Annotated in this window: 202 protein-coding genes (2 of these 202 running past the window's edge); 101 read left to right on the top strand and 101 right to left on the bottom strand. The window is 72.9% G+C overall.

Annotation, left to right across the window (positions count from 1 at the left end):
* Window positions 1–40, top strand: the 3' portion of a protein-coding gene (locus ABIH81_RS24810; protein ID WP_349877289.1) for a diiron oxygenase. 863 nt of this gene lie to the left of the window's left edge; 40 of the gene's 903 nt are visible here — the last part of the coding sequence; the start codon falls outside the window, past its left edge; the stop codon is at window positions 38–40.
* 44 nt (window positions 41–84) lie between these two features.
* On the opposite strand, the gene ABIH81_RS24805 is transcribed toward ABIH81_RS24810, so the two are convergent.
* The 5 genes from ABIH81_RS24805 to ABIH81_RS24785 form a co-directional block, all read right to left on the bottom strand.
* Complete coding sequence (locus tag ABIH81_RS24805) at window positions 85–1536, bottom strand: cellulase family glycosylhydrolase (protein WP_349877288.1); 1452 nt, start codon at window positions 1534–1536, stop codon at window positions 85–87.
* Between the two features lie 139 nt (window positions 1537–1675).
* Complete coding sequence (locus ABIH81_RS24800) at window positions 1676–1960, bottom strand: BON domain-containing protein (protein ID WP_349881190.1); 285 nt, start codon at window positions 1958–1960, stop codon at window positions 1676–1678.
* Window positions 1960–2526, bottom strand: coding sequence for an STAS domain-containing protein (locus ABIH81_RS24795; RefSeq protein ID WP_349877287.1), 567 nt, complete (start codon window positions 2524–2526; stop codon window positions 1960–1962). Before ABIH81_RS24795 ends, ABIH81_RS24800 begins: the two co-directional genes overlap by 1 nt.
* Window positions 2523–2837 carry a hypothetical protein gene (locus ABIH81_RS24790; RefSeq protein WP_349877286.1) on the bottom strand — a complete coding sequence of 105 codons (315 nt, stop codon included), beginning with the start codon at window positions 2835–2837 and terminating at the stop codon, window positions 2523–2525. Before ABIH81_RS24790 ends, ABIH81_RS24795 begins: the two co-directional genes overlap by 4 nt.
* 9 nt (window positions 2838–2846) lie before the next feature.
* A complete protein-coding gene (locus ABIH81_RS24785; RefSeq protein WP_349877285.1) occupies window positions 2847–3212 on the bottom strand; it encodes an STAS domain-containing protein in 366 nt (121 codons plus the stop codon).
* Window positions 3213–3361: 149 nt separating this feature from the next.
* Between ABIH81_RS24785 and ABIH81_RS24780 the strand changes: the two genes are divergently transcribed.
* From ABIH81_RS24780 to ABIH81_RS24765, 4 genes are all read left to right on the top strand, one after another.
* Window positions 3362–4036 (top strand): response regulator transcription factor, encoded by a 675-nt coding sequence (locus ABIH81_RS24780; RefSeq protein ID WP_349877284.1) that lies wholly within the window; start codon window positions 3362–3364, stop codon window positions 4034–4036.
* Entirely contained in the window at window positions 4033–5382 is a 1350-nt protein-coding gene (locus tag ABIH81_RS24775; RefSeq protein WP_349877283.1) for a HAMP domain-containing sensor histidine kinase, read from the top strand. The genes ABIH81_RS24780 and ABIH81_RS24775 overlap by 4 nt, the downstream gene beginning before the upstream one ends.
* Window positions 5379–5942, top strand: coding sequence for a GerMN domain-containing protein (locus tag ABIH81_RS24770; protein ID WP_349877282.1), 564 nt, complete (start codon window positions 5379–5381; stop codon window positions 5940–5942). The genes ABIH81_RS24775 and ABIH81_RS24770 overlap by 4 nt, the downstream gene beginning before the upstream one ends.
* Before the next feature lie 141 nt (window positions 5943–6083).
* Window positions 6084–6893: a SigB/SigF/SigG family RNA polymerase sigma factor gene (locus ABIH81_RS24765; protein WP_349877281.1), complete on the top strand. Its 810-nt coding sequence runs from the start codon at window positions 6084–6086 to the stop codon at window positions 6891–6893.
* A 50-nt stretch (window positions 6894–6943) separates the two neighbouring features.
* On the opposite strand, the gene ABIH81_RS24760 is transcribed toward ABIH81_RS24765, so the two are convergent.
* Window positions 6944–8944: a glycosyl hydrolase family 28-related protein gene (locus ABIH81_RS24760; RefSeq protein WP_349877280.1), complete on the bottom strand. Its 2001-nt coding sequence runs from the start codon at window positions 8942–8944 to the stop codon at window positions 6944–6946.
* Window positions 8945–9143: 199 nt separating this feature from the next.
* On the opposite strand from ABIH81_RS24760, the gene ABIH81_RS24755 reads away from it, so the two are divergent.
* The 12 genes from ABIH81_RS24755 (at window position 9144) to ABIH81_RS24700 (ending at window position 29752) form a co-directional block, all read left to right on the top strand.
* Window positions 9144–10145: a LacI family DNA-binding transcriptional regulator gene (locus tag ABIH81_RS24755; protein WP_013286147.1), complete on the top strand. Its 1002-nt coding sequence runs from the start codon at window positions 9144–9146 to the stop codon at window positions 10143–10145.
* Between the two features lie 306 nt (window positions 10146–10451).
* On the top strand, window positions 10452–11828 hold the full coding sequence (locus tag ABIH81_RS24750) for an extracellular solute-binding protein (RefSeq protein ID WP_349877279.1): 1377 nt from the start codon (window positions 10452–10454) through the stop codon (window positions 11826–11828).
* Window positions 11829–11888: 60 nt separating this feature from the next.
* Entirely contained in the window at window positions 11889–12848 is a 960-nt protein-coding gene (locus ABIH81_RS24745) for a sugar ABC transporter permease (protein ID WP_349877278.1), read from the top strand.
* A 3-nt stretch (window positions 12849–12851) separates the two neighbouring features.
* Complete coding sequence (locus tag ABIH81_RS24740) at window positions 12852–13739, top strand: carbohydrate ABC transporter permease (RefSeq protein WP_349877277.1); 888 nt, start codon at window positions 12852–12854, stop codon at window positions 13737–13739.
* An 87-nt stretch (window positions 13740–13826) separates the two neighbouring features.
* Window positions 13827–15452, top strand: a complete 1626-nt coding sequence (locus tag ABIH81_RS24735) for a glycoside hydrolase family 13 protein (RefSeq protein ID WP_349877276.1) — start codon at window positions 13827–13829, stop codon at window positions 15450–15452.
* A gap of 115 nt (window positions 15453–15567) precedes the next feature.
* Window positions 15568–18441, top strand: a complete 2874-nt coding sequence (locus tag ABIH81_RS24730) for a discoidin domain-containing protein (RefSeq protein ID WP_349877275.1) — start codon at window positions 15568–15570, stop codon at window positions 18439–18441.
* 100 nt (window positions 18442–18541) lie between these two features.
* Complete coding sequence (locus ABIH81_RS24725) at window positions 18542–22828, top strand: discoidin domain-containing protein (protein WP_349877274.1); 4287 nt, start codon at window positions 18542–18544, stop codon at window positions 22826–22828.
* A 478-nt stretch (window positions 22829–23306) separates the two neighbouring features.
* Entirely contained in the window at window positions 23307–25919 is a 2613-nt protein-coding gene (lanKC, locus tag ABIH81_RS24720) for a class III lanthionine synthetase LanKC (protein WP_349877273.1), read from the top strand.
* A 6-nt stretch (window positions 25920–25925) separates the two neighbouring features.
* Window positions 25926–26045, top strand: a complete 120-nt coding sequence (locus tag ABIH81_RS24715) for a SapB/AmfS family lanthipeptide (protein WP_088974649.1) — start codon at window positions 25926–25928, stop codon at window positions 26043–26045.
* 50 nt (window positions 26046–26095) lie between these two features.
* A complete protein-coding gene (locus ABIH81_RS24710; RefSeq protein WP_088647629.1) occupies window positions 26096–26215 on the top strand; it encodes a SapB/AmfS family lanthipeptide in 120 nt (39 codons plus the stop codon).
* Between the two features lie 64 nt (window positions 26216–26279).
* Window positions 26280–27947: an ABC transporter ATP-binding protein gene (locus tag ABIH81_RS24705; protein ID WP_349877272.1), complete on the top strand. Its 1668-nt coding sequence runs from the start codon at window positions 26280–26282 to the stop codon at window positions 27945–27947.
* Window positions 27944–29752, top strand: coding sequence for an ABC transporter ATP-binding protein (locus ABIH81_RS24700; protein ID WP_349877270.1), 1809 nt, complete (start codon window positions 27944–27946; stop codon window positions 29750–29752). The genes ABIH81_RS24705 and ABIH81_RS24700 overlap by 4 nt, the downstream gene beginning before the upstream one ends.
* Here ABIH81_RS24700 and ABIH81_RS24695 read toward each other — a convergent pair.
* From ABIH81_RS24695 to ABIH81_RS24685, 3 genes are all read right to left on the bottom strand, one after another.
* Window positions 29648–30274: a response regulator transcription factor gene (locus ABIH81_RS24695; RefSeq protein ID WP_349877269.1), complete on the bottom strand. Its 627-nt coding sequence runs from the start codon at window positions 30272–30274 to the stop codon at window positions 29648–29650. The genes ABIH81_RS24700 and ABIH81_RS24695 overlap by 105 nt on opposite strands.
* Before the next feature lie 97 nt (window positions 30275–30371).
* Window positions 30372–31016, bottom strand: coding sequence for a response regulator transcription factor (locus tag ABIH81_RS24690; protein WP_349877268.1), 645 nt, complete (start codon window positions 31014–31016; stop codon window positions 30372–30374).
* A 128-nt stretch (window positions 31017–31144) separates the two neighbouring features.
* The gene (locus ABIH81_RS24685) at window positions 31145–32536 is read right to left on the bottom strand and encodes a PLP-dependent aminotransferase family protein (RefSeq protein ID WP_349877267.1); all 1392 of its coding nucleotides are present in this window, start codon (window positions 32534–32536) and stop codon (window positions 31145–31147) included.
* Here ABIH81_RS24685 and ABIH81_RS24680 point away from each other — a divergent pair.
* Both ABIH81_RS24680 and ABIH81_RS24675 read left to right on the top strand, forming a co-directional pair.
* Window positions 32535–33461: a DMT family transporter gene (locus ABIH81_RS24680; RefSeq protein WP_349877266.1), complete on the top strand. Its 927-nt coding sequence runs from the start codon at window positions 32535–32537 to the stop codon at window positions 33459–33461. The two genes, ABIH81_RS24685 and ABIH81_RS24680, sit on opposite strands and share 2 nt — an antisense overlap.
* 283 nt (window positions 33462–33744) lie before the next feature.
* A complete protein-coding gene (locus tag ABIH81_RS24675) occupies window positions 33745–35310 on the top strand; it encodes a pectate lyase (protein WP_349877265.1) in 1566 nt (521 codons plus the stop codon).
* Window positions 35311–35370: 60 nt separating this feature from the next.
* Here ABIH81_RS24675 and ABIH81_RS24670 read toward each other — a convergent pair whose 3' ends face one another.
* The 5 genes from ABIH81_RS24670 to ABIH81_RS24650 all read right to left on the bottom strand — a co-directional run bounded on the left by ABIH81_RS24670 (window position 35371) and on the right by ABIH81_RS24650 (window position 41970).
* Window positions 35371–37092, bottom strand: a complete 1722-nt coding sequence (locus ABIH81_RS24670) for a cellulose binding domain-containing protein (protein ID WP_349877264.1) — start codon at window positions 37090–37092, stop codon at window positions 35371–35373.
* 28 nt (window positions 37093–37120) lie between these two features.
* Window positions 37121–38548: a non-reducing end alpha-L-arabinofuranosidase family hydrolase gene (locus tag ABIH81_RS24665; RefSeq protein ID WP_349877263.1), complete on the bottom strand. Its 1428-nt coding sequence runs from the start codon at window positions 38546–38548 to the stop codon at window positions 37121–37123.
* Between the two features lie 324 nt (window positions 38549–38872).
* Window positions 38873–39937: an SRPBCC domain-containing protein gene (locus ABIH81_RS24660; RefSeq protein ID WP_349877262.1), complete on the bottom strand. Its 1065-nt coding sequence runs from the start codon at window positions 39935–39937 to the stop codon at window positions 38873–38875.
* A gap of 21 nt (window positions 39938–39958) precedes the next feature.
* Window positions 39959–41290, bottom strand: coding sequence for a low temperature requirement protein A (locus tag ABIH81_RS24655; protein ID WP_349877260.1), 1332 nt, complete (start codon window positions 41288–41290; stop codon window positions 39959–39961).
* Window positions 41291–41379: 89 nt separating this feature from the next.
* Window positions 41380–41970 (bottom strand): TetR family transcriptional regulator, encoded by a 591-nt coding sequence (locus ABIH81_RS24650; protein ID WP_349877259.1) that lies wholly within the window; start codon window positions 41968–41970, stop codon window positions 41380–41382.
* 122 nt (window positions 41971–42092) lie between these two features.
* On the opposite strand from ABIH81_RS24650, the gene ABIH81_RS24645 reads away from it, so the two are divergent.
* Both ABIH81_RS24645 and ABIH81_RS24640 read left to right on the top strand, forming a co-directional pair.
* Window positions 42093–43733: an MDR family MFS transporter gene (locus tag ABIH81_RS24645; protein ID WP_349877258.1), complete on the top strand. Its 1641-nt coding sequence runs from the start codon at window positions 42093–42095 to the stop codon at window positions 43731–43733.
* 74 nt (window positions 43734–43807) lie between these two features.
* Window positions 43808–44650: a phosphatase PAP2 family protein gene (locus ABIH81_RS24640; protein ID WP_349877257.1), complete on the top strand. Its 843-nt coding sequence runs from the start codon at window positions 43808–43810 to the stop codon at window positions 44648–44650.
* Window positions 44651–44657: 7 nt separating this feature from the next.
* Here the strand turns inward: ABIH81_RS24640 and ABIH81_RS24635 are convergent, their stop codons facing one another.
* On the bottom strand, window positions 44658–46715 hold the full coding sequence (locus tag ABIH81_RS24635; RefSeq protein WP_349877256.1) for a cellulose binding domain-containing protein: 2058 nt from the start codon (window positions 46713–46715) through the stop codon (window positions 44658–44660).
* A 245-nt stretch (window positions 46716–46960) separates the two neighbouring features.
* Here ABIH81_RS24635 and ABIH81_RS24630 point away from each other — a divergent pair, with 245 nt between their 5' ends.
* The 5 genes from ABIH81_RS24630 (at window position 46961) to ABIH81_RS24610 (ending at window position 51712) form a co-directional block, all read left to right on the top strand.
* Window positions 46961–47716 (top strand): lytic polysaccharide monooxygenase, encoded by a 756-nt coding sequence (locus tag ABIH81_RS24630; protein WP_349877255.1) that lies wholly within the window; start codon window positions 46961–46963, stop codon window positions 47714–47716.
* On the top strand, window positions 47701–48348 hold the full coding sequence (locus ABIH81_RS24625) for a DUF305 domain-containing protein (RefSeq protein ID WP_349877254.1): 648 nt from the start codon (window positions 47701–47703) through the stop codon (window positions 48346–48348). Before ABIH81_RS24630 ends, ABIH81_RS24625 begins: the two co-directional genes overlap by 16 nt.
* Before the next feature lie 316 nt (window positions 48349–48664).
* Window positions 48665–50254 (top strand): DHA2 family efflux MFS transporter permease subunit, encoded by a 1590-nt coding sequence (locus ABIH81_RS24620; protein ID WP_349877253.1) that lies wholly within the window; start codon window positions 48665–48667, stop codon window positions 50252–50254.
* Between the two features lie 127 nt (window positions 50255–50381).
* On the top strand, window positions 50382–50606 hold the full coding sequence (locus tag ABIH81_RS24615; RefSeq protein ID WP_349877252.1) for a hypothetical protein: 225 nt from the start codon (window positions 50382–50384) through the stop codon (window positions 50604–50606).
* A 35-nt stretch (window positions 50607–50641) separates the two neighbouring features.
* Window positions 50642–51712, top strand: coding sequence for a PIN domain-containing protein (locus ABIH81_RS24610; RefSeq protein WP_349877251.1), 1071 nt, complete (start codon window positions 50642–50644; stop codon window positions 51710–51712).
* A gap of 131 nt (window positions 51713–51843) precedes the next feature.
* On the opposite strand, the gene ABIH81_RS24605 is transcribed toward ABIH81_RS24610, so the two are convergent.
* Entirely contained in the window at window positions 51844–53103 is a 1260-nt protein-coding gene (locus ABIH81_RS24605) for a hypothetical protein (RefSeq protein ID WP_349877250.1), read from the bottom strand.
* 90 nt (window positions 53104–53193) lie between these two features.
* On the opposite strand from ABIH81_RS24605, the gene ABIH81_RS24600 reads away from it, so the two are divergent.
* Both ABIH81_RS24600 and ABIH81_RS24595 read left to right on the top strand, forming a co-directional pair.
* On the top strand, window positions 53194–53667 hold the full coding sequence (locus ABIH81_RS24600) for a molybdenum cofactor biosysynthesis protein (RefSeq protein ID WP_349877249.1): 474 nt from the start codon (window positions 53194–53196) through the stop codon (window positions 53665–53667).
* Window positions 53668–53818: 151 nt separating this feature from the next.
* On the top strand, window positions 53819–54385 hold the full coding sequence (locus ABIH81_RS24595) for a sigma-70 family RNA polymerase sigma factor (protein WP_349877248.1): 567 nt from the start codon (window positions 53819–53821) through the stop codon (window positions 54383–54385).
* A 100-nt stretch (window positions 54386–54485) separates the two neighbouring features.
* On the opposite strand, the gene ABIH81_RS24590 is transcribed toward ABIH81_RS24595, so the two are convergent.
* A complete protein-coding gene (locus ABIH81_RS24590) occupies window positions 54486–55220 on the bottom strand; it encodes a zf-HC2 domain-containing protein (protein WP_349877247.1) in 735 nt (244 codons plus the stop codon).
* A gap of 49 nt (window positions 55221–55269) precedes the next feature.
* On the bottom strand, window positions 55270–57096 hold the full coding sequence (locus tag ABIH81_RS24585) for a glycoside hydrolase family 15 protein (protein WP_349877246.1): 1827 nt from the start codon (window positions 57094–57096) through the stop codon (window positions 55270–55272).
* A gap of 52 nt (window positions 57097–57148) precedes the next feature.
* Between ABIH81_RS24585 and ABIH81_RS24580 the strand changes: the two genes are divergently transcribed.
* Genes ABIH81_RS24580 through ABIH81_RS24570 form a run of 3 tightly spaced genes read left to right on the top strand, consistent with a single transcriptional unit; the run spans window position 57149 to window position 59859 of the window.
* On the top strand, window positions 57149–58351 hold the full coding sequence (locus ABIH81_RS24580) for a D-arabinono-1,4-lactone oxidase (protein WP_349877245.1): 1203 nt from the start codon (window positions 57149–57151) through the stop codon (window positions 58349–58351).
* On the top strand, window positions 58348–58725 hold the full coding sequence (locus ABIH81_RS24575) for a sensory rhodopsin transducer (RefSeq protein WP_349877244.1): 378 nt from the start codon (window positions 58348–58350) through the stop codon (window positions 58723–58725). The genes ABIH81_RS24580 and ABIH81_RS24575 overlap by 4 nt, the downstream gene beginning before the upstream one ends.
* Window positions 58726–58758: 33 nt before the next feature.
* Window positions 58759–59859: an FUSC family protein gene (locus tag ABIH81_RS24570; protein ID WP_349877243.1), complete on the top strand. Its 1101-nt coding sequence runs from the start codon at window positions 58759–58761 to the stop codon at window positions 59857–59859.
* Between the two features lie 8 nt (window positions 59860–59867).
* Here ABIH81_RS24570 and ABIH81_RS24565 read toward each other — a convergent pair whose 3' ends face one another.
* Complete coding sequence (locus tag ABIH81_RS24565; protein ID WP_349877242.1) at window positions 59868–61265, bottom strand: acyl-CoA synthetase; 1398 nt, start codon at window positions 61263–61265, stop codon at window positions 59868–59870.
* A 117-nt stretch (window positions 61266–61382) separates the two neighbouring features.
* Here ABIH81_RS24565 and ABIH81_RS24560 point away from each other — a divergent pair, with 117 nt between their 5' ends.
* On the top strand, window positions 61383–62510 hold the full coding sequence (locus ABIH81_RS24560) for a CoA transferase (RefSeq protein WP_349877240.1): 1128 nt from the start codon (window positions 61383–61385) through the stop codon (window positions 62508–62510).
* A 25-nt stretch (window positions 62511–62535) separates the two neighbouring features.
* Here ABIH81_RS24560 and ABIH81_RS24555 read toward each other — a convergent pair whose 3' ends face one another.
* Together ABIH81_RS24555 and ABIH81_RS24550 are read right to left on the bottom strand one after the other, a co-directional pair.
* Window positions 62536–62952 (bottom strand): ASCH domain-containing protein, encoded by a 417-nt coding sequence (locus ABIH81_RS24555; RefSeq protein WP_120573794.1) that lies wholly within the window; start codon window positions 62950–62952, stop codon window positions 62536–62538.
* A gap of 86 nt (window positions 62953–63038) precedes the next feature.
* On the bottom strand, window positions 63039–63917 hold the full coding sequence (locus tag ABIH81_RS24550; protein WP_349877239.1) for an alpha/beta hydrolase: 879 nt from the start codon (window positions 63915–63917) through the stop codon (window positions 63039–63041).
* Window positions 63918–64025: 108 nt separating this feature from the next.
* Between ABIH81_RS24550 and ABIH81_RS24545 the strand changes: the two genes are divergently transcribed.
* The gene (locus tag ABIH81_RS24545; RefSeq protein ID WP_349877238.1) at window positions 64026–64562 is read left to right on the top strand and encodes a GNAT family N-acetyltransferase; all 537 of its coding nucleotides are present in this window, start codon (window positions 64026–64028) and stop codon (window positions 64560–64562) included.
* Between the two features lies 1 nt (window position 64563).
* Here ABIH81_RS24545 and ABIH81_RS24540 read toward each other — a convergent pair whose 3' ends face one another.
* The gene (locus ABIH81_RS24540; RefSeq protein WP_349877237.1) at window positions 64564–64974 is read right to left on the bottom strand and encodes an MmcQ/YjbR family DNA-binding protein; all 411 of its coding nucleotides are present in this window, start codon (window positions 64972–64974) and stop codon (window positions 64564–64566) included.
* Window positions 64975–65139: 165 nt separating this feature from the next.
* Here ABIH81_RS24540 and ABIH81_RS24535 point away from each other — a divergent pair, with 165 nt between their 5' ends.
* From ABIH81_RS24535 to ABIH81_RS24520, 4 genes are all read left to right on the top strand, one after another.
* Window positions 65140–66255, top strand: a complete 1116-nt coding sequence (locus ABIH81_RS24535) for an exo-alpha-sialidase (protein WP_349877236.1) — start codon at window positions 65140–65142, stop codon at window positions 66253–66255.
* A complete protein-coding gene (locus ABIH81_RS24530; RefSeq protein ID WP_018784437.1) occupies window positions 66252–66548 on the top strand; it encodes a MoaD/ThiS family protein in 297 nt (98 codons plus the stop codon). Before ABIH81_RS24535 ends, ABIH81_RS24530 begins: the two co-directional genes overlap by 4 nt.
* 103 nt (window positions 66549–66651) lie before the next feature.
* Entirely contained in the window at window positions 66652–68568 is a 1917-nt protein-coding gene (locus ABIH81_RS24525) for a beta-propeller domain-containing protein (RefSeq protein WP_349877235.1), read from the top strand.
* An 86-nt stretch (window positions 68569–68654) separates the two neighbouring features.
* Window positions 68655–69080, top strand: a complete 426-nt coding sequence (locus ABIH81_RS24520) for an integrase (protein WP_349877234.1) — start codon at window positions 68655–68657, stop codon at window positions 69078–69080.
* A gap of 88 nt (window positions 69081–69168) precedes the next feature.
* On the opposite strand, the gene ABIH81_RS24515 is transcribed toward ABIH81_RS24520, so the two are convergent.
* The 4 genes from ABIH81_RS24515 to ABIH81_RS24500 all read right to left on the bottom strand — a co-directional run bounded on the left by ABIH81_RS24515 (window position 69169) and on the right by ABIH81_RS24500 (window position 73557).
* Window positions 69169–70335, bottom strand: a complete 1167-nt coding sequence (locus ABIH81_RS24515; protein WP_349877233.1) for an SGNH/GDSL hydrolase family protein — start codon at window positions 70333–70335, stop codon at window positions 69169–69171.
* Window positions 70336–70409: 74 nt separating this feature from the next.
* Window positions 70410–71249 carry a sugar phosphate isomerase/epimerase family protein gene (locus ABIH81_RS24510; protein WP_349877232.1) on the bottom strand — a complete coding sequence of 280 codons (840 nt, stop codon included), beginning with the start codon at window positions 71247–71249 and terminating at the stop codon, window positions 70410–70412.
* Window positions 71246–72409 (bottom strand): dihydrodipicolinate synthase family protein, encoded by a 1164-nt coding sequence (locus ABIH81_RS24505; RefSeq protein ID WP_349877231.1) that lies wholly within the window; start codon window positions 72407–72409, stop codon window positions 71246–71248. The genes ABIH81_RS24510 and ABIH81_RS24505 overlap by 4 nt, the downstream gene beginning before the upstream one ends.
* Window positions 72406–73557: a Gfo/Idh/MocA family oxidoreductase gene (locus ABIH81_RS24500; RefSeq protein WP_349877230.1), complete on the bottom strand. Its 1152-nt coding sequence runs from the start codon at window positions 73555–73557 to the stop codon at window positions 72406–72408. Before ABIH81_RS24500 ends, ABIH81_RS24505 begins: the two co-directional genes overlap by 4 nt.
* A gap of 102 nt (window positions 73558–73659) precedes the next feature.
* Between ABIH81_RS24500 and ABIH81_RS24495 the strand changes: the two genes are divergently transcribed.
* Both ABIH81_RS24495 and ABIH81_RS24490 read left to right on the top strand, forming a co-directional pair.
* Complete coding sequence (locus ABIH81_RS24495; RefSeq protein ID WP_349877229.1) at window positions 73660–74682, top strand: LacI family DNA-binding transcriptional regulator; 1023 nt, start codon at window positions 73660–73662, stop codon at window positions 74680–74682.
* Window positions 74683–74721: 39 nt separating this feature from the next.
* Window positions 74722–75231, top strand: a complete 510-nt coding sequence (locus ABIH81_RS24490) for a pyridoxamine 5'-phosphate oxidase family protein (RefSeq protein WP_349877228.1) — start codon at window positions 74722–74724, stop codon at window positions 75229–75231.
* 152 nt (window positions 75232–75383) lie between these two features.
* On the opposite strand, the gene ABIH81_RS24485 is transcribed toward ABIH81_RS24490, so the two are convergent.
* Window positions 75384–76328, bottom strand: coding sequence for a sugar phosphate isomerase/epimerase (locus tag ABIH81_RS24485; protein ID WP_349877227.1), 945 nt, complete (start codon window positions 76326–76328; stop codon window positions 75384–75386).
* A 21-nt stretch (window positions 76329–76349) separates the two neighbouring features.
* Window positions 76350–78461, bottom strand: a complete 2112-nt coding sequence (locus ABIH81_RS24480; protein WP_349877226.1) for a PQQ-dependent sugar dehydrogenase — start codon at window positions 78459–78461, stop codon at window positions 76350–76352.
* Between the two features lie 249 nt (window positions 78462–78710).
* On the opposite strand from ABIH81_RS24480, the gene ABIH81_RS24475 reads away from it, so the two are divergent.
* Window positions 78711–79124, top strand: coding sequence for an NUDIX domain-containing protein (locus tag ABIH81_RS24475; RefSeq protein WP_349877225.1), 414 nt, complete (start codon window positions 78711–78713; stop codon window positions 79122–79124).
* Here the strand turns inward: ABIH81_RS24475 and ABIH81_RS24470 are convergent.
* From ABIH81_RS24470 to ABIH81_RS24440, 7 genes are all read right to left on the bottom strand, one after another.
* Entirely contained in the window at window positions 79121–80011 is an 891-nt protein-coding gene (locus tag ABIH81_RS24470; protein WP_349877224.1) for an arginase family protein, read from the bottom strand. The two genes, ABIH81_RS24475 and ABIH81_RS24470, sit on opposite strands and share 4 nt — an antisense overlap.
* Before the next feature lie 37 nt (window positions 80012–80048).
* A complete protein-coding gene (locus tag ABIH81_RS24465; RefSeq protein ID WP_349877223.1) occupies window positions 80049–80780 on the bottom strand; it encodes a class I SAM-dependent methyltransferase in 732 nt (243 codons plus the stop codon).
* Between the two features lie 89 nt (window positions 80781–80869).
* Window positions 80870–81769 (bottom strand): hydroxymethylglutaryl-CoA lyase, encoded by a 900-nt coding sequence (locus ABIH81_RS24460; protein WP_349877222.1) that lies wholly within the window; start codon window positions 81767–81769, stop codon window positions 80870–80872.
* Window positions 81766–82392, bottom strand: a complete 627-nt coding sequence (locus tag ABIH81_RS24455; RefSeq protein WP_349877221.1) for an isochorismatase family protein — start codon at window positions 82390–82392, stop codon at window positions 81766–81768. The genes ABIH81_RS24460 and ABIH81_RS24455 overlap by 4 nt, the downstream gene beginning before the upstream one ends.
* Complete coding sequence (locus ABIH81_RS24450) at window positions 82389–84260, bottom strand: hydantoinase B/oxoprolinase family protein (RefSeq protein WP_349877220.1); 1872 nt, start codon at window positions 84258–84260, stop codon at window positions 82389–82391. Before ABIH81_RS24450 ends, ABIH81_RS24455 begins: the two co-directional genes overlap by 4 nt.
* 2 nt (window positions 84261–84262) lie before the next feature.
* Window positions 84263–86338 carry a hydantoinase/oxoprolinase family protein gene (locus ABIH81_RS24445; protein WP_349877219.1) on the bottom strand — a complete coding sequence of 692 codons (2076 nt, stop codon included), beginning with the start codon at window positions 86336–86338 and terminating at the stop codon, window positions 84263–84265.
* 9 nt (window positions 86339–86347) lie between these two features.
* Entirely contained in the window at window positions 86348–87547 is a 1200-nt protein-coding gene (locus ABIH81_RS24440; protein ID WP_349877218.1) for a CoA transferase, read from the bottom strand.
* Window positions 87548–87704: 157 nt separating this feature from the next.
* Here ABIH81_RS24440 and ABIH81_RS24435 point away from each other — a divergent pair, with 157 nt between their 5' ends.
* Together ABIH81_RS24435 and ABIH81_RS24430 are read left to right on the top strand one after the other, a co-directional pair.
* The gene (locus tag ABIH81_RS24435) at window positions 87705–88379 is read left to right on the top strand and encodes a GntR family transcriptional regulator (protein WP_349877217.1); all 675 of its coding nucleotides are present in this window, start codon (window positions 87705–87707) and stop codon (window positions 88377–88379) included.
* A 169-nt stretch (window positions 88380–88548) separates the two neighbouring features.
* Window positions 88549–88959 (top strand): DUF2267 domain-containing protein, encoded by a 411-nt coding sequence (locus ABIH81_RS24430; protein WP_349877216.1) that lies wholly within the window; start codon window positions 88549–88551, stop codon window positions 88957–88959.
* A gap of 77 nt (window positions 88960–89036) precedes the next feature.
* On the opposite strand, the gene ABIH81_RS24425 is transcribed toward ABIH81_RS24430, so the two are convergent.
* From ABIH81_RS24425 to ABIH81_RS24375, 11 genes are all read right to left on the bottom strand, one after another.
* Window positions 89037–89528, bottom strand: a complete 492-nt coding sequence (locus tag ABIH81_RS24425) for a hypothetical protein (RefSeq protein WP_349877215.1) — start codon at window positions 89526–89528, stop codon at window positions 89037–89039.
* A 113-nt stretch (window positions 89529–89641) separates the two neighbouring features.
* Window positions 89642–90079 carry a DUF4190 domain-containing protein gene (locus ABIH81_RS24420; RefSeq protein ID WP_349877214.1) on the bottom strand — a complete coding sequence of 146 codons (438 nt, stop codon included), beginning with the start codon at window positions 90077–90079 and terminating at the stop codon, window positions 89642–89644.
* The gene (locus tag ABIH81_RS24415) at window positions 90076–90480 is read right to left on the bottom strand and encodes a hypothetical protein (protein ID WP_349877213.1); all 405 of its coding nucleotides are present in this window, start codon (window positions 90478–90480) and stop codon (window positions 90076–90078) included. Before ABIH81_RS24415 ends, ABIH81_RS24420 begins: the two co-directional genes overlap by 4 nt.
* Window positions 90477–92966: an AAA family ATPase gene (locus ABIH81_RS24410; RefSeq protein ID WP_349877212.1), complete on the bottom strand. Its 2490-nt coding sequence runs from the start codon at window positions 92964–92966 to the stop codon at window positions 90477–90479. The genes ABIH81_RS24415 and ABIH81_RS24410 overlap by 4 nt, the downstream gene beginning before the upstream one ends.
* A 110-nt stretch (window positions 92967–93076) precedes the next feature.
* Window positions 93077–93937, bottom strand: coding sequence for an RNase H family protein (locus ABIH81_RS24405; protein WP_349877211.1), 861 nt, complete (start codon window positions 93935–93937; stop codon window positions 93077–93079).
* 102 nt (window positions 93938–94039) lie between these two features.
* The gene (locus tag ABIH81_RS24400; RefSeq protein WP_349877210.1) at window positions 94040–94969 is read right to left on the bottom strand and encodes a hypothetical protein; all 930 of its coding nucleotides are present in this window, start codon (window positions 94967–94969) and stop codon (window positions 94040–94042) included.
* Between the two features lie 80 nt (window positions 94970–95049).
* The gene (locus ABIH81_RS24395) at window positions 95050–95577 is read right to left on the bottom strand and encodes a DUF4352 domain-containing protein (RefSeq protein WP_189194739.1); all 528 of its coding nucleotides are present in this window, start codon (window positions 95575–95577) and stop codon (window positions 95050–95052) included.
* Window positions 95578–95947: 370 nt separating this feature from the next.
* The gene (locus ABIH81_RS24390) at window positions 95948–99139 is read right to left on the bottom strand and encodes a type I restriction endonuclease subunit R (protein ID WP_349877209.1); all 3192 of its coding nucleotides are present in this window, start codon (window positions 99137–99139) and stop codon (window positions 95948–95950) included.
* Window positions 99140–99187: 48 nt separating this feature from the next.
* Window positions 99188–100363 (bottom strand): restriction endonuclease subunit S, encoded by a 1176-nt coding sequence (locus tag ABIH81_RS24385; RefSeq protein WP_349877208.1) that lies wholly within the window; start codon window positions 100361–100363, stop codon window positions 99188–99190.
* 25 nt (window positions 100364–100388) lie between these two features.
* Window positions 100389–102005, bottom strand: coding sequence for a class I SAM-dependent DNA methyltransferase (locus ABIH81_RS24380; RefSeq protein WP_349877207.1), 1617 nt, complete (start codon window positions 102003–102005; stop codon window positions 100389–100391).
* Window positions 102006–102025: 20 nt separating this feature from the next.
* The gene (locus tag ABIH81_RS24375) at window positions 102026–104062 is read right to left on the bottom strand and encodes an SAM-dependent DNA methyltransferase (protein WP_349877206.1); all 2037 of its coding nucleotides are present in this window, start codon (window positions 104060–104062) and stop codon (window positions 102026–102028) included.
* A 160-nt stretch (window positions 104063–104222) separates the two neighbouring features.
* Between ABIH81_RS24375 and ABIH81_RS24370 the strand changes: the two genes are divergently transcribed.
* The 3 genes from ABIH81_RS24370 (at window position 104223) to ABIH81_RS24360 (ending at window position 110931) form a co-directional block, all read left to right on the top strand.
* On the top strand, window positions 104223–104807 hold the full coding sequence (locus ABIH81_RS24370; protein WP_349877205.1) for a hypothetical protein: 585 nt from the start codon (window positions 104223–104225) through the stop codon (window positions 104805–104807).
* 233 nt (window positions 104808–105040) lie between these two features.
* Window positions 105041–110533: a DUF3320 domain-containing protein gene (locus ABIH81_RS24365; RefSeq protein ID WP_349877204.1), complete on the top strand. Its 5493-nt coding sequence runs from the start codon at window positions 105041–105043 to the stop codon at window positions 110531–110533.
* 236 nt (window positions 110534–110769) lie between these two features.
* Entirely contained in the window at window positions 110770–110931 is a 162-nt protein-coding gene (locus ABIH81_RS24360) for a hypothetical protein (RefSeq protein ID WP_349877203.1), read from the top strand.
* A 58-nt stretch (window positions 110932–110989) separates the two neighbouring features.
* Here ABIH81_RS24360 and ABIH81_RS24355 read toward each other — a convergent pair whose 3' ends face one another.
* A complete protein-coding gene (locus ABIH81_RS24355; RefSeq protein ID WP_349877202.1) occupies window positions 110990–111193 on the bottom strand; it encodes a DUF397 domain-containing protein in 204 nt (67 codons plus the stop codon).
* The gene (locus tag ABIH81_RS24350; RefSeq protein ID WP_349877201.1) at window positions 111186–112076 is read right to left on the bottom strand and encodes a helix-turn-helix transcriptional regulator; all 891 of its coding nucleotides are present in this window, start codon (window positions 112074–112076) and stop codon (window positions 111186–111188) included. The genes ABIH81_RS24355 and ABIH81_RS24350 overlap by 8 nt, the downstream gene beginning before the upstream one ends.
* A 322-nt stretch (window positions 112077–112398) precedes the next feature.
* On the opposite strand from ABIH81_RS24350, the gene ABIH81_RS24345 reads away from it, so the two are divergent.
* The 4 genes from ABIH81_RS24345 to ABIH81_RS24330 all read left to right on the top strand — a co-directional run bounded on the left by ABIH81_RS24345 (window position 112399) and on the right by ABIH81_RS24330 (window position 113937).
* Complete coding sequence (locus tag ABIH81_RS24345; protein WP_349877200.1) at window positions 112399–112680, top strand: DivIVA domain-containing protein; 282 nt, start codon at window positions 112399–112401, stop codon at window positions 112678–112680.
* Window positions 112677–112997: a hypothetical protein gene (locus ABIH81_RS24340; RefSeq protein ID WP_349877199.1), complete on the top strand. Its 321-nt coding sequence runs from the start codon at window positions 112677–112679 to the stop codon at window positions 112995–112997. The genes ABIH81_RS24345 and ABIH81_RS24340 overlap by 4 nt, the downstream gene beginning before the upstream one ends.
* Window positions 112994–113380, top strand: a complete 387-nt coding sequence (locus ABIH81_RS24335) for a hypothetical protein (protein ID WP_349877198.1) — start codon at window positions 112994–112996, stop codon at window positions 113378–113380. The genes ABIH81_RS24340 and ABIH81_RS24335 overlap by 4 nt, the downstream gene beginning before the upstream one ends.
* A gap of 119 nt (window positions 113381–113499) precedes the next feature.
* Window positions 113500–113937, top strand: coding sequence for a hypothetical protein (locus ABIH81_RS24330; RefSeq protein ID WP_349877197.1), 438 nt, complete (start codon window positions 113500–113502; stop codon window positions 113935–113937).
* Window positions 113938–113943: 6 nt separating this feature from the next.
* Here ABIH81_RS24330 and ABIH81_RS24325 read toward each other — a convergent pair whose 3' ends face one another.
* From ABIH81_RS24325 to ABIH81_RS24300, 6 genes are read right to left on the bottom strand one after another with little or no spacing between them, the layout of a single operon-like run.
* The gene (locus ABIH81_RS24325) at window positions 113944–114900 is read right to left on the bottom strand and encodes a hypothetical protein (RefSeq protein WP_349877196.1); all 957 of its coding nucleotides are present in this window, start codon (window positions 114898–114900) and stop codon (window positions 113944–113946) included.
* Window positions 114897–115517 (bottom strand): thymidylate synthase, encoded by a 621-nt coding sequence (locus ABIH81_RS24320; protein WP_349877195.1) that lies wholly within the window; start codon window positions 115515–115517, stop codon window positions 114897–114899. The genes ABIH81_RS24325 and ABIH81_RS24320 overlap by 4 nt, the downstream gene beginning before the upstream one ends.
* Window positions 115507–116169, bottom strand: a complete 663-nt coding sequence (locus tag ABIH81_RS24315; protein WP_349877194.1) for a hypothetical protein — start codon at window positions 116167–116169, stop codon at window positions 115507–115509. The genes ABIH81_RS24320 and ABIH81_RS24315 overlap by 11 nt, the downstream gene beginning before the upstream one ends.
* A complete protein-coding gene (locus ABIH81_RS24310) occupies window positions 116166–116579 on the bottom strand; it encodes a hypothetical protein (protein ID WP_349877193.1) in 414 nt (137 codons plus the stop codon). Before ABIH81_RS24310 ends, ABIH81_RS24315 begins: the two co-directional genes overlap by 4 nt.
* Before the next feature lie 32 nt (window positions 116580–116611).
* Window positions 116612–117553 carry a radical SAM protein gene (locus tag ABIH81_RS24305; RefSeq protein WP_349877192.1) on the bottom strand — a complete coding sequence of 314 codons (942 nt, stop codon included), beginning with the start codon at window positions 117551–117553 and terminating at the stop codon, window positions 116612–116614.
* Window positions 117554–117609: 56 nt separating this feature from the next.
* Complete coding sequence (locus ABIH81_RS24300) at window positions 117610–120714, bottom strand: N-6 DNA methylase (protein WP_349877191.1); 3105 nt, start codon at window positions 120712–120714, stop codon at window positions 117610–117612.
* 333 nt (window positions 120715–121047) lie between these two features.
* Here ABIH81_RS24300 and ABIH81_RS24295 point away from each other — a divergent pair, with 333 nt between their 5' ends.
* On the top strand, window positions 121048–121395 hold the full coding sequence (locus ABIH81_RS24295) for a hypothetical protein (RefSeq protein ID WP_349877190.1): 348 nt from the start codon (window positions 121048–121050) through the stop codon (window positions 121393–121395).
* A 17-nt stretch (window positions 121396–121412) separates the two neighbouring features.
* On the opposite strand, the gene ABIH81_RS24290 is transcribed toward ABIH81_RS24295, so the two are convergent.
* Complete coding sequence (locus ABIH81_RS24290; RefSeq protein ID WP_349877189.1) at window positions 121413–121895, bottom strand: hypothetical protein; 483 nt, start codon at window positions 121893–121895, stop codon at window positions 121413–121415.
* A gap of 139 nt (window positions 121896–122034) precedes the next feature.
* Here ABIH81_RS24290 and ABIH81_RS24285 point away from each other — a divergent pair, with 139 nt between their 5' ends.
* The 4 genes from ABIH81_RS24285 to ABIH81_RS24270 all read left to right on the top strand — a co-directional run bounded on the left by ABIH81_RS24285 (window position 122035) and on the right by ABIH81_RS24270 (window position 127644).
* Complete coding sequence (locus ABIH81_RS24285) at window positions 122035–122625, top strand: SAVMC3_10250 family protein (protein ID WP_349877188.1); 591 nt, start codon at window positions 122035–122037, stop codon at window positions 122623–122625.
* A gap of 9 nt (window positions 122626–122634) precedes the next feature.
* On the top strand, window positions 122635–126090 hold the full coding sequence (locus ABIH81_RS24280) for a protein kinase (protein WP_349877187.1): 3456 nt from the start codon (window positions 122635–122637) through the stop codon (window positions 126088–126090).
* Window positions 126091–126096: 6 nt separating this feature from the next.
* A complete protein-coding gene (locus ABIH81_RS24275; RefSeq protein ID WP_349877186.1) occupies window positions 126097–126711 on the top strand; it encodes a hypothetical protein in 615 nt (204 codons plus the stop codon).
* Between the two features lie 141 nt (window positions 126712–126852).
* Complete coding sequence (locus ABIH81_RS24270) at window positions 126853–127644, top strand: class I SAM-dependent methyltransferase (RefSeq protein WP_349877185.1); 792 nt, start codon at window positions 126853–126855, stop codon at window positions 127642–127644.
* 23 nt (window positions 127645–127667) lie between these two features.
* Here the strand turns inward: ABIH81_RS24270 and ABIH81_RS24265 are convergent, their stop codons facing one another.
* The 4 genes from ABIH81_RS24265 to ABIH81_RS24250 are packed head-to-tail and all read right to left on the bottom strand — an operon-like array spanning window position 127668 to window position 129800.
* Window positions 127668–127952 carry a hypothetical protein gene (locus ABIH81_RS24265; RefSeq protein WP_349877184.1) on the bottom strand — a complete coding sequence of 95 codons (285 nt, stop codon included), beginning with the start codon at window positions 127950–127952 and terminating at the stop codon, window positions 127668–127670.
* 3 nt (window positions 127953–127955) lie between these two features.
* A complete protein-coding gene (locus ABIH81_RS24260) occupies window positions 127956–129095 on the bottom strand; it encodes a WXG100 family type VII secretion target (protein WP_349877183.1) in 1140 nt (379 codons plus the stop codon).
* A complete protein-coding gene (locus tag ABIH81_RS24255) occupies window positions 129092–129412 on the bottom strand; it encodes a type VII secretion target (RefSeq protein WP_349877182.1) in 321 nt (106 codons plus the stop codon). Before ABIH81_RS24255 ends, ABIH81_RS24260 begins: the two co-directional genes overlap by 4 nt.
* Window positions 129399–129800, bottom strand: coding sequence for a YbaB/EbfC family nucleoid-associated protein (locus tag ABIH81_RS24250; RefSeq protein WP_349877181.1), 402 nt, complete (start codon window positions 129798–129800; stop codon window positions 129399–129401). The genes ABIH81_RS24255 and ABIH81_RS24250 overlap by 14 nt, the downstream gene beginning before the upstream one ends.
* A 180-nt stretch (window positions 129801–129980) precedes the next feature.
* Here ABIH81_RS24250 and ABIH81_RS24245 point away from each other — a divergent pair, with 180 nt between their 5' ends.
* Window positions 129981–130214 carry an EndoU domain-containing protein gene (locus tag ABIH81_RS24245; protein ID WP_349877180.1) on the top strand — a complete coding sequence of 78 codons (234 nt, stop codon included), beginning with the start codon at window positions 129981–129983 and terminating at the stop codon, window positions 130212–130214.
* A 2-nt stretch (window positions 130215–130216) separates the two neighbouring features.
* Entirely contained in the window at window positions 130217–130630 is a 414-nt protein-coding gene (locus ABIH81_RS24240; RefSeq protein ID WP_349877179.1) for a hypothetical protein, read from the top strand.
* Window positions 130631–130636: 6 nt separating this feature from the next.
* Here the strand turns inward: ABIH81_RS24240 and ABIH81_RS24235 are convergent, their stop codons facing one another.
* Together ABIH81_RS24235 and ABIH81_RS24230 are read right to left on the bottom strand one after the other, a co-directional pair.
* Window positions 130637–132004, bottom strand: coding sequence for a pyridoxal-dependent decarboxylase (locus tag ABIH81_RS24235; protein WP_349877178.1), 1368 nt, complete (start codon window positions 132002–132004; stop codon window positions 130637–130639).
* A 41-nt stretch (window positions 132005–132045) separates the two neighbouring features.
* Window positions 132046–134013: a BTAD domain-containing putative transcriptional regulator gene (locus tag ABIH81_RS24230; RefSeq protein WP_349877177.1), complete on the bottom strand. Its 1968-nt coding sequence runs from the start codon at window positions 134011–134013 to the stop codon at window positions 132046–132048.
* Window positions 134014–134110: 97 nt separating this feature from the next.
* Here ABIH81_RS24230 and ABIH81_RS24225 point away from each other — a divergent pair, with 97 nt between their 5' ends.
* The 3 genes from ABIH81_RS24225 to ABIH81_RS24215 all read left to right on the top strand — a co-directional run bounded on the left by ABIH81_RS24225 (window position 134111) and on the right by ABIH81_RS24215 (window position 136882).
* The gene (locus tag ABIH81_RS24225) at window positions 134111–134989 is read left to right on the top strand and encodes an alpha/beta hydrolase (RefSeq protein WP_349877176.1); all 879 of its coding nucleotides are present in this window, start codon (window positions 134111–134113) and stop codon (window positions 134987–134989) included.
* Window positions 134990–135107: 118 nt separating this feature from the next.
* Window positions 135108–136076 (top strand): ATP-binding cassette domain-containing protein, encoded by a 969-nt coding sequence (locus ABIH81_RS24220; protein ID WP_349877175.1) that lies wholly within the window; start codon window positions 135108–135110, stop codon window positions 136074–136076.
* The gene (locus ABIH81_RS24215) at window positions 136073–136882 is read left to right on the top strand and encodes an ABC transporter permease (protein ID WP_349877174.1); all 810 of its coding nucleotides are present in this window, start codon (window positions 136073–136075) and stop codon (window positions 136880–136882) included. The genes ABIH81_RS24220 and ABIH81_RS24215 overlap by 4 nt, the downstream gene beginning before the upstream one ends.
* Before the next feature lie 44 nt (window positions 136883–136926).
* Here the strand turns inward: ABIH81_RS24215 and helR are convergent, their stop codons facing one another.
* Window positions 136927–139098, bottom strand: a complete 2172-nt coding sequence (gene helR, locus ABIH81_RS24210; protein WP_349877173.1) for an RNA polymerase recycling motor ATPase HelR — start codon at window positions 139096–139098, stop codon at window positions 136927–136929.
* 224 nt (window positions 139099–139322) lie between these two features.
* On the opposite strand from helR, the gene ABIH81_RS24205 reads away from it, so the two are divergent.
* From ABIH81_RS24205 to ABIH81_RS24195, 3 genes are all read left to right on the top strand, one after another.
* Window positions 139323–140114, top strand: a complete 792-nt coding sequence (locus tag ABIH81_RS24205) for a TetR/AcrR family transcriptional regulator (RefSeq protein ID WP_349877172.1) — start codon at window positions 139323–139325, stop codon at window positions 140112–140114.
* A gap of 305 nt (window positions 140115–140419) precedes the next feature.
* Window positions 140420–140731: an NIPSNAP family protein gene (locus ABIH81_RS24200; protein ID WP_216936383.1), complete on the top strand. Its 312-nt coding sequence runs from the start codon at window positions 140420–140422 to the stop codon at window positions 140729–140731.
* A 59-nt stretch (window positions 140732–140790) separates the two neighbouring features.
* Window positions 140791–141588: a hypothetical protein gene (locus ABIH81_RS24195; RefSeq protein WP_349877171.1), complete on the top strand. Its 798-nt coding sequence runs from the start codon at window positions 140791–140793 to the stop codon at window positions 141586–141588.
* Between the two features lie 24 nt (window positions 141589–141612).
* Here the strand turns inward: ABIH81_RS24195 and ABIH81_RS24190 are convergent, their stop codons facing one another.
* Window positions 141613–142614, bottom strand: coding sequence for a WYL domain-containing protein (locus ABIH81_RS24190; protein ID WP_349877170.1), 1002 nt, complete (start codon window positions 142612–142614; stop codon window positions 141613–141615).
* Window positions 142615–142700: 86 nt separating this feature from the next.
* Here ABIH81_RS24190 and ABIH81_RS24185 point away from each other — a divergent pair, with 86 nt between their 5' ends.
* Together ABIH81_RS24185 and ABIH81_RS24180 are read left to right on the top strand one after the other, a co-directional pair.
* On the top strand, window positions 142701–143279 hold the full coding sequence (locus ABIH81_RS24185; RefSeq protein ID WP_349877169.1) for a DinB family protein: 579 nt from the start codon (window positions 142701–142703) through the stop codon (window positions 143277–143279).
* 20 nt (window positions 143280–143299) lie between these two features.
* Entirely contained in the window at window positions 143300–144391 is a 1092-nt protein-coding gene (locus tag ABIH81_RS24180; protein WP_349877168.1) for a winged helix DNA-binding domain-containing protein, read from the top strand.
* 8 nt (window positions 144392–144399) lie between these two features.
* Here ABIH81_RS24180 and ABIH81_RS24175 read toward each other — a convergent pair whose 3' ends face one another.
* Window positions 144400–145608, bottom strand: a complete 1209-nt coding sequence (locus ABIH81_RS24175; protein WP_349877167.1) for a MalY/PatB family protein — start codon at window positions 145606–145608, stop codon at window positions 144400–144402.
* 34 nt (window positions 145609–145642) lie between these two features.
* Here ABIH81_RS24175 and ABIH81_RS24170 point away from each other — a divergent pair, with 34 nt between their 5' ends.
* Complete coding sequence (locus tag ABIH81_RS24170) at window positions 145643–146212, top strand: GNAT family protein (protein WP_349877166.1); 570 nt, start codon at window positions 145643–145645, stop codon at window positions 146210–146212.
* Here the strand turns inward: ABIH81_RS24170 and ABIH81_RS24165 are convergent.
* From ABIH81_RS24165 to ABIH81_RS24155, 3 genes are read right to left on the bottom strand one after another with little or no spacing between them, the layout of a single operon-like run.
* Window positions 146199–147200 (bottom strand): PQQ-binding-like beta-propeller repeat protein, encoded by a 1002-nt coding sequence (locus ABIH81_RS24165; RefSeq protein ID WP_349877165.1) that lies wholly within the window; start codon window positions 147198–147200, stop codon window positions 146199–146201. The two genes, ABIH81_RS24170 and ABIH81_RS24165, sit on opposite strands and share 14 nt — an antisense overlap.
* Window positions 147197–148024 (bottom strand): MOSC N-terminal beta barrel domain-containing protein, encoded by an 828-nt coding sequence (locus ABIH81_RS24160; protein WP_349877164.1) that lies wholly within the window; start codon window positions 148022–148024, stop codon window positions 147197–147199. The genes ABIH81_RS24165 and ABIH81_RS24160 overlap by 4 nt, the downstream gene beginning before the upstream one ends.
* Before the next feature lie 4 nt (window positions 148025–148028).
* Complete coding sequence (locus tag ABIH81_RS24155; RefSeq protein ID WP_349877163.1) at window positions 148029–149657, bottom strand: acyl-CoA dehydrogenase family protein; 1629 nt, start codon at window positions 149655–149657, stop codon at window positions 148029–148031.
* A 177-nt stretch (window positions 149658–149834) separates the two neighbouring features.
* On the opposite strand from ABIH81_RS24155, the gene ABIH81_RS24150 reads away from it, so the two are divergent.
* The 6 genes from ABIH81_RS24150 to ABIH81_RS24125 all read left to right on the top strand — a co-directional run bounded on the left by ABIH81_RS24150 (window position 149835) and on the right by ABIH81_RS24125 (window position 157155).
* A complete protein-coding gene (locus ABIH81_RS24150) occupies window positions 149835–151373 on the top strand; it encodes an ABC transporter substrate-binding protein (protein WP_349877162.1) in 1539 nt (512 codons plus the stop codon).
* On the top strand, window positions 151373–152317 hold the full coding sequence (locus ABIH81_RS24145) for an ABC transporter permease (RefSeq protein WP_349877161.1): 945 nt from the start codon (window positions 151373–151375) through the stop codon (window positions 152315–152317). The genes ABIH81_RS24150 and ABIH81_RS24145 overlap by 1 nt, the downstream gene beginning before the upstream one ends.
* The gene (locus ABIH81_RS24140; RefSeq protein ID WP_349877160.1) at window positions 152314–153195 is read left to right on the top strand and encodes an ABC transporter permease; all 882 of its coding nucleotides are present in this window, start codon (window positions 152314–152316) and stop codon (window positions 153193–153195) included. Before ABIH81_RS24145 ends, ABIH81_RS24140 begins: the two co-directional genes overlap by 4 nt.
* Window positions 153196–153344: 149 nt before the next feature.
* The gene (locus tag ABIH81_RS24135) at window positions 153345–154322 is read left to right on the top strand and encodes an ABC transporter ATP-binding protein (RefSeq protein ID WP_349881189.1); all 978 of its coding nucleotides are present in this window, start codon (window positions 153345–153347) and stop codon (window positions 154320–154322) included.
* On the top strand, window positions 154319–155356 hold the full coding sequence (locus tag ABIH81_RS24130) for an ABC transporter ATP-binding protein (RefSeq protein WP_349877159.1): 1038 nt from the start codon (window positions 154319–154321) through the stop codon (window positions 155354–155356). Before ABIH81_RS24135 ends, ABIH81_RS24130 begins: the two co-directional genes overlap by 4 nt.
* An 11-nt stretch (window positions 155357–155367) precedes the next feature.
* Window positions 155368–157155, top strand: a complete 1788-nt coding sequence (locus ABIH81_RS24125) for a gamma-glutamyltransferase family protein (RefSeq protein WP_349877158.1) — start codon at window positions 155368–155370, stop codon at window positions 157153–157155.
* A 136-nt stretch (window positions 157156–157291) separates the two neighbouring features.
* Here ABIH81_RS24125 and sthA read toward each other — a convergent pair whose 3' ends face one another.
* Window positions 157292–158695 (bottom strand): Si-specific NAD(P)(+) transhydrogenase, encoded by a 1404-nt coding sequence (gene sthA / locus ABIH81_RS24120; protein WP_349877157.1) that lies wholly within the window; start codon window positions 158693–158695, stop codon window positions 157292–157294.
* Window positions 158696–158777: 82 nt separating this feature from the next.
* Between sthA and ABIH81_RS24115 the strand changes: the two genes are divergently transcribed.
* A complete protein-coding gene (locus tag ABIH81_RS24115) occupies window positions 158778–160256 on the top strand; it encodes a M1 family metallopeptidase (protein WP_334463411.1) in 1479 nt (492 codons plus the stop codon).
* Between the two features lie 45 nt (window positions 160257–160301).
* On the opposite strand, the gene ABIH81_RS24110 is transcribed toward ABIH81_RS24115, so the two are convergent.
* Window positions 160302–161669, bottom strand: a complete 1368-nt coding sequence (locus tag ABIH81_RS24110) for a glycosyl hydrolase family 18 protein (RefSeq protein ID WP_349877156.1) — start codon at window positions 161667–161669, stop codon at window positions 160302–160304.
* A gap of 134 nt (window positions 161670–161803) precedes the next feature.
* On the opposite strand from ABIH81_RS24110, the gene ABIH81_RS24105 reads away from it, so the two are divergent.
* Window positions 161804–163048 (top strand): ROK family transcriptional regulator, encoded by a 1245-nt coding sequence (locus ABIH81_RS24105; RefSeq protein ID WP_349877155.1) that lies wholly within the window; start codon window positions 161804–161806, stop codon window positions 163046–163048.
* Window positions 163049–163076: 28 nt separating this feature from the next.
* Here the strand turns inward: ABIH81_RS24105 and ABIH81_RS24100 are convergent, their stop codons facing one another.
* The 9 genes from ABIH81_RS24100 to ABIH81_RS24060 all read right to left on the bottom strand — a co-directional run bounded on the left by ABIH81_RS24100 (window position 163077) and on the right by ABIH81_RS24060 (window position 173160).
* Window positions 163077–164489: a GH1 family beta-glucosidase gene (locus ABIH81_RS24100; protein WP_349877154.1), complete on the bottom strand. Its 1413-nt coding sequence runs from the start codon at window positions 164487–164489 to the stop codon at window positions 163077–163079.
* A 36-nt stretch (window positions 164490–164525) separates the two neighbouring features.
* Entirely contained in the window at window positions 164526–165533 is a 1008-nt protein-coding gene (locus ABIH81_RS24095; protein ID WP_349877153.1) for an ABC transporter ATP-binding protein, read from the bottom strand.
* Window positions 165530–166576 carry an ABC transporter permease gene (locus tag ABIH81_RS24090; protein WP_349877152.1) on the bottom strand — a complete coding sequence of 349 codons (1047 nt, stop codon included), beginning with the start codon at window positions 166574–166576 and terminating at the stop codon, window positions 165530–165532. The genes ABIH81_RS24095 and ABIH81_RS24090 overlap by 4 nt, the downstream gene beginning before the upstream one ends.
* 3 nt (window positions 166577–166579) lie before the next feature.
* Window positions 166580–167557: an ABC transporter permease gene (locus tag ABIH81_RS24085; protein WP_128138332.1), complete on the bottom strand. Its 978-nt coding sequence runs from the start codon at window positions 167555–167557 to the stop codon at window positions 166580–166582.
* Window positions 167554–168678 carry an ABC transporter ATP-binding protein gene (locus ABIH81_RS24080; RefSeq protein ID WP_349877151.1) on the bottom strand — a complete coding sequence of 375 codons (1125 nt, stop codon included), beginning with the start codon at window positions 168676–168678 and terminating at the stop codon, window positions 167554–167556. The genes ABIH81_RS24085 and ABIH81_RS24080 overlap by 4 nt, the downstream gene beginning before the upstream one ends.
* Window positions 168679–168764: 86 nt before the next feature.
* Window positions 168765–170441 (bottom strand): ABC transporter substrate-binding protein, encoded by a 1677-nt coding sequence (locus ABIH81_RS24075; RefSeq protein ID WP_104115738.1) that lies wholly within the window; start codon window positions 170439–170441, stop codon window positions 168765–168767.
* A 118-nt stretch (window positions 170442–170559) separates the two neighbouring features.
* Window positions 170560–171561, bottom strand: coding sequence for a LacI family DNA-binding transcriptional regulator (locus tag ABIH81_RS24070; protein WP_349877150.1), 1002 nt, complete (start codon window positions 171559–171561; stop codon window positions 170560–170562).
* A 228-nt stretch (window positions 171562–171789) separates the two neighbouring features.
* Window positions 171790–172512 carry an FkbM family methyltransferase gene (locus tag ABIH81_RS24065; protein WP_349881188.1) on the bottom strand — a complete coding sequence of 241 codons (723 nt, stop codon included), beginning with the start codon at window positions 172510–172512 and terminating at the stop codon, window positions 171790–171792.
* 267 nt (window positions 172513–172779) lie between these two features.
* Window positions 172780–173160: a YccF domain-containing protein gene (locus ABIH81_RS24060; RefSeq protein WP_349877149.1), complete on the bottom strand. Its 381-nt coding sequence runs from the start codon at window positions 173158–173160 to the stop codon at window positions 172780–172782.
* 145 nt (window positions 173161–173305) lie between these two features.
* Between ABIH81_RS24060 and ABIH81_RS24055 the strand changes: the two genes are divergently transcribed.
* From ABIH81_RS24055 to ABIH81_RS24040, 4 genes are read left to right on the top strand one after another with little or no spacing between them, the layout of a single operon-like run.
* Entirely contained in the window at window positions 173306–174415 is a 1110-nt protein-coding gene (locus ABIH81_RS24055) for a Xaa-Pro peptidase family protein (protein WP_349877148.1), read from the top strand.
* Window positions 174412–175554, top strand: a complete 1143-nt coding sequence (locus ABIH81_RS24050; protein WP_349877147.1) for an acyl-CoA dehydrogenase family protein — start codon at window positions 174412–174414, stop codon at window positions 175552–175554. The genes ABIH81_RS24055 and ABIH81_RS24050 overlap by 4 nt, the downstream gene beginning before the upstream one ends.
* A gap of 9 nt (window positions 175555–175563) precedes the next feature.
* The gene (locus ABIH81_RS24045; RefSeq protein ID WP_349877146.1) at window positions 175564–175779 is read left to right on the top strand and encodes a DUF433 domain-containing protein; all 216 of its coding nucleotides are present in this window, start codon (window positions 175564–175566) and stop codon (window positions 175777–175779) included.
* 59 nt (window positions 175780–175838) lie between these two features.
* The gene (locus ABIH81_RS24040; protein ID WP_043330145.1) at window positions 175839–176342 is read left to right on the top strand and encodes an Lrp/AsnC family transcriptional regulator; all 504 of its coding nucleotides are present in this window, start codon (window positions 175839–175841) and stop codon (window positions 176340–176342) included.
* Here ABIH81_RS24040 and ABIH81_RS24035 read toward each other — a convergent pair.
* Both ABIH81_RS24035 and ABIH81_RS24030 read right to left on the bottom strand, forming a co-directional pair.
* On the bottom strand, window positions 176275–176886 hold the full coding sequence (locus tag ABIH81_RS24035; RefSeq protein WP_349877145.1) for a histidine phosphatase family protein: 612 nt from the start codon (window positions 176884–176886) through the stop codon (window positions 176275–176277). The genes ABIH81_RS24040 and ABIH81_RS24035 overlap by 68 nt on opposite strands.
* Before the next feature lie 43 nt (window positions 176887–176929).
* Window positions 176930–177889, bottom strand: coding sequence for a DMT family transporter (locus ABIH81_RS24030; RefSeq protein WP_349877144.1), 960 nt, complete (start codon window positions 177887–177889; stop codon window positions 176930–176932).
* A 73-nt stretch (window positions 177890–177962) separates the two neighbouring features.
* Between ABIH81_RS24030 and ABIH81_RS24025 the strand changes: the two genes are divergently transcribed.
* Both ABIH81_RS24025 and ABIH81_RS24020 read left to right on the top strand, forming a co-directional pair.
* Window positions 177963–178880 (top strand): LysR substrate-binding domain-containing protein, encoded by a 918-nt coding sequence (locus ABIH81_RS24025; RefSeq protein ID WP_349877143.1) that lies wholly within the window; start codon window positions 177963–177965, stop codon window positions 178878–178880.
* 123 nt (window positions 178881–179003) lie between these two features.
* On the top strand, window positions 179004–179198 hold the full coding sequence (locus tag ABIH81_RS24020) for a CsbD family protein (protein ID WP_349877142.1): 195 nt from the start codon (window positions 179004–179006) through the stop codon (window positions 179196–179198).
* A 64-nt stretch (window positions 179199–179262) separates the two neighbouring features.
* Here ABIH81_RS24020 and ABIH81_RS24015 read toward each other — a convergent pair whose 3' ends face one another.
* The gene (locus tag ABIH81_RS24015) at window positions 179263–180669 is read right to left on the bottom strand and encodes a lysine 2,3-aminomutase (RefSeq protein ID WP_349877141.1); all 1407 of its coding nucleotides are present in this window, start codon (window positions 180667–180669) and stop codon (window positions 179263–179265) included.
* A gap of 144 nt (window positions 180670–180813) precedes the next feature.
* On the opposite strand from ABIH81_RS24015, the gene ABIH81_RS24010 reads away from it, so the two are divergent.
* From ABIH81_RS24010 to ABIH81_RS23985, 6 genes are all read left to right on the top strand, one after another.
* Window positions 180814–181875, top strand: coding sequence for a zinc-binding alcohol dehydrogenase (locus tag ABIH81_RS24010; RefSeq protein ID WP_349877140.1), 1062 nt, complete (start codon window positions 180814–180816; stop codon window positions 181873–181875).
* Window positions 181876–181879: 4 nt separating this feature from the next.
* A complete protein-coding gene (locus tag ABIH81_RS24005) occupies window positions 181880–183451 on the top strand; it encodes an amidohydrolase family protein (protein WP_349877139.1) in 1572 nt (523 codons plus the stop codon).
* The gene (locus ABIH81_RS24000) at window positions 183448–185007 is read left to right on the top strand and encodes a lysine 5,6-aminomutase subunit alpha (protein WP_349877138.1); all 1560 of its coding nucleotides are present in this window, start codon (window positions 183448–183450) and stop codon (window positions 185005–185007) included. Before ABIH81_RS24005 ends, ABIH81_RS24000 begins: the two co-directional genes overlap by 4 nt.
* A 47-nt stretch (window positions 185008–185054) precedes the next feature.
* On the top strand, window positions 185055–185759 hold the full coding sequence (locus tag ABIH81_RS23995; RefSeq protein WP_349881187.1) for an OAM dimerization domain-containing protein: 705 nt from the start codon (window positions 185055–185057) through the stop codon (window positions 185757–185759).
* Window positions 185756–186148 carry a hotdog domain-containing protein gene (locus tag ABIH81_RS23990; RefSeq protein WP_349877137.1) on the top strand — a complete coding sequence of 131 codons (393 nt, stop codon included), beginning with the start codon at window positions 185756–185758 and terminating at the stop codon, window positions 186146–186148. Before ABIH81_RS23995 ends, ABIH81_RS23990 begins: the two co-directional genes overlap by 4 nt.
* A gap of 120 nt (window positions 186149–186268) precedes the next feature.
* A complete protein-coding gene (locus ABIH81_RS23985; protein ID WP_349877136.1) occupies window positions 186269–187603 on the top strand; it encodes a glutamate mutase L in 1335 nt (444 codons plus the stop codon).
* Window positions 187604–188046: 443 nt separating this feature from the next.
* Here ABIH81_RS23985 and ABIH81_RS23980 read toward each other — a convergent pair whose 3' ends face one another.
* From ABIH81_RS23980 to ABIH81_RS23970, 3 genes are all read right to left on the bottom strand, one after another.
* The gene (locus ABIH81_RS23980) at window positions 188047–188829 is read right to left on the bottom strand and encodes an ABC transporter permease (protein ID WP_349877135.1); all 783 of its coding nucleotides are present in this window, start codon (window positions 188827–188829) and stop codon (window positions 188047–188049) included.
* Window positions 188826–189800 carry an ATP-binding cassette domain-containing protein gene (locus tag ABIH81_RS23975; RefSeq protein WP_349877134.1) on the bottom strand — a complete coding sequence of 325 codons (975 nt, stop codon included), beginning with the start codon at window positions 189798–189800 and terminating at the stop codon, window positions 188826–188828. Before ABIH81_RS23975 ends, ABIH81_RS23980 begins: the two co-directional genes overlap by 4 nt.
* 68 nt (window positions 189801–189868) lie before the next feature.
* Window positions 189869–192979, bottom strand: coding sequence for a BTAD domain-containing putative transcriptional regulator (locus ABIH81_RS23970; RefSeq protein ID WP_349877133.1), 3111 nt, complete (start codon window positions 192977–192979; stop codon window positions 189869–189871).
* Window positions 192980–193089: 110 nt separating this feature from the next.
* Between ABIH81_RS23970 and lnt the strand changes: the two genes are divergently transcribed.
* From lnt to ABIH81_RS23950, 4 genes are all read left to right on the top strand, one after another.
* Window positions 193090–194694: an apolipoprotein N-acyltransferase gene (lnt, locus tag ABIH81_RS23965; RefSeq protein WP_349877132.1), complete on the top strand. Its 1605-nt coding sequence runs from the start codon at window positions 193090–193092 to the stop codon at window positions 194692–194694.
* Between the two features lie 26 nt (window positions 194695–194720).
* Window positions 194721–195512, top strand: coding sequence for a polyprenol monophosphomannose synthase (locus ABIH81_RS23960; protein WP_349877131.1), 792 nt, complete (start codon window positions 194721–194723; stop codon window positions 195510–195512).
* A gap of 53 nt (window positions 195513–195565) precedes the next feature.
* Window positions 195566–196105: an FxsA family protein gene (locus ABIH81_RS23955; protein WP_013286288.1), complete on the top strand. Its 540-nt coding sequence runs from the start codon at window positions 195566–195568 to the stop codon at window positions 196103–196105.
* A 317-nt stretch (window positions 196106–196422) separates the two neighbouring features.
* Window positions 196423–199458: a Tn3 family transposase gene (locus tag ABIH81_RS23950; RefSeq protein ID WP_349877130.1), complete on the top strand. Its 3036-nt coding sequence runs from the start codon at window positions 196423–196425 to the stop codon at window positions 199456–199458.
* Here the strand turns inward: ABIH81_RS23950 and ABIH81_RS23945 are convergent.
* The 4 genes from ABIH81_RS23945 to ABIH81_RS23930 all read right to left on the bottom strand — a co-directional run bounded on the left by ABIH81_RS23945 (window position 199447) and on the right by ABIH81_RS23930 (window position 201721).
* Complete coding sequence (locus ABIH81_RS23945; protein WP_349877129.1) at window positions 199447–200172, bottom strand: hypothetical protein; 726 nt, start codon at window positions 200170–200172, stop codon at window positions 199447–199449. The genes ABIH81_RS23950 and ABIH81_RS23945 overlap by 12 nt on opposite strands.
* Before the next feature lie 43 nt (window positions 200173–200215).
* On the bottom strand, window positions 200216–200590 hold the full coding sequence (locus tag ABIH81_RS23940; protein WP_349877128.1) for a hypothetical protein: 375 nt from the start codon (window positions 200588–200590) through the stop codon (window positions 200216–200218).
* A gap of 97 nt (window positions 200591–200687) precedes the next feature.
* Window positions 200688–201401, bottom strand: coding sequence for a recombinase family protein (locus ABIH81_RS23935; protein ID WP_349877127.1), 714 nt, complete (start codon window positions 201399–201401; stop codon window positions 200688–200690).
* Between the two features lie 35 nt (window positions 201402–201436).
* A complete protein-coding gene (locus tag ABIH81_RS23930) occupies window positions 201437–201721 on the bottom strand; it encodes a hypothetical protein (protein WP_349877126.1) in 285 nt (94 codons plus the stop codon).
* Between the two features lie 466 nt (window positions 201722–202187).
* Between ABIH81_RS23930 and ABIH81_RS23925 the strand changes: the two genes are divergently transcribed.
* A complete protein-coding gene (locus ABIH81_RS23925) occupies window positions 202188–202517 on the top strand; it encodes a hypothetical protein (protein ID WP_349877125.1) in 330 nt (109 codons plus the stop codon).
* A 259-nt stretch (window positions 202518–202776) separates the two neighbouring features.
* Window positions 202777–202935, top strand: a complete 159-nt coding sequence (locus ABIH81_RS23920; protein WP_349877124.1) for a hypothetical protein — start codon at window positions 202777–202779, stop codon at window positions 202933–202935.
* A 263-nt stretch (window positions 202936–203198) separates the two neighbouring features.
* Here the strand turns inward: ABIH81_RS23920 and ABIH81_RS23915 are convergent, their stop codons facing one another.
* Window positions 203199–203540: an RNA polymerase-binding protein RbpA gene (locus ABIH81_RS23915; protein WP_007070998.1), complete on the bottom strand. Its 342-nt coding sequence runs from the start codon at window positions 203538–203540 to the stop codon at window positions 203199–203201.
* Between the two features lie 225 nt (window positions 203541–203765).
* On the opposite strand from ABIH81_RS23915, the gene ABIH81_RS23910 reads away from it, so the two are divergent.
* A complete protein-coding gene (locus tag ABIH81_RS23910; RefSeq protein ID WP_349877123.1) occupies window positions 203766–205247 on the top strand; it encodes a peptide MFS transporter in 1482 nt (493 codons plus the stop codon).
* Window positions 205248–205253: 6 nt separating this feature from the next.
* Here the strand turns inward: ABIH81_RS23910 and ABIH81_RS23905 are convergent, their stop codons facing one another.
* The 3 genes from ABIH81_RS23905 to ABIH81_RS23895 are packed head-to-tail and all read right to left on the bottom strand — an operon-like array spanning window position 205254 to window position 208496.
* Window positions 205254–205844, bottom strand: coding sequence for a pyridoxamine 5'-phosphate oxidase family protein (locus ABIH81_RS23905; RefSeq protein WP_349877122.1), 591 nt, complete (start codon window positions 205842–205844; stop codon window positions 205254–205256).
* Between the two features lie 60 nt (window positions 205845–205904).
* Window positions 205905–207131, bottom strand: coding sequence for a hypothetical protein (locus tag ABIH81_RS23900; protein WP_349877121.1), 1227 nt, complete (start codon window positions 207129–207131; stop codon window positions 205905–205907).
* A gap of 12 nt (window positions 207132–207143) precedes the next feature.
* The gene (locus tag ABIH81_RS23895; protein WP_349877120.1) at window positions 207144–208496 is read right to left on the bottom strand and encodes an MFS transporter; all 1353 of its coding nucleotides are present in this window, start codon (window positions 208494–208496) and stop codon (window positions 207144–207146) included.
* A 79-nt stretch (window positions 208497–208575) separates the two neighbouring features.
* Here ABIH81_RS23895 and ABIH81_RS23890 point away from each other — a divergent pair, with 79 nt between their 5' ends.
* Genes ABIH81_RS23890 through ABIH81_RS23875 form a run of 4 tightly spaced genes read left to right on the top strand, consistent with a single transcriptional unit; the run spans window position 208576 to window position 211953 of the window.
* Window positions 208576–209232 (top strand): TetR/AcrR family transcriptional regulator, encoded by a 657-nt coding sequence (locus tag ABIH81_RS23890; RefSeq protein WP_349881186.1) that lies wholly within the window; start codon window positions 208576–208578, stop codon window positions 209230–209232.
* Window positions 209233–209286: 54 nt separating this feature from the next.
* The gene (locus ABIH81_RS23885) at window positions 209287–210594 is read left to right on the top strand and encodes an NAD(P)-binding domain-containing protein (RefSeq protein WP_349877119.1); all 1308 of its coding nucleotides are present in this window, start codon (window positions 209287–209289) and stop codon (window positions 210592–210594) included.
* A complete protein-coding gene (locus ABIH81_RS23880) occupies window positions 210591–211433 on the top strand; it encodes an SDR family NAD(P)-dependent oxidoreductase (RefSeq protein ID WP_349877118.1) in 843 nt (280 codons plus the stop codon). Before ABIH81_RS23885 ends, ABIH81_RS23880 begins: the two co-directional genes overlap by 4 nt.
* 10 nt (window positions 211434–211443) lie before the next feature.
* Complete coding sequence (locus tag ABIH81_RS23875; RefSeq protein ID WP_349877117.1) at window positions 211444–211953, top strand: NUDIX domain-containing protein; 510 nt, start codon at window positions 211444–211446, stop codon at window positions 211951–211953.
* On the opposite strand, the gene ABIH81_RS23870 is transcribed toward ABIH81_RS23875, so the two are convergent.
* The 5 genes from ABIH81_RS23870 to ABIH81_RS23850 all read right to left on the bottom strand — a co-directional run bounded on the left by ABIH81_RS23870 (window position 211950) and on the right by ABIH81_RS23850 (window position 221394).
* The gene (locus tag ABIH81_RS23870) at window positions 211950–214127 is read right to left on the bottom strand and encodes a glycoside hydrolase family 95 protein (RefSeq protein WP_349877116.1); all 2178 of its coding nucleotides are present in this window, start codon (window positions 214125–214127) and stop codon (window positions 211950–211952) included. The two genes, ABIH81_RS23875 and ABIH81_RS23870, sit on opposite strands and share 4 nt — an antisense overlap.
* Window positions 214124–215143 (bottom strand): LacI family DNA-binding transcriptional regulator, encoded by a 1020-nt coding sequence (locus tag ABIH81_RS23865; protein ID WP_349877115.1) that lies wholly within the window; start codon window positions 215141–215143, stop codon window positions 214124–214126. Before ABIH81_RS23865 ends, ABIH81_RS23870 begins: the two co-directional genes overlap by 4 nt.
* Window positions 215140–217545: a glycoside hydrolase family 3 C-terminal domain-containing protein gene (locus tag ABIH81_RS23860; protein ID WP_349877114.1), complete on the bottom strand. Its 2406-nt coding sequence runs from the start codon at window positions 217543–217545 to the stop codon at window positions 215140–215142. Before ABIH81_RS23860 ends, ABIH81_RS23865 begins: the two co-directional genes overlap by 4 nt.
* 240 nt (window positions 217546–217785) lie before the next feature.
* The gene (locus ABIH81_RS23855; RefSeq protein WP_349877113.1) at window positions 217786–218982 is read right to left on the bottom strand and encodes an ROK family transcriptional regulator; all 1197 of its coding nucleotides are present in this window, start codon (window positions 218980–218982) and stop codon (window positions 217786–217788) included.
* Window positions 218983–219030: 48 nt separating this feature from the next.
* Entirely contained in the window at window positions 219031–221394 is a 2364-nt protein-coding gene (locus ABIH81_RS23850) for a TIM-barrel domain-containing protein (RefSeq protein WP_349877112.1), read from the bottom strand.
* Window positions 221395–221509: 115 nt separating this feature from the next.
* Between ABIH81_RS23850 and ABIH81_RS23845 the strand changes: the two genes are divergently transcribed.
* Window positions 221510–223519: a beta-galactosidase gene (locus tag ABIH81_RS23845; protein ID WP_349877111.1), complete on the top strand. Its 2010-nt coding sequence runs from the start codon at window positions 221510–221512 to the stop codon at window positions 223517–223519.
* Between the two features lie 14 nt (window positions 223520–223533).
* Here ABIH81_RS23845 and ABIH81_RS23840 read toward each other — a convergent pair whose 3' ends face one another.
* Window positions 223534–224184 (bottom strand): LysE family translocator, encoded by a 651-nt coding sequence (locus ABIH81_RS23840; RefSeq protein WP_349877110.1) that lies wholly within the window; start codon window positions 224182–224184, stop codon window positions 223534–223536.
* A 96-nt stretch (window positions 224185–224280) separates the two neighbouring features.
* On the opposite strand from ABIH81_RS23840, the gene ABIH81_RS23835 reads away from it, so the two are divergent.
* Window positions 224281–224823, top strand: a complete 543-nt coding sequence (locus tag ABIH81_RS23835) for a GNAT family N-acetyltransferase (RefSeq protein ID WP_349877109.1) — start codon at window positions 224281–224283, stop codon at window positions 224821–224823.
* Here the strand turns inward: ABIH81_RS23835 and ABIH81_RS23830 are convergent.
* Window positions 224818–225225 (bottom strand): DUF1232 domain-containing protein, encoded by a 408-nt coding sequence (locus ABIH81_RS23830; protein WP_349877108.1) that lies wholly within the window; start codon window positions 225223–225225, stop codon window positions 224818–224820. The genes ABIH81_RS23835 and ABIH81_RS23830 overlap by 6 nt on opposite strands.
* Before the next feature lie 134 nt (window positions 225226–225359).
* On the opposite strand from ABIH81_RS23830, the gene ABIH81_RS23825 reads away from it, so the two are divergent.
* Window positions 225360–225830: a DUF1992 domain-containing protein gene (locus ABIH81_RS23825; RefSeq protein WP_349877107.1), complete on the top strand. Its 471-nt coding sequence runs from the start codon at window positions 225360–225362 to the stop codon at window positions 225828–225830.
* Between the two features lie 6 nt (window positions 225831–225836).
* On the opposite strand, the gene ABIH81_RS23820 is transcribed toward ABIH81_RS23825, so the two are convergent.
* Window positions 225837–226403 (bottom strand): maleylpyruvate isomerase N-terminal domain-containing protein, encoded by a 567-nt coding sequence (locus ABIH81_RS23820; protein ID WP_349877106.1) that lies wholly within the window; start codon window positions 226401–226403, stop codon window positions 225837–225839.
* Window positions 226404–226408: 5 nt separating this feature from the next.
* Complete coding sequence (locus tag ABIH81_RS23815; protein ID WP_349877105.1) at window positions 226409–227185, bottom strand: class I SAM-dependent methyltransferase; 777 nt, start codon at window positions 227183–227185, stop codon at window positions 226409–226411.
* A 231-nt stretch (window positions 227186–227416) separates the two neighbouring features.
* Here ABIH81_RS23815 and ABIH81_RS23810 point away from each other — a divergent pair, with 231 nt between their 5' ends.
* The gene (locus tag ABIH81_RS23810) at window positions 227417–228385 is read left to right on the top strand and encodes a TerC family protein (RefSeq protein ID WP_349877104.1); all 969 of its coding nucleotides are present in this window, start codon (window positions 227417–227419) and stop codon (window positions 228383–228385) included.
* A gap of 35 nt (window positions 228386–228420) precedes the next feature.
* Window positions 228421–228680 carry the beginning of an MBL fold metallo-hydrolase gene (locus ABIH81_RS23805; protein WP_349877103.1) on the top strand. 598 nt of this gene lie beyond the right edge of the window, so only the first 260 of its 858 coding nucleotides appear in the window; it begins with the start codon at window positions 228421–228423; its stop codon lies beyond the right edge, outside the window.

The following is a 228680-nucleotide window of genomic DNA, read 5'->3' as shown; positions in this document are numbered from 1 at the left end:
CCGGCTGCTGTGGCGCCGGGCCGGGCTGGTGGAGGGCTGACCGGCGGCGACCCGAAGGGGAAAGGACCGCCGCCGGCCGCCCGGTCAGGAGGTGGGGAAATTGTCGGCGGTGCGGATGCGCTCGCGCATGAACGCGCCGGACTCGGTGAGCACCGACGTCCCGCTGAACGAGCCGGACGCGCAGGTGCCCGGCCGCAGCGCCGCCGAGCCCTCGGGGGCGTCGGAGAGCGTCCAGTTCGCGTAGCTGATCTTCAACCGGTCGAGCAGGTCGAGCCAGGCGTTGCTGCTGGCGGTGTCGACAGCGCCGTCGCCGGTGTAGGTGACGGTGCCGAACTCGGTGACGAACAGCGGGAGCCGGCTCGCCGCCCGCTGCACCTCGTTGCGGTAGTTGTCCTTGTGCGACGCGGCGTAGAAGTGGAACGTGTACATGATGTTCTGCGCCCGCACCGGGTTGTTCACGATCTCGTCGGAGTTGCCGCCCTCCGACACGCCGAGCGAGGACCAGCCCCGGGTGCCGACGACGACCACCGCGTCCGGGTCGTTGGCCCGGATCACCGGGATGACCTGCTCGGCGTAGTTGCGGATGGTCGACCAGCTCACCCCGTTGGGTTCGTTGGTGATCTCGTAGATCACGTTCTTCTTCGCGGCGTTGCGCGCCGACACGTTGGCGAAGAACGTCTTGGCCCGGTCCAGGTTGTACATCGGGTCGCCGGGCGTGAGCGTGTGGAAGTCGATGAGCGCGTACATGCCCCGGGCCTCGGCCTTGTCCACGAGCGTGTTCACCTGGTTGGTGAAGCCGGCCGGGTTGGTCTCGTAACCCTGCTCCTGCACGTACATCGAGATGCGCAGCAGGTCGGACCGCCACTCGTTCGCGAGCACGTCCAGGGACGCGTCGGTGTAGCAGTTGGCGAACCACTGCAATCCGTGCGTGCTCATGCCGCGCAGCTGGATCGGCCGCCCGTACTGGTTGCAGAGGTTGACCCCGCACACCTGGAGCTGCCCGTTGATCGCGACCGGCGTGGTGCCGGCCGGCGGCGGCGTGGTGGGCGGGGGAGTGGTGGGTGGGGGCGGGGTGCTCGGCGGGGGCGTGCTGGACGGCGGGGTGCTCGTGCCGCCGGTGCAGACCGTGCCGTTGAGCGTGAACGACGTGGGGTTCGGGTTCGACCCGGTCCACGAGCCGTTGAAGCCGACAGTGGTGCTCGCGCCGGTGCCGAGTGCGCCGTTGTAGTCGAGGCTGCGCGCGGTGACCGCCGAGCCGCTCTGCTGCCAGGTGGCCGACCAGCCCTGCACCACGCGCTGGCCGCCGTCGGGGAAGGTGAAGCCCAGCGTCCAGTTGCTCACCGGGTCGCCGAGGTTTCTCACCGCCACCGTCGCGGTGAAGCCGCCGGGCCAGGAGTTGGTGGTGTAGGTGACGGCGCAGCCGGTCGCCGCCATCGCGTCCGGCGAGGGCAGGACGGCCGTGGCCGCCAGGGCGAGCGCGCCGGCCGCGCCGCCGACGAGCAGGTGCCGCCGGGACGGGCGGGGAATCGAGAACATGCGGGAAGGTCCCATCGTCTGGGTGGTGATCGGACGGTGCCCGTCGTGAACCTGCCCGGAAAGCCCGACGCGGCGGCCTGGGGGAGCGCTCCCACGGCCGAGCGTAGAGGTGGATGCCGATGCGTGCAACCGCCGCCGCTCAGCGGCCGCCGCGGCGCCCGCCGTAGAGCCGCAGCGAGTTGCAGACGTCGAACACGCCCGGCACGTCCCACGCCAGCTCGGCGGCGACCAGGCGCGTCTGCGGGTCGGCCACCAGGCCGGCGAGGATGACCACCCGGTTCTGCACGGTCACGGTGATCTGCTGCCGGCGGGTGGTCCAGTCGGCGCTGAGCCGCTGCGCGACCAGCGACGCGAGCCGGGTGTCCGCGTCGTCGGGCTCCGGTCCGCCGCCGGTGTAGGGGAACTCGGGGTACGGCCAGGGCATCACCACGGGGAGGGCTCCTTCTGTTCGGTCAGGACCGGTTGCCGGGATTCGGGGCCCGGCGCCGGGACGCGGCCGTCGACGACTGTGAAGACGCCGTCGAGCCGCATGGTGTGCAGCACGGTGAGCACGAACCGCGACGGGGACACCAGGCACAGCCGCCGGCCGTCGCGCCGGGCGTCCTGGTGCGCGCGCACCAGCAGGCTGAGCCCGGCGGAGTCGATCACCTCCAGGCCGGACAGGTCGACCAGTTCCGTGTCGTCGCGGAGGGAGCGCTCGGCCAGCGCCCGGCGCACCGTCGTGGCCGGGTCGGCGTCGTGGGCGGCCGGCTCGCCGCCCACCTGCTCCAGATCCTCGATGCCCAGGCCGTCGTCGGCGATGGCCGCCCGGGTGCTGCACCGGGGGCAGTGGTGCGGTCCGGACGCGAACGGGGAGCCGACCCAGTCGTGCTCGAACACGAGCGTCCACACCACCTCGGCGTCGGGCAGCGTGGCGCCCGTGCCGGTGACGCTGTCGCCGCAGCCGTCGCAGATGAGCATCATGAGGTGGTCCGCGGGTACGACAGTCACACCTCCTCCTTCCGCCGGCCGCCCGTGCCGGACGGCGTCCGCCCCTCCGCCTCCGGCCGGCCCGCGGCGACCACCGCCAGCACGACCGCCACGGCGGCGAAGCCGGTCTGCACCATCAGCGGCAGCACCGGCGATCCGTCGGTGCGGTGGTCCACCAGCCCGACCACGATCGCGCCGAGCAGCGCGGACGCCACGCCGAGCGCGAGTGTCAGCCACACCGGGACGGCCTTGCGCCCCGGCAGGACGAGGCGTCCCAGCCCCCCGACGGCCAGACCCACCACGAGCGCTCCGACGAGCGTGCTGCCGGTCACCACTCCTCCTCAGCGTGATGCGGACGCGACCCGGGCCCGGCCGCGCGCGGCCGGGCGGGGCGTGTCGACGACGGGCACGGCACCGAGCCCGGAATTCTCCAGGATGCGCCGGATCCGCGGATGTGGATTGCTCAGCGTGAGCAGGCCGCCCTGCCGCGCCAGCCGGCGGTGCACGTCCAGCAGCAGCGCGACGGCGGCGGCGTCCACATGCCGGCACCCGGCGAGGTCGATCGTCAGCTCGCGGGGCCGTAGCGCGAGGATGCGGTCCAGCACGTGGGCGACCTCGGGCAGCCCGGCGAGGTCCAGCTCGTCGGTGATGTCCACGCGCACGTGCGGCACCGCGGACTCCGGCGGGGACGGCAGGCTGGGGGGCATCGGGTCGCTTCCGTGACGGGATCGGGTCAGACCCCACTCTGCGCAGGGATCTTGGAGGTCACCGGACGGTTGTATGACGGTTCGATGACAAAAACCACGAACGGCCCACGCGATTGGGCGACCCGTGCCGCGCCGGTCATGATGCCCATATGACGGCCGTACTGGTGATCGAGGACGACGACCGCATCCGGCTCGCGCTGCAGCTCGCCCTGGAGGAGGAGGGCTACGAGGCGTACGGCGCGCCGACCGCCGAGGACGGCCTGCGCCGGCAGCGGGAGAAGCCGGCGGACTACGTGCTCGTCGACCTGATGCTGCCCGGCATGAACGGGTTCGACTGCATCCGTCAACTGCGCCGGGACGACGACGTGCCGGTCGTGGTGATCAGCGCCCGCGACGACACCCACGACATCGTCGCCGCGCTGGAGGCGGGCGCCGACGACTACGTGGTGAAGCCGGTGGCGATCAAGGAGCTGTCCGCCCGGCTGCGGGCGCTGCGCCGGCGCGTACGCACGGTGTCCGGGTCCGTGCCCGCCCAGTTCTTCGGTGACCTGGAGATCAGCGCGGAGGCCGGCGAGGTGCGGCGCTCGGGACAGCCGGTGCCGGTCACCCGCACCGAGTTCCGGCTGCTGTGCGAGCTGGCCGAGCACGCCGGCCGGGTGCTGTCGCGCCAGCAGCTGCTCAGCCGGGTCTGGGGCTACGAGACCGGCGACGAGCGGCTCGTCGACGTGCACGTGGGCCGGCTGCGGCAGAAGATCGAACCCGACCCGGCCAACCCGCGCCACCTGGTCACCCTGCGCGGCCTCGGCTACAAGCTCCAGCGATGACCCGGCCCGGCCTGCGCGCCCGGGTCACCGCGGCGTTCGCCGTCGGGGCGTTGCTGCTGTCCGCGCTGATGGCCCTCTTCTCGTACGACCTGACCCGGCGCTCGCTGCTCGACGAGCGGGAGCGCACCGCGGTCCGGGCCGCCTACTACGACGCCGCCGTGGTCCGCTCCGGCCTGGACACCGGCACCCCGGACGTGGTGGCCGTGCTGCGCTCGCTCGACACCGGCAGCGCCCGCCGCCCGCTGCTGCACCTGCCCGACGGCTGGTACGCCCGTGCCGCCGACGTGGGCGCCAGCTCGGTGCCGGTGGAGTTGCAGCGCATGGTGGCCGACGGCAAGCCCGCGGTGCAGCGGATCCGGCTCGACGGGCAGCCCGTGCTGCTGGTCGGCGTGCCGCTGCCCGGCGCGCTCGGCTACTACGAGCTGACCTCGTTGCGGGAGGTCGAGGAGACGTTCCAGGTGGTGGGCCTGGCGCTGATCGCCGTGGCGATCATGGTCGCCGGGGCGGGTGCGGCGCTCGGCTGGTACGCCACCCGGCACAGCCTGCGGCCGCTCACCGCGGTCGCCGACGCGGCGGAACGGATCGCGTCCGGCGACTTCGCCACCCGGCTCGACCCGACCACCGATCCCGACCTCACCCGCCTGTCCAGCTCGTTCAACGAGATGGTCGACAAGCTGGTGCACCGCATCGAGCGGGACCGGCGCTTCGCCGCCGACGTGAGCCACGAGCTGCGCTCGCCGTTGCAGACCCTGGCCGCCGCCGCGAGCGTGCTCAACCGCCGCCGCGAGCACCAGGACGAACGCACCGCGACCGCGGCGGGCCTGGTCGCCGACGAGGTGACCCGGTTCCAGCGCCTGGTCGACGACCTGATCCAGCTGGCCCGCACTGAGCAGCCGGCGCACCGCGAGACGGTCGACGTGGTGGAGCTGGCGCGGGCCACCTGCCGGGAACGGTCGCTGCCGGAGAGCCTGGTGACGGTGGAGGGGGACGCCCCGCGCCTGTGGTGGGTCGACCGGCGCCGGTTCGCCCAGACGCTGCTGAACCTGCTGGAGAACGCCGAGCGGTACGGCGGCGGGCCGGTCGCGATACGCCTCGGCGGGCGCGACGGGGTGGGCGTGCTGGAGGTCGACGACGACGGTCCGGGCGTGCCACCCGGCGATCGGGAGATCATCTTCGACCGGTTCGTCAGGGGGCGGGCGGCGCACGACCGGGCCGGCACCGACGGCACCGGCCTCGGGCTCGCGCTGGTCGCGCAGCACGCCGCTGCGCACGGCGGTACGGCGGCGGTGCTGGACCGCGAGTCCGGCGCCCGCTTCCGGGTCGAACTGCCCGGAGCGCTGCGATGAGCCGCCGGCGGCTCCTGCCCGGCCTGCTCGCGGCCGTGCTGCTGGCCGGCTGCGGGGTGCCGGTGGACGACGAGCCCCGCCTGGTGCAGACGCCGCCGGGCGCGTTCCCGACCCCGGCGGTGTCCTCGACCGCCGACGGGGACGGGCGGGTGGACGAGCCGTTCTGCTTCGTCCGGGACGACGGGCTGGTCGTGGTCAAGCGCCGGGTGGACGGGCTGCCCGGGGTGGATTCGCACCTCCAGCACCTGCTGGCCGGGCCGGACGGCGGCGAACGCCGTCAGGGGCTGGCCACGGCGCTGCCGGGCACTGTGGCGGTGGCCGGGGCGACGCTGGCCGGCACGCTGGCCACTGTCGACGTGCGCCAGGCCGGGGAGGAGACCGGCCGCAACGACGAGGTGCTCGCCTTCGGGCAGATCGTGTGCAGCCTCACTCAGCGGCCCGACGTGTACAGCGTGGCGTTCCGCCGGGACGGGCAGCCGCTGGAGGTGCCACGCGCGGACGGAAGCCTCTCCGCGCTGCCGCTCACCGCCGCCGACTACCGGCCGCTGTTGCCTCGCTGACACCCTTCCTTGCTGCTGTGTCCGGATATGAGCCGAAACCTCCATCGTCCGTTCGGTTGATTTGGCGGTGACCTTTGGTCTAGTGTGGCTGGCACGACCGGTGTGGGAGGCCACCCGTTCTCCGAGGACAGGAAGGGCAGCATGACCACGATGACCATGGCACCGACCGCGACCGAGGTGCAGCGCGCGCCGCAGACCGGTGAGGAGAGCCGTGCCAGTGAGCTGATCGCGGCGCTCGCCGCACTGCCCGCCGACCACCCGCAGCGGGCCGCCCTGCGCAACCAGGTCATCGAGGCGTGGCTGCCGCTGGCGAACCACCTGGCCGCCCGCTACAGCGGTCGCGGCGAGCCGGCCGGCGACCTGGCTCAGACCGCGGCGCTCGGCCTGATCAAGGCCGTCGACCGGTTCGACGCCTCGCGCGGCGTCGACTTCGCCGGCTTCGCCATCCCGACGATCCTCGGCGAGATCAAGCGGCACTTCCGCGACCGCACCTGGAACATCCGGGTTCCGCGTCGCCTCCAGGAGCTGCGGCTGCGCATCTCCGAGGCCAACAGCACGCTGACCCAGACGCTCAACCGGGCCCCGACCGTCGCCGACATCGCCGCCCACCTCGACGTCACCGAGGAAGAGGTGCTGGAGGGCCTGGAGGGTGCCCGCGCGTACAACGCGGTCTCGCTGTCCACCCCGATCGGCGACGGCGACAGCGCCACCGAGCTGGGCGACACGCTCGGCACCGAGGACAACGAGTACGAGCTGGCCGAGCTGCGCGCCTCGCTGGGCCCGGCGCTCGCCACGCTCGACGAGCGGGAGCAGAAGATCCTCACGCTGCGCTTCTACGGCAACCTGACCCAGAGCGAGATCGCCGCCCGGGTCGGTGTCTCCCAGATGCACGTGTCCCGGCTGCTCGCCCGCGCCCTGACCAAGCTGCGCGGCCAGCTCACCGAGGCCTGAGCCACCCGTACCGTGACCCCCGCCGGCCCGGCCGGCGGGGGTCACGTGCGTCACCAGCGCGAGGGCGGGGGCGGCGGCACCACGGGCGGCCGGTCGTCGCAGGTGATGGTGTTCGGCAGCAGCCACGGCGCCAGCCAGCCGCCGTCGTTGCCGCCGAGGTCGGTCAGGCCGAACTCCGACCCCGCCGGGGTGAAGTGGAACGAGCCGCAGTTGTTCACGCCGACCGCGCCCACGTTGCGGGCGTCCACGTTCGTGAAGCTCGCCCCGCCCGCCGTACGCGCGCTGACCACCGAGGTCCCGGTGCCGTCGACCCGGATGTCGCGGAAGCGGACGTTGTCGATGCGGACGCTGTCCTTCACCGGCCAGTCGCTGACCAGCATGATCGCGTTGTAGGTGCTGTCCAGGTACGCGTCACCGCTGACCTGGATGTCCGCGGCGTCGATGCTGCGGTCCAGCGCGTAGAACCAGATCGCGCCGAGGCCGATGTTCCAGTTCAGGTCGTACGTGCCGGCCCGGACCGTGGTGTTGCCGGTGATCCGCAGCCGGCCGGTGAACGGCTCGGCCCCGAACCGGGAGCCCACCTGGATCGCGCTGCCCTCGCGTACCGGGTCGGCGATCAGGTTGTGCGCCACGGTCAGGTCGGCGCCGCCGTACAGCGCGATGCCGTTGGCGAGCACCGGTGACTGCACGGTGTTGTACGCGAACGTGTTCGACGCGTTGGCCGTGCCCTCCGACCACATCGCCAGCGCGTCGTCGCCGCTGTTGCGGACCATCGAGTTCGTCACCGACGAGTGGGTGACGCCGGTGTGGAAGTTCAGCCCGTCCGCGATCTGGTCGGCGATCACCGTGTTCGTCACCCGCAGGCCGGTCATCGGCCCGTCGAACCACATGCCGACCTTCGTGTGGTGCAGGTAGAGGCCGTCGATCGTGCTGTGGCTGAGCGCCCCGCCGATGGCGTTGACCTGGTCGGTGTCGATCCGCTCCCGCACGTCGCCCTCGATCGCGAAGCCGGACAGGTGCACGCCGCTGCTGCCGCCGTCGGCGGCGTCGCGGCCGTAGAAGCCGACGCCCGTGTGGCGGGAGCCGTCGGGCGCGGGCGTGTCCAGGGCGACCTCGCGTCCCCGCACGATCGTGTACCAGCTGCCGGCGCCGGCGATCGTCACGTCGTCGACGACGACGTGCCGGTTCACCTGGTAGACGCCCGGCGGCAGGTAGAGCGGGCGGTCCACCCGGCGGGCGTACGCGATCGCGCGGTCGAACGCGCCGGCGGACTCCCGGCGGCCGGTCGGGTCGGCGCCGAAGGACAGCGCGTTCACCGCGCGGGGGACCGTCCGGGGCGGCGCGACCAGGTGGGCGTCCAGCAGGTCGATCACCGTCCACACGGCGGCCGTGCCGCGCGGAGCGGTCAGCCGGACCACCTCGCCGGCCCGGTGGGTACGGCCGAGCAGCAGCCGCTGCTCGTCGTAGAAGTGGTGCGGCCGGAACGGCTTGCTGATCACCGGCGCGGGCGTGGTGGCGGCCGGGACGCAGGAGCACTCGGTGATCCACCAGTCCGGGTGCAGCAGGTCGGCACCGGGGTCGTTGGTGAACGGGTACTGGTTGTAGAGCCAGGCGTACTGCGAGGTCAGCGTCATGGTGCGGGCGGGCGCGCGCCCGACGGAGACCCGCAGCGGCGCGGTGATCCCGCCGCCGCCCGGCGCGTCCGGGATGCTGTAGCGGACGGTGAGCGCGTTCGTGGGCCGGGGGAGTGTCAGTTCGACGTACTGGCCGGGCAGCAGGCGCACGGCGCGGCGGCCGGACGCCTCGCCGGCCAGTGTGTACGCGGACCGGTCCGGCCCGATCACGGTGCCGGTGGTCCGGCCGTGTTCCGCCTCCTGCTCGACGTAGTCCACTGCGGCGCCGCGCCCGGCGACGAGCGCGGGGTCGAGCCCGGCGCGGGTCACCACGGGAGCCGGTCCGCGCGGCGGAGCCGCGGTGGCGGCGCCGGGTGGTACGAGCAGGGCGGCGGCGACGACCAGCGCCGCGAGGATCCTCGGCACGCTCCGCGACATCGGAGCACCCACTTTCTCGGGGGACGGGTGGCCTCGGCGGCGCAGGCCATCGACAAGGTTCCTCATGTTATTCCGATGCTCTGTTGCCTTTCAAGCATCAATCTGCTCGCATCTTTCGGACCGGCTGCCCGCTCCGACGGCAAGAACTGACCGCTCCGGCTGTTCATTTCTTGCAAGAATCCGACGTACGATTGCCGCCGTGACGAAGCGCCTGACCGAGGTGGCCCGCAAGGCGGGTGTCAGCGAGGCGACCGTGAGCCGGGTGCTCAACGGCCGCGGCGGCGTGTCCGAGGCGACCCGGACCGCCGTGCTGACCGCCCTCGACGTGCTCGGTTACGAGCGCCCGACGAAGCTGCGCGGTGAGCGCGCCCGCCTGGTCGGCCTGGTGCTGCCGGAGTTGCAGAACCCGATCTTCCCGGCACTGGCCGAGGTGGTCACCGGCTCGCTCGCGCAGCGCGGCTTCACCCCGGCGCTGTGTGCCCGCACCATCGGCGGCGTGCCGGAGTCCGGGTACGTGGAGATGCTGCTCGACCACCAGGTCAGCGGTGTCATCTTCGCCGGCGGCTCGTACGCCCTGGCCGACGCCTCGCACGAGCACTACCGGCGCCTGACCGACCGGGGCCTGCCGGTGGTGCTGGTGAACGCCGGTGTCGAGGAGCTGGGCTTCCCGCGGGTGTCCACCGACGACGCGGTCGCCGTCGAGCAGGCGTACGGGCACCTGCGTTCCCTCGGTCACGAGCGGATCGGCATGGTGCTCGGCCCGGCCGACCACGTGCCCTCGCGCCGCAAGCTCGACGCCATGGTCCGGGCCGCCGGCTGGGGTGAGGACCGGTCCCTGGTGGAGCGGTCCAGCTTCTCCATGGAGGGCGCGCGGGTCGCGGCCACGAAACTGATCGAGCGCGGCGCGACCGGGATCGTCTGCGCCAGCGACGTGCTGGCGCTGGGCACCATCCGGGCCGCCCGCCGCCTGGGCTGCGCCGTACCGGCCGACGTGTCGGTGGTCGGTTTCGACGACTCGGCGTTCATGACCTGCACCGATCCGCCGCTGACCACGGTCCGGCAGCCGATCGAGACGATGGGCCAGGCCGCTGTGGACCTGCTGGTGACCCAGATCGAGGGCGCCGGCGTGCTGCACGACGAGCTGCTGTTCGAGCCCGAGCTGGTGGTACGCGGCTCCACCGCCCCCGCCCCTCGCCGCTGACCCCCGGGCGGTTCCGCCCGCCTCGCCTTCGCGCGTCCTTCCCCCGGTCCCGGGTGGACACCTCATGCCCGCAGCCGGGTGAACCAGTGCGCCCTCAGGCGTGCAAGTCGAGTTCTTGCATTCCTGCGTCCGCATCTTGCTGCCTTCGGTTCGCGTCGCTACAGTGACTCCACTCACACCTGACCCGGGGCGCGGTTTCCGGAGGCAGGGCGCGTGCCGGTTGCCGTTCCACCACCAGAGGCAGCCGCGCGGTCACCGCACATCAGTGAAGGCCATGGATACACCCGTTCCCGAAGGGATGGACAGATGTCCGTACCGCAGTATCGGAAGGTCGCGGCGCTCGCGCTCGCGGCCGGCCTCGGGCTCAGCCTTGCGGCGTGCTCCACCAAGAGCGACGACAGCAGCGACGCCGGTGGCAAGGTCACCATCACCGTCGACTGCCAGCCGGTCGGCGCGCAGAAGGAACTGCTGAAGAACTGGAACGACGACGTCGCCGAGTTCCAGCGGCAGAACCCGGACATCGTCGTCAAGAGCGTCAGCGTCGGCGAGCAGTGCAACAACCCGCCGGACTTCACCGCCCGCCTGGCCGGCGGCACCGTCACCGACGTGTTCTACGGCTACATGACCGACCTCCAGCAGGTGCTGGACTCCGGCCAGGCGATGGACATCGGCCAGTACGCCACCAAGGACACCATCCCCACCTGGGACAGCGTCGACCCGGCGCTCAAGGAGGTCTTCACCGACGGCGGCAAGCTCTACGCCGTACCGGTGAAGAACTACTCGATGGGCCTGATCTACAACAAGGCGCTGTTCCAGCGGGCCGGGCTCGACGTCGACAACCCGCCGAAGACCTGGCCCGAGGTGCGGGCCGCGGCCAAGAAGATCTCCGCGCTCGGCGACGGCATCGCCGGATACGCCGAGTACAGCGCCGGCAACACCGGCGGCTGGCACTTCACCTCGCTGCTCTACTCCCAGGGCGGCCAGGTGCTGAGCGCCGACGGCAAGAAGGCCGACTTCAACAACGCGATGGGCAAGCAGGTCCTGCAGAACCTCAAGGACATGCGCAACGGCGACAACAGCATGGGCAGCCGGCAGCTGCTCCAGTGGGGTGACCTGCTCACCAACGCCGGCGCCGGCAAGGTCGGCATGTTCATCGGCGCGCCGGACGCGACCCAGGCGATCGTCAGCCAGTTCCAGGGCAAGTACCAGGACTGGGCGATGGGCCCGCTGCCCGGCCAGGACGGGCAGGCCAAGGCCACGCTGGGCGGCGGCGAGGGCTACTTCTTCAAGAAGGGCCTCAGCCCGGAGCAGGTCAAGGCCGGCCTGAAGTGGCTCGCCTACCAGAAGCTGACCCCTGGTAAGGGCCAGTTCGACTACGTACGCGCCAAGCCGCAGAACTACCCGGTCGGCCTGCCCCAGCCGCTGCTGTTCGCGAACGGCAGCGACGCGCAGAAGCAGGAACTGGAGCTGCGCAAGGCCAACGCGAACGTGGACACCACCAACTTCGCGGTCTTCGAGGCCAACCCGGTGCCGATCAAGGGGGAGCCGCGCAACGCCCAGGCGATCTACGCGGTGCTCGACGCCGCGATGTCCGGCGTGCTGACCAACCCGAACGCGAACATCGACGCGCTGCTCAAGACCGCCGAGGACAAGGTCAACCAGCTGCTGGCCGCGCAGAGCTGACCCGACCGGAGGTGGGGCCGTCCCACCGGCCCCACCTCCCCGAGCACCGCAGGAGTCGCCTTGGCGCTCACCACCGCCCCCGGCGCCACCCGCCGTACCGGCCCGCTCGCGCCGCCGCCGTCGCGTACCGCCGGACGCCGCGCCGGCCTCGGCCGCAAGGTCCGGGACAACCTCACCGGGCACACGTTCCTCATCGGCGCGGTCGCCTGCTTCGCCGTCTTCTCCTGGTACCCGATGGTCCGCGGCGTCGTGATGAGCTTCCAGCGCACCCGCCGGGGCGAGACCACCTGGGTCGGCTGGGACAACTACAGCCGGATCATCGCCGATCCGAGCTTCTGGACCGCGTGGAAGAACACGTTCGTCTTCACCGGCCTGGCGCTGGTGCTCGGCTACGCGGTGCCGTTCGTCGTGGCGATCCTGCTCAACGAGCTGCGCCACGCCAAGGGCTACCTGCGGGTGCTGGTCTACCTGCCGGTGATGCTGCCGCCGGCCTCAGCGCTGTTCCTGTTCAAGTTCTACGCGTACGACCCGAGCGAGGCGGGGCTGTTCAACGCGATCCTCACCGCGCTGGGACTGCCCACGTCGGAGTGGATGCAGTCGCCCACGATGACGATGCCGGCCATGGTGATCGCGTCGACCTGGATGAACATGGGCGGCGCCGTGCTGATCTACCTGGCCGCGCTGCAGAACATCCCCGGCGAACTGTACGAGGCCGCCGAGATCGACGGCGCCGGGGTGTGGCGGCGCATCCGGCACGTGACAGTGCCGCAGACCCGGCTGATCCTCGCACTGCTGGCGATGCTCCAGATCGTCGCCACCATGCAGCTGTTCATCGAGCCGCTGATCCTCGCCAACGGCGCCGGTACGCAGGACTCGGCGACCTCGGTGGCGTACCTGATCTACCAGCACGGGTTCTTCCAGAACGACCTCAACGGCGCCGCCGCGCTCGGCGTGATCATGCTGGTGGTGCTGGCCGGGTTCTCCGCCGTCTACCTGCGACTGACCGCGAGACAGGACTAGGACATGGCCGCCGACCCCACCACCCGTACCCTCATCTCCCACGCCCAGCTGCGGCGCGGTCGCGGCCGCGTCCTCTACTGGATCGTGCTCTCCGTGGTCGTGGCCGGGTTCACGCTGGTGTTCCTCGGCCCGCTGTACTGGATGGTCACCGGCGCGCTGAAGTCCGGCCAGGAGATCGCCCAGACACCGCCGACGCTGTTCCCCCGGGATCCGCAGCCGGGCAACTACGTCGACGCCTGGACCAACCTGGACCTGGCCAAGCTGCTGTTCAACACGTTCTACTACGCGGCCGGCGCGGTGCTGTTCCAGCTCGTCTTCGACACCGCGGCGGCGTACGCGTTGTCGAAGCTGCGCCCGGTGCTGGGCAAGCTGATCCTCGGCATGATGCTGGCGACGCTGATGATCCCGGCGATGGTGCTGATCGTCCCGCAGTACGTGACAGTGATCGACCTGCCGATCGTGCACGTCAACCTGCTCGACTCGCCGTTCGCGATCTGGCTGCCGCTGGTGGCGAACGCGTTCAACATCTTCCTGCTGAAACGGTTCTTCGACTCGATTCCGGAAGATCTGATGGCCGCCGCCGTGATGGACGGCGCCACCCCGCTGCGCACGCTCTGGTCCATCGTCCTGCCGATGTCTCGCCCGATCCTCGGCGTGGTGGCGATCTTCGCGGTGACGGCGGTCTGGAAGGACTTCCTCTGGCCGAAGCTGGTCATGCCGTCACCGGAGACGCGGACCGTCAGCGTCGGCATCTACGCCTTCGCCGGCGGCACCCCGATGAACGTGGTCATCGCCGCCTCGGTGATCGCCGCGATCCCCACCGTCGTGCTGTTCCTGATCTTCCAACGCAACATCATGTCCGGCCTGACCACCGGCGGCCTCAAGGGCTGACCGGGCGCCACCGCCCGACGCGCCGAAAGCCCGGCGCCCCGCCCGCCGGCGCAGAACCGACCCCGCAGAAAGCAGGTGCCCGTGTCCATGGCCGACAACAGCCCGTGGTGGCGCTCCGCGGTGATCTACCAGGTCTACCCGCGCAGCTTCGCCGACGGCGACGGAGACGGGATCGGCGACGTCGCCGGCATCCGGTCCCGCCTGGATCACCTCGCCGCGCTCGGCGTCGACGCGATCTGGTTCAGCCCCTGGTACCCGTCGCCGATGGCCGACGCCGGCTACGACGTGTCCGACTACCGCGACATCGACCCGGTCTTCGGCACGCTCGCCGAGGTGGAGGCGCTGATCGCGGAGGCGCACGCGCTCGGCATCCGCAGCATCGTCGACGTGGTGCCCAACCACTGCTCCGACGCGCACCCCTGGTTCCGGGCCGCGCTCGCCGGCGGACCGGACGCACCCGAGCGGGAGCTGTTCTGGTTCCGCCCCGGCCGGGGACCGGCCGGCGACCTTCCGCCCACCGACTGGACCGGCGAGTTCGGCGGCCCGACCTGGACCCGCACCACCGACCCGGACGGCACCCCCGGCGACTGGTACCTGCACCTGTTCGCCCCGCAGCAACCCGACTTCAACTGGGACCACCCCCGGGTCCGCGCCGAGTTCGAGGACATCCTGCGCTTCTGGTTCGACCGGGGCGTGGACGGCATCCGCATCGACTCGGCCGGGCTGCTGGTCAAGGACGGCATGCTGCCCGAGGTCCACCCGGACCGGCCGCACCCGTTCCGCGACCAGGACGGCGTGCACGACGTCTACCGCGCCTGGCGGCGCATCGCCGACTCCTACCCCGGCGGACGGGCACTCGTCGGCGAGGTGTGGCTGCCCGACCGGCAGCGGTTCGCGAACTACCTGCGCCCGGACGAGCTGCACACCGCGTTCAACTTCGACTTCCTCGGCTGCGCCTGGGACGCCACGGCGCTGCGGGAGAGCATCGACGGCACGCTGGCCGCGCACGCCCCGGTCGGCGCGCCGGCCACCTGGGTGCTGTCCAACCACGACGTCACCCGGCACGTCACCCGGTACGGCCGCGCGGACACCCGGTTCAGCTTCGCCGCCAAGCGCGAGGGCATCCCCACCGACCTGGAACTGGGCACCCGCCGTGCCCGCGCCGCCGCGCTGCTGTCGCTCGCGCTGCCCGGCGCCGCCTACGTCTACCAGGGCGAGGAGCTGGGCCTCTGGGAGGTCGAGGACATCCCGTACGAACTGCGGCAGGACCCGATGTGGGAGCGGTCCGGGCGGGTCGACCCCGGCCGCGACGGCTGCCGGGTGCCGCTGCCCTGGCAGGGCGACACCCCGCCGTTCGGGTTCAGCCCCGACGGCGCGAGCGCCGCGCCGTGGCTGCCGCAACCGGCCGACTGGAAGGACCGCACGGTCCGCGCCCAGACCGGCGACCCGCACTCGATGCTGGAGCTGTACCGGGCCGCGCTGACGCTGCGCCGCGCCGAACCCGCGCTCGGCGACGGCACGCTGACCTGGCTGCCCGCACCGCACGGGGTGCTCGCGTTCGCCCGCGAACCCGGCTTCACCTGCCTGGTCAACCTCGGCGGCGCGGCCGTTCCGCTGCCCGCGCACGACGAGCTGCTGCTCGCCAGCGGCCCACTCGACGACGACCGGCTGCCACCGGACACCGCGGTCTGGCTGCGTACCCGATCGGCCTGACGGCGGCGCCGGCGGCCCCGTCCCGGCCGCCGCCACGCCGCACACCTGGGGAGGAGGAAGGAGAGGCAACGCCGCACGGGGGATCTGGCCACCGACGAAAGGGAGCACACCCCGCATGGCCGAGCACCGCACCACGCACCGCCACCGCACCACGGGCGTGGCCACCCTGGCCGCCGCCGCGCTCGCCGCCTCGACACTCGTCGTCGTGGCGCTCACCACGACCGCCACCCCGGCCCGCGCCGCCGGGCTGTCCCCGTTCGACATCACCGGACGCGGCGCCACTGTGCCGTTCCGGGAGCAGGAGGCCGAACAGGCCGCCCACACCGGCACGAAGATCGGCCCCGACCGGCGCTACGGCACGCTGCCGTCCGAGGCGTCCGGCCGGGAGGCGGTCACGCTCGACGCCGCCGGCGAGTACGTCGAGTTCACCCTCACCGCCCCGGCGAACGCGGTCACGTTCCGGTACAGCCTGCCGGACAACGCCGCCGGCACCGGCCGCGACGCCACCATCGACCTGCGCGCCAACGGCGCCCTGGTCAAGGCCGTCCCGGTCACCTCCCGGTACGGCTGGTACTACGGCGGCTACCCGTTCAACAACAACCCGGGCGACACCAACCCGCACCACTTCTACGACGAGACCCGGACCATGTTCGGCACCACCTACCCGGCCGGCACGAAGATCCGCCTCCAGGTCTCCTCGACCGCCCAGTCACCCACGTTCACCATCGACCTGGCCGACTTCGAGCTGGTCGGGGCGCAGATCACCAAGCCGTCCGGCGTGCTGGACGTGGTCACCGACTTCGGCGCCGACCCGACCGGCGCCACCGACTCGACGGCGAAGTTCCAGGCCGCCGTGGACGCCGGCAAGGCACAGGGCCGGGCGGTGTGGATCCCGGCCGGCACGTTCACGCTCTGGGACCACGTGGTCGTCGACGGCGTGACGCTGCGCGGCGCCGGGCCGTGGTACTCGGTGCTCGGCGGCCGGCACCCCACCGACCGCAAACGGGCCGCCGGCATCTACGGCAAGTACGTGCCGGGCGGCGGCTACACCGGCGAGATCCGGTCGCACGAGGCCGGCGGGCCCAGCCGCAACGTCACGCTGCGGGACTTCGCCATCATCGGCGACATCCGGGAACGCGTCGACGAGGACCAGGTCAACGCCATCGGCGGCGCGATGACGAACTCGGTGGTGGACAACCTGTGGTTGCAGCACACCAAGGTCGGCGCCTGGATGGACGGGCCGATGGACAACTTCACCATCCGCAACAGCCGCATCCTCGACCAGACCGCCGACGGGGTGAACTTCCACTGGGGCGTCACCAACTCCACGGTGACCAACACGTTCGTCCGCAACACCGGCGACGACGCGCTGGCCATGTGGGCGCAGAGCGTGCCCAACGTCGGCAACTCCTTCACCCGCAACACCATCGGCGTCACGATCCTGGCCAACCACCTGGTCACCTACGGCGGCCGGGACATCACCATCGCCGACAACGTCACCGCCGACTCGGTCACCAACGGCGGCGGCATCCACGTCGCCAACCGCTATCCGGGCGTCACCGGGCCCACCGCCGTGGCCGGGACCATCACGGTCGCCCGCAACACGCTGATCCGCAACGGCAACTCCGACTACAACTGGCAGTTCGGCGTCGGCGCGATCTGGTTCTCCGCGCTCAACGAGCCGATCCAGGGCGCCGCCGTCAACGTCACCGACACCGACATCCTGGACAGCTCGTACGCGGCGCTGCACTGGATCGAGGGACAGACCAGCGGCATCTCGTTCGACAACGTGCGCATCGACGGCGCGGGCACGTACGCGCTCCAGGTGCAGGCGTCCAGCCAGGTCCGGTTCACGAACGTGCGGGCCACCGGCATCGCCCAGGCCAACCCGATCCACAACTGTGTCGGTAGCGGCTTCCAGATCACCCAGGGCACCGGCAACTCCGGCTGGTACACGCCCACCCCGTACTGCGGTCCGTGGCCGCAGCCGCAGTGGGGCAACGGCCCGTCCAGCCCGCCGCCCACCAGCCCGCCGCCGCCCACCACCGCGCCCCCGACGACCGCGCCGCCCACCACGCCACCGCCGACCACGCCGCCGCCGGCCGGCGGGAACCTGGCCCTGGGCCGGCCGGCGACCGCCACCAGCACCACCCAGACGTACGCCGCCGGCAACGCGGTCGACGGCAACGCCACCAGCTACTGGGAGAGCGCCAACAACGCGTTCCCGCAGTCGCTCACCGTCGACCTCGGCGCGTCCCGCACCGTCGACCGGGTGGTGCTCAAGCTCCCGGCCGGCTGGGAACGGCGTACCCAGACGCTCGCCGTGCTCGGCTCCACCGACGGCTCCTCGTACAGCACGCTCGCCGCGTCGGCGGGCCGCGTCTTCGACCCGGCGGCCGGCAACACCGTGCCGATCGCGCTGCCGTCCGGCGACCGGCGGTTCGTCCGGGTCACCGTCACCGGCAACACCGGCTGGCCGGCGGGCCAGCTCGCCGAGCTGGAGGTGTACGGCGGCGGCACCACCACACCGCCGCCCACCACGACTCCGCCACCCACCACCGCGCCGCCGGCCGGCAACCTGGCGGCGGGCCGGCCGGTCGCGGAGACCAGCCACGCCGACGTGTACGGCGCCGCCAACACCGTCGACGGCAACGCGAACACCTACTGGGAGAGCGCCAACAACGCCTTCCCCCAGTCGGTGACAGTCGACCTGGGCAGCGCCCGGCCGGTCGCCCGGGTGGTGCTGAAGCTGCCCCCGTCGACGGCCTGGCAGACCCGTACCCAGACCGTGTCGGTGCTCGGCTCCACCGACGGCTCGTCGTTCACCACGCTCAAGGCGGCGGTCGGCTACACGTTCGACCCGGCGGGCGGCAACAGCGTGTCGATCGCGCTGCCCGCCGGTGACCGCCGCTTCGTGCGGCTGACCTTCACCGGCAACACCGGCTGGCCGGCCGGCCAGCTGTCCGAGTTCGAGGTGTACGCCTCCTGACCCGGCGCGGCGGGGACCGCCCCGGCCCCCCCCCCGCCACCGCACCCCCCCACCCCCGAACGCCTCTCCACCTCCCCCGGGAAGAAGGTGTCCGTCCACCATGTCCAGACTCCGTACCCGAATCGTCGCGGTGCTCGCCGCGGCCGGCCTGGCCGTCACCGCGGCCCCGGCCCCACCGGCCCTCGCCGCCGGCGGCCCGAACCTCGCCGCCGGGCGCACCGCCACCGCCAGCAGCGTCAACGGCCCTTACGTCGCGGCCAACCTGACCGACGGCAACCAGGGCAGCTACTGGGAGAGCAGCGGCGCGCTGCCCCAGTGGGCCCAGGTCGACCTCGGCACCAGCCGCGCCGTCGACCAGGTCGTGCTCGAACTCCCGGCCGCCTGGGAGGCGCGCACCCAGACGCTGTCCGTGCAGGCCAGTGCCGACGGCAGCGGCTTCACCACTGTCGTCGCCGCGGCGGGCCGATCGTTCAGCCCGGCCGCCGGCAACACCGTGACGCTCGGCTTCACCGCCACCGACGCCCGCTACCTGCGGGTCGTGATCACCGCGAACACCGGCTGGGCCGCCGCGCAGCTCGCCGAGCTGGAGGTGTACGGCGCGGCCACCTCCTCGACCAACCTGGCGCTCGGCCGGACCATGACCGAGAGCGGCCACGCCGACGTGTACGGCGCCGCCAACGCCAACGACGGCAACGCGGCCACCTATTGGGAGAGCCCGAACAACGCGTTCCCGCAGTGGATCCAGGCCGACCTGGGCGCCGCCACCAGCGTCAACCGGCTGGTGCTGCGGCTGCCGTCCGGCTGGGGCGCCCGCACCCAGACGCTCACCGTGCAGGGCAGCACGAACGGCTCCACGTTCGGCACGCTCGTCGCCTCCGCCACGTACGCGTTCGACCCGGGCGGCGGCAACACGGCGACGGTCACGGTGCCCACCGCGTCTACCCGCTACGTGCGGCTGCTGTTCACCGCCAACAGCGCCTGGCCCGCCGGGCAGCTCGCCGAGCTGGAGGTCTACGGCCCGGCCACCGGCGACACCCAGGCGCCGAGCGCGCCGGGCAACCTCGCGTTCACCGAGCCCGCCACCGACCAGGTGCGGCTGACCTGGACCGCGTCCACCGACAACGTCGGCGTCACCGGCTACGACGTGTACGCCAACGGGGTGCTGCGCACGAGCGTCGGCGGCACCACGCTCACGTACACCGACACCCAGCCGGCCGGAACCACCGTCTCCTACTACGTGCGGGCGCGGGACGCGGCCGGGAACGTGTCGGCGAACAGCAACACGGTCACCCGTACCGGCAACACCGGGGACACGGCCGCGCCCACCGCGCCCGGCAGCCTGGCCTACACCCAGCCGGCCGGCGGGCAGATCCGGCTGACCTGGACCGCGTCCACCGACAACGTGGGCGTCACCGGCTACGAGGTGTACGCCAACGGCACGCTGCGCACGACGGTGAGCGGGTCCACGCTGACGTACACCGACAGCCAGCCGGACAGCGCCACCGTCTCGTACCACGTCCGGGCCCGGGACGCGGCCGGGAACGTGTCGGCGAACAGCAACACCGTCACCCGCACCGGCAGCACGTCCGGCGGCACCAACCTGGCGGTCGGCAAACCCGCGACCGCGTCGTCGATGGTGCACGTGTTCGCCGCCGCGAACGCCGTCGACAACGACGTCACCACGTACTGGGAGGGCGCACCCGGCGCGTACCCGAGCACGCTCACCGTCGCGCTCGGCGCCAACGCCAGCATCAGCGCGATCGTGGTGAAGCTCAACCCCGACCCGGCGTGGGGCGCGCGTACCCAGACGTTCCAGGTGCTCGGCCGGGAGCAGTCCGCGTCCGGGTTCACCAGCCTGGCCGGCTCCGCCACGTACTCCTTCAACCCGAACAGCGCCAACACGGTGACCGTCCCGGTCTCCGCGACCGCCGCTGACGTCCGGCTCCAGTTCACCGCGAACTCCGGCTCCTCCAACGGGCAGGTCGCCGAACTCCAGGTCATCGGCGTCCCGGCGCCGAACCCGGACCTCACCGTCACGTCCGTCACCGCCTCGCCGTCCGCGCCGGTGGAGACCGACGCGATCACGCTGTCCACCACCGTGCGCAACGCCGGCACCGCGGCCTCCGCCGCCACCGACGTCAACCTCTACCTGGGTACGACGAAGGTCGGCACCGCCGCCGTCGGCGCGCTCGCGGCCGGCGCGTCGAGCACCGTCGCGGCGAGCATCGGCGTACGCGACGCCGGCAGCTACCAGGTCACCGCCAAGGTCGACGAGTCGAACGCGGTGATCGAGCAGAACGAGGCGAACAACTCGTACACCAGCCCGACCGCGCTGACCGTCAGCCCGGTCGCCAGCTCCGACCTGGTCGCCTCCGCCGTCACCTGGTCACCCGGCACGCCGAGCGCCGGCGCGGGCGTCTCCTTCGCGGTGACGCTGCGCAACCAGGGCACGATCGCGTCGGCCGGCGGCGCGCACGGCATCACGCTCACCGTGCGCGACCAGTCCGGCGTGGTGGTCCGCACGCTCACCGGCTCGTACAGCGGCACGATCGCGGCCGGGGCCACCGCCGGCCCGGTGTCGCTGGGCACCTGGACCGCCGCCAACGGCCGGTACACGGTGCGGGTGGTGCTCGCCGACGACGCCAACGAGCTGCCGGTCAAGCGGCAGAACAACACGAGCGAGCGGGCGCTGTTCGTCGGTCGCGGGGCCAACCTGCCGTACGACGCCTACGAGGCCGAGGACGGCGCGACCGGCGGCGGCGCGCAGGTGATCGGCCCGAACCGCACCATCGGCGACCTCGCCGGGGAGGCGTCCGGCCGCCGCGCGGTCACACTCAACACCACCGGCGCGTACGTCGAGTGGACCACCCGCTCGGCCGCGAACGCCCTGGTCGCCCGCTACTCCATCCCGGACGCACCGGGCGGCGGGGGGATCGACTCGACGATCAACGTCTACGTCAACGGCGTGCTGCACAAGCCGATGAGCCTCACCTCCAAGCACATCTGGCTCTACGGCGCCGAGGCCGGCCCGAGCGACTCGCCGAGCGCCGGCGCGCCCCGGCACCTGTACGACGAGGCGAACGTACTGCTCGACTCCACAGTCCCGGCGGGCAGCCGGATCCGCCTCCAGAAGGATCCGGCGAACAGCACGACGTACGCGATCGACTTCGTCGACACCGAACTGGTGTCGCCGCGCGCCAACCCCGACCCGGCCCGCTACAAGGTGCCGACCGGGTTCAGCCACGCCGACGTGCAGAACGCGCTGGACGCGGTACGGATGGACACCACCGGCACGCTGGTCGGCGTCTACCTGCCCGCCGGCACGTACGAGACGGCGCAGAAGTTCCAGGTGTACGGCAAGGCGGTGAAGGTGGTCGGCGCCGGCATGTGGTACACCCGGTTCCAGACGCCGCGGAACCAGCAGAACACCGACGCCGGTTTCCGGGTCGAGTCCTCGGCCGGCGGGTCGACGTTCGCCCACCTGGCGTTCTTCGGCAACTACACCAACCGGATCGACGGGCCCGGCAAGGTGTGGGGCGAGCTGAAGGACGTGGACGACCTGACGCTGGACAGCGTCTGGGTGGAGCACACCGTCTGCGCGTACTGGGGGGTGAGCGTGGACGGGCTGACCATCCGGGACAGCCGGTTCCGCAACACCTTCGCCGACGCGGTGAACATGACCAACGGCAGTACGAACAACCTGGTCACCAACTCGGAGGGCCGGTCCAACGGCGACGACGCGTTCGCGCTGTTCTCCGCCACCGACCAGGGCGGCTCCGGCGGCAACCACGGCAACGTGTTCGAGAACCTGACCGCCACGCTGACCTGGCGGGCGGCCGGGCTGGCGGTGTACGGCGGTTACGACAACGTCTTCCGCAACCTCTACATCGCCGACCAGCTCACGTACTCGGGCATCACGATCAGCTCGCTGGACTTCGGCTACCCGTTCGTCGGGTTCGGCGCCAGCCCGCCCACCCGGTTCGAGAACATCTCGCTGATCCGCTCCGGCGGGCACTTCTGGGGCGCGCAGACGTTCCCGGCGATGTGGTTGTTCTCCGCGTCCAAGGAGTTCCGCGGTATCCGGGTGAGCGACGTGGACATCGTCGATCCGACGTACTCGGGGATCATGTTCCAGACCAAGTACAACGGCAGCCAGCCGGAGAACCCGATCACCGACACGGTGCTGACGAACGTGTCGATCTCCGGTGCGCGGCGCAGCGGTGACGCGTTCGACGCGAAGTCCGGCTTCGGCATCTGGGTCAACGAGATGCCCGAGGCGGGTCAGGGGCCGGCGTTCGGCTCGGCCACGTTCACCAACCTACGCCTGAGCGACAACTACCAGGACATCAAGAACACCACGAGCACGTTCACCATCACCCGCAACTGAGATGAAAGGAAGGGCCCCTTCTTAACGCCTCCGGTATAGAAGGGGCCCCTTCTCACACCCGCGGAGACCTTCGCTCAGCGTCTCGTTGGGCCTTCGCATCGCAACCTTGGCGCCACAAGTCCAAGATCGACGACAGCGCCCGAGATCATGGAAGGAAACGGCTCCTGGAGGGGCGCTCTTCTTCCAAGATCTCCGGCGATGCCGACATGCGAGAAGGCCTGCCCGCTCGGGGGGAGCAGCCCCGGGGTTCGTGACGTCGGCGGTGCAGGGGTGTCCGCTTTGTCGCCGCCCCAGTCCAAGCTCGACGAAAACAGGGGGCTCCGCGACTGGTCAACCCGGGTTCGCGAATTCAAACTCCGCTCTTGTCACGACTTCGCAGTGCGGAACTCACCGTCCCGTCATGACTCATCGCACTGTGCCCGCGACTCCGCCATCCGCAGGATTGACGTCAACCGATCAGCCGGTGGAGGCACCCGACATGGACGAACGGTACGACTCGTACTGCGCGGTCGATCCGCTCTTCTACGACTCGCTGGCCGGCACCACGACCGAGGCCGGCGGCTACCTCACCGGCCCGGTGCCGGAGGGCTGGGAGCGCGAGGTCAAGGACGACTGGATGATCCACGGACCGGTCGGCGGATCCCTCCCCGCGCAGGGCTGGAAGATCCACGTGTCGGCCCGGCTGGACAACGCCGAGCGCGTGCTGGCCCGGGTGGCCGACTACTGCCGGCCCCGGGGCATCCCGTTCAAGCATCTGCGCGGCCCGCGCCTGCTGCTCATGCGCAACAGCAAGTACGCCCGGCGCGCCGCCAGCGGGAAGTTCGTCACCGTCTACCCGCGCGACGACGCCGAGCTGGAGCTGACCGCCAAGGAACTCGCCGACCTGCTCGCCGGCGAGACGGGGCCGTACATCCTCAGTGACCTGCGCTACGGCGACGGCCCGGTGCACGTTCGCTACGGCGGTTTCGCGGCCCGCTACTGCGTCTCCGCGGACGGCCAGACGGTGCCGGCGATCGAGGGCCCGGACGGCGTCCTGGTGCCCGACCGGCGGGATCCGGTGTTCCACGTGCCGGAGTGGGTGACCCTGCCCGACTTCCTCGCCCCGCACCTGGCCGCCCGCAACGCGGCGACGACGACCGACCTGCCGTACCGGATCGAGAAGGTGATCCACTTCTCCAACGGCGGCGGCCTGTACGAGGCCCGCGACACGCGCACCGGGCAGCGGGTGGTGCTCAAGGAGGCCCGCCCGCACGCCGGCCTGGACGCGACCGGCACCGACGCGGTGACCCGGCTGCGCCGCGAGGCGGAGACGCTGCGCCGGCTGGCCGACGTGCCGCACCTGGTGCGGGTGCACGACGAGTTCAGCTTCGGCGGGCACGAGTTCCTCGCGCTGGTCTTCGTCGAGGGGCGACCGCTCAACCAGGTGGTGGTGGAGCGGTACCCGCTGGTCCACGCCGACGCCGACCGGGCCGACTACACCCGCTGGGCGCTCGACGTGCACCGCCAGGTCGCGGAGGCGGTCGCCGCCATCCACGCGCACGGCGTCGTCTACGGCGACCTGCACATGTTCAACGTGATGGTGGGCGACGACGGCGCGGTGACGCTCATCGACTTCGAGGTGGCCACCGACGTCGCCGAGGCGACCCGGCCCGCGCTGCGCAACCAGGCGTTCGCCGCGCCGCGCGACCGCACCGGCGTCGACGTCGACCGGTACGCCCTGGCCTGCCTGCGCCTCGCCCTGTTCCTGCCGCTGACCGCGATGCTGCGGCTGGCCCCGGCCAAGGCGGCGCACCTGGCCGACGTGGTCGCCGAGAACTTCCCGGTGCCGCGCGAGCTGCTGGACGAGGCGGTCGAGGTGATCGTGGGCGGACGGCCGGCGGACCTGCGCCGCGCCGTCACGATCGACCCGGACGACTGGCCCGGCCTGCGCGACCGGCTCGCCGAGGCGATCACCGCGAGCGCCACCCCGGACCGCGACGACCGGCTCTTCCCCGGCGACATCCGCCAGTTCGCCGGCGCCGACGGCGGGCTCAACCTGGCGTACGGCGCGGCCGGGGTGCTCTGGGCGCTGCACGCCGGCGGCGCCGGCACCGACCCCGCGCACGAACGGTGGCTGATCGACCGGGCACGCCGCCCCGCCTCCGGCAGCCGGCTCGGCCTCTACGACGGGCTGCACGGCATCGCGTACGTGCTGGACCTGCTCGGTCACCGGGACGAGGCGGTGCGCCTGCTCGACCTCTGCCTCGACCAGCCCTGGACGGAGCTGCGCGACGACCTGACCGGCGGGCTGTCCGGCATCGCGTTGAACCTGGCGCACTTCGCCGCGCGGACCGGCGAGCGGCGTTACGCCGACGCCGCCCGACGGGCCGTCGACGTGGTGGTGGGCCGGCTCGGCGACGTCGACTCGGTCGCCGAGATCAGCGGTGGGCGGCACCCGTACGCGGGGCTGGCCCGGGGCGGGGCCGGCGTGGCGCTGATGCTGCTGCGGATGTACGAGCGGTACGGCGACGACGACCTGCTCGACCACGCGCGCATCGCGCTGCGCCAGGACCTGCGCCGCTGCGTCCGGCGCGACGCCGGGCACCTGGAGGTCAACGAGGGCTGGCGGACCATGCCCTACCTGGCCGAGGGGAGCGTCGGTATCGGGCTGGTACTCGACCAGTACCTGCGCCACCGGCCCGACGACGACCTGCGCGACGAGGCGGCCGGGATCCGCCGCTGCGCCGACTCCCCGTTCTACGCGCAGTCCGGCCTGTTCGCCGGCCGCGCCGGGATCGTCGCGTACCTCGCCGAGCGGGGCGAGCGGGACGCGGCCCGGCAGCAGGCCCGGCTGCTCGGCTGGCACGCCCTGCCGTACCGGGACCGGACCGCCTTCCCCGGCGACCAGCTCCTGCGGCTGTCCATGGACCTGGCCACCGGCACCGGCGGGGTGCTCGCCGCGCTCGCCGCGACCCGGCCGGACGACCCGCTCCACCTGCCGTTCCTGACTCCGCTGCCCGACGCGACGCGCGTCGCGGGCGCGGACCGGGCGGCCACCGACCCCCCGGCTTCCCCGGGGCGACCCCGCACCGACGTGACCGGAAGGAGGTGAATCGACATGGCCCTGCTCGATCTCCAGGGGATGGAGCTGCCGGCCGCCGAGCGTACCGGCGGTGGCAGCCAGGCCAGCCTGTTGCTCTGCGGCGACAGCTCGCTGAGCGTCACCACCTGCAAGTGATCCGTCCGACCACCGACGTCAACGTCACACGAGAGAAGTGAGGAAGCGACATGGCTCTGCTCGACCTCCAGGGAATGGAACTGCCGGCCGCCGAGCGTACCGGCGGTGGCAGCCGCGCCAGCCTGCTGCTCTGCGGCGACAGCTCGCTGAGCGTCACCACCTGCAACTGACGATCAGTCGCCTGGCCCCGGACCGGCGTGAGCCGGCCCGGGGCCCGCGCCCTCGGGAGGACCGATGACCCCCGCCGACCGGCTCGCGCTGCGCGCCGTGTCCTTCGCCGGCTGGTGGACACCGACGTTGGCGGTGCTCGCCATGGTGGAGGTCGCGGCCGAACTGGCGCTCCCCGCCGTCCTGGGGCGCGCCGTGGACGCCGTGGTCGGCGCCGATCCGCAGTCGTCGTCCGGCCGGTGGATCGCGGTGGTCGCCGCGCTGGTGCTGGTGCTCATCGGCACGCGGGCGGCCAGTGACTTCGGCAGCGGCGTGGCCGGGGCCCGCTCGGTGGCCTCGCTGCGGCACGCCCTGATCCGGCACCTCTTCGCGCTCGATCCGCGCACCGCGGCCCGCCGGCCGGTGGGCGACCTGGTCGGCCGGCTGGTCGGGCAGGTCGCCGACGCCGGGCAGGCCGCGCCGACGGTCGTCCTGGCCGGCAGCGTGCTGCTGCCGCCGCTGGGCAGCCTGGTCGCGCTCACCCTGATCGACCCCTGGCTCGGCCTGACCTTCGTGGTGGGACTGCTGCTCCTGGCACTGCTGCTGCGGCGCTTCGTCAGCGAGGCGTCGGGCGCGGTCGCCGGCTACCAACGGGCGCAGGGGGACCTGGCCGGGCGACTCGTCGAGGCGCTCGCCGGCGCGCGGACGATCGCCGCCGCCGGCACCGCCGAGCGGGAGGTCGACCGGGTGCTCACCCCGCTGCCGGAGCTGCACCGCCACGGCGTACGCACCTGGCGGGTGCTGGCCGGGGCGTCCGCCCGGGGCGCGCTGCTGAACCCGTTGCTGCAACTGGCGGTCGTGGCGGTCGGCGGGTGGTCGCTGTCGGCCGGGCGGCTGACCCCCGGCGAACTGCTCGCCGCCCTCCAGTACGCGGCGATCGGCGCCGGGCTGGGCGCCGCGATCGCCGCCGTCAACACCGCCGTGCGGGTACGCGCCGGCTGCGCCCGGGCCGCCGAGATCCTCGACGAACCGGCCCGCCGGTACGGTGCCCGGAACCTGCCGCCGGGGTCGGGCCGGCTGGACCTGTGCGGGGTGCACGTCCGTGGTGACGACGGCCGGCCGCTGCTCGACCGGGTCGACCTGCGGGTGCCGGGCGGGACGCTGCTCGCCGTCGTCGGCCCGTCCGGTGCCGGCAAGTCCCTGCTCGCGGCCGTGGCCGGTCGGCTGCGGGATCCGGACGCCGGCGAGGTACGCCTGGACGGCGTGCCGCTGCGCCAGTTGACGCCGGCGGCGCTGGGCCGGGCGATCGGCTACGGCTTCGAGCGGCCGGTTCTGGTGGGGGAGACCGTCGGCGCGGCGGTCGGCTGCGGCGCCGACCCGGTGCCGCTGACCCGCGCGGCCCAGGTCCACGACGTGGTGCGGTTGCTGCCCGAGCGCTACCGCACCCCGCTGGCCGGGCTGGCCCTCTCCGGCGGTGAGCGGCAGCGCCTCGGCCTGGCCCGCGCGTTGCGGGCCGAGCGGCTGCTGATCCTCGACGACGCGACGTCCAGCCTGGACACGGTCACCGAGCACAAGGTGGTGGGCGCGCTCACCGGCCCACACGACCGGCGTACCCGGGTGGTGGTGAGCCACCGCGTCGGCACCGCGGCCCGCGCGGACCTGGTGGCCTGGGTGGAGGGCGGCCGGGTGCGGGCGGTGGCCCCGCACGAGGTGCTCTGGGCCGATCCGGCCTACCGGGCGGTGTTCCGGTCGTGACCACGGTGGGCGCGACTGTCCGCGCCGCGCTGTCGGCGCGGCGTGGCCCGCTGCTGCGCCTGGCCGGCTGGTCGCTGGCCGAGGCGCTGCCGGCGGCGTTGACCGGCCTGCTGACCGCGCGTGCCGTGGACGACGGCTTCCTGGCCGGCCGGCCCGGCGTCGGGCTGCTCTGGCTGGGGCTGCTGGCGGTCGCGGTGCTGGTCGGCGCGCTCGGCACCCGGCAGGCGTACGGGCTGCTGGGTGAGGCGGTGGAGCCGTTCCGCGACGACCTGCTGCGGCGGGTGGTGGCGGGGGCGCTGGCGGGCGCGACGGACGGTCGGGCCGACGACGCGGCGGTGACCCGGTTGACCCACCAGGTGGAGATGGTCCGGGACACCTGGGCCGGCCTGCTGATGGTGGTCCGGGGCTTCGTGTTCGCCGCCGGGGCCGCCGTGGTCGGCCTCTGTTCCCTGGCCGCCCCGGTCGCGCTGCTGGTGGCCGGGCCGGTGCTGGCCGGTCTCCTGCTCTTCGCGGCGGCGTTGCCGGCGATGGTCGCCCGCCAGCGCGAGTACGTCCTGGCCGGTGAGCGGCTCGGCCGGGACGCGATCGTGGCGGTGGCCGGGCACCGTGACGTCACGGTGAGCGGGGCCGGGGACCGGGTCGTCGGCTGGCTCGGGGGTCACGTCGACGCGCAGGCCCGGGTGGAGCGGCGCCTGGCCGTCATGGCTGCCGCGCGGAGCCTGAGCCTGGCCGTCGGCGGCTGGCTCCCGGTGCCCCTGCTGCTCCTGGCCGGCCCGTGGCTGCTGCGGCAGGGCCTCGGGCCGGGCGCGCTGCTCGGGGCGCTGGTCTACGTCATCCGTGGCATCCAGCCGGCGCTGCACACGCTGTTCCAGGGGGTGGCCGCCGGCGGCCTCCGCTTCGTGGTCACCCTGGACCGGCTGCTGCGCACGTGCGTACCCCCGCCGGGGCCGGGGGGAGCGGCGGTCGCGTCGCCGCGCGACCCGGCCGCGCCCGCGCTGTCGCTACGGGCGGTGACCTTCCGGTACGGGCCGCACGCCGAGCCGGTGCTGGACGGCTTCGACCTGACCGTGCCGGCCGGCGACCACCTGGCGATCGTCGGCGCGAGCGGAATCGGCAAGTCCACTCTCGCCGGGTTGATGGCCGGGGTGCTGCGTCCGGAGTCCGGCTCGGTCCACGTGTCGGGCACGTCGACCGCCGAGGCGGGCGCCGCCGAGCTGGCGGACCACCGGGTGCTGATCCCGCAGGAGGCGTACGTGTTCACCGGCACGGTCCGGGACAACCTTCGCTACCTGCGGCCCGGCCTCGACGACGCGGCCGTCCTCCGGGCGGCGGACCGGCTGGGGCTGGCCGGCCTGGTGGCCCGGCTCGGCGGCCTGGACGCGACGCTGCGGGCGGCCGGCCTGTCCGCCGGGGAGCGCCAGCAGGTGGCCCTGCTCCGCGCCTGGCTGTCGCCGGCGCCGCTGGTCGTCCTCGACGAGGCGACCTGCCATCTGGACCCCGCCACCGAGGCGCGCCTGGAAGCGGCCTTCGCCGCCCGGCCCGGCACCCTCGTGGTGATCGCGCACCGCATCAGTTCGGCGGCACGGGCCCGCCGGGTGCTGCTGCTCGACGGCGGGCACGCCCACCTGGACAGTCACCGGGGACTGCTGGCTGTCTCGGCGGCCTACCGGGAGCTGGTGGGCCACTGGGCGGGCGGCGGGTCAGATCCAGCAGGACTCGCGGGCGATCCGCACGGCTTCCAGGCGGGTCCGCGCCCCGGTCTTCGCCATGACGTGGGACAGGTGGTTGCGGACCGTTCCGGGTGAGACGCCCAGCTTCTGGGCGATCTCCCGCACCGGCATGCCCTCGGCCGCGACGTCGAGCACCTCCCGCTCGCGTGGGGTCAGCGGGTTGTCGGCGACGTCGAGCGCGGCGACGACCAGGTCCGGGTCGAGCACCGGCTGACCGCCGGCGACCTGCCGGACCCCGTCGGCGATCCGCTCCGGTGGCACGTCGCGGTCGAGGAAGCCGATCCACCCGTGATGCTCGGCGAGCACCGCCCGCATCCGTCCGGCGCGACGCCGGTCCACCAGCACCAGCACCCGGCCGCCGTGGTTGCCGTCGGCCGCGGCGGCGAGCGGGGCCAACCGCTCCACCGGTACGACGTCGACGTCGACGACGGTGACGTCCGGGCGCTCGTCCAGGAGCGCGGCGTGGACCGCGTCGGCGGTGTCCGCCTGAGCGACGACATCGATGTCGCCCTGTGCGCACAGCAGGTGGGCGAGCGCCCCCCGGACCAGCCGTCCCTCGAGTGCGAGCAGCGTACGGACCAGGCGACTCCCAGACACGACCCCCGCCTTCCTGACGTACTGTAAACAAGCGATAACCAGCCGTCAGGAATCTTAGATAAATCACTCTCTCGGCGACACCCGCCCGCGTGTGTCGTCAGATCCAACCGGCGTCCTGGGCCCGCTGCACCGCCTCCCACCGGTTCCGGCCGCCGGCCTTGCGCAGCAGGCTGGACAGGTGGTTGCGGACCGTGCCCGGGGCGAGGTGCAGCAGCGCGGCGATCTCCCGGCTCGGCAGCCCCTTCGCGGCGACGGCGGCCACCTCGCGCTCCCGGTCGGTGAGCGGGTTGACCACGGTGTCGAGGGCGGCGAGCGCGGTCACCGGGTCGGTGGTACGGCGCCCCTCGGCGACGGCGCGCAGCCGGGCGAGCATCTCCTCCGGCGGCACGTCCTTGGCGACGACCGCGCGGGCGCGCAGTCGCAGCGCCGACCGCAGCACCCGAGCCGTCGGCCGGTCCGTCAGCACCACGACCGCGCAGTCCGGCACCGCGGCGCGCAGCGCCGGCACCACTGTGGACATCTCGTTCTCGGCGGTGAGGTCGACCAGGACGAGATCGGGCCGGGAGCCGGCGAGGCGGCACATGTCGTCGGGACCGGCCCCGCACTCCCGTACCACCTCGAAGTCGGACGCCGCCGCGACCACCCCGGCCACGAGCGTGCGACACAGCCCGGGCTCGCCGAGCACGGCGACCCGGACGGCCGGCGTCCGGTCGGGTGGGGATTGGCGTGGAGTATCACTCACGGGACGACTGTGCCCGGCGCGGTGTCACCGCTAACCTCGCGTGGCCGGACGTTTCGGGTGGTCCCGGCATGTGGTCGGATTCCCGGCCGACCGGGCGCGGCGTCCGCACGGAAGGCCCGCGGCGGTCGTCAGCGGGCGAGCGCGGCGGCCAGCCGGCGGATCGCCTCCTCCATCTGCTCCGGTGCGGCGGCGGCGTAGGTGAGCCGCAGGTGCGGCGCCGGCGGCTCGGCGGCGTACCAGGGGCGGCCGGGGAAGACGGTGACGCCCTCGGCGGCGGCCGCCGCGGTCACCGCGACGTCGTCCGCGCCGTCCGGCAGCCGGACCCACAGGTGCAGGCCGCCCCGGGGCACGTCGCGCGGGACGAGCGTCGGCAGGCCCCGGTCCAGCGCCGCGAGCAGCGCCTCCCGGCGGGCCCGCAGCTCCCGGCGGAGGGTACGGCGGTGCCGGTCCCAGGCCGGCGCGGTGAGGAACTCCAGCGCGGCCTGTTGCAGCGGCCCGGCGACGAAGAAGTCGTCGAGCAGTCGAGCGGCGCGCAGCCGGGCGCCGGCCGGTCCCCGGGCGCCGAGCGCGGCGATGCGCAGGCCGGGCGCGGCCGGTTTGGTCAGTGAGCGCAGGTAGACGACGTGCCCGTCCGGGTCGTCGGCGGCCAGCGGCGGGGGCGCTTCACCGTCGATGGTGAGGTCGCGGGCGTAGTCGTCCTCGATCAGGAACGCGCCTGCGTCGCGGACCGCCTCGGCGACATCGGCGCGCCGGGCGGGGGAGAGTGTCGCGCCGTGCGGGTTGGCGTGCAGCGGCTGGCAGTAGAACAGCCGGGCGCCGGTGCGGGCGAACGCGGCGGTGAGCTGGTCGGGGCGGACACCGTCGGCGTCGGCGGGTACCGGCACCACCCGCAGCCCGGCCGCGCGCGCGGTCGCCAGCGCGCCCAGGTAGGTGGGGGACTCGACCAGCAGCGTGTCGCCCGGCGCGGCGAGCGCCCGCAGCGTGGAGGCGAGCGCGGCCTGCCCGCCCGGGCAGATCACCATGTCCTCGGCGCGCAGGCCACCGCCGGCCTCGCGGGCGAACCAGGCCCGCAGGTCCGCGCGCCCCTCCACCGGGCCGCGCTGCCACGCCGCCGGTTGCCGGGCCGCGCGGGCGAGCGCCGCACCGAGCGCGGCGGCCGGTTGGAGGTCCGGGTCGAGGTAGCCACCGGTCAACGGAATCGCGCCGGACGGCGGTAACGCCAGTAGCGCCTGCATCTCCTCCTCGCCCGCCCGCCGTGGTCCGAGCGCGACTGTCTGCCAGGACAGGTCCCGGGCCGGCCGCCCGTCGCGGCGGGCCGCCACGAACGAGCCGCGGCCAGACCGCGTCTCGACCAGCCCTTGCGCCACGAGCTGGCGGGTTGCTTCGGCGACGGTCACCGGGGAGACGTGGTGGCGGGCGGTCAGCTCCCGCACCGACGGCAGTCGCGCCCCGGGTGCGCCCGCCGCCACGAGTCCGCGCAGGTGCTGGACAACTCGATCAACGGCGCTACCATCATTCATGACGGATCAGAGTAGCGCTACTGAGCCCAGGACGATAACGGCCATCGCGCTCGGCGCGCTGGGGGTGCTCGCGTTCAGCATGTCGCTGCCGGCCACCCGCGTCGCGGTGCACGACCTGGATCCGTGGTTCGTCGCGTTCGGACGGGCGGTCGGTGCGGCGCTGCTCGCGGGGGAGTATCTGCGGCTGACCGGCGCGCCGCGTCCCACCCGGGCGCAGTGGCGGCGACTGTCGATCGTGGCGCTCGGCGTGGTCGTCGGCTTCCCGCTGTTCACCTCGCTCGCGCTCACCACGCAGACGTCCGCGCACGGCGCGGTCGTGGTCAGCGTGCTGCCGGCCATGACGGCGGTGTTCGCGGTGCTGCGCGCCGGCGAGCGACCGCCGCCGCTGTTCTGGTTCGCCAGCGCCACCGGCCTGACGCTGGTGCTCGCCTTCCTCGCCACCAGCGGCTCGATGCGCGGCGCGCTGTCCCCGGCCGACGTGTTCCTGCTCGCCGCCGTGGTGCTCTGCGGCCTCGGGTACGCCGAGGGCGGCCGGCTGGCCCGCGAACTCGGCGGCGCCCGGACGATCTGCTGGGCGTTGCTGCTATCGCTGCCGGTCACCGTGCCGATCACGGTGGTGGCCGCCGTCACCGACCGTCCGAGCGCCGGCGTCGCCGCCTGGTCCGCGTTCGGCTACCTCACAGTGGTCTCGATGTTCCTCGGCTTCTTCGCCTGGTACGCCGGGCTGGCCCGGGGCGGCATCGCCAAGGTCGGCCAGATCCAGCTCGTCCAGCCGGTGCTCACGCTGATCTGGTCGGCCCTGCTGCTGGGCGAGGCGGTCACGCCCGGCGCGCTCGTGGTGGCGGGCGCAGTCCTCGCCTGCGTCGTGCTCATCCAGCGCACCCGGAGCGGCCCGACGCCGGCGAGACGGCCAGGACGGCGGTGATCGCGTCGGCGGCCGCCGATCCCGCATCCCGTCAAGACGGCGTCCCTCGCGTCCGGACGCCCCGAGCAGTGCAAAAAACCTGCAAACGCCAGCCCTTGCCTTCCTGGAAAGCGCTTTCATACGATTGCGTTACATCGATGTTTCATGTGCGGGCCGGGCCTCGCAGATGAACGACATTCGCCGGCGACGCGCCTGATCGCGTCGCGGCTCCTCATTATTCCCATTCGGTGACTGCCGCTGCTCGGCGGCAATTCCCGCATGCTCGAAAAAGAAATGAGGCGACATGAGAAGACCAGTTTCGCTGCGACTCCACGCGGCACTGGCCACGGCGGTCGTGGGAATCGCCGTCGCCGTGGCGCTGCCGTCCCCGCAGGCGTCGGCGGCGGCCGGTAGCGCCACCGGCTACGCCACCCAGAACGGGGGCACCACCGGCGGCGCGGGCGGGCAGACCGTACGCGCCACCACCGGCACCGCCGTCCACGCCGCGCTCTGCGGCCGGGCCAGCAGCAGCACTCCGATCATCATCGAGGTGACCGGGACCATCAACCACGGCAACACCAGCAAGGTCTCCGGATCGAGCTGCAACACCGCGGACGGCGTGATCGAGCTGAAGCAGATCAGCAACGTCACCATCATCGGTGTGGGCAGCGGGGCCGTCTTCGACCAGCTCGGCATCCACATCCGCGACTCCCGCAACATCATCATCCGCAACGTCACGGTGCGGAACGTCAAGAAGTCGGGTTCGCCCACCTCCAACGGCGGCGACGCGATCGGCATGGAGAGCAGCGTCCGCAACGTGTGGGTCGACCACGTCACGCTCGAGGCGTCCGGCGGGGAGTCGGAGGGCTACGACGGCCTGTTCGACATGAAGGACGACACCCAGTACGTGACGCTGTCGTACAGCATCCTGCGCAACTCCGGCCGCGGCGGCCTCATCGGGTCCAGCGAGAGCGACCGCGGCAACGGCTACATTACGTTCGAGCACAACCTGTACGAGAACATCGACTCCCGTACGCCGTTGCTGCGCGGCGGCATCGCCCACATGTTCAACAACCACTACAACGGGCTGCACGAGTCGGGCATCAACTCCCGGGCCGGTGCGCGGGCCAAGGTGGACAACAACTACTTCCGCAACTCCAAGGACGTGCTCGGCACGTTCTACACCAGCGAGCGCGGCACGTGGCAGGTCGGCGGCAACATCTTCGACAACGTGACCTGGTCCGCGCCGGGCAGCGACAACTACCCGGCGGGTCCGAACGTGACGTCCACGACCACCGTGAGCGTCCCGTACTCGTACCGGCTCGACGCGGCGAGCTGCGTGCCGGACATCGTGCGGCAGACGGCGGGCGCCAACACCGGCCTGCGGGTGTCCGACGGCAACTGCACGCCGCAGTCCCCGGCGCCGACGACGCCGGGACCGACCACGCCCGCCCCCACCACGCCGCCGCCCGGGACGACCACCCCGCCGCCGTCCGGCGGGACCAACCTGAGCCTCGTCTCCGGTGCCGGTGCGGACGGGTCCAGCAAGGCCGACGGCACCAGCTACGGCAACGTGCGCGACGGCAACCTGAGCACGTACTGGTCGCCGTCCGGGCCGACCGGCACCGTCTCGATCAAGTGGGGCTCGGCCACCACGGTGTCCCGGGTGGTCATCCGCGAGCCGTCCGGCACCTCGGGCTCGATCGGGTCGTGGCAGCTCGTCAACAACGACACCGGGGCGGTGCTCGCCTCCGGCAGCGGGGCCGGCCAGATCACCTTCGGCGCGACCTCACTGAAGAAGATCAACTTCAAGATCAACAGCTCCGGCGGTACGCCGAGAGTCGGCGAGTTCGAGACGTACGCCAGTTAGCAGTCACACACGAGCGGGGGCGGCCGATCCGGCCGCCCCCGCCCTCGTGCGTGTCCCCGGTCAGAGGGTGAGCACGACTGTGGAGATGCTCCGCGCGCCGACGTTCACAGTCACCTGGTTGCCGTTCACGCCCACCGGCTGGCTCGCCGCGCTGGCGTTCTGCGACGTGGCCACGTACTCGGCCCGGCTGACGTTCTGCGGCGCCTGGATGACCGCGTTGTTCACCGCGCTCGTGGACCGGTTGAGGATCACCAGCGTGACCTTCCCGTCGCCGGAATAGGCGGTCACCTCCAGCGGCGAGGCCTTCGAGCTCTTGGTCAGGGCGACCCGCTGGTAGCCGGGACGCACGTACTTGGCGTACTGCGAGAACGCGTACCCGCGCTTGAGCGGCGCGCCCGCCACGGTGCCGTACGCGGACTCCCCGTCACCGATGAACGAGTAGTAGCGCTTGCCGTACCACCAGACGTAAGCGCTCCAGTTCGACTCCATCGACTTGTGCACGGTGCGCATGATGTCGTCGAGCGTCTCGTTCCAGACCGTGGCGTTGGCCGGGTTGCCCCAGATGTTCGAGCCGCTGCCGTCGGCCTCGTGCAGGTTCCACTCGGTCATCCACACCGGCTTGTTGTACTGCTGCGCCAGCGTGTACGGCTTCAGCCGGCCGGACGCCTCGGTGCCGTAGAGGTGACCGCCGATGTAGCCGATGTTGTTGCGGGCCGCCGCGTCGTTGAGCGTCGGGTCGGTGTAGCCGTAGTTCAGGTTCACCGCCTCGGCGACCATGAGCTTGGTGTTCTGCACCTTGGCGCCCTGCTCCCGGACGAAGGTCTGCAGCTCGGTGCCGCTCCAGTCCATCGAGTCGTAGTCCGGGTGCCAGTCCGGCTCGTTCTGCACGGACGTGACGTCGATCGTCACGCCCTGGTTGCGCATGTACTGGACGTAGCTGTTGAGATGGCCGGCGTAGTCGTCGTAGTAGTCGGTGCGCAGCTTGCCGCCGTTGATCCGGCTGTTGTTCGTCTTCCAGGCCGCCGGGGCGGTCCACGGCGACGCCATGATCTTCACGTTCGACCCGTACGACTTCGCCGTCCGCAGGGCACTGACCTGGGTGCCCCACTCGCCGGACACCGGCGAGACGCCGGTACGCACGATGGACAGGCCGAGCTGGTTGGGCCCGAGCCCGACGAGCGTCTGCGTCTCCGCCGTCGACCAGGCGCCGCCCCAGATCGACACCGCGGCGCCGAAGCCGTCGATCGTCTGGTAGCGGCTGGCGGTGTTGACGGTGATGTCCGCCGCCCCGGTGGGCGGCGGGCTGGTGGGCGGGCTGGTCGGCGAACTCGTCGGGGAGGTGGACGGCGACGTCGTCGGCGTCGTGCCACCGGTGCAGGTCACCCCGTTGAGCGCGAAGCTGGTCGGCGCGGGGTTGCTGCCGGTCCAGGCCCCGTTGAAGCCGAACGACGTGCTGCCGTTGGTGGGGATGGACCCGTTGTAGTCGACGTTGCGGGCGGTGACCGCCGCTCCGCTCTGGGTCACGGTGGCGTTCCACGCCTGGGTGACCGTCTGACCGGCGGCGTAGGACCAGGTGAGCGTCCAGCCGTTGACCGGGTCACCGAGGTTGGTGACCGTGACGTTCGCGCCGAAGCCGCCCTGCCACTGCGACGACACGGCGTAGCTGACCGCGCAGCCGGCGGCGGCCGCCCCGGCCGGCAGCGCCGCGGCCACCGCGGTCGACGCCAGCAGGACGGCCCCGGCCGACAACACCGCGGTACGGGTCGTCTGGTGCCTTCTCATCGGACCTCTCTCTCCTCGATCGGCCGGATCAGCGCTGGAGGGTGAGCAGTCCGGGTCGGTAGGGCAGGAGGCCGTAGTCGCCGCCGGAGTTGGGGGAGCGGCCTTGGTAGAGCAGTTGGAGGTTGCAGGGGTCGACGGTGAAGGTCTGGTCGGCGGTGGTGCGGATCAGTTCGCCGTGGCTGATGTCGTTGGTCCAGGTGGCGCCGCTGTTGGCCTTGCCGGCGAACGGGTTGGACTCGGTGGCGGCCTGGGGGGTCCAGGAGCCGTTCAGGCTGGTGGCGGTGAAGGACCGGAAGTAGCGGCCCTGGGAGCCGATCGCCTCGACGATCATCAGGTAGCGGGTCTGGCCTTGCAGTTTGTAGACCTGCACGGCTTCGAACAGGTTGTTCGTGGTGTCGGACATGATCGTGGTGTAGGTGGAGCCGAAGCTGCCGGGGAAGTTCCCGATCGGCATGCTGGAGCGGTAGATCTTGCCGTTGTCACCGGCGAAGAACAGGTACATGTTCTGGTCGTCGGCGATCAGCGTCTGGTCGATCGGGCCGGTACCGGAACCGGAGATGCTGCCGGTGAACAGCGGCTGCGCCGACGACCAGCCGTTCGGGTTCGTCGGGTTCGTCGACGTGCGGTAGGAGAACGCGGTCGGCCCCCACTGGTAGGCCAGGACCCAGATGTTGCGCGGCGCGAAGTAGAACAACGTCGGCGCCACCGTGCCGGAGGACATCGCGTTCTGCGACGCCGTGGCCATCTGCGACCAGTTGGAGAACAGGCCGAAGTTCATCGACCCCCACGACGTCCCGGTGTCGTGCGTGGTGGCGTAGACCAGGTGCTGCCCGTTGTACGGGACCACGGTGAAGTCCTTCAACGACACCCACCCCGACCGCGGCTGCGCCAGCACACCCGTCGACGACCACCGGTACGACGACGGCAGGTTGCACGTACCACCCGGCGGCGGCGTGGTCGGAGGCGCTGTGGTCGGCGGGGCCGTGGTGGGTGGCGCGGTGGTGGGTGCGCCGGTCGGCCCGCTCGTCGGCGTGGTGGTGCCGCCGGTGCAGCTCACCCCGTTGAGCGCGAAGCTGGTCGGCACCGGGTTGCTGCTGCTCCAGGCGCCGTTGAAGCCGAACGAGGTGGTGCCGTTGGTCGGGATGGATCCGTTGTAGCTGACGTTGCGGGCGGTGACCGCGGCTCCGCTCTGGGTCAGGTCGGTGTTCCACGACTGGGTCACCGTCTGCCCGGCGCCGAACGACCACGTCAGCGCCCAGCTCGTCAGCGGGTCGCCCAGGTTGGTGATCGTGACGTTGGCGCCGAAGCCGCCCTGCCACTGCGACGAGATCGCGTAGTTGACCGAGCAGCCCGCGGCGGCGGCCCCGGCGGGCAGCGCCACGGCGACAGTCGCCGACGCCAGCAGCGCGGCGCCGGCCGATGCCAATACGGCATTGACTGTTCTGGATCTGGACATGGATTGACCTCCTGGCGGGCGGCGGCTCTGGCATTGGCGGTGGCGATTGTGTTGTGAGCGTTAACAGCCGCGTCAGGGATGTTACGGGAGCGCTCCCACGCACTCAACAACCCTTTTCGCACCCACCGCACCAGCCCTCACCCCGCCCGCCCGCCCCCACCCTCCGCGCGCCCGCGCCGCGCCCGCCCGCCCGTATGCGCCGATCATGAAGTTGGCCGTACTCAATGCGGACAAATCCGCGGTCCAACTTCATGATCGGCGGGGCGGGGCGGGGCGGGGGTGGAGGGGTGGGGGTGAGGCGGGGAGGGTGGGAAGGCAGGGGGGTCAGGCGGGGGTGCAGGGAGTGTTCTCGGTGGTGCAGGCGGCGGGGGCGTCGTGCGAGGGGTCCGGGTCGCGGACGTCGAACCGGATGGTGGCGGCCTCGCCGCCCGGCAACGCGCTCCCCGTGAACGTGACCACCGTGCCGTCCTGTGTGGCCTCGGCTCCGCTGACGCTGCCCACAGTGGCGCCGTCGTGCAGCGTCACGGTGACCGTCCAGGCCGGACGGGGTGCCGGGCCCGGATTGCGCAGCACCACCTCCCCGCGGTAGCCGAAGATCCGGTCGGTGACCGTCTCGTAGGTGGCGGTCAGCGGCGCCGCCACCACCGTCGAGGGCGTCGGGCTCGGCGTACGGCTGGGGGTGGGCGACGGCGTCGGCGAGGGCGACGCGCTGCGGCGGCTGGCACTGGGTGTGGGCCGCGCGGTCGTGGGCCGGACGGAGGGCGTGGCGCTGGACGGCATGACCAGCGACGTCGTGGGCGCCGGCGCGGCCGGCGCGGGCGGCTCGCCGGCGGTGGTCCACACCGTCGCCCCGGCCGCGGCGGCGATCAGCGTCACCGCGCCGGCCGCCAGCAGCACCGGGCGCCGCCGGGAGCGGCGGTGCTCTTCGCCGAGCAGCCGGACCACAGGCAGCTCGGCGGTCAGTCCGCCCTCGGCGCGGCGCAGGTCGACGTTCTGGAACGCCAGCCAGTCGAGGATCGCCGGCAGCCGTCCGGTCACGGCCTGCTCGTGCTGGTCGGCGCGGGCGTCGGCGTCCCAGTCGCCCTCCTCCAGCACCTCGCGCACCGACAGCCGGGTGCCGTGGGCGGTGGGAGTCAGGTCGCAGGCGAGCCGGGTGGCCCGGCCGGCCTCCCGGCAGCGGACCACCAGCCGGTGCGGCGCGCGCAGCTCGACGGTCTCCACCTCGGTGTCGCCGTCGTAGCCGGGCAGTGCGGCGGTGGCCAGGATCCACCGATCGGACCCGGGCGCGCTGTCGGCGAACCACTTGGCCAGCAGCGCGCGTTCCGTGAGCGCCCGCCAGATCCGGGCGGGCGGGTGGAACAGGTCGACCTCGGTGACGATCTCGATCACGCGGAGACTCTAGGGCCTGTGTCAAGGCCGGTGCGGGGCACTGTCGCCGCCGTCGTGCCAGCGGGCCCGCCAGGCGGCCTCGTTCTCCTCGGCGCTGGCCTTCTCCTCGTGCATCAGCCGGCGCAACGCGACCCGGGAATCGGCGAAGATCACCAGCTCGGTCGCCACCAGGGCCACGCAGATCGCGGTGAGCAGTCCCAGCGCGCCGAGCGCCGGCAGGTGCCGGCCGACCGGCAGCGCCGCGGCGAGCAGGGCCAGCGCGCCGACCCGGGTCCAGGACAGCGTCCGCAGCGCGCGCCACTGGAACGCCATGTTGGCGGCGAGGTAGACGAGCACCCCACCGAAGAGCAGCGGCACCGCCGGCCCGTGGCCGTGTTCCATCGCGCCGCCGGACGGGTCGGTGACGACGCGGACCAGATCCTCGGCGCCGATCGCGAACAGGATCACCCCGGCGATCATGGGCAGGTAGAGGTAGGCGTACGCGTCGCGGGCCAGCGTCACCCGCGCGTGTCCCTCGGCGGCGTGCAGCGCGATCCGTGCGGCCGGAGCGATCATGTCGAAGTGCGCCCACCAGAGCGCCGCGGTGAACAGGATGCCGAAGGCCGCCGCCGGGATCGCCGGCCAGGTCACGGGCTGGCCGAGCAGGTTGCCGCCGACGCCGACGGAGATGACCGACTCGCCGAGCGCGATGATCAGGATCAGGTCGTACCGCTCGGTCCAGTGCTCGGCCGAGGTGATCTTCCAGCCGTCGGTGCCGGCCAGCAGGCCGCTGCTGTACTGGATGGCCACCACCGCGATCCACAGCCCGTCGCGCAGCCACGGGCCGACCTCCGGGGGTACGCGCGGCGGCAGCAGCGCCGCCACCAGCAGCAGGGACGCGGTGACCATCGCCTCGGGCAGGAACAGCCGCAGCTTGCGCCGGGCCGGCGGGTCGTCACGGGTGGCGTACCAGTACAGGGCGGTGTGCACGACCCGGATCACCACGTAGCTGATCGTGACCAGGATCGGCCCGGCGCTGCCCTTGTCCAGGTCGCCGAACGTCTGCGGCAGCGCGAGCGCGAAGGTGAACAGCGCGATCATGCCGACCACCATGAGGATCGGCACGAAGCCCTCGCCGAGACGCAGCCGGGCGGCGACCGCGCTGTGCACCACCCAGCACCACCAGAGCACGGCGAGCACCAGCAGCGCGTGCAGCAGTTCCCCCGGGGTCACGTTCGCGGCGGTGGCGCGCGTGATGATGAAGAAGGACACCACGAAGACGAGGTCGAAGAAGATCTCGAACCGGTCGACCCGGGTGGCGGGGGCGACGCCGGTCGCCGGCCCGAGTCCCTTGCGCCACCGGTCGCCGCCCACCCGGCGAGTGTGTCAGCCCAGCTCAGGCGGGGTCTCACTTTCGCCGGTCATTCCACCGGTCCGACGGGGAGCGGCGAGCCGGTGCGCGCTCAGCCGGCCGTCGGGGCGGCGTGGGCGAGCACGTCGCGCAGCACGTCGCGCAACGACCGTCCGGGGTGCTCCAGCCACTCGTGCGCGGCGATCCGCAGGGACGCGAGGAACGTCGCGGCGACGATCCGGGCCCGCAGCGCCGCGTCGGGTCCGGTCAGCCGGCGGGCCAGCTCCGCTGCCATCTCCCGCTCCAGGGCCGCGTACGCGCCGACCTGATGGGCGGCCAGGCTCGGGTGGCCGTGCAGCCGCCGGCGCCGGTTGAGCCAGGGCTCGGCCGGGTCGTCGTAGCCGTCCTCGGCCTGGATCAGGGCGGCCCGGGTGAGCGCGGCCCACGGCGACAGTTCGGCCGGTTGGTCCGCGACGAGCGTGAGGAGCCGGCGCAGCCGCAGCGTGTCGCCGTGGAAGAGGGCCTCCTCCTTGCCGCCGAAGTAGTTGGAGAACGTCCGCCGGGAGACGTTCGCGGCGTCGGCGATCGCCTCGACGGTGATCCGGTCGGGGCCGTGCTCGACGGCGAGGGACAGCGCCGCCTCGTGCAGCGCCAGGCGGGTGGCCGCCTTCTTCCGCTCCCGCAGCCCGGTGCACTCGTCCATGACGGCCAGCGTACGTGACCGATTTCTCAATGGGCAAACTTGCCTACCGGGCAAGGTTTAGTGTTGATTGCTTGAGGCAACGAAGCGGCCACCCGAAATCGACACACCTGGAGGACGCGCGCATGAGCGCACCCACCGCGACGGCTGAGGCCGCCCCCATGAGCAAGCGGCAGACGCTGGAGGCGCTCAGCGGTCTGCTGCTGGTGCTCTTCGTGGCCATGCTGAGCAGCACCGTGGTCTCGACGGCCCTGCCGAAGATCATCGGAGCGCTCAACGGCTCGCAGACGCAGTACACCTGGGTGGTCACCGCCACCCTGCTCACCGCCACCGCGACCACCCCGATCTGGGGCAAGCTGGCCGACCTGTTCGACAAGAAGCTGCTGATCCAGGTCGCCATCGTGGTGTTCCTGGTCGGGTCGATCGCGGCCGGCTTCGCGCAGAGCGCCGGGCAGCTCATCGCCGCCCGCGCGTTCCAGGGCATCGGCGTCGGCGGTCTGCAGGCGCTGGTCCAGGTCGCCATCGCGGCCATGATCCCGCCGCGTGAGCGGGGCCGCTACAACGGTTACCTGGGCGGCGTCATGGCGCTGGCCACCGTCGGCGGCCCGCTGCTGGGCGGCCTCATCGTGGACACGTCCTGGCTGGGCTGGCGCTGGTGCTTCTTCGTCGGGGTACCGGTCGCGGCCGTCGCGCTGTTCCTGCTCCAGATCACCCTCAACCTGCCCACCGTGCGCCGGGACAACGTCAAGATCGACTACCTGGGCGCCACGCTCATCGCCGCCGGTGTCAGCGTGCTGCTGATCTGGATCTCGTTCGTCGACGACTCGTTCGCCTGGGCCTCCTGGCAGACCGGCGCCATGGTCGGCGGCTCGGTGCTGCTGCTCGCGCTCGCCGTCTGGGTGGAGGCACGGGCCGCCGAGCCGGTGGTGCCGCTGCACATCGTCCGCGAGCGCACCACCGCCCTGGCGATCCTGGGCAGCCTCGCGGTCGGCATGGCCATGTTCGGCGGCGCGGTCTTCCTCGGCCAGTACTTCCAGATCGGCCGCGGCTACAGCCCGACCGAGGCCGGCCTGCTCACCATCCCGATGATGGCCGGTGTGCTGATCTCCTCGATCGTGGCCGGCCGGATGATCACCGCCACCGGGAAGATCAAGCCGTACATCGTGTTCGGCTCGGTCGTGCTGGTCATCGGGTTCGCCATGCTCGGCACCATCGACCACGAGACCTCGCTGGTCCTCGTCGGGCTCGCGATGTTCATCGTCGGCGTCGGCGTCGGCATGACCATGCAGAACCTGGTGCTCGCCGTGCAGAACACGGTCGCGCTCTCCGACATCGGCGCGGCCAGCGCCAGCGTCGCCTTCTTCCGCTCGCTCGGCGGCACCATCGGCGTGTCGGTGCTCGGCGCGGTGCTGGCCCGCCGGGTCACCGACCGGATCACAGGCGACCTGGCCGCGGCCGGCATCCCCGCCTCCGGCGGGGGCGGCGGCAGCACGCTCAACCTCGACGCGCTGCCCGAGCCGGTCCGGCAGATCGTGCGGGCCGCGTACGGGGACGCAACCGGGCACATCTTCCTGATCTCGGCCGCCATCGCGGTGGTGGGTATCGTTGCGGCGCTGCTGCTGCGCCCGGTCACCCTGCGTTCCAGCCTCGACCTGCCGGACACCGGCCGCTCGGTGGCGGTGGGAGCGGACGCCGTCGACGGCGCGCCCGCCTTCGACGAGGTGAGCGTGGACTCGGCCGGCCGGGAGGAACGCACCCGCCGCTGAGCCCGTACCCCCAGGGCCGTCGCCGACCCCGGCGGCGGCCCTGGCCCATGCGGGGACGAACCGAAGGAGGAGCCGTGGACGTCACGCGGACCGCGCCCACCCGCCTCGCCGCATGGCAGCGGGCCGCGCGTGAGCTGGCGCTGGTCGCCGTGCTCTTCCTGGCCTACAAGGCGGGCCGGCAGGTGGTGGCCGGGCACGCCGAGGTGGCCCTGGCCAACGGCGAGTGGGTCTGGCGGCTGGAGCGGCTGCTGCGCCTGCCCGACGAGATGCTCGTGCAGGGGCCGCTGCTGTCGCACGAGCTGCTGATGCGGCTGGCCAACTCCTACTACGCTCACGTGCACTTCCCGGCCACTGTGCTCTGCCTGGTCTGGCTCTGGCTGCGCCGCCCGGCCCACTACCTGCGGCTGCGGCGGGCCCTGGCGGCGCTGACCGCGGTGGCGCTGGTGCTGCACGTCTGCGTCCCGCTCGCGCCGCCGCGGCTGACCGCGCTCACCGGGCTGGTCGACACCGGCACCCGGTTCGGCCCGAGCGTCTACGGACCGCCCGACACCGACCAGCTCAGCAACCAGTACGCCGCCATGCCGTCGCTGCACGTGGGCTGGGCGCTGGCGATCGCGCTGGCGCTGATGGCGGTCACCACCGGACGCCGCCGCTGGATCTGGCTGCTCCACCCGCTGGCGACAGCGCTCGTGGTGGTGATCACCGGCAACCACTACTGGCTCGACGGTGTCGTCGCGGTGGTGCTGCTCGTGGCGATCCTGGCCGTCCTGCCGACGGCCGTGCCGGAACCGCCCACGCTTCCGTCCGGACCGGTGCGCCCGCACGTGGTGCCTGCGCCGCGCCGGGCCGGCCGCCGCCGGAACCCGAAGGTCCCGGCGGCGGCCGACGTGCGGCTGCGGCCACCCGGCCGCGGCTGAGGGCTCCTCAGCGCAGCGTGCAGACCGTGCCGTTGAGGCGGAACGCCCCCGGCGGCACGTTCGGCCCGCTGTACGCGCCGACGAAGCCCACAGTCGTGCTCCCGCCGTCGGCGGCGAGCCGCCGGTTGTCGGCGGTGGGTGTCACCCGGACGTTGCGGGCCTGCTGGTCCCAGGTGGCGCTCCACCCGCTGCTCGCCTGCTGCCAGCCCGTCGGCCAGGTCCAGGTGAGCGTCCAGCCGTCCAGCGCCTCCGGGCCGGTGTTGACCACCTCGACGCTGGCCACGTACCCGTTGCCCCAGTCGTTGTCGTCGTTGAACCGGACCGCGCAGGAGCTCTCGGCCGGGCTGCCGGTGGCGAACGTCAGGGGCGGTGACGACCACGAGACCCGCCCGGCGGTGTCCCGGGCGAGCACGTTGACCGTGTAGCGGGCGCCCGGTTCGAGGTTGCCCACTGTGAGCGACGTACCGGCGGTCTCTCCGAGCTGCTCGCTCACCGCGCCGTACTGTCGGTGCACCTCGTACTTGGCGATCGGCGCGGCGCCGGGCGTGGCCGCCGGCCAGGAGATGGTCGCCGCGCGGTCGGTCACCGCGCTCGCCGCCGGCCGGCCGGGGGCGCCGGGCCGCCCGGCCGAGCTGCCGGCCGGTCGCAGCACGAGCGTGGTGAGCGAGTACGGCGGCAGCGTCCGCGCGGTCGCCTCGCCCGACCGGCCGGTGCTGATCCCGGTCGCGCCGTTGGTGAACGTGTGCACGGTCGGCGCCTCGTCGGCCGGGGTGAACCCGGCGTAGTCGAGCGCCACCGGGTAGGCGGTGTCCGGATCCTTGTTGAGCAGCAGGACCGCGACGCTGCCGTCCGGCCGGCGGACCGCGTGCGCGGCGACCAGCGGCTGGTCGGTACCGGCGCGGACGAGCTGGTCACCGGGCCGGGCGAACAGGTTCATCATGGACAACGCGTGGTACGGCGCGAACGGGGTGTTGAACGCCGGCTGGCACACCTCGCCGTCGCTCGTGCAGTTGCCGCTGGACAGCAGCCCGAAGTCGCCGTAGTCGGTCTGCCCGGCCACCTCGGAGACGGTGCCGATGCCGTTGTGCACGTTCCACCACTGCACCGTGAACACGCCCTGTTCCAGCAGGCCGCTGTAGGCGTCGGCCAGGAACAGCGCGCCCGGCGCGGTGGTACGGCCGGCGTCCACGTTCAGCTCGGTGAGGCTGATCCCGATCCGGTCCGCGCCGGGACCGGCGTACCGGGCGATCTGCTGGCGCAGCAGCCAGGCCGCGTCGGGCAGGTGGCTGGTACGGGCCAGCGAGTCGGCGACGCTGCCGCCCGGGTACCAGTGCACGTCCACGAAGTCGATCTTCGGGCCGGCGAGGGAGAGCACCGTCTGGTTCCACGGCCCCGGGTCGGACCCGGCGGTGATGCCGTCCGGCCAGTTGCCGGGCATGGTGAGCACCGCGCCGACCTTGATGCTCGGGTCGACCGCCTTCATCGCGTCGGCGTACTCGATCACCAGCCGCGCGTACTGCGAGGCGCTCTTGTCCGGGTGGTCGTCCGCCTCCCAGGCCGAGCCGTAGTGGCCGTTGCCGTAGTTCTCGTTGCCGATGGTCCACCACTTCGCGCCGTAGCCCTTGGTGACGTTGGCGTAGCGGACCCAGGCAGCCGCCTCGGCGGGCGTGCCGGTGCCGTAGTTCGCGATGATCATCGGCTCGGCGCCGACGCGGCGGGCGCCCGCCATGAACGTGTCGAAGTCGGTGCCCGGCGCGACGTAGCCGCCGGGCGCGGTGTGCGTCTCCCAGTGGTAGATGTCGGCGTACGAGCCGCCGGGGTAGCGCAGCATCTTCACGCCCGCGGCCTTGAGCAGGTCGGACGTCTCGGCGCTGCCGAGTTGCGAGTCCCAGATGGCGTGGTTGACGCCGAGCGCGGTGGCCGGGACGGTGGCCAGCCCGGCGCGGGTGTTCACGGTGACGGTGACCGGGTCGGTGGGGTCGGCGGCGGCGACCGGCCCGGCGGCGGTGCCGAGCGCGGTGGCGAGCAGCAGCAGGCCGGCCGCGAACGCAGTGGGTCTTCTCATCCGGGGATGTCCTTCGGGGGAGTGGGACGACGGGGAGATGCCCGGTTCTGCGTCGTCCTCCCGGACGCCTGGCGGCGGCGGGATGCCCACGAACGACGATCGGCTCCGCGCGGCGAGCCATCGATCAGGATCATACGCCCGGCGCCGGGTGTGCAGGGCTTAATTTATAGACAGTAGTCTTTACTGTTAACAATGTTTAATTTATGTTCGTGACACCTTCCGTTCCCCCCGAAGGAGTTGCCACCATGCGCCGAAGAATCACCCTCCCGCTGCTCACCGCCGGTGCCGTCACCGGCACGCTGGCGCTCGCCGCGCCCGCGCAGGCCCACGGCTACGTCTCCTCGCCGCCCAGCCGCCAGGCGCTCTGCGCACAGAACCGGGTGCCCGACTGCGGCCAGATCAAGTACGAGCCGCAGAGCGTCGAGGGGCCCAAGGGCCTGCGGAGCTGCCACGCCGGCATCGCCCAGTTCGCGGTGCTCAACGACGACAGCCGCAACTGGCCGGCCACCTCGGTCGGCAGCACCGTCACGTTCACCTGGGTCAACACCGCCCGGCACGCCACCGCCAACTGGGAGTACTGGATCGGCGGCACCCGGGTCGCGGTCGTCGACGGCGGGGGCCGCCAGCCCGGCGCGACCGTGTCGCACACCGTCAACCTCGGTGGCTTCTCCGGCCGGCAGAAGCTGCTCGCGATCTGGAACATCTCCGACACCGCCAACGCGTTCTACTCCTGCGTCGACCTCCAGATCGGCGGCGGAGGCGGCAACCCGACGCCCACCCCGTCGCCCGCCCCGACCGCGGCGCCCACCACGCCCGCGCCCTCGCCCACGCCGACCCGGACCAGCACCCCGGCGCCGGGCGGCACGTGGACCGCCGGGCGGGCGTACCAGGTCGGTGACACGGTCACCTACGACGGCCGCAGCTACCGCTGCCGCCAGGCGCACACCGCGATCGCCGGCTGGGAGCCGCCGAACGTACCGGCGCTGTGGCAGCAGATCTGAGCCGGCGTACCCGCGCGGCGGCGCCGGCCGGTCCCCGGCTCCGCCGCGCGTCCGCCGCCGCCCGGCCGGTCGCGGCGCTGCTCGGGGTGATGCTGACCCTGACCGGGTGCGGCGGGCCGCCCGCCGCCGACCCGTCCCCGCCGGTCCCGTCCGCCACGGCCTCGGTCCCGGCCGCCGCGGACACCACGACCAGCGGGATCGACGCGCTGTTCCTGGCCATGATGGTGGCGCACACCGAGCAGACGCTGGAGATCGTCCGGCTCGGCCTCGACCGCGCCACCGACCCGCGGATCCGCACGCTGATCGCCGCCGTCCGGGCCACCGAGACCGACGAACTGGCCACCATGCGCCGATGGCTGCGCGAGGCCGGCCCGTCGGCCGCCGCCGCGGCCGCCCGGCACGACCACTCCGGGCACAGCGACGCCGCCGCCGGACTGGCCCGGCTGCGCGCCGCCGCGCCCGCCGACGCCGACCGGGTGCTGCTCGACGTGCTCAGCGGGCACCAGCGCACCGCCGCCGACCTGGCCCGCGCCCAGGTCGCCGCCGGGACCAGCGAGCGGGTACGCGACCTCGCCCGCCGCATCGACCGCTCGCGTACGGCCGAGGTCGACCTGATGGCCGGACTGGGCTGAGCGGCGGGCCCGCGAGGGGGCTGTGTGGGGGCATGACCTTCGTCACGGTCGCGCCCGCCGGCCACGCCCCGACAAGGCTGGCGAATCGGCGCGCACCAGCCCTTTCCGCGAGCCACCGGACCACTTCCGCGCCGGTGGCGGTGCCTCTGCCGCGCCGGTGCGGTTCGCCCGTCGGCAAAACCGGCCGCGTCTCGTCCCAGGTCATGGCTACGCTGTCGCCCGGACGCCGCCCCGCCGCGCGTTCCGCCCGCGCTCCGCAGACGGCGCGCGGCGCCGCCACCGCCTCCCAGCGCGGACCGGATCCAGGAGACCGTCAGTGACCCAGCAACCCGTAGCGACGTCGACGAAACTCGACGCCGCCGTACTCAAGGTGGCCGGCGTCGTCGTGCTCGGTGCGATCATGTCGATCCTCGACGTGACAGTCGTCAGCGTGGCGCTGCCGACGTTCCAGAGCGAGTTCGACGCCACGTACGCCCGCGTCGCGTGGACCATGACCGGCTACACGCTCGCGCTCGCCACGGTGATCCCGCTCAGCGGCTGGGCCGCCGACCGGTTCGGTACGAAACGCCTCTACATGGTGGCGTTGGCGCTGTTCACCATCGGCTCCGGGCTGTGCGCCACAGCCGACTCGATCGGCGAGCTGATCGCCTGGCGGGTGATCCAGGGCCTCGGCGGCGGCATGCTCATGCCGCTCGGCATGACGATCATGACCCGGGCCGCCGGCCCGCACCGCATCGGCCGCCTGATGGCCGTGCTCGGCATCCCGATGCTGCTCGGCCCGATCACCGGCCCGATCCTCGGCGGCTGGCTGATCGACGTCGCGAGCTGGCACTGGATCTTCCTGATCAACCTGCCGATCGGCCTGGTCGCCCTGGTCTACGCCCAGCTGGCGCTGCCCAAGGACAACGCCGAGCCGTCCGAGTCGTTCGACTTCCTCGGCATGCTCATGCTCTCGCCGGGTCTCGCGCTGTTCCTCTACGGCATCTCCACGCTGCCCGAGACCGGCACCCTCGCCGACACCAAGGTCTGGCTGCCGATGCTCGTCGGCGGCGCGCTCGTGATCGCCTTCGTGCTCTACTCGTTCCGGCCCCGGCACCCGCTGCTCGACCTGCGGCTGCTCCGCAACCGCAACCTGACCATCGCCACCGTCACCATGTTCGTGTTCATCATCGCGTTCATGGGCGCGGGTCTGCTGTTCCCGAGCTACTTCCTCCAGGTACGCGGCGAGTCGACGCTGACCGCGGGCCTGCTGATCGCGCCGCAGGGCATCGGCGCGATGCTGACCATGCCGATCGCCGGCATGCTCGCCGACCGCGTGCCAGTCGGCCGGACGGTGCCGTTCGCGCTGGTGCTCATCGCGGCCGGCTTCCTCACCTTCACCCAGCTCGGCACCGACACGTCGTACTGGCTGCTGTGCGGCTCGCTGTTCGTGATGGGCCTCGGCATGGGCGGCACGATGATGCCGATCATGACCTCGGCGCTGAAGACGCTCAGCGCGGCGGAGGTGGCGCGCGGTTCCACGCTCGTCAACATCCTCCAGCAGATCGGCGGTTCGGTGGGCGCCGCGGTCATGTCGGTCATCCTCACCAGCGAGCTGAACGGCTCGCGGCCGATCCCCGGCGTGACCGACCCGGCCACCGGCGCCCCGGTGACCGAGGCCCAGCTCGCCATCGCCTCGCAGCAGCAGCCCGAGCTGACCCAGCAGTTCCCGGTGCCGCCGTCGCTGATCGAGCGCGGGCTCGACTTCGCGGCGAACTCCTTCTCCACCACGTTCTGGGTCGCCTTCGGTCTGGTGCTGCTGACCTTCATCCCCGCGGCGTTCCTGCCCCGCCGCCGGGAGCCCTCGCACCTGCTCGACGGCGACACGGGCGACGACAAGCGTCAGGTGCCGGTCCCGATCCACTGACCGCCGCCGTGACCCGGGGCCGGACGCGGACGCGTCCGGCCCCGGGCCGTGCCGGCTTCGCTATCCGCCACCGGCACGCCGGCCAGCGCCTAGGATCGGAGACCGGAGCCGGGGAGAGGCGGGCAGCGTGAGCGCACACGACGCGCAGCGGTCGGCGCGACGGCGTAACCGGCTGCTGCTGGCGGGCCTGCTCGCCGTCGTCGGTCTGATCCTGCTGCTGCTCGGCCTCACCGTCGCCACCGGCACCGTCGCCGGCGTCGAGGTGGCGCTCGCGCTGCTGCTGCTGGTGGCCAGCTACGCGATCCAGCGCGTGGCCCGCCGCGAGACCGTCTACCGGGACGAGCGGCGCTGACCGGCCCGGCGGTCCCGCCGGGCTAGGCTGCCAGTGTGGATCACGAAGACCGGATCGCGCTGTTCCTCGACTACGAGAACCTGGCCCTGGGCGTACGGGACCATCACGGTGGCCGGCCGTTCGACTTCCGGCCGATCGCCGACGCGCTCGCCGAACGAGGGCGCGTGGTGGTGCGCCGGGCGTACGCGGACTGGTCGTACTTCGACGAGGACCGGCGGATGCTCACCCGCTCGCACGTCGAACTGATCGAGATCCCGCAGCGGATGGGCGCCTCGCGCAAGAACGCGGCCGACATCAAGATGGCGGTGGACGCGGTCGAGCTGGCGTTCGAGCGCGGCTACATCTCCACGTTCGTGATCTGCACCGGGGACAGCGACTTCACTCCGCTCGTGCACAAGCTGCGCGAACTCAACAAGCGGGTGATCGGCGTCGGGGTGGAGAAGTCCACCTCCGCGCTGCTGCCGCCGGCCTGCGACGAGTTCCTCTACTACGACCGCCTCGAAGGCGTGGACGTACCGCCCCCGGCCGCCCGCCGGTCGCGCCCGGCCCGTCCCTCGCCGGTGGAGCCGGCACCCGAGCCGGCCGTGGAGACCGCGGCCGAGGAGGAGTCTGCGCGGGACGTCGACACGCTCGCCGTGCAGCTCGTGCAGACGGTCGCCGGCATGCAGGGCAGCTCCGGCGGCGACGTGACCGCCTCCGCGCTCAAGCGCGCGCTGCTCCGCAAGGACCCGACGTTCAGCGAGTCCGACTACGGCTTCCGTACCTTCGGGGAACTGCTGCGCCACCTCGCGGCGCACAACGTGGTGGAGCTGGCCGCCGGGCCCGCCAAGGGCGACCCGGAGGTGTCGCTTCCCGAGCAGGGCGACCGGGAGGTCGCGTTCGGGCTGCTCCGCTCCGTGGTGGTGGACCTCGCCGGGGACGGCGGCGCGGTGGCGCTGTCCGGCCTGAAGGACCAGATCCGACGGGCCTGGCCGGACTTCAGCGAGAAGAAGCTCGGCTACCGCAGCTTCCTCCAGTTCTGCAAGGCCGCGGCGACCGGCGGCGCGGTGGAGCTGCGCTGGAGCCCCGAAGACGGCGACTACCTCCTCACCCCCCACACCCCCTGACCCCACCCACCCGACCATCGCGATCTTGCACTTGCAGACCGCCCAAAAGGGGTGAATCCGGGCATTGCTGGGGCGGCAAGTGCAAGATCGACGACGTGGTACCCAGGGCCTCGGAGAGCATCCCGGGGGCGTCAGGAGAGAGCCGCGTCCACCTGGACTCTCGTGCTGGAACCGACGGTCAGGCCGAGCCGTAGGCCCACCAGGTCCAAGACGTCCAGCAGGGGCGGCTCGGATGAGGCGGTGGGGCTCGCCGCCCCGGTGGGGCCGGGCTCTCCGGTCGGAGCCGGGTCGCCCGTCGGGCTCACCGTCGGCGCCGGAGTCGCCGGGTCGGCGGGCGGGCTGGACGGTTCGGCGGGTGCCGGCGGACGGTCGCCGGCGTGCGTCGGCGACGGCCCGGCGGCAGGTGGTGCGGTGGCGAGGACTCGCTCGCCCGACCACGCCGCCGGATTCGAGGGACGCTCCGGTCGCGGCGCGGACCGGGTCGGCCGGGGCGCCGGGGGCGACGACGGACCGGCTGGAGTCGCCAGGGGCGGCGCCGAAGCGGCGACAGGCGCGGCCGTCGTGGCGGGGGTGGCCGCCGGCCGGCGCGCCGGATCCGTCTGCCCGGCCGTGGCCGTCCACGTGCCGGCGGAGGTGACGCCCAGCAGTACGGCCACCGCCGCGACGCCCGCCGCGGCCAGCCGCTGGGGGAGCGCCCGTTGGGCCGGGGCGTCCCACGGGCCGAGCGGCCGGGGTGGCCGTGGCCGGGCGGCCCGGTGGGTGGACCGTAGCGCCTCGACGTCCTCGACGACCGCCGGCCGTGCGCCGGTGGCCTCGGCGTGGGCGAGGGTGAGGTAGAACCGGGCGTTCGCCGCGCCGGGCGCCGGCACGCGCAGGCCCGCCGGTGTGCCGCCGCCGGCGTCGTGGAGCAGGGTGACCGGACGGTCCGGGTGGTGTCCGAGGCCGCGCAGGTCCCGCAGGGGCCAGTCCCGCCGGGCGTCGTGCCCGGCGAAGACCACCCGCCGGTCGGTCACCACGGCGGCGCCGCTGTCGACCACGCGCAGTCCCGCCGGTAGCGGGCCGTCGGCCGGGTCGAGACAGTCGGCGAGCGTGCGGCCCGGCACCGGCAGTCCGGGCAGGTGCCGGGCCGTGGCCTCGACCAGCTCGACGGTGGGCAGGATGCGGTAGACGACCTCGCCGGCGTCCAGCGGCACCGGCAGCGCGGTGCCGGGCAGCGCGCAGCCGCGGAAGTCCGCCGCCTCCATCGACAGCCGGTCGAGGTGCTCGGCGCGACGCCGCCAGATCCGGGCCGCGGCCTCGTACGCCTGACGCCGGCGCTCGTTCTCGCGCCGTGCCCAGGCCAGCCGCCGCTGCGGATGAGCTCCGATCGCATCGGGTCGCCTCGCCGTCACACCTGGTACAACGGCGTGCGCCGAACACGGATACGTGAGCGCGGCTATCGTCCGGTTTAGCGATGGTATGACCGCGATTAGACTTCGGGCATGCCGCGGATCGTCCAGTTGCTGGCCTCGCCCGTGCACCGGTACGTGGGCCGCCCGGCGGACGGACCCGCCCCCGCGCCACCGGGCGAGCTGGTCGACCAGGTGCACGTGCGCGCCGAGCTCGGCATCGTCGGTGACCGCTACTTCGGCCGTCCCGCGCACCGGCAGGCGAGCGTCACGCTGATCGCGCGGGAGTCGCTGCCGCCCGGCGCGGACCTCACCCAGTTGCGGCGCAACGTGCTGACCGACGGCATCCCGGTGGACGAACTGGTCGGCCGCGTGCTCACGCTCGACTCCGGCGACGGCCCGGTCCGGCTGCGGGTGCACCGGGCCGCGCCGCCCTGCGCCTGGCTCGACGTGGTGGTCGCCCCCGGTACGTGGAAGGCGATGCGCCGCCGCGGCGGCGTCCGGTGCGCCCCGCTCACCGACGGCGTCCTGCGGGTCGGGCCAGTTACCGTGTCCGTAGACGATTGACCCGGTTCGGGAACTTTCCCCACCCGCCGGCCGACCAACCGGGGGCGACCGGCACTCCGGCGCGGGCAGGAGGGACGCCAGGAATGAACCGAGCGGGGCTCGCATCCGTACCGTCCGGCATGAGCATGCCGGACCGGCGGGCCGGCCGCGGATGAGGCCGGACGCCGACGACGAGCAGGTGACCGGGTGGGCGCGCCGCGCCGCCCGGGGAGACCAGCTGGCCGCGGCCGCGTTCGTCCGGGCCCTCCAGGCGCCGGTGTGGCGTTTCCTCGCCCACCTCGCCGGGCCCGCCGAGGCCGACGACCTCGCCCAGGAGACGTTCCTGCGCGCGCTGCGCAGTCTGCCCGGCTTCGCGGGCCGGTCGTCGGCGCGTACCTGGATCTTCACGATCGCCCGCCGGGTCGCGGTGGACCACGTGCGGGCGGCGACCGCCCGGCCTCGGATCGCCGCGCTGCCGGACTGGCAGGCCGCCGCCGAGGCGGCCGGCGCGGTGACCGGCGGCGGGGACGACGGCGTCGTGCTGCGCGGTCTCATCGCCACGCTGGCGCCGGACCGGCGGGAGGCGTTCGTGGCCACCCAGGTGCTCGGCCTGTCCTACGCCGAGGCGGCCGAGGTGTGCGGCTGCCCGGTGGGCACCATCCGCTCCCGCGTGGCCCGGGCCCGGGAGGACCTGGTCGCCGCCTGGTCCGGCGACGCCCGCGACCGCCGGGCCCGCTGAGACCGCGACCGCCGGGACGTGGCGGGACCACGACCGCCGGGGACCGCCGGGACCGTGCCCGCCAGGGCCGCGGGGACGCACAGGCCCGCGCGGCGGACCGTCAGGCGGCGCGCCGGTCGCGGGCCTGCGCGGGGTACGGGCCGGGCGGCACCAGCCGCAGCGCCGGCGCGGCCGGTTCCTCGGTCCGCAGCGCCCACCGGGATCCCTCCGACCGGCGCTGCCCGGGCGGGGTGTCGCCGGGGCGCCGGCCGAGGCGGGACAGCACCAGCATCACGGCCCAGCCGACCAGCAGGAAGCCGTGGCTGACCAGCCGGGTAATCGCCACCTGCCCGGTGATCAGGTCGTTCACCGACAGCAGCACGAGCGTGGCGACGAACGCGCTGAGCATCGGCAGCAGGCCGGACGGGGCGGACCGGCGCGCCGCCACGTAGAGGAACCCGGCGCCGACTGCCACGTTCCACGCCGCCGACTCGTGCCACAGATGCTGGCCGGAGGCGTGCGCGTGCGTGACGACCGCCTCCCGGCCGATCTGGGCCAGGCCGAGTACGAGCTGCACCGCGCCGAGCAGGCCGAGCGCCCCGCGCAGCCCGAGCGTGACCCGGTGGCGGCGGCTGGGCCGGGGCGGGGGAGCGGCGGCCAGGACCGCGTCGACCAGGTCGGGTACCCGCGGGGCGAGCTGCGTACGGGCCCGCCGGGTCACCGACGCGGCCGAGTCGAACCAGCCGCGGCAGCGGGCGCAGCCGGTCAGGTGCGCCTCGGCCGCCTCGATCTCCGACTCGGACGCCTCACCGTCCAGCTGTGCCGACAGGATCTCCCGCCACTGCTCACACACCATGTAGGGATAGTCGTCGGGACGGTCCGCCTGGTTCCCGGCGGGGTGCCGGTCACGTCCGCGCGGCCGGTGACCGTTCCGCCCACGCGTGCAACGCGTCCCGGTCCCCGGCCGAGTCCAGGTTCAGCGCCGCCTCGATGAGCGCCAGATGGGTGAACGCCTGCGGGAAGTTGCCCAGGGCCGTGCCGTCGGGCGCGCGTTCCTCCGGGTGCAGGCCGAGCGGCCCGGCCCGGCCGGCGAGCCGGTCGAAGATCTCCCGCGCCTCGCCGTGCCGGCCGGCCAGCACCAGCGCGGAGACCAGCTCGAAGGAGCAGAGCAGGAACGCGCCTTCGGTGCCCGGCAGCCCGTCGTCGACCCGGTAGCGCCGGATCAGGTCGGGCGCGACGGCGAGGGCGGCACGGATCCGCTCGACGGTGGCGACCATCCGCGGGTCGTCGCCGGGCAGGAACCCGACGAGCGGCATCCGCAGCAGCGAGGCGTCCGGCTCGGTCCCGCCGTACGCCATGACGAAGCTGCCCGCGCGCTCGTCGTACCCGCGGTCGAGCACCTCGGCGTGCAGCGCGTCACGTTCCCGGCGCCACCGGTCCACCGGGGCGGTGCGGTCCCCGAGCAGCCCGGCGAGGCGGATGCCCCGGTCCAGGCAGACCCAGGTCATAACCTTCGAGTTGACGTAGTGCCGGCACGGGCCGCGGATCTCCCACACCCCGTGGTCCGGTTCCCGCCAGCGCCGCGCCATGGTCTCGACGTGGCGCCGCAGCAGCGCCCACTGCGGGCCGGTCAGCTCGCCGGTGAGCAGGTGGTAGGCCAGCGCCGCGTCGAGGATGTGCCCGTACGTGTCGAACTGGATCTGGTGTGCCGCCTCGTTGCCGGTCCGCACCGGCGCCGAGCCGGCGTAGCCGGACAGGTGCGGCAGCTCGCGCTCCTCGGTGGGGTGGCCGTGGATGCCGACGAGCGGCGCGAGCGGATGCTGCCGGGCGCAGATGCCGAGCAGGAAACGCAGGTAGCGGCGGCCCTCCTCGGCGTGGCCCAGGCGGAACAGCGCGAGCAGCAGCAGCGCCGCGTCCCGGTGCCAGGTGAAGCGGTAGTCCCAGTTGCGTACCCCGCCGATCTCCTCCGGCAGCGACGTGGTCGGGGCGGCCAGCAGCGCGCCGGTCTCGTCGTAGGACAGGCCGCGCAGCACCAGGGCGCTGTGCCGGACCGCGCCGGCCGCGAAGCCGCCGTAGTCGCCGCGCGCCGACCACGCCCGCCAGGTCGCGGCGGTCCGCCCGGTCAGCTCGCCGGCGTCGGCGAGGGCGGGCACCGGGCGGGCGTACCCGAGAAGCAGCGTGGCGTCCTGCCCGGCGCGTAGCTCCGCCTCGGCGACGAGCGTGCCGTCCTCGACGGTGACCGGCAGGTCGGTGCGCAGCCGCAGCGGCGTGCCGTAGGCGTGCCAGCCGGTCCCGTCGCGCCGCCAGCGCACCGGGCGTGCCCCGTACCCGGGACGGGGTGTCAGCTCGGCGCGGACCCGCAGCAGGCCGTCGGTGATCCGCAGCCGGCGCACCAGCACCCGCTCGGCGTGGATCGGCCGGTCGGCGGCGCCGGGCCGGACCGCGAGCAGGTCCTCGCCGGTCGCCACGCCGGACGGTCCGGCCCAGTCGTTCTCCAGCACCAGCGTGTCCGGCCGGTAGCGGCGCCGCGGCGCCGGGCAGCCGGCGACGGCGAGCGTGAACCGGCCGCCCGCGTCCCGGTCGAGCAGCCGGGCCGCGACCGCGTCGCCCGCCGCGTCCGGTACGCAGAACCACTCGACCGCACCGTCCGGCGCGACGAGCGCCGTGGTGTGCGTGTCGGACAGGAACGCGTACGCGTCGATCGGCGGGAACGGCCGCGGTGACTCGGGCACGGCGCTGACTACCCGGGGCGGGCACGGGTAAGCGGGCCGGGGAGGGGCCGAGGTGACACGCGAGTTCGTGAACTGGTCCGGCAGCCTCTGCTTCACACCGGCGGAGCGGGCCGAGCCCGCCGACGAGGCCGGGGTACGCGCGCTGGTGCGCCGTGCCCGCGAGAGCGGCGCCACCGTCCGGCCGGTCGGCTCGGGGCACTCGTCCAGCCCGTTGGTGCGTACCGACGGGATCCTGCTGAGCCTGGACCGGATGGCCGGGGTGATCGCCGGCGACGGGCGGGTGGCCACCGCCTGGGGCGGCACCAGGCTCCGGGCGCTCGGCGAGGGGCTCTACGACGCCGGGCTGGCCATGGACAACCTGGGCGACGTCGACTACCAGTCGATCGCCGGGGCGACCGCCACCGGCACCCACGGCACCGGCCTGGGCTTCGGCAACCTGAGCACCCAGGTCACCGGCGTACGCCTGGTCACCGGCACCGGCGACGTGCTGGACGTCGACGCGCGGCGCAACCCGGAGCTGCTGCCGGCCGTCCGCCTCTCCCTCGGCGCGCTCGGCGTGGTCACCCGGGTCACGCTCGACGTACAGCCGAGCTACCAGCTGCACCGCCGCTCCTGGTGCGCGCACCTGGACTGGACCCTGGACCACCTCGCCGAGTTGCAGCACACCAACCGCAACATGGACTTCTACTGGTATCCGCGCAGCGACCAGACGCAGATCCGGGTGATCAACCGCATCGACCGGGACGCCGCGGCGGACCGGGCGCAGACCCGGCTCCCGGACGGCGAGCCGCGGCAGAGCCAGGTCGGGCCGACCCACCGCACCATTCCCCGGCACCGGGAGCTGCGCTTCGAGGAGATCGAGTACATGCTGCCGTCGGAGGCGTTCCCGGCCTGCTTCGCGGAGGTGCGCCGCCGGGTGCGCGACCGGCACCGCCGGGTGGCCGCCTGGCGGGTCCTCGTCCGCACCATCGCCGCCGACGACATCTGGCTCAGCAACGCCTACGGCCGCCCCACCACCACGATCGCCTGCCTCCAGAACACCTCACTGCCGTACGAGGAGTACTTCCGGGACGTGGAGGCGGTGTTCCGGCACTACGGCGGACGCCCGCACTGGGGCAAGAAGCACTGGCTCGGCGCGCGGGAACTGCGTCCGCTCTATCCCCGCTGGGACGATTTCCAGGCGGTGCGCCGCCGGCTCGACCCGGACGGGGTGTTCCTCACCCCGGACCTGGCCCGGCTGCTGGAGGAGTCGTGAGCGGGCCGGTCGGCGCCCGGGTCTGGGTGGTGCCCGGCGGGCATGTGCCGTTCCCCGCGCACGGCCCGGAACCGGCGTTCACCGCCTTCGACCAGCTCTGCGTGCTCAACGCCGGTGATCAGGACGCCGACCTGGAGCTGGACTTCTACTACCAGGACGCCGAACCGGTCGGGCCGTACCGGATACGGGTCGGTGCCCGCCGGATCCGGCACGTACGGGTGAACGACCTGATCGACCCGGAGGCGGTGCGGCTGGACCGCCCGTACGGCTGCGTGCTGCGCTCCCCGGTGCCGGTGGTGGTGCAGTTCCTGCGCCAGGACACCCGGCTCCCCGGCGTGGTGGCGCTGACCGGCACGATGGCGTACCCCGGGTGAGGTTCGGGCGACCTGCGGCGGGTACCCGGGCGCATGCGGGATGCCGTCGACCGGGTACGCGACGCGGGCCGGTCCGGCCGCCGGAGGCTGCGGACGTACCTCCTGGTGGCGGTCCAGGCCGGCCTGGCCGCCGCGCTGGCCTGGACGGTGGCCCGCGAGGTGCTCGGCAACCCCGACCCGACGTTCGCGCCGGCCGCGGCGGTGAGCGTCATCGCCGCCTCGCTCGGCAACCGCACCCGGCGGACGGTGGAACTGGTGGTCGGGGTGGTCCTCGGCATCGTCGTCGGCGACCTGCTGATACGTCTCTTCGGCACCGGGCCGTGGCAGACCGGCGTGATCGTGTTCCTGGCGGTCTCCGCGGCGGTGCTCGTACGCGGCACCGGTGCGCTCGTCACCCAGGCCGGCGGTACGGCGGTCCTGGTCGCCACGCTGACCCCGGTGTCACCCGACCTGGAGCTGCCCCGGACCGTCAACGCGCTCGTCGGCGGCGTGATCGGCCTGCTCGTGGTGCTGGTGATCGCGCCGCTGAACCCGCTGCGCGCGGTCCGCCGCGTCGCCGACCCGGCGCTGGACACGTTCGCGGGCCAGATGACCGCGTCGGCGGAGGCACTGGCACACGCCGACGTACGCGCGGCCGACGAGGTGCTGGCCCGGATGCGCGCCGCCGAGACGGAACTGGACCGGATCGACGAGATGGTCAGCGCCGCCGACGAGGTGGTCCGGTTCTCGCCGGTGCGCTGGCGGCGACGGCGGGCCCTGGCCGCGTACCGGCGAGGTGCGGAGCACCTGGACCGGGCGTTCCGCAACAGCCGGGGCATGGTCCGCCGGATCGGCACCGCGTTGCGCGACCGGGAGCCGGTGCCGCCGCAGCTGCCCGCCGCGCTGGAGAAACTCAGCGAGGCGATCCGGCTGCTGCACCGGGCGTTCCTGGCCGCCGAGGAGCCGGTCGCCGCCCGGGAGCGGGTACTGCGCGCGGTCCGCGACGCGGGCGAGGCGTGCCGGCAGGAGATCGGCTTCTCCGGCACCATCGTGGTCTCGCAGCTGCGGACCGTCGCCAACGACCTGCTGCGTGCCACAGGCGTGCCGGCGGACGAGGCCCGCCGGCAGGTCCGCCGTGCGGCGGCGGCCCGCTGACGGACCGCTCACACCTCGGTCAGCCGGCTCTTCTGCACCTTGCCCATCGCGTTGCGGGGCAGCGCGCCGACCAGCCGCACCTGCCGGGGGCGCTTGTGCGCGGACAGGTGCCGCGCCACGAAGTCGATCAGCTCCGCCTCGGCCACGCCGTCGCCGACCACGTACGCGGTCACCTGCTGGCCCAGGTCGGGGTGGAGCGTGCCGACCACCGCCGCCTCCCGGACGCCCGGATGGGCCAGCAGCGCGTCCTCGACCTCACCGGCACCGATCCGGTAGCCGCCGCTTTTGATCAGGTCGGTGGCGGCCCGGCCGACGATCCGGTGGGTGCCGTCCGGGCCGACGGTCGCGACGTCGCCGGTGCGGAACCAGCCGTCCGCCGTCCGGGTGGCCGCGTCGGCGTCCGGCCGGTTCAGGTAGCCGTCGAACAGCGTGCCGCCGCGTACCTGAAGCTCACCCATCGCGTCGGCGGGCAGCGGGCCGCCGTGCTCGTCCACCACCCGCGTGTGCACGCCGGGCAGCGGCACGCCCACCGTGCCGGGCCGCCGGGGACCGTCCGCGCGGGCGCTCACCGTCACGAGGGTCTCGGTCATCCCGTACCGCTCCAGCGGCCGGTGCCCGGTCATCCCGGCCAGCGCCGCGAACACCGGCTCGGGCAGCGCCGCGCTGCCGGACACGAGCAGCCGGGCGCCGCGCAGCGCCCGCGCCGCCGCGGGTTGCGCCGCGATCCGCGACCAGATCGTGGGTACGCCGAAGTACAGCGAGCCGCCCGCCGCCGCGTACCGCTCGGGGTGGGGCCGGCCGACGTGGTGCAGCCGGCTGCCGACGCGCAGCGGGCCGAGCACGCCGAGCACCAGCCCGTGCACGTGGAACAGCGGCAGCCCGTGCACCAGCAGGTCGTCCGGCGTCCAGTCCCAGGCGTCGGCGAGCCCGTCCAGGCAGGCGGCGACCGCGCGGCCGGACAGCACCGCGCCCTTCGGCGCGCCGGTGGTGCCGGAGGTGTAGAGGATCAGCGCGGTGGCCGCCGGGTCGGGTTCCGGATGCCTGGTGTCCGAGCGCCGGGCCAGGTCCAGCGGAACGAGCGGCGGTGCGGCGTCGGCGTCCGGCGTGCCCGGCGCCGCCAGCAGCAGCTCCGCGCCGGAGTCGCGCAGGATGTGGTCGCGTTCCATCGGGCCGGCGTCGGGCGGCACCGGCACCACCGCCGCGCCCGCGATCAGCCCGCCGACCACGCCGACCACCGTCTCCAGGCCAGCGGTGGCGGGCACCGCCACCCGGCCCGCGCCGCGCAGGTCGTCGGCGACGGCGGTGGCCGCGCGGCGCAACTCCACCCAGGACAGCGACCGGTCGCCCACGCGGACCGCGCCCGGACGGTCGTCGGTGGTCTCGGCGAGCCGGCTCAGCAGCGACACGCGCACCCCTTCCCGGTATGTCCGCCCGACGTACCGCGACCGTAGCCGGGCCGGCCACCCCTGCCGGGCGTGCCGTCGGGTATGTGTCATCGTGGTCGGCGGCGAAGGAGGGGTGGCATGCCGGGTCCGTTGCACGGGGTGCTCGTCGCCGACTTCTCCCGGATCCTCGCCGGGCCGTACGCGACCATGCTGCTGGCCGATCTCGGCGCGGACGTGGTCAAGGTGGAGGCGCCCGGCGGGGACGACACCCGCGGCTGGCGGCCCCCGGTGCGAGACGACGTCTCCACCTACTACCTCGCGGTGAACCGCAACAAGCGCTCGCTGGTGCTCGACCTGACCGATCCCGGCGACCTGACGCTGGCGCACCGGCTCGCCGACCGGGCCGACGTGCTGATCCAGAACTTTCGCCCGGGCGCGCTGCGCCGCTTCGGCCTCGACCACGACACGGTCACCGCCCGCAACGCCCGCCTCGTGTACGCCTCGATCAGCGGCTTCGGCGCCGCCGGGGGCGCCGACCTGCCCGGGTACGACCTCATGGTGCAGGCCGCCGCCGGGCTGATGAGCCTCACCGGGGACACGGACGGCCCGCCCTACAAGGCGGGGGTGGCCGTGTTCGACGTGATCGCCGGGCTGCACGCGGCGGTCGGGATCCTGGCCGCGCTACGGCACCGGGAGGAGACCGGGCGCGGTCAGCACGTCACTGTGGACCTGCTCTCCTCGGCGCTGTCCGGGCTGGTCAATCACACCAGCGCGTACGTCGCGGGTGCCGCGGCGCCGCACCGGATGGGCAACGCGCACCCGAGCATCGTGCCGTACGAGCCGCTGCCCACCGCCGACGGCGAGCTGGTGGTGATCGCCGGGAACGACGGCCAGTTCCGTACGCTCTGCCGGGTGCTCGGCGTGCCGGGGCTGGCCGACGACGCGCGGTTCCGCCGCAACGCCGACCGCACCGCGCACCGCGACGAACTGCGCCCGCTGCTGGTGGCGGCGCTGTCCCGGCGCGGCAGCGCGGACTGGTTCGCCGAGCTGCGCGCCGCGGGCGTGCCGTGCAGCCCGATCAACTCGGTGGCCGAGGGGGTCGCGCTGGCGCAGGGGCTCGGCCTGGAGCCGGTGGTGACGACCGGCGGGGTGCCGGGCGTCCGGAACCCGATCGGCCTGTCCGACGCGCCGCCCCGCTACGAGCTGCCGCCGCCGGGCCTCGATGAGCACGGCGCGGAACTGCGCGCCTGGCTCGCCGCGGAGTGAGCCCGGCCGCCCGCCGGGCCCCCCGTCAGAGCGTCTCGACCAGGCGGAAGCGTTCCAGCACGGCCGGAGTGTCGTCGTCCACCGTGAAACCGGGGTCGCCGAGCCAGCCGCGGTAGTCCTCGCCGTGCCAGAACCGCTCGTGGCCGGCCCGCCAGGCGGCGACCGTGTCGAACCCCTCGCCCTCGTCGCGCGCGTGGTCGAGATCGACGTCGCCGAGGCGGGCGACGCGCACCTCGACCAGCTCGATCACCGCCACCGGCCGGCCGTCGGAGTCGATCACGGCCGAGCGGGTGCCGACGGCGGGCAGCGGCTCGCCGTCGATCTCGTAGTCCTGGACCAGACCCGTGGTGGTGGTCTTGCTCCCGTCGAGCACGGCGGCGACGAGCTGGTCGCGCAGCGGGCCCGGGAAGGCGAACTCGAAGGTGGGCAGGTCGGCGTCCATGCGCGGCAGCGTAGCCGGGTCACGCGGGGCGGGCGACCGCCTTCCGCGACGCCCGGCCACCCAGCCCGGCCACCCAGCCCGGCCACTCAGCCCGGCGGCGGCAGCGTCCGGTCGAGCCAGTCGAGCAGGACCCGCTCGTACTGCGGGCTGACGCCGTCCAGGTTCTCGCGCTCCCCGAGCGTCGGGGCGTGGTCGCAACCGGCCAGCCGGGCCACCGTCAGCTCCGCGTCGCGGGCGCTCCGCCGCCACACCGCGAGGCTCTCCTCGATCGGGATCCACGCGTCCGTCTCGCCGTGACAGAGCAGCACCGGGCCGGTCAGCCGCGCCAGGACCGGCGCCGGGTCGTAGTCCATGTCGGTCCAGGTGCCGGGCGCGGCGGGCAGTTCCTCGGGCAGGAACGCCAGCGGGAACCACTGGCGCCGCGCCGCCACGTCGATCGCCGCCTGCGCCACCGGGCGGGCCACGTCGCCGCGCAGGTAGTCCTCGACGAGCGCGCGCAGCTGGGTCAGCTCAGCCACGTCGGCCGGGCCGTACCCGTTGCGGCGCAACTGCTCGGCGGTGCCGTAGCGCATCTGCCTCGCGGGGCTCACGCCGCTGCACCCGACCAGGACCAGGAAGCCGACCGGACAGCGGGTGGCGGTGAGCGCCGCCGCCCACGCGCCCTGACTGAAACCCCAGAGCCCGACCGGGACCGCCCCGACGTGCCGGCGCAGCTCGGTCACCGCGGCCGACGCGTCCTCGGCCTGGTCGGCCAGCGGCACGTCGTGCCCGTCGATCCGGGGGCGGCGGTCGTAGCGCAGCACCGCGATCCCGGCCGGAGGCAGCAGCCGGGCCAGGTGCGCGTACAGGAAGTGGGAGCGTTGCCCGGCGTGTGAGCCGTGCAGCACGACGAGGCCGCCGCGTACCGGCCCGGCCGGCAGGTCGACGACCGCCGGCAGTCCCGCCGCGCCGACCGTCGTCTCCATGCCGGGCAGTGAACCACGAGCCGTCCCGCCCGGTGGTCCCGGCCGCCGTCCGGGACACCCGCGTGCGTACGCTGACCAGGTACGTCGCCGCGACCGTGGAGAACCGCCATGACCAGCCCCGCACCCCGTGCCGTCCGGGTCGCCCGCCTCGAGGACGTGGCCGCCCTCGTCGACCTGATCGAGTCGGCGTACCGGGGCGAGCGCAGCCGCCAGGGCTGGACCCACGAGGCGGACCTGCTGGCCGGGCAGCGCACCGACCCGGAGATGGTGGCCGCGGCGGTCACCGGCCCGGGCGGCGTGGTGCTGGTCGCCGAGCAGGACGGCGCCCTGGTGGCCTGCTGCCAGCTCGAACGCCGCGACGACCACGTCTACTTCGGCATGTTCGCGGTGGCCCCCGGCCGGCAGGGCGGCGGCCTGGGCCGGGAACTGCTGGCCGAGGCCGAGCGCTACGCGGCCGAGCAGTGGCACGCCGGCGAGATGCGGATGACAGTGATCGTCCAGCGCGACGACCTGATCGCCTGGTACGAGCGGCGCGGCTACGTGCGCACCGGTGACCTGAGCCCGTTCCCGTACGGCGACGAGCGGTTCGGCGTGCCGCTGCGGCCGGACCTGGCGTTCGAGACGCTGCGCAAGAAGCTCGGCTGACTCAGCCGGGCCGGTCGACGAGCGCGACCAGCTTCTTCGGGGCCAGCACGCAGTAGCTCTCGGTGAGCAGCTCGGCGACCTCGGTCCAGTCCGTGTCCGCGTCCAGCCGCAGCCCGACCACGTCGGCGGCCCAGTCCGGCTTGAAGAAGTGCGGCCCGGCCGCGAGCAGCCCGGCGATCTCGTCACCGGGGGAGCGGAACGTCATCACGCAGACCGGCTCGTCGGTCGCCGCGGCCCGCGCGTACGCCGCCTGGTGGCCCGGGTCGACGGTGAGCACGTGGGCGAACGTCCGGCCGCGGACGCGCCATCGCACGCCCACCCAGGCCGCCTCCTCGTAGGTCTCCGGCAGGCCGAGGCAGACCGGCCGCAGGCGGGCGAGGTGCTCGGGTGGGACGTCTCCGGGGCCGGTCATGCGCGCAGGCTAGCCGCAGCCTCCGACAATCCGGCCGCACCGGCGTGGCGGCCCGCCGCCGCGCGTCCGGGAAGGAAATGTCGTAGCCGGGGAGTACGACAGCGATGAGTTTCGGTGAGCCGCACGGTCATTGCGGGGAGAACCCCTCGGACGAGAGGACGAGACATGAGCGGCGTACGAGTACTTGTCGGCACGCGCAAGGGCGCGTTCATCCTGACCTCGGACGGCAGGCGCGACGACTGGACCGTCGACGGGCCGCACTTCGGCGGCTGGGAGATCTACCACCTGACCGGTTCACCCGTCGAACCGGACCGGCTGTACGCGTCCCAGTCCGGCGGCTGGTTCGGGCAGCTGATCCAGCGCTCGGACGACGGCGGCCGGACCTGGACCACAGCCGGCAACGACTTCGCCTACAGCGGCGAGGTGGGGCAGCACCTCTGGTACGACGGCACCCCACGCCCGTGGGAGTTCAAGCGGATCTGGCACCTGGAGCCGTCCCGCCACGACCCCGACACCGTGTACGCGGGCGGCGAGGACGCCGCCCTCTACCTGTCCACCGACGGCGGCCAGAAGTGGTCCGAGCTGACCGCCCTGCGGCAGCACCCGACCGGCCCGTCCTGGCAGCCCGGCGCGGGCGGGATGTGCCTGCACACGATCCTGCTCGACCCGGCCGACCGGGACCGGATCTACGTGGCGATCTCGGCGGCCGGCGCGTTCCGCAGCGACGACGGCGGCGCGAGCTGGCTGCCGATCAACAAGGGCCTGCGTTCCGGCGAGATCCCCGACACCGACTCCGAGGTCGGGCACTGCGTGCACCGTCTCGCCCAGCACCCGTCCCGGCCGGACACGCTGTTCATGCAGAAGCACTGGGACGTCATGCGCACCGACGACGCCGGCGCCAACTGGCGGGAGGTCAGCGGCAACCTGCCGACGGACTTCGGCTTCCCGATCGCGGTGCACGCGCACGAGCCGGAGACGATCTACGTGGTGCCGATCACCAGCGACTCGCTGCACTACCCGCCCGAGGGCAAGCTGCGCGTCTACCGCAGCCGTACCGGCGGTGAGCACTGGGAGCCGCTGACCGAAGGACTGCCACAGTCGCACTGCTACGTCAACGTGCTGCGCGACGCGATGGCCGTCGACACGCTCGACCCGTGCGGCATCTACTTCGGCACCACCGGCGGTCAGGTCTACCACTCCGCCGACGGCGGCGACACCTGGGCGCCGATCGTGCGGGACCTGCCGGGCGTGCTCTCGGTCGAGGTCCAGGTGCTGCCGTGATCCGGGTGGTGCTGCCGGCGCACCTGAAGAACCTGGCGCACGTCACCGGCGAGGTACGCGTCGAGGTGGCCGGGCCGCCCACCCAGCGGGAGGTGCTCGACGCGCTGGAGGCCGCGTACCCGATGCTGCTCGGCACGATCCGCGACCGGCACAGCGGGAAGCGCCGGCCGTTCGTCCGCTTCTACGCCTGCGAGCTGGACCTCTCCAACGAGTCCCCGGACGACCCGCTGCCGGAGGAGGTGGTCGCCGGCAAGGAGCCGTTCATCGTGCTCGGCGCGATGGCGGGCGGTTGAGCGCCACGACCGGCGGTTGAGTCGGCACGGCCGGGAACCGTGCCCGTCACCGCCACGTCTGACCGGCATGACCCGTCACGCATCCCGGACTCACCGATGGACGATGGCCGCCACGCTGGTCCTCGCCGGCTGCACCGCGTCACCGCCGGCCGCCGACCCGCCGCCCACCGGGCGGGTCGTACCGGCCGGCGGGCTGCGGCTGGTGGCGTTCGACAGCTGCGACGAGGCGCTGCGGCAGCTCCGCACGGCCGCGAAGGCGGCGGTCGGCCCGTGGGGGTTCGGCCCGGGCGACATCCGGCAGTTCGGCGCGGAACGGGCGACGGCGATCGGCGGCGCCGCCAAGGACGCGGCGTCGGCGTCCACGCCGGACTTCTCCGGCACCAACGTGCACGAGGCCGGCGTGGACGAACCGGACCTGGTCAAGACCGACGGGAAGCGGATCGTCACGGTCAGCCGCGGCGTGCTGTCCGTGGTCGACCCGGCGAGCCGCCGCGTGACCGGCCGGCTGGCGCTCGATCCCACCGCCGAACGGTTCTCCGGCGGCGAGGCGAGCCTGCTGCTGCACGGTGACCGGGCGCTCGTGCTGCTGAGCGCCGGACGGACCGTCGCGGGCCCCGTGCCGAACGGGCGGACGGTCCCGGGCACGACCACGCAGGCGCGGCTGGTCCTGCTGGACCTCGCCGGGCCGCCCCGCGTGGTGGGGGAGTACCGGATCGACGGTCTCCTGGTCGACGCGCGGCAGTCCGGCGCGACCGCCCGGGTGGTGATCCGGTCCGCGCCCCGGCTCGGCTTCCCCTACCCGTCCGGCCGCCGGACCGACGCCCAGCGGATCGCGGCCAACCGCGCGGTCATCGACAAGGCCACGCTCGACGACTGGCTGCCCCGCTACGAGATCCGCGACAGCGTCCGGACCGTCGGCACCGGACGGGTCGGCTGCGACCGGGTCAGCCGGCCGGCCGGCTTCTCCGGCGCGTCGATGGTGACGGTGCTCAGCTTCGACCTGGGCGCGTCCGCGCTCGGCGCCGGCGACCCGGTCACAGTGGCCGCCGACGGCGACACCGTCTACAGCAACGGCGCGCGCCTCTACGTGGCCAACGACCACCGCTGGCGGATGTGGCGTGGCGGTCCGTCCGCGGCGCGCGACATCAGCACCGAGATCTACCAGTTCGACACCGCGGCGGGCACGCCACGCTTCGTCGCCGCCGGGTCCGTGCCCGGCTGGCTGATCGACCAGTACGCGCTGTCCGAGTGGGACGGTCACCTGCGGGTCGCCACCACCACCGGCGACACCTGGGGGCGGGGGACCGCCTCGCAGTCCGGCGTCTACGTGCTGCGCGCCGACGGGGCCACGCTGAAGCGGGTCGGCGCGGTCACCGGCCTGGGCAAGGGCGAGCGGATCTTCGCGGTGCGGTTCGTCGGCGGCACCGGATACGTGGTGACGTTCCGGCAGACCGACCCGCTGTACGGCGTGGACCTGCGCGACCCGGCCGCGCCCCGGGTCACCGGCGAGTTGAAGATCAACGGGTATTCGTCGTACCTGCACCCGGCCGGCGACGGCCGGCTGATCGGGGTCGGGCAGGACGCGACCGACCGGGGACGGGTGACGGGCACCCAGGTGTCGCTGTTCGACGTGGCCGACCCGGCCCGGCCGGCGCGGATCGCCCAGCACCACGTCGCGGGCGGCTGGTCCGAGGCGGAGAACGACCCGCACGCGTTCCTGTACTGGCCGCCCGAGCGCCTGGTGGTGATCCCGGTGACCCGGCCGGGCGTGGTCAGCGACCGGGCCGACGGCGTCAAGGACACGCCCTCCGGCGGCGTGCTGGCGCTGCGAATCGGCGACAAGGGCTTCACGGTCGCCGGTGCCGTCGACCATCCGGGCGCCCTGACCGACGGCGGCGAGTGGACGCCGATCCGCCGCTCGCTGATGATCGACGGTGTGCTGTGGACGGTCTCCGACGCCGGTCTCAAGGCGACCGCGCTGTCCGGCATGACCACCCTCGCCTGGGTGCCGCTGACCTGACACCGACCGAAGGAAGCCGCCGGCCTGACGCCGGCCCGGGGGGAAACCCGTCGCGGCGGCGGGCGCCGTCCCGGATGATCGGGGCCGTGCGCATCCGACTGCGGCGACTGTGGATCGACGGGCGCGCCTTCACCTGGCGGGCGGAGACCCGCCAGGTGCGGGGCGACGCCGACTGCCACCGCTGCATCCGGCTCCGGACCTGGGGCGGCGGGAAGACGGGCCAGGCGCTCCAGGCGGATCTGCTGTCGACCACGTGGGGAACACGCTGGTCGCCCTGTGCCGTCGACGACGCCTACCCGACCTCTGCCGACGTACGCGCCGTCATCGAGTACGCCCTGCGGCACGGCTGGCAGCCCGAGCGGCGCGGCGGCACGTACCCGCTTGCGGAGCGGGAGCACGCATCCCGGTTCCGGTTGCCCGGCTTCCTGCTCACCGACCGGCTGCGCGGACCGGAGGGCGGCGACCCGACGCGGCGCGTCGCGTCGGCGTGGGCCGCCACGAACGGCGGCTGACCGGACCTCGCCGGGCGCGTGGGCGCGCGACGAGGTCCGGCACCTCACTGTTCCAGCGCCGCCGGCGAGCGCCGCGGGTGGGTGTCCGTCACTCCGGTGCGGCGAACGGTCCCTTCGGTCCGAACGCCAGCGCGGCGAACCGCTCGCCGATGCGGCGGTCCGCGGCCGGGTCGGGGTGCAGCTCGTCGGGCAGCGGCAGCTCGGCGTAGTCGGCCTCGCCGTACAGCTCCAGCCCGTCGAGGTAGTGCAGGTTCGGGTCCGCCGCGGACCGGGACGCCACGATCCGGGCCAGCTCGGCGCGGATGACGCGCAGCGTGAGCCGGCCGGTGGCCACCTCGGCCGGGTCGCCGGTGGCCCGGAACCGCACCCGCCCGTCGACGAACTCGACCGCGCCCGGGCCGGGCGTGTCCTCCTGGATCGGGCACAGGATCGACGACACGACCAGCAGCGGGGTCTGCGGATGCCCCTCCCGGATCGTGTCCAGGAAGCCGTGCACGGCGGGGCCGAACGCGCGCAACCGCATCAGGTCGCTGTTCACCACGTTGATGCCGATCTTGACGCTGATCAGGTCGGCCGGGGTGTCCCGCATCGCGCGGGCGGTGAACGGGTCGAGCAGCGCGCTGCCGCTGAACCCGAGGTTGACCAGCTCCACGCCGGCGAGCGTGGCGGCGATCGCCGGCCAGGTGCCGGTGGGGCTCTCCGCGTCCGAGCCGTGGCTGATCGAGCTGCCGTGGTGCAGCCACACCCGGCGGCCATCCGCGTCGGCCGGCTCGACCGGCGCGTCCGTGCGCAGCGCCACCAGCTCGGTGATCTCCCGGTGCGGCAGCCAGATCACCACCTCCTTGTCGGTGGCGGGCAGGTCGGTGAAGCGCACCGTGCCGACCGGACCCGGCTCGACGCCGGAGGTGCCGGTGGCGAGGTCGATGGTGAGCACCTTGCCGCCACCGGCGGTGGCCTGACCGGCGAGGCGGCCGTCGACGACCAGGTCGTAGCGGCCGTCGGGGCGCGGCCCGGTGCCCCGGTAGACCATCTTCGTGGGCAGCACGTCCAGCTCGACGGTGGTGGCGCGGGTACGGAAGACCAGCCGTACGCCCGACGGCATCGCCTCCGCCGTCATCAGCTGCGGGTCGGTGTTCTGCGCCCGGGCCCACGCGGGCAGCCGGTGCGGCAGCACCCCGTCCGCGGTCTGTTCCAGGTCGAGCGCGCCGCGCAGCAGGCCGGGGGTGATCGGGGTGGTGATGTGCGGGGATGCCATGATCCCGATCCTGCCCCCGGATCCCGGGGAGTGGCCACCTGATTCATCCGACAGGCCGGACTCGTGACGCCGGGTCAGTCCGCGAGCACCCGCTCCACGTACCGGGCGGTCATGGTGGCGAGCACCCGGTCCGGGTCGGTGGCCCACACCTCGGCGTTGAAGATCTCCACCTCTATGTCGCCGGTGTACCCGGCGGCCTCCACCGCGCGGCGCAGCGGCGGGAAGTCGATGTGCCCGTCGCCCATCATGCCGCGGCCGAGCAGCACGTCGGCCGGCAGCGGGGTGAGGAAGTCGCAGACCTGGAAGCTCGCGATCCGGGTTCCGGCGCGGGCGACCTGCCGCCACACGTCCGGATCCCACCAGACGTGGAACGTGTCCACCACGACGCCGACCTGCTCGGACGGGAACGCCTCGGCCAGGTCGAGCGCCTGCCCGAGCGTGGACAGCACCGCCCGGTCGGCGCAGTACATCGGGTGCAGCGGCTCCAGCGCGAGGCGTACGCCGCGCTCACCGGCGTACGGCGCCAGCTCGGCCAGCGCGTCGGCGACCCGCCGCCGGGCGCCGGGCAGGTCACGGGAGCCGGGCGGCAGCCCGCCGACGACCAGCACCAGGCAGGCGGCACGCAGCTCGGCGGCCTCGTCGATCGCGCGCCGGTTGTCCGCGACGGCCTCGGCCCGTCCGGCGGCGTCGGCGGCGGTGAGGAACCCGCCCCGGCACAGCGACGACACCCGTAGCCCGGCGTCCGCGACGAGCCGCGCCGCGGCCGGTACGCCGATCTCGGCCACCGGCTCGCGCCACAGCCCGATCGCCGGGATCCCGGCGCGCACGCAGCCGCCGACCGCCTCCGCCACCGACCAGCGCCGCGTGGTGCGCTGGTTGAGCGACAGCCGGGCCAGCCGGGGGGCGGCGGTCATCCGGGCACGCCCGCGACGTCGAGGTACGCGCGCATCCGCCGCGCCGCCAGTTCCGGGTCGCGCAGCAGCCCGGCGGCGTCGGCCAGCCGGAACGCCTCGACCAGGTGTGGGACGCCGCGCCCGCCGTGCAGGCCGCCGACCATGGTGAAGCCGGGCTGCCGCCCGTTGAGCCAGGACAGGAACGCGATGCCGGTCTTGTAGTACGGCGTGGGCGGGGCGAACAGGTGCCGGGACAGCGGCACCGTCGGGCCGAGGATCGCGCGGAACCCGGCCGGGTCGTCCGCGTCGAGCCGTCCCAGCGCCGCCGACGCGGCCGGGGCGACGGCCGCGAACGCGCCGAGCAGCGCGTGGCTGAACCGCTTCCCGTCGCCCTCGATCAGCTCCGGGTAGTGGTAGTCGTCGCCGGTGTAGACCTTCACCGCGGATGGCAGCAGCTCCCGCAGCCGCACCTCCCGGCCGGCGTCGAGCAGCGACACCTTCACCCCGTCGACCAGGTGGGTGTGGGCGTGCACCAGCGCGGCGAACGTGGCGGTGGCCTCGTCCAGGTCGGTCGAGCCCCAGTAGCCGGACAGCGCCGGGTCGAACATGTCGCCGAGCCAGTGCAGCACCACCGGCGCGCCGGCCTCCCGCAGCACCCGCTCGTAGACGTGCAGGTAGTCGTCCGGCCCGGTGGCGAGCGCGGCGAGGTGCCGGCTGGCCATCAGCACCGGCGTGGCGCCGTACTCCCGGACGACGGTGACCTGCTCGGCGTACGCGGCGACGACCTCGTCGAGCGTGCCGGGCGGATCGGTGAGCTGGTCGGTGCCGGCCCCGGCGACGATGCGCCCGCCGCACGCGGCGGCCTCGGCGGCGCTGCGCCGGATCAGCTCGCGGGTGGCCGCCCAGTCCAGCCCCATGCCGCGCTGCGCGGTGTCCATCGCCTCGGCCACGCCGAGGCCCCACGACCACAGGTCGCGCCGCACCGCGAGCGTCGCGTCCCAGTCCAGGTGCGCCGGGCGGCCGGGGGAGTTGTCGGCGTACGGGTCGGCGACGACGTGCGCCGCCGCGTACGCGATCCGGCCGGCCGGTGGCCTGGACGGCCGTCGCCAGGCGGGGGGTTCCCGCAGCGTCAGCCGTTCGGTGCCGCCGCCCGGAGCGGGCAGCGTGATGCGTGTGCTCACAGGGGGATCTCCTCGATCGTCACCCGCCGCCCCTCGCGGGCCGAGCGCAGCCCGGCCTCGGCCAGTTGCACGCCCCGGGCGCCGGCCAGGAAGTCCCACGGGAACGGCTCGTCGTCGACGACGTGGCGCAGGAACGCCTCCCACTGCACCTTGAACGCGTTGTCGTGCTCGCCGTTGTCGGGCACGGTCTGCCACTGGGCGCGGAACGGCTCGGTGGCCGGCAGGTCGGGGTTCCACACCGGCATCGGGGTGGCGCCCCGGTGCTGGATGCGGCAGTCGCGCAGCCCGGCGACAGCGCTGCCGTGCGTGCCGTCGACCTGGAACTCGACCAGTTCGTCCCGGTGCACGCGGACCGCCCAGGAGGAGTTGATCTGCGCGATGATGCCGCCGGCCAGCTCGAAGATGCCGTACGCGGCGTCGTCGGCGGTGGCCCGGTAACGGGCGCCGGTCTCGTCGACGCGTTCGGGGATGTGCGTGGCGGTGACAGCGGTGACGGCGGTGACCGGGGCGATGATCTGCTCCAGCACGTAGTGCCAGTGCGGGAACATGTCCAGCGTGATGCCGCCGCCGTCCTCGGCGCGGTAGTTCCAGCTCGGGCGCTGCGCGGCCTGCCAGTCGCCCTCGAACACCCAGTAGCCGAACTCGCCGCGCACCGACAGGATCCGGCCGAAGAAGCCGCCGTCGACGAGCCGCTTGAGTTTGCGCAGGCCGGGCAGGAACAGCTTGTCCTGGACGACGCCGGTGCGGACGCCCTTGGCGGCGGCGAGCCGGGCCAGCTCCAGCGAGGCGAGGAACCCCTCGGCGAGCGGCTTCTCGGTGTAGACGTGCTTGCCGGCCTCGATCGCCGCCCGGATCGCCTTCTCCCGCGCGGTGGTCACCTGCGCGTCGAAGTAGATCCGGTGGGCGTCGTCGGCGAGCGCCGCGTCCAGGTCCGTCGTGTACGCGGGCAGCCCGTGCCGGGCGGCGATCTCGGCGAGCCGGTTCTCGTCGCGGCCCACCAGGGTCAGCTCGGGCCAGATGCGGCTGCCGTCGCGGGCCGGCACGCCGCCCTGTTCGCGGATGGCCAGCAGGGACCGGACGAGGTGCTGCCGGTAACCCATCCGGCCGGTGACGCCGTTGAGGATGATGCCGACGGACGTGCGTTCCACTGTGCCTCCCGGCGGTGAATGCGCTTTCAGTAAGCGCTTTCAGGGTGCTACCGTAGCCACGCCGGAACACCGGGTCAAGACGTTCCGCAGGGAGACGCATCGATGTCGCACGTGACGCTGGAAGACGTGGCCAGGGCGGCCGACGTCTCACTGGCCACCGCCTCCCGGGCGCTCAACGGCAGGCGTGTCACCCCGCACCTGCACGACCGTGTCCTGGCCGCCGCCGCGCGCCTCGCGTACACCCCGAACGCCCATGCCCGCGCGCTGGCCGGCGCGTCCCGCCGCAGCGTCGGCGTCGTCTGCCACGACGTCACCGACCCCTACTTCGCCGCCGTCGCCGGCGGCGTCATGCGCGTCGCCGCCGACAACGACCTGCTGGTCATGCTCGCCAGCACGTTCCGCGACCCGGAACGCGAGATCGCGTACGTGTCGATGCTGCGCGCCGAACGCGCACCGGCGATCCTGCTCATCGGCTCCGGGTTCGAGGATCCCCGCTGGGAGCGGGCCATGGCCGCCGAGCTGGCGCCCTACCTCGACGGCGGCGGCCGGGTCGCGGTGGTCAGCCGGCACCGCACCCTGAAGGTCGACAGTGTGCTGCCGGAGAACCGGGCCGGCGCCGCCGAGCTGGCCCGCGCGCTGCTCGGCCTGGGGCACCGCCGCTTCGCGGTGCTCTCCGGCCCGCCCGAGCTGACCACTGTCGCCGACCGGCTCGGCGGGTTCCGCGACGAGCTGGCCGCCGCCGGTGTGCCGCTCGACCCGGCTGCGGTGGCCGAGGCGGCGTTCACCCGCGACGGCGGCTACCGGGCGATGACCGAGCTGCTCGACCGCGGGCTCGGCGCCACCTGCGTGTTCGCCTGCACCGACGTGATGGCCGTCGGCGCGTACGCGGCGTTGCGCGACCGCGGGCTGTCGGTGCCCGGCGACGTCTCGGTCGCCGGATTCGACGACATCCCGGTCGTGCGCGACCTCACCCCGCCGCTGACCACTGTGGCGCTGCCGCTGCACCGGCTGGGCGAGGAGGCGATGAAACTCGCCCTGACCGAGAACACCGGTCGCCGCCGCCGGATCGTGCGCCTGCCCGGCGAGGTGGTGATGCGGGCCAGCACCGCGCCGGCCGGCGCCTGAGCCCGGCCGGTAGGGTGCCGTCATGATCGAGGACACCCCGTGCCGTTGACGAACCCCTGGCTGACCGGGCCGGCGCCGACGAGGAAGCTGGACCGGGACCGCCTGGAGGAACGCATCCTCAACCTGCTGTCGTCGCAGAACATGTGCGTGCTGGCCACGGCCGGGCCGGACGGGCCGCTGGCCACGCCGGTGCGCTACTACCCGCTCGGCTTCACGCTGATGTTCACCGCTGCGCCGCGCTCACCGAAGATGCGCAACATCGCCGCCGATCCGCGGGTCTCCGTCGGCGTCTTCGCGCCGCTGGTCGGGCTGGCCAGCAGCCGCGGCGCGCAGATCTTCGGCACCGCCCGGGTGCTCGCCCCCGACCACCCCGACCGGGCTCACCACTGGGCCGCGTTCCGCTGGGAGAACGAGCACGCCGAGCGGGGCCGGTCGCTGTCCGAGCCGCCCGAGGACCCGCTCGTCGTGATCGAGGCCGACCGGATCGTCTACACCGAACACTGGCTGCGCCGCGAGGGCTACGCCCCGCGTCAGCACTGGCGTCGCTGACGCCGCCCGCCGTTCGTGCGGTGGTGTCGCGGCGGGTGTCGCCCGGGGCTCGACACCCATGGCCGAGACGCCGGGCGTGTCACGTCCGGCGGCGGTCCGCGCGCGCCCGCCAGGGCCGGTGGTGAGCCGGTCCCGGCGGGCGCGAACGGGCGTCAGAACCGCAGGCGGCGCAGGTAGCGGTAGCCCACCTCGGCGGTCCGCTGCGGCGTCACGTCCGGCGTGTCGTTCTCCACGATGTACTCCATCACCTGGTGTCCCCGGAAGATCCGCGCGAAGTCGATCATCCCGGTGCCCAGGTCGGCCATGTCGCCGGTGGCCGGGTCGCGGTCCTTGACGTGGTACTGCAACACCCGCTGCGGCGCCGAGCGGATCACGTCGAGCGTGAAACCCTCCGGGTCGTCGACGCCGTCACCGGAGTTGATGCCGCCGGTGACCGCCCAGTAGATGTCGATCTCCAGGTGCACCAGGCGCGGGTCGAGTTCCTCGGTCAGCACGTCCCACGGCCGGCGGCCGTTGCCGAAGTCGATGGTGAACTCGTGCGCGTGGTTGTGGTAGCCGTACCGCAGGCCCGCCTTGCGCGCGGCGGCGGCCTCGACGTTCATCTGCTCCGCCCAGCGCTTCCAGTCGTCCTCGCGGTCGGAGTTCAGGTACGGCACCACCATGAAGCGCTGGCCCAGCGTACGGGCGTTCGCGATCTTCTGCTCCAGCGCGGCGGCGTCGGCGGCGATGCCGTCGTGGCTGGAGCTGGCCTTGATGCCGATGCCGTCCAGGAATCGGCGCAGCTCCCGCGCGGTACGCCCGAAGTAGCCGAGCGCCAGCTCGACCCGGGGGTAGCCGATGCGGGCCAGGTGCGCCAGCGTCGCGTCGTAGCCGGGCGAGCCGTTCAGCGCGTCGCGGACCGTCCAGAGCTGGAGGCTGATCAGCTCCTTCGGCACCGGGCGCCGGCCGTGGTGGTGCCCGCCGCCGGCCTGGGCCGCCGTCGCGCCGAGCCCGGTGGCGAGCCCGATTCCGGCCAACGCGGCCAGTGAGCCGCGCAGCAGGTCGCGCCGGTCGAGCGACTGCCGCAGCGCGGCGTGTCCGTCATGTCCGTAGCACATGGTCGTACTCCTTTCCCGAGGTCAGGCGGACGGGACCAGGACGACCTGGTCGGTGCCGGTCAGCGCGGGCAGGCCGTCGCTGCCGGTGTCGGTGTAGCTGGCCACGAACACACCGGTGAGGTTGTCGGTCTCCGGGTCGTGGCCCTCCGGGACGGTGGTGGTGATCGAGCCGGTGCAGCCGCTGGCAGTGGTCTGCGGGTGGCCGTGGCTGTCGTGGCCGAGGATGTAGGTGACGGTGACCCGGGCGCAGTCGACCGGCTGGTCGTCGGTGACCCGTACCTCGAAGGTCACCGTGTCGCCGAACGAGAACGGCTGACCCTCGACCGGGTTCACCAGCTCCACCACCGGCGTGGCGTTGCCCACCGCGATCCGTACCTCGGTGGACGCGGACCGGCCGGCCCGGTCGGTCACCTTCAGGGTGGCCCGGTAGAGGCCGTTCTCCCGGTAGGTGAACGTCGGGTTCGGCGCCCGCGAGTCGACCCGGTCGTCGTCGTCCAGATACCACTCGTAGCGCAGTGCGTCGCCGTCGGCGTCCGTCGTGCCGGCGCTGGAGAACGTGACGGTCAGCGGGGCCACCCCGGCGGTGGGCGTGGCCGACGCCTGCGGCACCGGCGTGTGGTTGCCGGTGAAGCCGATGTGGTCGATCCGGGCGAGCTGCGCGTCCGGGTTCTCACTGAAGTAGCCGTCGCCGTACTCCAGCACGTAGAGCGCGCCGTCCGGGCCGAACTCCAGGTCCATCGGGTTGTCGAAGACGACCGAGGGCAGCACCGGCTCGATCCCGGTCACCGCGCCGCGGGCGTCCTGCCGGAACGCCTTGACGTAGTCGCGGGTCCACTCGTGGAACAGCGGAAGCCCGTCGTAGTACGACGGCCAGGCCACCGCGGTGCGGCCCCGGGTGGCGCGGCGGTCGAACTCGTACGCCGGGCCGGCCATCGGGCCGATGCCGCCGTTGCCGAGTTCCGGGAACTGCGGCGAGATGCCATAGGTGTACGCCACCTGCGGCTTCTGCACCGGCGGCAGCTTGCGCAGCCCGGTGTTGTGCGGCGACTCGTTCACCGGCGCGGCGCAGTCGAACGGCGCCCCGGACTGCCCGGTGGCGAAGTCGTAGTCGACGTAGGGCAGCGCGTCGGTGGCGCAGTACGGCCAGCCGAAGTTGCCGGGCTTGCGGGTGGCGAGCCACTTGCCGTGCCCGGACGGTCCACGGTTCGGGTCCGCCGCTCGCGCGTCCGGCGAGTAGTCCGCCACGTACAGCTCACCGGTCGTGCGGTTCAGCTCGATCCGGAACGGGTTGCGCAGCCCCATCAGGTAGATCTCCGGGCGGGTACCCGCCGTGCCCCGGCGGAACAGGTTGCCGTCCGGCACCGTGTACGACCCGTTCGGTCCCACCCGGATCCGCAGGATCTTGCCGCGCAGGTCATTGGTGTTGGCCGAGGTGCGCTGCGCGTCGTACGCGGGGTTGCGGCCGGGCCGCTCGTCGATCGGCGTGTAGCCGCCGGACTCGAACGGGTTGGTGTCGTCGCCGGTGGACAGGTAGAGGTTGCCCTTGGCGTCGAAGACGATGTCGCCACCCACGTGGCAGCAGATGCCCCGGTCCACCGGCACGTCGAGGATCTTCTGCTCGGTGCGCAGGTCCAGTGTGTCCTTGACCAGCCGGAACCGGGACAGCCGCAGGACACCCCGGAACGGCGCGAAGTCCTCGGCGGTGCCCCAGCCGGGCGCGTCGCCCTCGTTGACGTCCGGCGTGGCCGGGTCGTCGACGGGTGTGTTCATCGGCGGGGAGTAGTAGAGGTAGACCCAGTTGTTGCCGCCCCGGCCGAAGCCCGGGTCGACGGCGACGTTCTGCAGGCCCTCCTCGTCGTGGCGGTAGACGTCGAGCGTGGCGGCGATCGTGTTGCGGCCGGTCGCCGGGTTGTGCAGCCAGACCTCGCCGGCGCGGGTCACGTGCAGCACCCGGCGGTCGGGCAGCACCGCCAGGTCCATCGGCTCACCGGGAGTGTCGTTGAGGGTCACCTTCTGGAAGTCGCTGTCCGGCGGTGGGGCGGCGGTGGCGGGGGCGGCGGTGGCGACGGTGGGGGTGGCGACGAGGGCCGTGGCGGTGAGAGTGGCCACGGCGAGCGCGAATCGTCTGGTCAACTGCCTCTCCTTGCTGGGGACGGGTCGGGCAGGTGGTGGGGCCGGTTCTCCTTCGCGGGTGGTGCGGGCACGGCGGCTACGCCACGCCGGGAGGTGGGAGGAGTGGGGGCGAAACGTCATCGCCTGGCGCCGACGCTACAAAAGCCATGTCGATATGTCTATAGCTTTCATCGGTGCCGCTATAACTTTCGTCGAGCTTGGACGAAAGTGCGGACCGCCTCCGGAGGTGCCGCATGGCATGCTCGGGACGTGGCCCGCTACGACGTCGCTCTCGTCCTGCTCGTCGACCCGACCGGCGCGATCCTCATGCAGCACCGCGACGGCAACGCGCCGGTGTCCCCGTACCAGTGGAGCCTGCCCGGCGGCAGCATCGAGCCCGGCGAGGCACCGGAGCAGGCCGCCCGGCGCGAGCTACGCGAGGAGACCGGGCTGACCGCCGGTGAGCTGCACCTGCTGTGGAGCGGGCCCCGCCCGCACGAGGAGGGCTTCGCGCACACCGTCACCGTGTACGTCTTCCGCGGCGCCACCGACGCCCGGCAGGAGGACGTGGTGCTCGGCGAAGGGCAGGCGATGGTCTTCGTGCCGCGTGACCAGGTGCTCGACCGGGACCTGGCGGTGAGCGCGGCCAAGGTGCTGCCGCTGCACCTCGCGGAAACCGCCTAGCCTGCGGTCAGCGCCGCGGCCAGCACGCCGGCGAACCGGGGGAGCAGCTCGTCGTCGGGCAGATGATCCGGGTTGATCTCGGTGACCGACAGCCCGGCGAACCGCGGGCTCGCCGCCAGCTCCGCAAGCGTCGCCGCCGCCTCGCCGAGGCTGAGCCCGAACGGCTCCGGCACGTCCGCCAGCGGCGCGTCCACGAAACTCAGCACGTCCACGTCGAAGTGCACGACGAACCGGTCGGCCGCGCCCTCGGCCACCGACCGGGCCCGGCGCGCCGCCGCCCGCGCGTCGGCGTGCACCTCGTCGGCCGGCACGTAGGCAAGCCCCAGCTCCGCCACCAGCTCGCGCTCGTGGTCACCCCGGGGCAGCGAGTCCCCGTACACCACCACGCGCTCCGGCGACAGCAGCGGCACCTCCGGCCCGACGCCCGCCACCTCGGGCAGCGTCCCCGGCAACCCGAGCATGTGCGCCAGCCCCATCGCGTCCAGGTTGCCGTTCGCGCGGGTCACCGGCGTGTAGAGGTCCGGGCCGCCGTCCACGTAGACCAGCGCCGGTGCCAGCCCGGCCCGCGCGCAACCCGCGACCAGGCCGACAGTCACTGTGCAGTCGCCGCCGAGCACCAGCGGCGCACGCCCCCGGCGTACCGCCGCCGCGACCCGGTCGGCCACCGCCGAGGCGACGGCAGCCACCGCGCCCGCGTTCTGACCTCGGGGGTACGACGGATCCGGCCGCCACCGGAAGCCCGGCACGTCGCCGGCGTCCTCGGCATCGGCGCCCAGCAGGTCGAGCAGGCCGGCGGCGCGCAGGGCGGCGGGTGCGCGCTCGATGCCCGGGGTGTGGGCGCCAGCGCTCGACGGCGCCCCGACGACCGTCCACTGACGAGGGTCCATCGCCCCACCCTAACCTCGGGTGGACCTGACACTGGGATCAGCGCAGCACCAGCAGGTCCAGCGCGTCGATCACCGGCCCGGTGTCCGCCTGTGCTGCTTCGCGCAACCGCCGGACGCCCGCGGCGTACTCCGCATCGGTGATGAGCTGAAGCGGCGTGTGCGCCTCCCGGCGCAGGCCGGCCGCCGCCTCCCGCAGCGACGGCGCGGTGACCTGCGGAACCTGCTCGACCACCGCGGTGGCGAACCCGGCGGCGGCGAAGGCGGCCTCGACGTCGGTGATCCCGGGATACGTGTCCAGCACGCGGACCGCCTCGGGGAAGTAGTCGAACAGCGTGATCGCCTCGTGTCGTCCGGCGAACGCGGACCGGATCAGCACCGGGGCTCCGGGCCGCAGCACCCGGCGCAGCTCGCGCGCCGCGGTGGCCAGGTCGGGCACGTGATGAATGACTGTGGACAGCCAGGCGCCGTTGACGCTGTCGCTCGCGAGCGGGATGTGCCCGGCGTCGCCGGCCACGACCGGCGCGAACGCGCAGCGGGTGCGCATCGCCGCCGACGGTTCGACGGCGACGACCTCGACGCCGGGAAACCAGGTGGTGAAGGCGTGGGCCCAGCTGCCGGTGCCGGCGCCCAGGTCGAGCACGCGCATACCGGGACGCGGGTCGAGGTGGCGGGTGACGGAGGCGCGCCAGGCGGTGAGGCCGTCGTCGGTGAGGTGACGGGTGGCGGCGAACGCCTCGGCGTCCGCGTCGTGGTAGGCGATGCGGGCCATGCCGCTCAGCCAACTATGCGGCGGGCCGGCGGAGCAAGCACTGTGGCGCACCACGCACCGCACCGCGGTCGGCTGCTCGCCGCCCAGGCTCAGGCGGGAAAAGCCCCCGCCCGCAGCAGCGCGCCCGGGAGCTGCTTACCGAGTCTGCGTTCCAGCCAGGAGGCGGTCGAGGTGATCTCCTCCAGGTTCAGACCGGTGGGTTGCCCCATCCGGTCGAAGAGGTAGACGAGATCCTCGGTGGCGACGTTTCCGGTCGCCGCCGGCGCGAACGGGCAGCCGCCGGCTCCGCCGATGCTGGCGTCGAGGGTGGTGACGCCCGCCTGGACCGCCGCGACCGCGTTGGCCACGCCGGTGTGCCGGGTGTCGTGCAGGTGCAACCGCAGTGGTGTCCGCGATTGCGTGACCTCCCGGGCGAGCGCCAACCGGTCGGTGACGTCGGACGGTACGGCCACCCCGATGGTGTCGGCGAGAGCCAGCTCGTCGGGGCCGGCGTCCCGCACCCGGGTGAGTACCTCCCGCAATCGGCCCGGCGGAACCTCGCCTTCGAACGGACACCCGAACGCCGCGCCGACGGTCACCGTCGTGAACACCCCTGCCGCGCCGGCCGCCCGCACCAGCTCGGCCGCCGTGTCGCACGCCTGCGCCGTGGTCATGCCCTGGTTGCGGCCGCAGAAGGTGTCCGTGGCCACGACGACGACGTTGATCTCGTCGACGCCCGCGTCCAGCGCCCGGTCCAGGCCGCGGCGGTTCATCACCAGGCCCGCGTACCGGACGCCGGCGTGGCGGGGAACCGCGGCCATCAGCTCGTCCGCGTCCGCCATCTGCGGCACCCGGGCGGGGTTGACGAAGCTGGTCACCTCGACCCGCCGGGCTCCCGCCCGTACCGCCCGGTCGACGAGCTCGATCTTGTCGTCGGTGGTGAGGACCGTCGACTCGTTCTGCAGGCCGTCGCGGGGCGACACCTCCACGATGTCGATGCCGGCGGTCATCGGTCCTCCGACAGGTAGGCGACGGCGTCGGCCTCGCTGATCACCTCGGCATACTTGGCCTGCAGGTCGAACAGGCTCGCCTCGTGCGGGCCGGCGGCGCGGTCCGCGACCGCCTCCCGGACCACCAGCGGGACGAAACCGTGCTGCATCGCGTCCACCGCGGTGGCGCGCACACAACCGCTCGTGCTGACGCCGACCAGCACGACGGTGTCGATGTGCGCCGCGCGCAGGGTGGACGCCAGGGACGTGCCGAAGAAGGCGCTGGCGTACTGCTTGACCAGCACCAGCTCGTCGTCGGCGGGGGAGACCTCTGGCATCGGTTGCCCCATCGCGCCACCGCCGTCGACGAGCTGCCGGAGGGCGGGGACCTTCCGGACGAACAGACCTCCGTCGACACCGCCGGGCCCGTAGGCGACGCGGGTGTGCAGCACGGGGATCCGGTGGCCGCGAGCCGCGGCGACGACCCGGCCGGCCGGCCGTAGGCAGTCGGTGGACGGCAGGCACAGCGGGCTGGCCGGGTCGAAGTAGGCCCGCATCAGGTCGATGGCGAGCACGGCGGGACGGGCGCCGGGCGGGAGCGCACCCCCGAATCCGTCGTCGCTGCCGGCCGGAGCGGGGTTCATCGGGCGACGGGCGGCCGGGGAGCGGGAAGGCCCGTCTTCTCCAGGCACCGGTCCAGGACCGTCTCGATCGGCGGCCCCATGTCGAACGTGGGCAGGGGGTCGGGGCGTCCGCGGCGCAGCTCGGCCCGTACCTCCTCGGTGGCCGCGACGTCGACGGCGCCGGCCTCGTCGCAGACCACGCCGTAGCGACGGGCGCCCGCGGGGGTGACCAGGCCCCGGCGGACCTCGAGGCCGACCAGTTCCGGGTCGCGGGCGAGCGGGTCACCCCACCCGCCGCCGCCCCAGGTGACGAAGTGCAGCACGTCCCCCGGGGCCACGGGCACGTCGTGCACCTTGCTGCCCAGGATCTCGGTGCCGCCGTCGGCGCGTTCGAGCCACTTGCGGCCACGCGCACCCGGCTCGCCGCCGTTGACCCCCCACGGATAGGTCAGCCAGCGGTCGTCGTGGATCGCGATCGTGCCGGCCTCCAGGAACCGGTAGGCCACGTCGACGCCGTTCCCGCCGCGGTGCAGTCCAGCGCCGCCGGTGTCCGCGATGGTCTCCCAGCGTTCGATGCGCAACGGGTAGTAGGACTCCAGGTACTCGCACGGGATGTTGACGAACGACGGCCACAGCGAGTGGCCGTCCGGGCCGTCTCCCACGGGCCGGCCCGGGATGCCGCCGAATCCGATGGAGTAGAGCTGGAACCATTCGCCCTTGCGCTCACCGGGCCCGTAGGTGCCCGAATACATGAAGTGCGGTGACGACGAGAATCCGGCGGCGTTGAGCAGCCCGGGGTTCGTCTGGCCGAGCAGGCCGCCGAACAGGTCGAAGACGCGTCCGATGCCGTGGTTGCGCGCGTTGAGGGCGGCGGGGTACGCGGGCTTCCAGAACGAGTCGTCGGGGATCGTGACGTCGACCAGCGGGTAGAAGCCGTCGTTCCAGAGGATCTGCGGGTCGGCGACGGTGATCATGTAGATCCCGAAGAACATCCGGACGAGGTTCTCGTTGATGTAGTAGTTGATCGGGCCCTGCGCCTGCGGGCTGCTGCCGGTGAAGTCCAGCAGCACCTTCTCGCCGTTCCGGGTCAGGCTGAGCTTGAGCTCGTAGGGTCCGTAGCCGAGCCCGTCGTCGCAGATGTAGTCGGTGAACGAGAGCGTCTCGCCCTCGGCGAACACCGCCTCGAGCAACACCTTCATGGCCCGGTAGTTGCGGTCGAGGAGCTGGTCGAGCGCGGAGTTGTAGGTGTCCACCCCGAACCGGGCGCACATCTCCTGGACCCGACGGGAAGCGGTCCGGCAGGCCGCGACGATCCCGTTGAGGTCCGCCCGGTTCCAGTCGGGCTTGCGCACCTGGTTGAGGATGATCCGCAGGGCGTCCTCGGCGAGCACCCCCTTGCGGTACAGCTTGAAGGGCGGGATGACCACGCCCTCCTCGAAGATGGTGCGGGCGTCGGTCGGCATCGACGCGGGGGTCTTGCCGCCGACGTCGGACATGTGCCCGAACATCGCCGCCCAGCCCACGATCCGTCCGTCGAAGAAGATGGGCAGCACCACGAGCCAGTCGTTCGCGTGGCTGATCGCGGCGCCGCAGGAGTACGGGTCCGACGTCAGCAGGACGTCGCCCTCCTCGATGTCGCCGTCGAAGTTCTCCAGGAAGTCGGGGATGGACAGCCCGAACTGTCCCACCATCATCTTCCCGTCGCGGTTGGCGATCAGCGGGAACTCGTCGTGCTGCTCCCGGATTCCCGGCGACAGCGCGGTCCGGAAGAGCACCTCGTCCATCTCGTAGCGGGCGTTGCGCAGCCCGTTCTCGATCAGGTCGAGGGTGACCACGTCGACGTCCACGGAGCGAAGTGGTCCGGTAGCGGTCTCGATGAGGCGTGCCATGGTCAGCTCTCCGTGGTGGTGTCGACGGGACGGATGAGGAGGCTGCCGCTGGGGTGCACGGTGGCCGTGTGCCCGGGCAGAACGAGGGTGGTGGAGTCCATCTCGGTGATGATCGCCGGGCCCGGTACGACGTTGCCCGCGCGCAGCAGGGCCCGGTCGTAGCCGCCGGCCTCGGCCTCGGCGCCGTCGACCCAGATGCGGTGGTGGGCCCGCAGCGCGGGGCTCGGGTCCGCGTCGCCGGGTTCGACCTCGGGCGCGGCGACCTGCGGCCGCGGACCGTGCGCGGTGGCCCGGACGGTCACCAGTTCGTGTTCGGCGTCCAGGACGAAGGAGAACAGTCGCTGGTGATCGGCGTCGAACGCCGACCGCAGGGCGGCGAGCCCACCGCCGGTCCCGTCGAAGGCGTCGATGTCGACGGCCACGGGGATCTCGAAACCCTGTCCGTGGTAGCGGAGGTCGGCGGAGTAGACGACCCGCTGATCCTCGGTGGGGACGCCCTGCTCGCCGAGGGTGGCGCACGCCTTGCCGGCGAGTTCGTCCAGGACGGCGCGCAGGCTCTCGTCGGTGAGTTCGCTGAAGCGGCGTACCAGCGTCCGCACCGACTCGTCCCGCAGGTTGGTCGTCGCGTCGCCGTAGGCGCACAGCACCCCGGGCGACGGCGGGATGATCACCGGCCAGGCTCCGGTCAGCCTGCCCAGGGCGTTGGCGTGCAGCGGACCGGCACCACCGAAGGCCACCAGCGCGTAGTCGCGCGGGTCGAAGCCCTGCTGCACCGACACCAGCCGCAGCGCGCCGAACATGTTCTCGTTGACGATGTCGATGATGCCCGCGGCGGCGGCCTCCACCGACTCCAGCCCGGTGGCGTCAGCGATCGACTTCACGGCCGCCCGCGCCGCCGCGCGGTCCAGCCTGATCTCGCCCCCGGCCAGGTCGGTGGGCAGGTAGCCGAGCACGACGTTCGCGTCGGTCACCGTCGGCTGGTCGCCGCCCGCCGCGTACGCGGCCGGGCCGGGGGCGGCGCCGGCCGACTGGGGGCCCACGCGCAGCGCCTGGGTCAGCGGTGGCACGTGGGCGATGGATCCGCCTCCGGCGCCCACCGTCCGAACGTCGACGGAGGTGGCCCGCACCTTCAGGTCCCCGACGGTGGTCTCCCGACCCACCCGCGGCGACAACCCCTGGACCAACGCGACGTCGGTGGAGGTGCCGCCCATGTCGAAGGTCAGGAAGTCCCGGTAGCCCGCCTGCTCCGCCACCCACGTCGCCCCGGTCACCCCGCCGGCGGGGCCCGACAGCAGCAGGTTCACCGGGTTGTCCGCGGCGACCGAGGCGGAGACCAGACCGCCGTCGCTGCGCAGGATGCACAGCCGTCCGTCCACCCCCGACTCGCGCAGCTGCGCCTCGAGGTTCGCCACGTAGCGCGCCACCTGCGGCTGCACGGCGGCGTTCGCGACGGTGGTGATGGTCCGCTCGTACTCGCGCAGCTCCGGCAGCACCGACGACGACAACGACACCGGTACGCCCGGAAGCTCCTCGCCGGCCAGCTCGGCCACCCGGCGCTCGTGCTCCGGGTTGGCGTAGGAGTTGATGAGGCTGACGCTCAACGCCTCGATGCCCTGCGTACGCAGCCTGCGCAGCTTCGCGCGGACGTCCGCCTCGTCGAGTGCGGTCACCACCGCGCCGTCGGCGCCGATCCGGCCGCGTACCTCCACGGTGTCCTCCAGGGCCGCCAGCGGCTCCGGCTTCGGCCAGATGATCCAGCCGGCGAGGCCCCCCGGCACGAACGACCGGGCGATCTGGAGCACCTGCCGGAAGCCGTCGGTGGTGACCAGCCCGACCCGGGCGCCCTTGCCCTCGAGGATCGCGTTCGTGGCGACCGTGGTGCCGTGGAACACCTCGGCGATCTCCGACATGGGCACGCCGGCCGCCGCGCAGGCCCGCTCGATGCCCCGCAGCACCCCGATGGACTGGTCCTCGGGCGTGGAGGAGGTCTTGGCCCGGTAGGTGTCTCCCGTCGCCTCGTCGATCAGCAGGATGTCGGTGAACGTTCCCCCCACGTCCACACCGAGCCGGTAGGTCATGGTTCCTCCTCAGATGACGCCGGCGGAACGCAGCGACGCGATCGCGTCGTCGTCGAGTCCCAGCAGGTCGCGGTAGATGTCTTCGTTGTGCTCGCCGAGCTCGGGGCCGACGTGCCGGACCCGGCCCGGGCTGTCGGAGAGCCTGGGTACGACGTTGTGCATGGCGAACTCGCCGAGGTCCGGATGGGTCAGCCGGACGATCGCCTCCCGCGCGGCGAAGTGCGGGTCCACGAGCATGTCCCTGGCCCGGAAGATGCGGCCCGCCGGCACGCCGTGCGCGTGCAGCCGCTCGAGCAGGTCGTCGGACGCGAGCGTGGAGCTCCACTCGGCGATCAGGCCGTCCAGCTGCTCCATCCACCGCCCGCGGGCGCCGTGCGTGGCGTACCTCTCGTCGGTGGCCAGTTCCGCCCGTCCCATCGCCTCGGCAAGGCGGCGGAACACCGTGTCCTGGTTCGCCGCGATCAGCACCATCTCGCCGTCGGCGGTCGGGTAGACGTTGCTCGGGGACACGTTCGGCAGGGTCGTCCCGGTCCGCTCCCGCTGGTAGCCGGCGATCTGGTACTCGGGGACGAGTGACTCCATCATCGCCAGCACGGCCTCGTAGATGGCCGAGTCCACCACCTGGCCCCGGCCGGTGCGTCCGCGCTGGTGCAACGCCACCAGGGTGCCCAGGCAGGCGAACGTCGCCGCGAGGGAGTCGCCCAGGGAGACGCCCGCTCGGGCCGGGGGGCGATCCGGGTCGCCCGTCACGTACCGGATCCCGCCCATCGCCTCACCGATCGAGCCGTATCCGGCGCGGGAGGAGTAGGGGCCCGTCTGGCCGAAGCCGGTCACCCGGGTGACGACCAGGCCGGGGTTGATCTCCCACAGGCGCTCCGGGGCGAGGCCCCACCGCTCCAGCGTGCCCGGCCGGAAGTTCTCGATCAACACGTCCGCCCGCGCGACGAGCCGGCGTACCAGGTCCTGTCCCTCTGCGGTCCGCAGGTTCGCGGTCACGGACTTCTTGTTCCGCGCCACCACCGGCCACCAGAGCGACTTCCCGTACGGCTTCTCGCGTCCCCACTGCCGCATGGGGTCACCCTGACCCGGGTCCTCGACCTTGATCACCTCGGCGCCGAAGTCACCCAGGAGCTGGCCGCAGAACGGTCCCGCCAGTAGCTGGCCGAGCTCGATCACCCGGACGTCGTCAAGCGGCAGTGGAGTGGTCATGCATCCCTCAATCAGCGTCTTTTGCATGCAATCAGCCGGACCTGTGACCGTCGTTACATCAGCCTGTGCGGGGAAAGTAGGCTTGTGCCGCTCGTGCTGTCAATGGTCCGTGGGCTCATTGCATACAACCTGCCGCGTTGTTACCGTGCGGAGCATCATGAGTGACCGCACCGGGCTGCGGGAGGCCGACAACGGCCACGCCGCCGACCACGCCTACCGGCTGATCCGGGAACAGATCCTGTCCGGGCAGCGCTCGGCCGGCGAGTGGCTTCGTGAGGGCGAGCTGGCCGAGTCGATCGGGGTGAGCCGGACACCGGTCCGGGAGGCGCTCCGGCGGCTCACCGCCGAGGGGCTGGTCCGCCACGAACGCAACCGCGGCGTGCAGGTCCAGGCCTGGAGCATCCACGATCTCGACGAGATCTTCAGCCTGCGGTCGGTGCTGGAGCCCTGGGGCTGTCGACTGGCGGCCACCACCGGCACCGTCGACGTGGCCGCGCTCGACGCGCTGGCCCACCGGATGGACGAGGTCGCGCCGGGCGGACGACCGACCGACGTGGACCAGCTCACCGAGCTGAACAACCAGTTCCACCGGATGATCCTCGAGGCGTCCGACAACAGCCGCCTCGCCGGCGTCGTCTCCTCGGTGATCCAGATGCCGCTCGTCTGGCGGACCTTCTCCCACTACAGCCCCGAGGCCCTGCGCCGCAGCCTGGCTCACCACCACGAACTGGTGGCGGCACTCACCGCGGCCGACCCCGACTGGGCCGAATCGGTCATGCGCAGCCACGTGCGGGCGGCATGGCATTCCATCCGCCCGGATCACGACCTGTGACGTGGTGTAGGCCGCCTGCGTCAGGTTCGGCGCGGTGGTGATTCGCCCGATGGGGATGAGGCCGGCTCACCCTCCGTCCTAGCAGGCTGTTCAGGTACCAGTTCGCTCAACGAAGCGATGTGATGCGTACCAGCCGTTCGACGGTGATCTGGCCGGAGAGGGGAATCAGGTGGAATACGAGGATTTCGTTGATGCAGTGGCCACGCGAGCAAAGGTTTCGACCGATCAGGCGGCGACACTGACCGGCGTGACGTTGGAGACGTTGGCGGATCGGATCAGCGCCGGCCAGGCTGAGGACCTCGCCTATCAGCTTCCGGATCGACTTGCCGATCACCTGAGCAGACCGCTCGGAGGGGAAATGGCCGCCGCGTTCGGGCTCGACGAATTCGTGCAGCGGGTGGGGGATCGTCCGGGGGTCGACCGTGCGGTCGCCGGTGCCGGGGTCCGCGCGGTGCTCACCACCCTACGTGAGGCCGTGACCCGAGACGAGTTCGAGGACGCCATGGCCCAACTTCCCGAGGAGTTCTCGCAGGTGATCGAACCGGTGGGGGCCGGTGGCGGGCGGCGCCGCGGCTCGTAGCGCGTTGGGGTGAGATTCGGCTGCGGGGGAAGACCTCCGCCCACACGCGGCCCTGCGCTGACGAGGTCACCGAGGCATTATGTGAGGTGCTCACGTGACGGTCCCTCCTGGTCGTTGCGTTGACGAGCCACGTCGAGCAGGCGGCCGAGAGCTGCGCGGGTCCGGCCGGTTGCGGTGGCGAGAGCACCGAGCGGGTCGGCGTGCCGGCGGTTGGCGAGGTCCTCGTAGACCGCGAGCAGGTCGGCCTCGAACCCGTTCGCGGTCGCACCGCGGGCCTGGGCCAGCTCGGCGAGTCGCCGCTCGATGTAGCGGCCCACCATCACCTGGTAGGCGCCGGCGCTGGGCATGTCGTGGAACTCCGCCACCATGTCGTCGACCTGCCGGCCGATCCGGTGCAGGACGGACGACGTGATGCCGTGCCGGCGTACCTCGGGGGTTGCCTCGTCGGAGATGCGGATGACGACCTCGTCCGGGCCGTTGATCTCGTGCGATCCGGTGTCGCTGTTCCAGCGGGCCGTGACGGCAAAGCCGTCGTCGCGCCGGGACAGTTCGAGGGGCCGGTCGGGCACGGCGTGGAGGGGATGCTCCTGGAACATGCGTTCCTGTCCTTCCGGCGGCCTTGTGGGCGCCTGTTTCCGGGCCGCGGTGGCGGCTGCGTGTCACACCTCTTGTTCCGCCCGGGTCAGGGCGTCGGGGCGGCGCTCAGGACGCTGCCGAAGAAGACCATGAGGGTGAAGAGGATCATTGGGCCCACGAAGACGTAGCCCAGGACGAGACCGGCGACCGCCATGCCGTGCCCGGACCGCGTGCCGTCCCGGGTTTCCCGCAGGGCGAGGTGGCCGAGGATGACCGCCAGGACGCAGGGCAGGCCGAACAGGCACCAGCCGCCGAGCACGCCGAGGATCCCGAGCACCAGCGACGCCGTCGCCATGCCCGAGGTCAAGACGGGCTGGACGGTGAGCCGCTGTCCGCCCGGCGGGTAGCCGCCATTCTGGTAGGGCATGGCCGGGACCGGCGCGTACGCGCCGGTGGGCGCGGACACCGGGGGATACGGCCCCACGACGGCAGGAAGCGGCGGCTGCGGGCGGGTGGGGTCGAGGCCGGGCTGCGGGTAGGTCATCGGTGGGGTTCCGTTCTTCCGTCGAGGTGGGTGAGCAGGGCGCTCACCTCGGTGTGCAGGCGACGCAGCTCGGCGGCGGTCGGCGCCAGCTCGTAGCAGTGGTGGTGGGCGGCGGCGGACAGGGCCGCCCAGGCGAAGGCGACCCGTCGGGCCACGGCAGGGCTGGGCCCGAAGCGGCTGCGCAGCATCAGCTGCTTCGCCCGGCCCTGCCGGCAGGCGGCCACCACCGGACGGGTCCGCCGCCAGTAGGCGTCGATCCCGCCTTCGAGGGCGAGCCGGATCAGGCAGGCGCACGCCCGCGGCCACCAGCCGGCGGCCACCGCGGCCACGCCGAGCGGGCCGGACCCGCGCAGCATCTGGTCGGCCGCCGCCAGGCAGCGCCGGGGCGTCGGCCCGGTCACGACCGGACCTCCGTACCGCTTCGGGGCGCGGGCACGGCAGCCGCGGGCGGTGGCAACGCCGCCGCCAGGTGCCGGACGTCGGAGACCAGCTCGGGCAGGTCGGACAGGTACGCCCCGTGCACGCCCTCCTTGCACGCCTTGTATGCGTTCACCGCCCGCGACCCGTGCCTGCGACCCAGGTACCCGAGGACGTCACCGCCCCGGCCGGCGTCGTCGAAGAGCGCCAGCGCGACGGTGGTGGTTAGCCGCCGGGACGCGGCCACGACGGCCGCCTCGATGTCGTCGTGCGGCACACCGCGGGCCACCTGCCGCCGCCACACGATCCGGTGGCAGGCCGCCTCGATCGCCGAGCGGCACAGCTCCGCCACCACCGGCCCGCGCACCTCGGACGCGATCTCCTCGGCGCGCGCGAGGGCGTGCGCGTCGTCCAGGTAGCGGGTCACCGGGTCGGAGCCGGGTCGCAGGGTCACCACCGACCGCTCCGCGCGCGTCACCTCGATGATGCGGGACCGGCCGAGGTCGAGGCGGGCGAGGGCGTCGGGCAGCCGGGTGTCGTGGGTGAACACCACCACCTGCCGCTGTTCGGCCAGTTCGGCGAGCACCCGGGCCAGCCCGTCCACCTTGGCCGGGTCCATGCTCTGCACCGGGTCGTCGACGACGACGAACCGGAACGGGCTCTCCGGCGCGCAGCCGCGCGGCAGGAACGTCGCCAGCCCGAGGGCGTGCATCTCGCCCTGGCTCATCACCCCGAGGGCGGTGCCGTTGTCGGTGCCGTCCACGCTGACCGGGATGACCACCCGCCGCCGGGTGTTCGAGCCGGCCAGGGTCATCGCGCCCAGTTCGACGTTGCTCTCCTGCCGTAGCCGCTCCCAGATCCGCTGCGAGTGCTCGGCGAACGGCGCCACCCGCTGGTTGCGCAGCTGCGCCCCGGTCGTCTTCAGCCACGCCCGCGCGGCCTTCAGCCCGGCGAGGGCGCGTTCCCGCTCCGGCAGCGTCCCGGCCGACGCGATCCAGGCCCGCAGCTCCGCGGCCACCGCCCGCCAGCCGGTGTCGCGCCGGCGGAGCAGCTCCTTCGCGTACGCCCGCGCGGTCTCCGCGGCGGCGAACACCGCCGGGTACCGGGCGGTCAGGTGGTCGGCCAGCTCCTCCGGGCCGCCCGGGGCCAGCCGCAGCGCCGTCACCGCCGCGTGCAGGTCGTCGACCGGCACCCCGTCGGCGTCGCCGGTGGGCACGTCCAGGTCGTCGATCAGGTAGTGCGCCCGCTGCAGCAGCGCGGTCAGCCGGGACGCGGCGGCCTGGGCGGCGAGGGTCCGGTCGCGCAGCTCCGCCAGGGACGCCGCCGCGTGGGTCCGCCAGTCGCCGTCGAGGCGGCCCGTCGCGCAGACCGGGCACGACCCGTCACCCCGGTCGTCGTGGTGCTCGACGGCCAGCCGGAGCAGCTCCGCGCTGCGCAGCGACGCCCGCGATCGGCCGCCGTCGTGCCGGCGTGCTTCCGCGGCGGCCTCCCGCAGCTGCCCGGCGAGGCGGGTCACCTCGTCGGCGTCGGGCAGCTGCAGGTCCGCCAGCCGCCGGCACAGCAGCACCGCCTCATCGGCGGTCGGCTCGTCCGGCTCGTCGAGGATCGCGGTCAGCGCCGCCAGGTCGGCCGGGCCCCGGGTGCGCAGCAGCGCGGCGGCCCGCCGGGCCCGCTCATCGTCGATCCCGGCGAGGGTGCCGGCCAGGGTGGCGCGCTGTCCGCGTACCTCCTTGATGGTGGCGTCGATCGGGCGGGCGGCGGCCATCAGGCGGTGGTCGGCGTCGGTGATCGCCTCCAGGCCGAGGATCGCGGAGATGGCGTCGAAGAGCTGGCTCTGGGTGCCGGCGGTGAGCCGGCCCAGCTCGGCGGCGGTGAGGAACGGCCGGTACAGCTCCAGCGGCCGGGCCAGCCCCAGCTCGGTGAGATCCCGGTGCGTGCCGCCCGCACTGGTGACCGCCACCTCGGCGTCGCCCAGCTCCGCCTCCGCCGGCCAGGAACGGACCACCCGGGTGGGCGCGGCCACCCCGTCGACCCGCAGCTCGACGGCGATCCGGCACGGGTCGCCGGCGTGCAGGTTGCGCCACCCGGTACGCCACACGCTGTTGCGGTCCGCCCAGCGCGCGCTGTCCCCGGTCAGGGCCAGTTCCACCGCCTCGGCGAAGCTGGACTTGCCGGAGCCGTTGCGTCCGACCACCACGGTCAGCCCGGGGCCGGGCTCGATGGCGAGGGTGCGCTCCGGGCCGACGCCGCGGAAACCGGCGACGGTGACCGAGGAGAGCCAGATCCGCTCCCGCGGCTCGTCCGCCGCGGTGCGCTGCGGCTCCAGGGCGGTCGGCGCGCCGGCGAGCGCCGCGGCCAGGTCGGCCTCGCCGGTCAGCGCGGCGAGGACCACCTCGGCGGTGTCATCGGGTACGCGGTCGGCGGCGAGCCGGTCGAAGATCAGCTCGACCAGGGGTTCGGTGTGGTTCATCAGGCGACCTCCACTGAGGCGGGTGGGGAAGTGCGTGCCGCGCCGACGCAACGGCTCGACCCGGTGCTGGTACGGCAACGCTCGGTGACTCTCTGCTTGTGGATCGCTGGTCAGGCGGCGAGCGCAACGTGCCATTCGCGTAGAAACGCCTCAACCAGGGCGTGCGCCCGGGCCTGCACGTCGAACGACTCGTCGACCCGGCGGCGCGCCATGTGCGCCAGACTGTCGGCGGCCTCGTTCAGGGCGTGCTGAGCGTGTGCCTTGACGTGCGCGAACGTCAGATCCGGGCGAGCGCCGACCAGGTCGGCGAGCCGCACCAGGGTGGGCTTCATCTCGTTGTGCCGGGGCCGCAGGTCGTAGCCGGCGGGCATCGCACCGGACTCGCCGGCCTGCCAGCGGTGCAGGTAGTTCAGCGCCGGCAGGCTGTCCACGAGCACCGTCATCCTGGCCGGCGGTGTGTCGTAGGCGGTGAGCAGGAACTCGACCGCCCGCAGCTCGCTGACCAGCACCCGCGAGCAGCCGGTCGGGTCGACGCGACCAGGACGCCGGCTGCGCAGGCCATAGCGGCCGTCGCTCGCGACGTACCCGATGCCGCCGGCGCGGCCCTTCCAGCTGGCGTCGGTCGCGGCGATGAGCGGCGCGGCTGTGCCCGCCCAGCGGCGGACCTGGCTGCGGCTCGGGTCATGTGCGGCTCCGATGGCGCCGGCCGGCTCAGGCGCCAGCCCGGCGAACAGGTTGGCGCGGCAGGCGAGCTGGTGCCGGGCGGCGAGCTGCTCGGCGGTGTCGAGCAGCTGCACCGCCGAGCCGAACTCGTCGTAGTGGGCGGCGGTCAGCGCCAGCAGGACCGCGTCGCCGACGGCCTGGCAGGTTTCGCAGCGCCGCGGCTTGACGTAGGTGCGCAGGGCGTGGGCGCGGTCGTGCAGGGGAGCGGGGAGCAGGTCCAGGGCGCGGTGGAACTCATCGGGACGCACGACGCCTCCTGACGTCTGTAGCCGGCGAAGGGTGGTGGGTCTGGTGTTCCGGCGGCGAGCGGTAAGCCTCGGCGGTGCCGTGAGGCTGATGTCGCCGACGGATCAGGCGGGGGTGATGGTCCAGGAGCCGTCAGCGGTGATCTGGACGAGCGCGGGCGCCGACAGCGGGCGGACGCCGGAGTACGCGCCGATCTCGTTGATTAGCAGGCCGCCTTCGCCGGTCTCCAGGGAGTAGGCGTAGACGACGAAGTTGGAGTCGCCCCGCCGATGGGTGATCTTGGCGGCGGCAGCGTCGCCACCCAGCACCACCACGTCGTCGCCCTTGCCCACGGCCTTCCCCGTCGGCGCCTTCGTGGCCAGTTGGTCGATGGTGCCGATCGTCAGCGTCCAGGATCCGGACGCCTCGATCTCGAACTGGGTGGTGAGCGAGTCGTCTTCGAGGTTGATCCAGTGCTTGCCGCTGTACGAGCCGATCTCGTTGACCAGCAGGCCGTCTCCGTCGCTTTTCAGCACCGTGTTGCTGGTGCACTTGCAGGTGAACCTCACGACGGACAGCTCGGACAGCTCGCGGATCCGCACCACGTCGTCACCGCGACCCTTGATCACCTTCGGCTTCGGGGTGGGCGGCGCGGTGGTGGGTGCCGGTTCCGTCGTCGCAGGGGCGGCCGAGGTGGGCGCGGCGGTCGTCGGGGCGGCCGTCGTGGGCGAAGCGGTGGTGGGCGCGGCGCTGCTCGGGCTCGCCGACGCGGCCGCAGACTTCGGGTCCGGGTTGTCGGCGCCGTTGAACACACCGATCAGCGTGCCCCCGCAGCAGAGGACAACGACCAGAGCAATGCAGCCGACGATCCAGGCGCGAGCGTTGGAGCGCCGGCCCGGCGCGGTCGGCACGGGCGGCCCGGCGAGCGTGCCGTCCTGGAACTGGGCAGCGGGCGGGGGCACGGCGGCGCCGGGCGGGAACGGCGCTGCCTGCGGCGGTACGCCGGCCTGCGAGGTGGACTGGTCGGGCGGCATCGGGCTGGTCGGGTCCGTCATGGCGGTCTCCTCTACAGGTGGGCTTCAGTGGCGGGGGAGGGATGGGCGGGCGTGGCGCCCGCCCACGATCGAGTCGTAAGTCAGGCGAGGGAGACCGTCACGCCGCCGGAGAACGGCGAGTCGTGCAGCTCGAGCTTGGCGAGCTTGACGTTCTTCGGGATGTCGAAGACGACCACGCCGGTGACCTGGTTGCCGGGGTTGATGTCATTGAGGAACGTCTCGGCGTTCTTGTTGGCGTAGATGGCGGCCCCGCCGTCGGCGGAGTACTCGGTGCCGTTGGCGGCGTACGCCTTCTGGCTGCTGCCGTCGAACATCTGCGACTCCTTGCCGATGTTCTTGACGTTGACCGTGACCAGGCAGAACTGGCCCTGCGCCTTGGCGCCGAGCATGTCGGTGCCGATCTTGGCGACGCCGCACTTGGACGACTTGACCGTGAACTCGAACTTGCCGTCCCGGGCCGGCTGACCGATCTTCGCGGTCTTCGGCTTGTCGTCACCCTTAGCGCCCCCGGCGTCGGCCTTGCTGGTGGCGTCGTCGGTGGTGCCGGCCCCGCAGCCGAGCGCGATGAGGCCGGTGGCGAGCAGGGCGAGGGTAGCGATCTTGCGCATGCTGAAGCTCCTGTGAAAGAAGGGGATTGCTGGTCGACTCGCCGGATCGGCGCTTCGTCGACGCCCATAAATCACAACAGGAGCACTTACCTGGAGTCCAGCACCGAGGCGTTGAAGTGCTGATAACCCGGGTTACCAACAATACGGCGGCTGCTACGTCAGAATGGTGCCGGGTTCGGCATTGAGCAGCCGTAATCCCCCGAGGCATGGAGATTGAGAGCTGCCTTCGCGTGGCCCTGTCAGGTCGACCGCGGTCCTCCGCTGTTCAGGGCATGGGAGGGCGCCGACCTGCCGCAAGCAGGAGGCCATGGGTCGGCGGGGGGAGCCCCAGCCGCCGGCCCACAGCCTCCTTACGTCCGAGCCGGTTTCGCTACTTCGTCGGCGCTCCGGGTGACCACTCGTTGGCGAAGGTCTCCATTTGACGGATGACCAGGTCGATCGCGGCGCGCTCGTGGTCCGGCGGATAGTCGTAGCGAGCCAGCAGTCGGCGGATGTGGCTGCGCAGCTTGGCGCGTACCGGTTCTCGAGAGAACCAGTCCACTGTGATCGACGACTGGATCGACTTCACCAGCTCCCGGGCGATCTCCGCGAGGGTGCCGACGCCCATGAGCTCCGTAGCCGCACCGTTCTGGGCGACGGCGTCGTAGAAGGCGAGTTCGGCGTGGTTGAGCGGGGGGTCGAACTGGTGGCCGCGCCGGGCGTCCGCGGACACCTGCTTGGCCAGCTCGACCAGCTCGACGATCAGCTGCGCGCTGGTCAGTTGCTGGCGCATGTAGCGGTTCATCAGGTCTTCGAGCTGGGCGGAGAAGCGCTCCTGGCGAACCACGTTGTGCTTGGTGACCTCGCGCATCTTGCGCTCGATCAGCCGGCGTAGCGCCGCGGCGGCCAGGTGCGGGGTCTCCGAGTCCTGCAGGCGCTGCAACGCCACCCCGTTGAGTTCGGTGATGTCGAGCTTGCCGAGGCCGGCCTCCTCGTAGATGTCGGTGATGTCGGCGGCGTCGACCACCTCGGCGGCGAGCTGGGACAGGTAGCGTTCCACCTCGGCCGTGTTGGGCAGGCCCTTGGCCTCCCGGTCGGCGGCCTCCTCCTTGACGATCCAGACCCGGACGTCGCGGAAGTAGTGGATGTCGCGGCGTATCCGCTGGATGTCGCCGGCGCGTTCGGCGAAGTCGCGGCTGGTCGCGCAGAGGGTGTAGAACCGTTCGAGCCGGCCCGCTGAGTCACGGAAGCGCCGGTGCAGCGGCTTCGTGCCGGGCTCCACCTCGTTGCCGGGGGTTCGTGGGTTGCGCAGGAAGTTTGCCGCCTTCTTCACCGCCCGGCGCCAGCGGGTCGGGTCGGTCTGGTCGTCCAGGATCTCCCGCCACTGCACCGGGGCCAGCATGGCCTCGAGGACCGAGATCTCGTTGTGCACCTCACTGATCGCACGCTCGATCTCGCGGCCGAGGGTCTGGTCCTCCTGGTCGCTGGGCGTGTACTCGGTGAGCGCCTTGCGCAGGTTCTCGGTCAGCGGGGCGTAGCCGACCAGCAGGCCGTCCTGCTTCTCCCGGAACCGGCGGTTGACCCGGGCGAGCGCCTGCATCAAGTTGGCGCCCTTCATCGGCCGGTCCATGTAGATGGTGTGGATCGGCGGCGCGTCGTAGCCGGTGAGCAGCATCGAGTGCACGATGAGCAGCTCGAGCTCGTCGTCCGGATCCTTTGCACGGGCCTGGATGGTCTTCTGCTGCGACGGGCGCAGGTGGTGCGGGCGCAGCACCTCCTTGTCGCTGGGCACCCCATGGAAGACAATCTTCATCTTGCCCTTGTCGACGGCCGGGTCCGCCCAGTCGGGCCGCAGCTCCTGAAGGGCGTCGAAGACTCGGACGCAGATTTCCCGGGTCGCGCAGACCAGCATCGCCTTGCCCGGCCCGCCGAGCTGCGGCCGCATCAGCTCCCGTCGCTTCTCCCAGTGCTCGACGAGATCCTTCGCGAGGGTCTCGACCCGGTCGGGGGCGCCGTAGACGGTGTTCATGGTGGCCGCGTACGCCTCAGCCCTGCGCCGCTCTGCGTCGTCCAGGCTGGCGGTTAGCTGCTCCACCTGCTCGTCGATGCTCTCCGGATCGATGTCCGGCGGCAGCGACACCGGGATGATCCGCGGCTCGTGGTAAACCCGCACGGTCGCCTCGTCGTCGACGGCACGCTTGAGGTCGTACACGTCGATGTAGTCGCCGAAGACGGCGCGGGTGTTCACCTCGGCGTTGGCGATCGGGGTGCCGGTGAAGGCGATGAAGGTGGCGTGCGGCAGCGCGTCGCGCAGGTGCCGGGCGTAGCCGTCCAGGCTGTCGTAGTGGCTGCGGTGCGCCTCGTCGACGATCACCAGGATGTTGCGCCGGTCGGAGAGCAGCGGATGCGGCCTCCCGGCGTCGCGCTCTTCCTTCGTACGCCCGAACTTCTGCAAGGTGGTGAAGATGATGCCGCCGGCGTTCCGGTTCGACAGCTTGGCGCGCAGCTCGGCGCGGGTGTCGGCCTGCTCCGGCTCCTGGCCCAGCAGCGTCTGACTGTCGAGGAACGTGTCGAAGAGTTGGTCGTCGAGGTCGTTGCGGTCGGTGAGCACCACGATGGTCGGGTTCTTCAGGGCGGGGTGGCGGGCGGTCATCGCCGCCGTGCACACCATCTCCTCGGACTTGCCGGAGCCCTGGGTGTGCCAGACGACGCCAGCCTTCCCGTCGCTCTGCGATGCCCGCACGATGCACTCGACGGCCCGGACGACCGCGAAATGTTGGTGCGCCTTCGCGATCCGCTTCGCCTTCGACGTGAAGTTGACGAAGCCGGCGGTCAGCTCCAGGAAGCGCCGCTGGTTGAACAGGCCGTAGAGGGCGACGGTAAGCGCCTCCGGGCCGTCGTAGTCGGGCGAGGTGGTATCGACACGTTCCCCCTCGTCGTCGACGTTCCACGGCGCGAAGTGCTCGTAGGGGGTGAACGGGGTGCCGTACTTCGCGGTGACCCCGTCGGAGATCAAGCACAGGACGGTGTGCCGGAAGGCGAGCGGGAACTCCGAGAGGTACGCCCGAAGCTGGGCGTGCGCGCCCGTCAGGGTGGCGTTCTCGTCGGCGGCGTTCTTCATCTCGACGATCGCGACCGGCAGACCGTTGAGGTAGAGCACGATGTCGAACCGGCGCCGGAAGTCGCCGTCGACGATCGTGACCTGGTTGATCGCGCGGTAGACGTTGCGGCCGGGGTCGTCCAGGTCGGCCAGGCGCACGGTGGGGGTGTGCTCGGCACCGAACGCGTCGGTGTACGTGATCGAACGGATGCCGTGGACAACCCGTTCGTGCGCCACCCGGTTCTCGGCGAACGCCTCTCGGGAGGTCACGTCGGTGGCGGCTCGCACTGCGTCGGCGACCGCCGTGGGCGGCAGGTCGGGGTTGAGGCGCTCGATCGAGGCCCGTAGGTCCTCGACCAGCACCAGATCGGCCCAAGCCTGCCGCTGCCCCGACCCGGGTGCGAAGTCCTTCCCGGCACCCGGCTCCCAACCGAGCTCACCGAGGTGATCCAGCGCGAGCGTCTCCCAGTCCGCCTCGTTCATCCAGCCGCCTATACCCATCCCAACCCCTCCCCGGACCGTTTTACTTACCTAGACCGCTTCTTCAATAACCTTCTCGACCTCCCTGATCTGCAACCGCCCCGACATCAGCTCTGGCAGTAGCTGATCTCGCAACGCGACGAGAGCGCGAGACTCCCGAAGAACGGCGAGCAGCTTCTGGCGCAGCGGGTCCACCATTTCGAAGTGCTTCTGCATGAGTTCTTGTGGCGGAATGTCAAGCGATGCACCCACAATCGCCTTGGCATTCATGTTCGATTGGACCGAACCCGACTTCGAAGCGGCGACATAGTCCTGATAGCGCTCCGACTTGAGGAACCCCCATACGAAGTATGCATGTGTCAATGATGCGGTTTTGAGGCGGACCAGATACGATGCGAAAACTGCTTCTTCTTCGTCTTCCTCCACGATTGCCGACTTCCCCGGGTCTGCCATTCGCGCCACGACGATGTCGCCCCGGCCTAGTCGATACTTGTCGAACTTATCGGCAGAGATCTGGCAATATGGTACGTTTGGCCAGTCGATCCAGTTCTCTTTGTTGATGTCCTTCACGCGAAGCAGGCGCGGGCCGATGGAAGCGTCAGTGGAGCTGGCAGTATAGCCGTACTGTGTTCCGCACAGGTCAGACAGCTTGCCCGTTTGCCAATCTTGACTTTTTGCTGCCGGGCTGAAGTGCTTGGAGAATAAAACATGTGACAAGTCGTCCAGCGTGGCGGCGATTCGGTCGTTGACTGCAATCTTGTCATCCAAGGCCCCCAAGACTGCGGATATGCGGCGTTGCGTTGAAAGCTCGGGTATCCTGATGGGCCACTTTGGGAGTTCCACCAGCGGGATGCGATCCACGGTTGCTCCGTGAATTTTCCGCGTCTGGATAACCTGCTGGAAATCGGGTGATAAGTAGGCCAGCAGCAGGAATCTCGGTTCGACTAGTTCGCGTCTCGGTCGGAGGAGACCCATCCGGCGTCCTAATGCCGCCCTGATTCCTCCCGGCATGAGCGCTGCCTCGCCCAGCCTGGTCTCGTAAGAGAAAAGGATATCTCCCGGACTGGGCGTTACTCTTCTAGTCCAGTGCTTAAAGTCTTGTTCGGAAAGATGGGCCGACTCAGACAGTTCGAGACGACCGGAAATGAGGCTCGAAATGCTGAGAAACCAGGGGCCTTCTTCAGTCTTTACAGGTGTCGCGTGAGGTCCGTCGAACACTTCGGCCACGTCGCCGAGAGCGTAAGTCCGCCAATCAGACATCAATCATTCCAAGCTGCTCGCGTACAACGCTCTCCAGTCGGGACGACTCGTCGAAGTGGGCGTACAGCTCCCTCGTGAGGCGCTCGATGCGGTCGGCGAGCGGCTCGGCGTCCGGGTCCTCTTCGGCTTCGGCAGCGCCGACGTAGCGGCCAGGGGTGAGGACGTGGTCGTGGGCGGCCACCTCGTCGAGCTTGGCGGAGTAGCAGAAGCCGGGCATGTCCTCGTACGTCTGGCCCTTGGTCTTGGCGGACTTGGTGCCGCGCCAGGCGTGGTAGGTGTCGGCAATCTTGGCGATGTCGTCGTCGGTGAGGACGCGCTCGGTGCGGTCGACCATGGTGCCGAGGGCGCGGGCGTCGATGAAGAGGATCTCGCCGCGCCGGTCGGTGAGCGCCTTCGCGCCTTGCGGGGTCTTGTCCTTGGTCAGGAACCACAGGCAGGCGGGGATCGCGGTGGTGCGGAACAGGTTCGGCGGGAGGGCGACCATGCAGGCCACCACGTCCGCCTCGACCATCGCACGGCGGATGTCGCCTTCGCCGGACTGCTTGGATGACATCGAGCCGTTGGCGAGGACGACGCCCGCACTGCCGCGGTCGCCCAGCTTGTAGAGGATGTGCTGAAGCCAGGCGTAGTTGGCGTTGCTCTGTGGCGGCGTCCCGTAGCGCCAGCGCGGGTCGGTCTCGCGGCGCGCCCAGTCGCTCATGTTGAACGGCGGGTTGGCCATGATGAAGTCGGCCCGCCGGTCGGGGTGCTTGTCGTCGGCGAACGTGTCGGCCCAGCGGTCGCCGATGCCGACCGGGTCCATGCCGTGGATGGCGAGGTTCATCTTCGCCAGCCGCCAGGTGCGCTCGTTGGCCTCCTGCCCATAGACGGCGATGTCGTGGGTGTGGTCGCGGCCGGCGCGGGCCTCGACGAACTTCTTGGACTGCACGAACATGCCACCGGAGCCGCAGCACGGGTCGTAGACCCGGCCCTCGTAGGGCTCCAGCACCTCGACCAGCACCCGCACCACGCTGGACGGGGTGTAGAACTCGCCGGCCCGCTTGCCCTCGGCGCGGGCGAAGCGCTCCAGGAAGTACTCGTACGTCTCGCCGAGGACGTCCTGCGCCTTCCGGTCGCCGTGGCCGGTGAAGCGGGCATCGCTGATCAGGTCGACGAGCTCCTTCAATCGCTTCTGGTCCACGTTGTCCCGGTTGAAGATCTTCGGGAGGACGCCGGTCAGCGCGCGGTTCTCCTGCATGATCGCGTCCATGGCGTCATCGAGCAGCTCGCCGACGCCGCTGGGTGCGTTCTCCACCAGGTAGTCCCAGCGGGCGTTCTCCGGAACCCAGAAGACGTTGGCGCTGGTGTACTCGTCGCGGTCGTCGAGGAACTCGGCGCGGCGGTTCTCCGGGATGTCGGAGAGGCTGTCGGCGATCTGGCTGCGGCGCTCGGCGAACGCGTCGGAGACGTACTTGAGGAAGACCAGGCCCAGGACGAACTCCTTGTACTGCGCGGCGTCCATGGAGCCGCGCAGCTTGTCGGCGGCCTTCCACAGGATGTCCTGGATCTGCTTGGTGCTGGACATGCCGGGCAGCTCGCCCTGCCCGTTGGCACGTTTGCGTGGGGGCACTGTGTGTTCCGTTCTCTCGTTCAGGAGTTCGTACCGTACAGAGTCGTGAGGGTGCCGTCGGCGAAGCCCGTAACGGCGAGTTCGCGCAGTTCGGCCAGGAGGGCGGCCTGCCGCTGCAACAAGCGCTCGCGTTCGTCGAGGCGGCGCAGGAGCTCGTCCAGGCGGGTCGCCTCGTCCGGGCGCAGGTCGGGGATGGTCACGTCGCGTAGCCTCGGCGCGTGCACCGCGCCAGGGCTGCGCGCGGTGTTTCGGGCGGTGTCGAGCAAGGCCTTCAGGACTCGCGGGGTGAGGGCGTCGCCCGGGGAGACGCGCAGGCCGCGAGCCGGGAACTCGATCACCGAGAAGCCGTCCTCGTCGAGAAAGACACCGAACTGGGGGACCGTGGTGACGACAAGATCACCCGGTTCGGTGAGGCCGACGTGCGGGTACTCAGCGGCGAGCGTGAGCCGGTCCATCCAGCGCTTGCACGACTGCGCGACGACCTCCGCGGCGCCGATGACTCGGTGGTGACCCTGCGGCCCGACATGCTCTGGGGATAGACGATGCCCCGGAAGGGTGCGGACCCGGCGCGCGGTGCGTAGCGCGCCGAGGGAGACCTCCTTCGCGCGGCTTTCGTCGCGTTGCGCCGCCCCGGTGCTCAGAGGGCCGTGCTCCTTCGCGTACCGGATGGCCTCGTATTCCGCGTCGGTGAGGCGGCCCTCGATTTCCCCGATCAGCGCGGGGCGGTCGGCGGCCAGCCGGGCGCGCATGGTGACCGAGGCCGGGCCCGGCGGCCGCAGCGCCGCACCGCGGCGCAGGTCGAGGGCGTCGAGCGGGACCACCCAGCCGGTCCGCGGGTCGTGGCCGTCGCGCCGGTAGCCTTCGGCCCGCCACAGCAGGATGTCCTCGGCCGTGGTTTCCGCGACGCGCTGATCGAGCGCGGCTCCGCTGACGTCGGCGAGTAGCAGGCGGCCCTGGGTGGCGGAGACCGGGTCGCGGGTGAGCAGCCACAGGGCGGTGGAGTGGCCGGGGCGAGCCGGGAACGCGCCGCCGGGCAGTCTTACCACCGCCTCGACGAGGCCACTGGTCAGCAGGTCGGCCCGCTTGGTGATCGCACCGGTGTCGCGCAGTGCGTCGACCAGGCTTGTGGCGGGGCCGACCACGACGGCGGTGCAGCCGGAGCCGAGCCGGTCGGCGATGTCGCTGATCTTGTCGAGGTCCTCGGCCGGGTCGCGCTGCTCGGTCGGCTGGTAGGGCAGCCGGGTCACGACCACGTCGACATCGGCGAACTCGTCGTTCAGCTCGTCCGGAACCACCTCGATGTTGAACTCAGGGACACCGGCCAGTAGCAGCCGGCGACGGATCAGGCGGGCCAGGGCGGGATTCGGCTGAGCGGCGTTGAAACTGAGCGCCTCCGGCTCCTGGCCGGTCAACACTGCGGCGAGCAGGTCGCCCGAGCCCGCGTACGGGTCACCGACCGTGATCCGGCGGCGGCCGCGCAGCCGGCCGGGCACGTCGGCAGCCAGGCGGATCAGGGTGACCAGGTGGGGAGTGAGGGCATCGGCACCCAGCTCCGGCCAGCCGAAGCGAGCGCAGTTGCCGAGCAGGAACTGGTACGCCCGGTTCGCCTCGTAGGCACCCTCGATCAGCTGCTCGACCATTCGCGGAAGATCGGCCAGGGCGGGCGCGTCCTGCAGGTCGGAGAGGAGGAATTCGTCCTCCGGGTCGAACCGGCGGGCCGCCTTCATCAGATCAGCCGTCAGGACGTGGCCGGACATCTCGCGCAGGCAGAGAGCGGCGCCCAGGGAGAGCACCAGGCGGCGGCCGCCATGCTCACGCGCGTACGCAGTGAGGGTGTGCAAAGCGTGCTCGGCGCGCAAGGTCTCCGGGGCGGCGTTGCCCAGCTTGCGGTCCAGCAGCCAGGTGAGGACCGCGTCGGCGGGGAAGAGCAACTGACCGGCGGCGCCGGGCACCGGGGCGGGGAAGTCGGGGTGCCGGCGCCGCCAGGTCGTCACCACCGGGCGCTCGACCTGCGCCAGCTGGGCGATTTCGCCCGACGACATGAACTCGGACATCATGCTCTTCACCTCCTCCTGGCCAAGGGCTCCACTGTAGTCACGCATCCCCCGGCGGCGGAGAGACGATCATGATAACCCGCCTTATCAACCGGTCATTGGCGCCCCGGCAGCCCCATGCGCTTTCCTGGCCCAGCTACCGAACAAGGTCTCGCTGAGCGGCATGAGCAGTAAGACCCACGATCGGCATCAAGATCACCGAGATCGAACGGCAGGGCTGACTGTGCAGTACTTCGTGGGCACCTACGGGCGGACGGACCACTCGTGGCTCGAAGAGCACCCCGAGTTGAAGCGACACTTTGAGGAAGATTCACAGGACTCGCTCGAGGTCTTTCCCTATGAGGTGGCGTTGCGCGACGTCGAGCTGATCAAGGCGGTGGTCGAGCCGAAGACCCTGGGCGAGGTGCGTCGGTCTCCGCTTGCGGTTCCGCTGGTCAAGGCCGTGTACAACGACCGGGCGGCCGTGGACGGCGAGCCCCCGTTCGACGACCTGGGCGACGACGTCCCGTTCGACTGGTATGACGATCTCGGCCTCTTCTGGCGGCCGGGTCCCCGGCTGCGTACGGCGGAGCTGGCGCCTGCCAGCCTGCTCGCCGATTTCGGCCGGGAGGACCGCGCATACGGCATGGACTACGAGCGGGCGACCTGGTTGCCGCTCGACGACCAGGACGCGATCGAGGCGGCGCTGCGTGAGATGGGTCATGAGATCGTCTACGACGACACCATCCTGAACCGCTATCTGGCCTGAGCCGGCCCGAGCCCGCGGCCGGGCCGCCATTCGGGCCCAGCCCCTGGCCAGGCTGCGCTTCAAGACCATCCGGATGGCCGAGTGTGGGGGCAGCCGTGTCGCCTCTAGGTTCGAGTTGATCTCCATGAACGATGACAGCACCTGCTCGGCATCGCACGGCGCCAAGCTCCTTCGACCAGCACTTCGAGACCAACGTACGAATGGAAATATCTGAAATGGGGAGCGACGCCGGCATGACCGAGAACCTTCCGGCGCAGGATCGGCTGCTCCAGGCGACCATCCGTCAATGGCGTGACAGTCTCATCAACCTGTCCGGCACGAACCGGCTCCTCAACTTCCGACTGAGTAGGTCGGGAGCCGTCCGGGTGCTCGAACCGGCCGCGACGGATGTCCTGGCCGGCTTGAACGCCGGCCGCCACTTCCGGTTCCGTCCTGCGGAGGAGGGCAACGACGAGTCCGAGACGGTAACGACGGAACCGCAAAACGCCCTCCCCGCAGCCGATCTCGGCAGGCCCGGCAGGGCTTTCCGGGTCGACGTCCTGCGCACGGACAAGCCGGTCAGCGATCTGAGTTCGGCACTTCGCAACCTCATGCGTCGGTCGAACCAGGAGTTCCTGGACCGAGGACTCTGGATCCTCTATCTCGCCTTCGGCTCGCTCACCTGGACCGACGGTGACAAGGCGCGATACACCAGTCCGCTGCTGCTCGTCCCGGTCCGGCTCGTTCCGACCGGGCCACGACAGCTGCCCTTTCTGCAGCGTGCGGACGAAGATCCGGTCGTGAACCCGGCGCTCACGCTGAAGCTCAACCAGCTCATGGTCACGTTGCCATCCGTCGACGACCTCGAGGACGTCGCCTATGCCGACTTCCTGTCCGACGTACGGGCCGCAGTGACCGGGCACGCCGGTTGGCGAGTCAACGACGAGGTGACGCTCTCCTACTTCTCATTCGCCAAGGAGGCGATGTACCGAGACCTGCTCGACAACGAGGCCTCTGTCGCCGGACATCCGGTGATCCAGGGCCTGGCAACGGGTGGGCGAGGCTCGGGAGAAGGCGGTTTCCTCTTCGATGAGCTGACCGAAGACCGGATAGACCAGGACATGCCGGCGGAGCAGATCCCGCTGGTTCTCGACGCCGACTCCTCGCAGCGCGCCAGCGTCGCCGCCGCGCTGGCTGGCCGCTCCTTCGTCATGGACGGCCCGCCCGGGACCGGGAAGTCGCAGACCATCGCCAACATGATCGGAGCGCTGCTGCACGCCGGTAAGCGGGTGCTGTTCGTTTCCGAGAAGGCCGCGGCGCTGGAAGTGGTCCGGAACCGGCTCCACGACGTCGGGCTCAGCGCCTATCTGCTCGAGCTGCACTCGCACAAGGCGACGAGAAAGGAGGTCGCGTCGGCCCTGGGGCAGGCATTGGAGACCGTTCCGGTCGCGCCGACCGGGATGAACGACATCGATCTGGACAACGCTCGCCGACGGCGGGAGGAGCTGAACGCGTACGCCGAGGCCATGAACCTGCCGCGGGCGCCGCTCAACTACTCGCTGCACGACGTCCTCGGCATGATCGCCAACTTGCACCACGTACCGGCCGCTCCGATGAGCGGCATCGCGCCGGTCGACTTGACGGTCGAGATGTTCGGGACCGTGCGGGTCACCGCTGCCGCACTCGCCCGGGCCTGGCGCCCCGCTAGCCAGGGACGTTCGTTCGCCTGGCGCGGCGTCACGCATCGCGGCTCCCTGGACGCCCGCCTCTACGCAGCCGCGTCGGCGCTCGACGCGTTGGCCGGTGTCACCGCGGCCCATGCGCCACTGGCCGCCGCGTTCGACGCCAGCCGGTTGTGCCAGGCCCCCGACCTCACGCGCATCGTCGCTCACTGCGCTTCACGGCCGGCCGGGGTGCCCCAGCAGTGGCTGACCGCCACCCAGCTCGACCAGGCCAAGGAATCCGCGGATCGCCTCGCTGCGGAACTCCGGGAGCTTGCCGACCGGCAGGAAGCGGCCAGCCGTGCCGCCGGTGTCGCCTGGTCCGAGCTCCCTACCGCGGACAGCACGCCCGACCTCGACACTTCGTCGCTGGAAAATCTTGCGGTTGCGCCGCTGCACCTGCCATCGCTGACTTCCGACCAGGCCACGGTGCTTGCCGACACGTTCGAGCGGGACGCCGAGACACTACGGACCGCCGCCCGCTCCCTCGGTGGGCTGGCCGTCATGCTCGGCCTGCCGCCCGTCGTGTCGTTCGACGACGCCGTGGCGACCCTGGCGGTGGCCAGTCTCGGTCGCAGCGAGAGCCGTCCCGAACGTGAGTGGCTGTCCGCCGTGGGCCACGCTGCGGCCAACGAGGCCGCGCGGGCGCTTCAGCAGGCCATCGTCGCCCTACTGGATGCGGAGCAGGCGGCGGCAGCGCATTACACCGATGCCTCACTCATGGCCGACGTAGAAGGCTTGGCGCACCGTTTCACGCATGAGCACCGGGGCCTGAAGAAGCTCAGCGGCGCCTACCGCGCAGACAAGCGTGCTCTAGTCGCGTTCACCTCGGCGGGGGTTGATTGGCAGACGGCGCGAGATCAGCTGGCGCTGGCAATCGCCTGGAAGCAGGCTGCGGCCGCCTTCAACGAGGCAGAGACTCGGTATGCCGCGGCCCTCGGCACTTACTACGACGGCCGCTCCACGGACTTCGACGTGGTCGCCCGGGCGTTGGCGATCGCGGACGCCGCCATCCGCCAGGCCCGCACCGCGGACCTGGCGAAGCTTGCTGATCACATCGCCTGTGACGGGATCCCCAACACGAGCCTGCTTGCGGTCGCCGACGAAACGCGCGCGCGGCTGCAGGACTGGCGGTCGCGTCTGATGCCGGAGCCGCTGCCTGCTGCACGGCCCGAGCTCGTGCTGCTTCCGATAACGCAGGCAGCCGAATGGTTGCAAACCCATCTGGTCCCGCTGCGGTCGACGGCTGCGTTGGCAGGGTCGGTGAGCAAGGCGGCGAACCGGCAACTGACCCTCGCCGAGTCTCGCCACCTGCTCGAGTTGCGCGCATCCGTTGACGCCGTCTACACCCTGCTCGCGGCACACGACCACGGCTACTCGTCGATCCTCGGTTCGCTTTACGCCGGTGAGCGCACCGACCTGACGGCGGTGTACACGGCCCTCGACTGGGCCGCGCAGATGCGCGCCTGCAGGAAGGGCTTCGAGGAGCCCTTGACCGCCACTCAGGCGGAGGCGTTGGAGAGCGTCGTTCCGACGCCGCAACTGGGCGACATCGAAAGACGGTGGGCCGGGGCGCGTGCAGACCTGCTCGCCGCCTTCGACCCCGGCAGGCACGCGGAACTGAGTTCCGAACTCGGCGATTACGCGGAGGCGGAGGATCTCATCGCGGCACTGCGCGAGGACAGCGCCGGACAGGACGAATGGTTCGCATATCAAAGCGCCCGGGCTGACCTCGTCGCCGTAGGACTCGAGACCGCCATCGACTTCTGCATCACCGAGGGCTTGAGCGCCGAACAGGTGCCGCTGGTGCTCGAGCGCGCCCTACTGCAGGAGTGGGCCGACCATCACCTGCATCAGGATGCGGCCCTGCGGGTCGTGCGGGCCGAGGATCGCGATTCACTCGTGGCCGAGTACCGCAGCCTGGACCGGGCGCTCATTGGGGCAGCGACCTCGCGGATCATCGCAGCGTGCAATGCACAGCGACCTCGCAACAACCTGGGCGAGTCGGGTGTCATCCGCCGTGAAGCCGGCAAGAAGAAGAAGCACATGCCGGTGCGGCTGCTGTTGGAGCGTACGCGCCATGTCACGCAGGCGATCAAGCCGTGCTTCATGATGTCGCCGCTGGCGGTCAGCCAGTATCTGCCGTCGGACATGCGGTTCGACGTCGTCATCTTCGACGAGGCCAGTCAGGTCGCACCCGCCGACGCTGTCAATTGCATCTACCGAGGCCACGCCCTCATCACGGCCGGTGACCAGAAGCAGCTCCCGCCGACCAGCTTCTTCACCGCCGGCGTCGCCGACGACAGCGATGAGTGGGACGAAGAGGCCGAGGACGGCGTCGACTTCGAGTCGGTTCTCGATCTGATGAAGGGTTCCGCGGAGTTCCGCGCCCTCACGCTGCGGTGGCACTACCGGTCCCGGCACGAGGCACTCATCGCCTTCTCGAACTCGTCGTTCTACAAGGGTCGGCTCATCACCTTCCCCGGCGCCGAGGATGTCGGACCCGACGTGGGCGTGGACCTGTTCCACGTCGCCGGCACCTACCGGCGTGGCTCGTCGCGCGACAATCCGGCCGAGGCGGCAAAGGTGGCGGAGCGCGTCGTCCACCACTTCACCACCCGCCCGCACCTCACGCTCGGCGTGGTGAGCTTTTCCGAGGCACAGGCCGCGGCCATTGAGCACGCCGTGGAACAGGCACGGCAGGACCGGCCGGAACTGGACAAGTTCTTCACCGACGATCGGCTTGATGGCTTCTTCGTCAAGAACCTGGAGTCGGTGCAGGGCGACGAGCGCGACGTGATGATCTTCTCGATCGGGTACGGCCCCGACGAGGCCGGGAAGACGACGATGAACTTCGGCCCGCTGAACCGGGCCGGTGGGTGGCGGCGATTGAACGTCGCCATCACCCGGGCGCGTTTCCGCAACGAAGTCGTCACCAGCGTACGGGCTTCGGACATCGTGGCCGCTGCCGGTAGCGAAGGGCTGCGGCATCTGCGCCGCTACCTGGACTACGCCGAACGGGGCATGGCGGCCCTTGCGCTGAGCACCAGCACCGGCGGTGATGCCGAGTCACCGTTCGAGGAGTCGGTCATCAAGGTTATCCGCTCCTGGGGCTACGAGGTGACGCCGCAGGTCGGCGCCGCCGGTTACCGGATCGACATGGGAGTGCGTCATCCGGACCGGCCCGGTGTCTACGTGTTGGGCGTCGAGTGCGATGGATTCCAGTATCACTCCTCCAAGGTCGCCCGGGACCGGGACCGGTTGCGTGATCAGGTCCTGCGCGGCCTCGGATGGCGGCTGCATCGCATCTGGGGCACCGCGTGGTATCGCAACCGTCTCGGCGAGGAGGAGCGCCTGCGTGCCGCGATCGAGAGGGCCGTCGCCGCCCCAGTTCGTGGGCTTCTGTCCAGCCCGGAAGAGGCGATCGAGCGACCCGCCGTCACCATTGAGGCGGCGGCCCTCGACCTGCACCCGGCCTGGGTGACGCCGTACCGGACGGCAATGGTGGATCGCCTGCCCTACTGGGCGGATCCGGGCGAACGCGGGAGCGCCCACGCCATGCGGGTCGGCGTCGCCGAGGTCGCCGCCGTGGAAGGGCCGGTGCACATCACGGTCCTGCACCAGAGGTTGCGGGAGTGCTGGGGCATCGGCCGGGTCGGGTCGCGGATCAGGGACAACATCGATGCCGCCATCCGTCAGGCCGGTCTCGACCGTGACGGGGATTTCGTGCGCGTGCCCGGCGCCGTTGTGGGCGAAGTCCGTAGCCCCGTTGAGGCGTGCAGCCGCAGCGTGGAGCAGGTCCACGACGACGAGCTGATGCTCGCCTTGACGAATCTCGTCCGTGACACGGGTGGCGTGGCCCGCGACGAGCTGAGCGCACATGTGGCCAAGTTGTACGGCTGGACCCGGCGTGGACCGGACATCTCCCGACGGCTTGAGCTGCTCATCGACCGCTTGGTTACTGACGGCGTGCTCATCGCCAACGGTCGTAGCCTGTCGATCGATATTCACCGGCTGGACGGGTAAGTAGGTGCCGGAGGTGATGAAGCAGTTGAGTCCGTTCAGCCGACGTCATCTCCGGCAAGGCAGTAACTCGTGGCACAGCTCGCGGACCTGCCCGCGCAGTTCCAGTGGCAGCCCCGTCGACCGGCGTCTCGTCAAGCAGCATCCGGGTAGCCCGTCAGGGCCCTCCGGGAGCTGCCCATCCTCGCGCTCGGTCTCGGCATAGCCTCGATACCCGTTGCCATCGTCTTCGGTCTTGCGTGTTCTTCGGCGTACCCGCCATCTGGTGGGCGGCAGAGGCCTCAACAGCGGCGACAACTATGCCCGCTTCGCTGGTGGATTTGATTCTCGGGCTGACAGGCATCGGTCTGTCCGTCCTGATCATCGTAGCCATGATCTTCGGCGACTCGGCGGGTAGTTGAGCGGCACCGCGGTGGAGGGCGCAGGAGAGGACAGCGGCGCTTCGTACGGACCTCAGTGTCAAACGAGAAGCGAGTGACGCTTGGTCTCCGTGACGAAGTCAGCCCACGCCCGCGGCGTGAAGGTGAGCGCCGGCCCCGCCGGATCCTTGGAATCGCGTACGGCTACCAGGGCAGGGAGGTTCGTGGCCACCTCCACGCACTCGCCGCCGTTGCCACCGCTGCGGTTGCTCTTGCGCCAGATGGCGCCGGTCAGGTCAGTCATGGCGCAGCTCCCCGATGATCCCCTTGATCGTGTCCCTTGATTCTGCCTCACTCTGCGCCAGCCGAGTGACGCTCGCAAACGCCTCCTCGTAGGCCCGCAGCTCCGCAGGCTTGTCCAGGTAGAGCGCGCCGGTAAGGGACTCGCTGTAGACGACCGAGGGTTCGGGCGCCGCCCGACCGCCCTTTGTCGCCGGGAAGTCCAGGATGACGAACGACCCCGCGACGGCACCGAGGTGCGGGCCGGCGGCGAGCGGTACTACCCGCACCGACACGTTGGGCCGTTCCGAGGCTTCGAGGAGGGCGGTGAGCTGTCCGATCATGACGGCCTGTCCACCGACTGTGCGTCGCAGCACCGCCTCCGAGATGACAGCCTCCAACCGAGGGGGCTTGGGCAACCGGCGGCTGAGCAGGTTCTGCCGCTGCAGTCGCACCTGGACGGCGTGCTCGCGATCCTCGTCGGTCACGGCGGGTTGGTCGATGCGCGCCAACGCCTGGATGTACTCGCGAGTCTGGAGCAGGCCGGGAATGACCGTTTCCTGGCACTGGCGAAGGGATGCGGCGGCGGACTCCAGGCCCACGTACAGCTCGAACCACCTCGGTACCGCGTCCCCGTACGCGTGCCACCACCCCTTCGACTTCGTCTCCGCGGCCAGCCCTCGCATCGCCTCGGTCATCTCCGCGGACACCCCGTACAGCTCGCACATCGCCTTGACATCGAGCACCCGGACCGCGCCCAGGCCGCACTCGAGGCGCCAGATCTTCTGCCGGCTGTATTCCAGCGCCTCCGCCGCGGCGTCGAGGGTCACGCCGGCCTCGTTGCGGAACTGGCGCAGCAGCCGGCCGAGCTGTCGGCGCGGCACGGTCGAGCCGATGTCTTCCGCCATTCGGGCACTCCCTGGTTCCATCCGGCAACAACGAGTGACGTAGCTCTGCAACGTCTACTCGTTTCCACGAAATAAGTCAATGCACAACCCGGAAAGTCGCGGTTGGAACGTTGCGCGTCCACTGCGCACTGTCACAGGATGACTACCGGCACGATGGCCCGGCGATCTCTACCGCCCGGACGCTGTACCTGCCGATCGGTGATCCGTTGAGCAGCCCTGGTGCCGTACCGCTGAGCGAAGCTGCGGTGTCAGGGCGGGGTGGGCCCGCCGGCGCGGGACGGGCAGGCGGGCCCACCCCTTCCACGACAAGGAGGACAGGCTGATGAGCGTCAGTAACGATCGACCGGGGCGGGGCAGCGGGACGACCGCGTACCCCTCGCTGCTGCCGTGGCAGGTGCGCGAGCGCCGCTTCCCGCCCGCCCGGTTCGGGGGCCGCGGCCTCGACCCCGATGCGGTGTACGCCTACCTCGGCCGGGTCGCCGGTGACATGGCCTCGCTCCACGCCGAGATCAACAGGCATCGCCAGGAGACCCTGCGGATCAAGGTGGCGCTGCGCCGCTGGCAGTCCGAGCAGGCGCGGCAGGCGAACGGCGAGCGCCGGTGATCGAGCGCGGAGCCAGCGCGCGGGCCGCTACGAACCGGACCGGCGAGCGGAACCGGGGGAGGTTCCCAACGTCGGCCGAGAAGGTGCCGCCCGGCGGTGACCCGCCCCGGTCCGCCCGGCCGGCCGGGCACCACGACCTCTTTGTCACGCCCGCTCAGCTCGCCAGGGCGAACCGGCTGGCCGACCTGCACTGGCGCAGCCCCACCGAGGATCCGCGTACCAGGAAATGCCCGGACTGCCGCGCCGACGGCACCTGCCCCCGGGCGGCCTGGGCCGGCTCGATCATCGCGCGCTGCGTGCGGACGTACCGGCGATGAACGTCTTCGACCTGTCGCCCGCGCAGATCCGTAACCGGCTGATCCTGCGGGCGCGGCGGGCGGGGCTGGCCGCCGCGTCCGGACCGCAGCCGCCGCCACGCCCGCGCGGCATCCCCGCGTCGGTGCCGGCGGCGGTGGCCCCGGTGCCGGTCGTCCCGTGCGTGACCGTCGCCGCCGGGGACGTGGTGCAGCTCGCCGAGACCGACTACCGGAACGCGGAGGGTCCGCTGCGGCTGCGGGTCGTGCGGGTCCGGCCGGACCTGAGCGAGTGGTACGACGGCGAGTGGGTGTGGCTCGAAGGCGTCGAGATCGGTCCGGACGGTCAGGACGGCGCGCTCCGGCCGGTGCTGGCCCGGGTCGCCGCCCTTCGGCCGGATAGCTGAGGGGTCGACGTCTGCGTGCGGCAGCTGGAACGGGTCGGGCCGGCGGTTCTTGAACCCCGGCGGGTCTCGTGGAAGGGTCCTCCCATGCTGGAGCACCACCTGTCCGCAGGACCTGCGGCATGAGGCTGCTCCGCCGGCGACGGCACCTCAACCGCAGCGAGTGCGCGGCGGTCATCGCGGCGGCGGCGACACTCGCCGCGACGTTCGACATCACCTGGAGGGTCGGGGCCAGCGGGCAGGGCCACAGCCTGGAAGCGCTGGCCGGCAGCCTGGTCGAGGTCCGCCGGGAGGGCGGCACGTTCAGCCTTCCCGAAGAAGCGCGGGCCTGGTTCGACCTGGGCTTCGACATCCCGGACACGGCGTACGCTCTGGCGCTGATCCTCGTGTGGTCGTTCGCCGCGACCCGGGAATCCGGGGGTGGTCCTCCGAACGGGCACGTGCCCGTCGCGATGTGGCATCTGCGCCAGCTCCTGCCCCGCTCGGCGCACCGTGCGCTCGCCGACATCGAGCACGCCTTCGCGCGGTTCGAGTCGCCCGCACCTACGTGGGTCGGCTGATCAGGCTCACCCGATGTCCGGGAGCCGCCGGCTCGCCGCCCGCTCCAGGTGCAGCAACAGCAGGAAAGGCTTGGCGCGCTGGGCTGCCTTGCGCCAGGTGAGCGCCCGGAGGCCGTACTTGAACACGACCGTCGACGGCACGGTGGCGCCGAGGACGTCCCACACCACCTCCTGGGCGACCTGCCCGGCGATGCGCGGTCGGGCGAACTCCGCGATCGTTTCGCGGTAGCGACGGGTCAACTCGCGCGCCGTTGCCTCCGGTGTCAGGACCGGGTCGAGGCCCCGCGACAGCGCGAGCAGCGACTCGTCCAGCAGGCTCCGGAAGCCGGCGTTGTAGCGGCGGGACTCGACGATCTGGTCGACGCTGAGCTGGTTGAGTGGGCCGATCTGAAGCTGCCCCAGCACCTCCCGGACCACCGCGGCCTCGAAGCGTTGCGGTTGCGCCCGGCCGAGGCTCCGGGTGAGCTGTGCCTTCACCGCCGGATTGGACAGCATGCCGTCCTGCCGCAGCTCGGACGAGATGACGAGGGAGGCCATGTAGTTGCGCAGGCTCACGATCTCGGCCGCACCCTGCCGCAGCGTGCGCGGGTCGGTCTCGGTCCGGCGGTACGCCTCCTCCCGGATCGCCCGCATCACCTCGTCCATCCGGGTCAGGCTCTCGCGCAGTTGCCCCTGCTCGATGACCAGATCGGCGCGGCGGCCCCGCTTCGCGCCCTCGCCGAAGCGCACCCGGCCACCGTCGTCGACCTCGTACTCGTGGCCCCAGAGGCCCAGGAGCCCGGCCTCCCGCAGCTCGTCGACCCGCCGGTTGATCTCGGCGGCCCGCTCCCGGTAGGCGGCTGGGACCTCGAAGGAAGCCCGCAGCACGACGCGATCGGAGAAGAACACGACCGACTGCAGCACCTTGTCAATGGTGTGCGTGTCGACGAGACCGCTGTCCAGCAGAGTGAGCGACCGGGTCATCGAGCCCCCGCCAGATAGGTGAGGAAGTCCACCTCGTACAGGTGCATGCTCCAGGAGTGGTAACAGATTCTGCTGCCACGCAGTCCGAGCGCGAGGGCGGCGTCGGAGGCCAGCTGGGCGAAGGTCAACAACTCGGGCACGAACCCGACCCAGACGTCGACGCTGCGGGCGGTGAGGAAGAGTACGAGGTCGTCGCCGACGATCCGGAGGGCACCACCGACCGGCGACACCGGAAAACGACCGCCCAGGTCCTCCTCCGGCCGCCACATCGAGAAGACCGCCGACCTGCTGTGCTCGTCCTGCCGAAGCATCTCGGTGGCCTGCTCGAACTGGTCGATCGGCGACCCGTCCGCCGCGACCCAACGCCGCAGCCGCTGGTAGAGCAGCGACGATTCCCGCTGCTCGCCGAAGATCCGGTCGCGATAGTCCTTGATCAGTTCCGGGTACAGGTAGCCCTGCGGCGGGGTCAGGTCGGCCGGGTTCCGCAGCCAGACGGTGAGCCCCGGAATATCGAAACAGATCCCGTGCCGCGTCGCGACTCGCGCTGGCTCGCCGCGGGAGAAGACCGACAGCACGTCGTGCCAGCCGGATGCGACGGTGGCCACCTCAAGCTCCACGCGAAGGTCCTCCTGACGGTTCCCGGTCCGTTGCCTCGCGAAAGCTCGGCAGGGGCAGCACCGGCATCGCCGGCAGGTCGAACAGCGTCTGCCCGGTGGGAGGCGAAGTGCGGGTCACGATGCACACGTCGGTGGCAAGCAGCGGCACCTCCACGTCGAGCCCGTTCGCGGCAAGGGTCTGACCCGACGTCACGAGCAACACCCCGGCGCCGTCGTCGTCCGCGCGGATGACGCCCTCGGTGGCCCCGTGCAGCCGTACGATCCGGGTGGGTCGACGGTTGGCGCAGGCGGCGAGCCAGGCCCGGGTGATGGCCGGATATTCGGTGTAAATGGTTCGTGGCGTCCGGCCGGTCATCGTGCAGTAGGTGACGAAAGACGTCCGGGCCGGCGGCAGCGCGTGGAGTGCGAGCCCGTCGCCGTTCGCGAGACACCATTCGACGCATACGTCGTATCCGGTGATGCCGATGTCGGCGGCTCCCGAGGCCACGAGTTCCGGTATGTCGAAGCCCCGGCAGTGGACGAGTGATTCGGCGCCCAGGCGGTGCCACAGCGATCTCGGGTGAGCCTTGTCCAGGCCAGGGAAGCGGCTGCCGATGAAGTCGGCGACCGGGCCGTGCATTCGGCTTGACGGGCTGGGCACCGCGACGATCACCGCGACCTGCCCGGCGCCTCGGTCTTGGTCACCGATCGCACTCCGGAGCCGATGTCTTCGACCGGGACCACCGCGTCGACCAGTGCCCGGAGCGCGAACTCGGTCGGCTGCTCGGAGAACAACACCGTCTTGCCCTGCCCCACGGCATAGCCGACCTCGATGCACACGCTCACGCCCGCATATCCGCCGGCGGCGACGACGAAGATCGCATCCGACTTCGCGATCTTCGCGAGGAAGTCACGGGTGAGCTGGATCTTGTCCGGCTCGTCGACCTGCACGTGCTGCTCGTTGAAGTCATAGCGCGGGGTGTAGACGGTCAAGCCCAGGTTGCGGAACGCCGCCTCCGCACGTTGAGCGGTGTCGTAGAACTTGGAGCTGCTGCATATTGTGATCGCCTCGATGGCCGGCATCGGTCCTCCATGTACGCGGTCGATGGTCGTGCTCAGGTGAGCGGTATCAGATGCCGGGGCTCGTCGAGGTACCCGACACCGGCTTCACGCCGCAGAATCCTCTCCCACACCATCGAAGGCGCTTCTGATTCGATCGGCCGGGGCAGCTTCCGCCGGTCGGCGAGCGCGGGATAGTCCAGGTGGAACGGGCGCACCGCCAGGCGGCGCGGTAGCCCCGGGCTGATCCGGGCCAACTCGTGGAAGCTCATTTCAAGTTGTTCCTCGGTCCAGTCGTTTGCACCGACCGCCGGAAACAGATCGAAGCCGAGGTCGAGCGCCAGAACGATCCCGTCCCGGATGGCCGGCCAGCCGCCGCTGTCTGGCGCGTGATGCAGCGTTGTGTGCACCTTGACGCGCCGCAGCTCACCGCGTTCGGCGGCGGACAGCCGAAGGCCGCTCTGCTGCCACGCGTACGACAGGGCGGAGAGGTTCGACTCCACCTTGAGGACGACGGACCCGAGCAGGTCCCGCGCCGCCAAGGCGCGGTAGATCTCAATCACGAGGGAGGGTGCGAGCAGCGGCTCGCCGCCGCTGACGCGCAACAGGCTGAGCTGCCGATCAGTCGCCTGAGCCGTCCGCCTGAGTGCGACGAACTCGTCCACCACTGCGTCCGCGTTCGTGGTGAAGGCGTCCCGGCCGGCCAGGTGGCGGTAGTCGACGTAGCAGTAGGAGCAGCGGAAGTTGCACGCGGCGACGTGTGTGATGGCCGCCAGGTTGTGCTCCCACCAGTGCCCGCCGAGCTCCGCTGCCACCGTCACCGGGCTGTCGGACAGGTTGGCCAAATGCCGCAGAGTGGCGAACTCGGGGAGGGAGGTCGGCAGGCGCATCCGGTCCCGGCGCACCGGGGTGAAGAAACGGAACTGCCGGCTCTGGACGCCGCCGAGATCCGTCTTGCGCAGGTCGGTGAAGGCGTAGTCACCACCGCCGGTGTTCACGATCCGGTGTGCCCTGAGCAGGATCGGTCGTTGCTTCGACTCATCAGAAGCGTCCATCAGTTGAGCATCTCCATGACCGTGGCCTCGATCTCTGCAGTGGCCGAATGGCCTGCGAGTGCGACTCGGATGCGTCGACGCAGGGTCACGAAGCTCCGCCCCTCCTCGAGGTCGAGTCCAGCCACGAACTGACACTGGTCCTGGCCGAGCTCGGCGAGGCGTCGGTGCGTCCGGTCTGCGTCGTCGTACCGGGGGATGGGTAGTTTCCACACGTGTTTGTCGATATGCCGTTCGTCCTTGCTGTATGACATCAGCGGACGGGCGATCGTGGTAAGAGCCGGGCTGTTCAGGATCGCGCTGAGATAGTGACCTTCCGCCTGGCTGTCGATCGCGCAGTAGTAGAGCGCATGCTCGATGACCGCGGCCGGGTCGTCGACGATGGCGGCGGCGACGTGCATCCCGGAGGCGGAGTAGGCCAACCGAAGAGGCGGCGCGGGGAGCTGCGCGGTCAGCTTGTGTCGGAAGTCGAGCTGCTCGGCCAAGGTGAGGCGTGGACTGCTGCGGTGCGCCTCCCAGGTGGCCTCGGCCTTCTCCCACCACTCGGCGAGGCCGAAGTAGTAGTCGAGTCGGGACCCAGGCCCGGCCATCAGCGTGGAGCCGTCGAGCGGCAGCACCGCCTTCCTCGCGGGCAGGACCCGGTAGGGCAGCACGCTCTCGCCGAGGAGTACGGGGCGGATGAACTCGGATTCCACGACGCCTTCGAGCGAGGGCAGTTCCTTCCACGGGGCCTTCTCCAGGTTGCTGCGCGCCGAGCGCACAGCGTGGCGGCCAGCCCCGAGCCCGAGCCGTCCGCCGGAAGCCGTGTCCACAAAGAACAGCAGCTTCGGCACGATCGTGGCGCCCTGGGTAAATCGTGGCTTGTACGGTGACTCAGCGAGGGTCGACCCACAGGCGGCCAGATCGGCTTTCTCCCGAGTGATGAGAGATTCGACCTGCTGCCATGACCTTGCGTCCATCGGCACGCGTCCCGTCCAACGCTCGGTCACCGAGGGCAGGCGTCGGTAGGTGCTCAGCGATGCTCGGGCGCCGAAGATGACGCCGGCACCGCGTGGGAAAGGATGGGGGCGCAGGCGTCGCAGGTCCCAGGAGCCGGTAAAGGCGACAGCGGTCGGCTCGACGTTGTCCTCGTACCACCCCCTGCGAAAGCCCTCGAAGTACTCCCGATCGAGCACCGAGTTGGGCAGGACGAAGGCGAACGAGCCGTCATCGCGCAAATACTGCTGGACCGCTCGGGTCACGAAGAGAGCTGAGAGGTCCTGGTTCGTGGCGAACTCCCGGCCGTGCCAGAGCCCGCGGTCGCGGGAAAGCTCTCTGAATCGTGTCTGCATGTCGCGAGGCATGTGGCGGTACGAGAGCCACGGCGGGTTTCCGATTAGGACGTCCACCCGGTTGTCCTTCATGGCCAGCCAGACTGGCCGGGCCAGGTTGCGCAGGTAGTAGCTCCAGATGTGGTCGCGGCCCTCGTCGTGCAGCCGGCACATCGCCTCGAAGGTGCCACGGATCATTGGCTGGTCATCCGGCTCGATCTCCAGGTGGTGGAAGAAGGCCCCCAGTGACGGCGGGTTGTCCGGATCCCGCGGCTTGGCCGCGATGCCGGCGAGTCCGGAGACGATCTGGTCGAAGCGGCTCGGCTCGTTGAGCAGCTTCTTCGGAAACCGGAGCCACTCCTCGGCGTCGCTTGCGCTGTGGCCCGCACTGATTCGTACGTGCTCCTCGGTGAAGAGGTCGAGACGCTCCCGCCACTGCATGCTGTCTCCGAGATAGACCGGGATGGTGATGGCACCCCGCTGGTCGGTCAGTCGCCGGTGGCCGATGGCGAGCAGGTAGGTCACGCGGGCGAGCGCCACGGCGACCGGGTGCAGGTCGACGCCGATCACGTGATGGGTGAGCTGCGTCAGCGCGGCGTCCAGCGGCACGTCCGCCGTCTCGGCGGCGGCGAGATACCGGCGGACCGCGTGGAAGAGGAACGTGCCGGAGCCGCAGGCGGGGTCCAGCACCCGTTGCCGCAGCGGATCGGTGACGACCGTGTCGACGAGGTGCTCGGCGAGCCAGTCGGGGGTGTAGTACTCGCCCATCCGCTTGCGCGTCTCCGGGCCGATCATCGACTCGTACAGCACCTTGAGGATGTCGTGGTCGGCCCGCAGCCAGTCGAACCGCGCCAGTCGCCGGGTGAGCCCCTGGATGAACTCGCGACCGCCGGGCACCTCAGTGGTCCAGCCGAAGAAGTCGTGCTCGACCACGCCCAGGATGCGGGCCTGGTCGAACCGTTGCCCGGTGATGAGGTCCTGCGGCTGCAACTCCAGGGCGTCGATGCCGACGACCAGGTGCGCGATGATGTATGCGCTGTTCATCAACAGGGTGTGCTCGACGAACAGGTCCGGGTCGTCAACGAACTGGGTGCCCAGGGCGCTGTCGAGCAGCTCAGCCCACAGTTTCCGCTTCAACTCCACGGTCGGCACATGCTCGTGCTCCGCGTAGAGCGCGGCGAGCGCGGCACGGTCCAGCTTGTGGGAGGTGCTCTGCGCGCCGAGGCGGCGAGCCACCTCGGCGGGAGCCGGGCGGACCCGCTGGCTCGTCGCCAGCACACCTTCCAGCCAGTAGAAGAGGGCCAAACCGTCGGAGCGGGTGGCAGCGACCGTGTGGGTGTCGATGAGGGTCAGCGCGTCGCCGGTCAGCTGGTACGCCCGCCAGGTGGCGCCGTCGGTGAGGATGCCGACGTACCGCTGGCCGCTCTCCATGCTCCGCGAGCGCACGTAGCCGCCGAGCTGGCGCTCGGCCTCCAGCAGCGGGCGACCGGTCTGCAGCCGTCGCTTGACCTCGATGATGGTGTAGCCGACCTCGATGTCGATGCGCCGTCCACCGCCGGCCGGGGCCTCGAGGTCGACGTCGTCGAGGTGGGAGTCGGAGAGCCCGAAATCGCCGGTCAGCAGCAGCTGGCGGATGTCGGCCTGCAGGGTCGCCTCGCTGCGGGCGGCGCGCCGGTCGGCGATCCGCGCCAGCAGCGGCTGCAGTGTCGGAGGGAAGCCGTCGGGCGCGCGTACCTGCGGCCGGGGTGACGAGTGGCGGCTTCGGCTTACGTCTGGCGTACCGTCCGAGCGGGCCATGCACCAGTGTGGATATTGTGACTCGCCGAAGCCAAGCGATTACGAATGACTGTCGGATTAAGGACAGCTCACATTCGGTGACCCTATACGTTCCAGTCCTACGAATCCGGTGGTCGGTAGGGTGGCACCCACCGCCTCAATCGAACGTGCAGGAGGCCGCTTCGTGCCGCAGCTCGCCCTGGCCAACAGCGCCACAAGGTGCCGAAACGGGCGCCGCGACAAGTCGGCGGCAAGGGCGCTTCGCCGCCCAGCGACACGGTGAAGCGTGAGTACACGGTCCGACGCGGCCCCTGGGAAACCCCGGCGATGCGGGCCGGCGACGGCAGGAGGCCCGTGTGGCTGTGGCTACAGGACGAGGAGGTCCACGCCTCCCTCGTCCCGGTGGACGACACGCCGCCGCGTCGGCTGGGCCCCGCGGACGTCGCCCGACTCCTGCTCGCCGACCCGTCTCGGGCGATGCCGGCCATCCGTGCGCTGACCGGCGTCGCCGATGACGAGGAAGCCTTGGATTGCCTATGGAGCTGGCGTCGGTCCGCCCGGATCGCGGCCAACCTCGACGCCTCGGACCTGTCGGGCCGGCGGGTCGTGGAGGCGATGCGGAAACCCGACCGGCGCGACCCGGACGGCAGCATCGGCACGGTGTCGGGCGGCCTTCCGAGCATCAACAAACGCCGCCGGTGACACGGGCTGAGGTTCGGTCAGGCGGGCACCGATCCGAGGCCGACGCCGTCGAGCAGGTTGATCAGCTCGTCGTCGCGAGTCACCTCGTAGCCCCGCTCGCGTAGCTCCGCGATCAGCGCCGCCTCACGGTCGACCGGAACCTCCAGGTACCCACCGTCGTGGACCGTCAGCACGACCTCCCCGTACCGCTCCTGCAGGTCCTTCGGCAGCACGTCGAGCGCCCGCGCCGCCACCATCGTGGGCCAGCTCATCTCCACGACCGCCCCCAGCTCTGCGATGTCGAACGGCTCGTCGTCGGGGTGGTCGTCCTCGTCGTAGCACTCCGGGCCGGCCGGGTTCTCCAGATGGATCATCGGCACCCGACGGGCTTCGCCCCACGTACGCGCGGCGGCGAGCGCCCGGATCTCCGCGGCCTCCCCCGTGGCGGTGTCGGCGTCAACGAAGGCGAGGGTGTCGTGGTTGGTGGCGTGGCCGTAGACCAGGCGGTGCTGCGTCGTCATGGCGCCCATCCTGCATGAATGGTCCGACAAACCAAGATCGGCTGGCGCGGACACCGATCATCGTCGATCGAGGGTCAGCATCGCGAGCGTGCGCCACGTAGGGTGGGCTTCGGACCTCTCCCCGTAACCGGAGTGCATCTTGGGCCTGAAGTACTACCTCTACCTGTCGCATCTCAAGATCGGGCTCCTGGCGGCACAGGTCGCCTCCTCCGCGCAGCACGAGACCGAGCTTGCCGTGGACCTGAAGGTCGTCCGCTACAGCCGCAAGGCGGTCCTGCCCGAGCGCCACGACCTCGACAAGCTGGAGAAGGTGATCCGGCACCTGCAGGACGCCGACCAGATCGGCGCCGCGGACGAGGAACGCCCCTACGTCCAGGCCTGCCTGGAGATGCGCTGGCAGGTCTTCCCGACCGCCGGCATCGTGGTCTTCGCGGGGACGCTCGACGACCAGGTCATCGTCCTCGGTGGCTCGGCGTCGCACGTGGTCGGTGGCGGTGACGCCGAACCGGTGGGGTCGGTCCCGCCGTACCTGTTCCGCAAGCTTCAGGAACTGCGGGCCGACCCGGGCGAGTTCGACGACGAGCGCTTCCACGAGTCGCTGGCGCAGATCGGGGCCGCCCTCCCGGGGCCGGCGCAACGGGTCGAGTTCGTCGCGAAGCGGCTGGCCGAGAAGCCGGGCCTGAACGGCACGCTGCTGGGCAGTCCGATCTACGTGGCGCTCGTCGACTAGGGCCGCGGCGTGGACGCGGGGCAGGTCATCCGGTGGCGGCCGGGGGAGACCGTCCTCGACACGTTCCGCATCGAGGAGGTCGTAGAGACCGGCGGCACGGGTTTCGTCTACCGCGCCCATCACCTCGTCTGGGGCGTCGACCTGGCGGTGAAGACGCCGCGCCCGGACCTGGCCGCGGCGCCCGGGATCCTCGACCTGCTCGCCCAGGAGGCGCAGGCCTGGACCGATCTCGACCCGCACCCGAACGTGGTCGGCTGCAACTACGTGCAGCGCGTCGGCGCGTACCCGGTGATCTTCGCGGAATGGGTCGCGGGCGGTGACCTGACCGCGGCGGTCCGGGACGGGCGGTGCCGGGACCTGCCGCGGGCCCTCGACGTGGCGATCCAGATGCTGCGCGGCATCGGGCACGCCCACGCTGCCGGTCTGGTGCACCAGGACATCAAGCCGTCCAACGTCATGTACGACGGCGAGACGGCGAGGGTCACCGACTTCGGCACGGCCAAGGCGAAGGCGTCCGTCTCCTCGCCCCCGCAGCGTGGCGACGAGACCGGGTACGCGACGCTCGGCGGCTTCACACCGCAGTACTGCTCGCCGGAACAGGTCGACCCGGAGGGCCGGATCGGCCGGGCCAGCGACCTGTGGTCCTGGGCGCTGACCGTGATCGAGGTGCTGCACGGGCGCCGGCTCTGGCAGTGGGGCCACGAGGGTGCGGACGCGCTGGCGGCGCTGCGCGACGATCTCCCGCCGGCGCTGCGCGACCTGCTGGCGGGCTGCCTCGACCCCGATCCCCGGTCCCGGGTCGGCGACACCGCGCAGGCGGAGGCCGTCCTCCTGGACGTGTACGCGGACGGCACCGGAAGCCCCTACCCGCGCTCCGACCAGATCCCGCCGTCGCTGCGGGCCGACGGCCTGTCCAACAAGGCGCTGTCGCTGTGGGACCTCGGTGAGCAGAGCCGGGCGATCGAGCTGTTCGAGCGGGCCAAGGTGATCGACCCGAACAACGTCCGCGCGGTCTACAACCACGGGCTGATCAGATGGGCCGACGGCCTGGTCACCGACGAGACCCTGCTGTCGGAACTGCGTGCTACCGGCGACTCCTGGGAGGCGCACTACCTGGCCGCGATGGTGCACATGGAACGCGGCGACGGTGTCCTCGCGGCGCACCACCTGGCCGAGGCGGACCGGAAGCATCCGGGCTCGGCCGAGATCGCGGTCGCGCGGGAACGCTGCGCCCGGCTGGAGCCGAGAGGCACCCTCGAGGTGTTCGGGCGCACGTCCGGCAGGGTCGTGGCGATGGCCTGCGACCACGACGCGACCCACGTCGTGGTGGCGGAGGATTCGGGCCGGGTGCGGATCTGGGACGCGTTCGCGGGCCGGGTCGTCGCTGAACTCGCCGATTCCGGTCGGACTCCCGTCGACGTCGCCATCGATCACGCCGCTACCCGGATCCTCGTCTGCTACCGGGATGCCGTGGTCGAGGCGTGGCGTCTCGTCGACGGAGCCGCCGAACTGGACGGCCGGTGGGAGGGAGGGACGGCCGTGGCGCTCAGCCCCGAGGGCGGCTTCGCGGCCGTGGGGACGGCCGACGGTCGTGTCCTCGTCCTCCGCGCCGGCACGTGGGAGACGGTGGCCGACATCCGGCCCCACGAGGGCAGGGTCACCCGGGTGGTCCTCGGCCGGGACGCCGAGGTGTTCGTCTCGGCCTCCCTGGGGCGTGCCCACTCGGGCGTCGACCACCGGGTGGAGCAGTGGTGGCCGCTTCGTCGCACCCGGATGCGGGGCCTGCAGATACCTCCCGACGAGGTGGAGCCCGAGGACCAGAAGGTCGCAGTGGCACCGTACGGCTCCACCGTCCTGAGGTGCGGCTTCCGCTCCCTGATGGCGGTGGACATGCGGGTCTGGGACGGGCCTCGACAGTGGGAGATCCCCTGGCTGACGAGTTACGACCTGCTCGGCGTCTCGGACCGTGCGGGCTGGGCCCTGGTCGACCCCGGGACCGGAGACCTCCAGGTCCTCGAACTGGCCAACCGCCGGTGCGTCCGCACCTTCCCCAAGGACTTCGAGCGGGGTACGCGTCGCGATGCGACGACGTTCAGCGGCGACTGCGGGTACGCCGTCGTCGCCGAGTCGGTGGGCTTTCCCCGCGACCAGACCTCGCTGTCCCGCCTGCCCATGCCGCTCAGCGGACACCTCGCCCCGTGGTCGTACGCGCCACCCCGCCCGGTCGGTGTCCTCGCCCACGAGGAGAGCGCATTCGAGCAGGTCATGGACCGAATCGAAGCGCTGATCAACTCCGGGGAGTCACGGGCGGCGGCCGAGGCGATCCGCGAGGCGAGGGCCATCCCCGGCTATCACCGCCACCCGCGCCTGCGCCGTGCGTCCCGAGCCGCCGGCCGGGATCTGCGGCGCACCGGGCTGGCCGGCGTCTGGGTGCAGCAGGAGTTGTCCGACATCATGCTCACACGGGGAACCTTCGACGTCAGTGACTCCGGGAGGCTGTTCGCCTTTCCCGCCAACGTCGGCGAGGTGGAGGTCTTCGACCTGGAGACGTACGAGAAGGCGGGTTCGGTGGCCCAGCAACGGAACCCCGCCACCACGCTGAGCTTCGCCAGGGGCGAACGCGATCTGGTCATCGTCTACTCGGACGGGTCGGTCGCCTGTCACGACACCGCCACGTTCCAGCCACGGTTCCGGGTCGCCGGTGCGCTGCCCCGCGACGAGGGGACCACGACGCTCGACCTCTCCGGCGACCTGCTGACCGTCGGATTCGGGTACGGCCTGGCGACGGTGTGGTCGCTGGAGGCCGCAGCCTGCGTCGCGACGGTCCGCACCGGGCCCGGCACCATCGGCGGTGTCACAGCCGACGAGGAGTCCCGCCTGGTCGCCGTGCACCTGCGAGCGGGCGACACGAACACCGTGGAAGTCCGGTCGATGGACACGGGAAAGCCCGTGCGGACGTTCCACGTCGACGCGCACACGGAGATCCGCTTCGCCTCCGGCGTGCTGCTGATGGCGGGGATGACCCGCCTGACCGCGTGGCGACCGGGTGGCCGGCGCCCGCTGTACGAGCTCCAGTGGGTCAAGCACACTTCCTCGGCCACCCTGTCCTTCACCGCCGGCCGTCGCCTCGCGGCCATCGCCGGTCAGCGAGGTTTCGTCGTCTGGAACACCGCGACCGGCGACCTGGTATTCGACGGAAGGGCCGTCGGCGATCCCGACCACCCCGTCTACGGGATCGACACCGTGGCGGTGTCCGCCGACGGAACGTTCGCCGTCGCGGGGGACCCGGGCGAGCAGACCGTCGATGTCTGGGACCTGCGAACAGGACGCCGGATCCGCACGCTGCACGGTCACCTCGTCCGGGTGAACACGGTACGCGTCGACGGCTCCTTCAGCACCGTCGTCACCGGCGACTTCGAGGGCAACGTCCGCATCTGGGGCCTCGACTGGGACTATGGGGAGTGATCCATCATGTTCGGACGCCGCCGCCGGCACGAGGAGCTACGGGCGAAGTTCCTGACCAACCGGGATCGGGTCCGGTCCTGGTGGGAGGACTGGGAGATCCCCGAGGTCGTGTGGACCGACGAGTTCGATGATGTCCCCTCACCCTGGATCGTGCTGGAGCAGGACCGGGAGAGCTGGCTCAGGATCCACGCGCCCGTCACGGACACCTACTTCTGGATGTTCCGCGGGCGTCCGTTGACCCCGGGCGTCCGGGAGGTGCGGGTCCGATGGCAGTTCGGAGCGGGGCACCGGTTCGAGGAACTCGACCTGGCGATCGTCAGCGTATGCGACCCCGCGTACCTGGCCGAGAAGCTGACCCTGGCGGTTCACCAGGCCCGGTTGAAGGGCTGGCGGGACGAGGACGCGCAGCCGGTCTACCAGTGGCTGGTCGAGGGCGTCGGCATGACGCCCCTCGGCAACGCCGTACGGGGCACCAAGCGGTTGGGATTCGTCCTGATGACGTTCAGCCGTTTCCCTGACACCGACGGCAACGTGATCGTGCGACTGACCGCGGTCGAGACCGACCGCGCGCAGGACGGCTCACCGCTCGACGCCGACGGTGTGTCCATTCCCGAACGGTAGGCGATCGGCGCCGGAGGTGACGGTGCGGATGCCGTACGGCAGTTGCGGCGCGCAGGGACGAGCGCGGCGGTCGAGGCGTTCGGGGCGTGCCCTGAGCAGAACCGCTGGCCTCGGAACCGCCGCGGCGGGCAGGCTGCCGGCATGGCGACGGGCTTCGGCGGTGAGGTGGCGACCTACTACGCACGGCATCGGCGCGGCTATCCGCCCGAGGTGCTCGACGCGCTCGCGGCAGCCTTCCGTCTCGGCGGCGACGACACGGTGGTCGACCTCGGCTGCGGCACCGGTCAGTTGAGCCTCCCGCTCGTCGAGCGGGTGCGCGCGGTCATCGGCGTGGACCCGGAACCGGACATGCTGGCGATCGCCCGGCGTACCGCCCTCGACCAGGGGATCGGCAACGCCACCTGGGTGCTCGGCAGCGATGGCGATGTGCCCGCGTTGTCCCGGCTGCTCGGCGGGGGGAGGGTCGGTGCGCTGACCGTCGCCGTCGCCATCCACTTCATGGACCGCGACACGCTGTTCGAGGCGGCCAGGCCGTTGCTGCGCCCCGGCGGTGGCATCGCCGTCGTCACCAACGGCGAACCCCTGTGGACGCAGGACGCCGAGTGGTCGCGCGCACTGCGCGGATGCCTGGAGCGGATGCTCGGCCACCCGGTCACGGCGAGATGCCAGACCGACGAGGACGGGCGTCGGCGCAACCGGGAGGCGCTCGTGCGTGCCGGTTATCGGTACGAGGAGACGTCGGTGCGGTACGACGTACCGCTCACCGTCGGCGACATGGTCGGCGGCGTCTTCTCCGCCATGTCCGCCGAACGGTTGCCTACCCTGCAACAACGCGCGGCGCTCGCCGCCGACGTGCGCGACGCTCTCGGCGGGGTGGACGTGGTGACCGAGCAGGTCATTGTCAGGTTGCAGTGCGGGATCGCCGGCTCATAGCCGATCGCCGGACGGGGTTTCAGCTACGTCACCAGGCGATAGTTGGGGATACCTCTGGTGCGTTCCTCGATCGGCGCGGCAGTGGACAGGGCCGTCACTCCGGCGGGAACCGGAGCCCGCGAGATGTGGATGCCCTCCAGGCAGGTGTCGCACCAGAACGAGACGTAGCCGTACCGGGCGCCGGGCGGCGTGGTGAACACCATGCGCAGGGTCCGGTGACCGCAGTTCGGGCACTGGTGGTCGGACTCGGCGGGCAGGGTGCGATAGACGACCTCGTACGCGTCCAGCCACTCGTCGAATGAAGCCACCAGCTACTCCTCCGGTCTGACCGGGTGGTTCTCCCACCACTGGTCCTCGTGAGCATAGGCACGATCCTCGAATGCGATCGCCTCGTCACGGTTTCGGGGATAGGGGCGCCCTGCGCGGAGTTCCTCCACGTGGAACCGCTCATGCGCGAGCGTACGGGCGAGGTCCTCCTCGCTGTGGAAGGCGTTCCGGCAGAGCATGACCGACTGGTCAGCCCTGGTCACCCCGTGAATGCCCGACCTTCCCTTGTCGATCACGAACCGGATGTCGGAGGTCTCGATGCCGTACTTCGCGGCGATCTGCTGCACCGACTCCATGGTCATCGGCATGCGGGGTCCGCGTCCTCTGCCACGTACCCGATTCAGGTTTCCCGCTTCGGGCTCAGCCGCTCGCAAGCGGCGCAGCGCCTCCCTGAGCTTGTCGATCAGGTCGCCGAGACGCCGCACCTCCGGCATCAGCCGCCGCAGACTCGCCAGCAACCCTCGCAACAACCGCGCGATCCGCGCCGCCCACGACGCCACGGTCGTCGTCACCTGCTCCACGACCAGCGGCGTAGCCAGCCCGGCCGTGGCGACCAGCTCGGCCGCGTACACGATCAGGCGGGACACGCAGGCGGCGACGGCGTCGCGGACCAGCAGCCGCACGGCCGCGACCAGGCCGGCGGCGCCCTCGGTGATCGCTGCCATCGCCTCGGCGCCCTGCGCCAGCCCGGTCACGGCCTGCTGCTGCTCGGCCGCCCAGCGGCGGTAGCCGGTGGCGGCGGCACCGGTCCAGCCGGCGACCTCGGTGCGGACGGCGTGGGCCAGCTCGGCGGCGTCCTCGCGCAGCGACGCGGCGACGTTGCGCCAGGTCTGCGCGTGCGCGGTGATCTCGGCGGGGTCACCGGCGAGCCAGTCGAGGGCCTCGCTGAGCGGCTTGACGTGCTCGATGAGCCAGGCGATGCCGTACTGGAGGAGGACCCCGGCCGGGTCGGACACCAGGGCGAGCGCGTCGAGGCCGGCGCTGACGACGCCGAGGCTGCCGTCGATCCAGCTACCGGTGCGGACGCCCTGGGCGATGAGTTCGATGTCCTCGCAGATCCACACGCCGGCCCAAGGGCTCGGTCCGGTGTCCGCCGCGGCGGCGACCAGCGGGTTCGTGGTCACCGCCGCTGCCGTACCCGGTCGAGCAGGTGCGCGGCGCGGGCGTCCGACGCGCGGTAGCGCTCGGCGCTCGACCGTACCTTCTCGGCGGTGTCCCGGACCGAGGCGGCGGCGGTGCCGATGCCGTCGGTCAGGGTCCGCTGGAGGCCGTCGAGCAGGACCGGCATGATCGCGCAGAGCTGCCCGTACGCGTCGGCGCTCAGCCGGACGTGCTGGCCGGCCTGCCGGGCGGTGTCGATGCTGTCCGCGCAGCGGCCCAGGTGGGCGGCGTGTGCGGTCAGGTCGTCCGGGTCGACCTGGAGGCCGTCACCGGCCGGCATCCGGCGTGCCCGGGTCGGGGTCGAGACGCCGCTGGTGGGATTCGACGATCGCCCGCGCGGCCGGGTCGTCCGCGCCGAGCGTTTCGGTGGTGGCCTCGGTGAGACGTCGCAGCAGGTCGGCGCGGGCGTCCCGGGTGACCGCCAGGATCTGCCGGGCGGTGTGTGCGGCGGAGTGCTGCCGGACACGTTCGTCCAGCCGCAGGCCGGTGAGCAGCCCGGACGCGTCGACGGTGGCCTCGACCAGCCCGTCGGCGCTGCGGGCGGTGCCGGTCAGCGCCTGCGTGCGGGCGGACAGGTCGCGGGCGCGCGCCGCCCGGTCGGCCAGCGACGACTCCCACTCGTTGAGCCGTCGTGCCGCCGCGTCCAGCGCGGCCTCGTCCGCCCACATGACAACCCTCCCCAGAGGACAGCGGTGACCGACACGTTAGCAACCCGTCGCGCTGCGTGTGGGCCCCGTGACGTCGCGACGACAAACGCACTCCCTTGTGGATGGACGTCCCGTCGAGCCGGGCGTTGCTAGACGATTCTCGAACGGCACGCCGACGGCACGTACCGAGCCCGCGTCGACGTGCAGGACGACGGTGGCGTCTGGCGCCAGAAGCGCGGTTCGAGCACCTTCTTCCCGGACAACTGGACGCCGCAGCGGGTCGAGGAGACGATCGAGGGCGCGTTCCGGTCCGGCGGCCCGCACCCGGACGACCCGCACAAGTGGCAGGGGAGGGCCACGGGCTGCTGGTCGAAGGCTTCTACAATCCCGGTGGCACGACGTGGTACTCGGCTTGGCCGGTTTGGGGGCCGCTAGCTGTGGGTGACATCCAGTTCGGGCGCAATCAGAACGGCGCGCCCACCATGACCAGCGGTGACGCGCGTTTCCGCCCGTTCGCCTCCCAGCTCGTCAGCGACATACAGACGTATGCCCCGGACTGCCTCGAGCTGTTGCAGTGCATCGACGACGTGATGTCCGGGCGGTCGGACCACGAGGAGTACGAAGGCAATTCCGCCGTGATGCGCTGCACGCCGACCGGTGTCAGTGTGGACAGCCTCGGGCCGGTGCCGTCGGGGGCGTCGTACACCGTCGACGAGGCCCGCGCGGTGATCCTCGCCTACTTCGACTTCGTCGCGCCTACGCCTGCGGAGAAGAAGCGCCACCTCGCGACCTGGGAGCGGGAGAACGGCGGCCCCTTCCCCGGGCGGCACCTGTTGCGTCTGCCCGGCTGACGCCGCTCAGCGGGCCAGCCGGGTGATCGCCGCGACGGACCGGTCCACGTCCGCCTCCGTCGTGGTCGCGTTCGACACCGAGATCCGCATCAGCCGCCGTCCCCGCCACGTCGTCCCGCCCACCCAGCACGTCCCGTCGGCCTGCGCCGCGGCCACCACCCGGTCGGTGCGCGCGTCGTCGCCGAACCCGACGAGCACCTGGTTGAGCACGACGTCGTTCACCACCTCGAACCCGGCCGCGGTCAGCCCGTCGGCGAACCGCCGGGCCAGCGCGCAGCACCGCTCGACAAGCGCGGCGACGCCGTCGCGGCCCAGCTCCCGCAGGCCGGCCCAGACCGCGAAACCACGGGCACGGCGCGAGGACTCCGCGGTCAGGTCCGCGCCTGCGGGCACTCCACCGGAACCGACGAGGTACGCGGCCGCGTACGACATGGCCGCCGCGTGCACGTCGGGCCGGGCGCAGAACGCGAACGCGGTGTCGTACGGCAGGTTCAGCCACTTGTGGCCGTCGCAGGCCCACGAGTCGGCCGCCTCCAGCCCGTCCACCAGGTGCCGGGTGGCCGGACTGGCAGCCGCCCACAGCCCGAACGCGCCGTCCACGTGCGCCCAGCCGCCGTACCGGTGGACCAGGTCGCAGGCGCGGCGCAGGTCGTCGCACGCGCCGGTGTTCACGTTGCCCGCCTGCAGGCAGACGATCGTCGGTCCGGGACCGGCCTCGCGCAGCGCCGCCGCCAGCGCGTCCGGGTCGATCGCGCCCTGCGGGCCGGCCGGCACCGGGCGCAGCGCGTCGGTGCCGAGGCCGAGCAGGCGCAGCGACCTGTCGATGGTGGCGTGCCGTTCGGCGCCGGCGAACACCCGGACCGCCGGCGCGCCGGACAGGCCGCGTCGTTCCACGTCCCACCCGGCGTCGGCGAGCACCTGGTGACGGGCGGCGGCGAGCCCGGCGGTGTTCGCGGCCTGCCCGCCGGTGACGAACCCGGCCGACGCGGTCGCCGGGATGCCGAGCAGCTCCTTCAGCCAGGCCCCGGAGGCCGTCTCGGCGGCCACCGCGGCGGGGGAGGTGACCGCGTTGAACGCGATCTGGTCCCACCCGGCGGCCAGCATGTCCGCGGCGGTCGCGGCCGGCAGGGCGCCGCCGACGACGAAGCCGAAGTAGCGCGGCCCGGCGGTGGCCACGAGTCCCGGTTCGGCGGCGGCCACCAGTTCCGCCAGCACCTGCTCGGCCGGGGTGGGCGCGTCCGGCAGCGGGCCGGTGAATGCCTTGTTCAGCGCGGCCTGGTCCACGGGTACGCCGACCGGCCGGTCCGGCAGCGACAGCCGGTAGTCGGCCGCGTGGTCGGCGGCGCGCCGGAACAGGTGCCTCAGCTCGTCCATCGCCGCACCCTAGCCGAGGGTGTGTTTCCTGCGAGCCGCCCTCATGACCCGTCCTGACCTCCGGGAACCCCGAGCGCGGCGGTGATTCGGTCCAGGTGTACGGCGACCGGCCCGGCGGTGAGCAGGCCGCTGCCGGCCCCGGCCAGCTCGTGCGCCGCCGGGGCGAGCGCGCTGCGGGCCCGGAGCATCGTGTCCCGGTCCCCGAGCGCCACGGCGGCGCGGCCGGTGAGGCACCACAGCGCCTCCATGAGCAGGTCACGTGGCGGTGCCGGGGTGCGGCGCAACGCCCTCGCGGCCTCGTCCCGGCGGCCGGCGGCGAGCAGGAGCAGCGGGCGGGCCCAGGGCGCGTACGGGCCCCAGTCGGTGTCGGCGGGGAAGCCGGCGGGCCGGTCGTGCCACACCCGCAGGCAGAGCAGCGCCAGCGGCAGCAGTCCCCGTTCCACGCCCGGCATCCCGCAGCCGGCCAGCGCGGTCGCCCACGACCGGTACGCCGCCTCCGCCTCCGGGTAACCGGCGCCGGTGGCGGCGGTCCGCATGGCCCGGTAGCCGCCGGTGAACACGCCGACGAGCGGGCTCTCGTGCCGGGCGGCGAGCCGGTCCGCCGCCTCGGCGTGCGTGTCGGCGCCGGTGAAGTCGGCGAGCGCGCTGCGCGCCTGCACCCGGATCAGGTGCCCGAGGATCTCCACGGTGGCCAGGCCGTGCCGGGCCGCGAGCGCGACCAGCTCGGCGCCGATGGCGTCCCGCTGCGCGGCCAGCCCGGCGCGGTGGAACGTCTGCATGTACACGCCGTTGAGCGCCTGGGCCAGCAGTGCCGGGTCGGCCACCCGCCGGGCGATCGCCTCGGCTTCCCGCGCCGCCTCGGCCGGGCCCGCCGACGCCGTACCGCGGGACTCGATCGCGACGGTGGCCAGCAGCCGGGCGCGGGTGGCCTCCGGCGCGTCCGGGCCCAGCCCCGCGAGGGCCCGCTCCGCCGCCGCGACGACCCGGGCCGCCTGCGCCGGGTCGTCCGAGCGGGTCCAGATCGCCGGTACGTCGTACCCGCCGATCACCCGCGCGGTGAACTCCGGGTCGCCCAGATGCTCGGCCGCGGTGATGGCCGCCTCGCGCTGGTCCCGGGCCGCCTCCAGTCCGCCCGGCCCGGTCACCGCGAGGCTGCGCAGCATCCCGACAGTCGACTCCAGCCGGGCCCGCGCACCGGGCACCACGCTGCGTTCGTACGCCGCGGCGGTCTCCGCCCAGACCCGCGCCGGGCCGCTCGGCTCGGGTTCGGCCTGGCGCAGCACGTCGGTCTCCAGCCGCCGCAGCCGCGGTCCCGGGTCCAGGCCGAGCTGGTCGCGCAGCAGTTCCCGGGCCCGGCGCAGCACGGCGAGCGCGTCGGCCTGCCGCCCGGCCCGGTAGAGCGCCGACGCCAGCAGCGCCCACCCGTCCTCCCGCCACGGGTGCGCCGCGACGTGGGCGTCGAGATCCGGTACGGCGTCGGCGGCCCGGTCCAGCGCCAGCAGCGCCTCGGCCCGCCGCTCGACAGCCGTCAGCCGGATCTGGTCGAGCCGGGACCGTTCGGCGTGCGCCCACGGCTGGTCGAAGTCGGCGTACGCGGGTCCGCGCCACCAGCCCAGCGCCTCGTCGAGCCGGTCGAGCGCGGCCCGGGGCAGCGCGTCGGCCGCGGCGGTGACGGTGTCCTCGAACCGCCAGGCGTCGACGGTGTCCGGGGCGGCGCGCAGCGCGTACCCGGGTCCGTCGGTGACCAGCAGCCGGGCCGGCTCGCGTGGCGGACGGTGTGGTTCCAGGCGGCGGCGCAGCGCCGCGACGAACGTGCGGACCGCGCCCACCGCGCCGGCCGGTGGGTCGTCCCACAGGTCGTCGACGATCTGCCCGACCGGCACGGTCCGGCCCCGGGCGACGACCAGCCGCGCCAGCACGGCCCGGTGGCGGGGCCCCTTGAGGTCGACCGGCGCACCGGCGTCGTCCCAGGCCGTGACCGGACCCAGCACACCGAAACCGACAGGCACCGACCCTCCTCGACCCGGGCCACCGTATCGCGCTCATCGGTTGCTCATCCGGCGCCGCCACGCTGGACCGGTACGACGAGACGAAAGAGGGATCGAGATGAGCACCACCATCGCGGGATTCGACTACCAGCGCGTTCCGGTCGCCGAGGGCGTGACGCTGAACGTGGCGGTGGGCGGTTCCGGCAGCCCGGTCGTGCTGCTGCACGGCTTCCCGCAGACCCACCTGATGTGGCGGCACGTCGCCGCCGACCTGGCCGCCGAGCACACGGTGATCTGCCCGGACCTGCGCGGCTACGGCGCCAGCGACAAGCCGGCCGCGGACACCGAGGACACGTATTCCAAGCGGACCATGGCCGCCGACGTGGTGGCGCTGGCCCGCGCGCTCGGGCACGAGCGGTTCGCGCTGGCCGGGCACGACCGGGGCGCCCTGGTGGCGGTCCGGGCCGGCCTGGACCACCCGGACGCGGTCACCCACCTGGCGTCGCTGGACGTGCTGCCCACCCTCGACATGTGGGACGTCCTGCACGGCGTGTCCGCGTCGGTCGCGTTCCACCTCTACCTGATGGCCCAGCCGCCCGGCCTGCCGGAGCGGATGATCGCGGCCAGCGCCGACGCGTTCTTCGGGCACTTCCTCGACGCCTGGGCCGGTGACCCGGCGGCCGTGCCGGCCGAGGTGCGCGCCGAGTACCTGCGGGCCTCCCGGGAGGCGGTCGACTCGATCGTCGCCGACTACCGGGCGTCGGCCGGGATCGACGTGGCGCACGACCGGGCCGACCGGGACGCCGGGCGGCGGCTGGCCATGCCGGTCACCGTCGTCCAGCAGGACTGGGGCGCGGTGCTGGGCTACGACGCGGCGGCGGTGTGGCGGGCCTGGGCCCCGGACCTGGAGCACCGCACCACCACGGCCGGGCACTTCATGGCCGAGGAGGCCCCCGGCGAGATCAGCGAGGCGCTGCGGGCGCTGCTCAAGCGGTAGGTACGGCGGTCCGGGCGCGGGTGGCGCCCGGACCGTCGCCCCCATTCGCCGGATCCGTTGGCGGACGCCCTACCGTACGTTGTACGTTAGTGCCCTCGTCGACGGAGGGGGCACAGACGTGGAACACGCGATCCTCGCGGAGGGCCTGCGCAAGCGGTACGGGGACACGGCCGCGCTTGATGGATTCGACCTGCGGGTGCCACCGGGCACCGTGTGCGGGCTGCTCGGCCCGAACGGCGCCGGCAAGACCACAGCCGTACGCATCCTGGCCACGCTGCTGCGCTTCGACGCCGGGCGGGCCGAGGTGGCCGGCTTCGACGTGGCGGAGCAGGCCGACCGGGTGCGCCACCGCATCGGCCTGGTCGGCCAGCACCCGGCCGTGGACGAGGCACTGAGCGGCCGGGAGAACCTGGTCATCTTCGGCCGGCTGTTCCACCTGGACCGGGCCGGGGCGAGACGGCGGGCGACCGAGCTGCTCGACCGGTTCGGGCTCGCCGACGCCGGCGGGCGGCCGGTACGCACGTACTCCGGCGGCATGCGCCGCCGCCTCGACCTGGCCGCCGGCATGATCCTCGCGCCCTCGGTGCTGTTCCTCGACGAGCCGACCACGGCGCTGGACCCGCGCGGGCGCAACGAGGTGTGGGAGGCGGTACGCGACCTGGTGCGCGCCGGTACCACGGTGCTGCTCACCACGCAGTACCTGGACGAGGCCGACCAGCTCGCCGACCGTGTCTGCGTGCTCGACGCCGGGCGGGTGATCGCCGAGGGCACCCCTGATGCGCTGAAGTCCCGCCTCGGCGGCGACCGGATCGAACTCGTCGTCCGCGACGCCGCCGACCTGGCCGCCGCCGCCGGGCGGCTGCGCGCGGCCGCCCGCGCCGAACCGGCGGTCGACCCCGACCGGCGGGCGGTCAGCGCCCAGGTCGGCGACCGGGCCGGCGCGCTGACCGAGGTGCTGCGCGCGCTGGACGCCGACGGCGTGACGGTGGCCGACGTGGCGCTGCGGCGACCCACACTGGACGAGGTGTTCCTCCAGCTCACCGGCGGGACGTCCGCCGCCCGTACCGGCGTGGAGGTGACCGCGTGACCGCGACGGTGAACCCGGCCCGGCGTCCCTCGCTGGCCGGTGACGGCCTGACGCTCACCGGGCGCGCACTGGCGCACTGGCGGCGCGAGCCCGGCCCGCTGATCGGCTCGCTGGGCTTCGACATCCTGATGGTGCTGATGTTCGCGTACCTGTTCGGCGGCGCGCTCCAGGTACCGGGCGGCGGCAGCTACCGGGAGTTCCTGATGCCGGGCATGTTCGCCATGACCATGGTCTTCGGCATCAGCATGACCACCATGGCGGTCTCGGCGGACCTGGACCGCGGCGTCACCGACCGGCTGCGGTCCATGCCGGTGTCCCGGCTGGCCCCGCTGCTCGGCCGCGCGGTCGCCGACCTGATGTTCGCGGTGGTGACGCTCGCCGTCATGCTGCTCGTCGGCCTGGCCGTCGGGTGGCGGGCGCGCGGCGACCTCGGCGACACGCTCGCCGCGCTCGGGCTGATCCTGCTGCTGCGGTTCGCGCTGGTCTGGGTGGGCGTCTTCCTCGGCCTGACCGTGAAGGGGCAGAGCGCGGTCACCGCCGTGCAGACGCTGGAGTTCCCGCTGGGCTTCCTGTCCAGCGCGTTCGTGGCGCCGTCCACCATGCCCGCGTGGCTGGGCGCGGTCGCCGAGTGGAACCCGCTGTCCGCGACCGTCGGGGCCACCCGGGAGCTGTTCGGCAACCCCGGCTGGGGCGGCGACTCGTGGGTCGCCGCGCACCACCCGCTGCTGGCGGTGCTCTGGCCGCTGGTGCTGGTCGCGGTGTTCCTGCCGCTGTCGCTGCGCCGCTACCGGGCGCTGAGCCGCTGAGCCGGACCCCGGGGGCGGAGCGTGTGCCGCCCCCGGGGCACCGGTCACGGCCCGGTGAGCACGACCAGCTCGCCGGTGGCCCGGGTCATCGCGACGTACCGGTCAACCGCCCCGGCGATCCCGTCGCCGAACGCCTCCGGGTCGACCAGCACCACCAGGTCGAACTCCAGCCCCTTGGCCAGCACCGGGCTCAGCGACCGGACCCGGTCCGAGGCCGGGAACGCCGGATCGCCGATGACGCACGCGACGCCCTCGCCGTGGGCGGCGAGCCAGCCGTCCACCACCGCCCGCAGCTCGGCGCGGTCGCCGTACCGCACCGGGGCGCCGTCGCGGATGGACGTGGGCACGTTGGCGTCCGGGAGCACGGCCCGGATCACCGGCTCGGCCGCCGCCATCACCTGCGCCGGGGTGCGGTAGTTGACAGTCAACGTCGCCACCTCGACCCGGTCGAACCCGGCCCGCGCCAGCCGCTGCGGCCACGACTCGGTGAACCCGTGCCGCGCCTGCGCCCGGTCGCCGACCACGGTGAAGCTGCGCGACGGGCAGCGCGCCAGCAGCATCTGCCACTGCGCGTCGGTCAGCTCCTGCGCCTCGTCCACCACGACGTGCGCGAACGGCCCGGCCAGCAGGTCCGGATCGGCCACGCTCAACGCGCTGGAATCGACCAGGCTGGTCCGCATGTCCTCGCCGTACAGCATGGTCATCAGGCCCTCGCCGTCGTCGTAGGCGTGCGAGGCGATCAGCGCGTCGACCACCGTGTCCATCTCGGCGCGCTGCGCGGCCAGCACCGCCTCGTCGCGGCGCCGCCGCAGCGACGCCTCCGGGTCGCCGACCCGCCGCCGGGCCGCGTCCAGCCACGGCAGGTCCGCCACCGTCCAGGCCCGGGCACCGGCCCGCCGCAGCGTGCGGATCTCCTCGACGCTCAGCCAGGGTGCGCACCGGCGCAGGTAGGCCGGCACCGACCACAGGTCGGCCACCACGTCGAGCGGGTCGAGCAGCGGCCACGCCCGGCCGAACGCGGTGACCAGTTCCCGGTCGCGCCCCAGCGCCCGGCGGACCGCCTCCTCCGGCTCGTCGCCCCGGTACTTCTCCACCAGGATCGTGAGCAGTTCCTCCCACACGTCGTCGCGGGCCTCGTTGTGCGGGACGCCCGGGCCGGCCGCCTCGAACGCCGTCGCCCAGTCGTCGGCGGTCAGCCGCAGCTCGGCGTCCCCGGCACCGACTGTCATCCCGGTCGCGGGCGGCTCCTCGTAGAACCGGACCGCGGCGTCGACCGCCCGCACCACGTCCGCGGACGCCTTCAGCCTGGCCACCTCCGGGTCGGTCTCGGGCACCGCCGCCGCGCCCTCCGGCACCAGGTCGGCCAGGGTGCAGATCTGCACGTCCTCCTCGCCCAGGCTGGGCAGCACGTCGGAGACGTAGTTCAGGTACGGCTGGTGCGGCCCGACCACCAGCACCCCGCCCCGGCGCTCGCCCAGGCGCGGGTCGGCGTGCAGCAGGTACGCGGTGCGGTGCAGCGCCACCACCGTCTTGCCGGTGCCGGGACCGCCGTCGACAACCAGCGCGCCCCGGGAACCGGCCCGGATGATCGCGTCCTGGTCGGCCTGGATGGTGCCGAGCACGTCGCGCATCCGCGCCGACCGGGTCGCGCCCAGGCTGGCGACGAACGCCGACTGGTCGTCCAGCGCGGCGTGCCCGGCCAGCCCGTCGGCGGTGAACACCTCGTCCCAGTAGTCGGTGATCCGGCCGCCGCTCCACCGGTACCGGCGGCGGCTGACCAGGCCCATCGGGTCGGCGTGGGTCGCGCCGAAGAACGGCTCGGCGGCGGGGGAGCGCCAGTCCAGCAGCAGCCGGCCGCCGGTGCCGTCGGTCAGGCCGAGCCGGCCCACGTACACCGGGGCCGCGCCGTCCGCGCCGACCATCCGGCCCAGGCACAGGTCCAGGCCGTAACGGCGCAGCGTACGCAGGCGCGCGCTCAGCCGCCGGACCTCCTGGTCCCGGTCGACCGCCTGCCGGCCCCGGCCGCCCGCGGCCCGGCGCGTCGCGTCGAGCCGGTCGGTCAACTCGGCGATCGAGCGGCGCAGGCTGTCCGCGATGGCCGCGAAGTGCCGCTCGTCGGCGGCGATCAGATTCGGGTCGGCCTTCGCCGACAGACGCTCGGGAAGATCGAAAACGCTGGTGGCAGGCAGGTTCAATTCGTCTCCGATCACGGGCACGGCCGAGCCTCCGCTCTTCGCGGCTCTTTCGAATGGCTCGGCAATGGGTTACGGCCGGCAATTGTGCGCCGTCACCCGGGTCTTGCGGCAAGACCGGGGGTGCGCTATATGTTGGTAGTGGCGGGAGAACCCGCCATTCTTTTTGCGCGAACAATTCTCCGGCTCCCCTTTTCCGGCGTCCGCCGACTGCTGGTGACCGGCGTGGCCGGTAGGATGACGGCACCATGTCGAAGGAGCGCCGGCGCAAGGCCGATCCCGCCCGCAGCCTGGCCCTTCTCTGGCGTACCCGGGAGCCGGCCAGCCGCGGCGCCGGTCCCGGCCTCAGCGTCGACCGGATCGTCCGCACCGCGATCGAGATCGCCGACGCCGAGGGCATCGACGCGCTCACCATGCGCCGGGTCAGCGAGGCGCTCGGGGTCGGCACCATGTCCGTCTACACGTACGTGCCGGGCAAGGCGGAACTGCTCGACGTCATGGTGGACACCGTCCTCGGTGACCTGCCGCGCCCGTCCGACGTGCCGGGTGGCTGGCGCGGCCGGCTGGAACGCATCGCCCGGGACAATCTCGCGCTCTACCGGGCCCACCCGTGGCTGCTGCGCGCCGAGACGACCCGGCCGGTGCTCGGCCCGAACGTGCTCGCCAAGTACGACTACGAACTGCACGCGGTGGCGGACATCGGGCTCGACGACGTGGAGATGGACGCGGTGCTCACGCTCGTACTGGGGCACGCCAAGAGCGCGGCCCGGGTCGCGCTGGACGTGGCCGAGCTGGAACGTGAGACCGGGATGACCGACGACCAGTGGTGGCAGACGCACGGGCCCTGGCTGGAGAAGTTCATGACCGCCGGCAGCTTCCCGCTCGCCGCGCGGGTCGGCACCGCCGCCGGCATGGCGCACGGCGGGGCGTACGGGCCGGACCACGCCTTCGAGTTCGGTCTCCAGCGGGTGCTCGACGGCATCTCGGTGGTGGTGGCCGCCCGTGCCGCGGGTGAGCCGGAACCCGGGAAGATCTTGTAATCCTCCTGTCTGGGTAGGAAACCCGCGGAGCGGATCGTGGGCGGCCGCCCACGATCCGCGACGTCGCGGTCCGTCCCGCCGCGCCCCGCTCGTCTGGAGGAACACGTGACCGAGCCCGCCGACACCCTGGACCTGGCTGCTGTGCCAGGTGGTCGTCGGCGACCACGCCGTCGTGCTGGCCGAGCCGGAACTGCTGCGGCTCGCCGCTGCTCCACCACCGGGGCCGGTACGCCGGCCCGGCCGACCCCGGTGACCGTCGCTCCGCCGCCTGAGCGACGTGGACCGACCGCCGCTATCGTGGCCGCGTGATCACCTGCGTCGTGCACTACACGATCGACCCCGCACAGCTCGACGCGTTCGAGCGTTTCGCCCGCACCTGGATGCGGCTGGTCGCACGGCACGGCGGCGTGCACCACGGCTACTTCCTGCCCGCCGAGGGCGCCAGCGACCGGGCCGAGGCGCTGTTCAGCTTCGAGAGCCTGGCGGCATACGAGCAGTACCGGTCCCGGTTCGGAGTGGACCCGGAGTTCGTCGCCGCCGACCGGATCCGCGAGGAGTCGGGCTGTGTCCTGCGGTACGAGCGCACCTTCATGCGCCCGCTCCTACCCACCGACTGACAGGCGCCGCCCAGGATCGGGGCGGCGCCGAAAGCGTGGATCGTCCTAGAGTGGCGGTGATGACGAGTGTGGTCCGGCTGAACCGCTGGGCGCAGGTCGATCCCGCCGCCCACCCGTACGACCCGGCCGCCGCGGTGGACGTGATACGGCGCCTGGCGCGCCCGGTGCCACCCGCCGCGCCCGCCTTCCCGTCCCTGCGGCCCGGCGATCCGGTGGCCTGGGACGCGTACCGGCGGGCCTGCCAGCAGTCGCTGGAGTGGAACACGGCGATGGCCGACGCCTTGGTGCGCGAGTACGGCCCGTGGGCCTTCGGCTGGGGGATGGCTCCGCACGTGACGTGGGATCGCTGGGCGCCGGTCGTCACCAGCCCCGAGGAGACGTTGGTCCTGGTCGCCCAGGAGCTGACGCGGTGGCGGCGCTGGCTGGAGGGGACAGCCGACCGGTTCGGCCGCCTGCTGCCGTCGCTGCGCGCCGCGGCCGGGCCGGGCGACACCGTCGCGGCCTGGGAGGCGGCGATCACCGAGCTGCTGACCGCGACGGTGGCCTGGGTCGAGGACGACGACGGGTGGCAGGGCTGGTGCGACCGGGTCCTCACCTGGCTGCTGACCGCCGCCGGCCTGCCGGAGGAGCGGAGCGCCACGCTGGTGGACCGGGCCCTGGGCGCCCGGTTCTACGGCTGGGTACGCCTGTCCGCAGCCGATGTCGCCGACATCGCCGAGCACCTGGCGCGGGACGTGGTCGGCCCGCGGGACGGCGCGTTCGCCGGCCCCGGTCAGGGCGGCGACGACTGGCCCGACACGTGGCCGGAGGGCTGGCCCTCGTGGCGGGCCACCAACCGGGCCCGCCCGCACAGCTAGCGGCGATCGCCCACGTCCACCCGGCTAACCGTGGCGCCGGGCCTCCGCGGCGGCGGCGTAGCGGCGGGCCAGGCGGGCGAACGCGTCCCGCAACTCGGGTGGCCCGATCACCTCGATGTCGGCGTCGTAGCGGCCGAGCACGGCGGCCAGCCCGGGCCAGGACCAGGCGCCGAGCACCAGCCGGCAGCGGTCCGCGCCCAGTTCCTCGACGATCCCGTCGCGCGTCCACCCGGACACCACGCGGGCGGGCAGGTCGAGGATCACCTCGCCCCGGCAGGGCCAGTCACCCGGCCCGGTGGCGCCCTTGAACCGGCCGGCGACGTACGCGGCCACGTCCCCGCCGGGCAGCTCGCGTGGCGTGAACCGGGGGCCGGTGGGCGTACGCGGGCTGATCCGGTCGACCCGGAACGTGCGCCAGTCGTCGCGGTCGAGATCCCAGGCGACGAGGTACCAGCGCCCGCCCCAGGTGACCAGGTGATGCGGCTGCACCCGGCGCGGCGGCCGGCCCGGCACCGGCGGGGCTGTGGACACCGACTCGTAGTCGAAGCGCAGTTCCTCGCGGGCGTGCACGGCGGCGCTCAACGTCATCAGCAGCGCCGGTTCCACCCGGTGCCGGGCGGGCGTACCGGCGCGTTGCACGTCGACGACCCGCAGCGCGTCCACCCGGTGCCGCAGCCGCGCCGGCATCACCTGCCGCACCGTGGTCAGCGCCCGCGCGGCCGCCTCCTCGATGCCCGTCACGCCGCCGGCGGCGGTCTGCAACGCCACGGTGAGCGCGACCGCCTGCTCGTCGTCGAAGAGCAGCGGCGGCAGCGCGGAACCGGCGCCCAGCCGGTAGCCGCCGTCCGGCCCCTTGGCGCTCTCGATCGGATAGCCCAGCTCGCGCAGCCGGTCGACGTCGCGGCGCACGGTACGCGGGCTGACCCGCAGGCGTTCGGCGAGCAGCGATCCCGGCCAGTCCCGTCGCGCCTGCAACAGGGACAGCAGGGAGAGCAGTCGGGCGGAGGTCTTCGGCACGACACGCATTCTGCCGCGAGAAGAGGACACTTCCTGACCGCTATGCCTGCGAGGGTGGACCCGTACCCGATCAGGACCGGAAGGAACCGATGACGATGACCGGCACCACCACGAGCCCCACCACCCTCGACGCCGAGCGGGCCGACCTGCTGGCGGAGCTCGCCGAAGCCCGGAACATGCTGATCAACACGGTGCGCGGCCTCACCGACGAGCAGGCCGGGCAGAAGCCGACCGTCAGCGCGCTCTGCCTGGGTGGCCTGATCAAGCACGTCGCGTCCGCCGAGGAGGCGTGGCTGCGGTTCGTGGTCGAAGGCCCTTCGGTGATGTCCTTCGCCCTGCCCGAGGGCGTCACCTGGGAGGACTTCATGTCCGGCCAGGCCCGCGAGCTGCCGCAGTGGGCGATCGACCGGGAGCGGGACTTCCAGATGCTGCCCGAGGACACGCTGCCGGCCATCCTGGACCGGTACGCCCGCGTCGCCGCCCGCACCGAGGAGATCGTCGCCGCCGTCGAGGACATGTCGGCGACCTGGCCGGTGCCGGACGCGCCGTGGAACGAGCCGGGCTCGGTCCGCAGCATCCGGCGGGTGCTGATCCACGTCATCGCCGAGACCACCCAGCACGCCGGGCACGCGGACATCCTGCGCGAGACGATCGACGGGCAGACCACCACCTGAGCCGGCCGGAGACCGCAGCCGTGACAGTGCTCGACCAGCGTGCGCTCAACCGGGCGGCGCTCGCCCGGCAACTGCTGCTGGACCGCGCCGGCCTGCCGGTGACCGAGGCCGTGACGCACCTGTGCGGGTTGCAGGCACAGGAGCCGCAGGAGCCGTACGCCGGGCTCTGGTCGCGGCTGCGGGCCTTCGACCCGGCGGTCCTGTCGGACCTGCTGGTGCGCCGCCGCCTGGTGCGTACCCACCTGATGCGCCGTACCGTGCACCTGCTCGCGGCGGACGACGTGCTGGCCTGGCGGTCCCGGCACGACGCGATGCTGCGCCAGCGGGTGCTGGGTGTCTACCGCGGCGAGCTCGACGGCGTCGACCTCGACGAACTCGCCGCGGCGGCCCGCGAGATCCTCGCCGACGGCGAGCCCCGTACCAACGCCGAGATCGTGGGGGCGCTCGCCGCGCGATGGCCCGCGACGGATCGCCGGGCGCTCGGCGAGATCGTGCTCGCGCTGGTGCCGGCCGTGCAGGCGCCGCCGCGCGGACTGTGGCGGGCCACGGCCGGCGTCCGTACCGTCGCTCTGGCCCGGTGGCTGGGCCGCGACGCCGACCCGCCCGGCCCGGACGGCGACGACCCGGCCGGGCGGGCGCTGGTGCGGCGCTACCTGGCCGCGTTCGGTCCGGCCGCGTCGGCGGACCTGCGTGCCTGGTGCGGCCTCGCCGGGCTGCCCGCGGCGGTGGCGGCGGTCCGCGACGAGCTGGTGACCTTCCGGGACGCGCGCGGCCGGACGCTGCTCGACCTGCCCGGCGCGCCCCGGCCCGACCCGGACACCCCCGCGCCGGTACGGTTCCTGCCCGCCTTCGACAACGCCGTGCTCGGCTATCACGACCGCAGCCGGATCATCGACGACGCCCACCGCCACCTCTCCGTGGCCGGGGCCCGGTTCGTGCTCGTCGACGGCCGGGTGGCCGCCACCTGGACGGTCGACGCGGGCGTCGTGGTGGTCACGCCGCTGCGCGCGTTCACCCGCGCCGAGCGCACGGCCGCCGCCGAGGAGGGCGCCGCGCTGGCGTCGTTCCTGTCCGAGGGGGAGAACCATCGGGTACGCGTCGCCGTGCGCTGAGCCGCACGTCAGGCGCGCACGGCCCGGCCCATCCGGGTGACCGCCTCGGTGAGCACGGCCGGGGAGGTGGCGAAGTTGAGCCGCACGAAGCCGGCGCCACCGGCGCCGAAGACGTGCCCGGAGCTGAGCGCCACCCGCGCCCGGTCGAGGAACATCCGCGCCGGCCCGGCCAGGTCGCTCGCCACTCCCGGCCCGTCGCCCCCCTCGGTGGGCACGCCGAGGCGCCGGCAGTCCAGCCAGGCCAGGTACGTGCCCTCGGGCGGCCGCCACGACACCGTGGGCAGGTGCTCGGCCAGCAGCGACCCGAGCAGCGCCCGGTTCGCGTCCAGGCCGTCGAGCAGCCGGTCCAGCCACGGCCCGCCGGCCCGGAACGCCGCGGTGTGCGCGAGCACCCCGAGATGGCTGGGGCCGTGGCTGACCTCCTCCGGCATCCGGGCCAGGTCGTCCGCCGCGTCCGGCCCGGCGACCGCCAGCGCCGCCTTGAGCCCGGCCAGGTTCCACGCCTTCGACGCCGACACCAGCGCGAACGCGTTCTCCGCGCCCGGCACTGTCAGGTACGGGGTGAACCGCGCGCCGGGCAGCGCCAGCGGCGAGTGGATCTCGTCGGCCACCACCCGTACGCCGTGGCGGGCGGCCAGCTCGGCGACTGTGGCCAGCTCGCCGGGCCGGTGCACCACACCGGTCGGGTTGTGCGGGTTGCAGAGCAGGAACGCCGGCCGGCCGCCGATCGCGCGGGCCCGGCGGAACGCCTCCTCCAGCGCGGCCGGGTCGAGCCGCTGGTCCGCGCCGAGCGGCGCCTCGAGGACCTGCCGCCCGGCGCTGGTGACGAACGCGTAGAACGGCGGGTAGACCGGGGGAGTGACCACCACCGCGTCGCCCGGGCCGGTGACCAGGCGCAGCACCTCGACTGTGCCCATCATCACGTCCGGCACCAGCGTGGTGCGGCCGACCGGGAAGTCGGCCCAGTCCCACCGCTGCGCGGCGAACCCGCCGACCGCCTCGGCGTACGCGGTGCCGTACGAGTAGCCGGTGTCGCCCAGCTCGACCGCCCGGCGCAGCGCCTCGGCCACCGGCGGCGCCAGCGGCACGTCCTGCTCGGCGACCCACAGCGGCAGCACGTCCGGCGGGTACAGCCGCCACTTCGCGCTGGTGCGCTGCCGGAGCTGGTCGAGTGTGAGCCGGGTGAGCGGGTTGCCGTCGTCGGCGGAAACGACCATGCGGCCCACCCTAGGTTCCTCCTACCATCGCCCGATGACCCACCCGGCGTACCCGCTGCGCACACCCCGGCTGCTGCTGCGCCCGGTCACGCTCGGCGACCTCGACGACGTGCACGCCTGGCAACGCCGCCCGGATGTGGTCCGCTGGATGGCCGGCGCCGCTCCGCGTACCCGGGCGGAGTCCCTGTCGTCGGTGGCCGCGATGACCGGCGAGGACGCGCTGCGCGCGGAGGGCGACTGCCTGACGCTCGCCGTGGTGTGCGACGCGCGGGTGATCGGCGCGGTCGAGCTGGTGTGGCGCAGCGCGGCGGACCGCACGGCCGAGCTGGGGTACGTCTTCCACCCCGCCCACGGCGGCCGGGGGCTGGCCACCGAGGCGGCCGGCGCGCTGCTGGACTGGGGGTTCGGCGAGTTCGGGCTGCACCGGGTGGTGGCCCGCTGCCACGCGGACAACGAGCCGTCGGCCCGCCTGATGGCCCGGCTCGGGATGCGGCGGGAGGCGCGGCACGTGCGCAGCTACCGGTTCCGGGGCGGGTGGGCCGACCAGCTCGTCTACGCGATCCTGGCCGGCGAGTGGCGGTCCCGGCCGGTCACGGCGGGCTGACCGCGCTCAGTCCGCCCGCCCCGGCGAGCAGCACGGTGCCCGGGCCGAGGGCGTGCAGGGAGTCGATCCGGCGTAGCGCGGTGGCCCACTCGTGGACGCCGTCGTCGTCCACGCGCAGGAGGATGCCGGACCGGCGCGCGACCAGGTGACAGTCGCCGGCCGGCGCCACGCCGGGGACCGGCGGGTCGCCCGGACCGACGCGCCGCCGGACACCGCCGGTGGTCAGGTCGACGGCGGTCAGGCCGCCCAGGCTGTCGCGTAGCCAGGCGAGGGCGCCCGTGACGCACGGCGCGTCCGGGGCGAGGCCGGCCTCGGCGCGGAAGAACTCCTCGCCGTCGCCGGATCCGGCGTGGACCCGCCAGACCGTGCCGGGGCCGCACCGGAGCAGCACGTGGTCGCCGTCCACGGCGACGAGGGTGGGCCGGTCGTCGCTGTCCGCCAGCGGCTCGGGCAGGGCGAGCCGGCGCACCTCGGCGCCGGAGCCGAGGTCGAGCATCCGCAGCTCGGACACGTCCGGGGTGCCCACCAGGACGACGCCGCCGGCCACCACGGGCCGTAGCGTGGCCACCCTCGCGGCGGTGGCGAACCGGAGCGTCCCGGTCTCCCGGTGCAGCGCCCGCAGCGCGGTGTACCCGCGCCACCCGCCCACCAGCACGGTGTCCCCGGCGACCACGAGGTGGCCGGTGAACCGTGGCACCGCGGTGCGCCACACCAGTTCGCCGGTACGCAGGTCGAGGCAGTCCACCTCGTCCCGGTTCTGCGGCAGCGCCCAGCACCGATCGCCCGCCACGACCACCGCCCGGGGCCAGGCGCCCAGCGGTACGTCCCAGCGCGCGGCGCCGGTCGCGGCGTCCAGCCCGGCCAGGCGGGTGCCGCGTTCGTGCGCCACCACGTACCCGGACGCCACCGCGACGGCCTGCCGGCCGCGCATGTGTGACGGTCTGCTCCACCGCACCCCGACCCGCCGCGCGCCGGTGCGGCCGGTCATGTCGCGTGGCACTCGTCGCCGACCCGGATCTCGCCCGTGGTCAGCGGCACGAGCCGGATGCCGAACCAGGTCTTCCCGTCGTGGCGCCGGTGCCGGGCCAGCGTGCGGATCGGCTCCTTCCCGCCGGCGAGGGTCTCCGGGTCGATCAGGGTGACCGAGCAGCGGTCGCAGCGTTCGGAGACCCGGAAGTCCACGGCGCCGATGCGTACCCGGCTCCAGCCGTCCTCGGCGAACGGCGCGAACGGCCCGTCCAGCACCACAGTCGGCCGGAACCGGGCCATCGCCAGCGGCTCCGGCGCGGGCTCGCCGCGTTCCAGCGCGCCCTCGACGATCCAGTCCCGCAGCCGCCGCAGCGACGGCAGTGTGGCCACGAGCAGCGGTCCGGCGTCGGACAGGTTCAGCGGATCACCGGGGCCGCCGCCGTGCTCGGCCGACATCGGCCGGCGGCGCGGGTCGTCCAGCCAGGCCAGCCGTACGGGCCGGCCCAGCCGCGCGGAGAGCCAGTCGTGGGCCTCGTCGGCGGCGAGCCGGACCGTGTCCAGCCGGGACACGTCGGTGGCGACCGGCGGCCCGTCCACCGGTTCGGCGACGGTCAGCGACGACCCGTCGCGGGCGGTGAGCGTGATCGACCCGGAGCCGGGGGCGGCGGTCAGGCCGAGCAGCGCGGGCAGGGCGGTCGAGCCCAGTTTGCCGCCGTCGGGGCGCAGCACCACCCAGCGGCGGTCGTGACGCAACCCCCACGGCTCGACGTCGGCCCGGTCGACGTCGACGCCGCCGAGGGACTTGACCGGGTACAGGTGCACCGAGGCGAGTCGCGTCACCACGCCCTCAGCCGATCTTCGGGGTGGCGCGGTCGATGATCGCTGCGAGGTCCAGCCCGCCCGGCAGCGTCCCGTACGCCTGACCGTGGTCGCCGTCGAGCCGGGAGGCGCAGAACGCGTCGGCGACCGCCGGGTGGCCGTGGCGCACCAGCAGCGCGCCCTGGAGCACCAGCGCCAGCCGCTCCACCACCCGCCGGGCGCGCAGCTCCAGGTCGGTGTGGTCGGCGAGTTCGTCGCGCACCCGGCGCACCGAGGCGTCCAGCCGGGCGTCCGCGCCGGCGGCGGCGGCCACCTCCGCCTCGTACGCGGCGAGCACCTGCGGTTCCCGGGTGAGCGCGCGCAGCACGTCCAGCGCGGCGACGTTGCCGGCGCCCTCCCAGATCGAGTTCAGCGGCGACTCGCGGAACAGCCGCGGCATGCCGGACTCCTCCACGTAGCCGTTGCCGCCCAGGCACTCCAGCGCCTCGGCGGCGTGCCCCGGCCAGCGCTTGCACACCCAGTACTTGCCGACGGCGAGGGCGAGGCGCTTGAACGCGGTCTCGCCGTCGTCGCCGCGCGCCGACCGGTCGGTCGCCCCGGCCAGCCGCATCATCAGCACGGTCGCGGCCTCGGACTCGACGGCCAGGTCGGCCAGCACGTTGCGCATCAGCGGCTGGTCGGCGAGGTAGTCGCCGAACGCCCGCCGGTGGGTGGCGTGGTGCACGGCGGTGGTGACACCGTGGCGCATCCCGGCCGCGGCGCCGATCACGCAGTCGAGCCGGGTCAGGTTGACCATGTCGATGATGGTGCGCACGCCCCGGCCCTCGTCGCCGACGCGCCACGCCACCGCGTGCTCGTACTCGACCTCGGCGGAGGCGTTGGAGCGGTTGCCGAGCTTGTCCTTGAGCCGCATCAGCCGCATCGGGTTGCGGCCGCCGTCTGGCAGCACCCGGGGGACCAGGAAGCAGGTGAGGCCGCCGGGCGCCTGCGCGAGGGTGAGGAACAGGTCGCACATGGGCGCCGAGGTGAACCACTTGTGCCCGACGAGGCGGTAGCTGCCGTCCGGCTCGGGCCGGGCCGTGGTGGTGTTGGCGCGGACGTCCGAGCCGCCCTGCTTCTCGGTCATCGACATGCCGGCGAGCAGGCCGCGCTTGGTCTGCGGCGGGCGCAGCCCGAAGTCGTACTCGCGGGTGGTGAGCAGCGGCTCGTAGCGGGCGGCCAGGTCCGGGCTGTGCCGCAGCGCGGGCACCGCCGCGTACGTCATCGAGATCGGGCAGCCGTGCCCGGCGTCGGGTCGCCACAGGTAGAAGCCGGCCGCGCGGGCCACGTGCGCGCCCGGCCGGTCGTCGGCCCACGGCGCGGCGTGCAGGCCGTGACCGACGGCGGTACGCATCAGCTCGTGCCAGGACGGGTGGAACTCCACCTCGTCGATCCGGTGGCCGTACCGGTCGTGGGTGCGCAGCACCGGCGGGTGCTCGTTGGCGAGCCGCCCGTGTTCGGCGGCCTCCTCACCACCGGCGAGCCGGCCCAGCTCGTGCAGCCCGGGCAGCGCCCAGCCGGCGCCCTCGCGGGCCACGCCGTCGCACAGCGCCGGGTCGTCGGCGGTGTCGTGGCCGACCATCGGCGGGACCTGGTTGACGACCTCGTGTGTGGTCACGGCGGCAACTCCCAGCGCGGGTGGCGGATCGGGTCGGGCCCGGATTGAACCACCGTTCACGCCGCACCGGCAAGCGGCGGCCGACCAGTCAATTTGGCGGCATTCGTTGACATCATCCCGCTCGGGGAGAAGACTCGCCGAAACTTTCTTTTGTCCGGGAAGTGGCTAGGGGGGCCTGTGTCCAGGAAAAAGCTCGGCGTGCTCGGCGCCGCACTCACACTGACAGTCGGCGTCCTGTCCGGATGCACCGGAGGCGAGGCGGTCGACGTCGGCGGCGGGGGGAACGCCGGCGGCGCCGGTGGAGTCCTCAACGCCGCGATCGGCGGCGAGCCGGACCAGCTCGACCCGCACAAGACCTCGGCCTACTACAGCTTCCAGGTGCTGGAGAACGTCTACGACACGCTCGTCGAGCCGGACGCCGACCTGAAGATGGTGCCGTCGCTGGCGACCAAGTGGACCACCAGCGCCGACCAGCTCACCTGGACGTTCACGCTGCGCGAGGGCGTCACGTTCTCCGACGGGTCGCCGCTGACCTCCGAGGACGTCGTCTACTCCTTCGAGCGGATCATCAAGCAGAAGCTGAACAACGCGTACAAGTTCGCCACCGTCAAGTCGGTCACCGGGCCCGACCCGGCGACCGTGGTGGTGACGCTGAGCGCGCCCACGCCGAACCTCCTGGCGAACCTCGGCGGGTTCAAGGGCGTGGCGATCGTGGAGAAGTCCAACGTCGAGTCCGGCGCGGTGAAGACCGCACCGGTCGGCAGCGGCCCGTTCAAGGTGGCCGGCTACACCTCCGGCGACAGCGTCAAGCTGGTGCGCAACGACTCCTACTGGGGCGAGAAGCCGAAGCTGGACGGCGTCACGTTCACCTTCGTGAAGGATCCCACCGTGGCGCTGCAGAACCTGCGCAGCGGCCAGGTCCAGTGGACCGACAACCTGCCACCCCAGCAGGTGAAGTCGTTGCAGGACGGCGACGATCCGGTGGTGGAGTCGGCGCCCTCGACCGACTACTGGTACGTGGCGCTCAACGAGGCCCGCAAGCCGTTCGACAACCCCGAGGTGCGGCGCGCGATCGGGTACGCGCTGGACCGCGAGGCGATCACCAAGGCGGCGAAGTTCGGCCTGGCCACGGTCAACCAGACCGCCATCCCGAAGGCCAGCGCCTTCTACTACGACTACGCGCCCTACAGCCACGACCCGGGCAAGGCGAAGCAGATGCTCGGCCAGGCCGGCGTGAGCAACCTGACCATGGACCTGATGGTCACCAGCGAGTACCCGGAGACGGTCACCGCCGCGCAGGTCATCGCCGCGCAGCTCAAGGCCGTCGGCATCACCGTCAAGATCCGTACGCTGGACTTCGCCCAGTGGCTCGACGAGCAGGCCAAGGGCAACTTCGACGGGTTCATGCTCGGCTGGCTCGGCAACATCGACCCGGACGAGTTCTACTACGCCCAGCACCACAGCGGCGGCACGTTCAACTTCCACAAGTACAAGAACCCGGCGGTGGACAAGCTGCTCGACGACGCCCGCACCCAGACCGACCAGGGCGCCCGCAAGCAGGCGTACGAACAGGCGGCGAAGCAGATCGTCGACGACGCCAGCTACCTCTACCTCTACAACCCGGACGTGGTGCAGGGCTGGTCGAAGAAGGTCTCCGGCTACGACGTGCGCACCGATCGGGCGATCCGGTTCCGGTCGGTCGCCCTGGCCAAGTGATGGCCCGCTTCGTCCTGCGGCGGGTACTCCAGTCGGCGGTCGTGCTGGTCGGTGTGACCCTTGTGGTGTTCCTGCTGCTGCAACTCGTGCCGGGCGACCCGGTCCGGGTGGCGCTCGGCACCCGGTTCGACCCGCAGACGTACGAGGCGCTGCGGGAGCGCGCCGGCCTCGACCAGCCGCTGCCGGTGCAGTACGCCAGCTACCTCGGGCACGCGCTCACCGGTGACCTGGGAGTCAGCTTCCGTACCGGCCAGCCGGTGAGCCAGATCGTGCTGGAACGGCTGCCCGCCACGCTGTCACTGGCCGTCACCGCTGTGGTGTTCGCGCTGCTCGTCGCGTTCCCGCTGGGCATCGTCGCGGCGGTACGCAGCGGCTCCGCCGTCGACCACGCCGCCCGCGTGTTCAGCCAGTTCGGCGTCTCGGTGCCGGACTTCTGGATGGGCATCATGGGCATCCTGCTGTTCGCCGGGGTGCTCGGCTGGCTACCCCCGTCGGGATACGTGGCGCTGACCGACGACCCCGGCCGGTGGGCCACCCACGTGGCGCTGCCGGCGGTCACCGTCGGCCTGGTCACCGCGTCGATCCTCACCCGGTTCATCCGCTCCTCGGTGCTGGAGGTGCTCTCCGCCGACTACGTGCGCACCGCCGAGGCGAAAGGGCTGCGCAACCGGGTGGTGATCCTGCGGCACGTGCTGCGCAACGCGCTGATCCCGGTCGTCACTGTGGTCGCGGTGCAGCTGGCCAGCCTGCTCGGCGGCGTCATCGTGATCGAGGTGCTGTTCGCCTGGCCCGGCATCGGCCGGCTCACCTTCGACGCCGTGCAGGCCCGCGACTATCCCGTCCTGCAGGGCGCGGTGCTGCTCGTCGCGGCGCTATTCCTGCTGGTCAACCTGCTGGTGGACATCCTCTACGCCCGCCTCGACCCGAGGATCACGGTCAGGTGAGCGCCACGACCGAGAGCACCGGACGCCGCGTCCTCGACGCGCTGCGCCGCGACCCGCTCGCCGTCGGCGGCACGATCGTGCTCGTGCTGCTGATCGTGGTGGGCGTGGCCGGCCCGTGGCTGGCCCCGGCCGGCGTCAACGACGTCGACGTGGACCAGATGCTGCGCCCGCCCAGCGGCGCGCACCCGTTCGGCACCGACGAGCTGGGCCGCGACGTGCTCAGCCGGGTCCTCGTCGCCGCCCGCGTGTCACTGCAGGTCGGCGCCGTCAGCGTCGGCATCGCGCTCGTCGCGGGCGTGACGCTCGGGCTGCTCGCCGGCTACTACCGGGGCTGGCTGGACAGCGTGCTCATGCGCTGCATGGACGTGCTATTCGCGTTCCCGGTGCTGCTGCTGGCGGTGGCCATCGTGGCGGTGCTCGGCCCCGGCCTGCTCACCGCCATGGTCGCCATCGGCGTGGTCTACACGCCCATCTTCGCCCGGATCACCCGCGCCGGCGTGCTGTCCGTACGCGAGCAGGTGTTCGTCCGGGCCGCCGTTTCCATCGGCGCGTCCGACCTGCGCATCATGCGCCGGCACGTGCTGCCGAACATCGCCGCGCCGCTGATCGTGCAGACGTCGCTGTCGCTGGCGTTCGCCATTCTCTCCGAGGCCGCGCTGTCCTTCCTCGGCCTGGGCATCCAGCCGCCCGCGCCGGCCTGGGGCCGGATGCTGTTCGACGGGCGCGGCTTCGTCACCGACGCGTGGTGGCTGGGCGTGTTCCCGGGCGCGGCGATCTTCCTCACCGTGCTGGCGTTCAACCTGGTCGGCGACGCGCTGCGCGACGTGCTCGACCCGCGCCAGCTCACCCTGGGCGAGGCACGCAGGAGCACCGCATGAGCGAGCGCACCGAGCGAAGTGAGGGCCACGAGCGCATGCCCAGCCAGCGCAGCATGAGCGAGCGCACCGAGCGAAGCGAGGGCCACGAGCGCATGCCCAGCCAGCGCAGCATGAGCGAGCGCACCGAGCGCACCGAGGGCCACGAGCGCATGACCGACTCGACAGTGCTGTCCGTGGACGACCTGACCGTGACCGTCGGCACCCGCCGCGGCCCGGTCCGTGCCGTCGCCGGGGTGTCCTGGCAGGTACGGCCGGGGGAGACGTTCGCCCTGGTCGGCGAGTCCGGCAGCGGCAAGAGCATGACTCTGCTCGCCGCCACCGGCCTCGCCCCACGGGCTGCCACAGTCACCGGCCGGGTGCGGCTGCTCGACACCGAGCTGACCGCGCTGCCCGACGACCGCCGCCGCAAGGTACGCGGCCGGCACGTCGGGTTCGTCTTCCAGGATCCGATGACCTCGCTCAACCCGGTGCTGCCGGTGGGCCGGCAGGTCACCGAGGCGGCCGAGGAACACCTCGGCCTGACCCGCCGCGCCGCCCGCGACCGGGCGGTGGAGCTGCTGGAACTGGTGGGCATCCCGTCGGCCGCGCGGCGCGTCGACGCGTACCCGCACCAGTTCTCCGGCGGCATGCGCCAGCGTGTCGCCATCGCCATGGCGCTGGCCTGCGAGCCGGATCTGCTGATCGCCGACGAGCCGACCACCGCGCTCGACGTCACCACCCAGGCGCAGATCATCGAGCTGGTCGCCGACCTTCAGGCGCGGCTGGGCACCGCCGTCGTCTGGGTCACCCACGACCTGGGTGTGGTCGCGGGCATCGCGGACACCGTCGCGGTCATGTACGGGGGACGCATCGTCGAGCAGGGCCCGGTGGACGCGGTGTTCGACACGCCCACGCACCCGTACACCCGGGCGCTGCTGGCGGCCCGGCCGGACCCGTCCCGGCGCGGCGAGGACCTCGTGGCCATCCCCGGGTCGCCGCCGAGCCCGCTGGACCTGCCCCCGGGATGCGCGTTCTGGCCACGCTGCCCGGTACGCGCCGATCCCCGCTGCGAGCACGAGCTGCCCCCGCTGACGCCGGTCGGCGACGGGCACACGGTCCGCACCTTCTACCGTGGAGAGGCCGGATGAGCGCCGACACCCCGGACGTGGTCGCCGAGCTGGACGACCTGAAGGTGCACTTCCCGACCCCGGCCGGAACGGTCCGCGCGGTGGACGGCGTCAGTCTCGCCGTACGCCGGGGTGAGACGCTCGGGCTGGTCGGCGAGTCGGGCAGCGGCAAGTCCACAGCCGGTCTGGCGCTGCTGCGGCTGGTCGACCCGACCGCCGGGCGGGTCCGGGTGGCGGGCGCGGACGTGACCCGCTGGTCGCGCCGCCGCCTGCGCGCGACGCGGCGCCACGTCGCGATGGTGTTCCAGGATCCGCAGGCGTCGCTGGATCCACGCCGGACGGTCGGTGACAGCATCGCCGAGCCGCTGATCGTGCACCGGCTCGCCACGTCCGCCGCCGCCCGGCGGGCCCGGGTCGCCGAGCTGCTGGACCTGGTCGGCCTGCGCGCCGACACCGCGGGCCGCTATCCGCACGAGCTGTCCGGCGGCCAGCGCCAGCGCGTCGGCGTGGCCCGGGCCCTGGCCGGGGAGCCGGACCTGATCGTCCTGGACGAGCCGATCGCCTCGCTCGACCTGAGCGTGCAGGCGCAGATCATGAACCTGCTCCGGCACCTGCAACGCGACCTCGGGCTGACCTACCTGTTCATCGCGCACGACCTGGCCGCCGTCGAGCACATGAGTGACCGGATCGCGGTGATGTACCTGGGCCGCATCGTCGAGACCGGCCCGCCCGAGCGGATCTACCGGCGCCCGGCGCACCCCTACACCGCAGCGCTGCTGTCGGCGGTGCCGGTGGCCGATCCGCGCGTCGAGCGGGAGCGCCGCCGGATCGTGCTCACCGGCGACATCCCCAGCCCGGTGGACCCGCCGAGCGGCTGCCGATTCCGTACCCGATGCCCCCAGGCGCGGCCCGCGTGCGCCGAGACCGATCCGGCGCCGGCCGAGGTCGGTCCGGGCCACCACGCCGCGTGCCTGTTCCCGCTCGACGGCGAGCGCGACGGCGGCCCGGGGGAGGAGGGCGCGACGACGCGCGCCGACGCCGCCGGCGCGGCGTAGGCTCACCGCCGATGACGTTCACCACCCGGCCGACGCTGCGCGGCACGTTCGGCATGGTCTCGTCCACGCACTGGCTGGCCAGCCAGTCCGCGATGGGCGTGCTGGAACGCGGCGGCAACGCCTTCGACGCCGCCGTGGCCGCCGGGTTCGTGCTGCACGTCGTGGAGCCGCACCTCAACGGTCCGGCCGGCGAGGTGCCCGCGATCCTCGCCACCGCGACCGACCCCACGCCGCGGGTGCTGTGCGGCCAGGGACCGGCCCCGGCCGCCGCCACCGTGGCGCACTTCCGCGCGCTGGGCCTGGACCTCGTGCCCGGCGCCGGCCCGCTCGCCGCCGTGGTGCCGGGCGCGGTCGACGCCTGGCTCCTGCTGCTGCGCGACCACGGCACCCGCACGCTCGCCGAGGTGCTGGAACCGGCGATCGGCTACGCCGCCGCCGGTCACCCGCTCGTCGGCGCCGCCGGGCAGACCGTGGCGCGGGTCCGGTCGCTGTTCACCGGCCACTGGCCGACCTCCGCGCGCCTCTGGCTCCGCCACGGCCGCCCGCCCGCGCCGGGGGAGATGGTCACCAACCCGGCGTACGCGGACACGCTGCGCCGCCTCGTCGACGCCGGACGGGCCGCCGGTACGGACCGGGAGGCGCAGATCGAGGCGGCCCGGCGCGCCTGGCGGGAGGGTTTCGTCGCCGAGGCGATCGACGCGTTCAGCCGGCTGCCGTTCCGCGACTCCAGCGGGCGCGCGCACGCCGGGCTGGTCACCGGCGACGACCTGGCCCGCTGGTCGGCCACCTGGGAGGAACCGGTCACGCTGGACTGGCACGGGCACACTGTCGCCAAGACCGGCTTCTGGGGCCAGGGCCCGGTGCTGCTGCAGACCCTCTCGATCCTGGACGCGCTCGACGACCCGGCCGTCTACGACCCGTCCAGCCTGGACGGCATCCACATGCAGGCCGAGGCGCTGAAGCTCGCCTTCGCCGACCGGGAGGCGTGGTACGGCGACACCGACGTGCCGGGCTCCGCGCTGCTGTCGGCCGGCTACGCCCGTGCGCGGGCCGCGCTGGTCGGCGACCGCGCCGACACGTCGCTGCGCCCCGGCAGCCCGGCGGGAGCGCCGCCCCGGCTGCCGTCCCACCTGCGCGCCGGCGTGGACCGCCGGGCCGTCCCGCAGGATCCGAGCACCGGCGAACCCACGGTACGGGCCGACGGCGTGACCCGCGGCGACACCTGCCACGTCGACGTGGTGGACCGGTGGGGCAACATCATCTCGGCCACGCCCAGCGGCGGCTGGCTGCAGAGTTCACCCGCCATCCCGGAGCTGGGCTTCCCGCTCGGCAGCCGGCTGCAGATGTGCTGGCTGGAGGACGGGCTCGCCTCGACGCTGCGGCCGGGCCGGCGCCCGCGTACCACGCTCAGCCCGACGCTCGTGCTGCGCGACGGCGAGCCGGTGATGGCCTGCGGTACGCCCGGCGGCGACCAGCAGGACCAGTGGCAGCTGCTGTTCCTGCTGCGGCACCTGGCCGGCGGGCAGGAGTTGCAGGAGGCGATCGACGCCCCCACGTGGCACACGACGAGCTTCCCGGCGTCGTTCTATCCGCGCGAGGCCGAGCCGGGCGTGCTGGTGCTGGAGGACCGGATCGACCACGACGTGCTGGCGGGCCTGCGCGCCCGCGGCCACACCGTCCGCCTTTCCGACCCGTGGAGCCTGGGCCGCATGTGCGCGGTGACACGCGACCCGCGCACCGGAGTCCTCTCCGCGGCAGCGAACCCCCGAGGCGCCCAGGGCTACGCCACAGGCCGCTGACCCTCCCGCCCCGCCCCCGCCCCCTTCCGCGTTGATCTTGCACTTGCGGCCCCGGTATAGCGGGCACAACGGGCGCTCGGCGGGCCCAAAGTGCAAGATCAGCGGGGCCGGGGCCGGGGCCGGGGCCGGGGCGGGGTCAGGTGTCGATTCGGGTTATGTTGCGGATCTTGTTGGTGGCGTCCAAGGCTGCCACCTTGTACGCCTCCGCGAGGGTGGGGTAGTTGAAGACGGCGTCGAGCAGGTAGTCGACGGTGCCGCCGCAACCCATCACGGCCTGCCCGATGTGGACGATCTCGGTCGCGCCGGTGCCGAACACGTGCACGCCGAGCAGCCGGCCGTCCCCGGGCGAGACGAGCAGTTTCAGCATCCCGTACGAGTCGCCGACGATCTGCCCCCGGGCCAGCTCCCGGTAGCGGGCGATGCCCACCTCGAACGGGACGGACGCCTCGGTCAGCTCCTCCTCGGTCCTCCCCACGAAGCTGATCTCCGGAATGGTGTAGATGCCGATCGGTTGCAGGTCCGACATGCCGCGCGCCGGTTCCCCGCAGGCGTGCTGGGCGGCCAGGCGGCCCTGTTCCATCGAGGTGGACGCCAGCGCGGGGAAGCCGATCACGTCGCCGACGGCGTAGATGTTGTCGACGGCGGTGCGGTAGTCGGCGTCGACGGTGATCCGGCCCCGGTGGTCGGCGGTGAGCCCGGCCGCCTCCAGCGCGAGGTCGTCGGTCTGCCCCTGCCGTCCGGCGGAGTACATCACCGTGTCCGCGACGATCTTCTTGCCGCTGCGCAGGACGCAGAGCGCGGCGCTGCGGTGCTTCTCCACGGCGGCCACCTCCTCGCCGAAGCGGAAGGTCACCGACAGGTCCCGCAGGTGGTACTTCAGTGATTCGACGATCTCCTCGTCGCAGAAGTCGAGCATCCGCGGGCGGCGCTCGACCACAGTCACCTTGGTGCCGAGCGCGGCGAACAGGGACGCGTACTCCATGCCGATCACCCCGGCGCCGACCACGACCATGCTGCGCGGGACGGCCTGGAGGTTGATCACGCCGTCGGAGTCGACGATCGTGCGGTCGTCGAAGTCGACGCTGTCCGGGCGGGCCGGGCGGGTGCCGGCGGCGATGACCGCCTTGTCGAAGCTGACCCGGGTCTCCCGGCCGGAGCCGGCGTCCACCCAGACCGAGTGCGCGTCGGCGAACCGGCCGGTGCCGGTGATCAGCGAGACCTTGTTGCGGGCCAGCTGGTTGCGGATGACGTCGGTCTGCCGGGTGATCACGTGCTGGGTGCGGGCGGCCAGGTCGGCGACGGTGATGTCCTCCTTGACCCGGTAGCTGCTGCCGTAGAGGTCGCGCTGGCTCAGCCCGGTCAGGTAGAGCACCGCCTCGCGCAGCGTCTTGGAGGGCACGGTCCCGGTGTTGATGCACACTCCGCCGAGCATGTCGCGGCGGTCCACGATCGCGACGCGGCGGCCCAGCTTGGCCGCGGCGATCGCCGCCTTCTGTCCACTCGGTCCGGAGCCCAGCACCAGCAGGTCGTAGTCATACACGAGCGCCAGCCTGGCAGGGGCTCGCAACCGGTGCCAGCCGAGGCGCCCCCACGAAAGCTGATCACTGCCGTAGGGTGCGCTGATGCGCCGCCCCGTAACCCTGATCATGCTCCTCGGACCGCTGCTCGTCGCCGGGTGCACCACGACCCCCGCCGCCCCGGCCGCGACGCCCTCCGCCTCAACCCCGCCGAGCCCGACCGCGCCCGCCGTCGACTACGCCGCCTGGCAGGCGGGGCGGTCGACGCCGGTGGCCGACCCGGTCTATCCGGCCCGGGGCACCGACGCGCTGGACGTCCTGCACTACGACCTCGCGCTGGAGTGGGCGCCGTCGACCACCACCCTCACCGGCACCGCCACGCTGCGGATCCGGCCGGTGAAGGACGCGCCGAACCTGGTCCTCGACTTCATGCCCTACCAGGTCGACAGCGTCACGCTGGACGGCGCGACGGTTCCCGGCGCGGTGGCGAAGGAGAAGCTGACCGTGTCCGCCCCGGTGGTGGCCGACAAGCCGGTCACCCTGGTGGTCACCTACCACGGCCGGCCGAAGACGACCCCGATGCCCTCGCACCGCAAGGACACCGAGGCCCTGGGCCTCACCGTCACCAAGGAGGGCGGCCTCTGGACCATGCAGGAGCCGTTCGGGGCGTTCACCTGGTACCCGGCGAACGACCAGCCGTCGGACGAGGCGCTCTACGACATCCGGGTGACGGTGCCGGCGGGCTGGTCCGCGATCGCCGGCGGCACGCCCGCCGGTCAGTCCGGCACCACGTTCAGCTACCGCAGCACCGACCCGGTCGCGACGTACCTGACCACGCTCGCCGTGGGGAAGTACCAGAAGCTGACCGCGGCGGGGCCGCGCGGCGTGCCGCTGACCTACTGGTACCGCAAGGGCGCGGACGACAAGCTGCTGCCGTACCTGAAGAAGTCCCCGCAGTACCTGACGTGGCTGGAGAAGAAGTTCGGCCCGTACCCGTTCCCCTCCGGCGGCGTCGTGGTGGTGGACTCGGCGTCGGGCATGGAGACCCAGCAGATGATCACGATGGGCCGGAAGATCGAGAACACCGCGGCCCGCCGGGACCGCTGGGGCAGCGACCTGCTGCACGAGTACGCCCACCAGTGGTTCGGCAACTCGGTCACGCCCACCACCTGGCGGGACCTGTGGCTGAACGAGGGCTGGGCGACGTACATCCAGGACCTGTACACCAAGGAGACGCAGAAGCTCAGCGAGGCCAGCCTGGACCGGTACCTGCGCGAGGGTGACGCCGTCCTGCGCAAGAAGCTGGGCCCGCCCGGCCGGCCCGACCCGAAGCGGTTCGCCGAGGGCAACGTCTACCTGTGCCCGGCGGCGATGCTGCGCGAGATCCACCGGACGGTTGGCGACGCGGCGTTCTTCGCGCTGGCCCGCGCCTGGGTCCAGGAGCAGCGCAACACGCCGCAGGACCGGGCCTCGTTCATCGCCTTCGTCAACAAGCAGACCGGCCGGGACTTCACCGCGCTGATCAACGCCTGGCTGGACTCGCCGACCACACCGAAGAAGATCACCCCGAAGAAGATCGCCTGACCCGGCGCGGGGCCCCGCCCGTCCGGCGGGGCCCCGCGGCGCGTCTCAGCGGCCCTGGAGCGAGCGGACGTTGTCGCCGAACGTCCAGCCCTTCGACCCGTCCCAGTTGACCGACCAGGTCATCAGGCCCTTCAGGCGTCCCTGGTAGGTGTTCCACGCCTGGGCCACCAGTGCCGGGCTCATGTAGCCGCCGCCGGCGCCGACCTGCGCGGGCAGCCCGGGGACCTGCCGGTCGAGCGGTACGCGGATGGTGGTGCCCTGCACGACCAGGCCGGCGTCGAGGCAGTTGGTCTGCGCGACGAAACCGGCCACCGTGCCCGCCGGGTACGAGTCACCGGCGCAGCCGTACATGGACCCGTTGTAGTACTGCATGTTCAGCCACCACAGCCGCCCGTTGTCGGCGTACTTCTTGACGATCGGCAGGTACGCGCCCCAGATCGAGCCGTAGGTGACGCTGCCGCCGGTGACGTACGCGGTCTCCGGCGCCATGGTGAGCCCGAAGCCGGCCGGCATCTGGGCCAGCACCCCGTCGATGATCCGGATCAGGTTGGCCTGCGACGGGGAGAGCTGGTTGATGTTCCCGCTGCCGGTCAGCCCGGTCTCGATGTCGATGTCGATGCCGTCGAAGTTGTGCCGCTTGAGGATCGGTACGACGGTGGCGACGAACCGGTCGGCGACGGCGCTGGAGCTGAGGTCGATCCCGGCGGTGGCGCCGCCGATGGACAGCAGCACGGTCAGCCCGGCGGCCTTGGCCTGGCACACCTGCGCCGGGGTGGGCACCTTGACGCCGGCGTCCATGCCGTCCTCCCAGAGCACGGTGCCGTCGGCGCGGATGACCGGGAACGCGGCGGTCACCACGTTGTAGCCGTGCCCGGTGATCCGGGAGTCGGTGACCGGGATCCAGCCGAGCCCGGGGTGCACGCCGTTGGCGGCGCCGTCCCAGTTCTCCCAGTAGCCCTGGAGCACCTTCCCCGACGGCCGGGACCGCAGCGCACAGGTGTCCCCGCCCGGCGTGGTCGGGCTGGACGACACCGTGGGCGTGGGCGTCGGCGTCCGCGTGGGGGAAGCGGTCGGGGAGGGCGTGGGCGACGGCGGACGGGTGGTGGGGCTCGGCGACGGCGTGCCGCCGGTGCAGGCGCCGAGGTCGGTCCAGAGCGCCGGTACGGCGGCCGGGTTCCAGCCCGCGCCGGCCGGCGGGGTGTGCGTGACGAGCGCCTGGTAGAGCCGTCCGCCATAGGTGGCCCGGCTGCCGGCGGTCCAGGTGACGCCCTCGGCCCAGGCCGGCGCGTCGCAGGCGACGAGCGTGCCGGCGGCGCCGGTCGGCGTGGCGGCGGTGGCGGGCAGGGCGGCGGCGGTGGCGGCGAGCAGCGCGACGCCACCGAGCAGAGCGGTCATCCCACGTCCGAGTCGCATGACATACCTCCTCATCGATGCGCCGGAGGTTATCAGTTAACTTTGTTAAGTGTAAATGCGCAGTACGCTGTCACCGCTTGGTTCACGGCGTGAACGCAGGTCGCCGCGGGCGGCCGGGAAGGACGGCGGCGGACGTGGACGCCAGACGCACCACGGTGCGCGACATGCGCCGGGCCAACCGTTCGGTCCTGCTGACCCGGATCTGGCTGGACGGCCCGCTCAGCCGGCACGAGCTGGGCCAGTCCACCGCGCTCAGCCTGGCCAGCGTCAGCAACCTGGTCGGCGAGATGATCAGCGAGGGCCTGGTCGAGGAGGCCGGCTCCGTCGAGTCCGACGGCGGCCGCCCCCGCGTGCTGCTGCGCGTCGCGCCCGGCTACGGCTACCTGGTCGGCGCCGACGTCGGCGAGACCCGCGTCCAGGTGGAGCTGTTCGACCTGAGCATGACCGCGCTGGCCAAGGCGGAGTACCCGATCGCCGCGGCCGATCCCGACCCCGAGCGGGTCGCCGCTCACCTGCGGCACGGCCTCGCCGCCGTCACCGAGCAGGCGGGCGTCGACCCGGCCGCGGTGCTCGGCTTCGGCGTCGCCGTCGCCGGCACCGTCGAGCGCACCGCCGACGCCGTGGTGCACGCCCAGACGCTCGGGTGGGACGGCGTCCCGCTCGGCGCGATGCTGCGCGCGGGCACCGACGTACCGGTGCACGTGGACAACGGCGCGAAGACGCTGGGCCAGGCCGAGATGTGGTTCGGCGCCGGCCGCGGCGTCCGGCACGCGGTGGTCGCCCTGGTCGGCTCCGGCGTCGGCGCGAGCGTGGTCGCCGACGGCGTCGGCTACCGCGGCGCGCACAGCAGCGCCGGGGAGTGGGGCCACACCACCATCGTGTACGGGGGCCGCCGCTGCCGCTGCGGCAACCTCGGCTGCCTGGAGGCGTACGTCGGTGCGGAGGCGGTGCTGGACCGGTTCCGCCAGGCCAACCGGGGCCGCCCGGCGCCCGGCGCGGACGAGGAGACCGCCTTCGGCGAGCTGCTGCGCTCCGCCGGCCGCACCGCCGCGAAGGTGATCGACGAGACGGTCGGCTACCTGGGCGCCGGGGTCGCGAACCTGGTGAACCTGTTCAACCCGGAGCGGGTGGTGCTCGGCGGCTGGGCCGGGCTGGCCCTGGGCGAACGGCACCTGCCCGCGATCCGCGAGGCGACCGCGCGGCACGCGCTGCGCCAGCCGTACGCGCAGACCTCGATCGAGCTGTGCCGGCTCGGACCGGACGCGGTCGCGATGGGCGCGGCCACCCTGCCGATGACCCGGCTGCTGCGCGACGGCGGCGTGCTCCGCGACGCGGCCGCCCGCCCGGCCCCAGCGTGGGGACCGGGCCGCCGTCACTGACCGGCCCGGTCCCCACGCCGCGCGGGCGTCAGCGCTGCCCGCGTACCCGCCGCACGGTGTCGCGGTACCACAGCGCGCTGCGCTTGGGGATGCGGCGCTGCGTGTCGTAGTCCACCCGGACGATGCCGAACCGCTTGTCGTAGCCGTACGCCCACTCGAAGTTGTCCAGCAGGGACCAGGCGAAGTAGCCGCGCACGTCCGCGCCGGCCGCCCGGGCCCGTGCCACCGCCCGCAGGTGCTCGGTGAGGTAGCCGACCCGGTCGTCGTCGGCGACGAACCCGTCGGCGTCCGGCTTGTCGTCGAACGCGGCGCCGTTCTCGGTGATCACCAGGGGCGTGCCCGGGTAGTCGCGGTGCAGCCGCACCAGCAGGTCGGTGAAGGACTCCGGCACGATCTCCCAGTCCATCGCGGTACGCGGCAGGTCACGGCGGACCACCCGGCGCACCGGCTTGCCGTCGTCGTCGCGGTCGCGGCCCTGCTCGTCCACCCCGGAGTGCAGCTGCCCGAAGTAGTAGTTCACACCGAGCACGTCGATCGGGGTGGCGATGACCTCCAGGTCACCGTCCTCGACGGGGATCCGCACCCCCTCGGCGGCCAGGTCCGCGACCACGTCCTGCGGGTACTCCCCGCGCAGCACCGGGTCGAGGTAGAGCCGGTTGGCCAGCCCGTCGGCGGCCCGCGCCGCGTCCCGGTCGGCCGCGCTGCCGGTCTCCGGGTCGGCGGTGGACAGGTTCAGCGTCAGGCCCAGCTCGATCGGGGACCGGGCCGCCTCGCGCAGCCGCCGCGTCGCCAGCCCGTGCCCGAGCAGCAGGTGGTGCGCCGCGGCGATGCCGTCGCCCAGGTTGCGCCGGCCCGGGGCGTGGTCGCCGTAGGCGTACCCGAGCATCGCCGAGCACCACGGCTCGTTGAGCGTGGTCCAGGTGCGGACCCGGTCGCCGAGCGCGGCGAAGACCAGCTCCGCGTAGTCGGCGAACCGGTACGCGGTGTCCCGGTTCGGCCAGCCGCCCGCGTCCTCCAGTTCCTGCGGCAGGTCCCAGTGGTACAGCGTCACCCACGGCTCGACGCCCCGGCCGAGCAGCTCGTCCACCAGCCGGTCGTAGAACGCCAGCCCGGCCATGTTCGCCGGACCGCGCCCGCCCGGCTGCACCCGGGGCCAGGCCACCGAGAACCGGTACGTGTCCAGCCCCAGGTCCGCGATGAGCGCGACGTCCTGCGGCATCCGGTGGTAGTGGTCGCACGCCACGTCGCCGTGGTCACCGTTGGCCACCGCTCCCGGCACCCGGCAGAACGTGTCCCAGATGGACGGTGTGCGGCCGTCCTCGGCCACCGCGCCCTCGATCTGGTACGACGACGTCGCCACCCCCCACCGGAAGGTCGGCGGCAGCGTGTCGATCGGGTCCGGACCGGCCACTGATGACGGGCGGGTGAGGTCGGTGTCCATGGTTCTCCTCGCGGGTAGCGGGTGGTGTCGGGCGGGTCAGCGGGACAGGGGCGCGACGGCCGGGTGCAGCCGGCACGCGACGGCCCGCGCCGGGTCGTCGACGCGCGGCGCGCCGAGCGCCGGCACCTGCTCGTCGCACCCGTCGAACGCCTTCGGGCAGCGGGGGTGGAACGCGCAGCCGGACGGCATGGCGCGCAGGTCCGGCGGGGAGCCGGGGATGCCGGTCAGCTCGCGGCGCGGACCGTGCAGCGCCGGGAACGAGTGCAGCAACCCCTCGGTGTACGGGTGCAGCGGCTCCCGGTAGAGCCGGGCGGCGGGCGCCTCCTCGACGATCCGGCCGCCGTACATGATCGCGATCCGGTCGGAGAACTCGACGAGCAGCGACAGGTCGTGCGTGATGAACAGCACCGCGAAGCCGAGGCGTTCGCGCAGCTCGGCGAGCTGGCCGAGGATCTGCCGCTGCATCACCACGTCCAGCGCGGTGGTCGGTTCGTCCATGATGACCACCTGCGGTTCCAGCGCCAGCGCCATCGCGATCATGACCCGCTGGCGCATGCCGCCGGAGAGCTGGTGCGGGTAGCTGTCCAGCCGGTCGGCGGAGATGCCGACCAGGCGCAGCAGCTCCTTCGCCCGGGCCAGCCGGCTCGCCGCCGTGCTCTTCGGCTCGTGCGCCCGGATCACGTCGAGCAGCTGGGTGGAGACCTTGTGCACCGGGTTCAGCGAGTTCATCGCGCCCTGGAACACGATCGACGTCTCCGCCCACCGGAACTCGCGCAGCTTCGCCGGGCTGAGCGTGAGCACGTCGACCGGCGGGCCGTCGGCCGGGTGGTAGATCACCTGGCCGCCGCTGACCACGCCGGGCGGGGGCAGCAGCCGGGTCAGCCCGTACGCCAGCGTGGACTTGCCGCTGCCGCTCTCCCCGGCCAGGCCGAGCACCTCGCCGCGGTGCAGCGTCAGGTCGACGTCGCGGACCGCGCGGACCGCGTCCGCGCCGACGCCGTAGTCGACGCACAGGCCGCGGATCTCCAGCACCTGGTCGCTCATGAGGTCGCGTCCTCTCGGGTGTGGTCCGCCGGCCGCTGCATCGGGACCGGCGCCGGGTTCGGCGCGAGGACCGGGGTGAACCCGACGCGCATCGCGACGGCGCGGCCGTCGGCGGTACGGATCCGGGTCCGGCCACCGGTCCGCAGCCGGGGGCTGACGAACTCGTCGATGCCGAAGTTGATCAGAGCCAGGGCGGTGCCGAGCAGCGCGATGGCCAGGCCGGCCGGGACGAACCACCACCAGGCGCCCTGCGCCAGGGCCTGCTGTCCCTGCGCCCAGAACAGGATCGTGCCCCAGTTCCACGACGAGACCGACGAGACGCCGATGAACGCCAGGGTGATCTCCGACATCACCGCGAAGATGACGGTGCCGACGAAGCCGGAGGCGATGATCGCGGTCAGGTTGGGCAGGATCTCGAAGCCGATGATCCGCCAGGTCCGCTCGCCGGTGGCGCGCGCGGCCTCGACGTAGTCGCGGCGGCGCAACGACAGCGTCTGGGCGCGCAGCACCCGGGCGCCCCAGGCCCACGAGGTGAGGCCGATGATGAGCGCCACCAGCGTGTCGCTGGCCTGGTCGACCAGGGACGTGACGATGATGATCAGCGGCAGCGCCGGGATCACCAGGAACACGTTCGACACCGCCGACAGGCCCTCGTCGGCCGCGCCGCCCAGGTAGCCGGCGGTCACGCCGATCAGGATGGAAAGGATCGTGGCGAGCACGCCGGCGATCAGGCCCACCACCATCACGCTGCGCGCGCCGACCAGGATCTGGCTGAAGATGTCCTGTCCGAGGTGGGTGGTGCCGAACCAGTGCCGGGCCGAGGGCGCCTGGAGCACGTCGGCGCTGCGCGCGTCCGGGTCGTACGGCGCGATCCACGGCCCGATCACCGCCAGGAGCACGTACACCCCGAGGACGGCGAGGCCGGTCGCGGCCTTGGCGTTGGCGACGAAGCGGAACCGGCGGCGGCGCGCCCGGGCCGACGGCTGCGCCATCGCCCCCTGGCCGGGGATGACCTGCTCGATGCTGGACGGGGAGAGTGTCATCGCTCAGCTCTTTCGGGTCCGCGGGTCGAGGAGCAGGTACGCCACGTCGGCGAGCAGGTTCGCCACCAGCACCGAGATCGTGATGATCAGGAAGATGCCCTGCATCAGCGGGTAGTCCTTCGCGCCGACGGCCTGGAAGAGCTGGAACCCCAGGCCCGGGTACGAGAAGACGATCTCCACGAGCAGGGTGCCGCCGACGATGAAGCCCAGCGACAGCGCGAACCCGGACACGTTGGGCAGCAGCGCGTTGCGGGCGGCGTAGCTGAGCGCCACCCGGCGCTCGGAGAGCCCCTTGGCGTGCGCGACGGTGATGTAGTCCTCGCTGGCGACGGTGACCATCATGTTGCGCATGCTGAGGATCCAGCCGCTCATCGACGACACCAGGATGGTCGCCGCGGGCAGGATGCTGTGCTGGAGCGCGCTCGGGATGAAGTACGCGTCGAACGCCGGCACCAGACCGGGCTCGTAGCCGCCGGAGGACGGGAAGAAGCTGCCCGGCCCGGCGAACAGCGCGATCGCGACCAGGCCCAGCCAGAAGTACGGGATCGAGGAGAGGAACGTGGTGGCCGGCAGCAGCCCGTCGATCCACGAGCCGCGCCGCCAGCCCGCGCCGACGCCGAGCGCGGTGCCGAGCAGGAAGCTGACGATCGTGGTGACGCCGACCAGGCCGACCGTCCACGGCAGGCTGTTCCCGATCACCTCCGACACCGGTGCGGGGAAGAACGTGAACGACAGTCCCAGGTCGCCGCGCAGGAGCTGCCCCCAGTAGGCGACGTACTGCTCCCACAGCGAGCGGTCGGAGTCCAGCCCGAACAGCACCCGCAGCGACGCGACCGCGTCGGCGCTGATCCGGCCCTGGTTGCGGGAGATCAGCGACTGCACCGGGTCGCCCGGCACCATCCGCGGGATGAAGAAGTTGAGCGTGATCGCCGCCCAGGCGGTGAACAGGTAGAAGGCCACCCGTTGCAGCAGGAACCTCATCGGGCCGCCTCCGTCCCGGCCTGCTCTGCCTTCTCCGCCTGCTCTGCCTGCTCTGCCTTCTCCGCGGCGACGGTGTCCGCGTCGTACAGCCAGCACGCCGCCCAGTGCCCGGGCGCGTCGTCCACCGGGATCGGCGGCGGCAGGTCGGTGGCGCAGCGCGGCATCGCCGCCGGGCAGCGCGGGTGGAAGCGGCAGCCGGCCGGCGGGCGGATCAGGCTCGGCGGCTCACCGTGGCCCCGCTCGCCCGCCGCCGCGCCGTCGCCGCCCGCGCCGGTGATCCGCTCCGGGTCCGGCGCCGACTCGATCAGCAACCGGGTGTACGGGTGTGCCGGGCGCTGGGTGACGGTCTCGCTGTCGCCGCCCTCGACCATCCGCCCGGCGTACATGACGATCGTCTCGTCGGCGAAGTAGCGGGCCGAGGCGATGTCGTGGGTGATGTAGAGGATCGCCAGGTCGAGCCGGTCCTTGAGGTCCTGCAGCAGGTTGAGCACGCCGAGGCGGATCGACACGTCGAGCATGGACACCGGCTCGTCGGCGAGCAGCACCTCCGGGTCGGCGCCGAGCGCCCGCGCGATCGCCACCCGCTGACGCTGCCCGCCGGACAGCTCGTGCGGGAACGCGTCCAGGTAGCGCTCGGGCGGGGTGAGCGCGACGCGGGTCAGCAGGTCGGCCAGCGCCTTCTCCAGGCCGTCCGGCCCGGTCCCGGCGTTGCCGTGGATGCGCAGCGACCGGGTCAGGTGGTAGCGGACCGTGTGCACCGGGTTCAGCGAGGCGAACGGATCCTGGAGGATCAGCTGCACCCGGCGCACGTACGCCCGGAACCGGCGCCCGCCGCGTACCCGGGTCGGTTCGCCGTGCAGCCGGATCTCGCCGCCGGTGCGCGGGTAGAGCTGGGCCAGCAGCCGGGCGACTGTGGACTTGCCGGAGCCGGACTCGCCGACGAGCGCTGTCACCCGGCCACGGCGCAGCGCGATCGATACGTCGTCGACGGCGTGCACCACCGCCGGGGTGCGGGAGAGGAGGTCACGCAGCCGCCGGCGGACGGGGAAGTGCTTGGTCAGGCCGACGGCCTCCAGCACCACCTCGTCGGCCGGCGCCGGTGCGCTCTCGGTCAACGTCATGCCGAATTCCTGTCTGGGGTTGCCGAAGCGAGGGGCGGGCGCCGCCGGCCCGGCCGGGCGATCGTGGCCGGGCCGGCGGCGCCGGGTCAGCCGTTGGCCGGCTTGAGGTGCAGCACCACGTCCACCGCGTTGGGCTGGGTGGGCTGGAGCGCGCCGTACGGGTTCGAGTCGTCCGGCCAGCCGACCCAGTTCTTCGTGCTGTACGCGCCGCCGATGTTGTCCGCGCCGACCGGGATCATCGGCATCTGCTCGACGAAGATCTTCTGCAGCGTGGCCAGCGCGGTGGCGCGGGTGGCGTCGTCGGTGGCGTTGGCGTACGACACCAGCGCGTCGGTGGCCTCCTTGCTGTCGAACCGGCCGAAGTTGCCCGCCGGGGAGGCGGTGCCGATCGGCTTGAGCACGCGGCCGTCCATGATGGTCCGGTAGATGTCGTACGGCGTGGCGCCGCTCTCGGTCCACCGGAACGTGGCCTCGAAGTTGCCCTGCTCGACGTTGCGGAACCAGGCGTCCTGGTTGGCCTTGTCGATGGTCGCCGCGATGCCGATCTTCGCCAGGTTGCCCTTCACGATCTCCAGGCTGGTCTGGTAGTCCGACCAGCCGGCCGGGTCGGTCAGCCGGATCGTGACCGCCTTGCCGCTGCGGTCCTTCAGCGTGTTGCCGTCCAGCTTGTAGCCGGCGCCGGTGAGCAGCGCCTTGGCGCCCTCGACGTCGACCTTGTGCTCCTGGCCCTTGTACTCGGGCGCGATGAACGAGTCACCGGCCGGGCTGGGCAGGCCGGTCACGCTCTTGACCTCGGGGTGGAAGTAGCCGGCCTCGGCGGTGGTGAAGATGTCCGCCCGGTCGATCACCATGTTCATGGCCTTGCGCAGCGTCGGGTCGTCGAACGGCTTCTTCGTGGTGTTCAGGTAGAGACCGTGGATGCCGAGCACCGGGGGCGCCCACATCTTGTGGTTCTTCTGGTCCTTGGCCACGAACACGGTCTGGTAGTTCGGGATGAAGACGAAGCTCCACTCCGCCTCGCCGTTGGCCAGCGCGGTGGTCTGCGCGCTGTTGTCGGTGTACGAGGTGTACCGCAGCTCCTTCACCTTCGGCAGGTCCTGCCAGTAGCCGCTCTCGCGTACCGCCAGCGTCATGCTCGCCGGGGTGAACGACTTGAGCGTGTACGGGCCGCTGCCGACCGGCTGCTTCACCGGGTCGCTGGCCGGGTCGGCGATCTTCTCCCACAGGTGCTTGGGCACGATCGGCACCCGCCACAGCACCTTCTGCTGGTTGACGAACTGCGGGCTGGCCATCGAGATGGTGACCTCGTTGCCGCTGGCGACGGCGTCGGTGTACGGCACGCCCTGGTCGTTGATGGCCGGGAACTTCTTCACCAGGTTGTAGGTGAACGCGACGTCCTCGGCGGTGACCTTCTGCCCGTCCGACCAGGTCGCGTTCTCGCGGATGGTCACCTTCACCGACTTGTAGTCCGACGACCACTCGGCCTTGGTGGCCAGCCACGGCTTGAACGGCTCGGCCGGCTTCACCGGGTTCCACATCATCAGCGGCTCGTAGATCTGCCACCGGTAACCAAGCGAGGCGGCGGCCGAGGTGGTGAGGAACGGGTTGTTGTTCTCGGCCTGCGGGCCGTTGGGCATGCCGACGCTCAGCACCGTCGCGGCCTGGCCGCTCTTCTTGTTCGCGTTCGGGCTGTCGCCGCACGCGGCGGCGGTGGTGACCATCGCGCCGGCCAGCGCGAGGGCGAGGAGTTGCCGTCTTCTCATGGAGGTCTCCCTCGGTGGTCCCGCATTCCTCGGGCGGGATGTGGTGGATGGAGGGTGTGCGGTGGTGCCACCGGCGGGCGGGCCCGCCGGCGTGGTCGCCGCGGTGCGGCGGGTTGGGTCAGGTGACGCGTGTCGAGTCGCGGGCGGTGAAGCCGGTGGGGATGACGGTCGGGGTGTCCGGCAGCGGGGTGCCGGCGAGGTGGCCGATGAGCAGGCGGGCGGCGGCCGTACCCATCTCCCGCAGGGGCTGGCGCACGGAGCTCAGCGGCGGGTGGGTGTGCCCGGCCAGCGGGAGGTCGTCGAAGCCGACCACCGCCACGTCCTGCGGGACGCGCCGCCCGGCGTCGCGCAGCGCCTGCAACGCCCCGGCTGCCGACAGGTCGTTGTGGGCGAAGACGGCGTCGAACGGTACGCCGTCGGCGAGTAGCCGCCGCACCGCCGCGCGCCCGCACTCGAAGGTGAAGTCGCCCTCCACCACCCGGTCCGGCTCGATCGGTACGCCCGCGTCGGCGTAGGCGCCGGCGAACCCGGCGAGCCGTTCCCGGGTGCAGCCGAACTGCCGCAGGCCGGTGATGACGAGCGGCCGCCGACGGCCGAGCGCCAGCAGGTGCGTGGCGGCGGCCCGCGCGCCCGCCTCGTTCGTGGTCCCCACCGAGGGGAAGCCGGGCTGGTGGCCCCGGTCGTCGATGAGGATGACCGGCAGGCCGCGCCGGTGCAGCTCGGTGATGTAGTCGAGTGTCCCCTCGGGTTCGACCACGAGCAGGCCGTCGAACGACTTGGCCGAGACCTGGGAGGCGAACCGGCGCATCGACTCGTCGCCGTGGGTGCAGGTGAACAGCAGCATGCCGTAACCGGCGGCCTCGACCACGTCGGCCGCGCCCTGGAGGACCTCGCCCATCCAGGGCCAGGTCAGCGCCGGGACCAGCATCCCGACCACCCGGGTACGCCCCCGGGCCAGGCCGACCGCGCGGGCGCTCGGCACGTAGCCGAGGTCGCTGATCACGGCGCGCACCCGGTCGGCGGTGCGCACGTGCACCTCGCCCTTGCCGTTGAGCACCCGGGAGACCGTCGTCTTGCTCACCCCGGCGCGGGTGGCGACGTCGGCGATGGTGATCGGCACGTGACGCTCCCGGGTCGCAGGGATGAGCGGGGTGTTTCGGAACCGGTTGCGGAAGCGGTTCCGTGGCAGTCAACCCAAGCGGCGCGGCTCACGTCAATCACAGACGGATAACGATGCACTCCTAAGTTCGAGCTTTGAAAAAAGTGCCCGGGCTGCGACTCCGCCGATCACGGCGATGAGCAGGGTCGATGCCTTCCGCTCCGGCCCGCGTCTCTCCGAAGTGGAGGTTCAGGGGCGGGCGTACACGTCGCCGGAGTTGGCCTCGTCCGGCAGCGCGCCCAGGTACGCGGCCACCTCGGCGGCCGGGCGCCAGCCGGGCAGCGCGAACTCCATCTCGTCGCCGAGCGCCACCGTGAACCGGGTGAAGCCGAGCGCGGTGAGCCGGTCCAGGCAGCGGGCCGCCGCCACCCGGGCGATGGTGGTGAACTCGAACGACAACGCCGGGACCGGGCGGCTCAGCCCGGCCAGCACGGCGTCCTCGAAGCCCTCCACGTCGATCTTCACGAACGCCGGTACGCCGTACGCGGCCACGAGCGTGTCGAGCGTGGTGCCCGGCACCTCGATCTGCGCGTCCCAGGTCTCGCCCGCCCAGCCGGGTGCGCCGTCGGCGGCGCGGACGAACCCGAGTGAGGCGGTGGAGACCGTGGGGTTGGCCGAGTTGACGTGCAGTCGCACCGGTCCGGCGGTACGCCCGCAGGCCGCCTCCACCACCGTCACCGCGTCGTCTCCCGCGTACATCTCGCGCAGCACCCGGGCGCACAGCGGCTGCGGCTCGACCGCCACCACGGTCGCGCCGAGACGGCGGAAGCTGCCCAGCCGGTCGCCCACGTGCGCGCCGACGTCGAAGACCAGGTCACCGGCGCGGACCAGCGGGGCGTAGAACGCGTCGAGGGCGGCGTCGCGCGCCGGGTCGCCGTGGTAGAAGTCCAGCGACCGGCGCAGGCCGGACATCTCTGGGTCCGCCTTGAGCGTCTCGATCACCCCGTCCCGCACACCCCCGACGCTAGCCAGCGTCGCGTTCGCGCGAGCCGCATTCGCATCCCTGCTTGCCGTCGAATGGAGGCAACCACCCCACCCTCCTAGGACGCCCTGGAGGTGATGAGACTGGTCGCCCAGCCCCCGCGAGATCTTGGTACGAGACGGCCCTCGGAGGGGCCACTTCGTACCAAGATCTTCATCCCGTCCCGCAATGCGGAGGCGGGCGGACGGCCGGTGTGGTTACGGCGTTTCGACGACCTCCTGGCCGAGCGGCCACAGGGCCGCCGGGACCAGCTTGAAGTTGGCCACCCCGAACGGGAATCCGATGATCGTCACGCAGAGCGCGATGCCGGCGAGGATGTGCGACAGGGCCAGCCACCAGCCGGCCAGCACCAGCCAGAGCACGTTCGCCAGGCCGGAGGGGAGACCGGCCCCCGGCTTCGACACGAGGGTGCGGCCGAACGGCCACAGTGAGTACGAGGCGAGCCGCAGCGAGGCGACGCCGAACGGGATGGTGACGACGAGGACGAAGCAGATCAGGGCGGCGACGCCGTAGCCGAGAGCCAGGACGAAGCCGCCGCCGAAGACGAGCCACAGCAGGTTCAGCAGGAAGCGGATCACCACTCCATGATCCCTCGCGTCCGCAAGCGCGCGGCGGCCTGGGAATACCGGCGGGGACGCCGGGTAGAGGAGGGCGTGATCGAGCCGAGCCGTCGTGCATCGGCCGGACTCCCACCCGAACCCGAACGACCGTTAAGCTTCGAGGGTGGGAATCGAGGAACTGTACCCCGCCAGGCGACTGATCGCGGCCCAGCGCGCCACCGCCGCGGCGGGCCTGGACGCGCTGCTGCTCACCCCGGGTTCCGACCTGCGCTACCTGACCGGCTACGACGCCCGCGAGGGGGAGCGGCTGACCTGCCTCGTCCTGCCCGCCGAGGGCGAGCCGACGCTGATCGTGCCGGTGCTGGAACGGCCGGACGCCGAGGCCGCGCCCGGCGCCGGCTACCGGATCGTCGACCACGCCGACGGCACCGACCCGTGGCCGCTGGTGCGCGCGGCGCTCCCCGGCCCGGTCCGCGCCGTCGGGCTGGCCGACCGGATGTGGGCACAGCAGGTTCTCGCGCTGCGCGACGTGCTGCCCGGCGCGGCCCAGCGGCTCGCCTCCGACGTGCTGCGGGAGATGCGGATCCGCAAGTCGCCGGCCGAGGTGGCAGCGCTGGCCGAGGCGGGCGCCGCGATCGACGCGGTGCACCTGCGGATGGGGGAGTGGCTGCGCCCCGGCCGCACCGAGCGGGAGGTCGCCGCCGACCTCGCCGCCGCGATCCGGGCCGCCGGGCACGCCGCTGTCGACTTCGTCATCGTCGCCGCCGGCCCGAACGGCGCGAGCCCGCACCACGGCACCTCGGACCGCCCGATCGGCGTGGGCGAGCCGGTGGTGGTCGACATCGGCGGCACCATGCCGTCGGGCTACCGCTCCGACTGCACCCGCACGTACGTCGCCGGCGGCCCCGCCCCGGCCGAGTTCGTGGACTACTACGCGGTGCTGCGGGAGGCGCAGCGCGCCGCCGTGGCCGCCGTCGCGCCGGGCGTGACCGCGGAGGCCCTCGACGCGGTCGCCCGCGACGTGATCAGCGCCGCCGGTTTCGGCCACGCCTTCCTGCACCGCACCGGTCACGGCATCGGCCTCGACGGCCACGAGGAGCCGTACGTGGTGACGGGCAACCCCCGGCCGCTCGAGGCCGGCATGGCTTTCTCGGTCGAACCCGGGATCTACCTCGCCGGGCGGCATGGAGCCCGGATCGAGGACATCGTCGTCTGCACGACGGACGGCGGGCAACGGCTCAACACCACCCCCACGGAGCTCATCGCGCTATGAACGTCGACCGGATCCTGCCCACCGACGAGGCCCACGACCTGCTGGACCTCGTCACCGAACTCGCCGACCGGGAACTGGCCCCGGCCGCCGCCGGTTTCGAGGCCCGCGCCGAGTTCCCCCGGGAGGTGCTGCGCACCCTGGGCCGGGCCGGCCTGCTCGGCCTGCCGTACGCCGAGGAGCACGGCGGCGCCGCCCAGCCGTACGAGGTGTACCTCCAGGTGCTGGAGATCCTCGCCAGCCGGTGGCTGGCAGTGGCCGAGGCGGTCAGCGTGCACACGCTGTCCTGCTACCCGCTGGCCCAGTTCGGCACCGACGAGCAGCGCAAACTGCTGCCGGACATGATCGGCGGGGAGCTGCTCGGTGCGTACTGTCTCTCCGAGCCGCAGGGTGGCTCGGACGCGGCGGCCCTGACCACGCGGGCGGTGCGCGACGGCGACGCGTACGTGGTGACCGGCACCAAGGCGTGGATCACGCACGCCCGGGTGGCCGACTTCTACAACATCTTCTGCCGCACCGGCGGCCCCGGCCCGAAGGGCATCTCCTGCCTGCTGGCCGACCGGTCCACGCCGGGCATCCACCCGCAGGCCGCCGAGCGGACCATGGGCCTGCACGCCTCACCGATCGCGCAGATCGCCTTCGACGACGCCCGGGTGCCGGCGGAGCGGCTGGTCGGCGGCGAGGGCGCCGGGTTCACCATCGCGATGTCCGCGCTGGACTCCGGCCGCCTGGGCATCGCCGCGTGCGCGGTGGGCCTGGCCCAGGGCGCGCTGGACTACGCGGTCGGCTACGCCCGGGAGCGCCGCCAGTTCGGCCGGGCGATCATCGACTTCCAGGGGCTCGGGTTCAACCTGGCCGACGCCGCCACCCAGATCTCCGCCGCGCGGGCGCTCACGCTGGCCGCCGCGCGGCTGCGCGACGCCGGACGCCCGTACTCGATCGAGGCGGCGAAGGCGAAGCTGTTCGCCACGGACGTGGCGATGCGGGTGACCACCGACGCGGTGCAGGTGCTCGGCGGCGCCGGGTACGTCGCCGACCACCCGGTCGAGCGGTACATGCGGGAGGCCAAGGTGCTCCAGATCGTCGAGGGCACCAACCAGATCCAGCGGCTGGTCATCTCCCGCGCGCTGGCGAAGGGCTAGCCTGTCGCGGTGACCTACCCCCGGATCACCGCAGACCCCGACGTCATGGGGGGTGCGCCCTGCGTGCGGCAGTCGCGCATCCCCGTGGCCACCCTGCTGGCCATGATGGCCGAGGGCATGTCCGTCACGGACATCCTCACCGACCTGCCGTTCCTGGACGAGGAGGACATGGCGGAGGTGCTGAACTACGCCGCGGACGCGGTGCGCGACCGGACGGCGCGCTGAGCGTCACCGCGGCGGGCCGGGTGCGGCGTGGGAGCGCTTTTCCGGCTAGGGTGCAGCGCGTGGAGGAGATCGACCGTGCCATCGTCGCCGCGCTGACCGGGGACGGTCGGCTGTCGTACACGGATCTGGCCGAGCGGGTGGGCCTGTCGGTGTCGGCCGTGCACCAGCGGGTCCGCCGGCTGGAGCAGCGCGGGGTGATCAAGGGGTACGCCGCGCGGGTGTCGTTCGAGGCGCTGGACCTGCCGCTGACCGCGTTCGTGGCGATCCGGCCGTTCGACCCGTCGCAGCCGGACGACGCGCCGGAGCGGCTGGCGCACCTGCCCGAGATCGACTCGTGCTACTCGGTGGCGGGGGAGGACTTCTATCTCCTGCTGGTGCGGGTGGCCGGTCCGGCCGACCTGGAACGGGTGCTCCAGGAGATCCGTACCTCCGCGAACGTCACCACGCGCACCACTGTGGTGCTGTCCACGCCGTACGAGAACCGGCCGCCGAAGATCAGTGGCGAGCTGACCGGCCGGGGGCGTCCCCGTCCGTCGGCGGAGCCGGCAGGTTCCACCGCCTGATCACCCGGCGGCCGTGCTCGTGCCCGAGCACGCTGAGCGTGGCGGTGTCCAGCCGCAGCAGCGCGCCGGCCGAGGGCGGCAGCCCGATCCAGCGCGCTCCGAGCGCGCGCAGGCTGTGCCCGTGCCCGACGAGTGCGACGTCGCCCTCCTCCAGCAGCGGCGCGACCCGGTCCAGGACGCGGTCCAGGCGGGCGCCCACCTGCTCCGGTGACTCCCCGCCGGGCCCGCCGTCGGTCCAGATCGTCCAGCCGGGCCGTTCGGCCTGGATGTCCGCGGTGGTGCGGCCCTCGTACTCGCCGTAGTTCCACTCGGCCAGGTCCGGCTCGATCGCGTCGACGGTGAGCCCGGCCATGGCGGCGGTGCGGGTGGCGCGCTGCCGGGGGCTGGACAGGACCCGGGCGAAGCGCCGGCCGGCCAGCAGGGGAGCCAGCGCGCCTGCCTGCCGCTCGCCGTCGGGGGTCAGCTCCAGGTCGGTGTACGAGGTGTGCCGGTGGGCGGCGCTCCACGTGGTCTCGCCGTGCCGGATCAGCAGGATCTCGTTCACCGGCCCAGTCAACCATGCGGGGGCGGGCCCGGCCCGCCGACGGTTACCGGGACGCCGGCGTGGGTTCGGTCAGGCCGTCGCGTGCCGGCTGGCCGGGCGCTCGTTCCCGGGCGCGTGCGCCGCCGGGGCGCAGTTGCAGGACCGCGACGGAGGCCAGCACCAGCGCGCCGCCGGCGAGCTGCGCGGGGGTGAGGGCCTCGCCGAGGGTGAGCGTGGCCAGCGCGGCGGTGACCACCGGCTCGAAGGTGGACAGGATGGCTGCGGTCGACGGACCGGTCCGCTTCAGGCCGGCGAAGAAGGCCAGCATCGCCACGACCGTGGAGATCACGGCGATGGCGGCCAGCCAGAACCATCCCCGCCACCCGAAGCTCAGGTCGACGCCGCCGGTGACCAGGGCGCGAGCGCCGAGGGTGCCGGCGGCACCCGTCATCACCAGCGCCGACAGCGCCACGGGTGCCAGCCGGTGCACGACGGTGTCGGAGACCAGGATGTAGACCGTGTAGGTGACGGCGGCGGCGAAGGCCAGCAGCGCCCCGAGCGGATGGAAGCCCGCGCCACCGGCGCCGTGCAGGACCAGCAGCGTTCCACCCGAGGCGGCCACCAGTGCCGCGCCGCGTCTCGGGCTGAGCCGGTCCCGGCCGAGCAGGACTGCCGCCACGGTCACCAGGACCGGATACGTGTACAGGATCAGCGCCAGCAGGGACGCGTCCATCAGCTTGAGCGCGGAGAAGTACAGGCTCGCCTGTGTGGCATACCCGATCGCGCCCAGCCCGAGAGCGACGGCCACCACCCGCCCACGCCTCGTCGCCGGCCGCCCACCGCCCGGCGCCGCGCCGCGCAGCCCAGGCCGCGTGAGCAGGACGAGCCCGAGCAGTACGGCGGCCAGCCCGAAACGCACCAGCAGCAGAGCCGTCGGGGAGACACCGGCGTCGTACGCGAGCTTGCCGAAGACGGCCATCGCGCCGAAGCAGGCGGCGGACAGGAGACACAGTGCGGCACCCACGCGCCAAGGATCACCGGCACCGACTGCACAGGTCCAGCGATGAATTCCGCCGGTGAATCATTAGGATTCCCGCATGATCGAGCTGGACCTGCGGCGGTTGCGCTTCCTGCGGGAGTTCGAGGAACGCGGCACGATGGCCGCTGTCGCCGCGGCTCTGGGCTACAGCCCGTCGACTGTGTCGCAGCAGCTGGCCCTGCTGGAGAAGGAGGTGGGCGTCCGGTTGCTGGGCAGGGCGGGCCGTGGCGTACGGCTCACCGAGGCCGGGCACGTGCTCGCCCGGCACGCCCGGGTGCTGCTGTCGGCGGCCGAGGCGGTGGAGGCCGACCTGGCCGCCCTCGACGGTGACGTCCGGGGGAGCGTCCGGGCGGGCGGCCTGCAATCGGCGGCGCGCCGCCTGCTCGTGCCGGCCGTGGCCCGGATGAGAGCCGAGCACCCGCAGGTCCGGGTGGAGATCTTCGAGCTGGAACTCGAACAGTCCTTGCCGGGGCTGCGCCTGGGCACCGTCGACCTGGTCATCGGCGACGAGTACGACAGCCAGCCCCGCCCTCGCCCGGCGGGCCTTCGTTTCACGCTCCTGCTCGAGGAGCCCTTGCGGCTCGTGCTTCCCGCTGCGCATCCCCTGGCCGGGCCCGGGGGACACGTCGCGGTCACCGACCTGCGGTCCGAGGTGTGGACCGCCTCCGCCGAGGGCACCGGGCACCACGCCATGGTGGTCGGGACGTGCCGCCGTCTCGGCGGCTACGAACCGGACCTGCGGCACCGTTCCAGCGACGCGGACGTGCAACTCGGGCTGGTCCGGGCCGGGGCGGCGGTCGCCCTGATGCCGGCGCTGGCCCTGCCCGGGGACGACCCGGCGCTGGCGGTCCGGGGCGTCGCCGAGAGCGCACTCAGGCGCCGCCTGGTCGCAGTCACGCGGGACACGCCGTCCGCGCCCGCCCTCACGGCGTTTCTCGCCGCTGTCACGGACCGGGTCCGTGACCTCGACCGGTAGGCCCGCACCTTCAACCTATTGTCCTAGGAAGCCCTACGCGATGTGCGCCGGTCAACGGCGTTTGGCACAACAGTCACCGGGGACGCGACAAGGGCAAGGCGTAGCCGGACGAGGGAGGGCGACATGAGCTTCACCGACAAGGCGAAGACCAAGGCCCAGGAGATGAGCGGCATGGCCAAGGAGCGCATCGGCGACGTGACCGACAACGAGCGGTTGCGGGCCGAGGGCGCCTCCGAGCAGAGCACGGCGCGCGCCCGGCAGGCCGGGGAGCACGCCAAGCAGGCGGGCCGCGACGTCAAGGACGCCTTCAACAAGTGAGTACGCGAACGGCGGGCCACCTCTGCGATGAGGTGGCCCGCCGTCGTGTGCCCGGAGGCCGGGGTCAGTCGTCGCGGTGCGCGAGCCACCAGGCCTGGCCGGCCTCGGGCAGCGTGTCGATCGGGTCGTAGTAGGCGTAGCGCTTGTTCAGCGCCTCCAGCTCGGCCGACTCGATCGAGGTGCGGTAGTTCTTGGTCCAGTAGGAGATGCCGCGCTCACGGTCGTAGTCGGTGAGCATGTGCACCCAGCGCTTGCCGACGAACGGCACGTCGCAGACGATCCGCGGGGTGGCGTAGCCGGGCAGGTAGCCCATGATGTCGTGCTGGAGCTGCTGGGCGTGCCAGACCGGGACGCGCCAGTGCTCGGCGTTGGGGATCATGTCGCACATGTAGAAGTAGTACGGCAGGATGCCCGCCTCGCCCTGGAGCGCGAAGCAGAGGTCGAGCAGGTCGGCGCTGGTGGCGTTGACGCCGCGCATGAGCACGCCCTGGTTGCGGACGTCGCGTACGCCGACGTCGAGCGCGGTCTGGGCGGCCTTGGCGACCAGCGGGGTCAGCGACTGGGCGTGGTTGACGTGGGTGTGGATGGCCAGGTTGACGCCGCGGCGGGCGGCGGTGCGGGCGACCCGTTCGAGGCCCTCGACCACGTCGGGCTGGAGCCAGTGCTGGGGCAGGCCCATGAGGGCCTTGGTGGCGAGCCGGATGTCCCGCACGGTCTCCAGCTCCAGCAGGCGCATCAGGTACGACTCGAGGTTGCGCCACGGCACGTTGGCGACATCGCCGCCGGAGACGACCACGTCGCGTACGCCGGGGTGGGCCTTGAGGTAGGCGATGTGGGCGTCGTAGCGGTCGACGGGCTTGAGGGTGAGCTTGAGCTTGTCGACCGCGGGGGTGGAGTTGCCGACGAGGTCCATGCGGGTGCAGTGGCCGCAGTACTGCGGGCAGGTGGAGAGCAGTTCGGCGAGGACCTTGGTGGGGTAGCGGTGGGTGAGGCCCTCGGCGACCCACATGTCGTGTTCGTGGAGGCTGTCGCGGCTGGCGTACGGGTGTGAGGGCCAGTCGGTGCGCCGGTCGGAGGCGACCGGGATCATGTAGCGGCGGATCGGGTCGGCGAGCAGCGCCTCGGTGCTCATCGGCTGATGCGGCACCATGGTGTTGAGCATCTGCGGCGGCACCAGCATGGACATGGTGGCCAGGGCCTTCTGGTCGGCCTCCAGGTCGGCGTAGAAGGTCTCGTCGACGGTGTCGCCGAGGACGGCGCGCAGCTGCTTGATGTTCTTGACGCAGTTGACCCGTTGCCACTGGGCGCTCTCCCACTGGTCGCGGGTGATGTGGCGCCAGCCGGGGAAGCGGGTCCAGTCGGGTTCGACGAGGGGCGCGCGGCGGTATTCGTAGGGCTGTCCGGCGGCCGGGACGGCGACCGGCGCGGAGCGGGGCGTCGGGATCGTCTCCACCGGTTGGGTCTGGGTCACGGCCCCTCCTCGTCAGCATGCGGGTTGATCAACGGATGCGTAGGCTACTGGAAAATCTGCGGTGAAGAAATTAGTCTGCCGGAAGTTTTCCCGCGACGCGACCCCTGGCCGGGGGTTCGGGCGGCTGGACATAGGGGGGTCGGCGTGACGTCACCGGTGGGTCTGCACCGAGTCGTGGAACCGGCGGGGGTGCTCCCGCAGGCGGCCTGGCGGCTGGACCCGGACCCGCGGATCGCGGCGAACGAGGTGCGGATCCGGGTCGAGCGGCTGAACCTGGACGCGGCGAGTTTCCGGCAGCTGGCGGAGAAGCACGGCGGAGACGGGGCGAAGGTCCGTGCCGAGGTGCTGGAGATCGTGTCGACCCGGGGGAAGATGCAGAACCCGGTGACCGGTTCGGGCGGCATGCTGATCGGCACGGTCGAGGAGGCGGGCCGCCGGTCGCCGCTGGGGCTGCGGCCGGGTGACCGGGTGGCGACGCTGGTGTCGCTGACACTGACGCCGTTGACGATCCTCGACGGGCTGGCCCGCTGGGACGGGCGCAGCGAGCAGGTGCCGTGCGACGGGTACGCGATCCTGTTCGCCCGGTCGATCGCGGCGGTGCTGCCGCCGGATCTGCATCCCGAGTTGTCCCTGGCGGTGCTGGACGTGTGCGGGGCGCCGGCGTTGACGGCGCGGGTGGTGGCCGAGCAGGTGGCGCGGCGGTCCCGTGAGGGTGATCCGCGTCCGGTGTCGGTGGCGGTGATCGGCGGGGCGGGCAAGAGCGGGTCGTTGTCCCTCGCGGCGGCGCGGCGGGCGGGCGCCGCCCGTACCGTCGGGGTGGTTCCGGTGGATTCGGAGCGGGACGCGCTGACGGCGGCCGGGCTGGCCGACGTGGTGGCGCTGGCCGACGCGCGGGATCCGGTGGGGCTGTCGACGGCGGTGACGACGGCGCTGGGTGTGCCGGCGGACGTGACTGTGGTGTGCGTGGACGTGCCGGGGTGTGAGCACGGCGCGGTGCTGGCCACGGCGGACGGCGGTACGGTGATCTTCTTCTCGATGGCGACGAGTTTCGCGGCGGCGGCGCTGGGTGCGGAGGGCCTGGCGGCGGACGTGACGATGCTGGTGGGCAACGGGTACGTGCCGGGGCACGCGGCGCTGGCGCTGGATCTGTTGCGTGCCGAGCCGGGGGTGCGCGGTCTGTTCGAGGCTCGTCTGGCGGCAGACTGAGGCCATGACGAACCCCTCGACGCTGTATCGCGGTGGAGTGCTGCACTGTCCGGCGGACCCGAGCGCGACGGCGCTGCTGGTGCGGGACGGGCGGATCGCCTGGTTGGGTACGGACGCGGATGCGCCGCGGGCGGACCGGGTGGTGGAGCTGGGCGGTGCTCTGGTGACGCCGGCGTTCGTGGACGCGCACGTGCACGCGACGGATACCGGGTTGGCGTTGTCGGGGCTGGATCTGTCGGCGGTGCGGTCGGCGGGTGAGCTGCTGGAGGCGGTGTCGGCGTTCGCGGCGGGCCTGCCGGGTGACGCGGTGGTGCTGGGGCACGGCTGGGACGAGTCGAACTGGGCTGATCCGGCGCTGCCGGACGCGGCGGCGCTGGATCGGGCGGCCGGTGGGCGGCGGGTGTATCTGTCGCAGGCGTCGATCCATTCGGCGCTGGTGTCGGCGGCGTTGCTGGCGGCGTGCCCGGAGGTGGTGCCGGCGGCCGGGTACGCCGCGTCGGGGTGGCTGCGGCGCGACGCGCACCATGTGGTGCGGGCGGCGGCGTTCGCGTCGGTGACGCGGGCGCAGCGGGTGGCGGCGCAGCGGCGGGCCCTGGCGCACGCGGCGTCGCTGGGTATCGCGGCGGTGCACGAGTGCGGTGGTCCGGACATCTCCGACGAGGAGGACTTCACCGGGCTGCTGGCGATCTCGGGGGCCGGGGTGCCGGAGGTGTACGGGTACTGGGGTGAGCTGCTGGGTGCGGCGAAGGCCCGGGAACTGGGTGCGGTGGGCGCGGGTGGTGACCTGTTCGCCGATGGGGCGCTGGGGTCGCGGACGGCGCACGTGTCGGCGGCGTACCTGGACGGTGAGGCGGGGGCGTGCGGGCACGGGTACGTGTCGGCGGAGCAGGTGCGTGATCATCTGCTGGACTGTGCGGCGCACGGGTTGCAGGGCGGGTTCCACGCGATCGGGGACGCGGCGATCGGGACGGTGCTTGCGGGGTTCGGGCTGGCGGCGCGGTCGGTGGGTGTGGACCGGTTGCGGGCCGCCCGGCACCGGGTGGAGCACGCGGAGATCATGAGCAAGGCGCTGATCGCCGGGTTCGTGGAGTACGGGATCGTGGCGTCGATGCAGCCGGCGTTCGACCGGTTGTGGGGCGGTGCGGGCCGGATGTACGAGTCGCGGCTGGGGCTGGCCCGGTCGTTGGAGTCGAATCCGATGGGTGCGATGCACGGGGTCGGTGTGGCGTTGGCGTTCGGGTCGGATTCGCCGGTGACGCCGCTTGATCCGTGGGGGTCGGTGCGGGCGGCGGCGGCGCATCACAATCCGGCGCAGCGGATGAGTGTGCGGGCGGCGTTCGCGGCGCACACGCGCGGCGGGTGGCGGGCGGTGCACCTGGACAACGAGGGTGTGCTGGCGTTGGGGGCGCCGGCGACGTTCGCGGTGTGGGACACCCCGGCGGGCGTGGAGCGGGGGTTGCCGGTGGTGCTGGCCGAGGATCCGGAGTTGCGGGGCGCGGACGATCCGACGCCGCTGCCGGTGTGCCGGGCCACTGTGTTGCGCGGTGACGTGATCTATCAGGAAGGGTCTTCGTGACAGGGAAGCTTGGGCTGGATCCGGCGCTGGTGGCGCGGGCGCGGGAGTTGGCGCGCCGGGCCGGGCAGCCGGTGGTGGATCTGGCGCGCAGCCACACCACGGTGTCGGTGGAGCGGGCGGTGCTGCGGCTGGCCGGGGTGACCGGCGCGGACCCGGACGGCATTCCGTGGGTGAACCGGCTCGTGGACGCGGTGGTCGCGGACGTGGGGCTGGGGCACGGGGTGGCGGCGCCGGTGTTCGACGCGCTGGCGCGTGAGGGCATCGCGGATGTGACGTTGCTGGCGCAGAAGGCGGCGGCCGGGTCGGTGCGGTTCGCGCAGCCGTCGGGGAAGGCGGCGACGGCTGCGCGGCGGGCGTCGCGTAAGGCGGTGGCGGCGGGGGTCCGGGCGATCGACCGGCGGCGCGCGGAGCGGGACCGGCTGGTGAAGCGGTTCGGGGATCCGGAGCGGCGGCCGTGGATCTATCTGATCGTGGCGACGGGTGACATCTACGAGGACATTCCGCAGGCGCAGGCGGCGGCGCGGGCCGGCGCGGATGTGATCGCGGTGATCCGGTCGACGGGGCAGTCGCTGCTGGACTACGTGCCGGAGGGGGCGACCCGGGAGGGGTTCGCGGGCACGTACGCGACGCAGGAGAACTTCCGGCTGATGCGGGCGGCGCTGGACGAGACGTCGCGGGAGCTGGGCCGGTACGTGCGGCTGACGAACTACGCGTCGGGTCTGTGCATGCCGGAGATGGCGACGCTGGCCGGGCTGGAGCGTCTGGACATGATGCTCAACGACTCGATGTACGGGATCCTGTTCCGTGACATCAACCCGATCCGGACGTTCGTGGACCAGCGGTTCTCGCGGCAGGTGCACGCGCGGGCGGGGATCATCATCAACACCGGTGAGGACAACTACCTGACCACCGCGGACGCGGTGGACGAGGCGCACACGGTGACGGTGTCGCAGCTGCTCAACGAGTTCTTCGCGCACGAGGCGGGGCTGGCGGACTGGCAGCTGGGGCTGGGGCACGCGTTCGAGATCAACCCGGATGTGCCGGAGTCGTTCCGGCTGGAGCTGGCACACGCGTTGCTGGCGCGGGAGTTGTTCCCGGACGCGCCGTTGAAGTGGATGCCGCCGACGAAGCACATGACCGGTGACGTGTTCCGGGGCAACCTGCTGGACGGGTTCTTCAACCTGGTGGGCACGATGACCGGGCAGGGGATCCTGCTGGTGGGGATGATGACCGAGGCGGTGGTGACGCCGTGGCTGTCGGACCGGGACATCGCCCTGCAGAACGTGCGGTACGTGCTGGGCGCGGCGGGCGGGTTGCACGAGGACTTCGTGCCGGCGCCGGGCGGGTTCATCCAGCAGCGGGCGCACCGGGTGCTCGGTGAGGCGGTGGACCTGCTGGAGCGCATCGGGGACCAGTCGTTGCTGACGGCGATCGCCGAGGGCACGTTCGGGATCATGAAGCGGCCGGCGGACCGGGGCAAGGGCCTGTCCGGGGTGGCGCGGCACGAGGCGGACTACTACAACCCGGCCACCGAGATCCTGGAGCAAACCCTGTGAGCGAGAAGACCGTCGTGCGGCCGTACGGGGACACCACCGGTGACGGCATGGTGCAGGTGTCGTTCACGTTGCCGGTGCCGCACGACAAGCGGGCCGAGGGCGCGGCGGTGCAGCTGGCCAACAAGATGGGCATGGACCCGGCGATGCTGGTGCATGCCAAGCCGATCGGTGGCGGGTTCACGTTCTTCGTGGTGTACGGGCGGGTGAACCACCTGGTGGACCTGTCGAAGGTGCAGGTGGTGGAGCGCGACTATCCGCTGTTGTCGGCCAAGGAGGTCAACGCGGTGGTGAAGCGGCAGCTGCGCCGCAAGCTGTCGGTGGTCGGGGCGTGCATCGGCACCGACGCACACACGGTGGGCATCGACGCGATCCTCAACGTGAAGGGCATCGCCGGGGAGAAGGGCCTGGAGTACTACCGGGAGCTGAAGGTCTCGAACCTGGGCGCGCAGGTGAGCGTGCCGGAGCTGGTCGAGGCGGCGCGGCGGGAACGCGCCGACGCGGTGCTGGTGTCGCAGGTGGTGACGCAGCGCGACGCGCACCTGCACAACACGCGGGAGATGTCGGCGGCGTTCCGGGAGGCGATGCCGGCCGGGCGCCGGCCGCTGCTGATTGTCGGCGGGCCGCGGTTCGACGAGACGATGACCGGTGAGCTGGGCGTGGACCGGATCTTCGGCCGTGGCACCACTCCGGGTGAGGTCGCCAGTTACCTCGTGCACGCTTTGATCACCTCCAGGAAGGCGAACACCCCATGAGCGATCCGCGTGTCGGTCTGACCGTCGTCCACCGCCGGTACGTGCCGTACTCCCACGCCCACTACGCGGGCAACCTGGTCGACGGGGCGTACGCGCTGGGGTTGTTCGGGGACGTGGCCACCGAGGTGTGCATCCGCACCGACGGTGACGAGGGGTTGTTCGCCTCGTACGCCGATGTGCAGTTCCGGGCGCCGATGAAGGCCGGTGACGTGCTGGAGGTGACGGCGACGGTGACGCGGGTGGGCACGCGCAGCCGCACCATCGACTTCGCCGCGACGGTGGTGTGCCGGGGTTGCCCGGATAAGGGGGAGTCGGCCGCCGAGGTGCTCGACGAGCCGATCGTGGCGGTCACCGCGACCGGCACTGTGGTCGTACCGCCGTCCCCGTGAGCGCGAGGAGCGAGCCGGGGTTGCGAGCCCCGCAGTCGCGAACGAAAGACGGCCCGGCGTGAGCGCGAGGAGCGAGCCGGTGTCGCGAGCGCCGCAGTCGCGAACGAAGGACAGCCCGGCGTGAGGGCCGTCGTCTGCGCCGACGTCGGGTCGACGTACACGAAGGCGGCGGTGGTGGACCTCGACGGCGGCCGGCTGGTCGCGGCGGCGTCGGCGCCCACCACCGTCGGCACGGACGTCCTGCACGGCCTGGACGCCGCGGTCGGCGCGGCCACCGCGTCGGCCGGGGTCGCGCAGGTGCCCTGGTACGTGTGTTCGTCGGCCGGGGGTGGGCTGCGCCTGGCGGTGGTCGGCTACGAGCCCCTCGTGACCGCTCAGGCGGGCCGGCGGGTCGGTCTGTCGGCGGGCGCGAACGTGGTGCACGTGGCGGCGGGGCGGCTGTCCGGGGCGGACGTGGCGGCGTTGCGGGCGGCCCGGCCGGACGTGGTGCTGCTGGTGGGCGGCACCGACGGCGGCGACGCCGACACGGTGACGCACAACGCGACGCGGCTGGCGAAGGCCCGGTTCCGGGTGCCGGTGGTCCTGGCGGGCAACGCCGACGTGCGGGACGACCTGCACGCGCTGCTGGCGGGCGCGGGGGTGCCGGTGACGGTGGCGGGCAACGTGCTGCCCCGCATCGGAGTGCTGGAGCCGGCGTCGGCGCGGGCGGCGATCCGGGAGGTGTTCCTGCGGCACGTCATCGGCGGCAAGAAGCTGTCCCGGGGTACGAGGTTCGCGCGGCTGGTCCGCGCCGCCACCCCCGACGCGGTGCTCACCGGCGTGGAGGTTCTCGCCGGCACGCTCGGCGGTGACCTGGCCGTGGTGGACGTGGGTGGGGCCACCACCGACGTGTACTCGGTGCTCACCCCCGACGAGCGCGACAGCGGCCCCAGCCAGGAGGTCGCCGGGACGCTGTGGCGGGCCCGCACCGTGGAGGGCGACCTGGGCATGCGGTGGAGCGCGCCGGGTGTGGTGCGCGCCGCGGCCGAGGAACGGCTGCTCGACCCGGCCGGCGAGGCGGAGCTGGCGGCCGCGGCGGCGGTACGGGCGGCCGATCCGGGGTTCCTGCCCGCCGGTGACGGCGATCGGGCCGTGGACCGGCGCATCGCGGCGCTGGCCGCGACTGTGGCGTTGCGGCGGCACGCGCGGGGCGCGGCGACGGGGGAGCGGGCCGGGCGGGACCTGCGGGAGGTGAAGCTGCTCGTCGGCTCCGGTGGGGTGCTGCGGCACGCCGAGCCGGGCGACGCGGCGGCGGTGCTCGACGCGGTGCTCACCGACCACGCGGGCGGGTGGGCGTTGCCGCGGGCGGCCCGGCCGGTCGTCGACGTGGACTACGTGCTGGCCGCGGCGGGGCTGCTCGCCGGCGAGCATCCGGGTGCGGCGGCGGCGATGCTGCGGCACCACCTCGGCGCCTGAACGGGGTCGCGGACCGGGCGCGGAAATCGAGACGCGCCGACGCGACACGCCGTGTTGCAGCACACGACAGGCCCGGGTGGGTTGACAGCGGCGGGGGTCTACGCCGTACCGTCTTTGAGTCCTACCACGGGAAGCGGCTGTTGTTCGCTTCGTCCCTTCGTCCGCTGGCCGAGCGACCGGAAGGTTGCGGCGGCCAGGTCCAGCGGGCGGGGGTCGGCGGGGCGGCGCGAACCGGCCGCGGTTACCGGTGTACGGGCAGGGTGAGAGGCACGGCCAGTAGACAACGGCCAGGCGGGGGCAGCCAGTCCACGTCGGGTCGGTCCGAAGGTCGGCGCCGATCGTCTTCGCCCCACCGGCCGGGAAGGGCCTGGGAGCATCGGGGCGCGGCTTCGGCCGCGCCCCGATTTCATCCCCCCGATCCCCCCGTCAGCGGCCCAGCGCTCTCAGCGGCCGAGCCGCCGGTAGCGGCGCACCGCGGCCGGAGCGGCCACCGCGATCAGCGCCAGCGGCCAGGCGATCGCCAGTTCCAGCGCGTGCCGGGCCGGCCACGAGTCCCCGCCCAGGCCTGGGTTGCCGAACAGGTCCCGGGCCGCCGCCACTGTCGCCGACAGCGGGTTCCACGAGGCGATCGCGCCCAGCCAGTCCGGCATCAGCTCCGGCGCGACGAACACGTTGGACAGGGCGGTCAGCGGGAACGCCAGCGGGAACACCACCACCGCGACCGTGTCCGGGTTCGGCACGAGCAGCCCGAACAGGATGCCCACCCAGGTCATCGCGACGCGTAGCAGCAGGATCAGCGCCACCGCCGCCAGCGCCGGGCCGGCGCCCTCGCGCCACTGCCAGCCCACCAGCAGCCCGCACGCCACCAGCGTGGTCATCTCCAGGCACGCCCGTACCAGGTCGGCGCTCGCCCGGCCGGACAGCAGCGCCGAGCGGGCCATCGGCAGCGACCGGAACCGGTCCACCACGCCCCGGCCGGTGTCGGCCGCGACCGCCGACGCGGTCGCGCCGAGGCCGTAGAGCATCGTCATGACGAACACCCCGGGCAGCAGGAACTCCCGGTAGCTGCCGTCGCCCGGCACGGACATGCCGCTGCCGAACACGTAGCCGAACACCAGCACGAACATGATCGGCAGGCTGAAGTAGAGGATGATCTCCTCCGGGGCGCGTACCACGTGCCGCATGTTCCGCCCGGCCATCAGCCATCCGTCGGTCAGTGCCCTCACGACGCCACCCCCACCCGCTGCGTGCCGGCGTGACCGCCGGTGAGCCGCAGGAACGCCTCGTCCAGCGTGGGGCGGCGGACCAGGACGTCCTCCACGGCGACCCCGGCGTCGTCGAGGGCCCGCAGCACGGCGGTGAGCACGGCGATCCGGTCGGCCACCGGCGCGTCCACGCGGCGCAGCTCGGCGTCCACGGTCACGGCCGCGCCGGTGGCGCGTTCCACCAGCGCCGCGGCCGCGGGCAGGTCCGCCGTGTCGCGGACCACCAGTTCCAGCCGGTCGGCGCCGATGCGGGCCTTCAGCCGCTCCGGGGTGTCCTCGGCCACGACCCGGCCGGTGTCGATGACGCACACCCGGTCGGCGAGGTGGTCGGCCTCCTGCAGGTACTGGGTGGTCAGCAGCACCGTGGTGCCGTCGTCGACCAGTTCCCGCACCGCCGTCCACAGGCCGTTGCGGCTGCGCGGGTCCAGGCCGGTGGTCGGCTCGTCGAGGAACAGCACCCGCGGCGCCACCACCAGGCTGGCCGCGAGATCCAGGCGGCGGCGCATCCCACCGGAGTAGCCGCCGGCCGACCGGTCGGCGGCCTCGGTCAGGCCGAACCGGTCCAGCAGTTCCTCGGCGCGGCGGCGGGCCCGGCGCGCGCTCAGCCGCCGCAGCCGGCCGAACAGCACCAGGTTCTGCCGCCCGCTGAGCACCTCGTCGACGGCCGCGTACTGGCCGGTCAGGCTGATCGCGGCGCGGACCCGGTCCGGGTCGGTGGCGACGTCGTACCCGGCCACCCTGGCCCGGCCGGCGTCGAAGCGCAGCAGCGTGGTGAGGATCCGCACCGCAGTGGTCTTGCCCGCCCCGTTGGGGCCGAGCACCCCGTACACGGTGCCGGCCGGCACGGCCAGGTCGAGGCCGTCCAGTGCGGTGGTGCGGCCGTACGTTTTTCGTATCCCGTCGGCCAGCACGGCCGTCGTGTCGTCGGTCATGGGTGTCAGGGTCACCGGCGTCGCTGACCGGGCGCGTACCGCGCGCGCACCGGGCGGCGCCGGGCCGGTCAGCGGCCGTCGAGCAGCGCCAGCGCCCGCTGCCGGGGCAGGTTCGCGCCGCGGGCGTACGCGGTGGCGAACGCCGCCTCGCCCAGGCGTTCCCGCAGCGCGGCGGCGGTCGGTGTGCCGGCCGGGGCGTCGGCCGCGCCGGTGCCGGCCAGCAGCGCCGCCGCCGCGCCCAGCAGACGGGCCGCCGACTCGTGGTCGCCGTCGCGCAGCAGCGGCCCGGCCAGCCCGTCGGCCGCCGCGGCCACCACCGGCGCGTCCCACGCCCCGGCGCCGGCGGTGAGGACCTGCCGGTAGTGGGCGTGGGCGGCCGCCGGGTCGCCGGCGGCGTCGGCGAGCTGCCCGAGCGTCACCAGCGCCGCCAGCCGCACCACCTCGGCGCCGAACCAGCCCGACGGGCATTGCGCGACGGCCCGCTCGCACAGCGCGCGCGCCCGCTGCGGGTCGCCGTCGCGGCGGGCGATCTCGCCGAGCCCCAGATGCGCGGCGGCGACCAGCTCCGGTGCGCCGGCCGGACCGGCGATGCGCCGTACCCGCCGGTAGTCCTCGGCCGCGCCGGCCAGGTCACCGGCGACCAGCCGCCCGTCGGCGCGGGTACGCAGCAGCTCCGCCAGGTCCAGGGTGGAGCCGAGCTGTTCGGCCAGGTCCAGCGCCTCCGCCATCGGCGCGGCCGCCGACGCGACGTCACCGGTGCGGTAGGCGGCCTCGGCGCAGGTGGACAGCGTCACGATCATGCCCCAGCGGTCTTCGAGGGCCCGGAAGCCGGCCAGCGCGGCGTCCAGCTCGGTGCGGGCCTGCTCGTGCCGGCCGTGCAGCAGGCTGACCATCGCCGTGCCCAGCAGGCCCAGCGCCCGGCTCCACGGGTCGGCGCCGAGCAGCCGGTCCCGGACGGCCTGCTCGTGCAGCGCCGCCGCGTCCTCCGGCGACGGGGGGCCGCTGGCCATGCCGGACAGGTACAGCAGGAACGGATGCCGGGGCGGCCGGGCCAGGGTCCACAGGATCCGCGAGGCGGCGTCGACCTCGCTGCGGTCGCCGCCGCCGGCGAGCGTGGCGACCAGCAGGCCCAGCGCGTACTCCTCGGCCAGGCCGTCGGGCGGGCCGTCGACCCGGTCGACCAGCCGCCGGGCCAGCGCCGCGCCCTCCCCGCGCAGGCCCCGCAGCCACCAGTAGAACGCCAGCGCCGCGACCAGCCGCAACCCGGTGGCGGTGTCCGCGTGCCGCAACGCCGCGTGCAGGTCGTCGCGCGCGGAGTCGAGGCGGCGCAGCCACCGGTCCTGGCCGCCGCCGCGCAGCGCCGCGTCGCCGGCGAGCGCCAGATCCAGGAAGTACGCGGCGTGCGCGTCCCGCACCCGCGCGGTCTCGCCGTGCTCGGCCAGCCGGGCCGCCGCGAACTCGCGGATCGTCTCCAGCATCCGGTAGCGCCCGCCGGTGGCCTCCACCAGCGACTTGTCGACCAGGCCGGTGAGCACGTCCAGGACGTCCCCGGCGTCCGGCGCGCACACCGCCTGCACCGCGGCCAGGTCGGCGGCACCGGCGAACACGCTCATCCGGGCGGCCAGCCGCCGCTCCGCGGCGTCGAGCAGGTCCCAGCTCCACCCCACGACGGCCTCCAGCGTGCGGTGCCGGGGCACCGCGGTGCGGTCACCGCGGCGCAGCAGCCGGAACCGGTCGTCCAGACGCGCCGCGACCTGCGTCACCGGCAGGGCCCGCAGCCGCGCCGCGGCCAGCTCCAGAGCCAGCGGCAGCCCGTCGAGGGTGCGGCAGATCCGCAGCACCGCCGGGGTGGTGGCGGCGTCGAGGGTGAACCCGGGAGACACGTCGGCGGCCCGGTCGCTGAACAGCCGCACCGCCGGGTACGCGGCGGCCGCCTCCGGCGCGGCCGGCCCGTCCGGGACGGGCAGCCCGCCGACCGGGCACAGCGCCTCGCCGGTGAGACCCAGCGGCTCCCGGCTGGTGGCGAGCACCCGCAGCCCTGGCGCCGCGGCGAGCAGCCGGCCGGTCAGCCGGGCCGCGTCGTCGATCACGTGCTCGCAGTTGTCCAGCACCAGCAGCAGCCGCCGGTCGGCCAGCGCCGCCACCAGCCGGTCGGTCAGGTCGGCCGGGCCGCCGGGTGCGCGCAGGCCGGCGTCGCGCAGGTCCAGCGCGGCCAGCACCGCCGGCGCGACCGGCGCCCCGGGTGTCACAGCGGCCAGCTCCACCAGGCACACCGGCCCGTCGTGGCCCGACGCGACGGTGGTGGCCAGCCGGGTCTTGCCGGCGCCGCCCGGGCCGTGCAGGGTCACCAGCCGCGCCGCGCCGAGCAGGTCGTGGACCCGCCGCAGCTCCGGTTCCCGGCCGACGAAACTGGTGAGCGGGCTGGGCAGCCGGGCGGCCGGTGCGGCGTCGTCGCGCAGCAGCGCCGTGTGCAGCGCGACCAGCTCCGCCGACGGGTCGGTGCCCAGTTCCTCGGCCAGCACCCGGCGGGCGTCGGCGTAGACGGCGAGGGCCTCGGCGCGGCGGCCGGCGCCGTGCAGGGCACGCATCAGCAGCCCGTGCAGCCGTTCCCGCAGCGGATGCTCCGCCACCAGGTCCCGCAGCTCGGCGATCAGCGGCGCGCCGGCCGGCGCCAGCGCCAGCTCCGCCTCGACGCGGTCCTCGACCGCGGCCAGCCGCGCCTGGCGCAGCCGGGCCGCCTCGGCGTCGGCGAACGGCGCGCCGCTCACGTCCGCGAGGGGTTCGCCGCGCCACAGGCCGAGCGCGTCGCGCAGCAGCGCCGCCGCACCCGCCGGGTCACCGGCGGCGAGCGCCGCCCGGCCGGCCGCGGCCAGGCCGGTGAACCGGTGCACGTCCACCTGCTGCGGGTCGACGGCCAGCCGGTAGCCGGCCGGGCCGAACTCGATGTGCGCGCCCGGCAGCAGCCGCCGCAGCCGCGACACCTGCGACTGCAGCGCGTTGGCGGCCTGCTCGGGCGGCCGGTCGCCGTACACGCCGTCGACGAGGCGCTGCGGCGTCACCGTGCGGTCGGCGTCGAGCAGCAGCAGCACCAGCAGCGCGCGCAGCCGCCCGCCGGCGACGGGCAGCACGCTGCCGTCGGCCGCGTACGCCTGGGTCGCGCCGAGCACACCGAACCGCATGTGCCCGATTGTCGCCTGTCCCCGCCGCGCCGGTGGCACGCCCCACACCGGTTCGGCCGGCCGCCGGTACGGGCGGGTAGCCTTCGGCCCGTGATCGTGGGGAGAAGCCGGTGACGACGCTGGACCGGGAACAGCCGCGTGCCACCGACGGGGCACCCGGTGACGGCGGCGCGCGTCCCCTGCCGCTGACGCTGGCCGTGCCGGCCGCCGTGCTCGCCGGGCTGGCGCTGCTGCTGGCGTTCCCGCCGTACGGGTGGTGGCCGCTGGCGCCGGTCGGCGTGGCGCTGCTGGCCGCCGCCGTGCACCGGCGGCGGCTGCGTGCCGGCGCCGGTCTGGGCTTCCTGACCGGGGTGGCGTTGTTCGCGCCGCTGCTGGAGTGGACGAACCTGCACACCGGCTACCTGCCGTGGGCGCTGCTGTCGCTGCTGCAGGCCGCCTACCTGGCGCTGCTGGGCGCCGCCACCGCCTGGGCGTCGCCGCTGGCCGACCGGCACCGGGCGGCGTGGCCGCTGCTGACCGGTGTGCTGTGGGTGGGGCAGGAGGCGCTGCGTGACCGCACCCCGTTCGGCGGGTTCCCGTGGGGGCGGCTGGCGTTCAGCCAGGACACGTCGCCGCTGCTGAAGCTCGCCGCGCTCGGCGGCGCCCCGCTGGTCACGTTCGCCGTCGCGGTCGCCGGAGGGCTCCTGGTGACCGCCGCGTGGCGGGACTGGCGGCACACGCCCGGGCAGTGGCGGCCCGTCGCCGGGCTCACCGCCGCGCTGGTGGCGCTGCTCGCCGCGGGCACGGCCGTGCCGGCCGGGGTACGCGGCGCGGGCGGCACCGTCACCGTCGCGATCGTGCAGGGCAACGTGCCGCGCCTCGGACTGGACTTCAACGCGCAGCGGCAGGCGGTGCTGAACAACCACGTCGACGCGACGCTGGACCTGGCGCGGCGGGTCGCCGAGGGCGGCCAGGAACGCCCCGACGTGGTGGTGTGGCCGGAGAACTCCAGCGACATCGACCCGCTGCGCAACCCGGGCGCGGGGGAGCGGATCTCCCGGGCCGCCGACGCGATCGGCGCGCCGATCCTGGTCGGCGCGGTGCTGGTCGGGCCCGGGCCGGGTCAGGTGCGCAACGCGGGGCTGCTGTGGCGGCCGGGCACCGGCGCCGACCTGGACCAGGTGTACACGAAGCGGCATCCGGTGCCGTTCGCCGAGTACGTGCCGCTGCGGTCCATCGCCCGCAAGGTCAGCTCCCAGGTCGACCGGGTCCGTTCCGATTTCGTACCCGGTGACCGTCCCGGCGTGCTGGACGCCGGCCCGGCCGTCCTCGGCGACGTGATCTGCTTCGAGGTGGCCTACGACGGCATCGTCCGGGACACCGTCACCGGCGGCGCGCAGCTGCTGGTGGTGCAGACCAACAACGCGACGTTCGACGTGGCCGAGGCCCGCCAGCAGCTGGCCATGGTGCGGCTGCGGGCGGTGGAGCACGGCCGGGCCGCGTTGATGGCCTCCACGGTCGGGGTGTCCGGGTTCGTTTCCCCGGACGGGCGGGTAGACGGTGCGACCGGGTTCAACACCGCCGCGGTGGTGGTGCGGCAGATGGAACTCGGCGACGGGCGTACCCCGGCGACCACGGCCGGGGTGTGGCCGGAGGTGGCGCTGACGGCGCTGGCGGTCGCGGCCCTGGCCGGCGCGGCCGTGCTGCGCCGCCGCCGGGAGGTCGCTCCCGGCTGAGCCGACGAGCGGGAGGCGGTGCGACGGTGGGCGTGGCAGCCGGCAGGCGGACGGTCGGCCATCCCGGGGTGGGGCGGGTCCTGGTGGTCATCCCCACCTACAACGAGGCCGACAACGTCGGGCGCATCGTGGCCCGGGTACGCGCGGCGGCGCCGGCGGTGGACGTGCTCGTCGCCGACGACAACAGCCCCGACGGCACCGGCGCGATCGCCGACACGCTCGCGGCCGGCGACCCGCGGGTGCACGTGCTGCACCGGGCCGGCAAGGAAGGGCTCGGCGCGGCCTACCTGGCCGGTTTCGCCTGGGCGCGCACCCGCGGCTACGACGCGGTGGTGGAGATGGACGCCGACGGCTCACACGCCCCGGAGGACCTGCCGGCGCTGCTGCACGCCGCCCGCGACGCCGACGTGGTGATCGGCTCCCGGTGGACCCGCGGCGCGCGGGTGCTGAACTGGCCGTGGCGGCGGCTGCTGCTGTCGCGGGTGGGGAACCTGTACGCGCGGCTGGCGCTGGGCATGCCGGTCAGCGACGCCACCGGCGGCTACCGGGTGTACCGGTCGAGCGCGCTGGACGCGATCGACCTGGGCTCGGTGCGTTCCCAGGGGTACGCGTTCCAGGTGGAGCTGTCGCGGCTGGCGCACCGTGCCGGGGTGCGGATGGTGGAGGTGCCGATCACGTTCGCCGAGCGGGAGCACGGCGACAGCAAGATGAGCCCGCTGATCGTGGCTGAGGCGCTGTGGCGGGTCACCCGCTGGGGGGTGCGGGACCGTCTGGCGACCGCGTCCGCCCGCCCGGACGCGCTGGCGCGCTGGCCTTGAGCGAGGGCGTGTCATGCTTGAGGGGCGTGATGACCCCGGGCTGATGAGGTGAGATGCGCCGAGGACTGAAGTACGTACCACCGGCCCTGCTGCTGCTCGCGCTGCTGGAGCTGACCGTTTTCGTGCTGGTCGGCCGGGCCGTCGGGTTCGGCGTGGCGGTGCTGCTGGTGTTCGGGGCGTCCCTGCTGGGTCTGGTGCTGCTGCGCCGCGAGGGCATGCGGGCGTGGCGCGGCTTCCGCGCGGCGGCGCAGGCCGGCCGGCCGCCGGGCCCGGAGGTGACCGATGGGCTTGTCGGTCTGCTGGGCGCGCTGCTGCTGGCGCTGCCGGGCCTGGTCAGCGGCGTGGTGGGCCTGCTGTTGCTGGTGCCGCCGCTGCGCCGGCTGGCCGGTGGCGGGGTGCGCCGGGCCACCGAGCGCCGGGTGTCGTCGATGGTCGCCGGTGACCTGTTCGGGCCGCGCCGGGTGCGCGTGTACCGGGGTGCGCCGCAGCCCACCCCGGAGCCCGCGCCGGCCCCGTCGCCTGGTCCCGCGCCGTCGCCGCAGCCGGTCACCGACCCGGGCAAGGCCATCGAGGGCGAGATCGTCGACCGCTGACGCGCCCCGCTGCGCCGTCAGCTTGATCGACTCCACTTCGCCGAGGTGGTGCCATCAGACCGCGCCCGACCCCGCCACCTCCCCGAGCTGGCGGCCCGTTCACCGGCCCGGCACCGGGATCGGCCCACGCGCGGCGGATCAGCCGCCCACAACCAACCCGCCCTCCCATGATCGGCACAAGTTCGGGGAGGTGGCGGCATCATGGCCCATCCGTAGCTTCCAGCGAAAAACCAACGCTAGGGTCCATTGATCTTCGTGGTGGGTGACCCGTAGCGTGCCGTCCGTTTGGTGGCGGTCGATGTTCGGGCGGTGGGTGGGTGGCGACTCGGGATGTGTTCTCGGAGGAGGATCTGGCGCGGCTTCGGGGGTTCCCGGAGGTCACGCGGGCTGAGTTGATCCGCTACTTCACGGTGACGGGCCCGGACGAGGTGTTTCTGCGAAAGTTCCGGACTGGCCGCAACGTGTTGGGCGCGGCGGTGCAGTTGTGCACGCTGCCGTGGTTGGGGTTCGTGCCGGACGACGTGGCGTCGGCGCCGGCGGCGGTGGTGGGCCGGTTGTCGCAGCGGCTGGGTGTGCCGATGGGCGAACTGCGCGGCTACGGGGAGCGAAAGCAGACCCGCACGGATCATCTACGGCAGGTGGCGGCGTACTGCGGGTGGCGGGCGATGGACACCGCCGAGTGGAAGGACCTCGACGAGTTCCTGTTCGCCCGGGCGATGGAGCACGACTCGCCGAAGCTGCTGTTCCGGCTGGCCTGCGAGTATCTGATCTCGTCGCGAGTGGTGCGACCGGGGGTGGTGCACCTGCTGGAACATGTGGCCACGGCGCGTGCTCGGGCGCGGGCGGAGACGTGGACGCGGGTGGCGCACATGCTGACCGACCCTCGCCGGGCGGAGTTGGACCTGCTGCTGGTGCCCGACGCCTACCTCGGGCGCACACCCCTTGCCTGGTTGGGGGTGGGGCCGACGTCGTCGAGTCCGGCGGCGGTGAAGGCGGAGTTGGAGAAGCTGGCCTACCTGCGCCGGCTCGACGCGCACACCCTGGACCTGTCGATGCTGCCGGCGGAGCGGCGCCGGTTCCTGGCCGGGGTGGGGCGGCGGCTGACCGGGCAGGCGTTGCAGCGCCGAGAGCCGGAGCGCCGGTATCCGATCCTGCTGACCCTGCTCGCGCAGTCCGCCGTCGACGTCCTCGATGAGACGCTGCTGCTGTTCGACCAGGCCGTGTCCGGGCGTGAGTCGGCGGCGCGGCAGAAGGTCGTGGAGGCCCTGGCGGAGCGAGCCAAGGGTGGGGAGAACCGGCAGGCGCTGCTCGACGAGATCCTGACCATCGTTCTCGACCTTGGGGTGGGGGATGAGCAGATCGGTGGGCTGCTGCGCGGGCGGATCGGGATGAAGCGGATGCGCGCGGCCTGGACCGAGCGCCGTGAGCGGCTGCCGCGTGATCACGGGCACCTGGCGATGATGCACGCCTCGATGACCTACCTACGGCAGTTCGCCCCCGCCGTCCTGGCGGCGGTGCGGTTCGCCGGCGGGCCGGGCACGGAGCAGCTCCTCCAGGCGGTGGCGGTGCTGGCCGAGCTGTACGCGACCGGCACCCGGAAGGTGCCGGCCGGGGCGCCGGTGGGGTTCGTGCCCACAAGGTGGGCCGGCTATCTGGCCGCCGCGGCCGAGGCCGGCAACGTCACCGAGTACCGCCACTACTGGGAGATCGCGGTGCTGATCGGCCTGCGCGACGGCCTGCGCTCCGGTGACATCTTTGTGCCCGGGTCGCGCCGGTACGCCGACCCCGCGTCGTTCCTGCTCACGCCCGAGGCGTGGGCGCCGCAGCGCACCGAGTTCTGCCACCTGGTCGGCAAGCCAGCCGCCGCCGACGACGCCCTCACCGAGGCCGACGAGGAGCTGCACACCGCCCTGACCGACCTGGAGACCCAACTCGCGAAGGGCGACCCGGGCGAGGTCCGGCTCACCGACGACGGGGAGCTGATCATCCCGCCGCTGACCGCCGAGAACGTGCCGGCCGAAGCGGACGCGCTGCGCGCCGAGCTGGCCGCGATGCTGCCCCACCTGCCGCTGGCGTCGGTGCTGGTGGAGGTGGACGCGCGGACCGGGTTCACCGACCACCTGGTGCACGCGGGCGGGAAGGTGAACCGGCCGGCGGAGCTGAAACGGAACTTGCTGTATGTGATCATCGCCGAGGCCACCAACATGGGCCTGGGCGCGATGGCCGAGTCGTGCGGCGTGCCGTACGACGTCCTCGCGTGGACCGCCGAGTGGTACTTCCGTCCGGAGACCCTGGAGGCGGCCAACGCCGCGGTGGTGAACTACCACCACCGGTTACCGCTGACGAGGGCGTTCGGGGCCGGGGCGCTGTCGTCATCCGACGGGCAACGGTTCCCCGTCAAGGGCAAGAGCATCACCGCGCGGCACCTGTCCCGGTACTTCGCCCGCGGGCAGGGCGTATCCACCTACACCCACGTCTCCGACCAGCACTCGACCTTCGACACCAAAGTCATCGTCGCCACCGCCCCGGAGTCGCACTACGTCCTGGACGGGCTGCTGGGCAACGCCACCGACCTGCCGACGTTCGAGCACGCCACCGACACCCACGGCGCCACCCTGGCCAACTTCGCGCTGTTCGACCTGGTCGGCAAGCAGCTCTCGCCGCGCATCCGCGACCTGGGGAAGATCACCCTCTACCGCATCGGCGCGAAGGCCGACGTCCTGGCCCGGTACCCGCGCTCGGGCCCGCTGCTGACCCGTCGGCTGAACACCGACCTGATCGTGAGCATGTGGGACGACCTGCTGCGGGTCGCCGCGTCGGTGCAGGGCGGGCACGCCACCGCCGCCCTGGTGGTCGGGAAGCTGTGCTCGTCCAAGCGGCAGCAGAACGCGCTCACCTCGGCGATCAAGGAGTACGGGGCGCTGCGCCGCACCGTCTACGCCGCCCGCTACCTCGCCGACGAGACGTACCGGCGCAGAATCGCCCGGCAGTTGAACAAGGGCGAGAACCTGCACGCCCTGCGCCGCTCCCTGGCCTACGCCGGCGAGGGCGCGATCCGCCGCCGGCACCTGGAGCAGCAGACCGAGCAGATGTGGTGCCTCACCCTGGCTACCAACGCCATTGTCTGCTGGTCCACCGAGTACCACGGCCTCGCCGTCGGCGCCCTGCGCCGCGACGGCCGCCAGGTCGATGACGAGGTTCTCGCCCACATTTGGCCCACCCACCACGCCAACGTGCACTTCTACGGCACCCACTCCGTCGACATCGACGGCGAACTCGCCCAACTCGACGCCGACGGCTATCGACCCTTGCGTCTGCCCGAGCATGCCGACGAAGCGCACCTATCCAGGTAGCGGCGAGACCAGCACCTGCAAATCGAGTGCGTCAGCAGGGAATCTGTCCAGGCGGTGCGCCATGTGAGAGGGCAGGTGCAAGAGTACGGCGTCGACCCGCATCTGGTGGTCCTCGTCGATCTTTCTGCCGATCGACTCGACGATCTCGGTCTCCCCGAGTGTTGCTTCCAACTGGTCGAGAAGCGTGGATTCCCATCGGCTGGTCACGATCTGCAGCGCGTCGCCGTAGTGGGAGGAAAGGCGGGTGGCCACACGGTCGGCATCGGCCGCTAGGGCGATCCACCGGCCGGGCTCCTCCTGCCAGATGTCCAGCAGCGCACCTTGCTTCATCAACTCCGTCTCGACCGACGATCTTGCCAACCAGTGGCGGGAAGATTTGCCGGTGACGGCGCCTGCCTCAACGACTGTGTAAGCCGCTGCTTGCCGCGCAGGCGGAGTTACGTGCGGGCCAGCCTGGACCTTGGCAACCACGAATTGACGGTCTTGCAGTTGCCCGGCGGCGACCACGCGACGGCCTTCGAGGTTACTGAAGTCAGTCACCGCTGAGCTGGGGGCGAGCCACGTCGCCAGAGCGGCGGAGACGGCAGCACCTTTGGAAACCAGAACCGTCCCGCCATCGGCGACCAGACAGCACCGCTGGCCGACTCGCAGGAGGGTGCCGCTGGACAACGCTGGTTGCCCCTCGTCGACGACGAGGGGCAACCAGCGTTGCATCGCGCTGATCCTGCTCACGATGGTGTGAGCTGCCGGCCCGCTGCTAGCCGCAAGCGAGGATCAAGTCCGGGCCGGTTGCGACCGGTGAGTCCTGCTGGCGTGCGGGAGGAGCGAGATCGGCGTCGACCATGACCATCCAGTACTCTCCGCCGCAGGGCGGCAGCTCCTGGAACCGTTGGCACTTGATTCCAGCGGAGGGAATGCCATAGGTCGTCTTGATGTAGTTCATCCGGCGCAGACAGGCGGCAGATGAGGTGATGTGGTTCCCGTCCCATGGAACCCAGGTTGCCATGACAGTCGCGGTGACCGTCGTCGGCGCGGCGAGCGCCGGTGCGGCGAGCGCTGGCGCGGGTGTCGCCGCCAGGCCCAGGGCGGCAGCGAGGGCGGCCGCTCCGATCAATGTTGCCGGCCTTCTCATCGATCCTCCTCGTGTCCCCGTCTCGGAGGAATATGCGTCGGGGGCGTGCGCCGACCACACCCAGCAACGTGCACGCAAGGGAATGTCACTCATGCTCTCAGTAACAATCGGCAAAGGGGGCCGAATCGCCCTCTGCGCTGAGCTGGGCGTCGTACGGGCGCAGCGAGGGCGCGGGCCGGGTGTCGGCTGGCAGCGCGGCGAGCTGCGCCGCCAGGCGGTCTCGGGCCAGTTGCGGTGGGACGAGTTCGGGCAGCGCCTTGTACAGGGTGCTGCGGGAGATCCCGAGCAGCTTCGCGATCGACGACATTGACCGTTCCGGCTCCGCCAGGAGCTGCATAGCGTAGGCGATCTTCTCCGGCGTCATCACCGGTGGCCGGCCGAGGCGCTGGCCGCGGGCGCGGGCGGCGGCCAGGCCCTCGTTGGTGTTGGCCACGATTATCGTGCGGATGAACTCGGCCAGCGCGGCGAAGACGTGGAAGACGAACATGCCGCCGGCGGTGGTGGTGTCCAGCTTCTCGTGCAGCGACTGGAACCCCACCCCGTGGCGTTTGAGCCGGCCCACGATGGTGATGAGGTCTTCCAGGGAGCGTCCGAGCCGGTCCAGCGACACGACAGTGAGCGCGTCGCCGGGCCGCAGGTACTCGAACGCCTCGTGCAGGCCCGGCCGGTCGGCGTTCTTCCCACTGGCCTTGTCGAAGAAGCACTTCGCGCACCCGGCCGCGCTCAGCGCGGCTTGCTGCCGGGCGAGGTTCTGCTCCCGGGTGGAGACCCGGCCATAGCCGACCAACACACCCGCCAGCGGCGTGGGCACTAGCAAATCGCCTCCTGCGGGCGGCGGGGCGGCGGTCACGCCCGGCCGGCCCGGAGACGCTCGACCAACCAGAAGCCCTGGCAGTCCCCGCCACCGGGCAGGTACACGAGTAGGCCGTGCTCGTCGTCCCATTCCAGATCTCCGGGCCGCCCTTCGCCGGTGTCCTGCTCGCGCAGCGCGTCGACCTGTTCCTCGGTGAGGGTGACGGTCCCATCGCCGTTTTCTGCGCCGGCGCTGCTGCCGTCGAAGTGCTCGGGATTGGTGAGCCAAGCGGTCTGTTCCGGCCCGACGGTGGCCACGTACTCGATGCCGTAGGTCATAGCGTTCAGAGTGACCGAGAAACCCTCTTCGTCTTGTTGGACACGCAGAGTTTTTCGGACAGGTTTTCCGTACGGGTCTGACCGGGCCGGGGGTCAGCTTTCGGCTTGTTCGGGAAACGACCGATTCTCGGACACCTCCACCCGGAAACGCGCCTCATTCACATTCGCCGCCGCCAACCCGTCACCACCGACGGCGCCCGATCGATGCACAGGGCAAGGGGTCGCGCGTCGACGGCCAGGTGCCACCTCTGCCGCACCGCACCATCGACGACGCGCAGCACGGCCGGCACCCGGGGGGTGGGTGCCGGCCACACGCTGTTGGTAGCCGTTGCCGACGCTGGGCAGGCGTAGGTTGAGACGTGGGGCGGTGGACAGCCGCAACGGCCACACGCCGACGCTGATCATGCCCGCCGCCCCGTCAGCCCCAACGCTCACCGAGTGAGCACGATCAGGGTGGTGAAACGCGGTGCCTTCGCCTCGACGGGAGAAGCGGTGGGAGATCCTGCTCTCCTACCAGGTTCTGCAAGCCGCAGTGATCACTCTTCCGCTCGACGACGTCAACCGCCGACTCGCCTTCGGCCACGCCAATGTTCTCGACGCCCACGCCCACCTTGAGGACGGCGGCGCGTACCGGGCCGCCGGGGCGACACTGCTCCTGGCCGCCGCCACGCCCTGGGACGCCGTACGGACCGCCATGGCCCTCACCACGGCCGCCTACGGCGAAGCCGGCGTGGGACTGGAAGACCTGCGCGAACTCACCGTGCGACCAGCACACCGCGACCCTCGCGGCCCGTAACACCGGACCCCGCAATCACCGGCAACACGGTGCTCGCGGATCACGATCACCGCCCGTTGCGGCCCTCGCGATAAGAAGCCACGAGCCACCCGAGGAACCCGACCAGCAAGAGAACCACCACAATGACACTGACCTGCCAGGGCTTCATGACCTGAGAGCGTATAGAACTCCGGGCAGGGACTGATATAGATGGTGGTCCGGCGGCGAAGAGGCCACTCGACGACGCTACCGGGACCGGCAGACGCAGCGGAGGCGCACCTTGAACAGCAGGGGACGCTGGGGCGTCGCGCTCGTCGGTGTAGCCATGCTGATCGCGGTACTGAGTATCGACCGGGTTGGCCGCGATCAGGTAGCCATGCTCCTGTCCCTCGAACTGGCGGTCCTCGGCGCGGCGTTCGTCGCATCGTCACGGCAATAGCCACCCGGCCCGGCGCCGAGAGTCCGCTCAGCGCCTCTCGCGAGCCCCCCCCCGCATCGCTGCGCATACCGAGGGCCTACGCGGCTCCACCAAGCTCACCTAGATCAACTGCTTGGCGTTGGTTCTTCGCTGGAAACTACGGGCGGGCCATCATGGCACGCTTGATACCGCCACCTCCCCGAAGTGGCGGGGCCGTGCCTGCCCGGGCAACGAAAAACGCCCCCGGGTGATCCCGGGGGCGTTTTCGGTCATTGCGGAGGTGCTCAGGCACGACCGCGGCGGGTGCGGACCTCCTGGAGCCGCTCGGCGAGGATGTCCTCCAGCTCGGCGATCGAGCGCCGCTCCAGCAGCATGTCCCAGTGGGTACGCGGCGGCTTGGCCTTCTTCTGCTCCGGCTCGGTGCCGTCGACCAGACGGGCCACGCTGCCGTCGAACTTGCACTCCCAGGTCGTCGGGACCTCGGCGTCGACGGCGAACGGCACCTCGAACTGGTGGCCCTTGGCGCAGAGGTACTCGCGGGTCTGGCGCGGCGCGAGCTCCGTGTTGCGGTCGGACTCGTAGCTGACCGCTCCCAGCCGGCTACCGCGCAGCATGCGCTCGCCCATGATCGACTTCCCCTCGTTCGTGGTGCTGGTCTTCAGGTGTAACGACCGGTCACCGCTCGCCCATTCCCCGGCCCGCGGCGGCAGGGCCGTACGCGGGTCGGGAGTGTCAAGGGTAACCGGCCATGACAGCTGCCCGGCGGGGTCGTCCCCGGCCGGGCCGAATCGGTGGAGTGTTTCGCCTGTCAACGGGGATGTTACCCACCTGTTTGCGTGCCGGAGGTGACGATGAGCAGTGACGCGCCGGTCGGAGCCCGACCACCAGCCGGGAAGACCTTCTTCGGTCACCCCCGCGCGCTGTCCACGCTCTTCCTCACCGAGATGTGGGAGCGGTTCAGCTTCTACGGCATGCGGGCGATCCTCGTGCTGTACCTGACCGCCGCCGTCGCCGACGGCGGGCTCGATCTCGGCGAGTCCAGCGCCAACGCCGTGTACGGCACCTACAACGCCATGGTCTACCTGATGGCGCTACCCGGCGGCTGGGTCGCCGACCGGCTGATCGGCGCGCGGCGCAGCGTGCTGTGGGGCGGCGTGGTGATCGCCGCCGGCCACTACGTGATGGCGATCCCCACCGGGTGGAGCGTGTTCGCCGGCATGGCGCTGATCGTGCTCGGCACCGGCCTGCTCAAACCGAACATCTCCACCATGGTCGGTGACCTGTACGAGCGGGACTCCCCACGCCGCGACGCCGGGTTCTCCATCTTCTACATGGGCATCAACCTGGGCGCGTTCATCGCGCCGCTGATCACCGGCTTCCTCGGCGAGAAGATCAACTGGCATCTGGGGTTCGCCGCAGCCGCGATCGGCATGACCTTCGGCGTGCTCCAGTACGTGCTGGGCCGCCGCAACCTCGGCGAAGCCGGCGCCCGCCCGGCGGACCCGCTGCTCGGCGCCGACCGGCGGCGCGCGCTGACCCGCGTCGGCGTGGCGAGCGTCGTGGTGCTCGCCGTCCTGCTGGTGCTGCTCCTGGCCGGCTGGTTCACCGTCGACACGGTGGTCAACCTGCTCACAGTGGTGACGGTGCTGGTGACAGTCGGCTACTTCGCGCGGATCCTCACCGACCGGGAGATCAGCGGCACCGAACGCAGCCGGATGAAGGCGTACGTGTGGCTGTTCCTGTTCGCCGCCTCGTTCTGGCTCATCTACGACCAGGCCGGGTCGGTGCTGAACATCTTCGCCGCCGACCAGACCGACCGCTCGGTCGGCGGGTTCACGTTCCCGGCGTCCTGGTTGCAGTCGGTGAACCCGATCCTCATCATCATCGGCGCGCCGCTGGCCGCCGCGCTGTGGCTCAGACTCGGGCACCGGGTGTCCACGCCCACGAAGTTCGCCGTCGGCCTGGTGCTCAACGGCCTGTCGTTCGTCCTGATGGCCGCCGCCGCGCAGGCCGCCGTCGGCGGCGACCTGGTCTCACCGCTGTGGCTGGTCGCGGTGTACGCGATCCAGGTCGCCGGTGAGCTGTCCCTGAGCCCGGTCGGCCTGTCCGCCACCACGAAACTCGCCCCGGTCAAGTACGCCAGCCAGATGCTGGGCCTGTGGTTCCTCGCCACCGCCGTCGGCGACGCCATCGGCGGCCAGGTGGCCCGGCTGGCCGACACCTGGTCCCAGCCGGTCTACTTCCTCACCTTCGGTCTGGCCTCGGTGGTGCTGGGCCTGGCCGCGGTGATGTTCACCCGCCAGATCCGGCACCTGATGGCCAGCATCCACTGACAGCGCTCACCCCGCCGGGGTCGGCGGCAGCGGCAACGGCAGGCCGGGCAGCCCGTCGATGCTCGTGGCGACGTGGTCCTTGCCGGCGAAGTACGCGCTCAGCGACACGTCGTCCTCCCGGGCGAACCGCCGTTCGTGCAGGTCACGGTCGGCGTCGTAGGTCATGAACGGCACCGCGTAGCCGCAGGTGTCCCGGATCAGCTCGGCGCGCACCACGACGACCGCGCGCAGCCCGTGCGGACCCGGGTCGATGTCCGGGAAGTGGGCCAGCAGGCCGGACCAGCGCGGGTCGTCGCGGAACACCGGCTCGCCGCGCCCGTGCACCCGCACGATGTTCGGCGGGCCGGCGAACGCGCACCACATCAGCGTGATCCGGCCGTTCTCCCGCAGGTGGGCGATGGTCTCGGCGTTGCTGCCGGCGAAGTCCAGGTACGCCACGGTGTGCTCGTCGAGCACCGCGAAGCAGCCGCGCAGCCCTTTCGGGGACAGGTTGACGGTGCCGTCACCGGACAGCGGGGCGGTGGCCACGAAGAACATCGGCTGCGCCTCGATGAAGTCCCGCAGCCGCCCGTCGATGCGCTCGTACGTCTTTCCCATGCCCCGATCCTCGCCGCCCGACCGGGTGCGGCGCTGCCCCGTTCCCAGCCCGTGGCCGCCTCAGCCGGTACGCGTGCCGAGCCGCGCCAGCGCCGTCGCCAGATCGCTCACCTGGTCGGCGAGCTGCCCGGCCCGGCGCTGCGCGGCGTCCCGGTCGGCCTCGATCACCGCCGTCCGCGCGGCCAAGTCGGCCGCCCGGGCCTCGGCGGCGCTCGCGGCCCGCCGCGCGTCGGCCAGCTCCGCGGCGACCGCATCCCGCTCGGCGGTACGAGCCGTAGCCTGCTCCACCGCGGCGGCCACGTCCGCGCGGGCCCGCTCGACGGATGCGGCAGCCTCGGCGCGGGCGGCCTCGACCGCCGCGCTCGCCTCGGCCCGGACGCGCTCCAGCGCCGCCCCGGCTTCGGCGCGTGCCGCGTCGGCGCGGTCCCGCTCGACGAGGGCCTGCCTCGCGGTGGCGGCCTGCGCGTCGGCGCGTTCGGCGGCGGCCCGGGCCGCGCGCTCCGCCTCGACGGCCCGGCCCTGGGCGGCCTGAACGCCGGCGCGCGCCCGGTCGGCCTCGGCGCGGGACTGTTCGGCCCGGTCCAGGGCCTCGGTGGCGGAACGGGTGGCCCGCTCGGCGTCGGCCCGGGCGGCGTCCCGTTCCGCGGTCAACTCGGCCGCGCGGCGGCGTTCGGCGTCACGTTCGGTGCGTACCGTGCGCAGTTCGTGCCGCGCGGCGTCGCGGTCGCGTTCGGCCTGCACCCGCAGCGCCTGCGCCGCGCCCGCCTCGGCGCGCGCGGCGTCGCGGGCGTCCTCGGCCGCGGCGACCCGCTCGGCGGCGGCGGACGCGGTGGCCTCCGCCCGCTCGGCGCGGTCGCCGGCGGCGTCGCGTTCGGCGTACGCGGCGCGGGCCTGCTGCCGGTCACGGGCCGCCGCGGCGGTCGCGTCCTCGGCCTCACGGCGGGCCTCGTCGCGTTCGGCGTGCGCGGCGGCGACCTGCGCCGACGTCTCCGCGCGCAGCTCGGCGAGCTGCCGCTCCACACCGGCCGGTGACAGTTCGGCGTGCAGCGCCTCGGTGAGCGTCTCCACGATCTGGTCGAGCCGGTCCACCGCCTCCCAGGTGCGCGCCACCTGCCCGGGCAGGCCGGGGGAGTTGCGGTGACGCATCCGCGAGTTGCGGGCGGCCCGCTGGCAGGCGCCGTCGTTGTCCCGGCAGTAGCGGAAAGGGCGGCCCGCGCCGACGCGCTGCGGCACGTCGCGTCCGCAGTGGGCGCAGGGTCGGGTGTCGGTGGCGGGCTCGGCGTCCATCGGGGGCGAAGTCTATCCGGCGGCGTCCGCCCGGGCCGCGCCGTCGAGGGTGTAGCGGCGTTGGAGCAGCACGGCGACCACCATCACGGCGGCGGGCAGCAGCCCGAAGCCGTAGCGCAGCGCGTCCAGCGCGGTCGGGGACTGGGTCACGGTCTGCCCGGCGGTCGAGGCCACGAACCCGCCGGCGGCGAGGCACAGCGCGTACGCGTAGGGGCCGAGCGCGGCGCCGGTGGCCTCGGTGGCGGTCCACACCCCGGTGTACGTGCCGGCCCGCTCGGTGCCGCCTGCCGCGCGGATCACGTCGGGCAGCATCGAGAACGGCAGCAGTTGCATGCCGGCGAACGCCACCCCGAGCACCGCCACGGCGGCCACCAGGACCGGCAGTCCGGCGGGGCGGCCGATCGCCAGCACCAGCGACCCGGCGGCGAACGCGGCCTGCCCGGCGAGCAGGGCACGTTGCTTGCCGATCCGCCGCGCCACCGCCAGCCAGCCCGGGGTGACCAGCAGCGCGGGTGCGACGAACGCGGCCACCAGCACGGTGGTGAGTCCGGGGCGGCCCAGTTCGTACTCGGCGTAGTAGGGCACCCCGGCGAGCACCAGGTGGGTGGTGGTGGACATGGCCAGGTACGCGCCGACCAGCCAGCGGAACTGCCGGTCCCGCAGGCTCGCCGCCAGCGCCCGCCACCCGCCCGGGCCGTGCGGCGGGGCCGTGTCGGCGGCGGTGCGGCGCAGCCGGCCGATCCCGGCGACGCCGACCAGCATCGCGGCGAGCATCCCGGCCGCCAGCACCACGCCCATCCGCAGGTAACCGTCGCGTGTGGCGTCGTCGCCGCCGGCCAGCAGCGGCGCGAGCAGTCCGGAGACCAGGATGCCGAGCGTCAGCACCACCATCCGGAACGCCATCAGCCGGGTCCGCTCGTGGTAGCCGATCCGCAGGTCCGCCGGGGTCGCCAGGTAGGGCACCTGGTACGCGGCGAACAGCAGGTTGCCGGCGACGAAGAAGACCGCCACCCAGCCGGCCGCGGCGGCGCCGGTGAGGTCGCCGGGCACCGCGAACAGGGCGGCGAACGCCAGCGGCAGCGCGCATCCGGCCAGCAGCAGCCGGCGGCGGTGGCCCCGGCGGGCCTGCTCCACGTCGCAGCGGTGCCCGATCCACGGGTGCAGCAGCACGTCGGCGATCTTCGGCAGCAGCAGCGTGAGCCCGGCGAGCCACGGCGCGACCGCCAGCACGTCGGTCAGGAAGTAGAGCAGCAGCAGCCCGGGCACGGTGACCCAGACGCCCATGCCGAGTGAGCCGGTGGCGAACCCGACGAGCGGGCCGCGCGGCAGGGTGACCGCGTCGGAGCGCTGATCCAGCCCGGTCATGGCGGTCTCCTGTCCTCGGGGCGCGCCGCCCCCAATCCAACGGTTGCTGGATTGTAGGGGTAACAATGGCCGGATGACCATGCCTCGCCGCCGTCCGGGCCGGCCCCGCCGCGACGACCAGCGGCCGACCCGTGACCTGGTGCTCGCCGCCGCCACCGCGTTGTTCGCCGAGCGGGGCTTCGACGCGGTGAGCGTCCGCGACGTCGCCGCCGCGGCGGGCGTGGACGCGGCCACCGTCGTGCACCACACCGGCACCAAGGCGCAGCTCTACGAGGCCTGCTTCGCCCGGGTGTTCAGCGCCGAGCGGGAGGTCATCGAGGCAGCAGGGGAACGCGCCCGGGCGGCCCTGGCAGCGGGCCCGCAGGACGCGCTGCGGGCGCTGCACGACCTGGTGGACGTGTTCGTCGACTTCCTGGAGGACCGGCCGGAGACGACCGCGCTGTGGCTGCGCCGCTGGCTGGAGCCGCAGCGGCACGGCGAGCTGGACCGCCGCTACGCCGCCCCGCTGTACGGGCTGGTCGAGGAGCTGCTGGTGGCGGCGTCCGGGGCCGGCGCGCTGACCGAGCCGACCCCGCACGTGACGGTGCGTTCCCTGGTCTGGGCGGTGCACGGGCACGTGGTGGCGCTCGCCGCCGGGACCGGCTCGGGGGCGCGGGAGCGCCGGGAGTTCCGGGCGTTCGTGCACCGGTTCCTCGACGCCCTGTACGCCAGCGGCCCGGGAGACACCCGCCCTTGACGCCGGCCCGCGCTCCGGGGATTATCCATCAGTCGTTGGATTAAGGAGGCGGGTATGGCCACACCCAGGGTCGCTGTCGTCGGCGCCGGAGCCGCCGGGCTGGCCACGCTCAAGGCGCTCGCCGACGCCGGTGTCCCGGCGGTGGCGTTCGAGGCGGCGGACACGCTCGGCGGCCTCTGGGTGTACGGCGCACCCGGCTCGCCCGCGTACCGCACGCTGCACCTGAACACCAGCAAGGGGCGCACCGAGTTCGCCGACCACCCGATGCCGGCCGACTGGCCCGACTACCCCGACCACACCCGCGTCGCGGGCTACCTCGGCGACTACGCCGACCGGTTCGGGCTGCGCGAGGCGGTACGGCTGCGGCACACAGTCGAGCGGGTCACCCGCACCGGCGACGGCTGGCGGGTGCGGGCCACCGGCCCGGACGGCCCGGTCGAGGTCGACGTCGAGGCGGTGGTGGTCGCCAACGGGCACAACCGGGTGCCGAAGCGGCCCGAGCCGTACCCGGGCGAGTGCACGGCCGAGCAGATGCACAGCCACGACTACCGGGGACCGGAGCAGCTCGCCGGGCGGCGGGTGCTCGTGGTCGGCGGCGGCAACTCCGCCATGGACATCGCCGTCGACGCCTCGTACGCCGCCGAGCGCACGCTGCTGTCGCTGCGCCGCGGTGTGTGGGTGGTGCCCAAGTACCTGCTCGGCCGCCCGTCGGACACGCTCAACGGCGCGCTGGCCCGCCGGCTGCCGTGGTGGCTGCGGCAGCGGATCAGCCAGACCATGATCACCACCGCCGTCGGGCCGCCCACCCGGTACGGGCTGCCCGCACCGGCGCACGGCTTCCTGCAGGACCACCCGACGCTGTCCGACGCGCTGCTGTCCCGGCTCACCCACGGCGACATCCAGGCCCGGCCCGGCATCGCCCGCTTCGACGGCGACCGGGTCGAGTTCACCGACGGCCGCCACGACGAGGTCGACCTGGTCGTCTGGTGCACCGGCTACCGGGTCGAGATGCCGTTCCTCGACCCGGCCTTGCTCGGCGACGGCGCGGACCGGCTGCCGCTGTACCGGCACGTGTTCCACCTGGACGCCCCCGGGCTGGCGTTCGTCGGGCTCATGCAGTCCACCGGTGCGGCGTTCCCCCTGGTCGAGGCGCAGGCCCGGCTGGTGGCCGCGCGCCTGGCCGGCACCTGGGCGCCACCGGACGCGGCCCGTCAGGCCGCCGCCTGCCGCGACGAGCTGCGCGCCGCCACCGCCCGGTGGGGGCAGCGCCGCCCGCACATGCGCGTCGACTTCGACGTCTACCTGGCCGAACTGGGCCGCGAGCTGGCCGCCGGCCGTCGCCGGGCCGGAGCGGCACGATGAGCGCCCCGGGCCGGAGCAGCGGGCTGGCCGGGCGGCGGGTGCTGGTCACCGGCGCCCGGGGCACGTTCGGGCAGCACCTGGGCGCGGCCCTCACCGCCGCCGGCGCCCACGTGGTCGGGCTGGACCTGCACGCCGACGCCGACGCCACACCGCCGGTGCTCGGCGTCGACCTGACCGACCCGGATGCGACGCAAGCAGCGGTGGCCGCCGCCGTCGACCGGCTCGGCGGCCTGGACCTGCTGGTCAACAACGCCGGTGTGGGCGGGCCCGCGCCCGCCGAGCTGCCGCCGGACGAGGTGGTGCGCCGCCAGATCGAGGTGAACCTGCTCGCCGCCTGGCGGACCACCGCCGCCGCGATGCCGGCCCTGGAAGCCGCCCGCGGCCGGGTGATCTTCGTGGCCAGCCGGATGGCCGTGCTGCCGCTGCCGCTGGCTGCCGCGTACGGGGTCAGCAAGCGGGCGCTCGTCGCGTACGCCGACGCGCTGCGCCACGAGGTCGGCACGCACGTCGGCGTCAGCGTCGTCTACCCCAGCATGGTCGCCTCCCCGATCCACGACAGCACCGTGGCGGCCGGGCTGTCGCTGAGCGGGGTGTCCCGGCCGGAGCCGGTCGAGGGGGTGGTGGCCGCGATCCTGCGCGCCGCCACCGCCCGGCGCGCGCCACGGGACGTCGCCACCACCCGGCGCGGCCGGATCGAACTGGCGCTGGCCCGGCACGCTCCGGCGCTCGCCGACCGGATGGTGCGCCGTACCGTCGCCGGGCGGCTGGCCGCCGGTGACCTGGACGGTGCGGCGCCGGCCGCGGGCATGGTCCGGCGGCACCGGCAGGCCCGCCGGTAGCCTGCTCGCCATGGCCGTCTCGCCCTACATCGCCCGGCTGCGCCGCCACGTCGGCCACGACCTGCTCATGCTGTACGGCGTCAGCGGCGTGGTCACCGACGACGCGGGACGGGTGCTGCTGGCCCGCCGGGGCGACAACGGCCGATGGTCCGTCCCGGCGGGCACCGTGGACCCGGGCGAGCAACCCGCCGACGCGGTGGTGCGCGAGGTCCACGAGGAGACCGGCGTGACGGTGGCGATCGACCGGCTGGCCGGTGTCGCCACCCATCCGGTGGTCTACCCCAACGGCGACGCCTGCGAATACCTCAACATCTGGTTCCGCTGCCGGGCGGTCGGCGGGTCGCCGACGGCCGACGGCGACGAGTCGCTGGCGGTCGCCTGGTTCGCGCCGGACGCGCTGCCGGACCTGGACGACTGGGCCCGGCTGCGGATCGGCACCGCGCTCACCGACGACGCCCCGCCCTGGTACGCCGCGCCGGGGCAGAGCCACCCGGCGCTGCACCAGCCCGACAACATCTAGCCGAACACCATCTCGTACGGCCGGTCCGGGGCCAGCGCCACCGCCCCGTGGCCGCCCGGCGCGTGCACCACCACGTGCTGCGCCACCGGCGACACCAGTCGCACCCGGATCCGGCCCGGCGCCCAGGTCAGCTCCTCGACGACGACCCGGCCCCGGCAGGTGATGCCGCGCAGCGTGCCGGCGGGCAGGCCCGGTAGCGGCGCGGGGAGCAGCCGCAGCGTCCCCGGGCGCGACTGCACGAGCGACTCGATGAGCACCGCCGGGAGCGCGTGCGCGGCGTCGGCGTTGTACGTGGTCCGGCCCGGGTTGTGCGCGCTCATCAGCGACCGGAAGAACATGTCCGCGCCGACGATCTTGCGGAGGTTCGCCGCGGTTAGGTCGCCGTCGCGCAGCCGTGCCGCCGCCAGCGCCCGGTGCAGGCTGCCGTGCGCGGACCGGTTCTCGTCGCCGCGCAGCGTCAGTGCCCGGTGCGCGGCGGCGGCCAGCTCCGGGGTGTCGTCCCTGTCGATCTCGTGCAGCGGCCACACCGGATACAGGTGGCTGACGTGCCTGTGGTCCTCGTCGCCGGTGCTGCCGGGCCACGCCCACTCGGCGAGCGCGCCCCGCCCGTCCACCAGGTAGTCCGGCGGCCGCACCCCGGCCCACCGGTCGTCGCCTGTCACCTCGGCGGCCAGCCGCAGCGCGTGCCGGGCGGCGGCGACGTCCATGGTGGCGTTGACCGCCACCGGCGCGGTCCGGCCGGTGTCGTCGTACGGGCCGGTCTCCGGTGAGTACGACGGCACCAGCGCCGGCCGCCCGTCCACAGCGGTCAGCACGTCGGCGAAGAAGTCCGCCACCTCGGCCAGCCATCCGGCCACCTCGCCCAGCGGCTCACCGGTGACCAGGTGGTGTTCGTGCAGCGGATGCAGCAGCCAGTCCGCGCCGGCCAGCCACGCGGTGAACGGCCACTGCGGGTGGACGTGGAACAGGTGCCCGTGTTCGCCGTCGGTGCGGCTGGGCGCGAGCAGCCCGCGTGCCCCGTACACGGCCCGGGCGTTGGCACGCCAGTGGTCCACCTGGGCGGCGACCAGCCGGGCGTGCGCCGCTGTCACCTCCGGCAGGGCGCCCACGTTCGCGCCCGCGAGCTGGAGGTTCAGGTTCGCGTCGGTGGTGAAGTCACCGGCCCACGCCGCGTCCCAGGAGCCGAGCCACAGCCCGGTCAGCCGGGGCGGCAGCACCCCGCTGGCGCTGAACAGCAGGTACCGGCCGGAGTGGAACAGCCGTTCCAGCAGCGCCGGATCCAGCCGGTCCGGCGTGGCGGCCTGCCGGGCCAGCAGCTCACCGACTGGGAGCGTCCGGTCGGCGGCGGGCACGCCGAGGTCCAGCCCGACCCGGGCGTACGGGCCGCGATGGCGAGGCACGTGCCGGGCCAGCAGCGTGTCGTAGTCACCGGGCAGCGCGGCGAGCCGCCGTTCCGACACCCGGGTACGCCACGGCGGCGCATCGGGCCGGTCAACGAGCGTGGTGAGCAGCGCCGGTCCGCGTACCCGCACCCGGTCGCCGTCGACGCTCACGTCGCCGCGCAGCAGCGTCAGCCCTTCGAACCCGTACGCCCCGCCGGCGTCCGGGTAGCGGGCACGTACCCGCAGGAACACCAGCCCGTCGCGGCGGTACGCGGCCTGTTCGTACACCACGTCGGCGGGCCTGCCGGGCAGCTCACCCGTCGCCCCGACCACGCAGTGGCCCTGGTCGAGGTGCAGCACCGCCACGGCGTCGGCGCGGGAGGCGAAGCAGCGCCGCCGTCCGCCCGGCCACGCGACCGTCACCTCGCCGGTGGTGAAGTCGGTGTCGCGCCGGTAGCCGCGTACCGGCCCGGGCGACGCGTCGACGGTGAGCGCGAACCCGGGGTGGAACGGCTGGGTCCACTCCAGCTCCCGGCCGCCGGTCAGCAGCCGGGCGGCCTCGGCGCGCCGCCCGGCGAGCACCAGCGCGCGGATGTGCGGCATCCGGCCGGCCAGCTCGGGCGCGCGGGCGTGCCGGGTGCCGTTGGGCAGGACGAGCCGGTGGTGGTTCACCACGATCCGTTCCGCGTGCGGCCGCCCGTGGACCATCAGCCCCAGCTCGCCGTTGCCGGTGAGGAACGCGTCGGTCCAGTCGAGCGCCGGGGCGGTGTCGTGGATGCGGTGCGCCGTCACCGGCCGGCGCTGGTGTCCCGCACGGTGAGGTGCGGCTCCAGCAACGTCACCTCCGGCACCGCCTCGCCGCCCAACCGCCGCATCAGCAACGCCACCGCCTGCCGGCCGACCTCCTCGGCGGGCACCGGTACGCAGGTGAGCCCGGACTGCTCGGCCAGCTCGTCCGGGCAGATCGCGACGACCGACACGTCGCGGGGCACCCGGCGGCCCAGCAGCGGCAGCGTGGCGAGCACCGGACCGACCGCCGACTCGTTCTGCACCACCAGCCCGGTCACGTCCGGGTGGTCGGCGAGCAGCGCCTCCAGGTCACGGCGTACCGCGGCCGGTCCCTCCTCGCAGGGCCGGGTCACCGCGTCGACGCCGAGCCGCTCGGCGGCGGCGCGTACCCCGGCGCGGGTGCGGTGGGCGAACCCGGTGCCCCGGTCGTAGACCGCGGCGGGCGCGCCGAGCAGCGCGATGAGCCGGTGCCCGGCGGCGGCCAGGTGTTCCACGCACAGCTCACCGGCGCGCCGGAAGTCGAGGTCCACGCAGGCCAGTCCGGTGCTGTTGGCGGGGTGCCCGATCAGGACGCCCGGCAGCGCCAGCTCGCGCAGCAGCGGCACCCGGGAGTCCTCCAGCTCCACGTCCATCAGCAGCACGCCGTCGACGAGCGCGCTGCCGGCGATGCGGTGCAGCCCGGCCGGTCCCTCGTCGGCGGTGACCAGCAGCACGTCGTGGTCGTGCTGGCGGGCGGTGGTGACCACGGCGGTGGCGAAGCGCATCACCACGGGCACCTGCATGCCGGTGCGCAGCGGCAGCACCAGCGCGATCACGTTGGCCTTGCGGCTGGCGAGCGCGCGGGCCCCGGCGTGCGGGTGGTAGCCGAGCGCGCGGACGCTGGCGAGCACCCGGCCCCGGGTGGTGGCCGAGATGGCGCGTTTGCCGCTGAGCACGTACGACACGGTGCTGGCCGCCACCCCGGCGTGCCGGGCCACGTCGGCGATGGTGACCTGCTCGCCCGGGGTCCGGCCGGTCACCGGGCCGCCCCGAAGGTGGTGCCGGCCGGCTCGGCTGTCGCGTCGCCGCCGGTGACGGTGAGCGCGCCGGCGAGCCGGATGTCGCGCGCGGACCGGCCGACGAGCACCGAGTGGACGGCGTCCTCCACCACCATCGCGGCGCGGGTCTCGTCCCACCAGGCCAGGTCGGCGGTACGCAGGCGCATCGTCACCCGGGCGGCGCAGCCGGGGTCGAGCGTGACGCGGGCGAAGTCGCGCAACTGCCGCAGCGGCTGCTTGACCTGGGAGTGCCGCTGCCGGGTGTAGAGCTGCACGACCTCGGTGCCCGGGCGGCGGCCCGTGTTGGTGACCTCGACGCTCACCTCCACCTCCTCGCCGGCGCGCGTCGTGGCGGTGCTCAGCCGGAGGTCAGCGTAGTCGAACTCGGCGTAGCTGAGCCCGTGCCCGAACGGGTACAGCGGTTCGCCCCGGTGGTAGAGGTAGGTGGCGTCGGCGCCGATGACGTCGTAGTCGAGCAGGTCGGGCAGTTCGGCGGCGTCGGCGTACCAGGTCTGGGTGAGCCGCCCGCCCGGGTCGGCGGCGCCGAGCAGCACGTCGGCCAGCCCGTTGCCGTGCTCCTGTCCGCCGTGGGCGCTCCACAGCACGGCCGGCAGGTGGTCCTGCGCCCAGCCGGCCGCGTACGGGTAGCTGCTCGTGAGCGCCAGCACGGTACGCGGGTTCGCGGCGTGCACGGCCCGCAGCAGCTCCGCCTGGCCGGTGGGCAGCGCCAGGTCGGCGCGGTCCTCGGTCTCCCGGCCGTTGACCATCGGGTGGTTGCCGAGCACCACCACCGCCACGTCGGCGGCGGCCGCGAGCGCGGCGGCCTCAGCGGCCCCGTCCACGCGCAGCGTCACGGTGAACACGGCCGGGTCTCCGGTCGCGACGCTCAGCCGTCCGTCCGACGCGACGCCGACGTGCCGGCCGGTGGCCAGGTGGTGCAGCAGCGCGGTGCCGTCGGGCCGGTGGCGCAGGCGGAACGTCTCGCGTACCACCCAGCCGCCCGGGCCGTCGCGGTCGGCGACGAGGGCCCCGGTGTCGTCGGCGCCGACGTACCGGCCGGTGTCGACGGCGCGCACCGCCACCACGTCCTGCCCCCAGTCGACCACGTCGAACTCGGCCGGACTGTCGCCGAGCGCCAGCGGGCCGTCGTCGTGGCGTACCGCCCGGTCGCCCACGTGCAGCGTGATCCGGTCCGCGCCGGGGTGGGTGGTCACCTCGGGCAGGCGTCCGAGCAGCCCGGCGTACGCGCTGATCGTGTACGGCGGGGTGCCGCTGTACCAGTCGGTGAGCACGGTGTCGGCGAGCGGGCCGAGCACCGCGACGCGGGTGCCGGGGCGCAGCGGCAGCAGGCCGTCGTTGCGCAGCAGCACCACCGACTGGCGGGCGGCCTCGCGGGCGAGTTCCCGGTGGGCGAGGCTGTCGAGCGTGTCCGGCGGCACGCCGTCGTGGGGGTCCGGGGCCAGGTCGCCCAGCCGCGACCGGACGGACAGGATCCGCCGCACCGCCCGGTCCACGTGGGAGGGCTCGATCAGTCCGCGCGCCAGCGCCTCGGTGAGACGTTCCACAGTGGGGGCGGTGGCCTCGTCGTCCTCGGTGAAGCTGTCGATGCCGGCACGCAGCGCGGCGGCGAAGCCTGCCACGTGGTCGGGCAGGTACTCCTGCACGCCGGCGATGTTGCCGACCGCACCGGCGTCACCGACCACCATGATCTCGTCGTCGGCGTAGCCGCGCAGCTCACCCTCGATCAGCGGGCTCAGGTGCGCCGGTACGCCGTCGACCAGGTTGTACGACGCCATCACCGCCACCGCCGCGCCCGCCGCCAGGGGAGCGCGGAAGGCGGGCAGCTCGTACTCGTGCAGCACCCGGGGCGGCAGGTCGCTGGAGGTGGTGGCCCGGTCGGTCTCGTTGTTGTAGCCGAGGAAGTGCTTGAGCGTCGGCGCGGTCCGCAGCCGGATCGGGTGGTCGCCGCGCAGCCCCAGCGCGTACGCGGTGGCGAGCCGGCCGGTCAGCCACGGGTCCTCGGACCAGCCCTCCTCGTTGCGCCCCCACCGGGGGTCGCGCAGCGGGTTGACCACCGGCGCCCACACGTTGAGACCGACGCGGTCCGGGTCGGCCCGGTGCTTCACCCGCACCTCGTCGCCGACGGCGGCCCCGACCGCCCGGATCAGGTCCGGGTTCCAGCTCGCGGCCAGGCCGATCGCCTGCGGGAAGACGGTGGCGGTGCCGAGCCACGCGACGCCGTGCAGCGCCTCGGTGCCGGTGCGGAACGCGCGCAGGCCGAGCCGGGGCACCGGCGCCTGCCACTGGTGCAGCAGGCCGAGCTTCTCCGGCAGCGTGAGCCGGGCCAGCAGGTCGTCGAGACGGTGGGGGACGGGGTCGGTCATGGTGGGCGCCTCCGGTCGGCGTACGTGCTGCCGCTCGTTCGTCGAAGCGCTTCGACTAACGAGCCGGTGATGCGGCGGCGCGTACGCGAAAAGGGGTGGTGGTGGGGGTCGGCGGTGTCGGCCCGGAGCGGTGGTGAAGCGCTTCGACAACCGCCGAAAAACACGCCGCTTCGCAGGTTGCCCGGTCCCGGAACGCGGCGCTACCGAGGTTGACACCTTCCGGCCGGTGCGGTCAAGGGGTCATCCGGCGGGCAGGCGTCCCGCCTCCACTGTGGCCATTGCGGCGGTGGCCCCGCCCAGCGCGCCGGCCGTGGACCCGAGCGTGCTGGCCTCCAGCCGCACGCCGGGTGGGACCGGTGTGCGGGCGGCGAGTTCGGCGTGGGCGGCCGGCAGCAGCCACGGCGCGAGCGCCGCCAGGTGACCGCCGACCACCACCACCTCCGGGTCGAGCAGCCCGGACAGCACCGACACGGCCTGCCCGAGCAGCCGGCCCATCTCGGTGAGCCCGGTCCGTACCGGGTCGTCCCCGGCGCGGGCCAGGGCCTGGATCCGTTCGATCTCCGGCAGGTGGTCGGTGACCGGCCCGGCGTCTGGTAACAGCCGGCGGATCACCGCGTCCACGCCGAGCAGCGCGGTGAGGCAGCCGCGCCGCCCGCAGTCGCAGGCCGGGCCGTCCGCGGCCAGTGGCAGGTGCCCGACGTCCCCGGCGAAGCCCCGGCCACCGCGCAGCAGCCGGCCGCCGCTGATCAGGCCCGCGCCGATCGCCGGGCCGCCGGTGAGGTGCACCAGGTCGGTCGTGGCGGCGTACGGGCCGTGCCGCCGCTCGGCCAGCACGGCGAGGTTGGCCTCGGTGTCGACCGCGACGGGGAAACCCGGGTCGCGTAGCGCGCGGCGCACCGACGCGGCCAGCGGCACGCCGCGCCAGCCGAGCGCGGGTGCGGCCGGCACGCCGCCGTCCGGGTCCACCAGCCCGGGTACGGCCACGGTGAGGCCGAGCACGGTGCGGCCGGCGCCGATCCGGGTGACGGCACGCCGGGTCAGCGCGGCGAGCGCCTTCACCGTCTCCTCGGGACCGGCGGTGACGGCGGGGAACGCGCGCCGCCAGGTGAGCACCGGGTCGCCGCCCAGTCCGGCGGCGACCGCGACCAGTTCGTCAGCGCCCACGCGCAGGCCGAGCCCGGCGTAGCGGGAGCCGTCGAGGACGAGCATGGTGGCCGGACGGCCCACCCGGTTCTCGGTCAGCCCGGTCTCGCGCAGCAGGCCGTGCTCGATCAGCTCGGCGACCAGGCTGGAGACGGTGGCCTTGTTCAGTCCGGTGTGCGCGGCCACGTCGGCCCGGGAGCAGGGGGCGTGGCGGCGGACGTGCCGGAGCACCGCGGCCCGGTTGGTCACCCGCACGTCGCCGAGGTCGGCCGTCGGCCGGTCGATGCTGATCACGTACTGCCCGCCTCCTGCGCCCGGCCCCGAGTTCGGCTACAGCTTAAACTAAATGGGCGCGATTCCGGCCGGCCGGCCTCGGCCGCCGAACCACGGCGCGAACGGCGTCACCGGAACCGGTTCCCCGTCGAGCACCACCCGGCGCGGCGGGTCCGCCCCGACGACGCTGACCCGCCGCACGTCCAGCGGTCCGTCCACGCGCACGCGCAGCGTGTCGCCGTCGCGCACCGCGGTGACTGTGGTGTCGCCCTCGGGGTCGTGCACCACTGTCACGCCGTCGACGCCGCCCCAGGCCACGAGCGTGACGTCCCGGAACGAGCCGGTCCCGGCCGTCGCCGCGGGCGCCACGGTGGGGATCAGCGCGCCGCACCGCACGTACAGCGGCAGCCGGTCCAGCGGCATGCTCACCCGCAGGTGCCGGCCACCGGGGTGCCGCTGCCCGGTGTACGCGTCGAGCCAGTCGTCGCCGGCTGGCAGGTAGACGGCGCGTTCCCCCGACGGGTCGAGCACCGGGGCCACCAGCAGGTCGGTGCCGAGTCGGTACTGCAGGTCGGTGGTCCAGGCGGCCGGGTCATCGGGGGTGTCGACGAGCAGCGCCCGCAGCATCGGGCCGCCGGTGCGGGCGCTCGCCACCGCCGCCGACCAGAGGTACGGCAGCAGCCGGTAGCGCAGCCGCAGCGCGTCCACCGCGTGCCGTTCCGCCTCGGGCGGGAAGTCCCACGGCAGGCGGCTCGTGGTGCCGTGCAGCCGTACCAGCGGGGAGAGCGCGCCGAACTGGGTCCAGCGCACGTACAGGTCCGGCTCGGGTGTGCCGTGGAAGCCGCCGGTGTCGTGGCTCCAGAACGGCACCCCGGACAGGCCGTGGGACAGGCCGCCGCGCAGCGTGCTGGCCATGCCGGGCCAGGTGGCGTTGACGTCGCCGCTCCACTGCGCGCTGTGCCGCTGCCCGCCCAGGTACGACGAGCGGGCCCACACGGTGCGGTGCCCGGCCACCTCCTCGGTGACGTCGGCGACCGCGTCGTTGAACAACAGCGCGTACACGTTGTGCAGTTCGACGCCGGTCATGCCGTTGTGTGCCACCGCGTCGGCGGGCACGCCCTCGGCGAAGTCGGTCTTGAAGACCGCGACGCCCTGCGCCAGCAGTGGCCGCAGCAGGCCCTGGAACCAGCGCACCGCGGCCGGGTCGGTCAGGTCCACGATCGCGCATTCGGGGTAGCTGCCGTGCCAGGTGTCGGCGACGTACGTGCTCCCGTCCGGGCGGCGCAGGAGGTACCCGGCCGCCTCGGCCTCGGCGTAGAGCGGGCTGCCGGTCATCAGGTACGGGTTCATCCACAGGCACACCCGGAAGCCCTGCTCGGTGAGGTCCTTGAGCATGCCGTCCGGGTCGGGGAAGGCGTCGGCGTCCCAGCGCAGGTCCGACCAGTGCCCGGCGACCTGCCAGTAGCAGTCCAGGTGCAGCACGTCGCAGGGGATGTCCCGCTCGCGGATGCGCCGGGCCCGTTCCAGCACGCGCTGCTGGCTGTCCGGGAAGAAGCCGGACGAGATCCACGCGCCGAACGCCCACCTCGGGGGCAGGTACGGCCGTCCGGTCAGCGTGTCGAGCCGGTCGAGCACCTGCGCCGGGGCGGGTCCGGCCAGCACGTAGTAGTCGAGCAGGTCGTCCGGGACGAGGATCTGCACGCTGCTGTGCGTGCTCGCGCACACGTCGAACTGCACCGGCAGCCCGCTGTCCACGAGCACCCCGTAACCCCTGTCGGACAGGTAGAACGGCACGTTCTTGTGCGACCGGTCGGACTCACCGCCGAAGGCGTCGAAGTTCCACATCAGCGGGCGCTGGCCGCGCTTGTCCAGCGGGGTGAACTTCTCGCCGAAGCCGGCGAACCGTTCGTCGCCGGGCGCGACGAAGCTCTCGTGCCAGGCGACCGGCTCGCCGTCGACTGTGGAACGCCCCAGCGGCAGGGTGCGGCGGCGGCCGCTGATGTCCCGGGTGCCGCCGTCGGAGGCCAGCAGCAGCCGCCCGCCGGGAGTGAGGAACCGCAGCCCCCAGGGGTCCAGGCGCAGCTCGGCCACCACGCCACCGGCGCCCACGCGGACGTGCCCGTCGGTGACGGTCACGGTGGCGGGGTGCGGTTGGGGGTGCACCAGCGTCAGCGCCCGCGCGGACCGGCTGCGGACCGAGAGGTCGTCGGCGAGGCGTACCCGGATGATCCCGTCCCCGGCGGCCTCGACGCGCGCCACGAGCGTGCGGCCGGACGCGCAGGTCGCGGTGAGGGTGACCCCGTGCGCGTCGGTCGTGGCCACCTCGGCCCGCAGCACGTCGTCGGCGCCCTCCTCGCCGGGGGCGCGGACCGGCAGGTCGGGCGGGTCGGCCACGAACGTCTCGTACGGGACCAGCGGCGGGCGGTACGGCATGGGCGTCTCCTCGCGGCGTCCACGGGCGGTCCCGCCAGTTTCTTTGGAAGCCCAACTAACTGTCAATGATCGACGGCATTGACTTTCCGTCTCGCCTGTTCCTATTTTGGCCAGGATGACAACTAAAGTGCCGTGGGACGACGGCCGGCTCTGCTACGGCGGCGACTGGAACCCGGAGCAGTGGCCCCCGCGGGTGTGGCGCGAGGACGTCGCCCTGATGCGCGCCGCCGGGGTCGGCCTGGTCACCGTCGGCGTGTTCGCCTGGTCCCGGCTGGAACCCGCACCCGGCCGGTACACGCTCGACTGGCTCGACCGCGTGCTGGACCTGCTGCACTCGGCCGGCATCCGGGCCGCCCTGGCCACTCCCACCGCGTCGCCGCCGCCGTGGTTCTCGCTGCGCCACCCGGACGCGCTGCCGGTCACCGCCGACGGCGTACGCCTGACCCACGGCAGCCGGGACACCTACTGCGCCGCCGCGCCCGCGTACCGGGACGCCGCCCGGAGCATCGCCGAGGTGCTCGCCGCCCGCTACTCACACCACCCGGCGCTGGCGCTCTGGCGCGTGCACAACGAGTACGGCACCACCTGCCACTGCCCGCACGCCGAGACGGCGTTCCGCCGCTGGCTCACCACCCGGTACGGCGACCTCGACGCGCTCAACGACGCGTGGGTCACCAGCTTCTGGAGCCAGCACTACTCCGACTGGGCGCAGGTCGGCACGCCCCGCGCCACCCAGTACCTGGCCAACCCCGGCCAGCTGCTCGACTTCCGCCGCTTCTGGTCCGACACGCTGCTGTCCGCGTACACCGAGCAGCGGGACCTGCTGCGCGCGGCGAACCCTGCCGTGCCGGTCACCACCAACTACGTCCTCGGCGACTGGGTGCCCGTCGACCACGCCCGCTGGGCGCGCGAGGTCGATCTGGTCGCGATCGACCACTACCCGTCCGCGACCGGCGCGGGCGCGGAGGAGCAGACCACGCTCGCCGCCGACCTGGCCCGCGGCTGGGCCCGCCACGGCGCCGGGCGGCCGGCGCCGTGGCTGCTGATGGAGAGCGCGCCCAACCAGATCCACACCGCCGGGCGGATGCACACCAAGGAACCCGGCCGGATGACCCGGCACAGCCTCGCCCACGTCGCACGCGGCTCCGCCGGGGTGATGTTCTTCCAGTGGCGCGCCCCGGCCGGCGGCGCGGAACGCTTCCACTCGGCGGTGGTGTCGCACGCCGGGGCGGACACCCGCGTGTTCCGCGAGGTCACCGCGCTGGGCGCCGCGCTGGGCCGGCTCGCCGGGACCGCGCCGGGCCGCGTCCAGGCGGCGGTGGCCATCGCGTACGACGCGGCGAGCGGCTGGGCGCTGCGGCACCCGGGGATGCCCCGCGACGGACTCGACCACCCCGGCGAGGTGGCCGCCGCGCACCGGGCACTGTGGCACGCGGGCGTCACCGCCGACGTGGTGCCGCCCGGCGCCCCGCTCGACGGCGCCCGGCTACTCGTGCTCCCCGCCCTCTACCTCGCCTCGGACGCCACTGCCGACTGGGTACGCCGGCACGTCGACGGCGGCGGGCACCTGCTGGTGACCTGGCTCAGCGGCGCGGCCGACGAGCACGCCCGGGTGCGCCTGGGCGGCTACCCGGGCGCGTACCGGAACCTGCTCGGCGTACGGGTGGAGGAGTTCCACCCGCTGGCCGACGACGAACACGTACCGCTGACCGGTGACGGGACCGGCCGGATCTGGTCGGAGACGGTGCACCCGGCCGGCGCCGAGACGGTGAGCGCGTACGCCGGGGGAGTGCCGGCCGGGCGGCCCGCCGTCACCCGGAACCGGGCCGGCGACGCGTACGCCTGGTACGTCTCCACCCGCCCCGACGACGACACCTACCGGCGGCTGCTCACCGAGGCGGCCCGGCTCGCCGGTGTGACCCCCACCTGTCCCGGCGCACCCTCGGGCGTGGAGGCGGTACGCCGGCACGACGCCGACGGAAGCCTGCTCTACCTGCTCAACCACACCGGCCAGCCGCAGCGGGTGCCGGTCACCGGGCTCGACCTGCTGACCGGCGCGACGGTCGACGGCTCCCTGACGCTTGAACCGGGCGGAGTGGCGGTGGTACGCGAGGCAGCGCGCTGATCCGCGTACCCCGGTCAGGGGGTGGCGACGGCGGCGCGGGAGCGGTCGGCGGCGATCCGCACCGCGAGCGCCGCCAGCACCGTGCCCATCACGTACCGCTGCAGGCGCGCCCAGCCCGGCCGGCGGGTGAGGAACGCCGACACCGAGCCGGCGCTGAGCACGATGAGCGCGTTCACGGTGAGCGCCACGACGATCTGGGTCAGGCCGAGCAGCAGGCTCTGCACCGCCACGTGCCCGCGCGCCGGGTCGACGAACTGCGGCAACAGCGACACGTACAGGATGGCGATCTTCGGGTTGAGCAGGTTGGTGACCAGGCCCATGGTGAACAGGCGCCGGGGCCGGTCCGGCGGCAGCGGCGTCGGGGTGAACGCCGACGTGCCACCGGGGCGCAGCGTCCGCCAGGCCAGCCACAGCAGGTACGCCGCGCCGGCCAGCTTCACCGCCGTGTACAGCGGCGGGACCAGCACGAAGACGGTGGCGATGCCGGCCACCGCGGCGGCCAGGTAGACCAGGAAGCCGACCGCCACGCCGAGCAGCGACACCAGCCCGGCTCGCCGCCCCTGCGTCACCGACCGGGACACCAGGTAGACCATGTTCGGCCCGGGCGTGAGCACCAGACCGAGCGCCACCAGAGCGATTCCCGCAACTGCGCCGACAGTGACCACATCGCCTCCCCGTTACCGCCTTCCCCGGACCCTACGCCTTCATGATCGGCGGAGCGGGGGCGGCGGTGCTGGTGTTGCGGCGGTGATACTTGCGGCATGTCGATCGTGCTGTCCGCGCCGGCCACTTCGACCGCGCCCGCGCTGCTGCTGCGTCCGTGGCGTGACGGTGACGCCGACGCGCTGATCGAGGCGTACCGGGATCCGGTGCTGCGCGCCTGGACCAGCCATCCGGTGACCGGCCCGGCGCAGGCGCGGGTGTTTCTGCGCCGCAGCCACCAGGGCTGGGCAGCCGGGCACCGGTTCATGTTCGCGGTGCTGGAGGGGGAGCAGGTGGTGGCCTGCGTGGTGCTCAAGGACGTCCGCCCGGGACGCCCGGCCGCCGAGGTCGGCTACTGGACGGCCGCGCCGGCGCGCGGCCGGGGCGTCGCGCCACGGGCTGTGGAGGCGGTCACCGGGTGGGCGTTCGCGCGGTTCGCCGCCGCCGGCCTGACCCACCTGGAGCTGCTTCACCAGGTCGACAACCCGGCCTCGTGCCGGGTGGCGGAGAAGAGCGGGTACGCGTTCGCCGAGGTGCTGCCGGCCCGCCCGCCGTTCCCGCGGGACGGCCACCGCCACGTCCGCCACCTGCCGGTCTCATGACGGGGAAGACGTGACAGCGCCGCCGAGCAGGCGCAGCAGCAGCCGCGGCTCGCCCGGCCACGCGTCGAGCAGCACCTGCCGGGGCACCTGCCGGGCGGCGTAGCGCAACGCGAGCGCCACCACCACGATGTCGTCCAGCGGCCCGATCACCGGCAGGAACTCCGGGATCAGGTCGATCGGACTGGCCACCCAGAGCCCGGCGACCACGATCGCGACCCGGGCGCGGCGGGGCACCCGCGGGTCGCGGCGCAGCCGTCGCACAGCGGTCACGCAGTCGGGCACGAACGCGGCCAGATCGCGCAGAATCCCCGGAGGTAGCCGGCGGGCCAGCAGCACCAGCACCGCCCAGCTCGCGACCAGGCAGGCCGTCGCCACAGCGAGTCCGATGAGCCAGTCGCGCACGCCGTCACCCCTTTCCGTACCCGGTGGCACGCTACGCGGCGTCCCCGCCCGGCGCCCCGGGAACAGCCCGGCCCCGCCCGACGCTGACCCTTGTCGGACGGCGGCGGATACCGTGGGTACGGGAGGTGACGGCGGTGACGACAGGCTGGGAGGCCGCGGTCGAGGCGCAGATCCGCTCGGCCCAGGAGCGCGGCGAGTTCGACAACCTGCCGGGCGCAGGCAAGCCCATCCCGGGGCGCGACATGCCCTACGACGAGGGCTGGTGGATCCGCAGCTTCATGGAGCGCGAGCAGATTCCGTCCGACCTGCTGCTGCCCACGCCGCTTCAGCTGCGCCGCCGCATCGAGCAGCTCCCGGCCGAGCTGCGCGACCTGCCCACCGAGGAGGCCGTCCGGTCGTACGTGGCGGCGCTCAACACCGAGGTGGTGGCCTGGCTGCGTACCCCGACCGGGCCACGCGTGGTGGTCCGCCCGGTGAACGTCGAGGAGGCGGTGCGCCGCTGGCGCGCCGATCGGGAACGCTCCGCGCCGGTCGTCACGGCACCGGAGCCGCCCCGCGCCGCCCCGGCCCGCCCGCGCCGCCGTTGGCGCTGGTGGCGCCGCTGAGAGCGTTCAGGGAAGCGCCGCCTGCCAGGTCCACGCCGTACGCCGCGGCCGGTCACCGAGCGGCGCGCGGCCGGTCAGCCACAGCAGCACCGGCGCCGGGTCGCCGCCTGGCGCGTCGGGGAACAACCGGCGCACCACCCGCGCACACAGCTCGGCGGGTGGCGACCAGTCCAGTTCGAGCCCTCGGGTCAGGTCGTGGGTGTGCAGCAGGATCTCGGCCACGCCCATCGCGGCGAACCCGCCCGGGTCGCACGGGCCGAAGTGCCACGCCCGGTCGTCCGGGTCGGCGGCGTCGATCGTGGCGGCGAGCATCCCGGCCGCGGCCGCCGCGACCGTGAGCACCTCGGCGGGCGCGGCGTCGGCGCGTACCCGCAGGTCGAACGGCAGATAGCCGCCGTCGGCCCGGCCCGAGACCTGACCGGCGTACGCGACCACGTCGTGCGCGATGTGCGCGGCTGTGGTCCAGCAGGTCCAGTCCAGGTCTCCCGCGCGTACCGTCCAGTCCCGGCCGGCGGCGGGCCGCAGCACGGCGGTCATCGCGGCGGCGGCGGACCGGACGTCCGCGCCCGTCATCGTCGTCACAACCGGCGTACGCGCAGCACGCACGTCAGCATCGGGAGCGTGAACTCACCGTCGGCCGTCTCCGGCCGGCTCGCGAGGTACGCGCGGATGCGGTCGAGCGCCTCCGTGCGTTCCCGGTCCGGCATGACCAGCATTCCCGCCCGGGTGGCGAGCGTCGCCACGAGCGAATCTGCGGTACGGCGCTGTCCGTGCGGGAACTCCGCCTGCTCGGGCGAGCCGAACCGCGCCTCACCCGTCTTCGGCAGGTGCATGCCGGCCGTGGCGACGCGCCAGCTCCCGGGCGTGTCCCGGGGGCCGATCGCGGCGCTCCCGCTGACCGCCGCAAGCCCGGCGACCCAGTCGACCCGGTCGTCCACGACGTTCCACAATCCGGCAAGGACTCCGCCGGGCGCGAGGACGCGGGCGATCTCCGGACCGGCCACGGCCATGTCGAACCAGTGCATGGCGTTGCCGGCGACCACGGCGTCGACGGAGGCGTCCGGCAGGGGGATCGCCTCGGCGCTGCCGGACAGCGCACGTACGTCCGGCAGGGCGCGGCGGAGTTCGGCGAGCATCGCCGGGTCCGGTTCGACCGCCGTGACGTCGCCGCTGACCCCGGCCAGCGTTGCGGTGAGCTTGCCGGTGCCCGCGCCGAGGTCGAGCACCCGCGCGCCGGGTGCGGGTTCGAGCGCCCACCGCAGGGCGGCCCGCGCGTAGTCCGGGCGGTGTTCGGCGTACGCGGTCGCCGCCGCGCCGAACGACGACGAGTGCCGAAGTCGTGCGTCTTCGTCCATCCAGTCACCCTATCGACGGCCTGGCCCTTGACATACGAATACAGCTTCGCGAATACTGGAACGTAGTTCGAGGGGGAGTACCCGACGATCCACGCACCGCCGTCAGTACGGGCCCGGCCCATCCGGATCCCGGCGATGCAGCCACCGCTCCGGGCGGCCCGGGGAGACCTTCGTCCAGCAGCGCCGGAACACCGTGGGTGTGCCGGCCCGGACGAGAGGTCTCCCTTCGTCATGGCGGTGTCCTGGTGGATCTGGGCCGTACTCATGCTGGCGATCGCGGCGATGCTCGCCGTCGATCTGTTCCTGCACCGCGACAACCACGTCATCGGCTTCCGTGAGGCAGCGGTCTGGTCCGGCATCTGGATCGCCACCGGCCTGCTCTTCGGCGTCGTCCTCTGGGCCTGGCAGGGCGGTGACGTGGCCGGCACCTACTACGCCGGCTACCTGATCGAGAAGGCGCTGTCGATCGACAACGTCTTCGTCTTCGCGCTGATCTTCACCTACTTCGCCGTGCCCGCCGCGTTCCAGCACAAGGTGCTGTTCTGGGGTGTCATCGGCGCCCTGGTCTTCCGGCTGGTCCTCATCTTCGTCGGCGCCGAACTGCTCGAGACGTTCTTCTGGACCGCGTACGTGTTCGGCGCGTTCCTCGTCTGGACCGGCTACAAGATGGCGTTCCGCCACGACCAGCAGACCCCGCCGGACCGCAACCCCGTCGTCCGGCTGGTCCGCAGGGTCATGCCGACCGACCCGGCTTTCCACGGTGACAGGTTCTTCGCCCGGGTCGACGGCAGACGAGTCGCGACTCTGCTGTTCGTGGTCCTGATCGCGGTGGAGGCCACCGATCTGATCTTCGCAGTCGACAGCGTCGCCGCGATCCTGGCCATCACCACCAGCACGTTCATCGTCTGGACCGCCAACGCCTTCGCCATCCTCGGCCTGCGCAGCCTCTACTTCTGCCTCGCCGGGCTGTTGCGCCGCTTCGTGCACCTGCACTACGGCCTGGCCGTCCTGCTCGCCTTCGCGGGCGTGAAGTTGATCCTCTCGGAGACGCCGGTCGGCAAGCTGCCCATCCCGGTCACCCTCGGCGTGATCGTGGTGACGATCGCGGGGTCGATCGTGTGGAGCCTGCGCAGCACCGCTCCGGACACCGAAACGCGTGACGCCGACGCGGCCGGCTCTTCGCCGGGCGCGGCGCGCTGATGATCGGCGGCTCGTCGGCGCACTACCACCCGTCCATGGGCTCCAGTGGGGCATCTGTCGAAGCCGTCTTCTTCGGCACCTCGACCGTCCACCTGTCCGACGGGACGTCCGGAATCCTGATCGACGGCTTCCTGAGCAGGCCCTCGCTGCTCCGCGTCGCACTTGGTCGCGTTGCCCCCGACCTCGGGCGGATCACCGGTGCCCTCTCCCGAGCCGGTGTCAGCCTTCTCGACGCCCTTTTCGTCTCCCACTCCCACTACGACCACGCCATGGATGCCCCCGAGGTCGTCAAGCT

This window comes from Micromonospora sp. HUAS YX12, assembly GCF_040215685.1.
GTDB lineage: Bacteria > Actinomycetota > Actinomycetes > Mycobacteriales > Micromonosporaceae > Micromonospora > Micromonospora tulbaghiae.
Note: the sequence above shows the minus strand (reverse complement) of the source record. Positions and strands in the feature narration are given on the sequence as shown.

Excerpts from the sequence above, each read along its gene's own strand:
- ABIH81_RS24805 (WP_349877288.1), bottom strand. The coding sequence starts at position 1,536 with ATGTTCTCGATTCCCCGCCCGTCCCGGCGGCACCTGCTCGTCGGCGGC.
- ABIH81_RS24800 (WP_349881190.1), bottom strand. The coding sequence starts at position 1,960 with ATGCCCTGGCCGTACCCCGAGTTCCCCTACACCGGCGGCGGACCGGAG.
- ABIH81_RS24785 (WP_349877285.1), bottom strand. The coding sequence starts at position 3,212 with ATGCCCCCCAGCCTGCCGTCCCCGCCGGAGTCCGCGGTGCCGCACGTG.
- ABIH81_RS24780 (WP_349877284.1), top strand. The coding sequence starts at position 3,362 with ATGACGGCCGTACTGGTGATCGAGGACGACGACCGCATCCGGCTCGCG.
- ABIH81_RS24775 (WP_349877283.1), top strand. The coding sequence starts at position 4,033 with ATGACCCGGCCCGGCCTGCGCGCCCGGGTCACCGCGGCGTTCGCCGTC.
- ABIH81_RS24770 (WP_349877282.1), top strand. The coding sequence starts at position 5,379 with ATGAGCCGCCGGCGGCTCCTGCCCGGCCTGCTCGCGGCCGTGCTGCTG.
- ABIH81_RS24765 (WP_349877281.1), top strand. The coding sequence starts at position 6,084 with ATGACCACGATGACCATGGCACCGACCGCGACCGAGGTGCAGCGCGCG.
- ABIH81_RS24760 (WP_349877280.1), bottom strand. The coding sequence starts at position 8,944 with ATGTCGCGGAGCGTGCCGAGGATCCTCGCGGCGCTGGTCGTCGCCGCC.
- ABIH81_RS24750 (WP_349877279.1), top strand. The coding sequence starts at position 10,452 with ATGTCCGTACCGCAGTATCGGAAGGTCGCGGCGCTCGCGCTCGCGGCC.
- ABIH81_RS24740 (WP_349877277.1), top strand. The coding sequence starts at position 12,852 with ATGGCCGCCGACCCCACCACCCGTACCCTCATCTCCCACGCCCAGCTG.
- ABIH81_RS24735 (WP_349877276.1), top strand. The coding sequence starts at position 13,827 with ATGGCCGACAACAGCCCGTGGTGGCGCTCCGCGGTGATCTACCAGGTC.
- ABIH81_RS24730 (WP_349877275.1), top strand. The coding sequence starts at position 15,568 with ATGGCCGAGCACCGCACCACGCACCGCCACCGCACCACGGGCGTGGCC.
- ABIH81_RS24725 (WP_349877274.1), top strand. The coding sequence starts at position 18,542 with ATGTCCAGACTCCGTACCCGAATCGTCGCGGTGCTCGCCGCGGCCGGC.
- lanKC (WP_349877273.1), top strand. The coding sequence starts at position 23,307 with ATGGACGAACGGTACGACTCGTACTGCGCGGTCGATCCGCTCTTCTAC.
- ABIH81_RS24715 (WP_088974649.1), top strand. The coding sequence starts at position 25,926 with ATGGCCCTGCTCGATCTCCAGGGGATGGAGCTGCCGGCCGCCGAGCGT.
- ABIH81_RS24710 (WP_088647629.1), top strand. The coding sequence starts at position 26,096 with ATGGCTCTGCTCGACCTCCAGGGAATGGAACTGCCGGCCGCCGAGCGT.
- ABIH81_RS24705 (WP_349877272.1), top strand. The coding sequence starts at position 26,280 with ATGACCCCCGCCGACCGGCTCGCGCTGCGCGCCGTGTCCTTCGCCGGC.
- ABIH81_RS24680 (WP_349877266.1), top strand. The coding sequence starts at position 32,535 with ATGACGGATCAGAGTAGCGCTACTGAGCCCAGGACGATAACGGCCATC.
- ABIH81_RS24685 (WP_349877267.1), bottom strand. The coding sequence starts at position 32,536 with ATGAATGATGGTAGCGCCGTTGATCGAGTTGTCCAGCACCTGCGCGGA.
- ABIH81_RS24675 (WP_349877265.1), top strand. The coding sequence starts at position 33,745 with ATGAGAAGACCAGTTTCGCTGCGACTCCACGCGGCACTGGCCACGGCG.
- ABIH81_RS24670 (WP_349877264.1), bottom strand. The coding sequence starts at position 37,092 with ATGAGAAGGCACCAGACGACCCGTACCGCGGTGTTGTCGGCCGGGGCC.
- ABIH81_RS24665 (WP_349877263.1), bottom strand. The coding sequence starts at position 38,548 with ATGTCCAGATCCAGAACAGTCAATGCCGTATTGGCATCGGCCGGCGCC.
- ABIH81_RS24650 (WP_349877259.1), bottom strand. The coding sequence starts at position 41,970 with ATGGACGAGTGCACCGGGCTGCGGGAGCGGAAGAAGGCGGCCACCCGC.
- ABIH81_RS24645 (WP_349877258.1), top strand. The coding sequence starts at position 42,093 with ATGAGCGCACCCACCGCGACGGCTGAGGCCGCCCCCATGAGCAAGCGG.
- ABIH81_RS24635 (WP_349877256.1), bottom strand. The coding sequence starts at position 46,715 with ATGAGAAGACCCACTGCGTTCGCGGCCGGCCTGCTGCTGCTCGCCACC.
- ABIH81_RS24630 (WP_349877255.1), top strand. The coding sequence starts at position 46,961 with ATGCGCCGAAGAATCACCCTCCCGCTGCTCACCGCCGGTGCCGTCACC.
- ABIH81_RS24600 (WP_349877249.1), top strand. The coding sequence starts at position 53,194 with ATGCCGCGGATCGTCCAGTTGCTGGCCTCGCCCGTGCACCGGTACGTG.
- ABIH81_RS24595 (WP_349877248.1), top strand. The coding sequence starts at position 53,819 with ATGAGGCCGGACGCCGACGACGAGCAGGTGACCGGGTGGGCGCGCCGC.
- ABIH81_RS24590 (WP_349877247.1), bottom strand. The coding sequence starts at position 55,220 with ATGGTGTGTGAGCAGTGGCGGGAGATCCTGTCGGCACAGCTGGACGGT.
- ABIH81_RS24570 (WP_349877243.1), top strand. The coding sequence starts at position 58,759 with ATGCGGGATGCCGTCGACCGGGTACGCGACGCGGGCCGGTCCGGCCGC.
- ABIH81_RS24560 (WP_349877240.1), top strand. The coding sequence starts at position 61,383 with ATGCCGGGTCCGTTGCACGGGGTGCTCGTCGCCGACTTCTCCCGGATC.
- ABIH81_RS24555 (WP_120573794.1), bottom strand. The coding sequence starts at position 62,952 with ATGGACGCCGACCTGCCCACCTTCGAGTTCGCCTTCCCGGGCCCGCTG.
- ABIH81_RS24550 (WP_349877239.1), bottom strand. The coding sequence starts at position 63,917 with ATGGAGACGACGGTCGGCGCGGCGGGACTGCCGGCGGTCGTCGACCTG.
- ABIH81_RS24545 (WP_349877238.1), top strand. The coding sequence starts at position 64,026 with ATGACCAGCCCCGCACCCCGTGCCGTCCGGGTCGCCCGCCTCGAGGAC.
- ABIH81_RS24540 (WP_349877237.1), bottom strand. The coding sequence starts at position 64,974 with ATGACCGGCCCCGGAGACGTCCCACCCGAGCACCTCGCCCGCCTGCGG.
- ABIH81_RS24535 (WP_349877236.1), top strand. The coding sequence starts at position 65,140 with ATGAGCGGCGTACGAGTACTTGTCGGCACGCGCAAGGGCGCGTTCATC.
- ABIH81_RS24525 (WP_349877235.1), top strand. The coding sequence starts at position 66,652 with ATGGCCGCCACGCTGGTCCTCGCCGGCTGCACCGCGTCACCGCCGGCC.
- ABIH81_RS24515 (WP_349877233.1), bottom strand. The coding sequence starts at position 70,335 with ATGGCATCCCCGCACATCACCACCCCGATCACCCCCGGCCTGCTGCGC.
- ABIH81_RS24510 (WP_349877232.1), bottom strand. The coding sequence starts at position 71,249 with ATGACCGCCGCCCCCCGGCTGGCCCGGCTGTCGCTCAACCAGCGCACC.
- ABIH81_RS24495 (WP_349877229.1), top strand. The coding sequence starts at position 73,660 with ATGTCGCACGTGACGCTGGAAGACGTGGCCAGGGCGGCCGACGTCTCA.
- ABIH81_RS24485 (WP_349877227.1), bottom strand. The coding sequence starts at position 76,328 with ATGTGCTACGGACATGACGGACACGCCGCGCTGCGGCAGTCGCTCGAC.
- ABIH81_RS24470 (WP_349877224.1), bottom strand. The coding sequence starts at position 80,011 with ATGGACCCTCGTCAGTGGACGGTCGTCGGGGCGCCGTCGAGCGCTGGC.
- ABIH81_RS24465 (WP_349877223.1), bottom strand. The coding sequence starts at position 80,780 with ATGGCCCGCATCGCCTACCACGACGCGGACGCCGAGGCGTTCGCCGCC.
- ABIH81_RS24460 (WP_349877222.1), bottom strand. The coding sequence starts at position 81,769 with ATGACCGCCGGCATCGACATCGTGGAGGTGTCGCCCCGCGACGGCCTG.
- ABIH81_RS24455 (WP_349877221.1), bottom strand. The coding sequence starts at position 82,392 with ATGAACCCCGCTCCGGCCGGCAGCGACGACGGATTCGGGGGTGCGCTC.
- ABIH81_RS24450 (WP_349877220.1), bottom strand. The coding sequence starts at position 84,260 with ATGGCACGCCTCATCGAGACCGCTACCGGACCACTTCGCTCCGTGGAC.
- ABIH81_RS24445 (WP_349877219.1), bottom strand. The coding sequence starts at position 86,338 with ATGACCTACCGGCTCGGTGTGGACGTGGGGGGAACGTTCACCGACATC.
- ABIH81_RS24440 (WP_349877218.1), bottom strand. The coding sequence starts at position 87,547 with ATGACCACTCCACTGCCGCTTGACGACGTCCGGGTGATCGAGCTCGGC.
- ABIH81_RS24435 (WP_349877217.1), top strand. The coding sequence starts at position 87,705 with ATGAGTGACCGCACCGGGCTGCGGGAGGCCGACAACGGCCACGCCGCC.
- ABIH81_RS24420 (WP_349877214.1), bottom strand. The coding sequence starts at position 90,079 with ATGACCTACCCGCAGCCCGGCCTCGACCCCACCCGCCCGCAGCCGCCG.
- ABIH81_RS24410 (WP_349877212.1), bottom strand. The coding sequence starts at position 92,966 with ATGAACCACACCGAACCCCTGGTCGAGCTGATCTTCGACCGGCTCGCC.
- ABIH81_RS24400 (WP_349877210.1), bottom strand. The coding sequence starts at position 94,969 with ATGACGGACCCGACCAGCCCGATGCCGCCCGACCAGTCCACCTCGCAG.
- ABIH81_RS24395 (WP_189194739.1), bottom strand. The coding sequence starts at position 95,577 with ATGCGCAAGATCGCTACCCTCGCCCTGCTCGCCACCGGCCTCATCGCG.
- ABIH81_RS24390 (WP_349877209.1), bottom strand. The coding sequence starts at position 99,139 with ATGAACGAGGCGGACTGGGAGACGCTCGCGCTGGATCACCTCGGTGAG.
- ABIH81_RS24375 (WP_349877206.1), bottom strand. The coding sequence starts at position 104,062 with ATGATGTCCGAGTTCATGTCGTCGGGCGAAATCGCCCAGCTGGCGCAG.
- ABIH81_RS24370 (WP_349877205.1), top strand. The coding sequence starts at position 104,223 with ATGAGCAGTAAGACCCACGATCGGCATCAAGATCACCGAGATCGAACG.
- ABIH81_RS24365 (WP_349877204.1), top strand. The coding sequence starts at position 105,041 with ATGACCGAGAACCTTCCGGCGCAGGATCGGCTGCTCCAGGCGACCATC.
- ABIH81_RS24355 (WP_349877202.1), bottom strand. The coding sequence starts at position 111,193 with ATGACTGACCTGACCGGCGCCATCTGGCGCAAGAGCAACCGCAGCGGT.
- ABIH81_RS24350 (WP_349877201.1), bottom strand. The coding sequence starts at position 112,076 with ATGGCGGAAGACATCGGCTCGACCGTGCCGCGCCGACAGCTCGGCCGG.
- ABIH81_RS24345 (WP_349877200.1), top strand. The coding sequence starts at position 112,399 with ATGAGCGTCAGTAACGATCGACCGGGGCGGGGCAGCGGGACGACCGCG.
- ABIH81_RS24335 (WP_349877198.1), top strand. The coding sequence starts at position 112,994 with ATGAACGTCTTCGACCTGTCGCCCGCGCAGATCCGTAACCGGCTGATC.
- ABIH81_RS24330 (WP_349877197.1), top strand. The coding sequence starts at position 113,500 with ATGAGGCTGCTCCGCCGGCGACGGCACCTCAACCGCAGCGAGTGCGCG.
- ABIH81_RS24325 (WP_349877196.1), bottom strand. The coding sequence starts at position 114,900 with ATGACCCGGTCGCTCACTCTGCTGGACAGCGGTCTCGTCGACACGCAC.
- ABIH81_RS24310 (WP_349877193.1), bottom strand. The coding sequence starts at position 116,579 with ATGCCGGCCATCGAGGCGATCACAATATGCAGCAGCTCCAAGTTCTAC.
- ABIH81_RS24300 (WP_349877191.1), bottom strand. The coding sequence starts at position 120,714 with ATGGCCCGCTCGGACGGTACGCCAGACGTAAGCCGAAGCCGCCACTCG.
- ABIH81_RS24290 (WP_349877189.1), bottom strand. The coding sequence starts at position 121,895 with ATGACGACGCAGCACCGCCTGGTCTACGGCCACGCCACCAACCACGAC.
- ABIH81_RS24275 (WP_349877186.1), top strand. The coding sequence starts at position 126,097 with ATGTTCGGACGCCGCCGCCGGCACGAGGAGCTACGGGCGAAGTTCCTG.
- ABIH81_RS24270 (WP_349877185.1), top strand. The coding sequence starts at position 126,853 with ATGGCGACGGGCTTCGGCGGTGAGGTGGCGACCTACTACGCACGGCAT.
- ABIH81_RS24255 (WP_349877182.1), bottom strand. The coding sequence starts at position 129,412 with ATGCCGGCCGGTGACGGCCTCCAGGTCGACCCGGACGACCTGACCGCA.
- ABIH81_RS24250 (WP_349877181.1), bottom strand. The coding sequence starts at position 129,800 with ATGTGGGCGGACGAGGCCGCGCTGGACGCGGCGGCACGACGGCTCAAC.
- ABIH81_RS24235 (WP_349877178.1), bottom strand. The coding sequence starts at position 132,004 with ATGGACGAGCTGAGGCACCTGTTCCGGCGCGCCGCCGACCACGCGGCC.
- ABIH81_RS24225 (WP_349877176.1), top strand. The coding sequence starts at position 134,111 with ATGAGCACCACCATCGCGGGATTCGACTACCAGCGCGTTCCGGTCGCC.
- ABIH81_RS24205 (WP_349877172.1), top strand. The coding sequence starts at position 139,323 with ATGTCGAAGGAGCGCCGGCGCAAGGCCGATCCCGCCCGCAGCCTGGCC.
- ABIH81_RS24195 (WP_349877171.1), top strand. The coding sequence starts at position 140,791 with ATGACGAGTGTGGTCCGGCTGAACCGCTGGGCGCAGGTCGATCCCGCC.
- ABIH81_RS24190 (WP_349877170.1), bottom strand. The coding sequence starts at position 142,614 with ATGCGTGTCGTGCCGAAGACCTCCGCCCGACTGCTCTCCCTGCTGTCC.
- ABIH81_RS24185 (WP_349877169.1), top strand. The coding sequence starts at position 142,701 with ATGACCGGCACCACCACGAGCCCCACCACCCTCGACGCCGAGCGGGCC.
- ABIH81_RS24175 (WP_349877167.1), bottom strand. The coding sequence starts at position 145,608 with ATGGTCGTTTCCGCCGACGACGGCAACCCGCTCACCCGGCTCACACTC.
- ABIH81_RS24170 (WP_349877166.1), top strand. The coding sequence starts at position 145,643 with ATGACCCACCCGGCGTACCCGCTGCGCACACCCCGGCTGCTGCTGCGC.
- ABIH81_RS24165 (WP_349877165.1), bottom strand. The coding sequence starts at position 147,200 with ATGACCGGCCGCACCGGCGCGCGGCGGGTCGGGGTGCGGTGGAGCAGA.
- ABIH81_RS24145 (WP_349877161.1), top strand. The coding sequence starts at position 151,373 with ATGGCCCGCTTCGTCCTGCGGCGGGTACTCCAGTCGGCGGTCGTGCTG.
- ABIH81_RS24135 (WP_349881189.1), top strand. The coding sequence starts at position 153,345 with ATGACCGACTCGACAGTGCTGTCCGTGGACGACCTGACCGTGACCGTC.
- ABIH81_RS24130 (WP_349877159.1), top strand. The coding sequence starts at position 154,319 with ATGAGCGCCGACACCCCGGACGTGGTCGCCGAGCTGGACGACCTGAAG.
- ABIH81_RS24125 (WP_349877158.1), top strand. The coding sequence starts at position 155,368 with ATGACGTTCACCACCCGGCCGACGCTGCGCGGCACGTTCGGCATGGTC.
- ABIH81_RS24115 (WP_334463411.1), top strand. The coding sequence starts at position 158,778 with ATGCGCCGCCCCGTAACCCTGATCATGCTCCTCGGACCGCTGCTCGTC.
- ABIH81_RS24110 (WP_349877156.1), bottom strand. The coding sequence starts at position 161,669 with ATGCGACTCGGACGTGGGATGACCGCTCTGCTCGGTGGCGTCGCGCTG.
- ABIH81_RS24100 (WP_349877154.1), bottom strand. The coding sequence starts at position 164,489 with ATGGACACCGACCTCACCCGCCCGTCATCAGTGGCCGGTCCGGACCCG.
- ABIH81_RS24095 (WP_349877153.1), bottom strand. The coding sequence starts at position 165,533 with ATGAGCGACCAGGTGCTGGAGATCCGCGGCCTGTGCGTCGACTACGGC.
- ABIH81_RS24090 (WP_349877152.1), bottom strand. The coding sequence starts at position 166,576 with ATGACACTCTCCCCGTCCAGCATCGAGCAGGTCATCCCCGGCCAGGGG.
- ABIH81_RS24085 (WP_128138332.1), bottom strand. The coding sequence starts at position 167,557 with ATGAGGTTCCTGCTGCAACGGGTGGCCTTCTACCTGTTCACCGCCTGG.
- ABIH81_RS24080 (WP_349877151.1), bottom strand. The coding sequence starts at position 168,678 with ATGACGTTGACCGAGAGCGCACCGGCGCCGGCCGACGAGGTGGTGCTG.
- ABIH81_RS24075 (WP_104115738.1), bottom strand. The coding sequence starts at position 170,441 with ATGAGAAGACGGCAACTCCTCGCCCTCGCGCTGGCCGGCGCGATGGTC.
- ABIH81_RS24065 (WP_349881188.1), bottom strand. The coding sequence starts at position 172,512 with ATGTCCGGCCTGCGCCGGTCGCTGGACTTCTACCACGGCGACCCGGCG.
- ABIH81_RS24050 (WP_349877147.1), top strand. The coding sequence starts at position 174,412 with ATGAACGTCGACCGGATCCTGCCCACCGACGAGGCCCACGACCTGCTG.
- ABIH81_RS24025 (WP_349877143.1), top strand. The coding sequence starts at position 177,963 with ATGATCGAGCTGGACCTGCGGCGGTTGCGCTTCCTGCGGGAGTTCGAG.
- ABIH81_RS24020 (WP_349877142.1), top strand. The coding sequence starts at position 179,004 with ATGAGCTTCACCGACAAGGCGAAGACCAAGGCCCAGGAGATGAGCGGC.
- ABIH81_RS24005 (WP_349877139.1), top strand. The coding sequence starts at position 181,880 with ATGACGAACCCCTCGACGCTGTATCGCGGTGGAGTGCTGCACTGTCCG.
- ABIH81_RS23995 (WP_349881187.1), top strand. The coding sequence starts at position 185,055 with ATGGTGCAGGTGTCGTTCACGTTGCCGGTGCCGCACGACAAGCGGGCC.
- ABIH81_RS23990 (WP_349877137.1), top strand. The coding sequence starts at position 185,756 with ATGAGCGATCCGCGTGTCGGTCTGACCGTCGTCCACCGCCGGTACGTG.
- ABIH81_RS23975 (WP_349877134.1), bottom strand. The coding sequence starts at position 189,800 with ATGACCGACGACACGACGGCCGTGCTGGCCGACGGGATACGAAAAACG.
- ABIH81_RS23970 (WP_349877133.1), bottom strand. The coding sequence starts at position 192,979 with ATGCGGTTCGGTGTGCTCGGCGCGACCCAGGCGTACGCGGCCGACGGC.
- ABIH81_RS23955 (WP_013286288.1), top strand. The coding sequence starts at position 195,566 with ATGCGCCGAGGACTGAAGTACGTACCACCGGCCCTGCTGCTGCTCGCG.
- ABIH81_RS23945 (WP_349877129.1), bottom strand. The coding sequence starts at position 200,172 with ATGCAACGCTGGTTGCCCCTCGTCGTCGACGAGGGGCAACCAGCGTTG.
- ABIH81_RS23940 (WP_349877128.1), bottom strand. The coding sequence starts at position 200,590 with ATGAGAAGGCCGGCAACATTGATCGGAGCGGCCGCCCTCGCTGCCGCC.
- ABIH81_RS23930 (WP_349877126.1), bottom strand. The coding sequence starts at position 201,721 with ATGACCTACGGCATCGAGTACGTGGCCACCGTCGGGCCGGAACAGACC.
- ABIH81_RS23915 (WP_007070998.1), bottom strand. The coding sequence starts at position 203,540 with ATGGGCGAGCGCATGCTGCGCGGTAGCCGGCTGGGAGCGGTCAGCTAC.
- ABIH81_RS23910 (WP_349877123.1), top strand. The coding sequence starts at position 203,766 with ATGAGCAGTGACGCGCCGGTCGGAGCCCGACCACCAGCCGGGAAGACC.
- ABIH81_RS23905 (WP_349877122.1), bottom strand. The coding sequence starts at position 205,844 with ATGGGAAAGACGTACGAGCGCATCGACGGGCGGCTGCGGGACTTCATC.
- ABIH81_RS23900 (WP_349877121.1), bottom strand. The coding sequence starts at position 207,131 with ATGGACGCCGAGCCCGCCACCGACACCCGACCCTGCGCCCACTGCGGA.
- ABIH81_RS23895 (WP_349877120.1), bottom strand. The coding sequence starts at position 208,496 with ATGACCGGGCTGGATCAGCGCTCCGACGCGGTCACCCTGCCGCGCGGC.
- ABIH81_RS23890 (WP_349881186.1), top strand. The coding sequence starts at position 208,576 with ATGCCTCGCCGCCGTCCGGGCCGGCCCCGCCGCGACGACCAGCGGCCG.
- ABIH81_RS23885 (WP_349877119.1), top strand. The coding sequence starts at position 209,287 with ATGGCCACACCCAGGGTCGCTGTCGTCGGCGCCGGAGCCGCCGGGCTG.
- ABIH81_RS23880 (WP_349877118.1), top strand. The coding sequence starts at position 210,591 with ATGAGCGCCCCGGGCCGGAGCAGCGGGCTGGCCGGGCGGCGGGTGCTG.
- ABIH81_RS23875 (WP_349877117.1), top strand. The coding sequence starts at position 211,444 with ATGGCCGTCTCGCCCTACATCGCCCGGCTGCGCCGCCACGTCGGCCAC.
- ABIH81_RS23860 (WP_349877114.1), bottom strand. The coding sequence starts at position 217,545 with ATGACCGACCCCGTCCCCCACCGTCTCGACGACCTGCTGGCCCGGCTC.
- ABIH81_RS23850 (WP_349877112.1), bottom strand. The coding sequence starts at position 221,394 with ATGCCGTACCGCCCGCCGCTGGTCCCGTACGAGACGTTCGTGGCCGAC.
- ABIH81_RS23845 (WP_349877111.1), top strand. The coding sequence starts at position 221,510 with ATGACAACTAAAGTGCCGTGGGACGACGGCCGGCTCTGCTACGGCGGC.
- ABIH81_RS23835 (WP_349877109.1), top strand. The coding sequence starts at position 224,281 with ATGTCGATCGTGCTGTCCGCGCCGGCCACTTCGACCGCGCCCGCGCTG.
- ABIH81_RS23820 (WP_349877106.1), bottom strand. The coding sequence starts at position 226,403 with ATGACGGGCGCGGACGTCCGGTCCGCCGCCGCCGCGATGACCGCCGTG.
- ABIH81_RS23815 (WP_349877105.1), bottom strand. The coding sequence starts at position 227,185 with ATGGACGAAGACGCACGACTTCGGCACTCGTCGTCGTTCGGCGCGGCG.
- ABIH81_RS23810 (WP_349877104.1), top strand. The coding sequence starts at position 227,417 with ATGGCGGTGTCCTGGTGGATCTGGGCCGTACTCATGCTGGCGATCGCG.